208 protein-coding genes and 1 tRNA gene (2 of these 209 only partly in view) are annotated in these 228001 nt (G+C 73.5%); 134 read left to right on the top strand and 75 right to left on the bottom strand.

Features of this window, described 5'->3' with window-relative positions; all coding sequences use genetic code 11:
- Positions 1-1329: the 3' portion of a DNA repair protein RecN gene (gene recN, locus E4U91_RS07820; RefSeq protein WP_137310718.1), read on the top strand. 390 nt of this gene lie to the left of the window's left edge; only the last 1329 of its 1719 coding nucleotides appear in the window; its start codon lies off the left edge, out of view; its stop codon occupies positions 1327-1329.
- 121 nt (positions 1330-1450) lie between these two features.
- On the opposite strand, the gene E4U91_RS07815 is transcribed toward recN, so the two are convergent.
- Positions 1451-2386 (bottom strand): FUSC family protein, encoded by a 936-nt coding sequence (locus E4U91_RS07815; RefSeq protein ID WP_137306156.1) that lies wholly within the window; start codon positions 2384-2386, stop codon positions 1451-1453.
- A gap of 130 nt (positions 2387-2516) precedes the next feature.
- Here E4U91_RS07815 and E4U91_RS07810 point away from each other — a divergent pair, with 130 nt between their 5' ends.
- The 3 genes from E4U91_RS07810 (at position 2517) to E4U91_RS07800 (ending at position 5745) form a co-directional block, all read left to right on the top strand.
- Positions 2517-3002, top strand: coding sequence for a MarR family winged helix-turn-helix transcriptional regulator (locus tag E4U91_RS07810; RefSeq protein WP_241678531.1), 486 nt, complete (start codon positions 2517-2519; stop codon positions 3000-3002).
- A gap of 11 nt (positions 3003-3013) precedes the next feature.
- Positions 3014-4342 carry an alpha-amylase family glycosyl hydrolase gene (locus tag E4U91_RS07805; protein ID WP_137306155.1) on the top strand — a complete coding sequence of 443 codons (1329 nt, stop codon included), beginning with the start codon at positions 3014-3016 and terminating at the stop codon, positions 4340-4342.
- Positions 4343-4608: 266 nt separating this feature from the next.
- Positions 4609-5745 (top strand): glycosyltransferase family 4 protein, encoded by a 1137-nt coding sequence (locus tag E4U91_RS07800; protein ID WP_137306154.1) that lies wholly within the window; start codon positions 4609-4611, stop codon positions 5743-5745.
- 15 nt (positions 5746-5760) lie between these two features.
- Here E4U91_RS07800 and E4U91_RS07795 read toward each other — a convergent pair whose 3' ends face one another.
- Positions 5761-7404 carry a PucR family transcriptional regulator gene (locus tag E4U91_RS07795; RefSeq protein WP_137306153.1) on the bottom strand — a complete coding sequence of 548 codons (1644 nt, stop codon included), beginning with the start codon at positions 7402-7404 and terminating at the stop codon, positions 5761-5763.
- A 131-nt stretch (positions 7405-7535) separates the two neighbouring features.
- On the bottom strand, positions 7536-9338 hold the full coding sequence (locus E4U91_RS07790; RefSeq protein WP_137310716.1) for a glycoside hydrolase family 15 protein: 1803 nt from the start codon (positions 9336-9338) through the stop codon (positions 7536-7538).
- Between the two features lie 496 nt (positions 9339-9834).
- Between E4U91_RS07790 and E4U91_RS07785 the strand changes: the two genes are divergently transcribed.
- From E4U91_RS07785 to E4U91_RS07735, 11 genes are all read left to right on the top strand, one after another.
- Entirely contained in the window at positions 9835-11523 is a 1689-nt protein-coding gene (locus tag E4U91_RS07785) for a CTP synthase (protein WP_137306152.1), read from the top strand.
- Positions 11524-11614: 91 nt separating this feature from the next.
- Entirely contained in the window at positions 11615-12241 is a 627-nt protein-coding gene (locus tag E4U91_RS07780; RefSeq protein WP_137306151.1) for an NUDIX domain-containing protein, read from the top strand.
- Between the two features lie 226 nt (positions 12242-12467).
- A complete protein-coding gene (locus E4U91_RS07775) occupies positions 12468-14552 on the top strand; it encodes a tetratricopeptide repeat protein (RefSeq protein ID WP_137306150.1) in 2085 nt (694 codons plus the stop codon).
- Positions 14553-14686: 134 nt separating this feature from the next.
- Positions 14687-15811, top strand: coding sequence for an alanine dehydrogenase (ald, locus tag E4U91_RS07770; protein WP_168218079.1), 1125 nt, complete (start codon positions 14687-14689; stop codon positions 15809-15811).
- A gap of 401 nt (positions 15812-16212) precedes the next feature.
- Positions 16213-17349, top strand: coding sequence for a ParA family protein (locus E4U91_RS07765; protein ID WP_137306149.1), 1137 nt, complete (start codon positions 16213-16215; stop codon positions 17347-17349).
- On the top strand, positions 17334-17930 hold the full coding sequence (locus tag E4U91_RS07760) for a hypothetical protein (protein WP_137306148.1): 597 nt from the start codon (positions 17334-17336) through the stop codon (positions 17928-17930). Before E4U91_RS07765 ends, E4U91_RS07760 begins: the two co-directional genes overlap by 16 nt.
- 18 nt (positions 17931-17948) lie before the next feature.
- Complete coding sequence (locus tag E4U91_RS07755) at positions 17949-19163, top strand: segregation/condensation protein A (RefSeq protein WP_137306147.1); 1215 nt, start codon at positions 17949-17951, stop codon at positions 19161-19163.
- Entirely contained in the window at positions 19160-19822 is a 663-nt protein-coding gene (gene scpB / locus E4U91_RS07750) for an SMC-Scp complex subunit ScpB (protein WP_137306146.1), read from the top strand. The genes E4U91_RS07755 and scpB overlap by 4 nt, the downstream gene beginning before the upstream one ends.
- An 11-nt stretch (positions 19823-19833) precedes the next feature.
- A complete protein-coding gene (locus E4U91_RS07745; protein ID WP_137306145.1) occupies positions 19834-20955 on the top strand; it encodes a pseudouridine synthase in 1122 nt (373 codons plus the stop codon).
- A gap of 68 nt (positions 20956-21023) precedes the next feature.
- Positions 21024-21779, top strand: a complete 756-nt coding sequence (locus tag E4U91_RS07740; RefSeq protein WP_137306144.1) for an NUDIX hydrolase — start codon at positions 21024-21026, stop codon at positions 21777-21779.
- Complete coding sequence (locus tag E4U91_RS07735; RefSeq protein ID WP_137306143.1) at positions 21776-22801, top strand: ADP-ribosylglycohydrolase family protein; 1026 nt, start codon at positions 21776-21778, stop codon at positions 22799-22801. The genes E4U91_RS07740 and E4U91_RS07735 overlap by 4 nt, the downstream gene beginning before the upstream one ends.
- A 26-nt stretch (positions 22802-22827) precedes the next feature.
- On the opposite strand, the gene E4U91_RS07730 is transcribed toward E4U91_RS07735, so the two are convergent.
- On the bottom strand, positions 22828-23268 hold the full coding sequence (locus tag E4U91_RS07730) for a Rieske (2Fe-2S) protein (RefSeq protein ID WP_137306142.1): 441 nt from the start codon (positions 23266-23268) through the stop codon (positions 22828-22830).
- Between the two features lie 244 nt (positions 23269-23512).
- Between E4U91_RS07730 and aroH the strand changes: the two genes are divergently transcribed.
- From aroH to der, 5 genes are all read left to right on the top strand, one after another.
- A complete protein-coding gene (gene aroH / locus E4U91_RS07725) occupies positions 23513-23875 on the top strand; it encodes a chorismate mutase (RefSeq protein ID WP_137306141.1) in 363 nt (120 codons plus the stop codon).
- Positions 23872-24957, top strand: a complete 1086-nt coding sequence (locus tag E4U91_RS07720; RefSeq protein WP_137306140.1) for a prephenate dehydrogenase — start codon at positions 23872-23874, stop codon at positions 24955-24957. The genes aroH and E4U91_RS07720 overlap by 4 nt, the downstream gene beginning before the upstream one ends.
- Positions 24958-25070: 113 nt before the next feature.
- A complete protein-coding gene (gene cmk / locus E4U91_RS07715; RefSeq protein ID WP_137306139.1) occupies positions 25071-25760 on the top strand; it encodes a (d)CMP kinase in 690 nt (229 codons plus the stop codon).
- Positions 25761-25822: 62 nt separating this feature from the next.
- Positions 25823-26410, top strand: a complete 588-nt coding sequence (locus E4U91_RS07710) for a lysophospholipid acyltransferase family protein (protein ID WP_137310714.1) — start codon at positions 25823-25825, stop codon at positions 26408-26410.
- A gap of 83 nt (positions 26411-26493) precedes the next feature.
- Positions 26494-27975, top strand: a complete 1482-nt coding sequence (gene der / locus E4U91_RS07705; protein WP_137306138.1) for a ribosome biogenesis GTPase Der — start codon at positions 26494-26496, stop codon at positions 27973-27975.
- Between the two features lie 84 nt (positions 27976-28059).
- Here der and E4U91_RS07700 read toward each other — a convergent pair whose 3' ends face one another.
- Positions 28060-28479 carry a hypothetical protein gene (locus E4U91_RS07700; protein ID WP_137306137.1) on the bottom strand — a complete coding sequence of 140 codons (420 nt, stop codon included), beginning with the start codon at positions 28477-28479 and terminating at the stop codon, positions 28060-28062.
- Between the two features lie 68 nt (positions 28480-28547).
- On the bottom strand, positions 28548-29330 hold the full coding sequence (locus tag E4U91_RS07695) for a hypothetical protein (protein ID WP_137306136.1): 783 nt from the start codon (positions 29328-29330) through the stop codon (positions 28548-28550).
- A 518-nt stretch (positions 29331-29848) separates the two neighbouring features.
- On the opposite strand from E4U91_RS07695, the gene E4U91_RS07690 reads away from it, so the two are divergent.
- The 3 genes from E4U91_RS07690 (at position 29849) to E4U91_RS07680 (ending at position 32328) form a co-directional block, all read left to right on the top strand.
- Positions 29849-30610 (top strand): LysM peptidoglycan-binding domain-containing protein, encoded by a 762-nt coding sequence (locus E4U91_RS07690; protein WP_137306135.1) that lies wholly within the window; start codon positions 29849-29851, stop codon positions 30608-30610.
- A 128-nt stretch (positions 30611-30738) separates the two neighbouring features.
- On the top strand, positions 30739-31743 hold the full coding sequence (locus E4U91_RS07685) for a helix-turn-helix transcriptional regulator (protein WP_137306134.1): 1005 nt from the start codon (positions 30739-30741) through the stop codon (positions 31741-31743).
- Positions 31744-32112: 369 nt separating this feature from the next.
- Entirely contained in the window at positions 32113-32328 is a 216-nt protein-coding gene (locus E4U91_RS07680; protein ID WP_137306133.1) for an I78 family peptidase inhibitor, read from the top strand.
- A gap of 119 nt (positions 32329-32447) precedes the next feature.
- On the opposite strand, the gene E4U91_RS07675 is transcribed toward E4U91_RS07680, so the two are convergent.
- Together E4U91_RS07675 and E4U91_RS07670 are read right to left on the bottom strand one after the other, a co-directional pair.
- A complete protein-coding gene (locus E4U91_RS07675) occupies positions 32448-33482 on the bottom strand; it encodes a phosphatase PAP2 family protein (protein ID WP_137306132.1) in 1035 nt (344 codons plus the stop codon).
- 206 nt (positions 33483-33688) lie between these two features.
- The gene (locus E4U91_RS07670) at positions 33689-34834 is read right to left on the bottom strand and encodes a mannosyltransferase family protein (RefSeq protein WP_137306131.1); all 1146 of its coding nucleotides are present in this window, start codon (positions 34832-34834) and stop codon (positions 33689-33691) included.
- A 240-nt stretch (positions 34835-35074) separates the two neighbouring features.
- On the opposite strand from E4U91_RS07670, the gene E4U91_RS07665 reads away from it, so the two are divergent.
- On the top strand, positions 35075-36682 hold the full coding sequence (locus E4U91_RS07665; RefSeq protein WP_137306130.1) for an MFS transporter: 1608 nt from the start codon (positions 35075-35077) through the stop codon (positions 36680-36682).
- 211 nt (positions 36683-36893) lie between these two features.
- Positions 36894-38087, top strand: a complete 1194-nt coding sequence (locus tag E4U91_RS07660; protein ID WP_137306129.1) for an acyl-CoA dehydrogenase family protein — start codon at positions 36894-36896, stop codon at positions 38085-38087.
- Between the two features lie 37 nt (positions 38088-38124).
- On the opposite strand, the gene E4U91_RS07655 is transcribed toward E4U91_RS07660, so the two are convergent.
- Entirely contained in the window at positions 38125-38562 is a 438-nt protein-coding gene (locus tag E4U91_RS07655; protein ID WP_137306128.1) for a cell division protein SepF, read from the bottom strand.
- A 323-nt stretch (positions 38563-38885) separates the two neighbouring features.
- On the opposite strand from E4U91_RS07655, the gene E4U91_RS07650 reads away from it, so the two are divergent.
- The gene (locus E4U91_RS07650) at positions 38886-40091 is read left to right on the top strand and encodes a DUF5685 family protein (protein ID WP_137306127.1); all 1206 of its coding nucleotides are present in this window, start codon (positions 38886-38888) and stop codon (positions 40089-40091) included.
- 34 nt (positions 40092-40125) lie between these two features.
- Here the strand turns inward: E4U91_RS07650 and E4U91_RS07645 are convergent, their stop codons facing one another.
- The gene (locus E4U91_RS07645) at positions 40126-41082 is read right to left on the bottom strand and encodes an ABC transporter substrate-binding protein (RefSeq protein WP_137306126.1); all 957 of its coding nucleotides are present in this window, start codon (positions 41080-41082) and stop codon (positions 40126-40128) included.
- Between the two features lie 568 nt (positions 41083-41650).
- Between E4U91_RS07645 and E4U91_RS07640 the strand changes: the two genes are divergently transcribed.
- From E4U91_RS07640 to E4U91_RS07610, 7 genes are all read left to right on the top strand, one after another.
- Positions 41651-42514, top strand: a complete 864-nt coding sequence (locus tag E4U91_RS07640) for an amino acid ABC transporter permease (protein WP_137306125.1) — start codon at positions 41651-41653, stop codon at positions 42512-42514.
- Complete coding sequence (locus tag E4U91_RS07635) at positions 42511-44268, top strand: FAD/NAD(P)-binding protein (protein ID WP_137306124.1); 1758 nt, start codon at positions 42511-42513, stop codon at positions 44266-44268. Before E4U91_RS07640 ends, E4U91_RS07635 begins: the two co-directional genes overlap by 4 nt.
- Positions 44269-44304: 36 nt before the next feature.
- Positions 44305-45066 (top strand): amino acid ABC transporter ATP-binding protein, encoded by a 762-nt coding sequence (locus tag E4U91_RS07630; protein ID WP_137306123.1) that lies wholly within the window; start codon positions 44305-44307, stop codon positions 45064-45066.
- A gap of 2 nt (positions 45067-45068) precedes the next feature.
- The gene (locus E4U91_RS07625) at positions 45069-45908 is read left to right on the top strand and encodes an LLM class flavin-dependent oxidoreductase (RefSeq protein WP_174867766.1); all 840 of its coding nucleotides are present in this window, start codon (positions 45069-45071) and stop codon (positions 45906-45908) included.
- Positions 45909-45996: 88 nt separating this feature from the next.
- A complete protein-coding gene (locus E4U91_RS07620) occupies positions 45997-46779 on the top strand; it encodes a DUF1684 domain-containing protein (protein ID WP_137306122.1) in 783 nt (260 codons plus the stop codon).
- Positions 46780-47035: 256 nt separating this feature from the next.
- Positions 47036-47938 carry a S1 family peptidase gene (locus E4U91_RS07615; protein WP_137306121.1) on the top strand — a complete coding sequence of 301 codons (903 nt, stop codon included), beginning with the start codon at positions 47036-47038 and terminating at the stop codon, positions 47936-47938.
- A gap of 166 nt (positions 47939-48104) precedes the next feature.
- On the top strand, positions 48105-48902 hold the full coding sequence (locus E4U91_RS07610; protein ID WP_137306120.1) for a slipin family protein: 798 nt from the start codon (positions 48105-48107) through the stop codon (positions 48900-48902).
- Position 48903: 1 nt separating this feature from the next.
- On the opposite strand, the gene E4U91_RS07605 is transcribed toward E4U91_RS07610, so the two are convergent.
- Positions 48904-50001: a DUF3533 domain-containing protein gene (locus E4U91_RS07605; RefSeq protein WP_241678530.1), complete on the bottom strand. Its 1098-nt coding sequence runs from the start codon at positions 49999-50001 to the stop codon at positions 48904-48906.
- 154 nt (positions 50002-50155) lie between these two features.
- Between E4U91_RS07605 and E4U91_RS07600 the strand changes: the two genes are divergently transcribed.
- Positions 50156-53758: a DNA polymerase III subunit alpha gene (locus tag E4U91_RS07600; protein WP_137306119.1), complete on the top strand. Its 3603-nt coding sequence runs from the start codon at positions 50156-50158 to the stop codon at positions 53756-53758.
- Positions 53755-54729 carry a DNA polymerase Y family protein gene (locus E4U91_RS07595; protein ID WP_137306118.1) on the top strand — a complete coding sequence of 325 codons (975 nt, stop codon included), beginning with the start codon at positions 53755-53757 and terminating at the stop codon, positions 54727-54729. Before E4U91_RS07600 ends, E4U91_RS07595 begins: the two co-directional genes overlap by 4 nt.
- A gap of 49 nt (positions 54730-54778) precedes the next feature.
- On the opposite strand, the gene E4U91_RS07590 is transcribed toward E4U91_RS07595, so the two are convergent.
- The gene (locus tag E4U91_RS07590) at positions 54779-55153 is read right to left on the bottom strand and encodes a cupin domain-containing protein (RefSeq protein WP_137306117.1); all 375 of its coding nucleotides are present in this window, start codon (positions 55151-55153) and stop codon (positions 54779-54781) included.
- A 93-nt stretch (positions 55154-55246) separates the two neighbouring features.
- On the opposite strand from E4U91_RS07590, the gene E4U91_RS07585 reads away from it, so the two are divergent.
- Entirely contained in the window at positions 55247-55693 is a 447-nt protein-coding gene (locus E4U91_RS07585; RefSeq protein ID WP_137306116.1) for a MarR family winged helix-turn-helix transcriptional regulator, read from the top strand.
- A 220-nt stretch (positions 55694-55913) separates the two neighbouring features.
- Positions 55914-56777 (top strand): esterase/lipase family protein, encoded by an 864-nt coding sequence (locus tag E4U91_RS07580; protein WP_137306115.1) that lies wholly within the window; start codon positions 55914-55916, stop codon positions 56775-56777.
- A 115-nt stretch (positions 56778-56892) separates the two neighbouring features.
- Here the strand turns inward: E4U91_RS07580 and E4U91_RS07575 are convergent, their stop codons facing one another.
- Positions 56893-57984 (bottom strand): lytic polysaccharide monooxygenase auxiliary activity family 9 protein, encoded by a 1092-nt coding sequence (locus E4U91_RS07575; protein WP_137306114.1) that lies wholly within the window; start codon positions 57982-57984, stop codon positions 56893-56895.
- A gap of 168 nt (positions 57985-58152) precedes the next feature.
- On the opposite strand from E4U91_RS07575, the gene E4U91_RS07570 reads away from it, so the two are divergent.
- Positions 58153-58602, top strand: a complete 450-nt coding sequence (locus tag E4U91_RS07570; protein ID WP_137306113.1) for a GNAT family N-acetyltransferase — start codon at positions 58153-58155, stop codon at positions 58600-58602.
- Positions 58603-58617: 15 nt separating this feature from the next.
- On the opposite strand, the gene E4U91_RS39560 is transcribed toward E4U91_RS07570, so the two are convergent.
- Entirely contained in the window at positions 58618-58752 is a 135-nt protein-coding gene (locus E4U91_RS39560; protein WP_137306112.1) for a hypothetical protein, read from the bottom strand.
- Between the two features lie 140 nt (positions 58753-58892).
- On the opposite strand from E4U91_RS39560, the gene E4U91_RS07560 reads away from it, so the two are divergent.
- A complete protein-coding gene (locus tag E4U91_RS07560) occupies positions 58893-59507 on the top strand; it encodes a class I SAM-dependent methyltransferase (RefSeq protein WP_137306111.1) in 615 nt (204 codons plus the stop codon).
- A gap of 60 nt (positions 59508-59567) precedes the next feature.
- Here E4U91_RS07560 and E4U91_RS07555 read toward each other — a convergent pair whose 3' ends face one another.
- Together E4U91_RS07555 and E4U91_RS07550 are read right to left on the bottom strand one after the other, a co-directional pair.
- Positions 59568-60068, bottom strand: coding sequence for a ribonuclease FAU-1 family protein (locus E4U91_RS07555; protein ID WP_137306110.1), 501 nt, complete (start codon positions 60066-60068; stop codon positions 59568-59570).
- Positions 60049-60978 carry a GNAT family N-acetyltransferase gene (locus tag E4U91_RS07550; RefSeq protein WP_137306109.1) on the bottom strand — a complete coding sequence of 310 codons (930 nt, stop codon included), beginning with the start codon at positions 60976-60978 and terminating at the stop codon, positions 60049-60051. The genes E4U91_RS07555 and E4U91_RS07550 overlap by 20 nt, the downstream gene beginning before the upstream one ends.
- A gap of 71 nt (positions 60979-61049) precedes the next feature.
- Here E4U91_RS07550 and E4U91_RS07545 point away from each other — a divergent pair, with 71 nt between their 5' ends.
- Positions 61050-61421 carry a GntR family transcriptional regulator gene (locus tag E4U91_RS07545; RefSeq protein ID WP_137306108.1) on the top strand — a complete coding sequence of 124 codons (372 nt, stop codon included), beginning with the start codon at positions 61050-61052 and terminating at the stop codon, positions 61419-61421.
- Positions 61422-61450: 29 nt separating this feature from the next.
- On the opposite strand, the gene E4U91_RS07540 is transcribed toward E4U91_RS07545, so the two are convergent.
- A complete protein-coding gene (locus E4U91_RS07540; protein WP_137306107.1) occupies positions 61451-62218 on the bottom strand; it encodes a DUF72 domain-containing protein in 768 nt (255 codons plus the stop codon).
- A gap of 16 nt (positions 62219-62234) precedes the next feature.
- Positions 62235-63329 (bottom strand): DUF5925 domain-containing protein, encoded by a 1095-nt coding sequence (locus E4U91_RS07535; RefSeq protein ID WP_137306106.1) that lies wholly within the window; start codon positions 63327-63329, stop codon positions 62235-62237.
- A 208-nt stretch (positions 63330-63537) separates the two neighbouring features.
- Between E4U91_RS07535 and E4U91_RS07530 the strand changes: the two genes are divergently transcribed.
- Positions 63538-64344: an SGNH/GDSL hydrolase family protein gene (locus E4U91_RS07530; protein WP_137306105.1), complete on the top strand. Its 807-nt coding sequence runs from the start codon at positions 63538-63540 to the stop codon at positions 64342-64344.
- Here the strand turns inward: E4U91_RS07530 and E4U91_RS07525 are convergent.
- The 4 genes from E4U91_RS07525 to E4U91_RS07510 all read right to left on the bottom strand — a co-directional run bounded on the left by E4U91_RS07525 (position 64314) and on the right by E4U91_RS07510 (position 71131).
- A complete protein-coding gene (locus tag E4U91_RS07525; RefSeq protein WP_137306104.1) occupies positions 64314-65999 on the bottom strand; it encodes a serine/threonine-protein kinase in 1686 nt (561 codons plus the stop codon). The genes E4U91_RS07530 and E4U91_RS07525 overlap by 31 nt on opposite strands.
- Before the next feature lie 44 nt (positions 66000-66043).
- Entirely contained in the window at positions 66044-67678 is a 1635-nt protein-coding gene (locus E4U91_RS07520) for a sulfite exporter TauE/SafE family protein (RefSeq protein ID WP_137306103.1), read from the bottom strand.
- A complete protein-coding gene (locus E4U91_RS07515; protein WP_137306102.1) occupies positions 67675-69450 on the bottom strand; it encodes a tetratricopeptide repeat protein in 1776 nt (591 codons plus the stop codon). The genes E4U91_RS07520 and E4U91_RS07515 overlap by 4 nt, the downstream gene beginning before the upstream one ends.
- Positions 69451-69616: 166 nt before the next feature.
- The gene (locus E4U91_RS07510) at positions 69617-71131 is read right to left on the bottom strand and encodes a DUF4331 domain-containing protein (RefSeq protein WP_137306101.1); all 1515 of its coding nucleotides are present in this window, start codon (positions 71129-71131) and stop codon (positions 69617-69619) included.
- Between the two features lie 207 nt (positions 71132-71338).
- Here E4U91_RS07510 and E4U91_RS07505 point away from each other — a divergent pair, with 207 nt between their 5' ends.
- The 3 genes from E4U91_RS07505 (at position 71339) to E4U91_RS07495 (ending at position 73089) form a co-directional block, all read left to right on the top strand.
- On the top strand, positions 71339-71881 hold the full coding sequence (locus tag E4U91_RS07505) for a sigma-70 family RNA polymerase sigma factor (RefSeq protein ID WP_137306100.1): 543 nt from the start codon (positions 71339-71341) through the stop codon (positions 71879-71881).
- The gene (locus E4U91_RS07500) at positions 71878-72687 is read left to right on the top strand and encodes an anti-sigma factor (RefSeq protein WP_137306099.1); all 810 of its coding nucleotides are present in this window, start codon (positions 71878-71880) and stop codon (positions 72685-72687) included. The genes E4U91_RS07505 and E4U91_RS07500 overlap by 4 nt, the downstream gene beginning before the upstream one ends.
- Before the next feature lie 126 nt (positions 72688-72813).
- The gene (locus E4U91_RS07495; RefSeq protein ID WP_137306098.1) at positions 72814-73089 is read left to right on the top strand and encodes a hypothetical protein; all 276 of its coding nucleotides are present in this window, start codon (positions 72814-72816) and stop codon (positions 73087-73089) included.
- Between the two features lie 10 nt (positions 73090-73099).
- Here E4U91_RS07495 and E4U91_RS07490 read toward each other — a convergent pair whose 3' ends face one another.
- From E4U91_RS07490 to hmgA, 4 genes are all read right to left on the bottom strand, one after another.
- Complete coding sequence (locus E4U91_RS07490) at positions 73100-74353, bottom strand: CaiB/BaiF CoA transferase family protein (protein ID WP_241678529.1); 1254 nt, start codon at positions 74351-74353, stop codon at positions 73100-73102.
- A 57-nt stretch (positions 74354-74410) separates the two neighbouring features.
- Positions 74411-75568, bottom strand: a complete 1158-nt coding sequence (locus tag E4U91_RS07485) for a type ISP restriction/modification enzyme (RefSeq protein WP_137306097.1) — start codon at positions 75566-75568, stop codon at positions 74411-74413.
- Between the two features lie 71 nt (positions 75569-75639).
- The gene (locus tag E4U91_RS07480; RefSeq protein WP_137306096.1) at positions 75640-76386 is read right to left on the bottom strand and encodes a GntR family transcriptional regulator; all 747 of its coding nucleotides are present in this window, start codon (positions 76384-76386) and stop codon (positions 75640-75642) included.
- Between the two features lie 56 nt (positions 76387-76442).
- Positions 76443-77804 carry a homogentisate 1,2-dioxygenase gene (hmgA, locus tag E4U91_RS07475; protein ID WP_137306095.1) on the bottom strand — a complete coding sequence of 454 codons (1362 nt, stop codon included), beginning with the start codon at positions 77802-77804 and terminating at the stop codon, positions 76443-76445.
- A 177-nt stretch (positions 77805-77981) separates the two neighbouring features.
- Here hmgA and E4U91_RS07470 point away from each other — a divergent pair, with 177 nt between their 5' ends.
- The 10 genes from E4U91_RS07470 (at position 77982) to E4U91_RS07415 (ending at position 90611) form a co-directional block, all read left to right on the top strand.
- Positions 77982-78569, top strand: coding sequence for a hypothetical protein (locus E4U91_RS07470; RefSeq protein WP_137306094.1), 588 nt, complete (start codon positions 77982-77984; stop codon positions 78567-78569).
- On the top strand, positions 78566-79201 hold the full coding sequence (locus E4U91_RS07465) for a TetR/AcrR family transcriptional regulator (protein ID WP_137306093.1): 636 nt from the start codon (positions 78566-78568) through the stop codon (positions 79199-79201). The genes E4U91_RS07470 and E4U91_RS07465 overlap by 4 nt, the downstream gene beginning before the upstream one ends.
- 263 nt (positions 79202-79464) lie before the next feature.
- Positions 79465-81729, top strand: a complete 2265-nt coding sequence (locus E4U91_RS07460) for a molybdopterin oxidoreductase family protein (RefSeq protein ID WP_137306092.1) — start codon at positions 79465-79467, stop codon at positions 81727-81729.
- 124 nt (positions 81730-81853) lie between these two features.
- The gene (locus tag E4U91_RS07455; protein ID WP_137306091.1) at positions 81854-83314 is read left to right on the top strand and encodes a CitMHS family transporter; all 1461 of its coding nucleotides are present in this window, start codon (positions 81854-81856) and stop codon (positions 83312-83314) included.
- 82 nt (positions 83315-83396) lie between these two features.
- Positions 83397-84632 (top strand): MFS transporter, encoded by a 1236-nt coding sequence (locus E4U91_RS07450; RefSeq protein ID WP_137306090.1) that lies wholly within the window; start codon positions 83397-83399, stop codon positions 84630-84632.
- Positions 84633-84734: 102 nt separating this feature from the next.
- Positions 84735-85388, top strand: a complete 654-nt coding sequence (locus tag E4U91_RS07445; protein ID WP_137306089.1) for a hypothetical protein — start codon at positions 84735-84737, stop codon at positions 85386-85388.
- Between the two features lie 160 nt (positions 85389-85548).
- A complete protein-coding gene (locus E4U91_RS38895) occupies positions 85549-86457 on the top strand; it encodes a class F sortase (RefSeq protein WP_241678528.1) in 909 nt (302 codons plus the stop codon).
- Positions 86458-86685: 228 nt separating this feature from the next.
- Positions 86686-88023 carry an ABC transporter ATP-binding protein gene (locus tag E4U91_RS07425; RefSeq protein ID WP_137306088.1) on the top strand — a complete coding sequence of 446 codons (1338 nt, stop codon included), beginning with the start codon at positions 86686-86688 and terminating at the stop codon, positions 88021-88023.
- Positions 88024-88124: 101 nt separating this feature from the next.
- A complete protein-coding gene (locus E4U91_RS07420) occupies positions 88125-89513 on the top strand; it encodes an aldehyde dehydrogenase family protein (RefSeq protein ID WP_137306087.1) in 1389 nt (462 codons plus the stop codon).
- A gap of 15 nt (positions 89514-89528) precedes the next feature.
- Positions 89529-90611: a Zn-dependent alcohol dehydrogenase gene (locus tag E4U91_RS07415; protein ID WP_137306086.1), complete on the top strand. Its 1083-nt coding sequence runs from the start codon at positions 89529-89531 to the stop codon at positions 90609-90611.
- Between the two features lie 6 nt (positions 90612-90617).
- Here E4U91_RS07415 and E4U91_RS07410 read toward each other — a convergent pair whose 3' ends face one another.
- The 3 genes from E4U91_RS07410 to E4U91_RS07400 form a co-directional block, all read right to left on the bottom strand.
- Positions 90618-91550: a DMT family transporter gene (locus E4U91_RS07410; protein WP_137306085.1), complete on the bottom strand. Its 933-nt coding sequence runs from the start codon at positions 91548-91550 to the stop codon at positions 90618-90620.
- A gap of 340 nt (positions 91551-91890) precedes the next feature.
- Positions 91891-92601, bottom strand: coding sequence for an ArsR/SmtB family transcription factor (locus E4U91_RS07405; protein WP_137306084.1), 711 nt, complete (start codon positions 92599-92601; stop codon positions 91891-91893).
- A 67-nt stretch (positions 92602-92668) separates the two neighbouring features.
- The gene (locus E4U91_RS07400) at positions 92669-93310 is read right to left on the bottom strand and encodes a TetR/AcrR family transcriptional regulator (RefSeq protein WP_137306083.1); all 642 of its coding nucleotides are present in this window, start codon (positions 93308-93310) and stop codon (positions 92669-92671) included.
- A 103-nt stretch (positions 93311-93413) separates the two neighbouring features.
- Here E4U91_RS07400 and E4U91_RS07395 point away from each other — a divergent pair, with 103 nt between their 5' ends.
- From E4U91_RS07395 to E4U91_RS07385, 3 genes are all read left to right on the top strand, one after another.
- Entirely contained in the window at positions 93414-94565 is a 1152-nt protein-coding gene (locus tag E4U91_RS07395) for an acyl-CoA dehydrogenase family protein (RefSeq protein WP_137310710.1), read from the top strand.
- Positions 94566-94645: 80 nt separating this feature from the next.
- A complete protein-coding gene (locus E4U91_RS07390) occupies positions 94646-94933 on the top strand; it encodes a YiaA/YiaB family inner membrane protein (RefSeq protein ID WP_137306082.1) in 288 nt (95 codons plus the stop codon).
- Between the two features lie 121 nt (positions 94934-95054).
- Entirely contained in the window at positions 95055-95678 is a 624-nt protein-coding gene (locus E4U91_RS07385) for a TetR/AcrR family transcriptional regulator (protein ID WP_137306081.1), read from the top strand.
- 33 nt (positions 95679-95711) lie between these two features.
- Here the strand turns inward: E4U91_RS07385 and E4U91_RS07380 are convergent, their stop codons facing one another.
- Positions 95712-96173: a MaoC family dehydratase gene (locus E4U91_RS07380; RefSeq protein ID WP_137306080.1), complete on the bottom strand. Its 462-nt coding sequence runs from the start codon at positions 96171-96173 to the stop codon at positions 95712-95714.
- Positions 96174-96286: 113 nt separating this feature from the next.
- On the opposite strand from E4U91_RS07380, the gene soxR reads away from it, so the two are divergent.
- Positions 96287-96760, top strand: a complete 474-nt coding sequence (gene soxR / locus E4U91_RS07375) for a redox-sensitive transcriptional activator SoxR (RefSeq protein ID WP_137306079.1) — start codon at positions 96287-96289, stop codon at positions 96758-96760.
- A gap of 111 nt (positions 96761-96871) precedes the next feature.
- Here soxR and E4U91_RS07370 read toward each other — a convergent pair whose 3' ends face one another.
- The 3 genes from E4U91_RS07370 to E4U91_RS07360 form a co-directional block, all read right to left on the bottom strand.
- Positions 96872-97939 (bottom strand): RNA ligase (ATP), encoded by a 1068-nt coding sequence (locus E4U91_RS07370; protein ID WP_137306078.1) that lies wholly within the window; start codon positions 97937-97939, stop codon positions 96872-96874.
- Between the two features lie 162 nt (positions 97940-98101).
- Positions 98102-98833, bottom strand: coding sequence for a 3-keto-5-aminohexanoate cleavage protein (locus tag E4U91_RS07365; RefSeq protein WP_137306077.1), 732 nt, complete (start codon positions 98831-98833; stop codon positions 98102-98104).
- A gap of 65 nt (positions 98834-98898) precedes the next feature.
- Positions 98899-99501, bottom strand: a complete 603-nt coding sequence (locus tag E4U91_RS07360) for a hypothetical protein (protein ID WP_137306076.1) — start codon at positions 99499-99501, stop codon at positions 98899-98901.
- Between the two features lie 242 nt (positions 99502-99743).
- Here E4U91_RS07360 and E4U91_RS07355 point away from each other — a divergent pair, with 242 nt between their 5' ends.
- Positions 99744-102533, top strand: coding sequence for a penicillin acylase family protein (locus E4U91_RS07355; protein WP_137306075.1), 2790 nt, complete (start codon positions 99744-99746; stop codon positions 102531-102533).
- A gap of 72 nt (positions 102534-102605) precedes the next feature.
- Here the strand turns inward: E4U91_RS07355 and E4U91_RS07350 are convergent, their stop codons facing one another.
- Positions 102606-103826, bottom strand: a complete 1221-nt coding sequence (locus E4U91_RS07350) for an exo-beta-N-acetylmuramidase NamZ family protein (RefSeq protein WP_137306074.1) — start codon at positions 103824-103826, stop codon at positions 102606-102608.
- A gap of 151 nt (positions 103827-103977) precedes the next feature.
- Between E4U91_RS07350 and E4U91_RS07345 the strand changes: the two genes are divergently transcribed.
- The 3 genes from E4U91_RS07345 to E4U91_RS07335 are packed head-to-tail and all read left to right on the top strand — an operon-like array spanning position 103978 to position 107026.
- Positions 103978-104742 carry an SDR family oxidoreductase gene (locus E4U91_RS07345; RefSeq protein ID WP_137306073.1) on the top strand — a complete coding sequence of 255 codons (765 nt, stop codon included), beginning with the start codon at positions 103978-103980 and terminating at the stop codon, positions 104740-104742.
- The gene (locus E4U91_RS07340; RefSeq protein WP_137306072.1) at positions 104739-106406 is read left to right on the top strand and encodes a class I adenylate-forming enzyme family protein; all 1668 of its coding nucleotides are present in this window, start codon (positions 104739-104741) and stop codon (positions 106404-106406) included. The genes E4U91_RS07345 and E4U91_RS07340 overlap by 4 nt, the downstream gene beginning before the upstream one ends.
- Positions 106407-106432: 26 nt before the next feature.
- Complete coding sequence (locus tag E4U91_RS07335; protein ID WP_137306071.1) at positions 106433-107026, top strand: TetR/AcrR family transcriptional regulator; 594 nt, start codon at positions 106433-106435, stop codon at positions 107024-107026.
- Between the two features lie 48 nt (positions 107027-107074).
- Here the strand turns inward: E4U91_RS07335 and E4U91_RS07330 are convergent, their stop codons facing one another.
- Positions 107075-108289 carry an acyl-CoA dehydrogenase family protein gene (locus tag E4U91_RS07330; RefSeq protein ID WP_137306070.1) on the bottom strand — a complete coding sequence of 405 codons (1215 nt, stop codon included), beginning with the start codon at positions 108287-108289 and terminating at the stop codon, positions 107075-107077.
- Between the two features lie 6 nt (positions 108290-108295).
- The gene (locus E4U91_RS07325) at positions 108296-109318 is read right to left on the bottom strand and encodes a phosphotransferase family protein (RefSeq protein WP_137306069.1); all 1023 of its coding nucleotides are present in this window, start codon (positions 109316-109318) and stop codon (positions 108296-108298) included.
- 255 nt (positions 109319-109573) lie between these two features.
- On the opposite strand from E4U91_RS07325, the gene E4U91_RS07320 reads away from it, so the two are divergent.
- Positions 109574-110548: an NADP-dependent oxidoreductase gene (locus tag E4U91_RS07320; protein ID WP_137306068.1), complete on the top strand. Its 975-nt coding sequence runs from the start codon at positions 109574-109576 to the stop codon at positions 110546-110548.
- 197 nt (positions 110549-110745) lie between these two features.
- Here the strand turns inward: E4U91_RS07320 and E4U91_RS07315 are convergent, their stop codons facing one another.
- The 5 genes from E4U91_RS07315 to E4U91_RS07295 form a co-directional block, all read right to left on the bottom strand.
- Positions 110746-110997, bottom strand: coding sequence for a hypothetical protein (locus E4U91_RS07315; RefSeq protein ID WP_137306067.1), 252 nt, complete (start codon positions 110995-110997; stop codon positions 110746-110748).
- 835 nt (positions 110998-111832) lie between these two features.
- On the bottom strand, positions 111833-112189 hold the full coding sequence (locus tag E4U91_RS07310; RefSeq protein WP_137306066.1) for a DUF202 domain-containing protein: 357 nt from the start codon (positions 112187-112189) through the stop codon (positions 111833-111835).
- Complete coding sequence (locus E4U91_RS07305) at positions 112186-112578, bottom strand: YidH family protein (protein WP_067235108.1); 393 nt, start codon at positions 112576-112578, stop codon at positions 112186-112188. The genes E4U91_RS07310 and E4U91_RS07305 overlap by 4 nt, the downstream gene beginning before the upstream one ends.
- Positions 112579-112619: 41 nt before the next feature.
- Complete coding sequence (locus E4U91_RS07300; RefSeq protein ID WP_137306065.1) at positions 112620-113135, bottom strand: NUDIX hydrolase; 516 nt, start codon at positions 113133-113135, stop codon at positions 112620-112622.
- Positions 113136-113158: 23 nt separating this feature from the next.
- Positions 113159-114052, bottom strand: a complete 894-nt coding sequence (locus E4U91_RS07295; RefSeq protein ID WP_137306064.1) for a DMT family transporter — start codon at positions 114050-114052, stop codon at positions 113159-113161.
- Between the two features lie 270 nt (positions 114053-114322).
- Here E4U91_RS07295 and E4U91_RS07290 point away from each other — a divergent pair, with 270 nt between their 5' ends.
- Together E4U91_RS07290 and E4U91_RS07285 are read left to right on the top strand one after the other, a co-directional pair.
- Positions 114323-115057 (top strand): molybdopterin-dependent oxidoreductase, encoded by a 735-nt coding sequence (locus tag E4U91_RS07290; RefSeq protein WP_137306063.1) that lies wholly within the window; start codon positions 114323-114325, stop codon positions 115055-115057.
- On the top strand, positions 115041-115667 hold the full coding sequence (locus E4U91_RS07285) for a cytochrome b/b6 domain-containing protein (RefSeq protein ID WP_137306062.1): 627 nt from the start codon (positions 115041-115043) through the stop codon (positions 115665-115667). Before E4U91_RS07290 ends, E4U91_RS07285 begins: the two co-directional genes overlap by 17 nt.
- A gap of 16 nt (positions 115668-115683) precedes the next feature.
- Here the strand turns inward: E4U91_RS07285 and E4U91_RS07280 are convergent, their stop codons facing one another.
- Both E4U91_RS07280 and E4U91_RS07275 read right to left on the bottom strand, forming a co-directional pair.
- Entirely contained in the window at positions 115684-117081 is a 1398-nt protein-coding gene (locus E4U91_RS07280; RefSeq protein ID WP_137306061.1) for a GntP family permease, read from the bottom strand.
- Between the two features lie 66 nt (positions 117082-117147).
- Entirely contained in the window at positions 117148-117666 is a 519-nt protein-coding gene (locus E4U91_RS07275) for a gluconokinase (protein WP_137306060.1), read from the bottom strand.
- Positions 117667-117809: 143 nt separating this feature from the next.
- On the opposite strand from E4U91_RS07275, the gene E4U91_RS07270 reads away from it, so the two are divergent.
- Complete coding sequence (locus E4U91_RS07270; protein WP_137306059.1) at positions 117810-118511, top strand: FadR/GntR family transcriptional regulator; 702 nt, start codon at positions 117810-117812, stop codon at positions 118509-118511.
- 15 nt (positions 118512-118526) lie between these two features.
- Here the strand turns inward: E4U91_RS07270 and E4U91_RS07265 are convergent, their stop codons facing one another.
- From E4U91_RS07265 to E4U91_RS07250, 4 genes are all read right to left on the bottom strand, one after another.
- On the bottom strand, positions 118527-118961 hold the full coding sequence (locus E4U91_RS07265; protein WP_168218076.1) for a YchJ family protein: 435 nt from the start codon (positions 118959-118961) through the stop codon (positions 118527-118529).
- 85 nt (positions 118962-119046) lie between these two features.
- Positions 119047-120372, bottom strand: coding sequence for a M1 family metallopeptidase (locus E4U91_RS07260; RefSeq protein WP_137306058.1), 1326 nt, complete (start codon positions 120370-120372; stop codon positions 119047-119049).
- Positions 120373-120449: 77 nt separating this feature from the next.
- The gene (locus E4U91_RS07255; RefSeq protein ID WP_137306057.1) at positions 120450-124307 is read right to left on the bottom strand and encodes a Pls/PosA family non-ribosomal peptide synthetase; all 3858 of its coding nucleotides are present in this window, start codon (positions 124305-124307) and stop codon (positions 120450-120452) included.
- A 270-nt stretch (positions 124308-124577) separates the two neighbouring features.
- Positions 124578-124665, bottom strand: a tRNA-Leu gene (locus E4U91_RS07250).
- Positions 124666-124870: 205 nt separating this feature from the next.
- On the opposite strand from E4U91_RS07250, the gene E4U91_RS07245 reads away from it, so the two are divergent.
- The 3 genes from E4U91_RS07245 (at position 124871) to E4U91_RS07235 (ending at position 127456) form a co-directional block, all read left to right on the top strand.
- Complete coding sequence (locus E4U91_RS07245) at positions 124871-126196, top strand: M20/M25/M40 family metallo-hydrolase (RefSeq protein WP_137306056.1); 1326 nt, start codon at positions 124871-124873, stop codon at positions 126194-126196.
- A gap of 144 nt (positions 126197-126340) precedes the next feature.
- Complete coding sequence (gene chpH / locus E4U91_RS07240) at positions 126341-126574, top strand: chaplin ChpH (protein WP_067235126.1); 234 nt, start codon at positions 126341-126343, stop codon at positions 126572-126574.
- Between the two features lie 111 nt (positions 126575-126685).
- Positions 126686-127456 (top strand): chaplin, encoded by a 771-nt coding sequence (locus E4U91_RS07235; RefSeq protein ID WP_137306055.1) that lies wholly within the window; start codon positions 126686-126688, stop codon positions 127454-127456.
- Between the two features lie 86 nt (positions 127457-127542).
- Here E4U91_RS07235 and E4U91_RS07230 read toward each other — a convergent pair whose 3' ends face one another.
- A complete protein-coding gene (locus E4U91_RS07230; RefSeq protein WP_137306054.1) occupies positions 127543-127731 on the bottom strand; it encodes a DUF5703 family protein in 189 nt (62 codons plus the stop codon).
- 47 nt (positions 127732-127778) lie between these two features.
- Between E4U91_RS07230 and E4U91_RS07225 the strand changes: the two genes are divergently transcribed.
- Positions 127779-128483, top strand: a complete 705-nt coding sequence (locus E4U91_RS07225; RefSeq protein WP_137306053.1) for a hypothetical protein — start codon at positions 127779-127781, stop codon at positions 128481-128483.
- A 155-nt stretch (positions 128484-128638) separates the two neighbouring features.
- Here E4U91_RS07225 and E4U91_RS07220 read toward each other — a convergent pair whose 3' ends face one another.
- A complete protein-coding gene (locus E4U91_RS07220) occupies positions 128639-131074 on the bottom strand; it encodes a helix-hairpin-helix domain-containing protein (protein WP_137306052.1) in 2436 nt (811 codons plus the stop codon).
- Complete coding sequence (locus E4U91_RS07215) at positions 131071-132057, bottom strand: aldo/keto reductase (RefSeq protein ID WP_137306051.1); 987 nt, start codon at positions 132055-132057, stop codon at positions 131071-131073. Before E4U91_RS07215 ends, E4U91_RS07220 begins: the two co-directional genes overlap by 4 nt.
- A 198-nt stretch (positions 132058-132255) precedes the next feature.
- Between E4U91_RS07215 and E4U91_RS07210 the strand changes: the two genes are divergently transcribed.
- Both E4U91_RS07210 and E4U91_RS07205 read left to right on the top strand, forming a co-directional pair.
- Complete coding sequence (locus tag E4U91_RS07210) at positions 132256-133311, top strand: LLM class F420-dependent oxidoreductase (protein ID WP_137306050.1); 1056 nt, start codon at positions 132256-132258, stop codon at positions 133309-133311.
- A gap of 246 nt (positions 133312-133557) precedes the next feature.
- On the top strand, positions 133558-134346 hold the full coding sequence (locus E4U91_RS07205; protein ID WP_137306049.1) for a ferritin-like domain-containing protein: 789 nt from the start codon (positions 133558-133560) through the stop codon (positions 134344-134346).
- A 6-nt stretch (positions 134347-134352) separates the two neighbouring features.
- Here the strand turns inward: E4U91_RS07205 and corA are convergent, their stop codons facing one another.
- On the bottom strand, positions 134353-135348 hold the full coding sequence (corA, locus tag E4U91_RS07200; RefSeq protein WP_168218250.1) for a magnesium/cobalt transporter CorA: 996 nt from the start codon (positions 135346-135348) through the stop codon (positions 134353-134355).
- An 87-nt stretch (positions 135349-135435) separates the two neighbouring features.
- Here corA and E4U91_RS07195 point away from each other — a divergent pair, with 87 nt between their 5' ends.
- From E4U91_RS07195 to mshC, 4 genes are all read left to right on the top strand, one after another.
- Positions 135436-136122 (top strand): histidine phosphatase family protein, encoded by a 687-nt coding sequence (locus tag E4U91_RS07195; protein WP_137306047.1) that lies wholly within the window; start codon positions 135436-135438, stop codon positions 136120-136122.
- Positions 136123-136209: 87 nt separating this feature from the next.
- The gene (locus tag E4U91_RS07190; protein ID WP_137306046.1) at positions 136210-136800 is read left to right on the top strand and encodes a DUF3090 domain-containing protein; all 591 of its coding nucleotides are present in this window, start codon (positions 136210-136212) and stop codon (positions 136798-136800) included.
- Positions 136764-137606, top strand: coding sequence for an SCO1664 family protein (locus tag E4U91_RS07185; protein WP_174867765.1), 843 nt, complete (start codon positions 136764-136766; stop codon positions 137604-137606). The genes E4U91_RS07190 and E4U91_RS07185 overlap by 37 nt, the downstream gene beginning before the upstream one ends.
- Before the next feature lie 194 nt (positions 137607-137800).
- Positions 137801-139030: a cysteine--1-D-myo-inosityl 2-amino-2-deoxy-alpha-D-glucopyranoside ligase gene (mshC, locus tag E4U91_RS07180; RefSeq protein ID WP_137306044.1), complete on the top strand. Its 1230-nt coding sequence runs from the start codon at positions 137801-137803 to the stop codon at positions 139028-139030.
- Positions 139031-139101: 71 nt separating this feature from the next.
- Here mshC and E4U91_RS07175 read toward each other — a convergent pair whose 3' ends face one another.
- The 5 genes from E4U91_RS07175 to E4U91_RS07155 form a co-directional block, all read right to left on the bottom strand.
- Positions 139102-140082 carry a PAC2 family protein gene (locus tag E4U91_RS07175; RefSeq protein WP_137306043.1) on the bottom strand — a complete coding sequence of 327 codons (981 nt, stop codon included), beginning with the start codon at positions 140080-140082 and terminating at the stop codon, positions 139102-139104.
- 218 nt (positions 140083-140300) lie between these two features.
- The gene (locus E4U91_RS07170) at positions 140301-141917 is read right to left on the bottom strand and encodes a glycerol-3-phosphate dehydrogenase/oxidase (protein WP_137306042.1); all 1617 of its coding nucleotides are present in this window, start codon (positions 141915-141917) and stop codon (positions 140301-140303) included.
- 45 nt (positions 141918-141962) lie between these two features.
- Positions 141963-143501, bottom strand: a complete 1539-nt coding sequence (gene glpK / locus E4U91_RS07165; protein WP_137306041.1) for a glycerol kinase GlpK — start codon at positions 143499-143501, stop codon at positions 141963-141965.
- Positions 143502-143625: 124 nt separating this feature from the next.
- Complete coding sequence (locus E4U91_RS07160) at positions 143626-144420, bottom strand: MIP/aquaporin family protein (protein WP_137306040.1); 795 nt, start codon at positions 144418-144420, stop codon at positions 143626-143628.
- Between the two features lie 367 nt (positions 144421-144787).
- Positions 144788-145561: an IclR family transcriptional regulator gene (locus E4U91_RS07155; protein WP_137306039.1), complete on the bottom strand. Its 774-nt coding sequence runs from the start codon at positions 145559-145561 to the stop codon at positions 144788-144790.
- Between the two features lie 353 nt (positions 145562-145914).
- On the opposite strand from E4U91_RS07155, the gene metH reads away from it, so the two are divergent.
- The 3 genes from metH to E4U91_RS07140 all read left to right on the top strand — a co-directional run bounded on the left by metH (position 145915) and on the right by E4U91_RS07140 (position 152375).
- Positions 145915-149433, top strand: coding sequence for a methionine synthase (metH, locus tag E4U91_RS07150; protein ID WP_137306038.1), 3519 nt, complete (start codon positions 145915-145917; stop codon positions 149431-149433).
- 188 nt (positions 149434-149621) lie between these two features.
- Positions 149622-150323, top strand: coding sequence for an HAD family hydrolase (locus E4U91_RS07145; protein ID WP_137306037.1), 702 nt, complete (start codon positions 149622-149624; stop codon positions 150321-150323).
- A 444-nt stretch (positions 150324-150767) separates the two neighbouring features.
- Entirely contained in the window at positions 150768-152375 is a 1608-nt protein-coding gene (locus E4U91_RS07140) for an ABC transporter substrate-binding protein (protein ID WP_137306036.1), read from the top strand.
- 85 nt (positions 152376-152460) lie between these two features.
- On the opposite strand, the gene E4U91_RS07135 is transcribed toward E4U91_RS07140, so the two are convergent.
- Positions 152461-153132, bottom strand: a complete 672-nt coding sequence (locus E4U91_RS07135; RefSeq protein ID WP_067235162.1) for a response regulator — start codon at positions 153130-153132, stop codon at positions 152461-152463.
- A gap of 14 nt (positions 153133-153146) precedes the next feature.
- Positions 153147-154103 carry a RecB family exonuclease gene (locus E4U91_RS07130; protein WP_137306035.1) on the bottom strand — a complete coding sequence of 319 codons (957 nt, stop codon included), beginning with the start codon at positions 154101-154103 and terminating at the stop codon, positions 153147-153149.
- Between the two features lie 175 nt (positions 154104-154278).
- On the opposite strand from E4U91_RS07130, the gene E4U91_RS07125 reads away from it, so the two are divergent.
- The 3 genes from E4U91_RS07125 to E4U91_RS07115 all read left to right on the top strand — a co-directional run bounded on the left by E4U91_RS07125 (position 154279) and on the right by E4U91_RS07115 (position 157924).
- Entirely contained in the window at positions 154279-156246 is a 1968-nt protein-coding gene (locus E4U91_RS07125) for a site-2 protease family protein (protein ID WP_241678527.1), read from the top strand.
- Entirely contained in the window at positions 156180-157082 is a 903-nt protein-coding gene (locus tag E4U91_RS07120) for a tRNA (adenine-N1)-methyltransferase (protein WP_137302153.1), read from the top strand. The genes E4U91_RS07125 and E4U91_RS07120 overlap by 67 nt, the downstream gene beginning before the upstream one ends.
- 269 nt (positions 157083-157351) lie before the next feature.
- Positions 157352-157924: a hypothetical protein gene (locus E4U91_RS07115; protein WP_137306034.1), complete on the top strand. Its 573-nt coding sequence runs from the start codon at positions 157352-157354 to the stop codon at positions 157922-157924.
- An 83-nt stretch (positions 157925-158007) separates the two neighbouring features.
- Here E4U91_RS07115 and E4U91_RS07110 read toward each other — a convergent pair whose 3' ends face one another.
- The gene (locus E4U91_RS07110) at positions 158008-158313 is read right to left on the bottom strand and encodes a ferredoxin (RefSeq protein ID WP_137306033.1); all 306 of its coding nucleotides are present in this window, start codon (positions 158311-158313) and stop codon (positions 158008-158010) included.
- A gap of 244 nt (positions 158314-158557) precedes the next feature.
- Here E4U91_RS07110 and arc point away from each other — a divergent pair, with 244 nt between their 5' ends.
- From arc to prcA, 6 genes are all read left to right on the top strand, one after another.
- Positions 158558-160324 (top strand): proteasome ATPase, encoded by a 1767-nt coding sequence (gene arc / locus E4U91_RS07100; RefSeq protein WP_067235183.1) that lies wholly within the window; start codon positions 158558-158560, stop codon positions 160322-160324.
- A 244-nt stretch (positions 160325-160568) separates the two neighbouring features.
- The gene (gene dop, locus E4U91_RS07095) at positions 160569-162080 is read left to right on the top strand and encodes a depupylase/deamidase Dop (RefSeq protein WP_338326663.1); all 1512 of its coding nucleotides are present in this window, start codon (positions 160569-160571) and stop codon (positions 162078-162080) included.
- A 198-nt stretch (positions 162081-162278) separates the two neighbouring features.
- Positions 162279-162497, top strand: coding sequence for a ubiquitin-like protein Pup (locus E4U91_RS07090; RefSeq protein ID WP_121888496.1), 219 nt, complete (start codon positions 162279-162281; stop codon positions 162495-162497).
- A gap of 119 nt (positions 162498-162616) precedes the next feature.
- Complete coding sequence (locus E4U91_RS07085; protein WP_137306032.1) at positions 162617-163129, top strand: endonuclease VII domain-containing protein; 513 nt, start codon at positions 162617-162619, stop codon at positions 163127-163129.
- Positions 163081-163926: a proteasome subunit beta gene (gene prcB / locus E4U91_RS07080; RefSeq protein WP_137306031.1), complete on the top strand. Its 846-nt coding sequence runs from the start codon at positions 163081-163083 to the stop codon at positions 163924-163926. Before E4U91_RS07085 ends, prcB begins: the two co-directional genes overlap by 49 nt.
- Positions 163927-163985: 59 nt before the next feature.
- Positions 163986-164726, top strand: coding sequence for a proteasome subunit alpha (gene prcA / locus E4U91_RS07075; protein ID WP_137302159.1), 741 nt, complete (start codon positions 163986-163988; stop codon positions 164724-164726).
- An 83-nt stretch (positions 164727-164809) separates the two neighbouring features.
- Here prcA and E4U91_RS07070 read toward each other — a convergent pair whose 3' ends face one another.
- On the bottom strand, positions 164810-165874 hold the full coding sequence (locus tag E4U91_RS07070) for a LacI family DNA-binding transcriptional regulator (RefSeq protein WP_137306030.1): 1065 nt from the start codon (positions 165872-165874) through the stop codon (positions 164810-164812).
- 86 nt (positions 165875-165960) lie between these two features.
- Here E4U91_RS07070 and E4U91_RS07065 point away from each other — a divergent pair, with 86 nt between their 5' ends.
- From E4U91_RS07065 to E4U91_RS06985, 17 genes are all read left to right on the top strand, one after another.
- Positions 165961-167220 (top strand): MFS transporter, encoded by a 1260-nt coding sequence (locus tag E4U91_RS07065; RefSeq protein WP_137306029.1) that lies wholly within the window; start codon positions 165961-165963, stop codon positions 167218-167220.
- Positions 167221-167229: 9 nt separating this feature from the next.
- Entirely contained in the window at positions 167230-168591 is a 1362-nt protein-coding gene (gene pafA, locus E4U91_RS07060) for a Pup--protein ligase (protein WP_067235198.1), read from the top strand.
- 168 nt (positions 168592-168759) lie between these two features.
- On the top strand, positions 168760-169764 hold the full coding sequence (locus tag E4U91_RS07055; RefSeq protein ID WP_137306028.1) for an FKBP-type peptidyl-prolyl cis-trans isomerase: 1005 nt from the start codon (positions 168760-168762) through the stop codon (positions 169762-169764).
- A 60-nt stretch (positions 169765-169824) separates the two neighbouring features.
- Positions 169825-170196 (top strand): FKBP-type peptidyl-prolyl cis-trans isomerase, encoded by a 372-nt coding sequence (locus E4U91_RS07050; RefSeq protein ID WP_137302164.1) that lies wholly within the window; start codon positions 169825-169827, stop codon positions 170194-170196.
- Between the two features lie 147 nt (positions 170197-170343).
- On the top strand, positions 170344-171312 hold the full coding sequence (locus tag E4U91_RS07045) for a helix-turn-helix transcriptional regulator (RefSeq protein WP_137306027.1): 969 nt from the start codon (positions 170344-170346) through the stop codon (positions 171310-171312).
- Positions 171313-171331: 19 nt separating this feature from the next.
- Positions 171332-172483 (top strand): helix-turn-helix transcriptional regulator, encoded by a 1152-nt coding sequence (locus tag E4U91_RS07040; RefSeq protein WP_241678526.1) that lies wholly within the window; start codon positions 171332-171334, stop codon positions 172481-172483.
- Positions 172480-172770 carry a hypothetical protein gene (locus E4U91_RS07035; protein ID WP_137306026.1) on the top strand — a complete coding sequence of 97 codons (291 nt, stop codon included), beginning with the start codon at positions 172480-172482 and terminating at the stop codon, positions 172768-172770. Before E4U91_RS07040 ends, E4U91_RS07035 begins: the two co-directional genes overlap by 4 nt.
- 103 nt (positions 172771-172873) lie before the next feature.
- Positions 172874-173068: a hypothetical protein gene (locus E4U91_RS07030; RefSeq protein WP_137306025.1), complete on the top strand. Its 195-nt coding sequence runs from the start codon at positions 172874-172876 to the stop codon at positions 173066-173068.
- A 261-nt stretch (positions 173069-173329) separates the two neighbouring features.
- The gene (gene tatA / locus E4U91_RS07025) at positions 173330-173617 is read left to right on the top strand and encodes a Sec-independent protein translocase subunit TatA (protein ID WP_137306024.1); all 288 of its coding nucleotides are present in this window, start codon (positions 173330-173332) and stop codon (positions 173615-173617) included.
- Between the two features lie 47 nt (positions 173618-173664).
- Positions 173665-174612 carry a twin-arginine translocase subunit TatC gene (tatC, locus tag E4U91_RS07020; protein WP_137306023.1) on the top strand — a complete coding sequence of 316 codons (948 nt, stop codon included), beginning with the start codon at positions 173665-173667 and terminating at the stop codon, positions 174610-174612.
- Positions 174613-174643: 31 nt separating this feature from the next.
- Entirely contained in the window at positions 174644-175534 is an 891-nt protein-coding gene (locus E4U91_RS07015) for a diacylglycerol kinase (protein WP_137306022.1), read from the top strand.
- Positions 175535-175675: 141 nt separating this feature from the next.
- A complete protein-coding gene (locus E4U91_RS07010) occupies positions 175676-178528 on the top strand; it encodes a DEAD/DEAH box helicase (protein WP_137306021.1) in 2853 nt (950 codons plus the stop codon).
- 263 nt (positions 178529-178791) lie between these two features.
- A complete protein-coding gene (locus tag E4U91_RS07005; RefSeq protein WP_174867764.1) occupies positions 178792-180435 on the top strand; it encodes an ATP-binding protein in 1644 nt (547 codons plus the stop codon).
- Positions 180432-180839 (top strand): roadblock/LC7 domain-containing protein, encoded by a 408-nt coding sequence (locus E4U91_RS07000; RefSeq protein ID WP_137306020.1) that lies wholly within the window; start codon positions 180432-180434, stop codon positions 180837-180839. The genes E4U91_RS07005 and E4U91_RS07000 overlap by 4 nt, the downstream gene beginning before the upstream one ends.
- The gene (locus E4U91_RS06995) at positions 180836-181273 is read left to right on the top strand and encodes a DUF742 domain-containing protein (protein ID WP_137306019.1); all 438 of its coding nucleotides are present in this window, start codon (positions 180836-180838) and stop codon (positions 181271-181273) included. The genes E4U91_RS07000 and E4U91_RS06995 overlap by 4 nt, the downstream gene beginning before the upstream one ends.
- Entirely contained in the window at positions 181254-181874 is a 621-nt protein-coding gene (locus E4U91_RS06990) for a GTP-binding protein (protein WP_137306018.1), read from the top strand. Before E4U91_RS06995 ends, E4U91_RS06990 begins: the two co-directional genes overlap by 20 nt.
- A gap of 102 nt (positions 181875-181976) precedes the next feature.
- On the top strand, positions 181977-183479 hold the full coding sequence (locus E4U91_RS06985; protein WP_137306017.1) for a cytochrome P450: 1503 nt from the start codon (positions 181977-181979) through the stop codon (positions 183477-183479).
- A 35-nt stretch (positions 183480-183514) separates the two neighbouring features.
- Here the strand turns inward: E4U91_RS06985 and E4U91_RS06980 are convergent, their stop codons facing one another.
- The gene (locus tag E4U91_RS06980) at positions 183515-184489 is read right to left on the bottom strand and encodes a pseudouridine synthase (RefSeq protein ID WP_137306016.1); all 975 of its coding nucleotides are present in this window, start codon (positions 184487-184489) and stop codon (positions 183515-183517) included.
- Between the two features lie 141 nt (positions 184490-184630).
- Here E4U91_RS06980 and E4U91_RS06975 point away from each other — a divergent pair, with 141 nt between their 5' ends.
- Complete coding sequence (locus E4U91_RS06975) at positions 184631-185221, top strand: GNAT family N-acetyltransferase (RefSeq protein WP_137306015.1); 591 nt, start codon at positions 184631-184633, stop codon at positions 185219-185221.
- 42 nt (positions 185222-185263) lie between these two features.
- On the opposite strand, the gene E4U91_RS06970 is transcribed toward E4U91_RS06975, so the two are convergent.
- The 3 genes from E4U91_RS06970 to E4U91_RS06960 all read right to left on the bottom strand — a co-directional run bounded on the left by E4U91_RS06970 (position 185264) and on the right by E4U91_RS06960 (position 187906).
- A complete protein-coding gene (locus E4U91_RS06970) occupies positions 185264-185986 on the bottom strand; it encodes a hypothetical protein (RefSeq protein ID WP_241678525.1) in 723 nt (240 codons plus the stop codon).
- Positions 185987-186053: 67 nt separating this feature from the next.
- Positions 186054-186902 carry a siderophore-interacting protein gene (locus E4U91_RS06965; RefSeq protein WP_137306014.1) on the bottom strand — a complete coding sequence of 283 codons (849 nt, stop codon included), beginning with the start codon at positions 186900-186902 and terminating at the stop codon, positions 186054-186056.
- Positions 186903-186985: 83 nt separating this feature from the next.
- Entirely contained in the window at positions 186986-187906 is a 921-nt protein-coding gene (locus E4U91_RS06960; protein WP_241678524.1) for a 5'-3' exonuclease, read from the bottom strand.
- Between the two features lie 261 nt (positions 187907-188167).
- On the opposite strand from E4U91_RS06960, the gene E4U91_RS06955 reads away from it, so the two are divergent.
- The 4 genes from E4U91_RS06955 (at position 188168) to E4U91_RS06940 (ending at position 192792) form a co-directional block, all read left to right on the top strand.
- Entirely contained in the window at positions 188168-189244 is a 1077-nt protein-coding gene (locus tag E4U91_RS06955; protein WP_137306013.1) for a quaternary amine ABC transporter ATP-binding protein, read from the top strand.
- Complete coding sequence (locus E4U91_RS06950) at positions 189237-191075, top strand: ABC transporter permease/substrate binding protein (protein ID WP_137306012.1); 1839 nt, start codon at positions 189237-189239, stop codon at positions 191073-191075. Before E4U91_RS06955 ends, E4U91_RS06950 begins: the two co-directional genes overlap by 8 nt.
- A gap of 431 nt (positions 191076-191506) precedes the next feature.
- A complete protein-coding gene (locus tag E4U91_RS06945; RefSeq protein WP_137306011.1) occupies positions 191507-192076 on the top strand; it encodes a helix-turn-helix domain-containing protein in 570 nt (189 codons plus the stop codon).
- Positions 192073-192792, top strand: a complete 720-nt coding sequence (locus E4U91_RS06940; RefSeq protein ID WP_137306010.1) for a helical backbone metal receptor — start codon at positions 192073-192075, stop codon at positions 192790-192792. The genes E4U91_RS06945 and E4U91_RS06940 overlap by 4 nt, the downstream gene beginning before the upstream one ends.
- On the opposite strand, the gene E4U91_RS06935 is transcribed toward E4U91_RS06940, so the two are convergent.
- Entirely contained in the window at positions 192740-193900 is a 1161-nt protein-coding gene (locus tag E4U91_RS06935) for a TDT family transporter (protein WP_137306009.1), read from the bottom strand. The genes E4U91_RS06940 and E4U91_RS06935 overlap by 53 nt on opposite strands.
- 70 nt (positions 193901-193970) lie before the next feature.
- Here E4U91_RS06935 and E4U91_RS06930 point away from each other — a divergent pair, with 70 nt between their 5' ends.
- Positions 193971-194945, top strand: a complete 975-nt coding sequence (locus E4U91_RS06930; RefSeq protein ID WP_241678523.1) for a LysR family transcriptional regulator — start codon at positions 193971-193973, stop codon at positions 194943-194945.
- Between the two features lie 430 nt (positions 194946-195375).
- On the opposite strand, the gene E4U91_RS06925 is transcribed toward E4U91_RS06930, so the two are convergent.
- Together E4U91_RS06925 and E4U91_RS06920 are read right to left on the bottom strand one after the other, a co-directional pair.
- Entirely contained in the window at positions 195376-196098 is a 723-nt protein-coding gene (locus tag E4U91_RS06925) for a gamma-glutamyl-gamma-aminobutyrate hydrolase family protein (protein ID WP_137306008.1), read from the bottom strand.
- A 76-nt stretch (positions 196099-196174) separates the two neighbouring features.
- A complete protein-coding gene (locus E4U91_RS06920) occupies positions 196175-196927 on the bottom strand; it encodes a FadR/GntR family transcriptional regulator (protein ID WP_137306007.1) in 753 nt (250 codons plus the stop codon).
- Between the two features lie 93 nt (positions 196928-197020).
- On the opposite strand from E4U91_RS06920, the gene E4U91_RS06915 reads away from it, so the two are divergent.
- The 3 genes from E4U91_RS06915 to E4U91_RS06905 are packed head-to-tail and all read left to right on the top strand — an operon-like array spanning position 197021 to position 200552.
- The gene (locus E4U91_RS06915) at positions 197021-198385 is read left to right on the top strand and encodes a glutamine synthetase family protein (RefSeq protein ID WP_137306006.1); all 1365 of its coding nucleotides are present in this window, start codon (positions 197021-197023) and stop codon (positions 198383-198385) included.
- An 8-nt stretch (positions 198386-198393) separates the two neighbouring features.
- The gene (locus tag E4U91_RS06910; RefSeq protein WP_137306005.1) at positions 198394-199764 is read left to right on the top strand and encodes an aldehyde dehydrogenase family protein; all 1371 of its coding nucleotides are present in this window, start codon (positions 198394-198396) and stop codon (positions 199762-199764) included.
- 5 nt (positions 199765-199769) lie between these two features.
- Complete coding sequence (locus tag E4U91_RS06905; RefSeq protein ID WP_137306004.1) at positions 199770-200552, top strand: 3-oxoacyl-ACP reductase; 783 nt, start codon at positions 199770-199772, stop codon at positions 200550-200552.
- A gap of 28 nt (positions 200553-200580) precedes the next feature.
- On the opposite strand, the gene E4U91_RS06900 is transcribed toward E4U91_RS06905, so the two are convergent.
- Positions 200581-201783 carry an amino acid deaminase/aldolase gene (locus E4U91_RS06900; RefSeq protein ID WP_137306003.1) on the bottom strand — a complete coding sequence of 401 codons (1203 nt, stop codon included), beginning with the start codon at positions 201781-201783 and terminating at the stop codon, positions 200581-200583.
- A gap of 1195 nt (positions 201784-202978) precedes the next feature.
- Here E4U91_RS06900 and E4U91_RS06895 point away from each other — a divergent pair.
- Positions 202979-203995: a hypothetical protein gene (locus E4U91_RS06895; protein ID WP_241678522.1), complete on the top strand. Its 1017-nt coding sequence runs from the start codon at positions 202979-202981 to the stop codon at positions 203993-203995.
- On the top strand, positions 203992-205191 hold the full coding sequence (mycP, locus tag E4U91_RS06890) for a type VII secretion-associated serine protease mycosin (protein ID WP_137306002.1): 1200 nt from the start codon (positions 203992-203994) through the stop codon (positions 205189-205191). Before E4U91_RS06895 ends, mycP begins: the two co-directional genes overlap by 4 nt.
- Positions 205192-205224: 33 nt before the next feature.
- On the opposite strand, the gene E4U91_RS06885 is transcribed toward mycP, so the two are convergent.
- Positions 205225-206181 carry a serine hydrolase gene (locus tag E4U91_RS06885; protein WP_137306001.1) on the bottom strand — a complete coding sequence of 319 codons (957 nt, stop codon included), beginning with the start codon at positions 206179-206181 and terminating at the stop codon, positions 205225-205227.
- A gap of 150 nt (positions 206182-206331) precedes the next feature.
- Here E4U91_RS06885 and E4U91_RS06880 point away from each other — a divergent pair, with 150 nt between their 5' ends.
- A complete protein-coding gene (locus E4U91_RS06880) occupies positions 206332-207075 on the top strand; it encodes an SseB family protein (protein WP_137306000.1) in 744 nt (247 codons plus the stop codon).
- 56 nt (positions 207076-207131) lie between these two features.
- On the opposite strand, the gene E4U91_RS06875 is transcribed toward E4U91_RS06880, so the two are convergent.
- On the bottom strand, positions 207132-207494 hold the full coding sequence (locus E4U91_RS06875; RefSeq protein ID WP_137305999.1) for a DUF1844 domain-containing protein: 363 nt from the start codon (positions 207492-207494) through the stop codon (positions 207132-207134).
- 361 nt (positions 207495-207855) lie between these two features.
- Here E4U91_RS06875 and infC point away from each other — a divergent pair, with 361 nt between their 5' ends.
- The 9 genes from infC to E4U91_RS06825 all read left to right on the top strand — a co-directional run bounded on the left by infC (position 207856) and on the right by E4U91_RS06825 (position 217535).
- Positions 207856-208533 carry a translation initiation factor IF-3 gene (gene infC, locus E4U91_RS06865; RefSeq protein WP_137310702.1) on the top strand — a complete coding sequence of 226 codons (678 nt, stop codon included), beginning with the start codon at positions 207856-207858 and terminating at the stop codon, positions 208531-208533.
- A 112-nt stretch (positions 208534-208645) separates the two neighbouring features.
- Entirely contained in the window at positions 208646-208840 is a 195-nt protein-coding gene (gene rpmI, locus E4U91_RS06860) for a 50S ribosomal protein L35 (protein WP_004933563.1), read from the top strand.
- A gap of 114 nt (positions 208841-208954) precedes the next feature.
- The gene (gene rplT, locus E4U91_RS06855) at positions 208955-209338 is read left to right on the top strand and encodes a 50S ribosomal protein L20 (RefSeq protein WP_004002577.1); all 384 of its coding nucleotides are present in this window, start codon (positions 208955-208957) and stop codon (positions 209336-209338) included.
- Positions 209339-209452: 114 nt separating this feature from the next.
- A complete protein-coding gene (locus E4U91_RS06850; RefSeq protein WP_137305998.1) occupies positions 209453-210304 on the top strand; it encodes a TrmH family RNA methyltransferase in 852 nt (283 codons plus the stop codon).
- Between the two features lie 47 nt (positions 210305-210351).
- Positions 210352-211542, top strand: a complete 1191-nt coding sequence (locus E4U91_RS06845) for a sensor histidine kinase (RefSeq protein ID WP_137305997.1) — start codon at positions 210352-210354, stop codon at positions 211540-211542.
- A 148-nt stretch (positions 211543-211690) separates the two neighbouring features.
- A complete protein-coding gene (pheS, locus tag E4U91_RS06840) occupies positions 211691-212812 on the top strand; it encodes a phenylalanine--tRNA ligase subunit alpha (RefSeq protein WP_137305996.1) in 1122 nt (373 codons plus the stop codon).
- A complete protein-coding gene (gene pheT, locus E4U91_RS06835; protein ID WP_137305995.1) occupies positions 212812-215325 on the top strand; it encodes a phenylalanine--tRNA ligase subunit beta in 2514 nt (837 codons plus the stop codon). Before pheS ends, pheT begins: the two co-directional genes overlap by 1 nt.
- Before the next feature lie 239 nt (positions 215326-215564).
- On the top strand, positions 215565-216905 hold the full coding sequence (locus E4U91_RS06830; RefSeq protein WP_137305994.1) for an NsdA family TPR-like regulatory protein: 1341 nt from the start codon (positions 215565-215567) through the stop codon (positions 216903-216905).
- Between the two features lie 99 nt (positions 216906-217004).
- Complete coding sequence (locus E4U91_RS06825) at positions 217005-217535, top strand: NUDIX hydrolase (RefSeq protein ID WP_137305993.1); 531 nt, start codon at positions 217005-217007, stop codon at positions 217533-217535.
- Positions 217536-217605: 70 nt separating this feature from the next.
- Here the strand turns inward: E4U91_RS06825 and E4U91_RS06820 are convergent, their stop codons facing one another.
- On the bottom strand, positions 217606-218463 hold the full coding sequence (locus E4U91_RS06820; protein ID WP_067235298.1) for a 3-hydroxybutyryl-CoA dehydrogenase: 858 nt from the start codon (positions 218461-218463) through the stop codon (positions 217606-217608).
- Between the two features lie 194 nt (positions 218464-218657).
- Between E4U91_RS06820 and E4U91_RS06815 the strand changes: the two genes are divergently transcribed.
- A complete protein-coding gene (locus E4U91_RS06815; RefSeq protein ID WP_137305992.1) occupies positions 218658-220013 on the top strand; it encodes a glycoside hydrolase family 10-like protein in 1356 nt (451 codons plus the stop codon).
- Here E4U91_RS06815 and E4U91_RS06810 read toward each other — a convergent pair.
- Both E4U91_RS06810 and E4U91_RS06805 read right to left on the bottom strand, forming a co-directional pair.
- Positions 219952-220155: a DUF1918 domain-containing protein gene (locus tag E4U91_RS06810; protein WP_137305991.1), complete on the bottom strand. Its 204-nt coding sequence runs from the start codon at positions 220153-220155 to the stop codon at positions 219952-219954. The two genes, E4U91_RS06815 and E4U91_RS06810, sit on opposite strands and share 62 nt — an antisense overlap.
- Positions 220156-220223: 68 nt before the next feature.
- The gene (locus E4U91_RS06805) at positions 220224-221141 is read right to left on the bottom strand and encodes a DMT family transporter (RefSeq protein ID WP_137305990.1); all 918 of its coding nucleotides are present in this window, start codon (positions 221139-221141) and stop codon (positions 220224-220226) included.
- On the opposite strand from E4U91_RS06805, the gene E4U91_RS06800 reads away from it, so the two are divergent.
- From E4U91_RS06800 to E4U91_RS06790, 3 genes are all read left to right on the top strand, one after another.
- Positions 221140-222621 carry an aminotransferase-like domain-containing protein gene (locus E4U91_RS06800; RefSeq protein WP_137305989.1) on the top strand — a complete coding sequence of 494 codons (1482 nt, stop codon included), beginning with the start codon at positions 221140-221142 and terminating at the stop codon, positions 222619-222621. The two genes, E4U91_RS06805 and E4U91_RS06800, sit on opposite strands and share 2 nt — an antisense overlap.
- The gene (locus E4U91_RS06795; RefSeq protein WP_137305988.1) at positions 222618-223088 is read left to right on the top strand and encodes a GNAT family N-acetyltransferase; all 471 of its coding nucleotides are present in this window, start codon (positions 222618-222620) and stop codon (positions 223086-223088) included. The genes E4U91_RS06800 and E4U91_RS06795 overlap by 4 nt, the downstream gene beginning before the upstream one ends.
- An 84-nt stretch (positions 223089-223172) precedes the next feature.
- Positions 223173-223766, top strand: a complete 594-nt coding sequence (locus E4U91_RS06790) for a histidine phosphatase family protein (protein WP_137305987.1) — start codon at positions 223173-223175, stop codon at positions 223764-223766.
- 4 nt (positions 223767-223770) lie between these two features.
- Here the strand turns inward: E4U91_RS06790 and E4U91_RS06785 are convergent, their stop codons facing one another.
- Positions 223771-224235, bottom strand: coding sequence for a DUF6314 family protein (locus E4U91_RS06785; RefSeq protein WP_137305986.1), 465 nt, complete (start codon positions 224233-224235; stop codon positions 223771-223773).
- Positions 224232-224759 (bottom strand): hypothetical protein, encoded by a 528-nt coding sequence (locus E4U91_RS06780; protein WP_137305985.1) that lies wholly within the window; start codon positions 224757-224759, stop codon positions 224232-224234. The genes E4U91_RS06785 and E4U91_RS06780 overlap by 4 nt, the downstream gene beginning before the upstream one ends.
- Before the next feature lie 113 nt (positions 224760-224872).
- Here E4U91_RS06780 and argC point away from each other — a divergent pair, with 113 nt between their 5' ends.
- The 4 genes in view from argC to E4U91_RS06760 are tightly spaced (each overlapping or abutting the next) and all read left to right on the top strand, a layout consistent with a single transcriptional unit that may run on beyond the window.
- Entirely contained in the window at positions 224873-225901 is a 1029-nt protein-coding gene (argC, locus tag E4U91_RS06775; RefSeq protein ID WP_137305984.1) for an N-acetyl-gamma-glutamyl-phosphate reductase, read from the top strand.
- Positions 225898-227049: a bifunctional glutamate N-acetyltransferase/amino-acid acetyltransferase ArgJ gene (argJ, locus tag E4U91_RS06770; RefSeq protein ID WP_137305983.1), complete on the top strand. Its 1152-nt coding sequence runs from the start codon at positions 225898-225900 to the stop codon at positions 227047-227049. The genes argC and argJ overlap by 4 nt, the downstream gene beginning before the upstream one ends.
- The gene (gene argB / locus E4U91_RS06765) at positions 227046-227960 is read left to right on the top strand and encodes an acetylglutamate kinase (RefSeq protein ID WP_137305982.1); all 915 of its coding nucleotides are present in this window, start codon (positions 227046-227048) and stop codon (positions 227958-227960) included. Before argJ ends, argB begins: the two co-directional genes overlap by 4 nt.
- A protein-coding gene (locus tag E4U91_RS06760; protein WP_137305981.1) for an acetylornithine transaminase crosses the window boundary here: on the top strand, positions 227957-228001 show its beginning. Its footprint extends 1155 nt past the window's final position; only the first 45 of its 1200 coding nucleotides appear in the window; it begins with the start codon at positions 227957-227959; the stop codon falls past the right edge of the window. The genes argB and E4U91_RS06760 overlap by 4 nt, the downstream gene beginning before the upstream one ends.

Genomic DNA, 228001 nt, shown 5'->3' with positions numbered 1-228001 from the left:
CAGGGGCTGCTCAAGCTGTCCCGCCAGCGGCAGGCGCTCGACCGGTACGCCGGGGACGCCGTCACGGTGCCGCTCGCCAAGTACCAGGAGGCGTACCGGCGGCTGCGGGCCGTCTCCGCGGAGCTGGACGAGATCACCACGCGCGCGCGTGAGCGGGCCCAGGAGGCCGATCTGCTGCGCTACGGCCTCGATGAGATCGCCGCCGTCGAGCCGCGCGCCGGCGAGGACGTGGAACTGGCCGAGGAGGCCGAGCGGCTCGGGCACGCCGAGGCGCTGTCGTCGGCCGCCACGGTCGCGCACGCGGCCCTCGCGGGCAATCCCGAGGACCCCGAGGGCATCGACGCCACCACCCTCGTCGCGGGCGCCCAGCGGGCCCTGGAGGCCGTCCGCTCGCACGACCCGGCGCTGGCCGCGCTCGCCGACCGCATCGGCGAGATCGGCATCCTGCTCGGCGACGTCGCGGGCGAGCTGGCCGGGTACGCCGACGACCTGGACGCCGATCCGCTGCGGCTGGCGGCCGTGGAGGAGCGGCGGGCGGCGCTGACCGGGCTGACCCGGAAGTACGGTGAGGACGTCACCGCGGTGCTCGCCTGGGCGGAGCGCGGTGCCGCCCGCCTGACCGAGCTCGACTCCGACGACGAGCGCATCGACGAGCTGACCGCCGAGCGGGACGCGCTGCGCGCCGAACTGGGCGGGCTGGCGCAGGCGCTGACCGATGCGCGCGGCGAGGCCGCCGAGCGGTTCGCGGCGGCCGTGACCGAGGAGCTGGCCTCCCTCGCCATGCCGCACGCGCGCGTGTCCTTCGAGATCCGCCAGACCGAGGACCCGGAGGGCGTCGAGGTCGGCGGGCGGACGGTGGCGTACGGGCCGGCGGGTGCCGACGAGGTGGAGCTGCTGCTGGCGCCCCACCCGGGGGCGCCGGCCCGGCCGATCGCCAAGGGTGCCTCGGGCGGTGAGCTCTCGCGCGTGATGCTGGCCGTCGAGGTGGTGTTCGCCGGGACCGACCCGGTGCCCACGTACCTGTTCGACGAGGTGGACGCCGGTGTCGGCGGCAAGGCGGCCGTGGAGATCGGGCGCCGTCTCGCGCGTTTGGCGAGGACGGCGCAGGTCGTGGTGGTCACCCACCTCCCGCAGGTCGCGGCGTTCGCGGACCGGCAGCTGCTGGTCGAGAAGACCAACGACGGGTCGGTGACCCGCTCGGGCGTGAAGGTGCTGGAGGGCGAGGACCGCATCCGGGAGCTGTCCCGGATGCTCGCCGGCCAGGAGGACTCGGAGACGGCCCGCGCCCACGCGGAGGAACTGCTGGCGACGGCCCGCGCGGACGGGTGACGCCCGGGGCGGTGCCGGGGTCACCGGCCGTCGAGGCCGGTGACCGTCGCCGTCCGGGAACGGGGCCATCGACTCCCGGGGTGCGGTGACGCTCACCGTGCGGGACCGGGTCCACCGGCCCTCAGCGGACGGTGACACTCGCCGCGGACGGGGCCTGCCGCGGTGGGTACAGCCGGGTCAGGGCGTCCAGCCGGGTGTCGAGCGCGGTCAGCGCGTCGAGGGCGGTGCGCACGGCCGGCCCCGGAGCGGCCGGGGTGCCCGTCGGGTCCGGCGCGTCGGCCGGGGGACCGTCCGGTGGCGGGGGACGACGGCCGATCGCCCGGCGTACGGCGAGGGCGTGGGCCGCGGCCCGGGCGCGCCGGCCGGTCACCGCCGGATCGCCGGCCAGGCCCGCCGGGGCCGCCGTGACGGCGTCGGCCAGTTCGTCGGCCGGACCCGCGCAGCCCTGGAGCGCCGACCACGCCTCCAGCGCCGGGCAGGCGCGGGGCGGGCCGGGAGCCGGGAGGGCGGCGAGGACCCGCAGGGGGGCCACGGCCAGGCCCAGCTGGTCCACACCGTGCGCGAACCGGGCGCGGGCCCGCCGCACGGCGCACACGTCGTGCCAGTCGGCCTCCAGCAGTTCGCCCAGGCCCGCCAGCGCGGCCGCGGTACGGGCCCGCGCCACCGCGGCCGTGCGGATCGGCAGCACCAGCCAGGACGCGGCGAGACCGATCAGCGCGCCCGCCGCGATCCCGGCCGGCCGGGTCCGCAGCAGGTCGCCGGGGTCCTGGCCGAACCAGTCGTACAGCAGGCACAGGGCGGCGGTGACGCAGGCCGCCCAGTACGCGTAGCTCAGCTCGCGCAGCCAGGTCCCGGCGGCCAGCACGGCGAAGATCAGCACGACGGTGGTGTCCGAGCGCGGTCCGACGGTGCCCGGCAGGGCGCCCGCGGCCAGCGTGCCGGCCGCGGCGCCCAGGGTCCGCCAGGCCCCCTTCACCAGCACGTCCCCGCGGCTGCGCGCGCCGCCGCACACCAGGTGGGCGCTGAGGACGACCCAGGCCCAGTGGTCGGGCCACACCGAGGGTCCGGCGCAGCGACCTCGGTAAAGTAAGCATTGCGTAGGATCACCGCCGACGTAAGGTGCGGTTGAACGGGGGAATGTCGCTGGCCCGTCGCGAAATGGTGAGTGTTAACTTAACAAGGTGACGGTGGAGCGACCAGAGCGGACCGAGCCGTCGTCGGGCCCCGGCGACGGTGTGGCGGAGATCCGGCAGGGCGTCGTCCGGCTCGCCCGGCGGCTGAGCGCGGAGCGCCCCGAGGACGGGCTGAGCCTCAACAAGAGCAGCGTGCTGGCACACTTGCGCCGCAACGGGCCGATGTCGGCGGGCGCGCTCGCCGCCGCCGACCACCAGCAGCCGCAGTCCCTCACCCGGGTGTTCGCCGAACTGGAGAGTGACGGCTTGATCAGCCGCAGCCGGGACACCCGGGACGGGCGGCAGCGGGTCCTGGAACTCACCGACGAGGGCCGCAGGGCGCTCGCCCGCGACATGGCCCAGCGCGACAACTGGCTCGACCGCGCCCTCGCCGGGCTCACCGAGACCGAGCAGCAGGTGCTGCTGCTCGCCGCCCGGCTGATGAACCGTCTCGCCGACTCACCGGGCGGACGCTCCGACCGCCCGTCCCGACCCCGTTGACGGAGGCTTCCGTGCCCTGGTCCGACCACGCCATCTGGTGGCACGTCTACCCCCTCGGCTTCCTCGGAGCCGAGCGCGCCGCCCTGCCCCCGGGCGAGCCGCCGCGCCACCGCCTGCCGGTGCTGGCGGACTGGCTCGACCACCTCCTCGCGCTGGGCTGCAACGGCCTCGCCCTCGGACCGGTCTTCGCCGCCGAGACCCACGGCTACGACACCACCGACCACTTCCGCGTCGACCCCCGGCTCGGCACCGAGGAGGACCTGACCGAGCTGGTCGAGCGGTCCGCCGAGCGCGGGGTGCGGGTCCTGCTGGACGGCGTCTTCAACCACGTCGGCCGGTCCTTCGGCCCGTTCCAGGACGTGGTGCGGCACGGTGCCGCGTCGCCGTACGCGGACTGGTTCGTGCCCGAGGGGGACGACTTCCGCACCTTCGAGGGGCACCGGCACCTGGTCGCCCTCAACCACGAGAACCCCGAGGTCGCCGACCACGTCGCCGCGGTGATGGAGCACTGGCTGGACCGCGGGGTGGCCGGCTGGCGCCTCGACGCCGCGTACGCGGTGCCGCGGCCGTTCTGGCGGACCGTCACCGACCGGGTGCGCGCCCGGCACCCGCAGGCGTGGTTCAGCGGGGAGGTCATCCACGGCGACTACGCGGCGTACGTCACGGAGGGCGGCCTCGACTCGGTCACCCAGTACGAACTGTGGAAGGCCGTGTGGAGCTCGCTCAACGACACCAACCCGCACGAGCTGGCCTGGTCGTTCGAGCGCCACAACGCCCTGCTCGACACGTTCCCGCCGCAGACGTTCGTGGGCAACCACGACGTGACGCGGATCGCCAGCCGGCTGCACGAGCCCCGGCACCTCGCGCACGCGCTCGCGGTGCTGTTCACGGTCGGCGGGATCCCGTCGGTGTACGCCGGGGACGAGCGCGCCTGGCAGGGCGTCAAGGAGGAGCGGGCGGGCGGCGACGACGCCGTCCGGCCGGCCTTCCCGGCCCGGCCCGAGGAGCTGGGCGAGGACCGGCTGGCCGTGCAGCGGTTGCACCAGACACTGGTCGGACTGCGCCGGCGCAACGCCTGGCTGGTGCGGGCGCAGACGCAGGTGCACACACTGGACGACACCGTGCTCACGTACACCCTCACCGACCCCGCCGCCGGCCCCGGGAGCGGGGCGGCGGTGGCCGTCGCGCTGAACTTCGGCGCGGCGCCCGCGACGGGGGCGGTGCCCGCCGCGCCCTGGACGCGCGGCGCGGGGGACGGTGACGTGGACGCCGGGTCCGGGACGGTGTCCCTGCCGGCCTTCGGCTGGTGCGTGGCGACGGCCCCGGGCATCCCGGGGTGACCGGCTGAGTCGGCGCCCCACAGCCCTGTCGCGCCGGCGGGCGCACTCCGCCCCGCCGTTCGGCCGTAACCGCACGCCTTCACCCGTGTGGGTGACATGGGTGCCCGGGAGGCCCGACGTCGGGGCGGTCGGCGTCCCGGAACGGCCGTACGTGCTGGCATCCTTGGCAGGAGAACGAGCAGGGACCGGAGCCGTACACCCCCGCGCCCGATCCTTCTGTACGTTTCTTCGTGACCGTCCGACGCCGACCCAGGAGCCCCGGCCACGTGAGCCCCGTGAGCACGCCCTCACCGCACGGCCAGTCGCCGCTGCGCACCGTGCAGGTGCTGGGCGGCGGCAACGCCGGCAGCAGCGCCCACGTGCGCTCCCTGACCTCGGGGCTCGTCGCGCGGGGCGTGCGGGTGACGGTGTGCGCCCCCACCGAGGCCGATCACACCTACGACTTCACGGGCGCCGGCGCCGAGCACGTCCCCGTGCCGCGCAGCAGCGACCCGGCGTCGGTGGCGGCCCTGCGCACGGCCTGCACGGGCGCCGACCTGGTGCACGCGCACGGCCTGCACGCCTCCTTCCGGGCCGTGCTCGCGCTCGGCGGCCGGGACACCCCGCTGGTCGTCACCTGGCACGACCGGGCCCACGCCGAGGGCGCCCGCGCGCACCTGCTGCGCATGCTGGAGCGGCGGGTGGCGAGGACGGCCTCCGTGGTGCTCGGCACGTCCTCCGCGCTGGTGGACCGGGCCCGGCGCACCGGGGCCCGCGACGCCCGGCTCGCCGCCGTCGCGCTGCCCCGGCCGCGCCCGGCCGCGCCACCCGACGACGCGGACCCCGGGCGGCCCAAGGCGCGCGCCGAAGTCGGCGCGACCGGACGCCCGTTGCTGCTCACCGTCGGCTCCCTGGACCGCCCCCGCGGCTTCGACGTCCTGCTGGACGCCACGCACGCGTGGTGCCACCGGGACCCGGTGCCCATGGTCGCGATCGCGGGGGAGGGGCCGCTGCGGCCCGTGCTGCAGCGGCGCATCGAGGACGAGGGGCTGCCCGTCACATTGCTGGGGCTGCGCCACGACGTGGCCGACCTCATCGCCGCCGCCGACCTGGCCCTGCTGCCCGGTACCGGCGAGGCCCGCTCGGTCCTGGCCCAGGAAGCCCTGCACGCGGGCGTGCCCCTCGTCGCGGCCCGCACCGGCGCCGTCCGCGAACTCGTGGGCGACGCCGCCGAACTGGTCCCGCCGGGCGACGCGAAGGCGCTGGCCGACGCGGTGACCCGCCTCCTCGACGACCCCGAACGGCGCGCCCGCCTGCGGGAGTCGGGCGCCCGCCAGGCGGCCACCTGGCCGACCGAGGACGACACGGTCGCCCAGGTCCTCAGCGTCTACGACGAGTTGACCCAGCCCCGCCCGCTGACCTGACCGTCCCGCAACCGGTCACGGCACGTGCCGGCGGGCCCGCAGGGCCAGGCTCAGGGCCAGGACCGTCTGCGGGTCGTCCAGGTCGGTGCCCAGCAACTCGCCGATGCGGGCGAGGCGGTTGTAGAGCGTCTGCCGGTTCAGGTGCAGTTCGCGGGCCGTCTCCGCCTTGCGGCCCGCGTGGGCGAGGTAGGTCTCCAGCGTCGGCAGCAACGGCGGCCTGGAGCGGGCGTCGTGGTCGCGGACCGGGCCGATCGCGCGGTCCACGAAGGCCGCGAGGTCCGGGTGGTCGCGCAGCCGCCACAGCAGCAGGTCGATGTCCAGGCGGCGGGCGTCGTACCAGGGCCGGTCCGACAGGCCCTGGGCCGCCGTCGCCGTCTCCGCCGCGTGCCGCAGGCCCGCCGACGCCGCCGCCCAGCCGCCCGCCACCCCGACCACCACCACCGGCGGTGCCGCACCCGGCCGCTGCATCCCGGCCCGCTCCACCCCGGCCCGCAGCGCCGCAGCGACCCGGTCCGCGACCGCCGACCGCTCCGACTCCGAGCGCAGGCCCAGCAGCAGCGGCACCCGGCCCTCGACCGGGCGCACGCCCAGCAGCACCGGCACCCCCACCGAGGCCAGCTCCTCGGCCACCGCCCGGGCCAGCACCGCCCAGCCACCGCCCGGGGACAGCGCGTCGCCCAGCCACATGACCACCGGCAGCAGGGGGCCGGTGCCCGGCTTGAAGCCCAGCACCCGGGCCTGCGCCGGGGCGTCCTCCGCGGTGATCCGGCCCTCCGCCAGGTCGGTCAGGAAGTCCCCGCGGCCCCGGGCCGCCAGCTCCTCCTCCTGGCGGGCCTGCATGAGGACCACCGCGAGGATGCCGGCCGCCCGCTCGGCCGCCATCCGGTGCACCGGGACCAGCGGGGCGCACACCGGCAGCAGCACCAGCCGGGCGCGCACCGAGCCCGTGCCGGGACCGCCGCCGGGCACGTCCACCAGCACCGAACCGGCCGGTGGCGGCGCGTCCTTGTGCGGGCCGCGCAGCCCCTCCCACACCTGGAGCGGGTCCGCGCCCTGCGGCCCCGCCCCGGCCGCGTACAGCAACTGCCCGTCGGGGGTCTCCAGGAAGACCGGGTTGCCGCCGAAGTCGGCCAGGATGGCGAGGACCTGCGGGACACCGCCGCCGCCCAGCAGCGCCTGCGTGCAGCGCCGGTGGACCTCCTCGGCCTGCTGGAGCAGGGCGTAGTGGCCGTTGACGATCTCGGTGTGGATCTCCTCGGTGACCGTCACGAACGGCACCTCGCGGTGCAGCTGGACCAGCGGCAGCCCGGTCGAGCGGGCCGTCTCCACCAGGGACGCCGGCAGGCGCGCGAACCGCGGCCCCAGCTCCACCACCAGCGCGGCGATGCCCCGCTCGGCCAGGGTCCGCACGAACGCCCGCTGCTCGGCCGGCCGGGTGCCCAGACCGTAGCCGGTGGTCAGCAGCAGCTCGCCGCCCTTGAGCAGGGAGGCGATGTTCGGTACCTCGCCCGCGTGCACCCAGCGCACCGTGCGCCCCAGCCGGTCGGCGCCCGCCAGGACCTCCGGGAGCCCGCTGCGCAGCCCGGGCAGCTCCAGGGCACGCTGCACGGTGATGCCGGCGCCCCGGCCGTCGAATCGCTGGTCGGTACGGCTGTCCATGCAGCGGACGCTACCCGCGCGAACGCCCCGGGGACATCTCCGCGGCACCTCCGCGCGGGCCCGGGGACACCCAGCAGTGGACGGCGGGGCGCCCCCGCCCGGCGCGGGGACGCCCTCGACCGCCCGGTCCGTCAGCCGCCGTACGCCCCCGACGCCGTCAGGCGCAGGGCCGTGTCGATCAGCGGGACGTGGCTGAACGCCTGCGGGAAGTTGCCCACCTGGCGCTTGAGGCGCGGGTCCCACTCCTCGGCGAGCAGCCCCAGGTCGTTGCGCAGCGACAGCAGCTTCTCGAACAGCCTGCGCGCCTCGTCGACCCGGCCGATCATCGCCAGGTCGTCCGCCATCCAGAACGAGCAGGCCAGGAACGCCCCCTCGTCGCCGGGGAGGCCGTCGACGCCTTCGTGGTCGCCCTGGGTGGGGTAGCGCAGGATGAAGCCGTCCGGGGTGGACAGCTCGCGCTGGATCGCCTCGATGGTGCCGATCACCCGCTTGTCGTCCGGCGGCAGGAAGCCCATCTGCGGGATCAGCAGCAGCGAGGCGTCCAGCTCCTTGGAGCCGTAGGACTGCGTGAAGGTGTTGCGCTCCTTGTCGTAGCCCTTCTCGCACACGTCCCGGTGGATGTCGTCGCGCAGCTCGCGCCACTTCTCCAGCGGGCCGTCCGCGTCACCGGACTCGATCAGCTTGATCGTGCGGTCCACGGCGACCCAGGCCATCACCTTGGAGTGCACGAAGTGGCGGCGCGGGCCGCGCACCTCCCAGATGCCCTCGTCCGGCTCCTGCCAGTGGTCCTCGAGGTAGCGGATCAGCTTCAGCTGGAGCAGCGAGGCGTAGTCGTTGCGGGCGAGGCCCGTCATGTGGCCGAGGTGCAGCGCCTCGGTGACCTCGCCGTACACGTCCAGCTGGAGCTGGTGGGCGGCGCCGTTGCCGACGCGGACCGGCGCGGAGTTCTCGTAGCCGGGCAGCCAGTCCAGCTCCGCCTCGCCGAGCTCGCGCTCGCCGGCGATGCCGTACATGATCTGCAGGTTCTCCGGGTCGCCGGCGACCGCCCGCAGCAGCCACTCGCGCCAGGCGCGGGCCTCCTCGCGGTAGCCGGTGCGCAGCAGCGAGGACAGCGTGATCGCCGCGTCGCGCAGCCAGGTGTAGCGGTAGTCCCAGTTGCGCACGCCGCCGATGTCCTCCGGCAGCGAGGTCGTGGGGGCCGCGACGATGCCGCCGGTGGGCCCGTAGGTGAGCGCCTTGAGCGTGATCAGGGAGCGGATCACGGCCTCGCGGTACGGGCCGTGGTACGTGCAGTGCTCCACCCACTCGCGCCAGAAGTCCTCCGTCGCCTCCAGCGACTGCTCCGGCTCCGGCAGGGCCGGTGGCTCCTTGTGCGAGGGCTGCCACGAGATGGTGAACGCGATCCGGTCACCGGGCGCGACGGTGAAGTCGGCGTACGTGGTCAGCTGCTTGCCGTAGGTCTCGGCGCTGGTGTCGAACCAGACCGAGTCCGGGCCCGCCATGGCCACCGTGCGGCCCTCGTGCTTGTGCACCCAGGGGACGACCCGGCCGTAGGAGAACCGCATCCGCAGCGCCGAGCGCATCGGGACGCGGCCCGAGACGCCCTCCACGATGCGGATCAGCTGCGGGGCGCCGTCGCGCGGCGGCATGAAATCGGTCACCCGGACCGTGCCGCGCGGGGTGTCCCACTCGGACTCCAGGATCAGCGAGTCGCCGCGGTAACTGCGCCGGGCCGCGGTGGGCGGCTCGGCGTCAGGCGCGTGGGCGGGGCCCAGCCGCCAGAAGCCGTGCTCCTCCGTGCCCAGCAGTCCGGCGAAGATCGCGTGCGAGTCGAAGCGGGGCAGGCACAGCCAGTCCACCGTCCCGTCACGGCAGACGAGAGCAGCGGTCTGCATGTCTCCGATGAGTGCGTAGTCTTCGATGCGCCCGGCCACGTGCAACTCCAGTCGAACGGCCACGTCACCCCAAAGCGGGGCTGTCGCTAGTGCGGTCAAGGGGGATGAACAGGTTGGATCACTGCGTCGTTGAGCGGTGAAGCAAAGCAGCCACTCCGCCCGGAGGGCAAAATGACGATCTCCGCTCGACGAACTGACGAGCTCTGGGGATTCCGGTGGTGACGGGCGGGGGTGGTGCCGTGTGTCCGGCCGGGCTCGGCAGCGAGTGTCCGAGCAGAATACGACGCACGTAGATGATCTGCGTGCCGCTCCGGGCAACCCGTGTGGGCCGAACGGGTGAGCACCGGGTGAGGGACCGGTGTCCGGCCGGTGCCGCGGCCCCCGCCCGGGGAACCGCACGTGGCGGCCCGTGCGCGCAGCGTGGCCGGGAGCCATCACCCGTAGGCGCTGATACCCTGGTAGCCCGTGAGCCGGTGGGTGAGAAAGCCCCCGAACCGCCACCCCAGACCGCGACCACGGGAGCCCCCTCTTGGCCATGCCGCCCGCTGCCTTCCGCACCAGCCCAGCCACGACGACCAAGCACATCTTCGTCACCGGGGGTGTCGCCTCCTCCCTCGGCAAGGGTCTGACGGCCTCCAGCCTCGGCATGCTGCTCAAGGCCCGGGGCCTGCGCGTGGTCATGCAGAAGCTGGACCCGTACCTGAACGTCGACCCGGGCACGATGAACCCCTTCCAGCACGGTGAGGTGTTCGTCACCAACGACGGCGCAGAGACCGACCTCGACATCGGACACTACGAGCGCTTCCTCGACCGAGACCTGGACGGCTCCGCCAATGTCACTACAGGCCAGGTCTACTCGACGGTGATCGCCAAGGAGCGCCGCGGCGAGTACCTCGGTGACACCGTGCAGGTCATCCCGCACATCACCAACGAGATCAAGCACCGCATCCGGCGCATGGCGACCGACGAGGTCGACGTCGTCATCACCGAGGTCGGTGGCACGGTCGGCGACATCGAGTCGCTGCCGTTCCTGGAGACCGTCCGCCAGGTCCGCCACGAGGTCGGCCGGGACAACGTCTTCGTGGTGCACATCTCGCTCCTGCCGTACATCGGCCCCTCGGGCGAGCTGAAGACCAAGCCGACCCAGCACTCCGTCGCCGCACTGCGCAACATCGGCATCCAGCCGGACGCCATCGTGCTGCGCTGCGACCGCGAGGTGCCGACCGCGATCAAGCGCAAGATCTCGCTGATGTGCGACGTCGACGAGGCCGCCGTGGTGGCCTGCCCCGACGCCCGCTCGATCTACGACATCCCGAAGACCGTGCACGGCGAGGGCCTGGACGCGTACGTGGTCCGCAAGCTGGACCTGCCGTTCCGCGACGTGGACTGGACGACCTGGGACGACCTGCTCGACCGCGTCCACAACCCCACGGACGAGGTCACCCTCGCCCTGGTCGGCAAGTACATCGACCTGCCCGACGCCTACCTGTCGGTCACCGAGGCGCTGCGCGCGGGCGGCTTCGCCAACAAGGCCCGCGTGAAGATCAAGTGGGTCACCTCCGACGACTGCAAGACCCCGGCCGGCGCCGCGGCCCAGCTCGGCGACGTCGACGGCATCTGCATCCCCGGCGGCTTCGGCGAGCGCGGCGTCAACGGCAAGGTCGGCGCCATCCGCTACGCCCGTGAGCACCGGGTGCCGCTGCTCGGCCTCTGCCTCGGCCTGCAGTGCATCGTGATCGAGGCCGCGCGCAACCTGGCCGACATCTCCGACGCCAACTCCACCGAGTTCGACCCCGCCACCGGGCACCCGGTCATCTCCACCATGGCCGAGCAGATGGACATCGTCGCCGGTGAGGGCGACATGGGCGGCACGATGCGGCTGGGCATGTACCCGGCCAAGCTGGCCGAGGGCTCGATCGTGCGCGAGGTGTACGACGACAAGGAGTACGTCGAGGAGCGGCACCGGCACCGCTACGAGGTGAACAACACCTACCGCGCGGAGCTGGAGAAGAAGGCGGGCATCCTGTTCTCCGGCACCTCGCCGGACGGCAAGCTGGTCGAGTACGTGGAGTACCCGCGCGACGTGCACCCTTACCTGGTCGCCACCCAGGCGCACCCGGAGCTGCGCTCGCGGCCGACCCGCCCGCACCCGCTGTTCGCCGGCCTGGTCAAGGCCGCCGTGGAGCGCAGGCGGGCCCAGGACACCGGGGAAGAGTCGAAGTAACACACCAGTTGTACGGTGGCCGGGGTGCATGCCTTCACGGGTAGGCACCCCGGTTTTGTTTCCCGCAGGTGAAGCAGGTGAAAGGGCAGGCATGACGATCAAGGACACCCCCGAGGAGTGGGAGATCCGGTCCTCCGAGACCCCCTTCCGGGGCGCCAAGACCTCCGTCCGCACGGACGAGGTGGTCATGCCCGACGGCTCCACGGCCCGCCGCGACTACCAGGTCCACCCGGGCTCGGTCGCCATCCTCGCGCTGGACGACGACGACCGGGTGCTGCTGATCAAGCAGTACCGCCACCCGGTGCGCCAGAAGCTGTGGGAGATCCCGGCCGGCCTGCTGGACGTGCCCGGCGAGAACCCGCTGCACGCCGCGCAGCGCGAGCTGTACGAGGAGGCGCACGTCAAGGCCGAGGACTGGCGGGTGCTGACCGACGTGTACACCACCCCCGGCGGCTGCGACGAGTCCGTGCGGATCTTCCTGGCCCGCGGGCTGTCCGAGGCCCAGGGCGAGCGGTTCACGGCCGAGCACGAGGAGACCGACCTCCAGCACGCGCGCGTGCCGGTGGACGAGCTGGTCCAGGGGGTGCTGGCGGGGGAGCTGCACAACAACTGCCTCGTCGTCGGCGTGCTGTCCCTGGTGGCGGCCCGCGGCGGGGCCGGCCTGGACGCCCTGCGCCCGGCGGAGGCCCCCTGGCCGGCCCGCCCGTTCGAGGCGTAGTCCGGGGCGAGGCCCGAGGAGTGGCGCGCGCCCGCGCACACCGCGCGGGCGCGCGTCGGTCCTGGACGCGCGTCGGTCCTACGATCTTTTGATCCGATCAGGGGAGTCCCGCCCCGTCACCGCCGTGCACGTCCCGGATCGTCGCAGAGCGTGAACTAGGCTCTGGAAACGCCCGAACCGGAGTCCCGGCGGGCCCCAGGCGTGCGATGGGACGGGAGTGTGGCCCGTGACGGATCAGACGGTGGACGCGGACGGCGCCAAGCTGTCGGGACAGCCGTCGGCTGAGGGCCACTTCCTGGGCCGCGCCCGGGAGTTGAAAGAACTGCTCGCCGACATCGAGCGGGCCGGACTGGACACCATCTCCGGGCGCAAGGCCCCCCGCGCGCGCGTCCTGCTCATCGCGGGCCGCCCCGGATCCGGACGCACCGCCCTCGCCGGGGAACTGGCCCGCCGGGTCGCCGACCGTTACCCCGACGGGGTGCTGCATGCCCGGCTCAGCGAGCCCGACGGCACCCCCGTCCCCGTCGCGCGGGTGGCCCGCGACCTGCTGACCGCCCTGGACGAGCCGGCCCCGCCCGGCGCCGGCGAGGACGACCTCGCCGCGGCCCTGCGCGGCGCCCTCGCCGAGCGGCGCGCGGTGCTCCTGCTGGACGACGCGGCCGGCGCCGACCAGGTCGACGCCCTGCTGCCGGACACCCCCGACTGCCTGGTCGTCGCCGTCTCGGCCGGCCCCCTCACCGGCATCTCCGACGTGCGCCCCTGCACCCTGGGCGGCCTGGACACCAAGTCGGGTCTGGATCTGCTCACCCGGTACACCGGCTCGGTCCGGGTGACCGTCGACCCGTACGCCGCCGAGGGCCTGGTCGAGGCCTGCCAGGGCCAGCCCGCCACCCTGCTGCTGGCCGGGGGCTGGCTCGCCGCCCGGCCCACGTCGGCCGTGGCCGACCTCGCCAAGCACCTGCACGCCGAGGGCGACGAGGGCACCCCGCTCGGCCGGGTCTTCGGACTGGTCCACGCCGGGCTGCCCGCACCCGCCGCCCGGACACTGCGCCTGCTCAGCCTCGCCCCGGCCGGCCTGGTCGACCCGCACACCGCCTCCGCGCTGGCCGGCTGCTCGGTCGGCGCCGCGCGCACCACCCTGGACGACCTGACCGCCCTCGGCCTGCTGCGCGCGGCCGACTCCCCGCTGCCGCAGTACGAGGTGCCGGGCTGTCTGCACCCCCTGCTGCGGGCCGCCGTCGAGGCGCACGACCGGCCGGCCGAGCTCCAGCTCGCCCGCGCCCGGATGCTGGAGCGGACCGTCCGGCTGCTGCAGTCCTGCCGCGCCAGCACCGAGACGGACAGCCCCCAGGCCCGCGAGAAGCTCCAGGGGATGCCCCGCGCCCTGCGCTTCCCGAGCCCCCGGGCCGCCGCCCAGTGGCTGGACCTGAGCCGGCCCGCCCTGCTGGCCTGCGCCCGGCTCGCCGTCGAGGAGGGGGACCTGGACACCCTGGCCCGGCGGCTGATGTCCCAGCTGGTGCGGGCGATGGTCGCCCACTTCGGCACCCAGGCCGCGGCGCCCGACCTGTACGAGGTCCACCGGCTGGTCCTGGACGTGGCCGAGCGGCGCGACCTGCCCCGGGAACGGGCCGCCGCCCTGCTGAACCTGGCCGACGTCGACGCCCGCACCGGCCGCACCCGCGCCGCCCTGGTGCGCTACCGGGCCGCGCTGGACGCCGGACGTGAGGCGAACGACCCGTACGCGACCGGCCGCGCGATGGAATCCGTAGGCGGCGCGCACCTGGAGCTCGGGGACTACGACCGGGCCGCCGACTGGTTCGGCCGGGCCCTCGGGGAGCGCCTGGCCCGCGACGAGCGCGCGGACGCCGCCCGGCTCTACGGGCGGATCGCCACCGCCCACACCTACGCCGCCCGCTACGGCGAGGCGCTGCGCAACTGGCGGGCCGCGGCCGCCGCCCACCGCAAGCTCGGCGACCTGGCCGCGCAGGCCCGAGCGGTCAGTGAAATCGCGCGCGTTCAGGAGTACGCGGGCCGGCCCGAGGAGTCGCTGCGCACCTGCCGCGAGGCGGTGGAGGGGGCCCGCCGGGCCGGCGACCACCGGCTCCAGGCGGCGCTGCACCTGCGGCTCGCCGACACCCTGGACCACCTCGGCGACCCGGCCGCCGCCCACCTGCACCGCGCGGCCGCCGAGCGCATCCTGGGGGAGGAGGCACCCGAGACCGGGGGGCCGCCGGAGGGCTCCGAGCGGCAGGACCAGCCGGAACACGCTCCTAACACCTGCGAAATCCGCAGTACACCCGCTGAAGATTGATGCAAAGGAAGGCTAGACAGCGGGAACGCCTTCATTAGACTGGCTCTGTCGCACATTCTCCTGCGATGCATCCCGGTGTGCCCTCTGCGGCCGGGTATGCCCTGCCATGCCCCACACCCTCTGAGCCAAGGACCGTGATCGACGTGAAGGTCGGCATCCCCCGCGAGGTCAAGAACAACGAGTTCCGGGTGGCCATCACCCCCGCCGGCGTGCACGAGCTGGTGCGCCACGGCCACCAGGTCGTCGTCGAGCGCAACGCCGGTGTCGGCTCGTCGATCACGAACGAGGAGTACGTCGCCGCCGGCGCCCAGATCCTGGAGACCGCCGACGAGGTCTGGGCCACCGCCGACCTGCTGCTGAAGGTCAAGGAGCCGATCGCCGAGGAGTACCACCGCCTCCGCAAGGACCAGACGCTCTTCACCTACCTGCACCTGGCCGCCTCCAAGGAGTGCACGGACGCCCTCATCGAGTCCGGCACCACCGCGATCGCCTACGAGACCGTCGAGCTGCCCAGCCGCGCCCTGCCCCTGCTCGCCCCGATGTCCGAGGTCGCGGGCCGGCTCGCCCCCCAGGTCGGCGCCTACCAGCTGATGCGCGCCAACGGCGGCCGCGGTGTGCTGCCCGGCGGTGTCCCCGGCGTGCTGGCCGCCAAGGCGGTCGTCATCGGCGGCGGCGTCTCCGGCTGGAACGCCGCGCAGATCGCCATCGGCATGGGCTTCCACGTGACCCTGCTCGACCGGGACATCAACAAGCTCAAGGAGGCCGACAAGATCTTCGGGACGAAGATCCAGACCGTCGTCTCCAACTCCTTCGAGCTGGAGAAGGCCTGTTTGGAGGCCGACCTGGTGATCGGCGCGGTGCTGATCCCCGGCGCCAAGGCCCCGAAGCTGGTCACCAACGAGCTGGTGTCCCGGATGAAGCCGGGAAGTGTCCTTGTCGACATCGCGATCGACCAGGGCGGCTGCTTCGAGGACTCGCGTCCCACCACCCACGCCGAGCCGACCTTCAAGGTCCACGAGTCGGTCTTCTACTGCGTCGCCAACATGCCCGGCGCGGTGCCCAACACCTCCACCTACGCGCTGACCAACGCGACCCTGCCCTACATCGTCGAACTCGCCGACCACGGCTGGGCGCAGGCCCTGCGCCGCGACCCCGCGCTGGCCAAGGGCCTCAACACCCATGACGGCAAGGTCGTTTACCGCGAGGTCGCCGAGGCGCACGGCCTGGAGCACGTGGCGCTGGAGTCCCTGCTCGGCTGACCCGCGGGATCAAGTCATCCCTGGGTAAAAGGCGATTCGTCAACACAGGTGGTCAACGACACGCGACCGGCCGGACCTTGCCCCACAAGGTCCGGCCGGATGTGTGTATGGTCACTTTGCGATTCTCGGTCAACTCGCCTCGAACGCAACCCTTCGACCGATTCGCACATCGGTGAAACCTGCCGTACGACGGCCGTACGCCCTTGACAGCGGGATGTTTCATTGCCGACACATCGGGCCGGGTCCGGCGGATTGTGTTGCTGCGGACGCCCGACACGCCATAGAGTCGCCAACCGTCGGCATGGTGCCACGCTGACCTGTCTAGAAGTTTCCTGGTCACCAAGGAGGTAAGACGACTTGTGAATGAGTCGACATTTTCTCCCGGGGGTGGTCAACCAGGAATGCCTGCACGGGACCAGGGTCCCGCGGGCTTCGAGGCTGTCGGCTCCGTCGCTGTCCGAACCTTCGCAGCCCACCAGAGCCAGAACAGCCCCCACACGGCTCTGTCAGCACCCCAGAGCATGGACGGTCATCACGTGAACGCCATGGCCGGCGACGGAAGTGGCGCGCCCCGCAACCACTTCGCCGACTACGACGAACTGCCCGCAGGGCACTTCTACGACCCCGACGCCGAGTACGAGCCGGACCCGGAGTACGCGGCCACGCTCGCGCCCGACGCGGCCCGCCAGCGCCGTGAGCGCGTCGGACCGACCGGACGCCCGCTGCCGTACTTCCCGATCCCGGGCCCGCTGACCGACCACGGCCCCGCGACGATCATCGCGATGTGCAACCAGAAGGGCGGCGTCGGCAAGACCACGTCGACCATCAACCTGGGTGCCGCGCTCGCGGAGTACGGCCGGCGGGTGCTGCTCGTGGACTTCGACCCGCAGGGCGCGCTGTCGGTCGGCCTCGGTGTCAACCCGATGGAGCTCGACCTCACGGTCTACAACCTGCTCATGGAGCGGGGCATGTCGGCCGACGAGGTCCTGCTGAAGACCGCGGTCCCCAACATGGACCTGCTGCCGAGCAACATCGACCTGTCGGCCGCCGAGGTCCAGCTGGTCAGCGAGGTGGCCCGGGAGTCGACGCTGCAGCGCGCGCTCAAGCCGCTGATGTCCGACTACGACTACATCGTCATCGACTGCCAGCCCTCGCTCGGCCTGCTGACGGTGAACGCGCTCACGGCCGCCCACAAGGTGATCGTCCCGCTGGAGTGCGAGTTCTTCGCCCTGCGCGGTGTCGCGCTGCTCACCGAGACCATCGAGAAGGTCCAGGAGCGGCTCAACCCGGAGCTCGAGCTCGACGGCATCCTGGCCACGATGTACGACTCGCGCACCGTGCACAGCCGTGAGGTGCTCGCGCGCGTCGTCGAGGCGTTCGACGACCACGTCTACCACACGGTCATCGGGCGCACGGTCCGCTTCCCGGAGACCACGGTCGCCGGTGAGCCGATCACCACCTACGCCTCCAACTCCGTCGGCGCCGCCGCCTACCGCCAGCTCGCCAGGGAGGTGCTCGCCCGGTGTCACGCCGAGTGAGTCTGCCGGGGGCCGACGAACTCTTCCGCACGACAGGGGGAACGGCGCTCCAGCCGTCCACGCCCCGGCGTCCGGGCGGCGAGGCCCGCGTGCCGGGTCCCGCCACGGACGGCGATGCGGCGGTCGCGCCGGCGGCCAACGGGTCGGCCCCGTCGGCCCCCGGTGCCGAGGACGCCCCGGCGTCGGTGCCGGCGCAGGGCGGCGAGGGCGCGGAGCACGTCGCGGCCGACGCGGACCCCGAGGGCGGGGAGTCCCGCAGCCGGGGCGCCGGGGACCGCTCGGGACGGCGTACGGCGGCGCAGGAAGGTTCTGCCGGGGCCGCGGACGCGGCACCGCGCAAGCGGGGGCGGGCGGCCGCACGACGGCCCAGCGGCCGTGAGCGCCACGACGAGAAGATCACCGTGTACGTCTCCGCCGAGGAGCTGATGGACCTCGAGCACGCCCGCCTGGTGCTGCGGGGCGAGCACGGGCTGGCCGTCGACCGCGGCCGGATCGTCCGCGAGGCGGTCGCCGTGGTCCTCGCCGACCTGGAGACCCGCGGGGACGCCAGCATCCTCGTACGACGGCTGCGCGGGCGGTAGCGGTAGCCTGCGGGGGCGATGACCTCGAACGACCCTCCCCGCGGCCCCGGTGCACCCGGCGGCCGCCGGCGTGCGCTGGGCCGGGGACCGGGGGCGGGGCCGCCCCTTGAACCGGCTGCGGAGCCGACCGCCGGACCGGTGACCGAGCCGGTCGTGGAGCCGACTCCTGAACCGGCCGTGGAGCCGGTCGTCGAGTCGGTGGCCGAGCCGGTCGTGGAGCCGACCCCCGGGCCGGTCGTCCGGCCCGCTGTGGAGCCGGTGGCGCAAGGCGTCGCCGAGCCGGTGGCCGCACCTGTACCCGAACCCGTCGCGGAGCCCGTCGCCGGACCGCTGGAGGCGGCGGCTGAGCCCGTCGCGCCCGCCGACACCCCCGCCGCGGCAGCCGAGGCCCCCGAGTCCCCCGAGCTCTCCGACGGCGCCCCCGACAACGTCTTCAAGGTGCGGCTCGCCAACTTCGAGGGGCCCTTCGACCTGCTCCTCCAGCTGATCTCCAAGCACAAGATGGACGTCACCGAGGTCGCGCTGTCCAAGGTGACCGACGAGTTCATGGCGCACATCCGGGCGATGGGCCCGGACTGGGACCTGGACCAGACGACCGAGTTCCTGGTCGTCGCCGCGACCCTGCTCGACCTGAAGGCCGCCCGGCTGCTGCCCGCCGCCGAGGTCGAGGACGAGGGCGACCTGGCCCTGCTGGAGGCCCGCGACCTGCTCTTCGCCCGGCTGCTGCAGTACCGCGCGTACAAACGGATCGCCGACATCTTCACCGCGCGGCTCGACGAGGAGGCCCGCCGCTGGCCGCGCACGGTCGGCCTGGAACCGCACCTCGCCGAGCTGCTGCCCGAGGTGGTCATCAGCATCGGCCCCGAGGGCTTCGCCCGGCTCGCCGTCAAGGCGATGCAGCCCAGGCCCAAGCCGCAGGTCTACGTCGACCACATCCACGCCCCGCTGGTCAGCGTGCAGGAGCAGGCCCGGGTGGTCGTGGCGCGGCTGCGCGAGCTCGGCGAGGCCAGCTTCCGCGCGCTGGTCGAGGACACCGACGACACCCTGACCGTGGTGGCCCGGTTCCTGGCGCTGCTGGAGCTGTACCGGGAGAAGGCCGTCGCCCTGGACCAGGAGACCGCCCTCGGCGAGCTGCTGGTGCGCTGGACCGGCGGTGACGGGGACGGGGCACCACGGGTGACGGACGAGTTCGACCGGCCGCCCGAGCCGCCGAAGCAGGAGGAGAAGGCATGAGCGGGGACACCACCGGTACGGCCGAGGGGGCCGAGGCCGGCCCGCGCACCGTCGCCGGCCTCGACCTCAAGCCGGCCCTGGAGGCCGTCCTCATGGTCGTGGACGAGCCCGCGACCGAGGAGCACCTGGCCAGGATCCTGGAGCGGCCCCGGCGGCAGATCGCCGACGCGCTGCGCGAGCTGGCCGACGAGTACACCGTGCAGGGGCGCGGTTTCGAGCTGCGCTTCGTCGCCGGCGGCTGGCGCTTCTACACCCGGGCCGCCTACGCGCCCGCGGTGGAACGGCTCGTGCTGGACGGCCAGACGGCCCGGCTGACGCAGGCCGCGCTGGAGACGCTCGCGGTGGTGGCGTACCGCCAGCCGGTCAGCCGCAGCAGGGTCTCGGCGGTGCGCGGGGTCAACTGTGACGGCGTGATGCGCACCCTCCTGCAGCGCGGTCTCGTCGAGGAGGCGGGCGCGGAACCCGAAACAGGTGCGATCCTGTACAGGACGACGACCTACTTCCTGGAGCGGATGGGCCTGCGCGGCCTGGACGAGCTCCCGGAACTCGCGCCCTTCCTCCCGGAGGCCGAGGCGATCGAGGCCGAGACCCAGGAGGGCGTGCCGTCGTTCGATCCGGACGCACCCGATGCGCCGGATGCCGAGGACGCAGACGACTAGACGGAACTTTGATGCGAAGCAGCAGCGGCAGGAACAGCAGCGGAAACAACGGCGGGAGCCGTGGTGGCAACAGCGGCGGCCGCGGCGGGAGCAGCGGCGGGCGCGGCAACTACCGCGGCGCCGGCAACGCCCGCGACGACAAGCAGGGGGGCCGGCCGAAGAAGCCGCGCCCGGAGGAGCGGCGCTACGACGTGGGCCCGGGCGCCACGCAGGACGGCCCGAAGACGGGCCGCGGCGCCTCGGCGCGCGGCGGCGCCAAGGGCGGCCCCAGGCAGGGGCAGGGCACCGGGCGCGGCCGTTGGGTTCCGGCGAGCTCCCGCGAGTACGACGCCCGCGCCGAGGAGCGCAACCGCGAGCGGTACGCGGGCAAGAAGGACGTGAAGCTCCCGAAGACCTTCCCGGGCGCCGAGCAGGAGGGCGAGCGGCTGCAGAAGGTCCTCGCCCGCGCGGGTTACGGCTCCCGGCGCGCCTGCGAGGAGCTGATCGAGCAGGCCCGCGTCGAGATCAACGGCGAGATCGTCACCGAGCAGGGCCGCCGGGTCGACCCCGAGAAGGACGAGGTCAAGGTCGACGGCCTCACGGTGGCGACCCAGTCGTACCAGTTCTTCTCGCTGAACAAGCCGGCCGGTGTGGTCTCCACCATGGAGGACCCGGACGGGCGGCAGTGCCTCGGCGACTACGTCACCAACCGGGAGACCCGGCTCTTCCACGTGGGGCGCCTGGACACCGAGACCGAGGGCGTCATCCTGCTCACCAACCACGGCGAGCTGGCGCACCGCCTGACCCACCCCAAGTACGGCGTGCGCAAGACGTACCTCGCGCACATCGTCGGCCCGATCCCGCGCGACCTCGGCAAGCAGCTCAAGGACGGCATCCAGCTGGAGGACGGCTACGCGCGCGCGGACCACTTCCGGGTGGTCGAGCAGACCGGCAAGAACTACCTCGTCGAGGTCACCCTGCACGAGGGCCGCAAGCACATCGTGCGGCGGATGCTGGCCGAGGCCGGGTTCCCGGTCGACAAGCTGGTGCGGGTCGCCTTCGGCCCGATCACCCTCGGCGACCAGAAGTCGGGCTGGCTGCGGCGCCTGTCCAACACCGAGGTCGGCATGCTGATGAAGGAAGTCGACCTGTAGACATCCGCCTTGTGGGCGACGCCCACCCTCTTTTATAGTCGAGCTGACCATTAAAGGGGGTGGGCGGGGTGGGCGGTGCGCTCCCGCACGACGAGCACGGCACCTGCCGCGACTATGACAAGCACGCCCACGAGCCCTTCGCCGTCACCGTCGACCTCGCCGTCCTGACCCTGCGCGCGGGCACGCTGCACGTGCTCCTCGTCGAGCGGGGCCAGGAGCCCTACGCCGGCCGCTGGGCCCTGCCCGGCGGCTTCCTGCTGCCCGACGAGTCCGCCGAGACCGCCGCCCGCCGCGAACTCGCCGAGGAGACCGGCCTCGCCGACGTCCGCGGACTGCGCCTGGAGCAGCTGCGCACCTACAGCGAGCCCGGCCGCGACCCCCGGATGCGTGTCGTGTCCGTCGCGTTCACCGCGCTGCTCCCCGACGCCCCCGAGGCGCACGGCGGCGGCGACGCGGCCCGGGCCCGCTGGGTCCCGTACGACGACGCCCGGGCGCTGGCCTTCGATCACGACCGGATCGTGGCCGACGCCAGGACCCGGATCGGCGACCGGCTGGAGAACACCTGCGCCGCCACCGCGTTCTGCCCGCCCGAGTTCACGCTCGGCGAGCTCCAGCAGGTCTACGAGGCGGTGTGGGGCACCCCCCTGGACCGCCCCAACTTCCGGCGCAAGGTGCTCGCCGTGCCCGGCTTCGTCGCCCCCGTGCCGGGCGCCGCGCGGCTGACCGGCGGCCGCGGCAAACCGGCCGCGCTCTACCGCGCGGGACCCGCCGCGACCCTCCACCCGCCCCTCCTCCGACCGCAACGGGAAGGACGCCCGACATGACCGACGCGACCCTCGGCGACCAGCGCGCCGCCACCGGAACCCTGCTGGGCCTCGCCCTGGGCGACGCCCTCGGGTTCCCGACCGAGTTCAACGACGTGCCGTCGATCATCGCCAAGTGCGGCCCCTGGCGGGAGATGGAGCTGCCGCGGAAGGCGTTCGTCTCCGACGACACCCAGATGGCCCTCTCGGTCGCCCGCGCGCTGCGCACCGCCATGGACCGCGGCGTGCTCGGTCCCCGGGGGCTGGAGGGGCCGCTGCGCGAGGAGTTCGTGGAGTGGTACCGGTCCCCGGACAACAACCGCGCCCCCGGGCGCACCTGTCTCACCGCGTGCTCCCTGCTGGAGGAGGAGGGCCGGGCCTGGCAGGACGCCAGCCAGATCGGCTCCAAGGGCTGCGGCGCCAACATGCGGGTGGCCCCGGTCGGCATCGTGCCGGGACTGAGCGACGACCAGCGCGCAGGCGCCGCCCAGCTCCAGTCCGGACTCACCCACGGCCACCCGACCGCGCTCGCCGCCTCCGACCTGACCGCGCACGCCGTACGGCTGCTCGCCCGGGGCACCGCGCCGGGCGGCCTGGTCGACGCCCTGCGCGCCTATGCCCGGGACAATCGCGGGCGCTACCACCACGACTGGCTCGGCGACCTGTGGACCCGCTCCCAGGACCCCTCCCCGGAGCACTTCATCGGGCGCGGCTGGGACGAGTGCCTGCGCGTCCTGGACCGCCTGGAGGCGGCGCTGCGCAGCCCCGACCCCGAGGAGGACCCGTGCCGGGCCACGGGGGAGGGCTGGATCGCCGAGGAGGCGCTGGCCACCGGCCTGCTGTGCTTCCTGCTGTTCCCCGACGAGCCGGTGACCGCGCTGCGCCGCGCGGCCTGCTCCTCGGGCGACTCCGACTCGATCGCCTGTCTCGCGGGCGCCTTCGCGGGCGCGTACGCCGGTGCGGGGGCCTGGCCCGCCGCGTGGGCGGACCGCATCGAGCACGGCAGCGAACTGGTGACCCTCGGCGCCCTCTGGGACGCCTGAGCGGGCCCGTCCCGGGGCGGGTGCGCTCAGGCCAGCTCGATGGAGTCGCCCTGGACGGTGATCCGCTCCGCCGGCAGGGGCCTGGTCGCCGGGCCGCCCGCCACCGAACCGTCGGTGATGCGGAACTCGCTCCCGTGGCAGGGGCAGTTGATGGTGCCGTCCGCGACCGTGGCCACCGTGCAGCCCTGGTGGGTGCAGATCGCCGAGAACGCCTTGAACGCGCCCCGGTCGGGCTGGGTGACCACGACCTTGCGGTCCGCGAAGACCTTGCCGCCGCCCACCGGGATCTCGGACGTCCTCGCCAACGTGCGGCCGCCGGAGGCGCCCGCCGAGGGCGCCCCCTCGGACGAACCGCCGGACGAACCGCCGGACGAGCCGTCGCCGCCGGACCCGCCGCCGCACCCGGCGGCCAGGGCTGCCGCGCCCGTGGCGAGGAGGACCGTACGGCGGGGAGCGGGGTGGGTCATGTCGTCACTCCGGGGATCGGGGAACCAGGAACCGGACCGAGCCAGGCGCGCCACCATCAGACGCGCCACCATCAGAGCGGACGCCGTACCCGACGTAAAGGGGGCGTACGGGTGCATTCCCTCCCGAAGCGGTCGACGGGGGTCTCCCGGCCGTCTCACCGGGCGGGCGGCCCGCGCCCGGCGGCCGGTGGCTGACTACGCTGGACGACGCGAAGCGATCAGCACGTCAGCAAGGAGCAGCATCGTGGCGGTACGAGCGGTCCGGGGAGCCGTCCAGCTCGAGCGGGACGAGGCCGGGCACATGGACGAGCAGGTCGGCGCGCTGCTCACCGCGCTCCTGGAGCGCAACGGCCTGACCGCCGACGACCTGATCAGCATCTGGTTCACCGCCACCCCCGACCTGCACAGCGACTTCCCGGCGGCCGCCGCCCGCAAGCTCGGCATCGTCGACGTCCCGCTGATCTGCGCCCAGGAACTCGACATCGAGGGCGCCATGCCCCGGGTGGTGCGCATCCTCGCCCACGTCGAGTCGGACCGGCCGCGCTCCGACGTCGCCCACGTCTACCTCGGCGCCGCGGCCGCCCTGCGCAAGGACATCGCCCAGTGAGGACCGCACTCGTCATCGGCACCGGGCTGATCGGCACGTCCGTCGCGCTGGCCCTCGCCCAGCGCGGGGTCGTCGTCCACCTCGACGACCACGACCCGGAGCAGGCCCGCACGGCCGCCGCGCTCGGCGCCGGCACCGAGGAGCCGCCCGCCGGGGCCGTCGACCTCGCGGTCGTCGCCGCGCCGCCCGCCCACGTGGCGTCCCTGCTCGCCGACGCCATGACGCGGGGCGTGGCCCGCGGCTACCTGGACGTCGCCAGCGTCAAGGGCGGCCCGCGCCGGGAGCTGGAGGCGCGGGGCCTGGACCTGTCGGCGTACATCGGCACCCACCCGATGTCGGGCCGCGAGAAGTCCGGTCCGCTGGCCGCGACCGCGGACCTGTTCGAGGGGCGCCCCTGGGTGCTCACCCCCACTCGGGACACCGACACCGAGGTGCTCAACCTGGCGCTGGAGCTGGTCTCGCACTGCCGGGCCGTGCCGGTCGTGATGGACGCCGACGCCCACGACCGGGCCGTCGCCCTCGTCTCGCACATGCCCCACCTGGTCTCCAGCCTGGTCGCCGCCCGCCTGGAGCACGCCGAGGAGTCGGCGGTACGGCTGTGCGGCGGGGGCATCCGGGACGTGACCCGGATCGCCGCGTCCGACCCCCGGATGTGGATCGACATCCTCTCCGCGAACCCCGGGCCGGTCGCCGACCTGCTCTCCGACGTGGCCGCCGACCTGGACGGCACCGTGCGGGCGCTGCGCGCGCTGCAGTCCTCCGACGAGGACAAGCGGGGCGAGGGCGCCGCCGGGATCGCGGAGGTGCTGCGGCGCGGCAACGCCGGCCAGGTCCGGGTGCCCGGCAAGCACGGCTCGGCGCCGCGGGCCTACGAGGCCGTCGTGGTGCTCATCGACGACCAGCCGGGGCAGCTGGCCCGCATCTTCGCGGACGCGGGGGCCGCCGGGGTCAACATCGAGGACGTGCGGATCGAGCACGCCACGGGCCGGCAGGCCGGACTGGTGCAGCTGATGGTGGAGCCGAAGGCCGCGCCGGCCCTGTCCGCGGCGCTGCGGGAGCGGGGCTGGGCGCTGCGCCAGTAGGCCGGGCGCCCACCCGGGGCTGGAAAGAGGGGGCCGCGCGCCCGGTAACCTGGTGCGGGGTGCCCTCGCGTCCCGCACCCGCCCACCACCTCGCACCAGGAAGGTGTCCCCCCGTGGAAAACGGCGCCGCCCAGCCCGTGATTGTCGCCATCGACGGCCCCGCCGGCACGGGCAAGTCGAGCACGTCGAAGGCCGTGGCCACGCAGCTGGGCCTGAGCTACCTCGACACCGGGGCCCAGTACCGGGCGATCACCTGGTGGATGGTGACCAACGGGATCGACGTCGAGGACCCGCACGCCGTGGCCGCCGCGGCCGGCAAGCCGGAGATCATCTCGGGCACCGACCCGGCCGGCCCCACGATCACCGTGGACGGCGTCGACGTGGCGGGCCCGATCCGCACCCAGGAGGTCACCTCCAAGGTCAGCCTGGTCAGCGCGGTGCCCGAGGTCCGGTCCCGGATCACCGAGCTCCAGCGGGCCGTGGCGGCCGGCGCCGAGCGGGGCATCGTCGTCGAGGGCCGGGACATCGGCACCACGGTGCTGCCCGACGCCGACCTGAAGGTGTTCCTCACGGCCTCCCCGGAGGCCCGGGCCGCGCGCCGCAGCGGCGAGCTGGGCCGGGGCACCGACGTGCGGGCCACCCAGGAGGCGCTCGTCGCGCGGGACCGCATCGACTCCAGCCGCAAGACGTCCCCGCTCGCCAAGGCGGACGACGCCGTCGAGGTCGACACCACCGAACTCACCCTGGACCAGGTCGTCGAGTGCGTGGTGACCCTCGTCGAGGAGAAGCGGGCCGGGAAGTGAGCGGACCCTCCCTGCCCTCGGAGCGGGGCGCAGAGGTCGGGCGGCGCATCGGCGTCGGCCTGATGTACGGGCTGTGGAAGCCGCGGGTGCTCGGCGCCTGGCGGGTGCCCGCCACCGGCCCGGTGATCCTCGCCGTCAACCACTCCCACAACATCGACGGACCCATGGTCATGGGCGTCGCGCCCCGGCCCACCCACTTCCTGATCAAGAAGGAGGTGTTCGTCGGCCCGCTCGACCGCTTCCTGACCGGCATCGGCCAGGTGGAGGTCGACCGCTCCACCGCCGACCGCACGGCGATCAGCCGGGCGCTGGCGGTGCTGGAGGGCGGCGGCGTCCTCGGGATCTTCCCCGAGGGCACCCGCGGCGAGGGCGACTTCGCCTCGCTGCGCGCCGGGCTCGCCTACTTCGCCGTGCGCAGCGGGGCGCCGATCGTGCCCGTGGCCGTGCTGGGAAGCTCCGGGCGCGGCGGACGGCTGGTCAAGGCACTGCCCCCGCTGCGCAGCCGGGTCGACGTGGTCTTCGGCGACCCGTTCCAGGCGGGCGACGGCTCCGGGCGACGCACCCGCAAGGCCCTCGACGAGGCCACCGAACGCATCCAGAAGCAGCTCGGGGAGCACCTGCACCACGCCAGGCGCCTCACCGGGCGCTAGGCGACACTGAGTAGTGGATCACCCGGGCACACACCCGGGCCGGTCCACCGATCACCACGAAGGAACGACGAGGTACGCACTTCATGAACGACCAGAACCAGCCCGGCGACTCGGCTGAGCACGAGTACGACCACGGGGCTCTCGGCGACGCCGAGTACGCGCAGTTCATGGAGCTCGCCGCGGAAGAGGGCTTCGACGTAGAGGACGTCGAGGGCGCGATCGAGGAGGCGGGCCACGGCCCGCTGCCCGTCCTCGCCGTCGTCGGCCGCCCCAATGTCGGCAAGTCGACCCTCGTCAACCGGATCATCGGGCGGCGCGAGGCCGTCGTCGAGGACAAGCCGGGCGTCACCCGCGACCGCGTGACCTACGAGGCCGAGTGGGCGGGCCGCCGCTTCAAGGTCGTCGACACCGGCGGCTGGGAGCAGGACGTCCTCGGCATCGACGCCTCCGTGGCCGCCCAGGCCGAGTACGCGATCGACGCCGCCGACGCCGTCGTCTTCGTCGTGGACGCCAAGGTCGGCGCCACCGACACCGACGAGGCAGTCGTCCGGCTGCTGCGCAAGGCCGGCAAGCCGGTCGTGCTGTGCGCCAACAAGGTGGACGGCCCGAGCGGCGAGGCCGACGCGTCCTACCTGTGGAACCTCGGCCTCGGCGAGCCGCACCCCGTCTCCGCGCTGCACGGCCGCGGCACCGGCGACATGCTCGACGCCGTCCTGGAGGCGCTGCCCGAGGCCCCGGAGCAGAGCTTCGGCACCGCCCTCGGCGGCCCGCGCCGCGTCGCCCTGATCGGCCGTCCGAACGTCGGCAAGTCCTCGCTGCTGAACAAGGTGGCCGGCGAGGAGCGCGTCGTCGTCAACGAACTCGCGGGCACCACCCGCGACCCGGTCGACGAGTTGATCGAACTCGGCGGCAAGACCTGGAAGTTCGTCGACACGGCCGGCATCCGCAAGCGGGTCCACCTCCAGCAGGGCGCCGACTACTACGCCTCGCTGCGCACCGCGGCCGCCGTCGAGAAGGCCGAGGTCGCGGTCATCCTGATCGACGCCGCCGAGAACATCTCGGTGCAGGACCAGCGGATCGTCACCATGGCGGTCGAGGCGGGCCGCGCGATCGTCGTGGCCCTCAACAAGTGGGACACCCTCGACGAGGAGCGCCGCTACTACCTGGAGCGGGAGATCGAGACGGAGCTGGGCCAGGTCGCCTGGGCCCCGCGCGTGAACGTCTCGGCGCGCACCGGCCGGCACATGGAGAAGCTGGTCCCGGCCATCGAGACGGCCCTGGCCGGCTGGGAGACCCGGGTGCCGACCGGCCGGCTGAACGCCTTCCTCGGCGAGCTGGTCTCGGCCCACCCCCACCCGGTCCGGGGCGGCAAGCAGCCGCGGATCCTGTTCGGCACGCAGGCCGGCACGAAGCCGCCGCGGTTCGTGCTCTTCGCCTCCGGCTTCATCGAGGCGGGCTACCGGCGCTTCATCGAGCGGCGCCTGCGCGAGGAGTTCGGCTTCGAGGGCACCCCCATCCACATCTCGGTGCGGGTGCGCGAGAAGCGCGGCGGGAAGAAGAAGTGACCGGCCGGGCGACCGGCTGAGTGACGACGGAGGGGCGGCCCCTGGGGGCCGCCCCTCCGTCGTGTTCGTCGTGCGGTGTGCGCCTCAGTAGCCCCGGCGCGGTGCCGGCGGGAGCGCCGCCGGCACGGGGGTCATCCCGGTGTGCGCGTGCTGCTGGCCGAGCGTCCCGACCCGCTGCCAGCCGCTCCCCGGGGCCTGCTGCCCGAGGCCCCGGCGGGCGCTCTGCGCGCCCGCGCTGTAGGCGCCGTAGGAGCTGCTGAACGACCCGGGCCGGGGCGTCTCGTCGTACGGGTCCGTGCCGTGCGGGAGGCTCCCGAAGGCGGTGAAGCCCAGCTCGTCCTCCCCGCTGCGGTCACCCGGCAGCGCGCGGAAGGACCTGACGTACTCCGCGTAGAGCGCGTCGTAGATCGGCGTGGCCGAGGCCCCGCCGGAGGAGTCCTGACCCGGGCGGGCGGAGGGGATCGACGGGAGGGGCGGGCGGCGGGGGGAGTCGTATGCGTGCACGTAAGTCCAAACGACCGGCCGCGGGAAGGGATGCGGTGACCGGGCCGCTCACCTGCGGGGGGAGCGGGTCACGTGCCCGCCAGGGGCAGTGCCGCGGCGACCAGCTTGCCGTTGGCCGCGGCCTTGTCGAGCGCGTCGCGCAGCAGGTCCTCGCGCGGCTGGCGCCCGATCGAACCCACCGGGGCCGCGAACATCAGTACCTGCTGGTGCTTGTGGGCGGCGGTCCGCCAGCCCTCGGTCACCTGGAGCGGGTGGTGCGCCTGCCACCAGGCCACCGGCTGGCCGCCGTCGGGGCCGGGCTGGAGCACGGCGTGCAACTGGCCCATCGCCACCAGCACCGACCACCCGTGGCGGACCGGCGGCGCCTCGGTCAGCTCGGTGACCGGCAGGAAGCCCTGCTCGATGAGCAGCGGAAGGAAGTCGTCGCCGGCGCCGGTCGCGCCCGGCCGGACGATCGGCGCGGTCGGCTCCACGACCAGCGCGGGGTGCAACTCGCCCGCGATCAGCACGAGTCCGCTGGTCACGCCGAGCACGGCCTGCTCGGGCACGACCTTCTCCGGCCCCAGGTCGCCGCCGTCGCCGCCGATGGACCGTACGGCGCCCCGCAGTTGCTCCTCGGTGACCTGGACGACCTGGGAGGGCAGACAGGTGGCGTGGGCGAAGGCGAGGACGGCGGTCTCGTCCCCGATGAACAGGACGGTGCTGGTGCGCTCGTGCTCGGAGTCGCCCGGGGTGCGGCAGGACGTGCAGTCGTAACTGCCCGGGGCGTTCTCTCCGGCGAGCAGCCGGTCGGCTTCTTCGTCGCCGATCTCGGCGCGTACCTCGTCGCTGACGTCGAGCATGCGCGGCACGGGTGGCTCCCTCGGATGCGGTGCGGTGACGGGCCGGGTGGCTCCCCGGCCCATGAAGAAGACAACGGGCGACCTGTGGCGGGAGTCACGCGGTCCGACGAACGGAATGGAACCCTCGGACGCACTCGGTCACGGAACGAACGGAACAGGACACACACCGTCAGATCACGGGGCGGTCACGGCCTGCGGTTCCGTGAACTGACTCACAGTTTGCCGGAGTTGGGAGCCGACATGTCGGGACAACCAGGGGCAGAGCGACTGGCGTGATGCGATTGCTACCCCTGGTAACTCCGAACTGGCCTGCGGAAACGGGGATTTGGTTGATAACGAACCGTCAGCATCCCTAGATTGCTCCGCCGTGTGCAACGAGCACCGCTCGGGTACGTCCACCGGCCGCGCAGAGCCAGACACCACGCAGCACCACCGCCGGCGGACGGGACGGAGCACGGCGACCGCGTTCCCTGCGCGGCCGGCGCGCCCCGTTCAGGGGGAGCCCGGGTCAGCAGAGAGGGATGTACATGTCCGAGTGTGCCGATACCACCCGCGAGAACACCCGCGTCACCGGCAACAAGACGCGTACGACGGCGGTCCTCGCCGGGGCGGCGCTGCTCGCCCCGCTGGGACTGCTGGCCGCGACCGGCAGCGCCGACGCGGCGGACAGCGGGGTGTGGGACCGCATCGCCCAGTGCGAGAGCGGCGGCAACTGGCACATCAACACCGGCAACGGCTACTACGGCGGGCTGCAGTTCTCCGCCTCCACCTGGCGCGCGTACGGCGGCACCGCGTACGCCGCGACGGCCGACGGGGCCACCAGGAGCCAGCAGATCGCCGTCGCCACCAAGGTCCAGGGCGCCCAGGGCTGGGGCGCCTGGCCGGTGTGTTCCGCACGGGCCGGAGCGTCCGGCGGCGCACCCGCCGGGACGGCGTCCACCGGGTCGGGCTCCTCGACGACGACGTCGAAGGGCGCCGGGGAGCACCACACGCGGCAGAACAGCGCCCCGTCGCAGAACACCACGACGCGCAAGAACACCACGACGCGCAAGAACACCACGACGCGTAAGAACACCACGACGCACAAGAGCGCCCAGGCGGCCGAGCGGTCCGCCGTGCCCGCCTCGCGCGGCGCGTCCCGCGGTGACTACACCGTCCGCCAGGGCGACACGCTGAGCACCATCGCCGCCGCCAACGGCACCACCTGGCAGCGCCTGTACGCCGCCAACCAGGCCGTCGTCGGCGGTGACCCCGATCTGATCGTGCCCGGCCAGCGCCTCCTGTTCTGAGCCGGAGGCCCCGGCGCGCACGCACCGCGGTGCGCGGGCCCCGCCCGGTCCGTCGACCGGGCGGGGCCCGCCCGCACCCGGGCACGGGCGCCCACCGCCCGCCCGCGCCCGGCTGGCAGACTCGCCCCATGCTGGAGACCTCCGCCCGACTGCTGCGTCTGCTCTCCCTGCTCCAGGCCCACCGGGAGTGGTCCGGCGCCGAGCTGGCGCAGCGGCTCCGGGTCACGCCGCGGACCGTGCGGCGGGACGTGGAGCGGCTGCGGGAGCTGGGCTACCCCGTGCACGCGAGCCCCGGCACGGGCGGCGGCTACCAGCTGGGCCCGGGTGCCGAACTCCCGCCGCTGCTGCTGGACGACGACGAGGCCGTCGCCGTGGCCGTCGGGCTGCGCACCGCGGCCGGGCAGGCCGTCGAGGGCATCGGCGAGACCTCGGTGCGGGCGCTGGCGAAGCTGGAGCAGGTGCTGCCGCACCGGCTGCGCCGCCGGGTGGGCGCGCTCACCGAGTTCACCGTGCCGATGGCGCGCGCGGCGCAGCCGGCCGCCGTCGACCCGGCCGTGCTCACCGAACTCGCCCACCTGTGCCGGGACGCCGAGCGGCTGCGCTTCGCGTACACCGGCGCGGACGGCACCGGGACCCGCCGTACCGTCGAACCGCACCGCCTGGTGTGCAGCGAGCGCCGCTGGTACCTGGTCGCCTGGGACGTCGAGCGCGCCGGCTGGCGGACCTTCCGGGTGGACCGCATCACCCCGAAGCCGCCGCACGGGCCGCGCTTCGAGCCGCGCGAGCCGCCGGCCGAGGACCTCGCCGCGTACGTCGCGGAGGGGGTCTCCACGCGCGTGTACGCCGAGCAGGCCACCGTCCGGCTGCTGGTGCCGCTGGAACGGGCCGCCGAGCGGATCTCCCCGTCCGCCGGGACGCTGCGGGCCGACGGACCGGACGCCTGTCTGCTGCGCACCGGGGCGGGCAGCCTCGACGTGATGGTGATCCACGTGATGATGATGGGCTTCCCCTTCGAGGTGCTGGATCCGCCCGAGCTGATCGAGGCGCTCCGGCGGGCCCGGGACCGGCTCGACGACGCCTTGGCCCGCACCGGAGGGGCGTCCGGTCCGCCCCCGGCCGAGGGGTCCGGCTAGCGGATCGGCCCGCAGGTGTGGCGCGCTGCGCGGAGGGCATACGGAGACGGTGTGCGGAAGCCGTGTATTTCTCATGCGCCGTCGGCTTCCGCCCACCGGCGTGTCCGGATACCGCCCGGAGGGTAAAGCGGAGGGTTACCGAGGGTTCTTCGGTAAGGCACCCGCGCGTTATTCGAGAAGCCGCTCCGGCCCCCGGGGAATTACGTTCGAATAGGGGGAGACGGCACGCCGAGTTGCCGTCCGGAGTGACGGAACGCGGTCCGACCAGGACCGGGACGCTGTGACAGAAGTGTGACAGGAGTGGCCCAGGGGGTCCGGCGGCACCGGCGCGGGCTTCCGGCTCCGGGCCCGGCGGCCTAGCGTGGCCGTATGGCACCCATTCCCACGCCCCCGGCGGAGCCCCACGACAGCACGGACGCCTACGTCGGCCTGGAGGCCGAGCGCGCCGAACGGCTCGCGCGCGAACGGGGGTGGTCGACGGTGCGCACACTGCCGCCCGGGGCGATCATCACCATGGAGTACCGCGTGGGTCGGCTGAACTTCGAGGTGCGCGACGGCCGGGTGGGCCGCGCCTGGAAGGGCTGACCCCGTACCGCCCACCGCACGGCGCACGACGAAGGCCCCGGTTCCGCGTGAGGAACCGGGGCCTTCGCTGCGGGGCCGGGGGTGTGCGTACCGGTGGGTCCCGCCGTTGTTCCGGCCGGTCAGCCGCCCGTCAGGGGCCGGGACGCCGAGGCGGCCGCACCGCGCGGCAGACGGTCCGCGTGCGGCGGGCGGCGGCTGCCGACGGGGGTGACCGGGGTGCGCTCCGAACGGCCGCTGTGCGGGCCCGGGGCCAGGTACGCGGGCGGCCGGGGCGCCCGGGCCGCGGTGACCGCCTCCCGGGCGGCCGCGGCCTCGTCGTCCTGCGACGCGGCCGGGCGGGCGGCGAGCGGTACCTGGACGGGGACCGGGGCGGCGGGTGCCGGGACCGGGACGGGGCGGCGGGAGCGCCAGCGGTCGCGCAGGTCGAGGAGGCCGTCCTCGGCGCGGGCGATGGCCGGCTCGCACCAGGGCAGCGCCAGCAGCACCAGCAGGCCCGCGGCCCAGCCGAGCAGCACGTCGCTCAGCCAGTGCGTCCCGAGGTAGACGGTGGCCAGGCCGACGCCGAGCGAGGTGACCGCGGACAGCGCGGACAGCCAGCGGCGGGCCCGCGGGGTGGAGGCCAGATAGGCCAGGATGCCCCAGGTCACGACCGCGTTGGCGGTGTGGCCGCTGGGAAATATATCGCCGCCCAGGCCCATCTCGTTCGAGCCGATCGTGGTCGCGTAGTGCGGGCCCAGCCGGCCCATGCCGATCTTCGCGGCGCCGACCGTGACGTTCAGCAGGAGCAGGGAGGCGCCCAGGGTGAGCAGCGGGCGCAGGGTGTGCTGGCGCCAGGAGCGCCAGCCGAGCCAGGCGGCCACCATCACGGCGGTCGGACCGCGCTGGCCGAGGACCACGTAGTAGTCGACGAACCAGTGGATGCCCGACCACTGCTGGTACGGCCGGAAGAACATGACCTGCCAGTCGAGGCGGACCAGCCAGGACGTCGTCACCACGAGCCACACGATCGCCAGGTAGAAGCCCAGGGTCGCGGACAGCAGCGCGACCCTGTGCCGGCTCATCCTCGGCACATCGAGGTGGGCCGGGCGTTCCGGCTCGCGGTCGAGCCTGGCGAACACCCGGTCCAGACGGGTGAGGTTTCGTTCGGTACGCACCCAATCGACGCTACAGCGAGTGAGCTCGCATCTCCGTCGAATCCACGGGTTTGTGATGACGATGTGATGTGGGATTGCTCTCAGGGAGCCGGATAATTCTTGAGGAATGACGGTCGCAGAATGTGCTTCCCTTTATTTCCTTTGATCATTCCGGCTCGAGTTGCGAGGGGATGTCAAGTGGTGTTAAACGCAGGTCGGTCTCGAATTCACGGAGGACCGGAACCGTTCAGCCACCACGCTCCGTACACCGCCGAGGCCACCGCCGCACCCGCCGTGACCAGCGCCGCCCCGCGCGTCCGCAGCCGGGCCAGGGCGCGGGCGAGCGGGAAGAGCAGCGGGAACGCCGGCAGCAGCAGCCGCGGCTTGGAGCCGAAGTAGCTCGACGCGCACAGCGCCAGCGCGAGCACGACCCCCGTGTACACCAGCAGCGCGAGCGGCTGGCGCTGCCGCACACCGACGACGTACAGCAGGATCAGCGCGGCCACGCCCGCGATCAGGCCGAGACCGGCGAGCGCGCCCGGCAGGGACGTGAACTTGTCGGCGACGAAGCCGGCGAACGCCCGCCCGCCGTCGAAGCCGTTGCGCCAGCCGGCCTGGACGTCGAGGTAGCCGAAGGGGCCCCCGCCCGTGCGGTGCCCGACCCACAGGACGTAGCCCGCCGCGCCGAGCGGGGCCAGGGCGAGGCCGGCGGCCCGGCGCGCCGCGCCGGGGGCGCGCTCGCCGCGCGGGAACAGGCCCGCCGCCCACACGGCCACCACGACCGCCAGGCCGACCGGGCGGGTCAGGCCGCACAGCGCGGCCAGGACACCCGCCGTCACCCAGCGGCCGGTCAGCACCGCGTACAGCGACCAGGCGGCCAGCGCCGTGAACAGCGACTCGCTGTACGCCATCGACTGCACGATCCCGACCGGCAGCACCGCCCACAGCAGGACGGCGCACACCCCGGCCCGACGGCCGTACAGCCGGTCCGCGACCGCGAAGATCCCCCAGGCCGCCGCGAGCGAGGCCAGGAGCGAGACGGTGAAACCGGCGTCGGCGTACGACAGCGGGGTCGTCGCGTGCAGCAGCCGCTCCAGCCAGGGGAGCAGCGGGAAGAACGCCAGGTCGGAGTGGACGTCGCCGTTCGGCAGCCGCACCTCGTAGCCGTAGCCCCGCTCGGCCACGCGCACGTACCAGATCGCGTCCCACCGGGCCGTCAGCAGCTTGTACGCGCTCGTGTCGCGCGCGGCGCTCCACAGGGCCAGCGTCAGCAGGCCCAGGGCCCGTACGGCGGCGTACCCCAGGAGCGCCGGAGCGGCCCGGAGCGTCCTGGGGGCGCCCGGCGGGGCCACGCGCGTCTCGAGATCGGTCACGGGCTCGATTATCGACGCGGACGAGGGTCGGAAAGGCGTCCGTGGAGTGGCGCACACCACACCGCCGCCCGCGGAGTCTGAGAGGTCCGCCACGTGACCCCCGCGTCGACTCGCGTACGCTGCCCTCACCTGCCGTTCGTCCGCGCGGGCCGGGGACCACCGCTCCTCCCCGGCCGAGCCACGGGGCGTCCCCACCCCGCGAGCCCGCCGACGACGGGGGAACACCTGGGAGGTACGTACATGTCCGGGACGACCACGGCCGCCGCAGCGCTGCGCCGTCGGGCGGCCGGGGCCGGTGCCAACCGCTGGGTCGTCCTCGTGGTGCTGTGCGTCAGCCTGCTGCTGGTCGCCGTCGACGCCACCGTGCTGCACGTCGCCGTGCCCGCCGTCACCGAGGACCTGAAGCCCGGCGCGATAGAACTGCTCTGGATCGTCGACACCTACCCGCTCGTCTGCGCCTCGCTGCTCATCCTGTTCGGCACGCTCGGCGACAAGGTCGGCCGCAGACGGATCCTGCTCCTCGGCTACACGCTGTTCGGCGTGGCCTCCGCCCTCGCGGCCCTCGCCCCGGACGCCCAGGTGCTGATCGCCGCGCGGGCGCTGCTCGGCGTCGGCGGCGCGATGATCATGCCCGCGACGCTGTCGATCCTGCGGCAGGTCTTCCCCGACCGCCGGGAACGGGCGCTCGCCATCGGCATCTGGAGCGCGGTGGCCGCGGTCGGCGCGGCGGTGGGGCCGCTGCTGGGCGGCTTCCTGCTGGAGCACTTCTGGTGGGGCTCGGTGTTCCTGGTCAACATTCCGCTGATGCTGGTCAGCCTGCCGGTCGGACGGCTGCTGCTGCCCGAGTCGCGCGGTGCGGGGGACGGGCCGTGGGACGTCGTCGGCGCGCTGATGGCCGCCGTCGGGCTGTTCGGCGTGGTCTTCGGGGTGAAGCGGCTGGGCGGCGACGAGGCGGCGGGGAGCCCGGTGACGCTCGTGCCGCTGCTGGTCGGCGCGGTGCTGGTGGCGTTGTTCGTACGGCGGCAGCGGCGGCAGGCGCAGCCGCTGGTGGACCTCAGGATGTTCGCGCGGCCGGCGTTCAGCACGGCGGTGGGGTGCATCGTGCTGGCGATGCTCGCGCTGGTGGGGCTGGAGCTGATCGCCGCGCAGTACCTCCAGCTGGTGCTGGGTCTGTCGCCGCTGCAGACCGGGCTGCGGCTGCTGCCGCTGACCTTCGCGGCGATGGCCGCGGGGCTGGTCGGGGCGCGGGCGCTGCGGCGGTTCGGGCCGCGGCGGATGGTGTGCGGGGGGTTCTGCCTCACGGCGGCGGCCGTGCTGGTGCTCACGGCGATGGGGGACACGGACGACACGGGGCTGCTGCTGTCCGGGTTCGTGCTGCTCGGGTTCGGGCTGGAGACGACGTTGTTCGCGGCGTACGAGTCGATGCTGAGCGAGGCGCCGGCCGAGCAGGCCGGGGGTGCGGCGGCGATCGGGGAGACGTCGTACCAGCTGGGCGCGGGGCTCGGGATCGCCCTGCTGGGCAGCGTGATGAACGCGGCGTACGCGCCCGGGCTGGCGTCGGTGCCGGGGGTGCCGGCCGGGGCGTCGGTGGCGGCGGGGCACTCGCTGGGGGAGGCGTACGAGGTGGCGGGGCGGTTGGGGGGCCCGGGGGGAGCGGCGCTGCGGCGGGCCGCGGTGGACAGCTTCGTGCACGGGCTGCACGTCACGTTGCTGGTGAGTGTGGGGTTGCTGTTGCTGGGGGCGGCGGCGGGGTTGCGGTTGCCGCGGGTGATGCAGTGCGAGGGGGCTGCGCCGGGGGCCGATCTCCCGTTGCCGAGGTCGCCCGAGGACCACAGGGTGTCGGTGTGACCGCTTTCGTCTCCCACCCACGGACCACCCGTGCGGCTGGGGCAGAGCGGCGACCGTCACCGTCTGTGGTCGCCCACCGTCGGCGGCTGACGGATCCGGCTGCCCGGAAATTCACCCGAACGGGGTATGCCTGGACGTGGGGCGGTGGGGGTCGTAACGTCGGGGGCGGTTCTTATTGGTTAGCGGTGCTAGTTTTTCGGAGGGGTGCCTGATGGCCTCGACTTCCCGCTCGCTGCCCCCGCTCGACCCCGCGGACCTCCTCGGGATCGACGACCTGCTCGAGCCCGAGGACCTCGCGGTGCGCGACACCGTGCGCCGGTGGGCGGCGGAGCGGGTCCTGCCGTACGTCGCCGACTGGTACGAGAGCGGCGAGCTGCCCGGCATCAGGGAGCTCGCCCGTGAGCTCGGCGGCATCGGAGCCCTCGGCATGTCCCTGGAGGGCTACGGCTGCGCGGGCGCGAGCGCGGTGCAGTACGGACTCGCCTGCCTGGAGCTGGAGGCCGCCGACTCCGGCATCCGCTCCCTGGTCTCGGTGCAGGGCTCCCTCGCCATGTACGCGATCCACCGCTTCGGCAGCGAGGAGCAGAAGCGGCACTGGCTGCCCCGCATGGCCGCCGGCGAGGTGATCGGCTGCTTCGGGCTGACCGAGCCGGACCACGGCTCCGACCCCGCCTCGATGCGCACCCACGCCAAGCGCGACGGCGGCGACTGGGTGCTCAACGGCCGCAAGATGTGGATCACCAACGGATCGGTCGCGGGCGTCGCCGTCGTCTGGGCGCAGACCGAGGACGGCATCCGTGGCTTCGCGGTGCCCACCGACACCCCCGGCTTCTCGGCCCCCGAGATCAAGCACAAGTGGTCCCTGCGGGCCTCCGTCACCAGCGAACTCGTGCTGGACGACGTACGCGTGCCCGCCGACGCCGTGCTGCCGGAGGTCGTGGGGCTCAAGGGCCCGCTCAGCTGTCTCTCGCACGCCCGCTACGGCATCGTGTGGGGGGCGATGGGGGCGGCCCGGGCGAGTTTCGAGGCCGCGGTCGACTACGCGAGGTCACGCGAGCAGTTCGGCCGGCCCATCGGGGGCTTCCAGCTCACCCAGGCCAAACTCGCGGACATGGCGGTCGAACTGCACAAGGGGATCCTGCTCGCCCACCACCTGGGGCGGCGCATGGACGCCGGCCGCCTGCGTCCGGAGCAGGTCAGCTTCGGCAAGCTCAACAACGTCCGCGAGGCCATCGAGATCTGCCGTACGGCGCGGACGATCCTCGGTGCCAACGGGATCTCGCTGGAGTACCCCGTGATGCGGCACGCGACCAACCTCGAGTCGGTGCTCACCTACGAGGGCACCGTCGAGATGCACCAGCTGGTGCTGGGCAAGGCGCTCACCGGACTCGACGCCTTCCGGTGAACCCCGAGCGGGGGCAGGGCCGGTGGGCGGCCCTGCCTCAGCTCTGGTTGAAGAAACCGTCCGCGCGGTGCGCGCCCGGGTCGCCGTTGACGATCTCCGTGTGGGCGGGCGTCAGCAGGAACACGCGCGTGGAGACGCGCTCGATCGAACCCCGCAGGCCGAAGATGAGCCCGGCCGCGAAGTCGACGACGCGCTTGGCGTCCGCCGCCTCCATGGCCGTGAGGTTCATGATGACGGGCACGCCGTCGCGGAACAGCTCGCCGATCACCCGGGCGTCCCGGAAGCTGTCCGGGGTGACCGTGCCGATCCGGCGGCCCTTCTCCTCGGCCGTGTCCGAGGCGACCTTCACCCGGGGGTCGGTCACCCAGGCGTCCCCGGAGTCGGTCCCCTCGGAGTAGTCGTCGTCGTAGTAACGCTCGTCATCGTTGTCGTCGACGAGGCCAAGCCAGGCACTCGCCTTGCGCACCGATCCCATGGACGCCTCCTCTCACAGCGGTCTTCTGTTCCTTTCCGCACCCCATGGTCGTCCATGATGCGGATGTCGCGCCAAGTGGATAGACGCCGCGCGGGGGGTTTGTGACGGTACTGGTGCACAGCAGATCCGTCGAGAGGCCGCGTATCCCAAGGGCTCCGAAGTAAACCGCTGCTGACTGAGAGTGAAATATGATTGTCTGCGGCGGACGGGTGAGACGTGAGGCGGATGAGTGAACAGGGACGACCGTTCCGCGGCACTCCCGGAACGACGATCGGTCGATAGCATGCGGCAGCTCGATGTCGTAAGCATTACGGGGGATCGTCGTGTTCGGAATCGTCCGGCCCTGCCGTCACCGGCTCGGTGAGGGCCTCACCACCCAGTGGATGGCGCACCTGTGCGGGCTGTGCCTCGCCCTGCGCCGTGACCACGGTCAGTTCGCGCGGGTCGTCACCAACTACGACGGGCTGCTCATCTCGGTCCTGACGGAGGCTCAGGCCGAGCCCGCGCCCGGGGCCCGGCGCACGGCCGGCCCGTGTCCGCTGCGCGGGATGCGCACCCAGTCCGTCGCCCAGGGCGGGGGCGCGCGGCTCGCGGCGGCCGTCTCCCTGGTGCTCGCCTCGGCCAAGGTGCGTGACCACGTCGCCGACGGCGACGGCCTGCTGGCCCGCAGGCCGGTGGCGCTCGCCGCGCGCCGGGTCGCGGCCGGCTGGGGGCGTGCGGGCGAACGCGGCGGCTCGGCCGTCGGGTTCGACACCGCCGTCCTGGTCGACGCGGTGGACCGGCAGGTCGGCATCGAGGCACTCGCCGGGCCCGGCACGCCGCTGCTGACGGTCACCGAACCCACCGAGACCGCCACGGCGGCCGCCTTCGCGCACACCGCGGTCCTGGCCGGGCGGCCCGGCAACGCCGTACCGCTCGCCGAGGTGGGACGGCTCTTCGGGCGGCTCGCCCACCTGCTGGACGCCGTCGAGGACCAGCCGGCCGACGCCGCGGCCGGCGCCTGGAACCCGCTCACCGCGACCGGCACCTCCCGCGCCGAGGCCCGCCGGCTCGCCGACGACGCGCTGCGCGGCATCCGGCTCGCCCTGCGCGACGCGGAGTTCACCGACGGCCGGCTGGCGCACCTGCTGCTCGCGCACGAGCTGCGGCGCTCGGTGGACCGGGCCTTCGGCACCACGTCCTGCGGGCACGCCCCGGAGGCCGCTTTCGGCCCGCCGCAGGGCCCGTACGCGCCCCAGGGTCCGGGGACGCCGTACGACCCGCACCACCCGTACCAGGGCGGGGGCCACCCCTTCGGGGGCGGGCCGCAGCCGCCCGCCAAGCGGGGCTTCTGGGCGGGCTGCGCGGCGGCGATCGGGCTGTGCTGCACCTGCCGGCTGTGCTGCGCCGACGAGTTCGAGGGCCCCTGGTCGCGCAGGAAGCGGGAGGGCTGGTGCAGCGGCTGCGGTGACTGCGACTGCTCCTGCTGCGAGGCCTGCTCGTGCTGTGAGGCGTGCTCGTGCTGCGAGTGCTGCGCCTGCGACTGCTGACCCGGCGTCAGCGGCCGCAGGCGCCGGGCGTGCGCTAGTTCTTCAGCTCGGGGGGGCTGATCTGCGACTTGGCGATCGCCGAGCCGGTCGTCCCCCACTTCTTCAGGATCTTCGCGTACGTGCCGTCCGCGATGAGCTTGTCGACCGCCGCCTGGAAGGCGGGCGCCAGCTTCGTGCCCTTCTTGAAGGCGAAGCCCACGTCCAGGCGGTGGAACTCGTTGAGGAACTTCAGGCCGTCCTGGTGGGCGACGGCGTAGCGCAGGCCGTTGATGGTGGACATCACCACGTCGCTGCGGCCCTGCTGGAGCGAGGACCACACGGCGCTGGACTCGCTGTACGTCTGGACCTTGTACGCCTTCTTCCCGGCGTCCGTGCACAGGTGCGCGTTCTTCTCCAGGGTCGCCTCGAACGTGGTGCCGGCGCCGGTCGCGACGTTCAGCCCGCACAGCTGCGCCAGGTCGGTGACCTTCGCCAGCTTGCTGTCCTTGCGGGTGGCGAAGCCCTGGCCGTCGTTGATGTAGGTGACGAAGTCGATGGTCTTCAGGCGCTCGGTGGTGACGCCGAAGTTGCTGACGCCGACGTCGTACTTGCCGCTGTCCAGGGCGGGCAGGATCGCCTCGAAACTCGCCTGCTCCTGCTTGACGTCGACGCCGAGCACCTTGGCGACCGCCCGGGTGAAGTCGACGTCCTGGCCCACCAGGGTCTTGCCGTCCTCCAGGTAGGAGGTGCCGGGCGGGGTGCTGCCGACGCTCGTGCCGACGGTCAGGCCGGTCACCCCGGACGGCAGGAGCTTGGCCGCCGCCTCGTCCTTGCGGACGGTGGACACCACGTCGGTGGTGGGGATCGCGTCGGGTCCGGCGGCCGCCTGGGCGGTGCTGCCGGACCCGGAGTCGTCCGAGCCCGAACCGCAGGCCGTCACCAGGACGGTGGCGGACGTGATCAGGGCGAAGGACGCGAGCAGGCGGGAAGGGGTACGCGAGGGCGTGCGCATCGTGGGCGTGTCTCCTACGAACGGCAAGAGGGAGGAAAGCGCGGAGTGAGGGGGTGCGCGTGTGAAGGCGAAGAGTGAGGAAAACGGTGCAAGGAAGGGTGCAGAGAAGGCTGCGGAGAAAGCTGCAGCGAAGGCCGCGGGGAAAGCTGCGGAGAAGAAGGGAACGCGTGCGGCAGTACGCGGGAGGCGCCCGGGGATCAGGATGGGGACGTCCCCGTGTGGGGGGACGGCATCACCGTGATCAGGGCAGCAGGGGGTCGCTCAACAGGAACAGGACCACACACGACCGAAGTCGATGTGGGAGCGGGTGACCAGCCACTGCTGCGGATGCATGGGGCAAGTGGAACAGGTCCCCGGTTCCGCGTCAACCGACATGAGACGTACTGCTCACAGTCTGGACACCCTTGACAGCGAGGGGAAATCGGACCGTACAGTCGAGGCGCGGCCCTGCTGAGGGGCTCGGCCGTACGGCGCCCCGCGCGCCGCCCGTGTGAAGGCACCACCGTGTTCGTCCCCCGGTCCCGGCTCGGCCGAGGCGGGAGGGACCACCGACCCACGGAGCCTTCCCATGTCCTCCGACACCACCCTCGCCAAGGCCCCCGCCGCCCCGGACGACCCGCCGGTCCACGCCGACGAACTGCCCATAGTTCCGCAGCGCCGTCTCGGACAGTGGACCGCGGCCGCCGCCGTGCTCGTCCTGCTCGGGCTCGCCGTCACCTCCGTCCTGCGCAACCGGGCGTTCCAATGGGGCGTCGTCGCCGACTACTTCACCACCGACTCCGTGCTGCGCGGACTGTGGCTCACGCTCTGGCTGACCGTCGTGGTGATGGTGCTCGGCTTCGCCCTCGGCACCCTGCTCGCCGCCGCCCGGCTGTCCGCCAACCCCGTGCTGCGCGCGGTGAGTTGGGGGTACGTCTGGCTGTTCCGGTCGATCCCGATCCTGGTGCAGCTGCTGCTGTGGTTCAACATCGGCGCGCTGTACCCGCACCTGTTCGGGGTGCGGACCGTCGACCTGTTCACGCCCATCGCGGTGGCGATCATCGGGCTCACCCTGCACGAGGCCGCCTACGCCGCCGAGGTGGTGCGCGGCGGGATCCTCTCCGTCGACCCGGGCCAGATCGAGGCCGCGCAGGCGCTCGGGCTCAGCCGGTGGCGCCGCTGGTGGCGCATCGTGCTGCCGCAGGCCATGCGGGCCATCGTGCCGCCGGCCGGGAACATGCTGATCGGCACCCTCAAGGGAACCTCCATCGTCAGCGTCATCGCCGTGCAGGACCTGCTGTTCTCGGTGCAGCTCGTCTACCACCGCACCTACCAGGTCATCCCGCTGCTGATGGTGGCCACCGTCTGGTACACCGTCGTCACCTCGGTGCTGAGCGTCGGCCAGTACTACGTCGAGAAGCGCTACGCGCGCGGCACGGGGGCCGCCCGATGAGCCCCTCCCTGGTGATCGTCGGGGCCGGCCCGCGCGCGACCGGCCTGATCGAGCGCATAGCCGCCAACGCGCCCGAGCTGTACGCCGGTTCGGACCTCGACATCCACCTCGTCGACCCGCACCCGCCGGGCGCCGGACGCATCTGGCGCCAGGCCCAGTCCCCGCTGCTGTGGATGAACTCGCACGCCGAGGACGTCACCATGTTCACCGACGAGACGGTGGCCATGGACGGACCCGTGCGCCCCGGGCCCACCCTGCACGAGTGGGCCGGCATCGACGGCAGCACCTTCGCGGGCCGCCGCGTCCAGGGCGCCTACCTGGGCTGGGTGCACGAGCAGGCCGTCGCCGCCCTGCCCCCGGGCATCACCGTCCACCACCACCCTCGGCGCGCGGTGCGGGTGAGCGGGCCGCGCGGCGGACGCCAGCAGGTCTGGCTGGAGGGCCGTACCGAGCCGCTGGGCGCCGACCTCGTGGTGCTCGCCCTCGGCCACCTCGACGCCGAACCCGACGACGAGCAGCGGGAGCTGGCGGCGTACGCCCGCACCCACGGGCTCACCCACCTGCCGCCCGACTTCACCGCCGACAGCGACCTGTCCGGCCTGCGGCCCGGCGAACCGGTCCTGGTGCGCGGCTTCGGGCTCGCCTTCGTCGACCTGATGGTGCTGCTCACCGAGGGCCGCGGCGGACGCCACGAGGGCGACACCTACCTGCCCTCCGGACGCGAGCCGGTGCTGTACGTCGGATCGCGGCGCGGAGTGCCGTACCACTCGAAGATCGGCTACGGCCTGGACGGTGAACGGCCGCCGCTGCCCCGCTTCTTCGGGCCCCCGGAGATCGAGGCACTGCTCGCCCGGCCCGGCGGGTTCGACTTCCGGCGGGACGTGTGGCCGCTGGTGGAGAAGGAGCTGGGCTTCGCCCACTACCACCGGCTGTTCACCGTGCACCCCGAGCGCACGACGGTCGCCTGGACCGACTTCGAGGAGAAGTACGCGGCCACCACCGGCCCCGAGGAGCGGGCCGCGCTCGCCGCGGCGGCCGTCCCCGAGGCCGCGGACCGGCTCGACCTGGCCGCGCTCGACCGGCCGCTGGAGGGCGTGCGGTACGCCACCCACGAGGACCTCCAGGAGGGGCTGCGGCAGTACATCGAGGGCGACGTGACCCGGCGCCACGACCCCGGGCACAGCGCCGACCTGGCCGTGTTCCTCGGGCTGCTCTCGGTGTACGGGCAGCTCGTGCGGCTCGGCGACGTGGGCACGTCCTGGCACGGCTTCTTCAACTACATGGCCTCCGGACCGCCCGGGCCCCGGCTGCGGCAGATGCTCGCGCTGTCCCGGGCGGGCCTGCTGCGGTTCGTCGGCGCCGACATGGCCGTCCACGCCGAGGACGGGGTGTTCCGGGCGTCCAGTCCGACCGTGCCCGGGTTCCGCGTCGAGGCGCGGGCCCTGGTCGAGGCGCGGCTGCCCGAGCCGACGGTCGCGCGGGCGCGGGACCCGCTGCTGCGCGCCCTGCACGCCGAGGGGGTGGGGGAGACCCCGGACGGGCTGCTGCGGGTGGACCCCGTCGACGGGCGGATCCTCGACCCGGCCGGCCGGCCGCACCCACGGCGGTTCGCGCTCGGCCCGCACACCGAGGTCCGCGCGCCCGGCGCGTTCACCCGGCCGCGCACCGGGGGCCCCGCGTTCCGGCAGAACGACGCCACCGCGCGCGCCGCCCTCGCCCTCCTGCGGGAGCTCGGCCTCGACGCCGCCGCCTGACCCGCCCACCCGTCCGCCAGTCAAGGGAACCCACTCATGAGCGTCATGGTCGACATCAGGTCGGTCCACAAGAGCTTCGGCCCGCTGGAGGTCCTGAAGGGCATCGACCTCTCGGTGCGCGCCGGGGAGGTGACCGTCGTCCTCGGGCCCTCCGGCTCGGGCAAGTCGACGCTGCTGCGCACCATCAACCACCTGGAGAAGGTGGACCGCGGCGCGGTCAGCGTCGACGGCACGCTCATCGGCTACCGGCGGGTGGGCGACCGGCTGCACGAACTGCCCGAGCGCGAGGTGCTCAGGCAGCGCACGCGCATCGGCTTCGTGTTCCAGAACTTCCACCTCTTCCCGCACCTCACCGTCGTGGAGAACGTCGTGGAGGCACCGGTGTCGGCGCTGAAGCGGCCCCGGGAGCAGGCCGTCCGGGACGCGCGCCGGCTGCTGGAACGGGTCGGCCTCGCCGAGAAGGCCGACGCCTATCCGAAACAGCTGTCCGGGGGGCAGCAGCAGCGCGTGGCCATCGCGCGGGCCCTCGCGCTGGAGCCGAAGCTGCTGCTGTTCGACGAGCCGACCTCCGCGCTCGACCCCGAGCTGGTCGGCGAAGTCCTCGACGTCATACGGGACCTGGCGCGCCAGGGCACCACGATGATCGTCGTCACGCACGAGATCGGGTTCGCCCGGGAGGTCGCCGACACCGTGGTGTTCATGGCCGACGGGCGGATCGTGGAGCAGGGTCCCCCGGGCCAGGTGCTGGACGCCCCGCGGGAGGAGCGGACCCGGGCGTTCCTGTCGAAGGTGCTGTGAGCATGGGCGCCTCGTACGGCCGGGGACTGCTGCACCTGGCCGCCGCCGTCGACTCCGCGGCCGTCGACCCCGCCGGGGCGGCCGACGCCGACGCCCAGGTCGAGCTGGTGCGGCTCGCCGAGCGCGGCGGGCTGGACTTCGTGACCCTGGCCGGCGACGGGACACCGCCCGGGCTGGCGGCGCGGGCGCTGGCCACGACCCGGCGCATCGGGGTCGTCCCGGTGCCGGGGGAGGGCGTCGAGGACGTCGACCCGGCGCACCGGCAACGGACCGGGGTGTGGGCCGACGGGGGCGCGCGGGGGGCGCCCCCGCGGGCCGGGGCCGGCGGCGGTGGGAGCGCGCCCGCACCGCCCGTGCGGGTCGTCGACGCCACCGCGCCCGGGGCCCGGGCCGCCGCCGCCCGGTACGCCGACGTGGCGGTGATCCGGGTGGCGGACGCCGTGCAGGCCGGGATCGTGCGTGACGAACTGCGGGAGCGGGCCGCCGGGGCGGGCCGGGACCCGGACGGGCTGCGGGTGCTGGCCGGGCTCCTGGTGGACCTCGGCGACGGGGAGTACGCCGCCGAGCCCGGGCACGGCGGGGGCGGGCCCCGGCCGACCGTGCACGGCCCGCTGTACCGGGGCGGCCCGGTCGACCTGGCCGAGCTGATCGCCGTGTGGCACAAGGACGGCGCCGTCGACGGCTTCCACTGTGTGCCCGTGGCGCCGCGGCGCGATCTGGAGCGGCTGGTCAACGGCACGGTGGCGCTGCTCCAGCACCGCGGGCTGTTCCGCACGTTCTACCCCGGCAGCACGCTGCGGGAGCACCTGGGCCTGCGGCCCCTCGTGCCGACCCTCCACTGATCTCCCTTGTCGACCCCCTCTGCAGATCCCTCTGCAGAGCTCTCCGCAGAACTCTTTCGTTGATCCCTTTTCGAGGAAGGCCGGTCGGATGACGACGGACGCGCCCGACGCGTGGAAGCAGTGGCACGAGCAGCGCGTGGAGGCGGTGACGGCGCCCTACGGGCCGCTGGCGGTCACCGGCACGCACTGGCTCGACGACCATCCGGAGGGGCGAATTCCGGACATCCCCGGGACCTGGGTGGCCGAAGCCGACGCGGTGGTCCTCACCGCCGCCCGGGCCGACGGGCTGACCCTGGACGGCGAGCCGTTCACCGGCGAGGTTCGCCTGGCGGCCGACCCCGGACCGGTGGACGCGGTGCGGGTCGGGCACGGGGAGCGGCGGCTGCTCGTGCTGGTGCGCGAGGGGCTCTGGGGGGTGCGCGTCCACGACCCGGACGCCGGGGCCCGGGCCGCCTTCCGGGGCATCGCGGCCACGCCGTACGAGGAGCGCTGGGCGGTGCCCGGGCGGTTCACCCCGTACGGCGAGGACCGCACCGTGCGGGTGCCGAACGCCGACGGGCGCGAGCGGGGGCTCGGGCTCGGCGGGGAGGTGGCGTTCGCGCTGGACGGGCAGGAGTTCACGCTCCGGGTGGCCGTGCAGGGCGACGGCTCGCTGTGGGCGGTGTTCGCCGACGCGACCAGCGGCGACGGGAGTTTCCGCTTCCGGTTCCTGTACCCGGGGGCGCCCGACGCCGAGGGGCGTACCACGGTGGACTTCAACCGCGCCCAACTGCCTCCGTGCGCCTTCGCGGACCACTTCCTGTGCCCGTTCCCGCCGCCCGGCAACACACTGCCGGTCGCGGTCGCCGCGGGGGAGCGCCATCTGCTCTGAAACCGGTCACCAGCGGTCGGGGCCGGTCGGCGGGCGGTCGCCGGGCGATCGGCGGGTGTCCAACACGCAAAGCCAGGGCAAAGGTTGACGGCTGAAAGGCACCCTTGCGCCGACCGGCCGTTCGGCCGAATACTCCCCCTCAGCGCTTGTCAGGGCCACGGCGTGTTCGGAATCCGGACGCCCCGGCGGACCTGGCTGCGCCTCACGGGCCCCGACCCCACGCGGGCCCCCGACTTCCCCTGGGAGGGAACGAAACGTGAGGATCAAGCGCACCACCACCAGCGGCATCACGAGACGGACCCGGCTGATCGCCGTCTCCACCGGACTCGTGGCCGCGGCCGCGATCGCGATCCCCAACGCGACCGCGGCGGACGCCACCACCTTCAGCACCACCCAGCTCAAGAGCGCCAGCTCCTCGGTGCTCCAGGCCGACGTCCCGGGCACCGCCTGGGTCGTCGACAGCAAGACCAACCGGGTCGTCGTCACCGTCGACAGCACGGTCTCCCAGTCCGAGATCGCGAAGATCAAGGAGCAGGCCGGCACCAACTCCGGTGCGCTGACGATCAAGCGGACCGCGGGCAAGTTCCAGAAGCTGATCTCCGGCGGTGACGCCATCTACGCGAGCAGCTGGCGCTGCTCCCTCGGCTTCAACGTCCAGGACAACAGCGGCAACTACTACTTCCTGACCGCCGGTCACTGCACCGACGGCGCGGGCACCTGGTGGTCGAACTCGTCCCACTCGACCACGCTCGGCACCACCGCCGGCTCCAGCTTCCCGACCAACGACTACGGGCTCGTGCGCTACACGAACTCCTCGGTCACCAAGTCGGGCGCCGTGGGCAGCGTCGACATCACCAGCGCGGCCACGCCCTCCGTGGGCACCACGGTCTACCGTCGCGGCTCGACCACCGGCATCCACAGCGGCCGGGTCACCGCGCTGAACGCGACGGTCAACTACGGCGGCGGCGACGTCGTCTACGGCCTGATCCAGACCACGGTCTGCGCCGAGCCCGGCGACTCCGGCGGCCCGCTGTACTCCAACAGCGGCATCGCCTACGGCCTGACCTCCGGCGGCAGCGGCGACTGCTCCTCCGGCGGGACGACCTTCTTCCAGCCGGTGACCGAGGCGCTCAGCGCCTACGGGGTGCACGTGTACTGACCGGGACCGCGTCCCTGCACACCGGCCGGACCGGTGGGCACCGCGACCCGGGGAGCCCCCGCACGCCAACCGTCGTGCGGGGGCTCCCGCTTGCCCACGGTACGGGGTTACCGTCGGGGTACGGGCGCTGGTCGCCCGGCACCCACTGCGGACCCTGGGGGCCGACATGGTCGAGGAACTGGTGGCGGCCGGAGCGGCGCTGGCGTGCGCCGGCGCGGTCTACGTGACGGCGGCGGCGCGGGTCGTCAAGCAGTACGAACGGGGCGTGGTCTTCCGCCTCGGCCGGCTGCGGGACGGTGTGCGCGGGCCGGGGCTGACGCTGGTGGTTCCCGGCGTCGACAAGCTGCGCAGGGTGAGCCTGCAGATCGTCACCATGCCGGTGCCCGCGCAGGAGGGCATCACCCGGGACAACGTGACCGTGCGGGTCGACGCCGTCGTCTACTTCCGGGTGACCTCGCCGGCCGACGCGGTGGTGAAGGTGGAGGACTACCGGTTCGCGGTCTCGCAGATGGCGCAGACCTCGCTGCGCTCCATCATCGGCAAGAGCGAGCTGGACGACCTGCTGTCCAACCGGGAGAAGCTGAACCAGGGCCTGGAGCTGATGATCGACAGCCCGGCCGTGGAGTGGGGCGTGACCATCGACCGGGTCGACATCAAGGACGTGTCGCTGCCCGAGACCATGAAGCGGTCCATGGCCCGCCAGGCCGAGGCCGACCGCGAGCGCCGGGCCCGTGTCATCAACGCCGACGCCGAGCTCCAGGCGTCCAAGAAGCTCGCCGAGGCGGCCAAGGAGATGTCCGAGCAGCCGGCCGCGCTGCAGCTGCGGCTGCTCCAGACGGTGGTCGCGGTGGCCGCGGAGAAGAACTCCACCCTGGTGCTGCCCTTCCCGGTGGAGCTGCTGCGGTTCCTGGAGCGGGCCCAGCAGCCGCCGGTGAACCCCGCGCCGCCCGAGCGGGGGGCGTGAGCTACCGGGCGTCCGCTGTTCCGCCGGCCGCTGTTCCGCCGGCCGCCGTTCCGCCGGCCGGTGGGCCTCCGGTCGTGCGGGGTGGCCGCCGGGCCGCCCCGCCGGTGCGCAGGCGGGACGCCAGCAGGGTGATCAGGGTGCCGGCGACCGCCCACGCCGACAGCACCAGCAGGGGGCCGGTGACGGCGTTGCCCCGGAAGTAGGCGATCGAGCGGGCCGTCCAGGTGCCCGCGCCCGGGGGCAGCGCCGGGCCGATGGCCCGCCAGAACGGCGGCAGCATCGGCGGGGGCAGCGCGCCGCCCGCGCTCGGGTTGCCCAGGATCACCACGAGCAGGATGGCCAGGCCGATGCCGGCGAGTCCGCACAGCCCCTGGAGGGCGAGCGTGGCCGCGCCCACCGCGAAGACGATCAGCGCGCCCAGCCCCCACAGCGCGGCGAAGCTGCCGGGCAGCGCACCCAGGACCGGGCCGACGATCAGCGCGCCGCCCAGGCCGGCGACGATCCCGACCAGGGCCATCGTGGCGAGCCGGATCACCGCGCGGCGCGGGGTGGAGCGGGCGGCGCCCGTGCTGACCACCATGATGGAGGCGCACAGGTAGCCGCCCACGCACCAGCCGACGGTCACGTAGAAGGACGACAGGCCGTTGGCGTCGCGGGCCTCGGCCGGGGCCACGTCCACCGTGCGCACCGTGCGGCCCTGGGCCTTCTCCAGGTTGCCGACGAGGCCCTCCAGGGCGGACGCGAGCACCTTGCCGCCGCCGGTGGCCACCAGCAGGGTGTCGGTGCCGCCGGCCGGGTCCACGACCAGGGCGCCATAGAGGGTGCGGTCCCGGACCTGCTGCCGGGCCGTCGCCGCGTCGGTCACCGCGCGCGGGTCCAGCGGGGCGCCGGGCAGCCGCTCCAGCCGGGCCACCGTCCGTTCCGCGGCGGCCCCGGGGGCGGCCACCCCGAAGGCCACGTCCTTGAGCTTCGGGTCGTGCAGGGCGCCCACGTAGGACGTGATGAACAGCAGCGAGAGCGCGACCACGCCGAGGACCAGCAGCGTGGCGCGCGGTGTGACCGCGTCCTTCACCTCGCCGAGGAAGGAGGTCTGTGTCATGTCCCCACAGTCCCGGGGCACGGGCGTTTCCGCAGGTGGGAGGCGCCCGAATGGTTGTCGTACACATGTTCGAGAAATGGTCTATGGTGGAGGTGGACGAGTTTGGAACTGATGTTCGAGAGCCGTGTGGGGCTCACGAGTGCGGGAGGTGCGTGTGCCGGGTTTCACGCATCTGCACACCGTCTCCGGGTTCTCCCTGCGCCACGGCGCCTCGCACCCGGAGCGGCTGGCCGAGCGCGCCGCCGAGCGGGGCATGGACGCCCTCGCCCTGACCGACCGCGACACCGTCGCCGGGGCGGTCCGCTTCGCCAAGGCCGCCGCCGGGGCGGGCGTCCGGCCGCTCTTCGGGGTGGACCTCGCGGTGGCCCCGCCGGAGCCGCCCGGGCGGACCCAGGAGCGCGGCAGGCGCCGTACCCCCGTGCGCGGCGGTGCCTTCGTCGACGAGTCGGCCCCCCGGGTCACCTTCCTGGCCCGGGACGGCGCCCGGGGCTGGGCCGACCTGTGCCGGCTCGTCTCGGCGGCCCACGCGGGCACCGGACCCGCGGCGCCGCCCGCGCCGCCCGGACCGGGCGGTCCCTCGTCCGGCACCCCCCTGCTGACCTGGGCCGACAACCACGCCGAGGGGCTGACCGTGCTGCTCGGCCCCGGCTCCGACGTCGGCCGCGCCCTCGCCGCGGGCCGCCCCGACCGCGCCGCGCGGCTCCTCGCCCCCTGGCGCGAGGTCTACGGCGACGCCCTGCGTCTGGAGGCCGTCTGGCACGGGCGCGAGGGCACCGGGCCCGGTTCGCTGCGCCTGGCCGCCCGTACCGTCGGCTTCGCCGCCGAGCAGCGGATCCGGCCCGTGCTCAGCAACGCCGTCCGCTACGCCGACCCCGGCCAGGGCCCGGTCGCCGACGTGCTGGACGCCGCCCGGCGGCTGGTGCCCATCGACCCCACCAAGGAGCTGGACTCCGGGGAAGCCTGGCTCAAGGACCCGGAGGCCATGCTGCGCGCGGCCGAGCGGATCGTGGCGGCCGCGGGCTTCCGGCCCGAGGCCGCCCACCGGCTGCTGGAGCAGACCGCGGCGACGGCCGCCGCCTGCCGCGTAGACCCCGAGGACGACCTCGGCATGGGCGCCGTCCACTTCCCCGAGGCGCACCTGGTCGGCGCGGACCGGCGCACCGCCCAGCGGACGCTCGCCTCCCGGGCCGTCGCCGGGATGGTGCGGCGCGGCTACACCGGCCGCCGCGCCTACTGGGAGCGGATGCACCACGAGTTGGACATCATCGCCCACCACGGCTTCGCCTCGTACTTCCTGACGGTCGCCCAGGTGGTGGACGACGTACGGGAGATGGGCATCCGGGTCGCGGCGCGCGGGTCCGGCGCGGGCTCCCTGGTCAACCACCTTCTGGGCATCGCCCACGCCGACCCGGTCGAGCACGGGCTGCTGATGGAGCGCTTCCTGTCCAAGGAGCGCGTCGTGCTGCCCGACATCGACATCGACGTGGAGTCCGCGCGCCGGCTCGAGGTCTACCGCGCGATCATCGGCCGGTTCGGCACCGAGCGGGTCGCGACGGTCGCGATGCCGGAGACGTACCGCGTCCGGCACGCGATCCGCGACGTAGGCGCCGCCCTGTCCCTGGACCCGGCGGACATCGACCGCATCGCCAAGTCCTTCCCGCATGTCCGCGCCCGCGACGCCCGCGCGGCCCTGGACGAACTGCCCGAGCTGAAGCGGCTGGCGGCGGAGCGGGACCGGTACGGCAGGCTGTGGGAGCTGGTCGAGGCCCTCGACGCCCTGCCGCGCGGGATCGCCATGCACCCGTGCGGGGTGCTGCTGTCCGACGCCTCCCTGCTGTCCCGTACGCCGGTGGTGCCGACCAGCGGCGAGGGCTTCCCCATGTCCCAGTTCGACAAGGACGACGTGGAGGACCTCGGGCTGCTCAAGCTGGACGTGCTGGGCGTGCGGATGCAGTCGGCGATGGCGCACGCGGTCGCGGAGGTGGCACGGGCCACGGGCGAGGAGGTCGACCTGGACGGCGTGCCGCCCGGCGACCCGGAGACGTACCGGCTCATCCGCTCCACCGAGACGCTGGGCTGCTTCCAGATCGAGTCGCCGGGCCAGCGCGACCTGGTGGGGCGCCTGCAGCCGGCCGGCTTCCACGACCTGGTCGTCGACATCTCGCTGTTCCGGCCCGGCCCGGTCGCCGCCGACATGGTGCGGCCGTTCATCGAGGCGCGGCACGGGCGGGCCCCGGTGCGCTACCCGCACCCCGACCTGGAGGGGCCGCTGAAGGGCACGTACGGGGTCGTGGTCTTCCACGAGCAGATCATCGACATCGTGGCGATCATGACCGGCTGCGGGCGCGGCGAGGCCGACCGGATCCGGCGCGGGCTGTCCGACCCCGGCTCGCAGGCCCGGATCAAGGTCTGGTTCGCCCAGCACGCGGCGGCCCGGGGCTACGACGCGGAAACGATCCGGCGGACCTGGGAGATCGTCGAGGCGTTCGGCAGCTACGGCTTCTGCAAGGCGCACGCGGTGGCCTTCGCCGTCCCGACGTACCAGTCGGCGTGGCTGAAGGCCCACCACCCGGCCGCCTTCTACGCCGGGCTGCTCACCCACGACCCGGGGATGTACCCCAAGCGGCTGCTGCTCGCGGACGCCAGGCGGCGCGGGGTGCCGATCCTGCCGCTGGACGTGAACGCGTCCGGCGTCACCCACCAGATCGAACTGGTGTCTGAATCCGGGAAGTCCGGTGGATCTGGATCCGGGCGGCCGGAGGGACCCGAGGGGGTGTGGGGTCTGCGGCTCGCCCTCTCCGACGTGCACGGCATCAGCGAGGCGGAGGCCGCGCGGATCGCCGAGGGCCGGCCGTACGCCTCGCTGCTGGACTTCTGGGAGCGGGCCCGCCCGAGCCGGCCGATCGCCGCACGGCTCGCCCAGGTCGGCGCGCTGGACGCGTTCGGCGCCAACCGGCGCGACCTGCAACTGCACCTGACCGAGCTGCACCGGGGCACCCGCAGCGGGGGCGGCGGGCAGCTCCCGCTGGCCGGGGGACGCAGGACCGCGTCGGCCGGGCTGCCGGACCTGTCGTCCGCGGAGCGGCTCAGCGCCGAGCTCGGCGTGCTCTCCATGGACGCCTCGCGCAACCTGATGGACGACCACCGGGAGTTCCTCACCGAGCTGGGCGTCGTCCCCGCGCGCCGGCTGCGCGAGGTGCGCAACGGCGAGACCGTGCTGGTCGCGGGCGCCAAGGCGGCCACCCAGACCCCGCCGATCCGCTCCGGCAGGCGGGTCATCTTCACCACCCTCGACGACGGCACCGGACTGGTCGACCTCGCCTTCTTCGACGACTCCCACGACACCTGCGCGCACACCGTCTTCCACTCCTGGCTGCTGCTGGTGCGCGGAGTGGTCCAGCGGCGCGGACCGCGCAGCTTCAGCGTCGTGGGCGCGGCCGCCTGGAACCTCGCCGACCTGATCGAACTGCGCGCCGAGGGCGGCCTCGACGAGGTCGCGGCCCGGCTGGCGCGGACGCCTGCCGCCGTGGACGGCGCCCCGCCGGCCGACGGCGAGGGCGCGGCCCGGGCCCGCCTCGCCGGTTCGGAGGGCCGCCCGGCGCCCGCGGGCTCCGCGGCGCGCGACCCGATGGAGGAACGGAAGATCCGCATGTCCACGGGGTACGAGATGCACCCCTGGGCGGATCTGCGCCCCGCGGGCGAAGGGCCCGCGGTGGGAAGGAAGTTGTGGCACCAGAGTCCGGGGAGTGCGGGATGACCATCCTCTGCGTACGTTTCCAGCTGCCGCCGATGTACGAGGCGGCCCTGCCGGGGCTGCTCGGGCTGCTCGAGGAGTTCACCCCCGTCGTCGAGGCGCTGCCACCGGACACGGCACTGGCCGATCTGCGGGGCGCCGAACGCTACTTCGGCCGCACCGCCGTCGAACTGGCCTCGGTGATCCGGGTGCGCGCCCTCGCCCTGCACGGCGTGGACTGCGCGACCGGCGCCGGTCCCGGCCCGCTGCTGGCCCGCATGGCGCTGCGTGAGGCCCGGCCCGGGCTGACTCGCGCGGTGCCCGGGGACCCGGACGGCATCGCGGAGTTCCTCGCCGGCCGGCCGGTCGCCGCGCTGCCCGGTGTCGGGCCCGCGACCGCCCGCACCCTGGACGAGTACGGCCTGGACACCCTCGGCCGGGTCGCCGCCGCGCCGCTGTCCACGCTCCAGCGCCTGATCGGCGCGAAGGCGGGCCGCGAACTGCGCGAGAAGGCCAACGGCATCGACCGCGGCCGGGTCGTCCCCAACGGGATCTCCCGCTCCCTGGTCACCGAACGCTCCTTCGAGCGCGACGAGTTGGACCCGGACCGGCACCGCCGCGCCCTGCTCTCGGCCGCCGAGGAGATCGGCACCCGGCTGCGCGCCGTGGAGAAGGTCTGCCGCACCCTCACCCTCACCGTGCGCTACGCCGACCGGTCCGCCACCACCCGCAGCCGCACCCTCACCGAACCGACCGCGCACTCGGCGGACCTGACGAAGACGGCCCACGGGCTGTACGAGGCGCTGGGCCTCCAGCGGGCCCGGGTCCGCGCGCTCGCCCTGCGCGCCGAGGGGCTCACCCCCGCCGACCGGGCCGCGCACCAGCTCACCTTCGACCCGGTCGACGAGAAGGTCCGCCGCATCGAGGAGGTCGCCGACCGCGCCCGCGCGAAGTTCGGTCCGCGCGCGGTGATGCCGGGATCGCTGGCCGCGTGAGCCACGCGGGGCACGGACCGGCCGACCGGCCCGGCCGGTCCGTGCCCCGTCAGTTGGCCCACGGCGGCACCAGGCGGGTGCCGTCGGCCAGTTCGGCCTCCAGGCCGACCGAGGTGGTGACCCAGGACAGCGCGGTGTGGTCGGTGGGGTTCTCCACGGCGAGGGTCGTGCCGGCGTGCACGATCACCGTGTCCCCGGCGCCGATCCGTTCGGTGCGGCCGTCGAGGGTCATCAACAGCTCGCCGACCAGCAGGTGGAAGACCTCCTCCCGGGAGACCGTGTGCGCGGGGGCCCGGGTGCCCGCCGGGATCTCCCCGCGCCAGGCGCACAGCTCCCTGCTCCCGGTCAGCGGACTGGCGTACGAGACGAAACGGGCGCCGTGGACCTCGTGGGTGACGGCCTCGGACGAGCGGACGACGGGCATGGCGGGTCTCCTTCGGAGAGGGCATTTGGTCAAGCTGCTTGTCCATATCGTCAAGTAGCTTGACCAATGCGTCAAGGGTGTTTCAATGCCCGTGTGCAGAACTCCGACGCCATGGCCCTGTCCGCCGCCCTGCTCGCGGTGGCCGGCGACCTCACCCAGCGCATCCAGGAGGGGGTCGTGGCCCGCGGCTTCGCCGACGTGCGGCCCGCCCACGGCTTCGCCTTCGCGCGCCTCGCGCCCGACGGCGCCACCGTCACCGACCTCGCCGCGCACCTCGGGGTGACCAAGCAGGCGGCCAGTCAGTTGGTCGACGAGATCGTGCGCAAGGGGTACGCCGAGCGGCGGCCGCACCCCGGCGACGCGCGGGCCCGGCTGGTCGTGCTGACCGGGCGGGGGTGGGCGTGCACCCGGGCGGCCGAGGAGGCGGCCGCCGAGGTGGTGGGGGACTGGGTCCGCACGCTCGGGGAGGGTGAAGTCGGCGCGCTGGGCGCCCGGTTGGCGCGGATCGCTCCCGGAGGTCCCATCCGTCCCGCCTGGTGACGGAGCATCAGGGGATATCAGGGAGTGTCAGGACTTCACGGACGTTCCCGTCAGTTCATCGGACTTCACGGCTTGCCCGCTCATCACCGGAAGTTTTACTGACGCGTAACTTCACGCGTGGGCTACTCGCCCGTAACTTGACGAGTGAACAGCATCCCGTGATCCGGATCACAGGGCACCCCACCATCGCATCCCCCTTGAGCCGCAAGGAGATCACCCGATGCTGCCCTGGAAGAGACTGCTCAGACCCCTCGCCGCGCTCGTCCTGACCGCCGCGGCCGCCACCCTCCCCGCCGCCGGCACCGCACAGGCCGCCACCGCTCCCTCCAGCGGCTGGAACGACTACTCCTGCAAGCCCTCCGCCGCACACCCCCGCCCGGTCGTCCTGGTGCACGGCACCCTCGGCAACTCCGTCGACAACTGGCTGGGCCTCGCGCCCTACCTGACGAGCCGCGGCTACTGCGTCTTCTCCCTCGACTACGGGCAGCTCGACGGCGTCCCGCTCTTCCACGGCCTCGGCCCGATCGACCGGTCGGCCGCGCAGCTCTCCGTGTTCGTCGACAAGGTGCTCTCCGCCACCGGCGCCGCGGAGGCCGACCTCGTCGGCCACTCGCAGGGCGGCATGATGCCCCGCTACTACCTCAAGTTCCTCGGCGGCGCCGCCAAGGTGAACGCCCTCGTCGGCATCGCCCCCGACAACCACGGCACGACCCTCAGCGGCCTGACCAACCTGCTGCCGTACTTCCCCGGCGCCGAGGACCTGCTCAAGGCCACCACCCCCGGCCTCGCCGACCAGATCGTCGGCTCCGCGTTCCTGACCAAGCTGAACGCGGGCGGCGACACCGTCCCGGGCGTGCGCTACACGGTCATCGCCAGTCAGTACGACGAGGTGGTCACCCCCTGGCGGAGCCAGTACCTGAGCGGCTCCGACGTCCGCAACGTCCTGCTGCAGGACCTGTGCCCGCTCGACCTCTCCGAGCACCTGGCGATCGGCCTGCTCGACCGGATCGCCTTCCACGAGGTCGCCAACGCCCTCGACCCGGCCCACGCGACCGCCTCGACCTGCGCGTCCGTCTTCAGCTGAGCCCCGACTGAGCCCCGGTCGAGCCCGGCCCGCCCGCGTGCGGGCGCCCGGGTGACGCCCGCCGGGGTCCGGCCGGCCTGAGCCGCTGGCCGGACCCCGGAGTCGTGTCCGCCGCTCAGCGGCGGCCGCCCACCGCCCGCCGCCGCACCGACGCGAACAGCGCCGCCGCACCGAGGGCCAGGGCGCCCGCGCCGCCGATCGCGAAGTACGTCGTGCTGCTGTCGCCACCGGTCTCGGCGAGGCTGCGCGACGCACCGGCCGGCTGGGGCGCGTTGGCGTCGGCCGGGACCGCGGGGGCCGCCGTCGCCGTGTCCGCGCCCGCCGCCCCGCTGTCGTCCCGGGTGCCGCTGCCGGCGGCGCCCGCACCGCTGTCCGTGCCGCTGCCGGAACCGCCGTTCGTCCCGCCGTCCGTGCCACTGCCCGAGCCGCTGCCCTCGCCCGGCGTCGGGTCCGCCGTCGTGGTCGCGTCGTCGTCGCCGTGGCCGTGGTGCTCGATCGTCGACTTGTCGGCACCGGCGTCGATCTGCTCCTGCGAGGGCGCCTCGGCGGACCCGCCCGCCGCCGCGCCGCCGTACGTCACGTCGGAGCACGAGTAGAACGCCTCCGGGCTGTCCGAGCGCTGCCACACCGCGTACAGCAGCTGGCGCCCGGAGCGCTGGGGGAGCGTGCCGGAGAACGTGTAGAAGCCGCCCGCCGCGACCGGGTCGGTGGCCGTCGCCACCGGGTGCTCCAGGTCCAGGGCGGACCAGGCGAGCGGCTTCGTCGCGTCGTACCCCGGCTTGGTGAGGTAGACCTTGAAGGTGCCCTTGTGCGGGGCGGTCACGCGGTACTTGAAGGTGTATGCGCCGGCGCGCACGCCGGTCGCCGGCCAGTCGGCGCGGGCCAGGTCCAGGCCCCTGAACTCCTCGCTGTTCGCGCTGCACAGCTTCCCGTCCGGGATCAGCTGCTGGTGCCGGCCGTTCGCGTCGCCGATGCGGATGCCGTTCCAGTCGTACAGCGCCTGGGTGCCGCCCGCCGCGACCGCCGCCCGGCACGCGGCCGACTTCGGGCTCTCCGGGCCCTCCGCGTAGCACTGGGCGACCCGGCTGACCGGGTCGCCCATCGAGCCGTGCGCCGAGGCGGGGGAGGCGCACAGCGCGGTCAGGGCGAGCGGGGCGACACCCGTGAGGGCGATCGCGGCGGCGGTCGTACGGCGGCGGGCGGACATGCGGAACTCCTCGGAACGGTCCTGCAAACCGGGCTGGATCCCGTGGGGGTGATCAGCAAACTAGCCCCGGGCGGCCCGGGAATCGCCTGCTCGGACCCGGTGGAGGGGATCCTTATGGTGCCGTTAAGGGAGTGTTGGGACTGCGCTGAGGTAGGTACCGTGCGCGGCATGACGAACGACGACATCCGGCCCGCCGTCGCCGCCGACGTCCCCGCCGTGCGGGCCGTGACCGACGCCGCCTACCAGCCCTACGTGGCACGCATCGGGGTGCGGCCCGTGCCCATGGAGGCGGACCACGCGGCGGACGTGGCCGCGGGCAAGGTGTTCGTCACCGGACGGCCCGTGGTCGGCCTGGTGGTCGTCGAGGCCCGTGCGGACCACCTCTTCCTCGACAGCATCGCCGTCCACCCCGACGCGCACGGCCGGGGCGTGGGACGGCGGCTGCTGCAGTGGGTGGAGGCACACGCGCGTGCGCTGGGGCTGCCCGAGATCAGGCTCTACACCAACGCGATGATGTGGGAGAACCAGAAGATCTACCCGCGGTTCGGCTACGAGGTGGTCGAGCGCCGCACCGAGGGGCCCTACGACCGCCTGCACTACCGCAAGCCGCTGGTCTGAGCGCCCACCGGGCGCTCACCCGTCGGGCCACCAGGTGCGCGCGACGTCCTTGCGCACCTCAGGGCGGCCGGCGGGGCGCTCGTCGGCCTCGTCGCGCAGGCGGCGGGAGTCGGTCTTCTTCAGGGGCTTCTGCACGAGGTCGCGGCGCATGGCTGCCTCCTTCGAGGGACTACCGGGTTCCGAGTTCTCACGGAGGTAGACCCGTTCCGGGAGAGTTCCTCATCGCCCCGTGCGCTGTCAGTGGCGCCCGTCACGATCGCGTTGTCAGTGGCGGGTGTCACTCTGGTGGCATGACGGACGAGGGTGACACCACGACGACGGAGCGTGTCGACTGGGACGCGGCGGCCGCCGCCTTCGACGACGAACCCGACCACGGCCTGCGCGACCCCGCGGTGCGCGCGGCCTGGGCAGACCGGCTGCGCGCCTGGCTCCCCGAGCGCCCCGCCGACGTCCTGGACCTCGGCTGCGGCACGGGCAGCCTGTCGCTCCTCGCGGTCGAACAAGGGCACCGCGTCACCGGGGTCGACCGCTCCGCCCGCATGGTCGACCTCGCCCGTGCCAAGCTCGCCGGGCGTGACGCCGTGTTCCTGCGCGGTGACGCGGCGGCGCCCGCGGTCGGCGAGCGGTGCTTCGACGTCGTCCTCGTCCGGCACGTGCTGTGGACGCTGCCCGACCCGGCCCGCGTCCTGCGCCACTGGCGGGCACTGCTGCGCCCCGGGGGCCGGTTCGTGCTGGTGGAGGGCGTGTGGGGGACCGTCGACCCGGTCGGCGTCCCCGCGGACCGCCTCACCGCCCTGCTGGCCCCGCTCGTGGCGCACGCGCGCGTGGAGCGGCTGTCGGACGACGCACGGCTGTGGGGGAGAGCCGTGACCGACGAGCGGTACGCGGTGGTGGGGGCGGTGTGAGCGAGCGGCCCGGCCGGCGCGGGTGCCGGTGCCGGGTGGCCCGCGCCGGTTCGCGGGCCGTCAGCGCAGGAGCGCCTCGAAGCCGCCCTCCAGGGCGCGGGCCTCCAGCTCGGCCAGGGCCGCCCGCGCGGCGGACGCGGCCGCCGGGTCGCGGTCGGCGAGGCCGCTCTCCTCGAACTCGTCCTCGTCCAGCCGCCGTACGTCGCTGCCGTCGGCCGACCGCCACAGGTCCAGGTCCAGGTCCTCCACGATCAGTTCCGTGCCGGTCAGCACGGCCGGGCGCGTGATGTCGCAGTACCAGCCCTTGAGGGTGCCCGACCCGTCCCTGACCTCCTTCACGGAGTACCAGCGGTCGCGCCAGTAGTACTCGGTGAACACGTCCCCGGCCTCGAAGCGCACGAAGCCGAAGTCCCGCACCCCATTACCGGCCCAGGGGGCGCGGACCGCGAGGCGCGTGCCGTCGTCGTGCAGCAGCTCCGCCGCGTAACGGATCTTCGTCCGCCCGGCCTTGACCAGGACGACGTCCAGCGTGCGGGCGGTCTCAGGGGAGTTCGCGGACATGCCGTACCTCCGTCGCGCAGATCTCGTAGCCGAACCACCGGTTGATCGCGAGCATCGGCGCGTTCTCCGCGTCGTTGCCCGTGTACGCCCGCGTGTACCCGGCCGCTCGGGCGCGGTGCAGGGAGTGGCTCTTCGCCAGCTTGGCCAGGCCCCGGCCGCGGTAGGCGCGGGCGGTGCCCGTCATCGCCGTCTGGTAGTGCGCGCGTCCGTCGGTGTGGGCCACGCTGAAGGCGACCGCGCGGCCGTCGGCCACGGCCACCGAGGTCAGCTCCGGGTCCAGCATCGGGTGCCGGAAGTACTCCTCGATCCACGCCCCGTAGTCGCCCAACTCGGCGTCGACGTCGCCCGGTTCGTCCTGCACGCACTCGGCGTCCAGCTGGAAAAGCGGGCGCGGGTCGTCGGCGAAGTCGGCCGCGGTGCGCAGCTCCACGCCGGCCGGCGGGTCCGGCAGGGGCGGCAGCGGGGTGCGGGCCAGGTCCAGGCGCAGGAAGCGGGCGGGACGGCTCGCCCGGTAGCCGTGCCGCTGCGCGAACGCCCGGTGCCCCGGCTCGTCCAGGACCCAGGAGTACACCTTGCGCACGCCGTGCTCGGCCAGGTGCGCCTCGCCCGCGCGTGCCAGCAGCGTGCCCGCGCCGCGGTGCCGCCGCTCCGGGTGCACGCACACGTTGACGGAGCCGACGCCCGGCTCGGGGCTGTCATGGGCGACGCCCACCTGCGCGGTGCCGATGATCTCGCCGTCCTCCTCGGCGACCAGCCGGCGCATCCGGGCGTCCGGGTGGGCGTGGGCGAGGTCGTGGAGCACGGACTCGGGCGTGGCGAGCAGGTACGGCAGGACCAGCCGCCGCACGTGGGCGAATCCCTCCGCGTCGCTGCGCACGCCGGGGCGCAGGTCCCGCACGATGACGTTCATGGGAGCGCACGCTACGTCCGCCCGCGTCCGGTCGCCTCCGAATTTCCGGCCCGGTGCGGGACAATCGCTGCGTGACCTTGAAGATCGACATCGATGAGGGTGCCGCCCCGCCGTACGAGCAGGTGCGCGCGCAGATCTCCGGGCAGGCGCGGTCCGGGGCGCTGCCGGTGGGCTACCGGCTGCCGACGGTGCGCGGGCTGGCCGAGTCGCTGGGGCTGGCGGTGAACACCGTCGCGAAGGCGTACCGGGCGCTGGAGGCGGACGGGGTGATCGAGACGCGGGGCCGCAACGGCACCTACGTCGCCGCCGCCGGCCAGGCCGCGGAGCGTGAACTGGCCGCGGCCGCCCAGGCGTACGCCGACCGGGCCCGCCGCCTGGGCCTGGACGGGGAGGCGGCCCTCGCGGCCGTCCGCGACGCCCTGCGGGCCGCCTACGGCGAGTGAGGACCGGTCCCCGGTGACCTGCCGGGCACTCAGCCGGCCGGGCTGAACTCGGCCCGCGTCGGGTTCAGTCCCGCCCTCCGCGCCGCCCGCGCGAAGGTGTGGGCGTTGCGGATCGCCGCTCCGCCGGGGTCGTTGTTGAAGTAGGCGTAGACGTCGGCCGCGGAGGACCACGTCGTGGCGATGCGGTCGAGCCAGGTCTCCAGGGACCGGCGCCCGTAGTGCGGCCAGGGCCGGGCCAGCCCCTCGTGGAAGCGGACGTAGCCCCAGTCGGCGGTGCGCCACAGCGGGGTCGCCGGGCGGGCGCGGGCGTCCGCCCAGCACAGGGCCGCGCCCCGGGCCTCGAGGACCGAGCGGACGGCCGGGGTCCACCAGGACGCGTGCCGGGGTTCCACGGCCACCCGGGTGCCCGCCGGGAAGCGGGACAGGCACCGGTCCAGCAGGGCGGGGTCCGCCTGGAGCGTGGGCGGGAGCTGGAGCAGGACCGGGCCGAGGCGGGGGCCGAGCCCCGCCGCGTGGGTCATCAGGCGCTCCACCGGCTCCTCGGGGTCCTTCAGCCGCTTGATGTGGGTCAGGTAGCGGCTCGCCTTGACCGCGACCACGAAGTCCGGCGGGACCCGCCCGGCCCAGGACGCGAAGGTCTCCCGGGAGGGCAGCCGGTAGAACGCGTTGTTGATCTCGACCGTGGCGAAGTGCGTCGCGTACTCCTCCAGCCAGAGCCGCGTGGGCACCTCCGGCGGGTACAGCACGCCCTTCCAGTCCTTGTACTGCCAACCGGAGGTGCCGACGAACAGGGGCATGGCCCCATGAAAGCACCTACAGGTACAGGCCCGCGTCCGCGCCGCCCCGCGGTTCGGGCAGGGACGTCGGGGACGTGCCCCGGCGCAGCGCGTACAGCTCGGCCAGCGTCGCGCCCTCGCGGCCGACGCCCTCCTCCGTGCCGAGCCAGCGCACGGCCTCCGCGTGGGTGAGCCGGCCGACCTCGATGCGCGCCAGGCAGCGGCCGGGCCGGACCACGGCCGGGTGGAGGCGTTCCAAATCCTCGTTGGTGGTGACGCCGACCAGGACGTTGCGCCCCTGGCCGAGCAGGCCGTCGGTGAGGTTCAGCAGCCGGGACAGGGCCTGGCCCGCGGTGTGCTTGGCCTCGCCGCGGATCAGCTCGTCGCAGTCCTCCAACAGCAGCAGCCGCCAGCGGCCCTTGCCGGTGGAGTCGTCCTCGCCGATGGCGATGTCCATCAGGTAGCCGACGTCGCTGAACAGCCGCTCCGGGTCCAGCACACAGTCCACCTGGCACCACTCCCGCCAGGAGCGGGCCAGGGTGCGCAGCGCGGAGGTCTTGCCGGTGCCCGGCGGGCCGTGCAGCAGGAGCAGCCGCCCGGCGATGTCCTCGGGGGTGGTCGCCATCAGCCGGTCCATCGCGTCGGCCACGGGCGCGGTGTAGTTCTCCCGCACCTCGTCCCAGGTGCCGGCGGAGATCTGGCGGGTCGTGCGGTGCGGGCCCCGGCGCGGGGAGACGTACCAGAAGCCCATCGTCACGTTCTCGGGCTGCGGTTCGGGCTCGTCCGTCGCGCCGTCGGTGGCCTGGTCCAGCACCTTCGCGGCCAGTTCGGCGCTGGTCGCGGTCACCGTGACGTCGGCGCCGCGGCTCCAGCGGGAGATCAGCAGCGTCCAGCCGTCGCCCTCGGCGAGGGTGGCGCTGCGGTCGTCGTCGCGGGCGACGCGCAGCACCCGGGCGTCGGGCGGCAGCAGGGTCGCGCCGGAGCGCACCCGGTCGATGTTCACCGCGTGCGAGAACGGCTGCTCCCCCGTCGCGAAGCGGCCGAGGAACAGCGCGTCGACGACATCGGACGGTGAGTCGGAGTCGTCGACGTTGAGCCGGATCGGCAGAGCGTCGTGTGGGTGCGCAGACATGCCGCCCATGATCGGGCACGCGGGCCCCGTGTGCACCCGGTTTCCACGGTCCGTACGGTGTGTCGGCTTCGTCCAGACATGCCGACTGTGTCAGTTGACGTGTGGTCATCTGATGATCGGTCGACATGATTTTTGGCATGGACACTTCCTGTCAACACGCGTAGCTGCTACCAAAGTTGTGGCAGAGATCCTGCTAAAGGGAGGTTCCATGAGACGTTCCCGGATCGCGGCATTCGTCAGCTCCGTCCTCCTCGCCGCCGGCGTCACCCTCACCGGCGCCCTCACGGCACAGGCATCCCAACTCGCCGCCACCGGTGGCTACGTGGCCCTCGGCGACTCCTACTCCTCCGGCGTCGGTGCGGGCAGCTACATCAGCTCCAGCGGCGACTGCAAGCGCAGCACCAAGGCGTACCCCTACCTCTGGAACGCCGCCCACGCCCCCTCCTCGTTCACGTTCGCGGCCTGCTCGGGCGCCCGAACGGATGAAGTTCTGGCGAGTCAGCTCGGCGGGCTCTCCACCTCCACCGGCCTGGTCTCGATCAGCATCGGCGGCAACGACGCGGGCTTCGCCGACGTCATGACCACCTGCGTGACCAGCTCGGACAGCACCTGCATCTCCCGCATCAACACCGCCCGGGCGTACGTCGCGTCGACGCTGCCCGGCAAGCTCGACACCGTCTACTCGGCGATCAGCTCCAAGGCCCCCAACGCCCACGTGGTCGTGCTCGGCTACCCCCGCTTCTACCAGCTCGGCACCACCTGCATCGGACTGTCGGAGACCAAGCGCAAGGCCATCAACGACGCGTCCGACTACCTCGACAGCACGGTCGCCGGCCGCGCCGCCGCCCACGGCTTCGTCTTCGGCGACGTGCGCTCCACCTTCACCGGCCACGAGATCTGCTCCGGCGACTCCTGGCTGCACAGCGTCAACTGGCTCAACATCGGCGAGTCCTACCACCCGACCGCGGCCGGCCAGTCGGGCGGCTACCTCCCCGTCCTCAACGCCAACGACTGATCCGGAGCAGAACCCGCTGCGGAACCCGCAGGAGAACCTGAAGCGGAAGCCGAAGCGGAACCCGAAGCAGGAGAGGAGGCCCCGTCCGACGGGGTCTCCGTCTCACAGGCCACCGAGAACGGCACCTCGTTCGACGTCACCCGCCGGGGCGCGCGCACCTCCACCGCCACCGCGTCACGGTACGTCCCGTCGCGCGCGTCGGTGGTCACGACCACCCGGTCCTGCCGCGACCGGCCGCCGCCCTCCCGGAACCGCAGCGTCTTCCAGCCGCCCGCCAGGACCCGCCCGTCGCCCGTCACCCAGCGGTAGTCCACCGCGGCCGGCAGCCGGCCCACCGTGATCGTCGCCGTGAAGGCGGGCGCCCGCCCGTCCGCGGGCGGACAGCTCCCGGAGTAGTCGGTGTGCGCGCCGGTGACCACCACCGTGACGGACTGCGGAGCGCCGGCGCCGGCGGACGCCCCGCTCGGCGAGGGACTCGGCTCCTCGCCGTCCTCCCGGCCCGTGGCACCGGTCGACCGTGCCTCAGCCGGACCCGTCTGCCCGGTCGGGCCGGTCGTCCCACCCGTCCGTGAGCCGTCGTGGAGCAGCCCGTACGTCAGCCCCGCCACGGCCAGCGCGAGGGCGAGCACCCCCACGATCAGCACCGCCGCCGAACGCCGGTCCCGGTGGGAGTCGTCCTCGCTGTCCACCGGGTCCGTGCCGGCCGGCACCAAGGGGGTCGTGTACGCCGCGGGCCCCCGCTCGCGCACCGGTCCGGTGCGTGCCGTGGGCGGGAGCGGCGCGGCCCACAGGGCGTCGGCCCGTACCGTCCCCGACCGGGTGGGGGCACCGCCCGCCGCGACGACCCGCAGTTCCCGCTCCGCCGCCTCGGCCGTCAGCCGCTCGGCCGGGTCCTTGCGCAGCAGCCCCTCGATCACCGGCATCAGGGGTCCGGCCCGCCGCGGCGCGGGCAACTCCTCGTCGACGACCGCCCGCAGCGTGCTCAGCGGGGTGTCCTGGCGGAACGGGGAGGCGCCCTCGACCGCCGCGTACAGCAGCACGCCGAGCGACCACAGGTCCGACCCGGGGCCCGGCGTACGCCCCAGCGCGCGCTCCGGCGCGAGGAACTCCGGGGAGCCGATGACCTCACCGGTCATCGTCAGCGCGGAACTCCCCTCGACGGTCGCGATGCCGAAGTCGGTGAGGACGACCCGGTCGTCGTTCGACATCAGCACGTTGGCCGGCTTGACGTCCCGGTGCAGCACCCCCGCCGCGTGCGCGGCACGCAGCGCGGCCAGCACCTCGGCGCCGACGTACGCGGCCCGCCGCGGGGACAACGGCCCCTCGGCGTCGAGCACTTCGGCCAGGGAGATCCCGCGCACCAGCTCCATGACGATCCAGGGCCGCCCGTCCTCGGTGGCCACGTCGTACACCGTCACCACGTTGCGGTGCGCCACCCGGGCCGCCGCCCACGCCTCGCGCTCCAGCCGGGCGTACATCCGCTCCACGTCCGGGGCCGGCAGCCCGGTGGGCGCGCGCACCTCCTTGACGGCGACCTCGCGGTGCAGCACCTCGTCGCGGGCCCGCCACACCGTGCCCATGCCGCCCTCGCCGAGCGGGGACACCAGCCGGTACCGGCCGGCGACCAGACGCTCACTGCCCGGTGCTTCGGACACGGCCGCCCCCTCTTCGCGCCCCGCGCCATCCTCCCTAAAGTAGCTCAACCGAGTACGGTTGCCGCCCCCTTGAGCACCAGTCCGGCCCCGAGGGCCACGACCACGAGGGCCGACCACAGCGGCGCCCCACGGCGTACGGCCGTCAGCAGCGGGTGGGCCGTCCGGCGCGGGTGCCGGTCGAGGAACCGGGTCACGCCCCCGCCGAGGCGGACCACCGCGAACCCCGCCGCGGTGAGCGTGAGCGCGAGCCCGGCGCCGTACGCCACGACGAGCAGCAGCCCGAACCAGGCGTGCCCGAGCGCCGCCGCGCCGACCAGCACCACGACCGCGGACGGACTGGGCACCAGCCCCCCGGCGAACCCGAGGAGCAGCGTGCCGCGGAGGGTGGGGGCGGTGGGGTGGGAGTGGGTGACCCCGCCGTGGGTGTGGGGATCGGGGTGCGGGTGTTCACCGGGGTGGTGGGGATGCGGGGACGTGGGGGCGGGGCGGTGGGGGAGTCCGGTGGTGGGGGCGCCCGCCAGAGCGAGGGCGCGGGGTGCGGGAGCGGGCGCCGGGGAGTGCTCCGGCTCGTGGGGGTGTGGATGGCCGTGGGGGTGCGGGTGGTCGTGCGGGTGATCGTGGGTGTGTGAAGGGCCGTGTCCGCCACCCCGGTTGCGCCACGCGCGGCGTACGAGGCCGGCGCCGGCCAGGAGGACCAGCGCGCCGCTGGCCAGTCCGAGCCAGGCGATCACCGAGGGGGCCGCGGCCGAGCCCGCGGTGACGAGGAGACCCAGGGCGACCACCCCGAGGGTGTGGGTCACGGTCACCGACGCGGCCAGCGGAAGGACGTCCCGGAAGCGGGCCCGGCCGCCGCGGGCCGCCGCCGTCGCGGCCATCAGGGTCTTGCCGTGGCCCGGCGCGAGCGCGTGCAGCGCGCCCAGGCCCACCGCGATGACGAGGGCCAGGGCGGCGAACCCCACGGTCAGGTCGTGCCGGGCCACGAGGCCGTCGAGCGCCCGGGTCCAGCGGTCGGCGCCCCGGGGCAGCACGGACGCGGCGGGCGCGTCGCGCTCGTCCTCCACCAGGGCGGGCCCGCCGGGCCGCACCCGCAGCGCGGCGGTCGCGGTGTCGGCGGGGGAGGAGAGCAACTCCTTCGGGTACCGCGTGAGTTCGTGCGACACGGAGGACGCCGGTACGTCACTGGCGGTGAGTGTCGTCCGGTCGCCGCGCGCGGTGATCTCCCGCCAGCCGGGCCCGGTGGCGGCGCCCGCGCTGTGGAAGGCCAGGGCGACGGGGGCGTCCGCGGGCAGCGGCGCGGTGAGCCGGCACTCCACGCGCAGGGTGTTCAGACCGGCCTGCCCAGGGCGTACGACGGCCCGCGCCGCCGTGGCCGTCAGGCGGACGGCGCGGCCGTCCACGGTGAGGCGGCTGCCGGAGGCGGCCGTGGCGCACCGCTGCCCCGCCCAGGCGCTCATCCCGAGCCGCCGGATGTCGGGCCGGGCCTGGGTGGCGGGGATCTCGGCGAGGTCCTCCACGTGGTCGACGCGGAGCCTGCCGGGGGCGGCGACGAGGCCGTCGTAGCGGTTGACGGTGAAGTTGCCGAGGGGGTGCGCGCTCGCGGTGGTGGGCGGGACGAGTGCGAGCGCGCACCCGGTCAGGAGGACGGCCGCGGCCGAGGCGAGGAAGCGGCGGGGGGTCACCGGCCGCCCTCCGTCGTCCGGGGCGCCGTCTGCGCCGGCGGTGCCGTCAGGGCCGAGCGGGCCGTGCGGGCGCCCAGCGGGGAGAAGCCGGGGTTCAGTTCGAGTGCGGAGGTGAGGTGGGCGCGGGCCTCGGCGGTGTGGCCGGTGGCCCGCTCGATCATGCCGAGGTGGTACAGGGAGCCGGCGTTGCGATAGCCGGTGGCCGTCGCCTGCCGGGCGTACCCGAGGGCCTCGGTGTCGCGGCCGTCGACGTGCAGCGCCCAGGCGAGGGCGTCGGCGGTGTGCACGGTGTGGCGGCGGGCCCACTCGGCTCGGGCGGCGCGCAGAGCGGCGGCGCGGTCGCCGTGGTCGGCGGCGGCCAGGGCGGTGTCCAGGTCGACGTCGACGCCGTTGGCGCGGGCGAGGGCGGTCCAGGCGTCGACCAGTGCGTACTGGTCGCGGGCCCGGGCGGCGTCACCGGCGGCGCCCCGGGCCTCGTACAGCTCCCCGAGGGCCACCAGCGGGCCGGGCAGCGGGTACCGGGCGACGACGGCCTCCAGCCCCTTGACGGCTTCCTCCCGCCGGCCGCTCGCCGCCTGGGCGCGGGCGCGGCCCTCCAGCGCCGGCAGGTAGCCGTCGTCGGCGGCGAGGGCGCGGGCGTAGTGGGCGAGGGCGGTCGGGTAGTCGCCCTGGTTCCAGGCGAGTTGGCCGAGCTGGGTGGCGACGTAGGCGATGTCGCCGGGGCCGGTGGCCGCGTCGAGCGCCTGGGTGAGGACGCGGCGGGCGGTGGTGACGTCCCCGCGCAGCTCGTGCACGTAGGCGTAGCGGGTGAAGACCGGGATGCCGGGGCGGCGTGCGTCGGCGGTCCCCGCTGCCTCCGACGCCTCGTCGTAGCGGCCGAGTTCGACTAGGGCGTCGACGCGGGAGCACAGGGCGCGCTCGTTGTAGGGGTTCTGCTCCAGGGCGCGGTCGGCGTCGGCCAGGGCGCCCCGGAAGTCGTGCCGGGCGGCGGCGAGGGCGGCCAGGCCGGCGAGCGCCTGGTCGTTGTCGGCGCGCAGGGCGAGGGAGGTGTCGAACGCCTTGCGGGCCCGCGGGTAGCGGGAGGGGTCGCCCTGGGTGCGGGCCTGCTCGACGTAGGCGAGCCCGAGGGTGGCCCAGCTGCCGAAGTCCCTGGGCTGGGTACGCAGGTGGGCCTGGAGCGAGGTGACCCCGGCGTCCAGGTTCCCGCCGGCGAGCAGTCCCGGCGACACGGCCGCCGACGTGGCCACGGCCCGGCCCCCGCCGTCCCGCAGGGCCCCGACCGCGACGGCCCCGGCGGTCATCGCCACGGCCAGCAGGGCGGCACAGGCACCGAGCTGCACGGCCCGCCAACGCCGCCCCGCAGCCCCGACCCGCCGCACGGCGGCGACCCGCGGATCGACACCGGGGGCGTCGGGCGCCGGGGTCGTGCCCGGACCGGCGTGACTCCCCGGCAGGGACGGCGTCTTGGCGTCGGGGTCTTCCCCGTCCGCCTCGTCCGGCCCGTCCGCCTCGTCCGGCCCGTCCGCCTCGTCCGGCCCCTCCGCCCCCGGCGCCGCGGGCGTCCCCGCGTCGGCGCCGGCGTCCGCCTCCGGCACCGGCAGCGCCTCCACACCGGCGTCCACCCCCGGCACCTCCGCACCAGCATCCGCCCCGGGTCCCGGTTGCGGTGCGGGTGCCGCAGCCGGCTCCGTCTCGGCCGCGGCGTCCGCAGCGGCCGGCGGTGCCGGTCGTCGCCCGGGGTGCGTCTCGCCGTCGTTCATCTCGGGGGCCATGCCCTCTCCGCCCTCTCCTGGGTCTGCCTGCGTGCGTCCGGTGGCGCGGCCCGCGCCGTGGGGGATGGAGATCGCGCGGGCCGCGCCGGCCAAGGGGCCGGGGAGGTGCAGGAGGCTCCCCGGCCCGGTTCGCGGGGGCCGGTCGTGACCGGCCCCGGAATGCGGCCTAGTAGGCGCGCCCCCGCGTGCGGCGCCACCACAGCAGGCCGCCGCCGACGAGGAGGATGCCCGCCGCTCCGGCGCCGGCGGACGCGGCGATCAGCGGGGTGTCCGAGGTGGAGGAGCCGGTGAGCGCGTCGCCGAGCTGGCTGCGGACGGCCGCGTCGGTCTTGGCGGTCGCTCCGCGCGAACCCTCGGTCGGCAGGGCGACGTAGGGGAAGGACTTCTCGAAGTCCTTGTCGTTCTTGTCGACGGCGTCGCCCAGGTCGTTCTTCGAGCCGACCAGTTCGCCCTCGACGACCTGGAGCGAGGCGTCGACCACGTCGTCGGTGAGCCGGCGGCCGTTGGGGAAGCCCGCGTTGTCGCCGTCGAGGACGCCGAGCCGCTTGGGGTGCATCGTCGGCTTGATGGAGGTGTTCAGGCGCAGTTCCTCGGCCGGCGTCCCGTACGGCGGCTGGTTGAGGCCCTTGACGCCCTTGAGGAACACGTCGACGAGGTCGTTGCGCGGCTCGGCCGGGGCCTTGATCTTGTAGATCGCCTCGATGAGCTTGGGCAGCTCCGGGTTGGTGACGTTCTTCAGGAACCGCGCGTCGTCCCGGGGCGCGGACGCGTTGAACTTGTCCTTGTCCTTGAGCGGGTTGACGACCTCGTTGACCAACGGGTTGCCCAGGCGCGAGACCTGCGTGTAGTAGCCCTGGGCGTTCCTGCGCTGGGTGGTGGACCAGATGCCCACGACCGGCTGGTGCGACGACTCGGTGATCAGGTCCGTCGGCACCTGCAGGGCGATCGAGTTGACGTTGTAGCCCTTGAGGGTGTCGTTGCCGACCTCGGAGAGGTCACCGCCGTACAGCAGGTCGAACACCCGCAGGTCCAGGAAGAACGGGTCGTCGGCCTGGCCGGCGAAGGACTGGGCGCCGTTGGGGAGGTGGTACACGGCCTGGTCGCGCAGCTTGCGGTAGTCCGGCATGGACGCCTTGCCCACGTTCGACGGCGCCACCGGCACGTCGTCCGCGAGCTTCGTGCGGTGCACCTCCTTGCGGCCCTTCAGCTTGACCAGTTCGAGGTCGTACGTCTGCGTCACGTTGAGGTCGGGGTCGTCCAGGCTCTCGACCGCCCCCGTGTTGTACAGGAACGTCTTCTTGTTCTTCACCCGCGTCTTGAACGTGTAGCGGAACAGCAGGTCGCCCTGGGCGTCGCCGTCGTTGTCGACGTGGATGTCGTACTGCGCGTCCTCGGCGAACGGGAAGAAGTTCGGACCGCCCGCGGGCTCCTCGAACGGGATCCAGTTCGCGACGATCGTCGTGGTGTCCGGGTGGTCCGGGCTGACGAACGCGTAGAGGTCCGTGTTGTCGTACTGCGGGGTCCCCGAGATCAGCGGGGCCTCCCGGTGGCTGGAGGCGGCCGCCTCCCCGGGGGCCAGCGTGGCCACGCCGGCTGCTGCGAGCGTCCCGGCGGCCAGCGCCCCGCAGATGAGGGTCGCGACGCTGCCGCGTCCCGTGCCGCTCCTGGATATAGGTGTCATGGGTCCGTCCTCAGAGCCGACTTGCCTGTCTGACCGGGCATTCGGAGAGGCGCCGGGGCCGGATTGGTCGGCCGGGAAATTTTTTTCCCGGCCGCCCCCGACCCGCTTTTCGGGGCCGCTGATCCGTAACACCGTCCGGAGGTGTGTGCGTTGCGAATGCCTGGTGTGACGGGGCGGGCCGGATGCGGCCGCGGAGAGGGGGACCGCATGGAGGCGGACGAGCTCCTGGTGCTCGTGGCGGGAGGTGACCACACGGCGTTCGAGCGGCTCTACGCACTCGTGTCCGGGCCGGTGTTCGGCCTCGTGCGCCGGGTGGTGCGCGACCCGGCGCAGTCGGAGGAGGTGGCCCAGGAGGTGCTGCTGGAGTGCTGGCGCACCGCCGGCCGCTACGACCCCGGCCGCGGCAGCGCCCTGTCCTGGGTCCTCACCGTCGCCCACCGCCGCGCCGTCGACCGGGTGCGCAGCGCCCGCGCGGCCGGCGAACGCGAGCAGCGCGAGGCCCAGCGGGCCCACCACCCCGCCTTCGACCACGTCACCGAGGAGGTCGAGGCGGGCCTGGAACGGGAGTGGGTGCGCCGCTGCCTGGACCGGCTGACCACCCTGCAGCGGCAGTCCGTCACCCTCGCCTACTACGACGGCTACACGTACCGTGAAGTCGCCGAGCGGCTCTCGCTGCCGCTGGGCACCGTCAAGACGCGGATGCGCGACGGACTCACGCGGCTGCGCAACTGCCTGGGAGGTGCCGCATGAGCCTGCTCGACCGACTGCGCCGCGAGGACCTGCACTCGCTGGCCGCGCCCTACGCGCTGGACGCCCTCGAACCCGACGAGCGGCGCCGCTTCGAGCGGCACCTGCGGGCCTGCGAGCGGTGCGCCGCCGAGGTGCGGGCGCTGTCCGAGGACGCCGTCCGGCTCGCCTGGTCGACGGCAGCGCCGCCGCCGGCCGCGCTGCGCGACCGGGTGCTCGCCGCCGTACGGGTCACGCCGCAGGAGTCCGCCGCGCCGGTGCGCGGGCGCACGCCCCAACTGCCGCCCCACGTCTGGGGGACGCAGCCGCCACCGCGCGCCCGTGCGTCCCGCCCGCGTCCCCTGTTCGTGCCGTTCGCCACCGCGACCGCCGCCGCGGCCCTGGTCGTCGCCTCGCTCTTCGCCGTGCAGGCGGACCGCACCCGGGACGACCTGGACGCGGCGCAGGCCCGGGCACGTGAGATCGCCCACGTTCTGGCCGCCCCGGACGCCCGGGCGACGGCCGGCCGGGACGCGCAGGGCCGCGGCATCGGCGTGATCGCCTCCGCGTCGGAGGGCCGGGCGGTCGTCACGCTGAGCGGGTACGGCGCCCTGCCGGGCGGCAAGGTGCACCAGCTGTGGCTGATGCGCCCCGCCGCGCCACCGCGTTCCCTGGGCCTGTTCGAGGGCGACACGCCCTTGGTCGCGACCGGTCTCGACACCTCGGCCACCTCACTCGCTGTGACCGTCGAGCCCGACGGGGGATCAGCACAGCCCACCAGCCAGCCAGTTGTCCAACTCGCCCTGGAATCGGTTGGATTCGGAGAGTGACCGGAAAGGAGTCGTCAACCCCCTTGCGGGGAAGGTGAATCCTGGGACCGTGATACACGCGTGCCCCCTGGGAGCGATAGGGTTAACCTGCCCGGGCCGGGTGGACTCGTACGGGTGGGGAGTGACATGGAACAGATAACGATGCACAGCAGGGCGCGGGTCCCCGCGATCACCTGCGGGAGCAGCGCGACCAGCTCGCGGCTCGACCGCCACCTCTCGGTGCTGTCGGGCCCCGCCATACCGCAGCGGGAGACGCTCGAGGCGACGTCCCTGATGCGGGAACTGACCGCACGCGACCGGCCGCACCAGCGCAGCGACCGGGGCAGGAGGGTGAGCCGCGTCTCACTGTTCGCCCCCCTGCGCCGACTGCGCCGCTCGCTGTTCGGCGGCCACCGGCACTGACCGTCCGCGCTCAGGCGGCCACGCCGTCCCGGCGCAGTGCTGCGATCTCGTCGTCCGTCATCCCCACGGCGCGCAGCACCGCTCCGGTGTGCTCCCCGAGCGCGGGCACGTCACCCATCCGTGCCCGCCCACCCGGCAAGGTGATCGGTGGCAGGAGTGCCCGCAGCGGCCCGACCGGCGTCCCCACCTGCCGCCACCGCTCACGGGCCGCGAGCTGCGGGTGCTCCGCCACCTCGTGCAGGTCCCGCAGGCGCGCGCACGCGATGCCCGCGTCCTCCAGCCGCGCCAGCGCCTCGTCGGTGCCGAGCGCGCCCAGCGCCCGGCCCACCAGGGCGTCGGTGCGCTCCCGGTGGGCCACCCGCGCCGCGTTGGTCGCGAACGCCGGGTCCGTCCCCGCCCCGGGCCGCTCCAGCACCCGTTCCGCCAGCCGCCGCCACTCCCGGTCGTTCTGCACCGACAGCAGGACCCGCCCGCCGTCCGCGGTGGGGTACGCGTCGTAGGGCGCGATCACCGCGTGCGCGAGGCCGGTGCGCGCCGGGGCGGCGCCCCCGTGCATCGTGTGGTGCAGGGGATGGCCCATCCACTCCGTGAGCGCGTCCAGCATCGACACCTCCACCGGACCGCCCCGCCCGGTCACCCCGCGCCGCACCAGCGCCGCCAGCACCCCCGAGAAGGCGTACATGGCCGCCGCGATGTCCGCCGCCGGGATGCCCGCCTTCACCGGCCGCTCCGGCGTCCCGGTCACCGACACCAGCCCCGCCTCGCACTGCACGAGCATGTCGTACGCCCGCTTGTGCGCGTACGGGCCCGACGGGCCGTAGCCGGAGATGTCGACGGCGACCAGCCGCGGGTGGGCCGCGCACAGCGTGGCCGCGTCCAGGCCGAGCCGGGCCGCCGCCCCCTGGGCGAGGTTCTGCACGAACACGTCCGCGCCGGCGACGAGCCGCCGGACGACGGCGAGGCCGCGCGGGTCCTTCAGGTCGAGCGCGACGGACTCCTTGCCGCGGTTGCACCACACGAAGTGCGAGGCCAGGCCGCCCGCGGCGGTGTCGTAGCCCCGCGCGAAGTCGCCGCCGTCGATCCGCTCCACCTTCACGACCCGCGCGCCGAGGTCGGCGAGCTGCCGGGTGGCGAAGGGGGCCGCCACCGCCTGCTCGACGGCGACGACGGTGACGCCCTCCAGGGGCAGCGGCTCCGTGGCGGGGCCGGCAGGCTCGGCAGGGGCGTGGGCGAACGGTCCGTCGGCGGGGGTGTCGGTGTCCATGGGGTGGATCATGACCCCCGGCCGGGCGTTTGTCAGCAGCGGTCCGCCCGCCCCCGCTCAGAGCAGGGTGAACTGGCCCGCGGGGCCCTCCTCCTGGTGGTCCAGGACCGACGCCGGGCGGTGGGCCCGCTCCGGGACGGGCAGGACGCCGGCCGCCGCCAGCTCCGTGGCCGTGACCGCTTCGGTCACCTCGATCTCCGCCGGCCGCGGGCGCAGTTCGGCCAGCAGGGCCAGGACCGTGATCAGCTCCAGCAGTTCGGACGTCCAGTGCTGCGGCCAGGCCGCCGGCCGGAGCGCGGCCAGGGTGCCGGCGGGCGCCGGTGCCGTCCGGGCGGCCAGCCACTGCTCCAGGACCCGCACCCCGCCCGTCTCGTGGTCCCACGCCTCGGGCGGCACCGGGGAGATGCGGCCCTCGTCGAGGTACAGGGCCTCCTCCTCGCGGTCGTAGCGCACGGTCACCGGGCGCGGCGGGAGCGGGGCACGGACGTAGGGGCGGCGGCCGCCCGGCAGCCGGGGACGGTCGCCGTCGCGGCGCATCAGCCACAGGACGCGGTGGCCGAGGGCGACGCCCGCGGCCCACACCTCGGGGTCGGCGGTGAGCGGCACCCGGCGGGGCGAGCCGGGGCCGGGGCGGGCCGTCGCGAGGATCCAGGCCGTCACGTCCACCGGGTCGGGTCGGCGCCCGAGGCGCGCGGTGAGGTGGTCCAGCAGGCCCGGCGCCAGGTTGGGTTCGGCGCCGCCGGGCCGCCGGTACAGCGGGTGCACCCGGCCGGGTCGCAGCAGCGGCAGGTGCGACGTGGCGAGCAGCCCGTCGCCGTGGTCCACGAGGAACACCTGCCGGTCGTCGGCCACCCGCCACAACTCCGGCCGGGCGGTGTCGATCAGCCGGTGGTCGGGGATCAGCCACTGCTCGTCGAAGGGGGCGAGCAGCACCCGCACCGGCTCCGGACACGGGCCCGTGGCCCGCGCGAGGGGTTCGGTGCCGGTGGACCGGCCCGGCAGCTGTCCCACCGCCGAGTGGAGCGTGCGGGAGCGGGTCGGCTCGAACAGCGCCGCGCGGTCGGGCCCGTCGGCCTTCAGCAGGGCGTCCCAACGGGCCTTCAGGGACGCCGCGTCGGGGGCCGCCGGCCAGCCCCGGCCGAGCCGCGGCGGTGCGACGGACCACGGCATGAGGTCCGCGAGCAGCGGAGCGTCGTCGTGCGTCACGCACCGCATCGTACGGCAGGGGGCCCCGCCCCCGGCGGGGCCCGGGAGCACTCCACGACCGGCCGCGGCGGCGGCCCGGATCACGCCTCGAGCGTCACCGTGAAGGAGAACCGGTCCCCCCGGTAGTGGATGACGACCACGTCCAGCACCCGGCCGTCCGCGTCGTACGTCACGCCCGTGTAGTGCAGGATCGGGCTCAGCAGCGGCACCGCGAGCAGCCGGGCCGTCTCCGGGTCGGCGAGCCGGGCCTCGACCGTGTCCGTGATCCGGCCGATGTCCGCCCCGACGACGTCCCGCAGCACCTTGGTCATCGGCCAGCGCAGCAGGTCCTCCGGGTCGATGCGGGCGGCGAGTTCGGGACGCACCCAGTTGCGGGCGTGGTTGGTCGGCTCGCCGGTCTTCTCGTCGCCGCGCAGCCGGTGGTACGTGGCTGCCTCGGCCAGGTCCGGGTAGTACTCGGCGATCTCGGGCGGCAGCGGGGCGGTGCCGTGGCCCAGCAGGGTGGTGACCATGCCGGACTGCTGGGCCACGATCGCGTCGACCGAGCCGAGGAGGCGGACCGGGGCCCCGCGCCGCGCGTCCGGCTCGATGAACGTGCCCCGGCGGCGGTGCCGGGAGATCAGCCCCTCGTCCTCCAGCTCCTTCAGCGCCTGGCGCATGGTCAGCACGCTCACCCCGTAGTGCTCCGCCAGCCGCTCCTCGGTGGGCAGCCGCAGCGGGTCCTGGGGCGAGCGCCCCAGTATCGAGGCGCGCAGCGACTGCGACACCTGGTACCAGAGCGGCAGCTTGCGGTTCAGGACGATCGAGTCCGGGGCGAAGGAGGTCACGGGCCATCCGTACCGGGAGCGCATCCCCGGCGCAACCGGCCGGGACCGCCGGGACCCTACGGCCCCGGGCGGAAGTGCCGCTCCAGGCCCCGCCAGACGTCGTCGTAGCGCGGCTGGAGGTGGTCGGCGCCGGCCGCCTGCCCGGTGAGCATGACCGGCCAGCGCGTCTCGAACATGAACGCCAGCCCGTCGTCGACCTTCTGCGGCCGCAGCTCGGCCGCGCTCGCCCGGTCGAACGTCTCCCGGTCCGGGCCGTGCGCCGACATCATGTTGTGCAGCGAGCCGCCGCCGGGCACGAACCCGCCCTTCCCGGCGGTCTTCGCGTCGTAGGCGCCCTCGACCAGCCCCATGTACTCGCTCATCACGTTGCGGTGGAAGTACGGCGGCCGAAAGGTGTCCTCACCGACCAGCCAGCGCGGCGCGAACACCACGAAGTCGACGCCGGCCAGCCCCGGGGTGTCCGACGGCGAGGTCAGCACCGTGAAGATCGACGGGTCCGGGTGGTCGTACGAGATCGTCCCGATGACGTTGAAGCGGCGCAGGTCGTACACGTACGGCACGTGGTTGCCGTGCCAGGCGACGACGTCCAGCGGCGAGTGGTCGTAGGTGGCCGTCCAGAGGTTGCCGCAGTACTTGTTGACCGCCTCCACCGGCCCCTCGACGTCCTCGTACGCGGCGACCGGCGCGTGGAAGTCCCGTGGGTTGGCGAGGCCGTTGGCGCCGATCGGACCGAGGTCGGGCAGGCGGAACGGGGCGCCGTAGTTCTCGCAGACGTAGCCGCGGGCCGTCGCGTCCAGCAGCTCCACCCGGAAGCGGACCCCGCGCGGCACCAGTGCCACGTGGCCCGGCTCGGCGTGCAGCAGGCCGAACTCGGTGCGCAGCAGCAGCCCGCCGCGCTCGGGGACGATCAGCAGCTCGCCGTCGGCGTCGCTGAAGACCCGCTCCATCGAGGTGTCGGCGTGGTAGAGGTGCACGGCCATGCCGGTGCGCTGGGTGACGTCGCCGTTGCCGCCGAGGGTCCACAGCCCGGCCAGGAAGTCGGTGCCGCGCGGCGGTTCGGGCATCGGCTCCCAGCGCAGCCGGTTGGGATCGGGCACCGTCTCGGTGAACGGGGCCGTACGCAGCGCGCCGTTGCCGGTGCGGGTGAACGCCGGGTGCGCCGCGGAGGGCCGGATGCGGTACAGCCACGAGCGGCGGTTGTGCGCCCGCGGCTCGGTGAACGCCGTGCCGCTCAGCTGCTCCGCGTACAGCCCGAGCGGGGCGCGCTGCGGCGAGTTGCGGCCCTCGGGCAGGGCGCCGGGCACCGCCTCGGAGGAGTGCTCGTTGCCGAAGCCGGACAGGTACGTCAGCCCCTCGGCAGCCTTGCGTGCGTCCCCGTGCTCCGGCCCGCCCGCGCGGGGGGTGCCCCCATCGCTCATCGTCGCTCGCTCCCTTGCGATCCGATTCCTGTGCCACACCATAGGATTGCGATTTCCGGCGCGCAAGGGCGGGAGGCGGGCCGCGGCCCTCCTCCTCTGGGAGGACGATCACCGGTCGCCGAGAACCCGACTTCAGGCGGATCCGGGCTGTCGGACCCGTGTTCTAGGCTCCCCGGCATGTCGTGGACGCGCGCCCTCCCCGCCGCGCTCGCGGTCTGTGTCCTGCTCCTGACCGGATCCGTGGGCTGCGACTCCGGTGGGGACCGGCACACCAACCAGCAGCAGGGCCGTCAGGAGAGCCGGGAGGGCCGACCGAGCCCGGGGAGCCAGGGGGCCGGGGAGTCCGCCGCGCCCGCCGGCAAGGTCCTGGAGGACACCGACGAGGACGGCCGGCACTACCGCCAGGTCGACGGCGCCCGGGCGCCCGAGGTCGGCATCGAGGTGCAGCCGGACAGCGACGGCAGCTGGGACGTCCGGCTGACCCTGCGCCACTTCCGCCTCTCCCCGCAGGGCACCCCCGCCCGAGCGGTCGCAGGCCGCGGCTTCGCCCGCCTCTACGTGGACCACACCCCGGTCGCCGACCTGCGCACCCCCGCCCACCGCATCCCGGCCGGCTACCTCCCGCACGGCACCCACCAGGTCACGGCACGCCTGTACGCCGACGACGGCACGGGGTGGGCGGTGGACGGCAAGCCGGTGCAGCGGACGGCCGACATCACCGCGTCGGGACAGGGTGCGCCGGCGCCCGGCGGACCGGCATCATGAACGCCGTGCCCCCAGCGACCCCCCTGCGTCGCGCCCCCGTCCAGCGACGCAGCGCCGAACGCCTCACCCGGATCCTGGACGCCTGCGCCGCCCTGCTCGACGAGGTCGGCTACGACGACCTGAGCACCCGTGCCGTGGCCCAGCGCGCCGGCGTCCCGATCGGCTCGGTCTACCGCTTCTTCGGCAACAAGCGGCAGATGGCCGACGCGCTGGCCCAGCGCAACCTGGAGCGCTGGTCGGAGCGGGTCACCGAACGGCTGACGGCGTCGGGCGGCGCGGACTGGCGCGCGGTGATGGACGCGGTGCTCGACGAGTACCTGGCGATGAAGCGCACCGCGCCCGGCTTCTCCCTGGTCGACTTCGGCAACCAGATCCCGGTCGGCTCCCGCCAGGCCGAGCCCAACACCCGGGTCGCCGACCGGCTCGCCGCGCTGCTCTCCGGCTACCTCGACCGCGCGGTCGACGACGACCTGCGCCGCACCTTCCTGGTCGCCGTGGAGACCGCCGACACCCTCATCCACCTGGCCTTCCGCATGGATCCGGAGGGCGACGAGAAGATCATCGCGGAGATGCGGGCGCTACTGCGGGCGTACCTGGAGCGCGCGCTGGAGGAGCCGCGGGCGGAGGGCTGACCCGGACGCGGGCCGGGGCGGGTCCGGAGGGAGCCGGGCGGCGTCGGGGGCTGTGGGCGGAGGGCTGACCCGGACGCGGGCCGGGGTGGGCCCGGAGGGAGCCGGGGTGGGCCCGGAGGGAGCCGGGCGGCGTCGGGGGCTGTCGCCCATGCATACCGGTCGGTATGCTCGCGCCAGGCGCCGGGGCCCGGCGCCCGCTGCCCTGTGCGTCCCGCCGCAACCGCCGTGGCGCCCACCGTCGTCGCGCCCCACCGGGAGGACCCGTGTCCCGCACCGCCCTGCGAATCTGCCCCCTGTGCGAGGCCACCTGCGGGCTGACCCTGACCGTCGAGGGGGGCCGGGTCACCGGTGCCCGGGGCGACCGCGAGGACGTCTTCAGCAAGGGGTTCCTGTGCCCCAAGGGCGCCGCCTTCCCCGCCGTCGACGGGGACCCCGACCGGCTGCGCGGCCCCCTCGTCCGGCGGGACGGCGAGCTGCGCGAGGCCACCTGGCAGGAGGCGTTCGACGCCGTCGCCGCCGGGATACGGCCGGTCGTCGAGCGGCACGGGCCGCACGCCGTCGGCGTGGTCCTCGGCAACCCCAACGTCCACACCGTGGCCGGTGCCCTCTACCCGCCGGTGCTGCTCGCCGGCCTCGGCACCCGCAGCCTGTTCACCGCCTCCACGCTCGACCAGATGCCCAAGCACGTCTCCAGCGGCCTGCTGTTCGGCGACGCCAACGCCATCCCGGTACCGGACCTCGACCGCACCGACCACCTGCTCCTGATCGGTGCCAACCCCCTTGAGTCCAACGGCAGTCTGTGCACCGCGCCCGACTTCCCCGGCCGGCTCAAGGCGCTCAGGGCCCGCGGCGGCACCCTCACCGTGATCGACCCGCGCCGCACCCGCACCGCGCGCCTCGCCGACCGGCACGTCACCGTCCGCCCCGGCGCCGACGCGCTGCTGCTCGCGGCCATGGCCCACGTGCTGTTCGAGGAGGACCTGGTACGGCTCGGGGAGCTCACGCCGCACGTCCAGGGCCTCGAAGAACTCCGCACCGCACTCGAGGACTTCACCCCCGAGAGCGTGGCCGCCGCCTGTGACGTCGACGCGGACACCATCCGCACCCTGGCCCGCGAGCTCGCCGCCGCGCCCACCGCCGCCGTCTACGGCCGCATCGGCAGCTGCACGGTGCCGCACGGCACGCTCGCCAGCTGGCTCGTGGACGTGCTCAACATCCTTACCGGCAACCTCGACCGGCCCGGCGGCGCGCTCTTCCCGCAGGCCGCCACCGACCGCACCCCCCGGCCCGCGGGACCCGGCCGCGGCTTCGCCCTCGGCCGCTGGCACTCCCGGGTGAGCCGGCACCCCGAGGCCAAGGGCGAGTTGCCGCTGTCCGCCCTCGCCGAGGAGATCGACACCGCGACCGAGGAGGGCGAGCCGATCCGCGCCCTGATCGCCGTGGCCGCCAACCCGGTGCTGTCCGCGCCCGACGGCGACCGGCTCGACAAGGCCCTGGACTCACTGGAGTTCATGGTCAGCGTCGACCCGTACCTCAACGAGACCTCCCGCCACGCCCACGTCGTCCTGCCCCCGCCGCCGCCCTCGCAGGCCCCGCACCACGACTTCGCGTTCAACACCCTCGCCGTGCGCCACCAGGTCCGCTACAACCGCCCCGCCGTCCCGCTCGCACCCGGCCGCATGGCCGAGACCGAGATCATGGCCCGGCTGGTCCTGGCCGTCACCGGCCTGCACGGCGCCGACCCCTCGGCCGTCGACGAGACGGTCGTCGCCCAGACCCTCGGCCGGGCCGTGGAGGACCCGCACTCCCCGGTCCACGGCCGCGACCCCAAGGAACTCGCCGCCGCGCTCACCGGCGAGGACGGCCCGGAGCGCCGGCTCGACCTGATGCTGCGCCTCGGCCCCTACGGCGACGGCTTCGGCGCACGGCCGGACGGACTGACCCTCGCCCGGCTGCTGGAGCACCCGCACGGCATCGACCTCGGCCCGCTGCGCCCGCGCCTGCCCCAGCCCTTGAGGACGGCCAGCGGCGAGGTCGAGCTGCTGCCGGAACCGATCGCCGCCGACCTGCCCCGGCTGCGCCAGGCGCTCACCGTGAGCCCCGCCGCACTGGTCCTCGTCGGCCGCCGGCACCTGCGCTCCAACAACAGCTGGCTGCACAACGTCCCCTCCCTGACCGGCGGTTCGAACCGCTGCACCCTGCACGTCCACCCCGAGGACGCCGCGCGGCTCGGCGTGCGCGACGGGCAGCCGGTCCGCGTCCGGGGCGCCGGGGGAGAGGTGACCGCCCCCGCCGAGGTCACCGAGGACGTGCGGCCCGGGGTGGTGAGCCTGCCGCACGGCTGGGGCCACGACCGCCCCGGCACCCGCCTCGGCCACGCCTCCACCGACCCCGGCGTCAACGTCAACCAGCTCCTCGACGGCAGCCTGCTGGACCCGCTGTCGGGCAACGCGGTCCTCAACGGCTTCCCGGTCGAGCTGGTCCCGGTGGCCGAAAAGATCGAGGCGCTGAGCAGCGTAAAGCCGTGACCAGCGGTTTTGCGCTTATTGCTCGCACGCCGACGTCTTGTTAGCGCCGGACGACGGGTCCTAACGTCGACGCACCGCCGACCCCCAGGTGGGATGTTCAAGGGCGAACGTTAGGTATCCACACATGCTGACCCTCCTCGGCTTCGCCATGATCGCGACCTTCCTGGTCCTGATCATGCTGAAGAAGATGTCGCCGATCGCGGCGCTCGTGCTGATCCCCGCGCTGTTCTGCGTGTGCGTCGGCAAGGGCGCCGAACTCGGTGACTACGTCCTCGACGGCGTCACCGGGCTCGCCCCGACCGCGGCGATGCTCATGTTCGCGATCGTCTACTTCGGTGTGATGATCGACGTCGGCCTCTTCGACCCGGTCGTGCGGGGCATCCTGAAGTTCTGCCGGGCCGACCCGCTGCGCATCGTCGTCGGGACCGCGGTCCTCGCCGCGATCGTCTCCCTGGACGGCGACGGCTCCACCACCTTCATGATCACCGTCTCGGCGATGTACCCGCTCTACAAGCGCCTGAGGATGAGCCTGGTGGTGATGACGGGCGTCGCCGCCATGGCCAACGGCGTGATGAACACGCTGCCCTGGGGCGGCCCCACCGCCCGCGCCGCCACCGCGCTCAAGCTCGACGCCAGTGACATCTTCGTGCCGATGATCCCGGCCCTCGCCATGGGCCTGCTGTTCGTCCTCGCGCTCTCGTACGTCCTCGGCCGCCGCGAGCGCAAGCGGCTCGGCGTGCTGACGCTGGACGAGGTCCTGGTGGAGGAGACGGAGAAGGAACCGGCGACGGAGACGGAGACGGTGCTGGTCGGCGCCGGATCCGGTGCGGGTGGTGCCGCGAAGGGCGCCGGTGCCGGTGGCCCCGCCGCGGGCACCGGACCCGGCTCCGGCGCGCGCCCGGCCGGGGGGTCCGAGGAGTCCGGGCCGCCGGAGGACGACGCCTTCCAGGGCCTCGACCCCCACCGCGCCACCCTGCGGCCCCGGTTGTACTGGTTCAACGCGCTGCTCACCGTCGCGCTGCTCACCGCCATGATCATGGAGTGGCTGCCGATCCCGGTGCTGTTCCTGCTCGGCGCCGCGCTCGCCCTGACCGTCAACTACCCGCACATGCCCGACCAGAAGGCCCGCATCGCCGCGCACGCCGAGAACGTCCTCAACGTCTCCGGCATGGTCTTCGCCGCCGCCGTCTTCACCGGCGTGCTGCAGGGCACCGGCATGGTCGACCACATGGCGACGTGGCTGGTCGACAACATCCCCACCGGCCTGGGCCCGCACATGGCCGTGGTGACGGGCGTGCTGAGCATCCCGCTGACGTACTTCATGTCCAACGACGGCTTCTACTTCGGCATCCTGCCGGTGCTCGCCGAGGCGGGCCAGGCGCACGGCGTCCCCGCGGTGGAGGTGGCCCGCGCCTCGATCGTCGGCCAGCCGCTGCACATGTCCAGCCCGCTCGTCCCGGCCGTCTACGTCCTGGTCGGCATGGCCAAGGTCGAGTTCGGCGACCACACCCGGTTCGTGGTGAAGTGGGCGGCGCTGACCTCGCTCGTGGTGCTCGGCGCCGCGGTCCTGTTCGGCATCGTCTGAACTCCCCACCCGGACAGCCCCTCTTGAACAGCCCACGGATCACCCAGGGATCACCGACGCACCACTCCACGGAGGAAGACCCATGGCGCCCGGGGGGAACCGCGGCTGGCTGCTCCGCCTCGTCATCGCCTTCGGCTGCGCGCAGGGGGCGGTGTCGATGGCCCGGCCCGCCGTCTCCTACCGGGCGCTCGCGCTGGGCGCCGACGAGCGGGCGGTCGGCGTCATCGCCGGTGTCTACGCCCTGCTCCCGCTCTTCGCGGCGGTCCCGCTGGGCCGGCGCACCGATCACGGCCGGTGCGCGCCGCTGCTGCCGGTGGGCGTGGTCCTCATCGCGGGCGGCTGCGCGCTCAGCGGCCTCGCCGGCTCCCTCGCGGCGATGGCCCTGTGGAGCGGGGTGATGGGCCTGGGTCACCTCTGCTTCGTGATCGGTGCCCAGTCGCTGGTCGCGCGGCAGTCCGCGCCGCACGAACAGGACCGCAACTTCGGGCACTTCACCATCGGCGCCTCCCTCGGGCAGCTGGCCGGCCCGGTCGCCGCGGGCGCGCTGATCGGCGGTCCGGACCGGGCCGGCGGCAGCGCGCTCGCCCTGCTGGTCGCGGGGGCGGGCGCGGCGGTGGCGTTCACCTCGCTGTGGCGCATCGAGGACGACTCGGCCGCCGAGCCCCGTACCGGGGGCGGGAGTCGGGTCCCGGTGGGGCGCATCCTGCGCACCCGTGGCGTGCCCGCGGGCATCCTGGTGAGCCTGTCGGTGCTGTCCGCGACGGACATCCTCACCGCCTACCTGCCGGTGGTCGGCGAGCACCGGGGCATCGCCCCGTCGGTGGTCGGCGTCCTGCTGAGCGTGCGCGCGGCGGCCTCGATCGCCTGCCGCCTGGTGCTGACCCCCCTGCTGCGGCTGCTCGGCCGCACCGCGCTGCTGGTGGTGACGTGCGTGCTGGCGGCCCTGTTGTGCGCGGGCGTCGCGCTGCCCGTGCCGGTGTGGGCGCTGGGCGCGATGCTCGCGGTGCTGGGCTTCTGCCTCGGGGTCGGGCAGCCGCTGTCGATGACGACGGTCGTGCGGGCCGCGCCCGAGGAGGCCCGCTCCACCGCCCTCGCCCTGCGGCTGACCGGCAACCGGCTCGGCCAGGTCGCGGCCCCCGCGGGCGCGGGCCTGGTCGCCGGACTCGCGGGCGTGGCGTCCCCGTTCGTGCTGCTCGGGGCGCTGCTGCTCCTGTCGGCGGGGGTGGCGCTGCGCGCACCGGGGAGCGCGGCGCGCCCGGACGCGGCGGCGGGGGAGAGGCGCCGGCGGCCGGGACTGCGCCGTACGAGCGATATCTGACGGCGTGCCGTGTGTCGCTGCCGCGACGCGCGGGGGTGCATGGCAGAGAGTCCGAGGCGAAAGAGCGATTTGTATGAAAATCGTCCTGACTCGGAGGAATGCATGCCCACCCTCACACTTCCCCGCCTGCACGGCTCCCGCGTCGGCGCCACCGTCCTCCTCACCGCCCTCGCGGCCTCCGGTGCGTCGTTCCTCGCGGCCCCCGCCGCCGTCGCCCAGGGCGAGGCCGGCGACATCAGGGTCCACCGGGAGCACGTCCCCTTCGGCGTCTCCAAGGACGACCCGCTGGTCTGCCGCTTCTACCTGGACGCGGTCAACTTCGACACGCTGCCCACCATCGCCTACACGATCCTCGCGCAGCCCCCGCTGCCCACCGCCGCCACCGTCACCGGCACCATCCCGCTCGCGGGCGGCGCCGGGCACACCGACCCGCTGGGGCTGGCCGACGGCCAGTACAAGATCACGTGGATCGTCGCGGGCGTCCCCAAGGAGAAGGTCTTCCGGGTCAACTGCCACGACGGCAAGCGCGAGGGCGAGCAGGGCCCCGGGGAGATCCAGGACAAGCAGGGCGACGCGGGCTGGGGCCAGGGCGAGCAGGACGGCCCCAAGGGCGGGGTGCACGCGGGCGGCGGCGGTCTCGTCGACACGGCGGCCGCCTACAGCCCGGTGGCCGCCGCCGCGGGCGTCGGTGCCGTGGCGGTCGGCGCCGCCCTGTACGTCCGCAAGACGCGCCGGCGCACCCATGGTGCCGCCTAGGCCGCGTCCGGAAGGTCCCGTCCGCCCCGCGCCGCCCGGCACGCACGCTCGCCGCACCGGGCGGACACCCGAGTACGTCCCGTACGCGGGCGTCCGCCCGGCCCACCGGGAGCACGCACCGGACGCCGCGGAGCCCGCCCCCCGGGCGGACGACGCGACTTTGCGGACCCGACCCCGGCGCCGGCGCAGGCCGTGGCACCGGACGCGTGCCTTCCGCCTCACCAGGACGGCCGTCCTGACGGTCGTCCTGGTGACGGTGGGGGTGCGGTGCGGGGGTGACGACCGGCCGTCCGCGCCCCAGCGGGCGGCCGCCGCGGGCGCCCCCGGCCGCGCCGACGTCCGCGGGGGCCCGCTCCCCGGGGAGTCCGACGGCCAGGGCGGCGGCGCGACACCCACCCGGACCGGCGCGCCGTCCCCCTCGCGGGGCGCCGCGGCGAGCCGTTCCCCGGCCGGGTCGGCGAGCCCCTTCCCGGTCCCGTCCGCGTCCCGGCCCGGGGCCGGGGCGAGCGCCGGATCCGCCGCCCCGTCCGGCAGCGCCCCGTCCCGCAGCGCGGCGGGCGGCAAGGGGCGGACGGACGCGAAGGGCGCGGGTAAGCCCCCCGCGACCCCGCTGCCCGCCTCCCGGCCGACCACCTTCGGCGTCCCCGCGCTGGGCATCCGGGCGCCCGTCATCGGCCTGCGGCTCGACGACCACCGGCAGCTGTCGACCCCGCCGGTCGACCGGCCCAAGCTCGTCGGCTGGTACCAGGCCGGTCCCACGCCCGGCGAACCGGGCACCGCCATCGCCGTCGGTCACCGTGACACCAGGACGGGCCCCGCCGTCTTCGCCGCGCTGGCCGAGGTGAAGCCCGGCAACCACGTCGAGGTCGGGCGCGCGGACGGCCGTACGGCCGTCTACACCGTGGACCGCGTGCGGGTGTTCGACAAAACCGGGTTCCCCGACAAGGAGGTCTACGGCCCGTCCAAGCGGGCCGAACTGCGGGTGATCACCTGCGGGGGCCTGTTCACCCGGCGCGCCGGCTACACCAGCAACGTGGTGGTCTTCGCCCACCTGACGGCCGTCAGATGACCGGTCGGTGGGGACGGTCCCGCACCGTCCCCACCGCCCCGGCGCGGCCGAACCGGGGCGTCCGCTTTCTCATCCCTCGGACGGGACCGCCCGATTCCTCGTCCCGTCTCTTCCCCGGCCGCGCACAGTCCGTTAACTTCCGTGACTCGTACGCCTCGTACGACCCGCACGGGGCGGCACAGACCGCGGAGCACCAAGGGTCTGTCGTTTGGATCGGGGACGACTCTCATGACACGCGCCATCTCTCTGCACGACGTGAGCAAGGTCTACGCCAAGGGCGCCCGCGTGGTGGACCGGCTCACCCTGCACATCGAACCGGGGGAGTTCCTGGTCCTGCTGGGCCCCTCCGGCTGCGGCAAATCGACGGTCCTGCGCATGATCGCCGGCCTCGAGGAGATCACCGAGGGCGAGCTGCTGCTGGACGGCGAACCCGCCAACGACCTGCTGCCGTCCGCCCGCGACATGGCGATGGTCTTCCAGAACTTCGCGCTGTACCCCTCGATGAGCAGCCGGGACAACATCGGCTTCCCGCTGCGCATCGAGGCCCCCGGCGCCGACCCGGGCCCCCGGGTGGACGCCACCGCGCGCATGCTCGGCATCGAGGACCTGCTCGACCGGTTCCCGGCCCAGCTCTCCGGCGGTGAACGGCAGCGCGTCGCCATGGGCCGGGCCATCGCCCGCCACCCCTCGGCCTTCCTGATGGACGAGCCGCTGTCCAACCTGGACGCCAAGCTGCGCAACCACCTGCGCGCCGAGATCGCCCACCTCACCCGGGACCTCGGCGTCACCACGGTCTACGTCACCCACGACCAGGCCGAGGCGATGTCCCTCGGCCACCGGGTGGCGGTCCTGCGCGGCGGCGTCCTGCAGCAGGTCGGCAGCCCCCGCGAGGTCTACGCCCTGCCCCGCAACATCTTCGTCGCCGCCTTCATCGGCACCCCCCGCATCAACCTGCTGCGCGGCGTGGTCCGCGCCCCGCTCGACGGCGCCATGACCATCAGCCTCGGCAAGCAGGCGCTGCGGCTGCCCGAGCCGCTGTCGGTCGACCACAAGCTGCTGCGCGTGCAGCAGGGCCGGGAAGTGATCGTCGGACTGCGCTCGGAGGCCGTCCGCATCGCTGAGCCCTCCACCGCGCGGCCCGGCGAGACGCTGATCACCGGGCTGGTCGAGCACGTGGAGTTCCAGGGCCACGAGGCGCTGGTGCACTTCAACACCGGCTCGCGCCCCGCCGTCGTCCCCGAGCTGGAGGCACCCCGCCCGGCGTCGCGGCCGTCGCGCCGCCGGCGCCGCGACGGCTCCGTGCTGGACCGGCTGCGCGAGCGCGCGGGCAGCCTGCGGGCCGGTCCCGTGGTCGTCCTGGACGAGCCCCCCGAGCCGGACGCGGCCCCGGCGGCCGCCGACGTCCGGCTCCCCGGCGACCTGGTGGTGCGCACCACACCCGACCTGGACCTGCGGCACGGCATGCAGGTGCCGCTGCTGGTCGACGTCGCCCACGTGTTCGTCTTCGACCAGCACGGCGAGCGCATCTGCCCCACCCCCGCGAGGCTCCCCGATCTGGAAGAGTGATCCGGACGCGTGCCCGTCCGCGCCCCGGTCACCCCTGGTGCCAGAAAACTAACACCGCTAGTTTGGGGTGCGGACGACGAGGACCGCCCGGAGGGAACGCGATGAAGGCACACGACGGCATCTACCTCGACGGCGCTTGGCGCCCGGCCCTGAGCGGGGAGGTGATCGACGTCGTCGACCCCGTGGACGAGCAGGTGATCGCCCGGGTCCCGGCGGCCGGCGCCGAGGACGTCGACGCGGCCGTACGGGCCGCCCGCGCCGCCCTGCCCGGCTGGGCGGCCACCGCCCCCGCCGAACGGGCCGCCCGGCTGTCCGCGCTGCGGGACGCGCTGGCGGCCCGCAAGGACGAGATCGCCGAGACGGTCACCGCCGAACTCGGCGCGCCCCTGGCCTTCTCCCAGGCCGTCCACGCGGCCGTCCCGATCGCCGTCGCGGGCTCCTACGCCGACCTGGCCGCCCGCCACGCCTTCGAGGAGAAGGTCGGCAACTCGACCGTCTTCCACGAGCCGGTCGGCGTGGTCGCCGCCATCACCCCCTGGAACTACCCGCTCCACCAGGTCGTCGCGAAGGTCGCGCCCGCCCTCGCGGCCGGCTGCACGGTCGTCCTCAAGCCCGCCGAGGACACCCCGCTCGTCGCCCAGCTCTTCGCCGAGGCCGTCCACGACGCCGGCGTGCCGGCCGGCGTGTTCAACCTGGTCACCGGCCTCGGCCCGGTCGCCGGGCAGGCCCTCGCCGAGCACCCCGGGGTGGACCTGGTCTCCTTCACCGGCTCCACGGCCGTCGGCCGGACCATCGCCGCGACCGCGGGCGCCGCCGTCAAGAAGGTCGCGCTGGAACTCGGCGGCAAGTCCGCCAACGTCATCCTGCGAAGCGCCGACCTCGCCAAGGCGGTCAACGTCGGCGTCGCCAACGTGATGTCCAACTCCGGCCAGACGTGCAGCGCCTGGACCCGCATGCTGGTCCACCGCGACCAGTACGACGAGGCGGTCGAGCTGGCGCGCACGGCCGCCGCCAAGTACGGCGACCGCATCGGCCCGCTGGTCAACGCCAAGCAGCAGGCCCGGGTGCGCGGTTACATCGAGAAGGGCGTCGCCGAGGGCGCCCGGCTCGTCGCGGGCGGCGCCGAACCCCCGCGCGAGCGCGGCTACTTCGTCAGCCCCACGGTCTTCGCCGACGTCACCCCCGAGATGACGATCGCCCAGGAGGAGATCTTCGGTCCCGTCCTGTCCGTCCTGCGCTACGAGGACGAGGAGGACGCCCTGCGCATCGCCAACGGCACGGTCTACGGCCTCGCCGGCGCGGTCTGGGCCGGCGACGAGGCCGAAGCGGTGGCCTTCGCCCGCCGCATGGACACCGGCCAGGTCGACATCAACGGGGGCCGCTTCAACCCCCTCGCGCCCTTCGGCGGGTACAAGCAGTCGGGCGTCGGCCGGGAACTCGGGGCCCACGGGCTCGCCGAGTACCTGCAGACCAAGTCCCTCCAGTTCTAAGGGAGTCCACCAGACATGGCCGTACGTGCCGCCGTCCTGCCCGCCATCGGCGCCCCGCTGGACATCACCGGGATCGAACTGCCCGCACCGGGCCCCGGCCAGGTCCGGGTCCGCCTGGCCGCCGCCGGGGTCTGCCACTCCGACCTCTCGCTGGCCAACGGCACCCTGAAGGTGCCCGTCCCGGCCGTCCTCGGGCACGAGGGCGCGGGCACCGTCGTCGCCGTCGGCGAGGGCGTCACCGGCTTCGCCCCGGGCGACGGGGTCGTCCTCAACTGGGCGCCCTCCTGCGGCCGCTGCCACGCCTGCGGGCTCGGCGAGGTCTGGCTGTGCGCCAACGCGCTCAGCGGCGCCGCCGACGTGTACGCCCGCACCGTGGACGGCACCGACCTCCACCCCGGCCTCAACGTCGCCGCGTTCGCCGAGGAGACCGTCGTCCCCGTCTCCTGCCTCCTGCCCCTGCCCCAGGGCATCCCCCTCACCGACGCGGCCCTCCTCGGCTGCGCCGTCCTCACCGGCTACGGCGCCGTCCACCACTCGGCGCGGGTCCGCGAGGGCGAGACGGTGGCCGTCTTCGGTGTCGGCGGGGTGGGCCTCGCGGCCCTCCAGGCGGCCCGGATCGCGGGCGCGTCGACCATCGTGGCCGTCGACGTCTCCCCGGAGAAGGAGGAGCTGGCCCGGGCGGCCGGCGCCACCGACTACGTCGTCGCCTCGGCCGAGACCGCCCGCGAGATCCGCGCCCTCACCGGCAAGCAGGGCGTCGACGTCGCCGTGGAGTGCGTGGGCCGCGCCGTGACCATCCGCACCGCCTGGGAGTCCACCCGGCGCGGCGGCCGCACCACGGTCGTCGGCATCGGCGGCACCGACCAGCAGGTCACCTTCCACGCCCTGGAGCTCTTCCACTGGGGCCGCACCCTCTCCGGCTGCGTCTACGGCAACTCCGACCCGGCCGCCGACCTCCCGGTCCTGGCCGCCCACATCCGCGAGGGCCGCCTGGACCTGGGCTCACTGGTCACCGAGCGCATCGCCCTGGACGACATCCCGACGGCGTTCGAGAACATGCTCGCGGGCAAGGGAGGCAGGGCCCTGGTCGTCTTCTGACGACGCTCAGGTGACCTTCTCGGGCCGCGGCTCCGGCGCCGCGGCCCGCTCCCGCCTCCGGCGCCGCGACCGGGACACCGCCACACCCGCCAGACACAGCACCCCGCCCACCAGCGTGAGCACCCCGGGCACCTCGCCCAGCGCCAGCCACGACATCAGCACGACGAGGGCCGGCACGGCATAGGTGGTCGCGCCCATCCGGCTGGCCGTGGTGCGCGCCAGGGCGTAGGCCCAGGTGGTGAAGGCGAGGGCGGTGGGGAAGACGCCCAGGTAGACCATGTTGAGGGTGGCGGACACCGGCGCTCTCGCCGCTTCGTGCGCCAGCTGCCCGGCGAACGGCAGACAGCCCACGGCCCCGACCAGGCACCCGAACGTCGTCACCTGCAGGGCGCTCGCCGTCGCCAGGGCGGGCTTCTGCGCCACCACACCGGACGCGTAGGCGACGGCGGCCAGCAGGCACAGCACCACGCCGAACACCGAGGACCCGCCCCCGCCCGACATCGACAGCCCGACGGTCACCGCGCCGGCGAACGACACAGCCATCCCCGCCAGCAGCCGCGGCGGCATCGGGTCGCCGAGCAGGCGGGCCCCGAGCAGGGCGATCAACAGCGGCCCGACGTTCACCACGAGCGCGGCCGTCCCCGCGTCGACCTGCTGCTCGCCCCAGTTCAGGGCGACCATGTAGAACCCGAACCACAGCACCCCGGACAGCAGGATGCCCCGCCACGCGGACCTCGGCGGCAGGCCTTCCCGCCGCACGGCCCACAGCACACCCAGCACCACGGCCCCCGACACCAGCCTGCCGAGCGCCAGCGCACCGGGGGAGTAGGCACCGCCCGCACTCCGGATCGACACGAAGGCGGAGGCCCACGACACGACGGTGACACAGGCGGCCCCCGCCGCGAGGACCCGGGCCCGATCGGACTGGCTGCGCATCATGCTCCTGAAGGGTAGACACCGGAACGCCTCGATCCCGGCGAAATTCGAACAAAAAGGACGGAGGGACGGAGGGACGGAGGGACGGAGGGACGGAGGGACGGAGGGACGGAGGGACGGAGGGACGGAGGGACGGAGGGACGGAGGGGCGGAGGGGCCCTGCACGACCGGGCTGAGGCTGACCCACCCCAGGGGCGCGGGGTTCCTGCGCGACCGGGCTGAAGCTGACCCACTCAGGGGCGCGGGGAACTGCGCGACCAGCCCCCATGCACCCGCACCCGGCACACCACCAGCACCCCCACCCACGGACCCCGCTCCCCATGGCCCCGCACCCCACGGCCCCTCACCGCACCCCCTCCACCGACACCCCCAACACCGCGAAGAACTCCCGCTCCCCGCACGCCGTCACCGCAACCGCCCGCTCGGACCCCACCCGCACACACCACCCCACCTCCAGCACGTGCCGGCACAACGCCGCCCCCGCCACCCCCGCCAAGTGCGGCCGCCGCTCCGTCCAGTCGAGGCACCCGCGGGCGAGCGGCCGCCGCCCGGTCCGCTCCAGCGCGATGCCCATCCGCCCGAACCACTCCACCCCCGCGTCCGTCAGCGCGAACCCCGTGTCCTGCCGCAACAGCCCTCGCTCGGTGAGCGCGTCGGTCACCGCGATGCCGAGCCGCCCGGCGAGGTGGTCGTAGCAGGTGCGGCCCCGCGCCATCGCGGACCCGGCACTCGCCGCCCGCAGCGTCCGCGGCCGTTCCGCCGCCCCGGGCGCGACCTGCGCGGCCAGGTCCTCCACGAGCTGGGCGATGCGCGCGTCGGCGAGCCGCACGTAGCGGTGCCGCCCCTGCCGCTCCTCGGCGAGCAGCCCGCCGGCGACGAGCCGGCTCAGGTGCTCGCTGAGCGTGGAGGCGGCCACGCCCGCGTGCCGGGCCAGCTCACCCGCGGTCCAGGCCCGCCCGTCCAGCAGTGCGAGCAGGCACGCGGCCCGTGTCTCGTCGCCGATCAGCCCGGCGAGCCGGGCGAGTCCCGGTGCCCGGGGGTCCCTGGTGGTCATGGGTCCAGCATCGCGCACGGACACTTCGGCGCCCGCCGAAGCGTGCGCATCGGGGCGCGGCCGAGCCTCACCGGGCCCGTGTGACCTGCTCGTACTGCGCGGCGAGCCCGTCCAGCAGCGCGGTCAGCCCCGTCTCGAACGCCCGCTCGTCGATCTTCTCCTGCTGCTCGGCGAGGAGGTGGGCCTGTCCGAGGTGCGGGTAGTCGGCGGGGTCGTAGGCGCTCGGGTCCTCCACGAAGCCCCCGGCGAACGAGCCGAGCGCGGAGCCCATGATGAAGTACCGCATCAGCGCCCCGATGGAGGTCGCCTGCGCGGCCGGCCAGCCCGCGTCGACCATCGCGCCGTACACCGCGTCGGCGAGCCGCAGCGCGGCCGGGCGCCGCCCGGGGCCGCGCGCGAGCACGGGGACGATGTTGGGGTGGTCGCGCAGCGCGCTCCGGTAGGAGACGGCCCAGTCGTGCAGCGCGGTCCGCCAGTCCCGGCCGTCCTCGAACATCGACAGGTCGACCTGCGCGCTCACCGAGTCCGCGACCGCCTCCAGGATCTCGTCCTTGGTGCGGAAGTGGTTGTAGAGCGAAGGTCCGCTCACCCCGAGCTCGGCGGCGAGCCGCCGGGTGGAGACGGCCGCCAGCCCCTCCGCGTCCACGAGTTCCCGGGCCGTCTCGACGATCCGGTCGGTGCTCAGCAAGGGCTTGCGCGGTCGGGCCATGGCGCACATAGTAGGGCTGCACACCGGAAACTAGCAGTGCTAATTTAAAGGTACGGCTTTCAAGGTCCGGCGTCCGGTCCGACATCTGTGGGGTGATCTCGTGGTGAACCTGGAGCTCAGCGAGGAGCAGACCGCCGTGCGGCAGCTCGCCCGGGACTTCGTGGAACGGGAGGTCGTCCCGCACGCCGTCGCCTGGGACCGGGCCGAGGACGTCGACCGGTCGATCGTGAAGAAGCTGGGCGAGGTCGGCTTCCTGGGCCTGACGATCGACGAGGAGTACGGCGGCTCGGGCGGCGACCACCTCGCCTACTGCCTGGTCACCGAGGAACTCGGCCGCGGCGACTCCTCGGTGCGCGGCATCGTCTCCGTCTCGCTCGGCCTGGTCGCCAAGACGATCGCCGCCTGGGGCAGCGAGGAGCAGAAGCGGCAGTGGCTGCCCGGCCTGACCTCCGGCGCGTACGTCGGCTGCTTCGGCCTGACCGAGCCCGGCACCGGCTCCGACGCCGGCAACCTCACCACCCGCGCGGTCCGCGACGGCGACGCGTACGTCGTCAACGGCAGCAAGATGTTCATCACCAACGGCACCTGGGCCGACGTGGTGCTGCTGTTCGCCCGCTCCACGGACGCCCCCGGCCACAAGGGCGTCTCCGCGTTCCTCGTCCCCACGGACACCCCCGGGCTGACCCGGCGCGCCATCCACGGCAAGCTCGGCCTGCGCGGCCAGGCGACGGCCGAACTGGTCCTGGAGGACGTACGGGTGCCCGCGTCGGCCTTGCTCGGCGAGGAGGGCAAGGGCTTCTCCGTGGCCATGTCGGCCCTCGCCAAGGGGCGGATGTCGGTGGCGGCCGGCTGCGTCGGCATCGCGCAGGCGGCCCTGGACGCGGCGGTACGGCACGCGGGCGAGCGCGAGCAGTTCGGCAGGACGATCGCCCACCACCAGCTGGTGCAGGAGCTGATCAGCGACATCGCCCTCGACGTGGACGCGGCCCGGCTGCTGACCTGGCGGGTCGCCGACCTGATCGACCGCGGCCGGCCCTTCGCCGTGGAGTCGTCCAAGGCCAAGCTGTTCGCCTCGGAGGCGGCGGTGCGCGCCGCGAACAACGCCCTGCAGGTCTTCGGCGGCTACGGCTACATCGACGAGTACCCGGCCGGCAAGCTCCTGCGCGACGCCCGCGTGATGACCCTGTACGAGGGCACCAGTCAGATCCAGAAGCTGGTGATCGGCCGCGCCCTGACCGGCGTCTCGGCCTTCTGAGGACCGGCGGCGGCGTTCTGAGTACGCCCTGAGTACCCGGGCGGATGTGCCGCCCCCCGCCGGGCGGCGATGCTCGTGCCATGAGCGACACACCGGTCAAGCAGCAGAGCACGGCCGCCTTCTACGGGCAGGCCGTCGCCTCCTTCGCGGTCGCCATGGCGGCCACCGCCGTCGGGATCGTCCGGCTCGACGCCGACGCCTGGGTGCGGGGTTTCCTGGCCATCGCCGTCCTCTACCTCGTCACCTCCGCCTTCACCCTCGCCAAGGTCGTCCGGGACCGCCAGGAGGCCGGGCAGATCGTCAGCCGGGTCGACCAGGCCCGCCTGGAGAAGCTCCTCGCCGAGCACGACCCGTTCGACAAGCTCTGACCCGACCGCCCGGCGAGGGCGCCCGCGGCCTCCCCGATCCCGCTGTGAGCGGGCGCTCTAAGCGGCCGCTCAGCTTCGGCGGTATGGTGGTCCCTCTGTCATCGGAAGGGGCGAGCGAGCGATGAGTACGGCGGAGGAGACGGCCGGCGGCGAGATCGAGCCGTGGGAAGAGGTCACCCCGGACGCGGCCAGGCGGCTGCTCGTCGCCGCCGTGGAGGCCTTCGCCGAGCGCGGCTACCACGCGACGACGACCCGTGACATCGCGGGCCGCGCCGGCATGAGCCCGGCGGCGCTCTACATCCACTACAAGACCAAGGAAGAGCTGCTCCACCGGATCAGCCGCATCGGTCACGACAAGGCCCTGGACATCCTGCGCACGGCCGCCCGGCGCGAGGGCACCGCCACGGAGCGCCTGGCCGACGCCGTCAGCTCCTTCGTCCGCTGGCACGCCGGTCGGCGCACCACCGCCCGGGTCGTGCAGTACGAACTGGACGCCCTCGGCCCCGGCGCCCGCGCCGAGATCCTCGAGCTGCGGCGCCAGGTGGACGCCGAGGTGCGCGGGATCGTCGAGGACGGCGTGGCCTCGGGCGAGTTCCGGGTGATCGACGTCAAGGGCACCACGCTCGCCGTGCTGTCGCTGTGCATCGACGTGGCCCGCTGGTTCAACGTCGACGGGCCGCGCACCCCCGAGGAGGTCGGCACGCTGTACGCCGACCTCGTGCTGCGGATGGTGGGCGCGAAGTAGGGAGCGGAGCGTGGTGCCCCGGTGCCGCGTGGCCTACAGGTAGTACCGGGAGACCGACTCGGCGACGCAGACCGGCTTGTCGCCGCCCTCGCGCTCCACGCTGAAGGCCACGGCCACCTGGACGCCGCCCGGGACGTCCTCGACGCCGGTGATCGTCGCGGTGGCGCGCAGCCGGGAGCCGACGGGCACGGGGGCGGGGAAACGCACCTTGTTCGTCCCGTAGTTGACGCCCATCTTCACGCCCTCGACGCTGATCAGCTGCGGCCCGAACAGGGGGAGCAGGGACAGCGTGAGGTAGCCGTGCGCGATGGTGGTCCCGAACGGGCCCGAGGCGGCCTTCTCCGGGTCCACGTGGATCCACTGGTGGTCCCCGGTGGCCTCGGCGAACAGGTCGATCCGCTTCTGGTCGACCTCCACCCAGTCGGTGTACCCCAGCTGCTCGCCCACGGCCGCCTTCAGCTCGTCGGGGGAGGTGAAGGTCCTCGGTTCTGCCATGTTCCCGGCCTCTCGCTCGGTCTCCGCGATGTCTAAGCAACTGCTTAGCATGGTCGGGCGGCGAGGGGATGTCAACGGACGGCGGCGCCGGCGCGGTGGGTAGGCTCCGGTGGGTGCCCCAGATTCCGGAGAAGATCCACGAGCTGACCGTCGGCCAGTTGTCCGCGCGCAGCGGTGCCGCGGTCTCCGCCCTGCACTTCTACGAGGCGAAAGGCCTCATCAGCAGCCGGCGCACGCCCGGGAACCAGCGTCGCTACAGCCGCGACACCCTGCGCCGGGTGGCCTTCGTCCGGGCGGCCCAGCGGGTCGGCATCCCGCTCGCCACGATCCGCGAGGCCCTGGCCCGGCTGCCCGAGGAGCGCACCCCGACCCGCGAGGACTGGGCCCGCCTCTCGGAGGCGTGGCGCTCGGAGCTGGACGAGCGCATCAAGCAGCTCAACCGCCTCCGCGACCACCTCACCGACTGCATCGGCTGCGGCTGCCTGTCCCTCAGCACGTGCGTCCTGTCCAACCCGGACGACGTCTTCGGCGAACGCCTGGTCGGCTCCCGCCTGATGGCGGAACGACGGCAGGAGGAAGGGGACTAGGACCCCGCCCAGGGGCGCGGGGAACTGCGCGACCGGCCACCACGCACCGCCAGCCGCCCGACCGCCCAGGCCCCCCTCCCGCTCCCCGCTCCGCGCTCCGCGCTACCGCGCTCACTCGTACTCCGTGCCGCCCTTCCGCGTCAGGTACGCCGCGCTGACCGCCTTCGCGATGGCCCGGCCCCCCGTCACGGGGCTGTACCGCTCCACCGCGGGCCGGATCACGACGCCCTCCCGCAGGTGCAGCCCCCGGCCGGACACGGTCTCACGGCCACTGGCGTGCTCCAGCACCGTCGCGCTGTCGTACGGCCCCTCGAAGAGCCGTGGCACCAGCGGGAGTTCGTCGCCCAGCACCTCGGCCGGGTCCAGCCAGGTCACCGTGGAGCCGATCTCCGCGGAGACGTCGAACACGGCGTACCCCAGGGTGTCGCGCCGCCCGTCCGCGCCGTACGTCAGGTCCTGCACGCCCGCCCCGTACACCTCGCCGAAGACGCCGACCCGTCGCGCGCCCAGCCGCTCGGCGAGCCGGGCCGCGGCCTCGGCGACGCCGTGGCCCCGCACCGCCCGCCAGTAGAGGTTGCGCGGATCTTCCATCAGGGCCAGGGACTTGGCGCCGAAGCCCTTGGAGGAGACGTACGCCCGGCCCTCGTCGGCGACGTAGGTGAGCAGGCAGGCCGAGCCGTGCAGCTTCTCGGTCAGGACGACCGGCTCGCCGGGGGCGAAGATGTCCGGATACCGCTGCACGTTCTCGATGTCGACCCAGGGCAGCAGCGCGGGCGCGGACTCCACCTCGCCGTCCATGGTGGGAGGGATCGGCGGCACCCATTTGGTGATGCCCAGCCGTTCGGCGAAGTCGGTGCCCTCGGCCGCGGCCCGGGCGAGGTCGACGTCCGCCAGCGCCCCCGGCCGGCACACGATGCCCTGCGAGAGCTCTCCGCGCAGCCGGACCGCCTTGACCCGGTCCGCGTTCCCGCCCGCGAGCCGCCCGGTCAGCCCCAGCTCCTCGATCAGCCCGGCCGGCAGCACCGCCTGCTCGGGGATGTACACGGCCACGTCACCGGTGCGGTACACGCCCTTCGCCACGACCGCGCGGTACAGCCCGACCTGCGCCAGCTCCAGCGCATCGGCGTTCGGGTGCTCGTGCACGGTCAGCACTTCGGCGGTGACGCGCAGCGTCGACATGGCCGTCTCCCAGGGATGTTGATCAGCTTGCCGGACTCATCGACCCCACTGTCCCGCCCCCGAAATCCTTGGCTCCACCGGATTACCCGCTGCTACCGTCACGCTCTTCGGCCGACGCGAGGGACGGCCTCGGCCGTGGACAGCGGGCTCCCCCGGACTGTCCTACGACGACCGCTGGGCGCACCCGTACTGGCGTACCGCCTCCGCCACCAACTGAGCGTTGGACACGGCCCGGCGGCCGTCCGGCAGGACGAGGGTGTCCTCCAGGCCGATGCGGGTCGGGTGGCCGAGGCGGGCGGCCAGGGCGAGGACCGGCCAGGTGGACGCCTCCTCGCCGTGCAGGAGGACCGGGCGGTCGTGGGGGATCGCGGCGAGTTCCGCGAGCAGGGCGTGGGCCGACTGCACGGCCGTCGCCGGGTCGGGGTCCGTCACCTCGGCCAGGACGCGCAGGACCGCCGGTGCCAGGGGTGAGGCGGCGAAGCGGGCCGCGCCGTCCGTGCCGGACCAGATGCCGGCCTCGACGGCGACGCCCCGGTCGAGCAGGGCGGCGGCCAGCTCCTGCGCGCCCGGCTCGTGCCAGTTGACCGACGCGTGGTCGGGCAGCACCGTCCAGCGGCGGACCCGGTCGACCCGTCCCGACGGGCCGTCCTCCGCCCAGGCGCCCGTGGTCACGCCGACGGGCACGTCCACGCGCTCCCGGATCGCCTCCAGCGTCGCCGCGACCGCGTCCGGAGCGAGCGTGTCCCGGCCGCACGGCGTCTTCGGGTGGACGTGGAGGTCCGTCGCCCCGGCCGCGACCGCCTCGGCGGCGGACCGGGCCAGCGCGGCGGGTGACAGCGGCACCGCCGGCGAATCGGCGGCCGTACGCGCTCCGTTCAGACAGACCTGCACCATGCCCCGATGGTGACACGTCCCCGGGAACAGGGGTGCGGCATCCCCGGCGCACCCCCGCCGTGCGGTCAGGCCGACATCAGCAGCCGTCCGCGCCGGGCGGCACCCAGCGCCCCGGGCGTGAGCACCGGCCGCGGGACGAGGATCCCGCAGTCCGCGCAGACCGGGCCGGCGGACGGCTCGTGGTCGAGGTCGTCCCTCCAGTCCAGCCGCTCACCGTCGCACACCGGGCAGCACGAGCCCGGCGCCCGCTCCAGCGCGGCGATCAGCCGGCGCAGCACCTCGGCCAGCGGTTCACGGGGGTGGACCCGCGGGTCGTCGCACCACGCCACACCGAAGCCGCCCCAGGTCAGCCGGTGCCAGTCGTCGACACTGCCCGGCCTGCGCAGCCCGTCGTGCTTCTCCTTCCTCCGCCGTTCGGCGAACTCCACCTCGTACGCGAGCCACACCGCGCGGGCCTCCTCCAGCTCCTCCAACGCGGCCACGAGCCGCGCCGGGTCGGGGGATCGGTCCTCGGGTCCGAACCCGGCCCGCGAGCACAGGTGGTCCCACGTCGCCCGGTGCCCGTAGGGCGCGAACCGCTCGAGGCACTTGCGCAACGAGTACCGCCGCAGTGCCAGGTCGCACCGCGGGTCGCGCACCTGTCTCGCCAGACTCCGGAAACCGGCCATCGCCTTGCACCTCCGTCACATCTGCACCTGTACTTCGGTCACTTCGGCGCCGCCGCGCCGACAACGCGCGACGTCGTCGAAGAGACGTACCGACAGGCGATTCGGCTCCACTCGATCTCCGTGCCGTCGTGGGGGCTGTCGTAAAGCCGTCGTAGGGACCTGGAAAAGTGACGCATGCTCATCTTCACTCCGTGCGATACCGGCGGTAACCTTCCGGCCACCCCAGTCGCTAGGAGCTGCCCATGCCACGGCGAACCTCCCGCGCAACCCTCGACAGACTGAGAACTCCCGGCAGATTCCCCGGGTTCCTGAAGAGCGCCTCGGTATGCGTCCTCATTGCGGGGCTGTTGTCCCCGCTCACCCAGACGGCCGCGTCCGCCGCCGGAACCGCCGCCCCGAACGACCACTGCGGCGGCCAGTGTTCCGACATCCTGCCGCCCGGCGAGAACGGCAACGCCACCCTCGCCCAGATCCTGCTCAACCAGGCCTTCGGCACCCAGCCCGGGCACGCCGAGGACCAGCTCGGCCCCTACGCCAACCTGGCCAAGGGCTACCCCTCGCTGACCAACGCGACGGTCAACACCTTCTTCAACGACGCCTCGTTCGGCGTCCCCTCCGACCAGGTCGCCTCCACCGAGAAGCCCGCCGGGCGCGGCGACGTGACGATCGTCCGCGACAAGAAGACCGGTGTGCCGCACATCACGGGCACCACGCGCTACGGCACCGAGTTCGGCGCCGGGTACGCCGCCGCCCAGGACCGGCTCTGGCTGATGGACGTCTTCCGGCACGTGGGCCGAGGCCAGCTCACCGGCTTCGCCGGCGGCGCGCCGTCCAACCAGGGCCTGGAGCAGCAGTTCTGGCGCAACGCCCCGTACACCGAGGCGGACCTCCAGGCGCAGATCGACAACGCCGTGGCGAACAACGGCGCCCGCGGCCAGCAGGCGCTCGCCGACGTCAGGGCCTACCTCGACGGCATCAACGCCTACATCGACGCCTCCGACAGCGGCCGCTACTTCCCCGGGGAGTACGTGCTCACCGGCCACAAGGACTCCATCACCAACGCCGGCACGATCGACCACTTCAAGGTGACCGACCTGGTGGCGCTGGCCTCGGTGGTCGGCGCGCTGTTCGGCTCCGGCGGCGGGGGAGAGGTCAACAACGCCCTGTCCCTGCTCGCCGCCCAGGAGAAGTACGGCGTGGCCGAGGGGACCAAGGTCTGGGAGTCGTTCCGCGAACGCAACGACCCCGAGGCCGTGCTGACCGTCCACGACGGACAGGGCTTCCCCTACGCCACCCGGCCGGACACCCCCCAGGGCGAGGCCCTGCCCGACGCCGGCTCGGTCGCCGAGGAACCGCTGGTGTACGACCGCACCGGCAGCGCGGCGACGGCCACCGCGAGCACCGCCTCCCGCACGGCCGCGGCGACCGCCCTCGGCTCCGCCCGGCGCGGCATGTCCAACGCCCTCGTGGTCAGCGGGAAGTACACGGCGAGCGGCCACCCGGTCGCCGTCTTCGGCCCGCAGACCGGCTACTTCGCCCCGCAACTGCTCATGCTCCAGGAGATCCAGGGCCCGGGCCTGAGCGCCCGCGGCGCCTCCTTCGCGGGCCTGAGCATGTACGTCGAACTGGGACGCGGCCAGGACTACGCGTGGAGCGCCACGACCTCCGGCCAGGACATCATCGACACCTACGCGGTCGAGCTGTGCCAGGACAACTACCACTACCTGTACCGCGGCACCTGCACGGCGATGGACAAGGTCGAGCAGAAGAACGCCTGGAAGCCCACCACGGCCGACGGCACCGCGGCCGGCTCGTACACGATGCGGGTCTGGCGCACCCGGTACGGGCCCGTCGAGTACCGGGCCACCGTCGGCGGCAAGAAGGTCGCCTACACCACCCTGCGCTCCTCCTACCTGCACGAGGCCGACTCCATCATCGGCTTCCAGATGCTGAACGACCCGGACCACGTCAAGGGCCCCGACAGCTTCCAGAGCGCGGTGCAGCACATCAACTACACCTTCAACTGGTTCTACGCCGACGCCACCCACACCGCGTACTACAACAGCGGCGACAACCCGGTACGGGCGGGCGGGGTCGACGCCGAGTTCCCGGTCTGGGCGCAGCCGGCGTACGAGTGGCGCGGCTGGGACCCGGCCACCAACACCGCCACCTACACCCCGGCCTCCGCGCACCCGCACTCCACCGACCAGGACTACTACATCTCCTGGAACAACAAGCAGGCCAAGGACTACACGACCGCGCCCTGGGGCGACGGGTCCGTGCACCGCGGCAACCTGCTGGAGGACCGGGTGAAGAAGCTGGTCGCCGCCGGCGGCGTCACCCGCGCCGCGCTGGTCAAGGCCATGGGCGAGGCGGCCCTCGCCGACCTGCGCGCCGAGGACGCCCTGCCGGACCTGCTGAAGGTGATCACCAGTTCCCCGGTCACCGACACCACGGCCGCCGCGGCCGTGGGCACCCTGCAGACCTGGCTCACGGCGGGCGGCCTGCGCACGGAGACGTCGGCCGGCTCCAAGACGTACGCCAACGCCGACGCGATCCGCCTGCTGGACGCCTGGTGGCCGCTGCTGGTGAAGGCCGAGTTCCAACCGGGCCTGGGCAGCGACCTGTACACGGCGATCACGAACAACCTGCCCGTCGACGAGACCCCTTCGGCCGGCCACGGCCCGACCGGCTCGCACGCCGGCAGCTCCTTCCAGTACGGCTGGTGGAGCTATGTCGACAAGGACATCCGCGCCGTGCTCGGCCAGTCCGTGCAGGGACCGCTGGCGCGGACCTACTGCGGTGGCGGCAGCCTCGGCGCCTGCCGGGACGTGCTGATCAGCTCCCTGAAGGAGGCGGCCGGCAAGACCGCGGCCCAGGTCTACCCCGGCGACGACCAGTGCTCGGCGGGCGACCAGTGGTGCGCCGACGCGATCGTCCAGCGCACCCTGGGCGGCATCAAGCACTACCGGATCAGCTGGCAGAACCGTCCCACCTACCAGCAGGTCGTGGAGTTCACCTCGCACCGCTGACCGGCCGCCCCGGCCGGCACCGCGCGACGGCGGCGGGCCCGTCCCCCAGGGACACGGGCCCGCCGCCCATGCTCACCGGTACAGCAGGTACTCCCGCCGCACCCGGCGGAACGCGTCCAGCTCCGCCTGCCAGCCCGCCACCACCTCGTCGGGGCCGGCGCCCGCGTCGATCGCCGTGCGCACCCACGTGGAGCCGGTCAGCTTGTCGATCCAGTGGTCCGCGCGCCAGGCGAAGCCGCTCCACACCCGCCTGGCCGTGACCAGCAGCGCCACGCCGGTGCGCACCGGGTCGTAGGCGTCCCGGTCCTGGACGTGGATCTGCACCCCGCCGACGGTCTTGCCCTGGAACTTGGAGAAGGTCGGCGCGAAGTACGCCTCCCGGAAGCGCACCCCGGGCAGCCCGAGGGCGCCTGCGGCGGCGGCCCAGCGCCCGTCGAGGCCCTCGGCGCCCAGCAGTTCGAACGGCCGGGTGGTGCCGCGCCCCTCCGACAGGTTGGTCCCCTCGAAGAGGCAGGTGCCGGAGTAGACGAGCGCGGTGTCGGGCGTGGGCATGTTGGGGCTCGGCGGCACCCAGGGCAGCCCGGCCGCGTCGTACCACTGCGTCCGCCGCCAGCCGGTCATCGTGACGACGTCCAGTTCCACCGGCGCGGACAGGAACGCGCCGTTGAACAGACGGGCCAGCTCGGCGACCGTCATGCCGTGCGACTGGGCGATCGGCTGCCGGCCGACGAAGGTCGCGAACTCCCGGTGCAGCACGGGGCCGGTGGCCGCCCTGCCGGTCACCGGGTTCGGCCGGTCCAGTACCACGCACCGCAGGCCGGCCAGCGCCGCGGCCTCCATGCAGTCGTACAGCGTCCAGATGTAGGTGTAGAAGCGGGCGCCGACGTCCTGGATGTCGAAGACGACCGTGTCGACGCCGGACGCGGTGAAGACGTCGGCGAGCGCCCGGCCGCTCTTGAGGTAGGTGTCGTAGACCGGGAGGCCGGTCGCCGGGTCGTCGTAGCGGCCCTCCGAGCCGCCGGCCTGGGCCGTGCCCCGGAAGCCGTGCTCCGGGCCGAAGACCGCCGTCAGGCCGACGCGGGGGTCGCGGTGCATCACGTCGACGATGTGCTCGGCGGCCCGGGTGACGCCGGTGGGGTTGGTGACGACGCCGACCTTCTGGCCGGCGAGCAGGGCGTAGCCGTCGGCCGCGAGCCGTTCGAACCCGGTGCGCGGACGCTCGCGGTGCCGGGGCGCCGCCGGGGCCGCCGCCAGCGAGGTGGAGGCGAGCAGGCTTCTTCGGGACAGGTGCATGGATCCTCCGGTGGGTCGTCGCATGCGAGGCCGGACAGGCGCTGTTCCCCCGCCCCTAGGTTGGGTCACTTCCCCTTCCCTCACACATACCGACCGGTTAGTCTGTCCCGGCACAGCCGCCCCCGCGCGCAAGTCGTGTCGAAGGAGACCGATGGTGGAAGCCCTGCACAACGCCGGAGTCGTCGTCACCGGAGCCGGAGGGGGGATCGGGGCCGCGCTGGCCCGCCGGTTCGCCGCCGAGGGGGCCAGGGTCGTGGTCAACGACCTGGACGCGGACAAGGCCGGGGCCGTCGCCGAGGAGATCGGCGGGACGGCCGTGCCGGGGGACGCCTCCGCGGTCGTCGACGCCGCCCGCGACGCCCTGGGCGGCACGGTCGACGTGTACTGCGCCAACGCCGGGGTCGGCTCCGCCGGGAGCGAGGCCGCCGACGAGGACGTGTGGGCCCGGGCCTGGGACGTCAACGTGATGGCGCACGTCCGCGCCGCCCACGCCCTGCTGCCCGGCTGGCTGGAGCGCGGGCACGGGCGGTTCGTGTCGACCGTGTCCGCCGCGGGACTGCTCACCATGATCGGTGCCGCGCCGTACAGCGTCACCAAGCACGGCGCCTACGCCTTCGCCGAGTGGCTGTCGCTGACGTACCGCCACCGGGGCGTCAAGGTGCACGCCATCTGCCCCCAGGGCGTGCGCACCGACATGCTGTCCGCCACCGGCACCGCCGGCGACCTGGTGCTCAAGCCCACCGCCATCGAACCGCAGGACGTCGCGGACGCGCTGCTCAAGGGCATGGAGGAGGACCGGTTCCTCATCCTGCCGCACCCCGAGGTCGCCGCCTACTACCAGGCCCGCGCCGCCGAACCGGACCGCTGGCTGACCAGCATGAACCACCTCCAGCAGAAGTGGGAGGCCACCCGGTGACCGCCTCGCGCTACGCGGCCAGGCCCTGGCTCGCCCTCCTCGACGACGCCCAGCGGGCCCCGATCGACCCGGCCGACTCCCTGGTGCACGCCCTGCGCCGGGCCGCCGCCGAGGCACCCGAACGGCCCTTCCTGGCCTACTTCGACGGACAACTGACCTACCGCGAGGTGGACCGGCTCAGCGACTCCGTCGCCGGGCACCTGGCCGCCCGCGGACTCCGGCGGGGCGACCGGGTGGCCGTCCTGCTGCAGAACTCGCCGCACTTCGTGCTCGCGCTGCTGGGCGCCTGGAAGGCGGGCGCGACCGTCGTGCCCGTCAACCCGATGTACAAGTCGGCCGAGGTCGCCCACGTGCTGCGGGACGGGGAGGTGGCCGCCCTGGTCTGCGCCGACCGCGCCTGGGAGTCGTACCTGCGCGCCGCCGCCGCCGACTCGCCCGTGCGGATCGTGCTCACCGCCTGCGAACTGGACTTCCAGACCCGCGACGACGCGCGCGTGCTGACCTTCGCACGGCTCCCGCAGACCGACGACGCCGACGACCTCGCCGCCGTCGCCCACGCCGGGCGCCCCGCCCCCGAGGGGCGCGACCCGGCCCCCGACGACATCGCGCTGATCAGCTACACCTCCGGCACCAGCGGCACGCCCAAGGGCGCCACCAACACCCACCGCAACATCATGGTCAACGCCGAGCGCCAGCGCACCGGCCTGCGGCTGCCCGAGGCGCCCGTCTACTACGCGCTCGCGCCGCTGTTCCACATCACCGGCATGGTCTGCCAGCTCGGCGCCTGCCTGAACAGCGCCGGCACCCTCGTGCTGACGTACCGCTTCGAGCCCGGTGTCGTCCTGGACGCCTTCGCCGAGCACCACCCGCACTACACCGTCGGCCCCTCCACCGCCTTCATGGCGCTGGCCGCCCACCCCGCCGTCACCCGCGAGCACTTCGCGTCCTTCGTGAACATCTCCTCGGGCGGCGCGCCCCTGCCGCCGGCCCTGGTGGAGAAGTTCCGGGCGGGCTTCGGACCGTACATCCGCAACGGCTACGGGCTCACCGAGTGCACGGCGCCCTGCGCGTCCGTCCCGCCCCACCGGGAGGCACCCGTCGACCCCGTCTCCGGGACGCTCGCCGTGGGCGTGCCGGGACCGGACACGGTCGTGCGGATCGTGGACGACACGGGCGCGGAGGTGCCCTTCGGCGAGCAGGGCGAGATCGTCGTCCGCGGCCCCCAGGTCGTCCCCGGCTACTGGCGGCGGCCCGACGCCACCGCCGAGACCTTCCCCGACGGCGAACTGCGCACCGGGGACATCGGCTTCATGGACGAGCAGGGCTGGCTGTACGTCGTCGACCGCAAGAAGGACATGATCAACGCCTCCGGCTTCAAGGTGTGGCCCCGCGAGGTGGAGGACGTGCTCTACACCCATCCGGCGGTACGCGAGGCGGCCGTCGTCGGGGTGCCCGACGGCTACCGCGGGGAGACCGTCAAGGCGTACATCAGCCTGCGCCCGGGCGTCGGGGCCGACCCGGATGAACTCGCGGTGTACTGCAAGGAGAGACTGGCCGCCTACAAGTACCCGCGGCAGGTCGAGATCCTCCCCGACCTGCCGAAGACGGCGAGTGGGAAGATCCTCCGGCGGGAACTGCGTTCCCGCACGCACGACGGCCGGTAAGGCGAACGGAAAGGCAGGTGGCGGCAGTGCCCAGGACGACGGACGGTGACGGGACCCCCGTGCCGCAGCGGCTGCTGGCCGCCGCCACCCGGCTCTTCGCCGAGCAGGGCTACGACCGCACCTCGGTGCAGGAGATCGTCGAGGCCGCCGGCGTCACCAAGGGGGCGCTGTACCACTACTTCGGCTCCAAGGACGACCTCCTGCACGAGGTGTACGCGCGGGTGCTGCGCGTCCAGCAGGAGCGCCTGGACGCGTTCGCCGGCGCCGACGCACCCGTCGAGAAGCGGCTGCGCGACGCGGCGGCGGACGTGGTGGTGACCACCCTCGACAACCTCGACGACGCCTCGATCTTCTTCCGGTCGATGCACCACCTCAGCCCCGAGAAGAACAAGCAGGTGCGCGCCGAGCGCCGCCGCTACCACGAACGCTTCCGCGCGCTGATCGAGGAGGGCCAGCGCGAGGGCGTCTTCTCCACGGCCACCCCGGCGGACCTGGTGGTCGACTACCACTTCGGCTCGGTCCACCACCTGTCCACCTGGTACCGCCCCGACGGCGAGCTCAGCCCGCAGGAACTCGCCGACCACCTGGCCGACCTGTTGCTGCGCGCCCTGCGTCCGTGACCGCGACGGCGGCCGGCCGGGGCGCAGTGGCCCCGGCCGGCCGGTCCGTCACAGGTACTTCTTCAGCTCCCGGCGCGCCAGCGACCGCTGGTGCACCTCGTCGGGCCCGTCGGCGATCATCAGCGTGCGGGCCCCGGCGTACAGCTCGGCCAGCGGGAAGTCCTGGCTCACCCCGCCCGCGCCGTACAGCTGGATCGCCCGGTCGATGATGTCCACGACCGCGCGGGGCGTGGCGATCTTGATGGCCTGGATCTCGGTGTGGGCACCGCGGTTGCCGACGGTGTCCATCATCCACGCGGTCTTCAGCACCAGCAGCCGCAGCTGCTCCACGGTCACCCGGGCGTCGGCGATCCAGTTGTGCACCACGCCCTGCTGGGCCAGCGCCTTGCCGAACGCCGTCCGGGACACCGCCCGCCGGCACATCAGCTCGATCGCCCGCTCGGCCATGCCGATCAGCCGCATGCAGTGGTGGATGCGGCCGGGACCCAGCCGGGCCTGGGCGATGGCGAAGCCGCCGCCCTCCTCGCCGATGAGGTTCGTGACCGGCACGCGCGCGTGGTCGAAGACCACCTCGGCGTGGCCGCCGTGGGAGTGGTCCTCGTAGCCGAAGACCTTCATGGCGCGCCGCACCGTGACGCCCGGGGTGTCCCGGGGGACCAGCACCATGGACTGCTGGCGGCGCACGTCCGCGCCGTCCGGGTCGGTCTTGCCCATCACGATGAAGATCTTGCAGTCCGGGTTCATCGCCCCGGAGATGTACCACTTGCGGCCGGTGATCACGTACTCGTCGCCGTCCCGCTCGATGAGCGTGGTGACGTTGGTGGCGTCCGAGGAGGCCACCTCCGGCTCGGTCATCGCGAACGCCGAGCGGATCTCACCGGCCAGCAGCGGCTCCAGCCACTGCTTCTTCTGCTGCTCGTCGGCGAACTGGGCCAGCACCTCCATGTTCCCGGTGTCCGGGGCCGCGCAGTTCAGCGCGGTCGGCGCGAGCTGCGGGGAGCGGCCGGTGATCTCGGCGAGCGGCGCGTACTGGAGGTTGGTGAGCCCGGCGCCGTACTCCTCGTCCGGCAGGAAGAGGTTCCACAGGCCCTGGCGGCGCGCCTCCGCCTTCAGCTCCTCGACCACCGCCGGGGTGTCCCACGGCGAGGACAGCAGGGCGCGCTGCTCCTCGGCCACGGCCTCGGCGGGGTACACGTGCTCGTCCATGAAGGCGAGCAGCTTGGCGCGCAGTTCCTCGGTGCGGGCGTCGAACGCGAAGTCCATGGCCGGTCAGCCTTCCTGAAGAGTGGTCAGTCCGTGGTCGATGAAGACGGGGACGAGCTCGCCGATCCGGTCGAAGCCGCGCCCGACCGTCTGTCCCAGCGTGTACCGGTAGTGGATGCCCTCCAGGATCACGGCGAGCTTGAACCAGGCGAACGCCGTGTACCAGGAGACGGCCGAGACGTCGCGCCCCGACCCCGCGGCGTACCGCTCGACGAGCTCCCGCGGGGAGGGGTGCCCGGGCGCCGCGGCCGTGGTGGACACGGGCGAGTCGGGCAGGCCCAGCGGCATGCTGTACATCACCAGCAGGCCGAGGTCGGTGAGCGGGTCGCCGAGGGTGGACATCTCCCAGTCGAGGATGGCCCTGATCCGGTCGTCGTCCCCGATGAGGACGTTGTCCAGCCGGTAGTCGCCGTGCACGACCGCCGGGGCGGGGGAGTCGGGCAGCTCCCGGCCGAGCGCGGCGTGCAGTTCGTCGATGCCGGCCAGGTCGCGGCTGCGCGAGGCGTCGAGCTGCTTGCCCCAGCGGCGCAGCTGGCGGTCCAGGAACCCCTCGGGCCGGCCGAAGTCCGCGAGGCCGACCCCGGCCGGGTCCACGGCGTGCAGCTCGACCAGGGTGTCCACCAGGGACAGCACCGCGTTGCGGGTGCGCTCGGGGCCGAGCGGGGCGAGCTGGTCGGCGGTGCGGTACGGGGTGCCCTCGACGAACTCCATGACGTAGAAGGGGGCGCCGAGCACGTCCTCGTCCTCGCACAGCAGCACCGGCTCCGGCACCGGCACGCTCGTGGGGTGCAGGGCGCTGATCACCCGGTGCTCGCGCCGCATGTCGTGCGCGGTGGCGAGGACGTGGCCCAGCGGGGGCCGCCGCACGACCCAGCGGGCGGTGCCGTCGGTGACGGCGTACGTGAGGTTCGAGCGTCCGCCCTCGATCAGCCGGCCGCTGAGAGGACCCCCCACCAGACCGGGCCGCTCGCGGTCGAGCAGGGCGCGCAGCCGGTCCAGGTCGAGGCCGGGCGGGTGGTCGGGGCTCATGCGGGCTCCTACGGGCTGGGGCAACGGAACTCGACTCATGATGCCGACCGGTCGGTATGTCGTCCAGTGGGGCGGCCCAACGTGATCGGGGCCACCTTATGTTTTTCGGCCCGGCCGGGGCAGGGACCGCCCGGGGAGGGGTACTGCAACGGGGCCGGCGCGGGCGGACGCGCCGGCGGACAGGTCGCCGCGCGGACGGCGCCCCCCCGGGCGCCCGGCTTGCGCGGCACGGGCTCACCCCGGAGGGTCGGTGGCATGAAGGGCATCAGTTACAACCAGTACGGCGGACCGGAGGTCCTGACGTACGGCGAGGTCCGCGACCCCAAGGTCGGACCCGACGCCGTCCTGGTCAAGGTCCGGGCCGCGTCGGTCAACCCGGTCGACTGGAAGGCCCGCCAGGGCTACCTGGACGGCATGCTGGAGGCCGTCTTCCCGGTCGTCCCCGGCTGGGACGTCTCCGGCGTCGTCGTCCAGCCCGGCGTGTCCGTGACCGAGTACGCGGCCGGCGACGAGGTCATCGGCTACGTCCGCGAGGACTTCCTGTCCCGCGGCACCTTCGCCGAGTACGTCGCCGCCCCGGTGCGCACCCTGGCCCGCAAGCCGCGCTCCCTGTCCTTCGAGGAGGCCGCGGGACTGCCGCTGGCCGGGCTCACCGCCTACCAGGTGCTCACCGGGGCGCTCCAGGTCGGGCGCGGCGACACGGTGCTCGTGCACGCGGCGGCCGGCGGCGTCGGCTCGATGGCCGTCCAGCTCGCGCACCACCTCGGCGCCCGCGTCATCGGCACGGCGAGCGAACGCAATCACGACTTCGTGCGCTCCCTGGGCGGCGAGCCGGTGGCCTACGGCGACGGACTGGCCGACCGGGTGCGGGGGCTGGCCCCCGAGGGGGTCGACGCGGCCTTCGACACGGTCGGCGGCGACGCGCTGAAGGCCTCCGTGAACCTCCTCACCCCCGAGGGCCGGCTGGCGTCCATCGCCGACGGCGACGTCGTCGGCTACGGCGGCCGCTACGTCTGGGTCCGCCCGGACGCCGAGGACCTGGCCCGGCTGTCCGACCTGGCCGACCGGGGCGTGGTCTCGGTGCCCGTGGCGGAGACGTTCCCGCTGGAGCGCGCGGCGGACGCGTACCGCCTGAGCGAGGAGGGCCACGCCCGCGGCAAGATCGTGGTCACGGTCGACTGGGAGGACCCGGCACCGGAACCGGGCACCACGGGGGCGACGGGGTACTGAGCCGGGGGGCGAGGGCGGAACCTGTTGCAGGAGCGTCACGCCTCCCGGGGTGTCGCTCTGGCTCCGATCCGATTCCGCCGGGTCATCGCCGCCTGAGCCCCCGGACGGCCCTCCCGCACCACAGAGACGCCCCGCCGGTCGCCGCCCGGCAGGGCTCTCTCATGTCCAGGGAGAGCCATGGAGGCCCGCGGCGGCCCTTAGGCGGTCACAGGCGGCTCCTCGTCGTCAGCGCGATGCGGCTCCTCGGGCGCCTCGGGCCCGATCGCCCCGCCCTTGATGGGAGTAGCCGCCTCGTCCTGATTTGCCTTGAATCGTTGCCACGCGTCGCGTACCGCCCCAGCGGAATCGATCACGTCCGGGACTTGGTCCAGCAGCCCTTTGAGCGCAAAGAGCAGCACTGAAGCCACGCCAGCGATGGCGAGAACAATGATGATGGCGGTGCCGTCCACCGATCCTTACCTTCCCTGTCATGGGTCGGATCGGGTGCGCAGGCAGCCTCGATCCGAACCCTTCGGTTCGGACCGAGACACCTGCGCTGGCGCGTACACAAATGTTCTCGGGGTGGGCCGTTCGTCGGCCCTCGTTCAACAAGCAAAGGCAGAAAGTCAGTCAGATTCGTCGACCAGCAGCACGGCTCACGTCAACGGAACTCGGGCGACGTAGGTGCACCCAAATCCAGCTTGCTGAGGCCAACGAGTCCTGGCAGAGGCTTACTTGAGGTGTCCAGGTCCACCTCATCCAGAACTGTAGCGCATGGCGGGTGGCCTCCAACATCTGCAACTGAGCCCATCCCCGCTCCTGGATCAGGCAGTTGTGGTCAGACCACCACCGGTCTCGGGTTCCGTGGGCCCGGCGGCATTGGCGCTCACACAGCTGCCACCGGGTGCCGGTCAGCGGCATGATCGGCACCGCGCGACAATGAGAGCATGCTCCCGCACCTGGTGTAACTCGGTGTTGGTGTGCTACTTACTCGGCACATCGGAGTCCGAGCTCGCAAATGTCAACCTCTGGTCGCTGTGATGCGTGTTGACCGTTGAATCAGGCGAGGCCCCGGGAGGACACCTTCCGCGTTCCCAGCGCTGGCGGGTACGACCGGACACACCGGGTGAGGGGCTTCAGGGCGCCGGAGACCCCATCGGAGGCCGGGACAATATACGCCCGCGTCTCCCGGCTCGGCTGCACAGGCGCCAGAGGGAGCCCTGCAAGGGAATGTCCCTCCGTAGGCAACCGATCACTCAAGCTGCGGCTACGTGAGACCACCCATAGACGCCGAACCCCGACACCTCACGCCACCAGCACCGCCGCGCACACCGCCAGCGCCACCGCGCACAGCACGGCCGCGGTGGCCTGCCGGGCGGGCAGGGGCGCCGGGCGGGCCGTGCTCGCGAGGGCCAGGATGCGGCGCTGGGCCACGAGCAGGAAGGTCACCCACAGCGCGCAGCACACGGCGCACGCGACGACCGCGGCCGGCGAGGCCCCGCCGTGCAGGGCCGCCCGCACCGCGAGCACCGCGGCGACGGTGCCGGCCAGCGTCGTACGCCGCCAGGCGAGCCGGGTCCGCTCGGGCTGGAGCCCGGGATCCCGGTCCGCGGGCGCCCCGCGACGGTTCGCCCCGCCCGCCCCGGCCTCCTCCCGGCTCACCCCTCCCACCCGGCGAGCACCACGACCACCATCGCCACGGCCACCACCGCGACGACCACCCCGAGCAGGGCCGGGAACCGCGACGTCGGCAGGTCCTCGCCGCGCCGCATCGCCCGCTCGCAGCGCACCCAGTGGTTCACCGCGCGCAGCGAGCACAGCACCCCGGCCGCCAGCAGGGCGAGCGCCAGCCCCACGCGCCAGCCCCAGCGCAGGTCGGGCAGGAACTGGTCGACCGCGAAGCCGCCGCCGATCAGCGCCAGGGCGGTGCGCAGCCAGGCCAGGAACGTGCGCTCGTTCGCCAGCGAGAACCGGTAGTCGGGCGTGCTGCCCTCCTCCCGCACCTGCTCGGGCGCGAACCACAGGCGGACGTTCCGCACGAAGTCGATCACGCCCAGGACATTACCGGGCGCCCGGCGCGGGCCGCCCGCCGTCAGTGGGCCGCCCGGAACTCCCTGAGCCGCTCGTGGGCCGCGAGCCCGTCCGGCACCCACTCCCAGGAGGCCAGGCGCCGCTCGACCTCCTCCTCGGGCAGGAAGTCGTGCCAGGCCACCTCCTCCACCTGGGGGTGCACCGGCAGCGTGCAGCGGACCTCGTAGACCGCCGACCACCAGCTGTGGCCCGCCCCGTCGTCGTAGAGGAACTTGAACAGGAACTCCGGCCGGGGCAGGCCGCTCACCCCCAGCTCCTCCTCGGCCTCGCGCAGCGCCGCGTCGTCGTAGGACTCGCCCGCGCCGACCACCCCGCCGACGAACATGTCGTACAGCGACGGGAAGACCAGCTTGTCCGGGGTGCGCCGGTGGACGAAGAGCCGGCCGTCGGCGTCCCGGGCCCGCACGAACACGCAGCGGTGGCGCAGGCCCTCGGCGTACGCCCGGCCGCGCGGCGCCTGCGCGACGACCCGGTCCTGCTCGTCGACGATGTCGAGGATCTCGTCAGCAGCGCTCATGCGGGCCATCCAAGCACGCGCGTTCAGCGCGGCTGGAGGTCGGGCACCTGCTCGTGCGGGGCGGTGCCCCGGGGCATCGCCGGGTGCAGCCCGAGCAGCACGATGCCCGCGACGATCGCCGCGAGGCCCGCCGCCTCCCAGGCCAGCGCGCCGGTGTCGGTGTGCAGCCGGTCGCCCAGGAAGCCCACCCCGCAGGCGATCCCGGCCAGCGGCTGGGCCGCGGTCAGCGCGGGCAGCGACATGCGCAGCGGGGCCGTCTCGAACGCGCTCTGCACCAGCACCAGACCGGTCACCCCGATCACCAGCACGCCGTACGGCTGCCACCCGGTCAGCAGCTCCGTGAACCCGCCGTCCGCGAAGCGCTCCCCGCTCACCCGGGTCAGCGCGTCCTGCACGCCGTAGAGCAGCCCCGCCGCGAGGGCCAGCAGCACCGGGCCCGCGCTGAGCCGCGAGCGCTTGGCGTACGTGGTCAGCAGCAGGGCGAGCCCCACCATCACGCCGATGATCAGCCAGTGCCGCAGCGGGTCCGTGACCGCCGTGCCGCCGCGTGGCTCGCCCGCCACGATGAACGCCGTCACCCCACCGGCCAGCAGCGACAGGCCCGTCCAGCCCTGGCGGCCGAGGGGCTGCCGGGTGCGGCGCCGGGACAGCGCGAGGGCGAACAGCAGGTTGGTCGCCAGCAGCGGCTCGACCAGGCTGACTTCGCCGCGGCCGAGCGCGAGGGCGCCGAGCACCATGCCGGCCACCATCAGGGCGATGCCGCCCAGCCAGGTCGGCACACGCACCAGGTCGAGCAGCAGCCGCGGTGAGAGGAAGTCACCGAGCGGCGCCCGCTGTGCGGCGGCCTGCTGGAGGACGAACCCGAAACCCAGACAGCACGCGGCACTCACGGCGAGAGCGAGAACCAGAACCGACACGCTGCGCACCTCGATCAATCCGGCCGGGCCACGGGTCGTGGCTGCCGACTGTAGCGTCCTCGTGCCCGCACCGGCCCGGGGAATGTCCGGAATGACGTATTCCGGGCAGTCGCTCCATGCTCGGGTGTCCGGCGCTCCACCGCCATGGCGCACGCCACACGCACCTGTGGGAAACCTGAGGGACGTGCCTCGGTGGGACAGGTGAGAAACGGTGACGAAAGTCTGACGGACCCCGGCCGTCCCTGGCCCCGCCCGGCCCCGAGTGCTCGAATGGACCCCGTGGACCCCGAACACCCGGAGGAACGCGGCGCCCCCGTCGGCCGGCGCGTCTTCCTCGGCACCCTGGGCCTCGGCGCACTCGGCGTCGTCGCCGCACCCACGCTGCAACGCGGCCTGGAGGCGTTCCTCGGCAGCGCCGCCGACAAGGACCCCACGGGCCTGACCGGACTGCTCCCCAACGGCGGCGGCTTCCGCTACTACTCGGTGACCTCCTCGGTCCCGCGCAAGAACGCGGCGACGTACCGCCTCACCGTCGACGGCCTCGTCGACCGCCCGCGCCGCTACACCCTCGCCGACCTGCGGGCCCTGCCCCAGACCCGGCTGGTCAGGGACGTGCAGTGCGTCACCGGCTGGCGGGTCCCGGGCACCCCCTTCGAGGGCGTGCGGCTGTCCGCGCTGCTCGACGCGGCCGGTGTACGGGCGACGGCGGGCGCGGTCCGCTTCACCTGCTTCGACGGGGCGTACTCGGAGAGCCTCACCCTGGAGCAGGCCCGCCGGCCGGACGTCCTGGTCGCCCTGCGCATGAAGGACGAGGACCTCGGCCACGACCACGGCGGCCCGGTCCGCCTCTACGTGGCCCCCATGTACTTCTACAAGTCCGCCAAGTGGCTGTCCGGCATCACCGTCACCGAGGACGTGCGGCCCGGCTACTGGGAGGACCGTGGCTACGACGTCGACGCCTGGGTCGGCCGGTCGAACGGACGCGACGATGACCCTACGAGCTGACCCCGCCCCGGCGGCCGCCACCCGCGTCCCGCGCTTCGGCCCCGCCCAGCGCCGGGTCCACCGCGCCACCGCCCTGCTCATGGGCGTGTGCGTGGTCACCGCCGCGTGCCTGTACGTCCCGCAGCTCGCCGAGCTCGTCGGCCGCCGCGACCTGGTCGTCCGCATCCACGAGTGGGCCGGGCTCGCGCTGCCGGTGCCCGTCCTCGCCGGGCTCGCCTCCCGCGCGTTCCGCGCCGACCTGGGCCGGCTCAACCGCTTCGGCGCGCACGACCGGCGCTGGCTGCGGGCCGCCCTGCGCCGGGACAAGCGCCGGGAGGCCCGTCCGGCGGGCAAGTTCAACGCCGGGCAGAAGGTCTACGCCTCCTGGGTGGCCGGGGCCACGCTGGTGATGCTCGGCACCGGGCTGCTGATGTGGTTCACCCACCTCACCCCGATCCAGTGGCGCACCAGCGCGACCTTCGTCCACGACTGGCTGGCGCTGACCCTCGGCATCGTCCTCGCCGGCCACATCGGCATGGCCCTGGGCGACCCCGAGGCCCGCCACGGCATGCGCACCGGCTGGGTGAGCGAGGACTGGGCCGACCGGGAACACCCGCTGTGGCGCAGGTGAGCCGGCCGGCCCCGACCTAGATGACCAGCGACAGGAGCAGCACCAGACCGCCGCCGACCACGGAGATGATGGTCTCCATGACCGACCAGGTCTTCACGGTCTGGCCGACGCTCAGCCCGAAGTACTCCTTCACCAGCCAGAACCCGGCGTCGTTGACATGGCTGAAGAACAGCGAGCCGGCGCCGATGGCGAGGACCAGCAGCGCGGTGTGGGTCGTGGACATGTCGGCCGCGAGCGGGGCCACCAGTCCGGCCGCGGAGACCGTCGCCACGGTCGCCGAACCGGTCGCCAGCCGGATCGCCACCGCGATCAGCCAGGCGAGCAGCAGCGCCGGGATCGACCAGTCCTTGGAGATCTCCAGCACCATCTGGCCCACGCCGCAGTCGATCAGCGTCTGCTTGAAGCCGCCGCCCGCGCCGACGATCAGCAGGATGCCCGCGATGGGCATGAGGCCCTTCTCGACCAGTCCGGAGATCCTCTCCTTGCCGAAGCCGGCGGGCCGGGCCAGCGTGAAGATGCCGACGAGCACGGCGGCGAGCAGGGCGATCAGCGGCGAGCCGATCACGTCGAAGACGCGCTGCACGGTGTGCTCGGGGTCGTCCACCACGATGTCGACCAGGGCCTTGGCCAGCATCAGCACGACCGGCAGCAGGATCGTGGCCAGCGTCGCGCCGAAGCCGGGGCGCCGCTCCAGCTCCTCCGATGGGCGCTGCGGGATCATCCGGTCGGGGGCCGGGACGTCCACCCAGCGGGCCGCGACCTTGGAGAACAGCGGACCGGCGACGATCACCGTGGGGACGGCCACCAGCACGCCGAGCGCCAGCGTGACGCCCAGGTTGGCGCCGACCGCGTCGATCGCGACCAGCGGACCGGGGTGCGGCGGCACCAGGCCGTGCATCACGGACAGGCCGGCCAGCGCGGGGATGCCGATCCGCATGAGGGAGTAGTTGCCGCGCTTGGCGACCATCAGCACCACGGGGATCAGCAGGACGACGCCGACCTCGAAGAACAGAGGCAGGCCGATCACCGAGGCGATCAGCACCATCGCCCAGGGCAGCGAGCGGCCGCCCGCCTTCTCGAGGATCGTGTCGACGATCTGGTCGGCGCCGCCTGAGTCGGCGAGCATCTTGCCGAGGATCGCCCCGAGGGCGATCAGCACGCCCACTCCGGCGACCGTGCTGCCGAGGCCGGTGGTGAAGCTGGTGATCACCTTGTCCAGCGGCGCCCCGGCGACCGCGCCCAGCGCGAGCGAGCCGATGGTCAGGGACAGGAAGGCGTGCAGCTTGAACTGGGTGATGAGCAGGACGATGACGGCGATGCCCACCAGGACGGCTATGCCCAGCTGGGCGTGTCCGGCCGAGGTGATGGGCTCGACGGGGTCCGCTGCCAGCATCTCGACGCTGAGTGTGGTCACGGGTTTCCTTGCAGAGAGGGGGCCGACGGGGGAGTGCGGCCGGGGTGGTGTGAGGTGCTGCCGGACCTACGGGGCCGGGTCGGGGAGCCGGTCCAGCGCGGCGACGGCGCGCTCGGCGATCTCCTCGGGGCCGCCGGCCACGTCGACGCCGACGCCCGCCTCGTCCGCCCCGAGCGGCTGGAGCGTGGCGAACTGGGAGTCGAGCAGCGCGGTCGGCATGAAGTGGCCCTGCCGGTGGGACATCCGGTCCTCGATGAGCGCCCGGTCGCCGGTGAGGTGCACGAACACCACGCCGGGAGCGGCGGCCCTGAGCCGGTCGCGGTACGACCGCTTCAGCGCCGAGCAGCTGACCACCCCGCCCAGTCCGGCCCGCTCGTGGGCCCAGGCGCCGATGGCGTCCAGCCACGGCCACCGGTCCGCGTCGTCGAGCGGCACCCCGGCTGTCATCTTGGCGATGTTGGCCCGCGGGTGGAAGTCGTCGCCCTCGGCGTAGGGAACGCCCAGCCGGGCGGCGAGCAGGGGACCGATGGTGGTCTTGCCCGTGCCGGCGACGCCCATCACCACGACGACGTGGGGGGTACGCATCACTGCCTCGCTGTCCTCTTCGACATCCGACACCGACACCCGGTGTCGGCCACGATGAAACCCATTAGGTACGACGAATTCAAGACCTTGTGACAAATAAGTCTGACTTTTTGGCTCCGTGATCCACCCCGTACGCTGAGTGCATGAGCACATCGGGCAGGGGGCTGCACGGCCGCGTACTGGACACCCTCGGCCCCGACATCACGGCGGGCGTATACCCCCCGGGCAGCGTTCTGCGCACCGACGAGCTCGCCCAGCGCTTCGACGTCTCACGGTCGGTGATGCGCGAGGCGGTCCGGGTCCTGGAGTCCATGCACCTGGTCGCGTCCCGCCGCCGCGTGGGCGTCACGGTGCTCCCGTCCGCCGAGTGGAACGTCTACGACCCGCAGGTCATCCGCTGGCGCCTGGCGGGCGCCGACCGGCCGCGCCAGCTGCGCTCGCTCACCGTCCTGCGCTCGGCCGTCGAACCGGTCGCGGCCGGCCTCGCGGCCCGCAACGCCACGGCCGAGCAGTGCGCCGCACTGACCGAGTGCGCGCTCGGCATGGTGGCCACCTCGCGCGGCCACCGGCTGGAGGAGTACCTGGTGCACGACATGGCCTTCCACCGGGTCATCCTCACCGCCTCCGGCAACGAGATGTTCGCCCGGCTCGGGGACGTCGTCGCCGAGGTGCTCGCGGGCCGCACCCACCACGAAGTGATGTTCCCGGACCCCGACCCGGCCGCGGTCACCCTGCACGTGCAGGTCGCGGAGGCGGTCCGCGAGGGCGACGCCGCCCGCGCGGAGGCCCTCACCCGCGAGATCACCGTGGGCGCGCTGCAGGAACTGGACATCCTGGCGCCGTAGCGGGTGCCCCGTCACTCAGGCGCCGGGGAAGTCCCCGTCGACGTACGCCCAGGCCCCGTCCACCCGCTCGAAGCGGCTGCGCTCGTGCAGCGCACCGCCCCGGTAGGAGGCCCGGAACTCCACGACCCCGGTGGAGTGGAACGCGGTCCCGTCCTCGGTCGCCAGGATCTCCAGGCCCGTCCAGCGCGTCCCAGGGTCGAGGTCCAGCCGGGCGGGCCGGGTCCGCGGGTGCCAGGTCCGCAGCAGGTAGTCCGCCTCGCCCCGGGCGAACGCGCTGTAGCGCGACCGCATCAGCCGCTCCGCGGTCGGCGCGACGGCCGCACCCCGGTGGAAGCGCCCGCAGCAGGCGTCGTAGGACTCGGGCAGCCCGCACGGGCAGCCGGAGGGCCCGGAGGCGGGCCGGGGAGCGGACCGGGCGGGGCGGGGGGTACGGGCGGGGCGACGGGCCATGGCCACCATTGTCGCCGACGAACCGGACCGGACCGGACGGGGATGTGACCGCGCCAACCCCCGGGCCCCGGCCCGGCCCGTCCGCTCAGCCCTCGGGCAGCGGCGGCAGCGCCGTGCCGTACACCCACGCGTCGAACAGGTCCTCCACCGGCTCGGGCGCGAAGCGCGCCACGTGCGTGACGAACGTCTGCGTCGTCACCGCGCCGCCGCGGTGCAGGGACGTCCAGCCGCGCAGCATCGAGAAGAAGACGTCGTCGCCCAGCGCGCGGCGCAGCGCGTGCACGGTGAGCCCGCCGCGTTCGTAGAGCCGGTCGTCGAACATCGCCTTGCGGCCCGGGTCGGCCAGCCGCAGGTCCTGCGGCAAGGAGGACAGCAACCGATGGGCAGCGGCCGCCAGTTGACGCGCCGGACGGCCGCCGGAGCGCTCCGACCACAGCCACTCCGCGTACTTGGCGAGCCCTTCGTTGAGCCAGATGTGCCGCCAGTCGGCGACCGAGACGCTGTTGCCGAACCACTGGTGCGCCAGCTCGTGCGCCACCAGCCGCTCCGAACCCCGGGCCCCGTCCACGTGGTTGGCACCGAACAGCGACAACCCCTGTGCCTCGACAGGCACGTCGAGGTCCTCCTCGGTGACCACCACCGCGTACTCGCCGAACGGGTAGGGCCCGAACAGCTCCTGGAACAACTCCATCATCGCCGGCTGCCGGGCGAAGTCCCGTGAGACGTCGGCCAGCAGGTGCGCCGGGATGTGCGCGTGCTGCGGCACCCCGCCCGGCCCCGGGTCACCCAGCAGCACCGTCTGGTACCGCCCGATCGCCAGGCCCACCAGGTAGCTCGACGTGGGCGCCGCCTGCTCGTACACCCAGGTCGTGGTGGACGCCTTGGTGGTCCGCGTCAGCAGCCGCCCGCCCGTCACCACCGAGTACGCCGACGGCGTGGTCACCGAGATCAGGTACGACGCCTTGTCGGCCGGCCGGTCGTTGCACGGGTACCACGAGGGCGCCCCGACCGGCTGGCTCGCCACCAGCGCCCCGTCGCCCAGCTCCTCCCAGCCCAGCCCGCCCCACGGGCTGTTCACCGGCCGGGGGTTGCCCGACCAGTGCACCTCGACGGTGAACGCGGCCCCGGGCCGCACCGGCTTGGCCGGGCGGATCCGCAGCCGCCCGCCCCGGTGCGTGTAGTGCGCCTGCCGTCCGTCCACCCGGACCCCGCCGATCCGGAAGTCGGCCAGGTTCAGCTGGAACTCGGTCAGCGGTGCACGCCCCGCGATGGCGTTGATCCGCGCCGCGCCGCCGAGCCGGTTCGGCCCCGGCCGGTAGTCCAGCGTGAGCTCGTAGCGGTGCACGCGGTAGCGCGGATCGCCGTTCGCCGGGAAGTACGGGTCCGGACCCGCTGACTGCTGGACTGCCACTGCCGTTGCCGCTCCCTGCGCCGTGCCGCTGCCCTGTGCCGCCGGTCCACCGCCCTCCGGCACCGGCCGGCCGGCGCTCACGGGCGCCACGCCTCGATCGGGTTGCCCAGCCAGCGGGTGCCGTCGGGGACGGACTCCGCGGCCATGACGAGCGACGCGGGACCCAGCGTCGCGCGGGCCCCCACCGTGCTGCCGGGCAGCACGATCCCGCCAGGGCCCAGCGTGGCACCCTCACGGAGGACCACAGTATCCGTCCGCAAGATCCGGTCGTGGAAGAGGTGCGTCTGCAGCACACAGCCCCGGTTCACGGTCGCCCCGTCCTCCAGGGTGACCAGGTCGCTCTCCGGCAGCCAGTAGCTCTCCACCCACACGCCCCGGCCGATGCGCGCGCCGAGCCCGCGCAGCCACGCCGTCATCACCGGCGTGCCCGGCACGGCACCGGCCAGCCACGGCACGGCCAGCACCTCGACGAACGTGTCCGCCAGCTCGTTGCGCCACACGAAGCCGCTCCACAGCGGGTGCTCGCCCCGCCGGTGCCGCCCCACCAGCAGCCACTTCGCGACGACGGAGCACCCGGCCGCGAGGACACCCGCCCCGAGCAGCACCGCGCCGCACAGCAGCGGCGCCCACGCCCCGAGCGCGCACAGGGCCGCCACGGTCAGCAGGGCGATCCCGGCCGAGCAGAACACCGGCACGATCCGGCACAGCTCCACCAGCCCGCGCGCCCACAGCAGCCGCGCCGGCGGCTCGTAGGTGCGGCTCTGGTCGCCGCCCGCGGTGCTGCGCGGCAGCCGGACCGGCGGCAGCCCCAGGTAGGAGCTGCCCTTCTTGGCCTTCTTCGGCGTCGCCGACAGCACCCCGACCAGCCCGCCGTCCGGCACCCGGCGGCCCGGCGCGGTCATCCCGGAGTTCCCGAGGAACGCCCGCCGCCCGATCCGCGCCCGCCCCACCCGGATCCAGCCGCCGCCCAGCTCGTACGGCGCGGTCAGCGTGTCGTCGGCGAGGAACGCGCCCTCGCCCACCGTGGTCAGGCTGGGCAGCGCCAGCACCGTCGACACCTCGGCCCGCCGCCCGATCCGCATGCCCAGCAGCCGCAGCCACACCGGCGTCACCAGCCCGGCGTACAGCGGGAACAGCGTCTCGCGGGAGCGGTCCATCAGCTGCGTCACCGTCCACGCCTGCCACCCGGTCCGGCTGTGCGTGGGGTGCGTCCCCTCCCGCAGCCCCAGGCTGAGCAGGCGTACGGCCAGCAGGATCAGCAGCGCGTACGCCAGGCCGTAGGCCGGCGTCGCCGGGACCAGGGCGAGCGCCGCGCCCGGCAACGGGTCACCGGCGTCCACGAACCGGCTCACCACGAGCAGCGCCACGGCGCCCGACACGACCGGCAGCAGCGCCAGGCCGGCCCCGGACAGGCCGTACAGCGCCCCCCAGACCCGGCTGCGCGGCGGACGCTCCTCGGGCCAGGCACGCTTGGCCCGCCCCAGCTTCACCGCGGGCGCGCCCGCCCAGCGCTGCCCGGTCGGGACCTGCCCGGTGACCGCGGAACCCGGCGCCACCTGCGCCCGCTTGCCGACCCGGGCGCCCGGCAGCAGCGTGCTGCGCGTGCCGACCACGGCATGCGCGCCCACCTTCACCGCGCCGATCTCCAGCCGGTCGCCGTCCAGCCAGTACCCGCACAGGTCGACCTCGGACTCCACGGCCGCGCCCCGGCCCAGCTTGAGCAGACCGGTCACCGGCGGCAGCGCGTGCAGGTCCACGTCCGGCCCCACCTTCGCGCCCAGGGCCCGTGCGTAGCGCTGCAGCCACGAGCCGGTCAGCGCGGTGGCACCGGTGACCTCGGCCAGCCGCTCGGCCGTCCACAGCCGCAGGTGGACCGCGCCGCCGCGCGGATACCTGCCCGGGCCCACGCCCCCGAGCAGCAGCCGTGCCCCGCCCGCGGCCAGGGCGATCCGGCCGGGCGGGCTGAACAGCACCAGCGCACCGGCGGCCAGGAGCCACCAGGGCGCCGACGGCAGCCACGCGTAGCCCGGCAGCAGCGCGCCCAGCGCGGCGAGCGCCAGCGTCCAGCGCAGGCCCAGCAGGGTGAACAGGGGGAGCAGCAGCGCCAGCTGGACCGCCTGCGCCCGCCTCGGCACCGGCACGACCGTCCGGCCGGCGGTGTCGTCCTGCGCGGACCGCTCCAGCCGGCGGGCCAGCTTGCGCAGGGTCGGGTGCTGGTAGACGTCCAGGACGGCCGCGCTCGGATAGCGGGTCCGCAGCCGGGTGGTGAGCTGGGCGGCGGCCAGACTGCCGCCGCCGATCGCGAAGAAGTCGTCCGAGGCGCCGCTCACGGGGACGCCGAGCACCTCGTGCCACTGCTCGGCGAGCCACGCCTCGGTGCCGTACAGCTCCTCCGCCGGGCCCCCGCTCCCCAACCCCTCCAGCGGCCAGGGCAGGGCGGCGCGGTCCACCTTGCCCGAGGTGCGCGTCGGCAGCTCGTCGACGGGCGCGAGCAACGGCACCAGCGCGGCGGGCAGTTCCGCGCGCAGCTTCGCCACGGCCACCGCCGGGTCCCAGCCGTCCTGCGGGACGACGTACCCGACGAGCAGCTGGTTGCCGCCGCGCGCGGTGCGCACCGCCGCCGCCGCGCCCGCGACCCCGGGCAGCGCCTGCAGGGCGGCGTCCACCTCGCCCAGCTCGATGCGCCGCCCGCCGAGCTTGACCTGCTCGTCGGCCCGCCCGAGGAACACCAGGCCCTCCGGGTCGGCCCGCACCAGGTCACCGCTGCGGTAGGCCCGCTCCCAGCCGAGCGCGGGCAGCGGCGCGTACTTCTCGGCGTCCTTGTCCGCGTCGAGGTAGCGGGCGAGCCCCACCCCGCCGATCACCAGCTCGCCGCTGCCGCCCAGCGGCACCGGTTCCCCGGCCCCGTCGACGACGGCCAGCTCCCAGCCCCGCAGCGGCAGCCCTATCCGCACCGGCTCCTCGCCGGTCATCAGCGCGGCGCACGCCACCACGGTCGCCTCGGTCGGCCCGTAGGTGTTCCACACCTCGCGCCCCTCGGTCACCAGCCGCTGCGCCAGCTCGGGCGGGCACGCCTCCCCGCCGAAGATCAGCAGCCGTACGTCGGTGAGGGTGTCCGGCTCCCACAGCGCGGCCAGGGTCGGCACCGTCGACACGACGGTGATCTCCTGCTCGACCAGCCACGGCCCGAGGTCGGCACCGCTGCGCACCCGCTCGCGCGGCACCGGCACCAGACAGGCGCCGTACCGCCAGGCCAGCCACATCTCCTCGCAGGACGCGTCGAACGCCACCGACAGCCCGGCCATCACCCGGTCCCCGGGCCCGATCGGCTCCTCGGTGAGGAACAGCGCGGCCTCGGCGTCCACGAACGCGGCGGCGCTGCGGTGCCGCACGGCGACGCCCTTCGGCTTCCCGGTGGAACCGGAGGTGAAGATGATCCAGGCGTCGTCCTCGGCGCCGGGCCGGGCGGCACCGGCCCCGCGGCCCCCGCCCGCGACGGTGACCGTGGCACCGCCGCTCACGACGGCCCGTACCCCGGCCTCGCCGAACACCAGCTCGGCCCGCTCGTCCGGGTCCTCCGCGTCGACCGGCACGTAGGCGGCGCCCACGGCCAGGACGGCGAGGATCGTGACGTACAGCGCGTTGGTGCCCGACGGCACCCGCACCCCGACCCGGTCCCCGCGCCCGACCCCGGCCGCCGCCAGCCGGCGCCGCAGCCGCTCGACCTCGGCGGCCAGCGCACGGTAGGTGAGCCGGCCGGTGCCGTCGTCCAGGGCCATCTCGTCCGGGTGGGCGCGCACGGACGCGTCGAACACGTCCACCAGCGTCCGCGGGGAGGCGGCCGGGCCGCCGGTGTAGCGGGCCGTGCCGGGGAAGGGATCGGGCAGGTCCTCATCGAGCAGGCCGAGCGCACTGCTCTGCTGTATCGCGGCCATCGGGTCCTCGCGTCTGTCACCCGGGATCCTCCGGGGCGCTGGCGGGGCCCGCAGGTCTGCCTGGGGTTGTCCGGCTCCAGCTTCACAACAAGCCGGAAATTTTAGTACGAGAGTGGCTTCGGCCCTTTCAACCCGCCACCCGGGGACGGCCGTTCGGGGGAGTGCCGGGCCGTGGACGTCGCCGCTGACCTCGCCGTTTCCGGGACCGACGAGAGATCGCCCACATCCGACGACGAAGGGCCCGACCAGTCAGACTGGTCGGGCCCTTGCTGGTGTCCGAGGGGGGACTTGAACCCCCACGCCCGATAAAGGGCACTAGCACCTCAAGCTAGCGCGTCTGCCATTCCGCCACCCGGACAAGGTGTCTGTCGGCCGGGGTTTCCCCTGCGGCGACGACGTAAACATTACCAGGCTTTCCGGGGTGACCGATCACGGGCCGGTCCGGCCCGGCGGGCCCGCCCGGCGTGAACGCGGTGTGACGGGCCGGGACCGGCCTTGGGCCCCGGCGTGCCGGAGGGGGAGGATGAGGGGGACCCACAGCAGTGACAGCGGGAGGAAGCAGCGTGAGCGAGACGGACCCGGCCCAGACGGTCACCGGCGAGGACGAGGTCGTCGACCTCTGCCGCGAGCTGATCCGGTTCGACACCAGCAACTACGGAGACCACTCGGGGCCGGGTGAACGCGCCGCCGCCGAGTACGTGGCCGGGAAGCTCGCCGAGGTGGGCCTCGAACCGCGGATCTTCGAGTCCCACCCGGGCCGCGCCTCCACCGTGGCCCGCATCGAGGGCGAGGACCCGTCCCGGCCCGCCCTCCTGATCCACGGCCACCTCGACGTCGTCCCGGCCAACGCGGCCGACTGGACCCACCACCCCTTCTCCGGCGAGGTCGCCGACGGGTGCGTGTGGGGGCGCGGCGCCGTCGACATGAAGGACATGGACGCGATGACCCTCGCGGTCGTGCGCGACCGGCTGCGCAGCGGCCGCCGCCCGCCGCGCGACATCGTCCTCGCCTTCCTCGCCGACGAGGAGGCGGGCGGCACCTACGGCGCCCGCCACCTCGTCGACCACCACCCCGACCTGTTCGAGGGCGTCACCGAGGCGATCAGCGAGGTCGGCGGCTTCTCGTTCACGGTGAGCGAGCAGCGGCGGCTCTACCTCATCCAGACGGCCGAGAAGGGCATGCACTGGATGAAGCTCACCGTCGCCGGGACCGCCGGCCACGGCTCGATGATCCACCGCGACAACGCCATCACCGAGCTGTCCGAGGCCGTCGCCCGCGTCGGCCGGCACAAGTGGCCGGTCCGGGTCACCAAGACCACCCGCGCCTTCCTCGACGAACTCGGCGACGCCCTCGGCACCGAGCTCGACCCGGAGGACATGGAGGCGACCCTCGCCAAGCTCGGCGGCATCGCCAAGCTCATCGGGGCGACCCTCGGCAACACCGCCAACCCGACCCAGCTGAACGCCGGCTACAAGGTCAACGTCATCCCGGGCGAGGCCACCGCGCACGTGGACGGGCGGTTCCTGCCGGGCCACGAGGAGGAGTTCCTGTCCGACCTCGACCGGCTCCTCGGCCCGAACGTGCGCCGCGAGGACGTCCACTCCGACAAGGCCCTGGAGACGTCCTTCGACGGCGCCCTGGTGGAGGCCATGCAGTCCGCGCTCATCGCCGAGGACCCGATCGCCAAGGCCGTCCCCTACATGCTGTCCGGCGGCACCGACGCCAAGTCCTTCGACGACCTCGGCATCCGCGGCTTCGGCTTCGCCCCCCTGAAGCTGCCCCCGGAGCTGGACTTCGCGGGCATGTTCCACGGGGTGGACGAGCGGGTGCCGGTGGACGGACTGCAGTTCGGCGTGCGCGTCCTGGACCGCTTCATCGACGCGTCCTGACGGGAGAAGACCAGGTAATCGGGCGCCCGTGCGAAACGGCCGGGAAGAGTGAATCCGACGATAAGCTCGTAGCCCGATTACCTCCTCCTCGTTACAGGTGACGTGATCCGCACTTGGGATCGCCTTACCTACGTAGGAGGAACAATGATCAAGAAGATCGTCGCTGCCGCGGCTGCCACCGGTGGTCTGGTGCTCGCGGGTGCCGGCCTGGCCGTCGCCGACTCGGGTGCCCAGGGTGCCGCCGTGCAGTCCCCGGGCGTCGTGTCCGGCAACGTCATCCAGGTGCCCGTGCACGTGCCGGTGAACGTCTGTGGCAACACGGTCAACGTGATCGGGCTCCTGAACCCCGCCTTCGGCAACACCTGCTTCAACAAGTGACGCCCGCCCGCTGAGGGCTCGTCCACACGGTCGGTCCCGGAGCGTGCGCCTGCGCTCCGGGACCGGCGTTTCTCCAGGATTCTTCTCCAGGCGGAAGGCAGGGATGCAGCAGTGCGACACGTCACCCGCAAGGGCCTCATGACAATGGCGGCGGCGACGGGGGTGATCGCCGCCGCCGGCGGTTACGCCCACGCCGACGCGGGAGCCACCGGCTCCACGTCCCACTCGCCCGGCGTCCTGTCGGGCAACACCGTGCAGGCCCCGGTGCACGTACCGGTGAACGTCTGCGGCAACACCGTCGACGTGGTCGGCGCCCTCAACCCGTCGGTCGGCAACGCCTGCGCCAACACCGGGCAGGGGAACAACGGGAAGCCGCGCGGCCACGGCGGCAGCCACGCAGGCGGGAGCCACGGCGGCGGCAGCCACGCGGGCGGCGGCTCCGGCGCGCACGGCGGCTCCGGCGGCGCGCAGGCCGGCGGACACACGGGCGGCTCGCCCGGCGTGGGCTCCGGCAACCACGTCCAGGTCCCGGTCGACGTACCGGTCAACGTGTGCGGCAACAGCGTCGACGTCATCGGCGTCGGCAACGCGGTGCTCGGCAACGACTGCGCCAACGCGCCGGGGCCGGGCGGCGACCGCGGCCACCACCACCCGGGCCACCCGCAGCACCCCGGCAAGCCGGGCGGCGGCGTCGAGGCCCAGGGCGGACCCGGCCACGTCACCCCGGCCGGATCCGCCGTACAGGCGGCCGGACGGAGCGAGGTGGGCGCCCAGCTCGCCCACACCGGCGGCGACGTCCCGCTGGGCCTGGCCCTGCCGGCCGGCGCGGGGGCGCTGCTCGCCGGTGCGGTCCTCTACCGCCGGGCGCGGGCCTCGGCGTAGCCCCGCACGCGCACGGCACGACGGAGCGGGCCCCACCACCCGGGTGGGGCCCGCTCCGTCGTGCGTCGCCCGGTCGCCGTCTCAGCTCACCATGTGGCGCGTACCTGGCGGATGATCCGCCGGCGCAGCCGCACCTTGCGACTGCCGTCCCGCATGAGGCTCAGACGGTGCAGCTCCCAGTGTCCGTACTCGGCGTGGTCGGTCAGCAGACGCGCCGCCTCCTTGCGGGAGACCCCGCGCGGCACGTGCACGTCGACGAATTCGTATTCCGGCATCGCATCTATTGTGCGGTCTGGGGCCCGGTACGGATAGCGTCTGCACTATGTCTGATGCTGCGCAGCCCACCGCTGCCGAGGTACGCGCCGCCGCCGAGGCGGTCAAGGCCGCGCTCGACCGCCACCTGGCCGCGGTCGAACGCCGGTCGGGGGAGGACGACCCCGCCGTCTACGACGCGTTCAACCAGCTGGCCGCGGCCGCGGAAACGTACGACGAGCTGCTCTACGACCGGTACGACGAGGTCACGCCCTTCGAGATCCCCGGCGCGGAGGACAGCCTGCCGCCGTACGCGGGACCGGAGGAGCCGAGCGCGCTCAGCGTGCTGATCCGCCGCGACTACGCGGTGGCCGAGCCCCAGCGACTGCTGGCGCAGGCACAGCGCATCGAGGCCGCGGACGAGGAGCTCCCCGGCGCGGGAGCGGGCGGCTCGCGCACCGTGCACGGGGCGCTGGGACTGCTGTTCGGCGAGTTCGAGCCGGACGAGATCGCCTCCCGGCACAAGGAGTTCGGCCTGGAGGAGGGCGACTCCACGCTCTGGGTGGTCGCCGCGGACGAGCCGGCCGAGCCCGGTGAGTGGCTGGAGTCGCCGTTCGAGGAGCCGGAGCCCCAGCAGGTGGTGTGCCGCTTCGACGTCAGTGCCGTCTTCGACGACGAACTCGACGGCCCCGACGACGAGGAGGACGACGACATCGAGGGCGAGCTGGGGCTGGCGGAAGACGAGGACCTGGAGCCGCTGGACGCGGACCGCTGAGCGGTCCCGCGGTCCCCGCGGCTCGGTGAACGGCGCCGGTCAGCACGGGTCTCCCGTGACCGGCGCCGTGCGCGTGCCCGCTGCCGTGCCTCCTGCCGTGCCCGCTGCGCCTCCGCACTGCTCCGCTGTCGTGTCGGCCGTGCGGAGGCCGGCGGCTACTGCGCCGCCGGGACCTGGCTTCGCAGCAGCACCGGCAGACGCGTCGTCCGGGGCTTGGCGGTGACCTCGGCGACCGCCCTCGGCAGGGCCTGCTCGACCCCGTGCACCACGGACAGGTGCCGCTCGCCCCGGCCGAAGGCCGTGTACACCCACGGCCGGGACAGCGCCTGCGCGGCGTCCCCGGGCAGGACGACGACCGCCGCCGGCCAACGGCTGCCCACGGCCTGGTGCGCGGTCAGCGCCCACCCGTGCCGCACGGCCTGCTCCACCCGCTCCTTCGGTACGACGACGGCGCCGTCCGCGCAGGACAGGTGCAGTCCCTCGGCGTCGGCCCCCACGACCTGGCCCGGCACCGTACGCCCCGGGGCGGGGGAGTAGGCGACGCGGTCACCGGGGTCGAAGCCGCCGAACCGGCCGGGACCCGGGTTCAGCCGTTCCTTCAGGGCCGCGTTCAGCACGCGCGTGCCGGCCGCGCCGCCGTGGCCCGGGGTGATCACCACCGTGTCCTCGGGGGGCACCCCGAGGGCCCGCGGCACCGAGTCGGCGACCAGTTGCACCGTGCGGTGCACGGCCTCGCCCGCGTCCCGCACCGGCACGATCACGACCTCCTTGCCGGGCGCGTCGACCTGGTTCAGCTCGCCGATCCCGACGCCCGAGACCAGCTCCCCGAGGGGACCGGGGTCGGGGGTGCGCGAGGCGACCTGGGGGCAGGTGCGTGCCGCGAGCAGGTCGGCGAAGACCCGGCCCGGCCCGGCCGACCACAGCACGGCCGGGTCGCCGCTGAGCACGAGGCGCGCCCCGTCGGGCAGCGACTCCACGATCATCGCCGCGCCCTCCACGTCGAGCTGCGGCGCGTCCAGCACGACCAGGACATCGAGGTCCAGGGCGCCCTCCGCGTCCCGGCCGGGGCCCTCGGTGCCGGCCAGCAGGCCGGCGACGGTGACCACGGGGTCCTCGGCGCCGAGCAGGGCCGCGAACCGGCGCCGGCCGTCCGGGGTGTGGCAGGCGGCCACCGCGCGCAGGCCGAGGCCGCGGGCCATGGTGAGCAGCGCGGCCGGTTCGGCGCGGGACGCCTCGCCGCCGGTGTGCAGCACCAGGCCGTGCCCGGCGGCGGCGCGGATCAGCTCGGCCGTGCTGCCGGAGGCCGCCGCCGCGGCCGCCTCCCACTCCGGGGAGGGATCCTTGGACAGGGAGTTGACGATCCGGGCCAGGCCGTCGGCCAGGCTCTCCTCCGCGAGCGCGTACCGCTCGAGCCCGACGAGGACCCGGACCGGTCGCTCCTCCTCGCCCTCCTCCTGCTCGCCCTCGGTGTCGTCCGCGCCGTCGCCCGCGGCGGCCGGCGGCGCCGAGGAGGCGGCCGGGGTCGACGGGGCGGTGCCGGGGCGGGCGCCCGGTTCGTCCAGGGCGTCCTGGAAGACCAGCGCCTCGCCCTCGGCCAGCGTGCTCTGCACGGCGGTGTCCGCGTCCGGCACGCCCTGGCGGGCCAGCGCGGTGGCGAGCGCGGACAGCTCCAGCGCGGTGTGTCCGGCCAGGGCCGCCTGCTCCAGCAGCCACACCGTCACCGCCCGGGTCCGGCGTTCGTCGTCCGGCCGGCACTCGGCGCCCAGCAGGGCCCGCGCGAACCCGTCGGCCTGCTCCGGCCGCACCCCGGTGACCCGCAGCAGCTGCCAGGGGTCCTCGCGGAGCAGTTCCTCCGCGCCCTCGCCGAGCGCGGCGGCGACCTGCGGGGCGAGCGCCTCGGGAGCGCTCCCCGCCGCCAGCACCCGGCGCACGCCGTCGACGGTCTGCGGCGCGGGGGTGTCGGGCGCCACGGGCGCGGCCGGCACCGGCTGCGGTCGGCGGACCGGCTCCGGCGCGGGGCGGCGCGGGGCGGGCCGCGGCTCGTCGAACACGGCGGCCACGGGCTTCTCGCCGCTCTCCACGGCCCGAACGGCGGCGAGCAGGTCGGCGGCGGGACCGCTCAGCTTGGTCCCGCTGGCGATGGGGCCCTTCTTCTCGGCCTTGCGCTGCTCGATCCGCTCCCGCTCGAGCTTCTGCGCCAGCAGCTCGGCCTCGGCCTCACTGAGCTGGGGGGAGCCTTCGGCTGCGGCGGGCTCGGTGGTGTCGGCGGGCTGGGTGGTGTCGGGGGAGTCGGTGGAGTCGGCGGTGTCCGCGGGCTCGGTCGTGTCGGCGGAGTTCGGGGAATCGTCGGCGCCCGGCCCGTCCGCGCCCGGCCCGTCCGCGCCCGGCCCGTCCGCGCCCGGCCCGTCCGCGCCCGGCCCGTCCGCGCCCGGCCCGTCCGCGCCCGGCCCGTCCGCGCCCGGCCCGTCCGCGCCCGGCCCGTCCGCGCTCGGCCGGTCCGCGCCCTGCCCGTCCGTCGACGTGCCGCTCCGCACGGCGTCCTCCGGCTTCCCCGGCTCGGCGCTCTCCGTGGTCTCCGGCTCCGTGCTCACAGCGTGCTCCAGTCGTGATCGGGATAGCGGTGCACCGGCGCCGACACGTCGTCGAGCGCCCGGCAGATCTCGTCAGGAAGACTAAGCGCCTCCACTGACAACGCCGCCGTGAGCTGCCGCGCGTTGCGCGCGCCGACGATCGGGGCGGCCACCCCGGGCCGGTCGCGGACCCAGGCCAGGGCGACCTGGAGCGGGGTCACCGCGAGCCCGTCCGCCGCGGTGGACAGGGCGTCCACGATCCGGCCGGCCGTGTCGTCGAGGTAGGGCTCCACGAACGGCGCGAAGTGGTCGGAGGCGCCGCGCGAGTCGGGCGGCAGGGCGTCGCCCCGGTACTTCCCGGTGAGCACCCCGCGCCCCAGCGGGGAGGAGGGCAGCAGCCCGATGCCGAGGTCCAGCGCGGCCGGCAGCACCTCGCGCTCGATGCCGCGCTGGAGCAGCGAGTACTCCATCTGCGTGCTGGCCAGCCGGGTGCGGGCGCCCGGCTGGGCGAGCTGCCAGGTGGCCGCCTTGGCGAGCTGCCAGCCGCAGAAGTTGGACACCCCGGCGTAGCGGGCCCGGCCGCTGGCGACCGCGATGTCGAGGGCCTGGAGGGTCTCCTCCAGCGGGGTCGCCGGGTCGTAGGCGTGCACGTGCCAGACGTCGACGTGGTCCGTGCCGAGCCGGGCCAGGGAGGCGTCCAGGGCGGACAGCAGGTGGCCGCGGGAGCCGTCGAAGCGGCGGTCGGGGTCGGGCACGCTGCCCGCCTTGGTGGAGATGACGAGGTCCCGGCGCGGGACCAGCCCCTCCATGAGCCGCCCGAGCAGGTACTCCGCCTCCCCGTCGCCGTACACGTCCGCCGTGTCGACGAGGGTGCCGCCCGCCTCCCAGAAGGTCTTCAAGAGGTCCGCGGCGTCGTGCTCGTCCGTGTCGCGGCCCCACGTCAGGGTGCCGAGCCCGATGCGGGACACGCGCAGGCCGGTACGGCCGAGATGCCTCTGCTCCATGGACGCCGAGATTACTGGCCAGGGGTGCGCCGTGGGTTGCCTGTGGACAACCGGATCCAGAGCCGGCCCGGCGGGGTTCCGCGCAGGTGGGGAGACCTCCGGCGGGCGCGACGCTCGCCACATCGTCTGCCCGTCGCCGGGCCCCCGCGCTAAGGTCTCCGCGACAGCGTCGTTACTGATCGGTAAGGGGATGCGGCCATGCAGCTCGGGATCAACCTCGGCTACTGGGGTGCCGGAATGGACGCGGACAATCTGGCCGTGGCCCGCGAGGCCGACCGGCTCGGGTACGCCGTGTGCTGGGCGGCCGAGGCGTACGGCTCGGACGCGGCCACCGTGCTCAGCTGGGTCGCCGCGCAGACCGAGCGGATCGACGTCGGCTCGGCCATCTTCCAGATCCCGGCGCGCCAGCCCGCGATGACCGCGATGACCGCGGCCACCCTCGACTCCCTGTCCGGCGGCCGCTTCCGCCTCGGCCTCGGCGTCTCCGGGCCGCAGGTCTCCGAGGGCTGGTACGGCGTGAAGTTCGACAAGCCGCTGGCCCGCACGCGCGAGTACGTCGAGATCGTCCGCCGGGCGATGAGCCGCGAGCGGCTGACGTACGACGGCGAGCACTGGACGCTGCCGCTTCCCGGCGGCCCCGGCAAGCCCATCAAGCTGACCGTGCACCCGCAGCGCGAGCACATCCCGCTGTACATCGCGGCCATCGGCCCGAAGAACCTGGAGCAGACCGGCGAGATCGCCGACGGCGCCCTGCTGATCTTCCCGTCCGCCGAGCACCTGGAGGACACGGCGCTCCGGCACCTGCGCGCGGGCCGCGAGAAGACGGGGCTGACGATGGAGGGCTTCGACGTCTGTCCGACGGTGCCGCTCGCGGTCGGCGACGACAAGGACGTGACCCGGCTCGCGGACACCTTCCGCCCGTACACCGCGCTGTACGTCGGCGGCATGGGCAGCGCCAAGCAGAACTTCTACAACCAGCTCGCCCGGCGCATGGGCTACGAGCAGGCCGCCGCCGAGGTCCAGGAGAAGTACCTCTCCGGCGACAAGCAGGGCGCCGCGGCGGCCGTGCCGCACGAGCTGATCGACCGGACGACGCTGCTGGGCTCGGTGGACCGGATCGCCGACCGGATGAAGGCCTACGCCGCCGTCGGTGTCACCACGCTCACCCTGGCCCCTGCGGGCTTCACCCTGGACGAGCGGCTGGCGTCGCTGCGGGCGGGCGTCGAGGCGCTGGAGCGGGCCGGGCTCGCCTGACAGGTCGGGGGCGCGGACCCCGGGAAGGTTTCAGCGGCCGTGGTGGGGGCTCGGGGGTCTTCCCCGCCACGGCCGTCACCCTCCTAACGCGCCGGGCCGCGGGCGGTTACGCCGCCGGCGCCCCCGGTGGTCCTCCGTTCGGCCCAGCCGCCCGGCAGAACTGTTGCGGGCTCCGGCGTGCCGCACTTGACTCGTTGTTCGCGGAGTCCCACACACCCGTGCGGAACGCGGAGAGGTGCCCCGACGATGCTTTCGGCCAAGAGTCTGTTCCAGGAGATCCTCGACCACGACGAGTCGTACGCGCTGTTCTGCTCCATCGCCGCCGGCGGCGAGGCCCAGGGCGGCTGGGAGAACGCCCGCATCGCCGCGCTGGCCCCGCGCGAGGAGCGCGCCCTCGCCCCCAAGATCGCCCGGCACGGCGCGGACGAGGACAAGCACGGGCGCATCTTCACCGCCCTGTTGCGCAAGCGCGGCCTGCAGCCGGTCCCCGTGCCGCCGGAGACCGACTACACGATGCTCCTCGAACGCCACGGCATCGGCCTCCCGCACGAGAAGCTCAAGGCCGAGCAGCCGCTCACGGTCGAGGACATCGTCACCTACCTCGCGCACAGCCGGGTCACCGAACAGCGCGCCTCCGAACAGATGCGGCTGCTGCGCAAGCACTTCGCCGACCACCCCGACCTCGGCCGCGCGGTCCGGCAGATCTCCCAGGACGAGGACCACCACCTCGCCTACTGCCACGAGGAACTGCTCCGCCTCGCCCGCGCCGGCCACGGCCGCACCATCCAGCGCACCCTGCGCACGTGCGCCCTCGCCGAGATCCGCGTCTACCGCGACGTCAGCCTCGCCGTCATGTCCCACATGGGCCGCATCCTCCACTGGCCCCGCCCCAAGGCGGCACTCCTCGCCCTCGGCATCCACACGGTCTACGCCTGGGAACGCCTCACGGGCTGGCACCGCATGACCACCCTGAAGCCCCCTCACCTCACCAACCCCCTGGGCACCCCACCGAGCCCGGCCCCCGAGCTCGTGTGACGCCCGTCAGAGCCACCCCCGGCGTTTGAACAGCTTGTACAGGAAGCCCACCAGGCCCGCCATCAGGGCGATCACCGCCGGGTAGGACCACACCCAGTGCAGTTCCGGCATGTGGTCGAAGTTCATGCCGTAGATGCCCGCGATCATCGTGGGGACCGCGGCCATGGCCGCCCAGGCGGAGATCTTCCGCATGTCGTCGTTCTGGCGGACGCTCATCTGGGCCAGGTGGGCTGACAGGACGTCGGAGACCAGGCGGTCCAGGGCCTCCACGGACTCGTTCACGCGCGTGAGGTGGTCGCTGACGTCGCGGAAGAAGGGGCGGGCCCTGTCGTTCACGAACGGCACGCCGCCGTTGGCCGAGGCGGTGCCCGCCAGCCGGGTCAGCGGCGGGGCCAGCGGGACGGTCGCCCGGCGGAACTCCAGGACCTGGCGCTTGAAGGTGTAGATCCGCGACGCGGTGTTGCGCGAGCCGCCCGAGGCCGGTGAGAAGACCTCCGCCTCCAGCTCCTCCAGGTCGTTCTGCAGCTCCGTCGCCACGTCCAGGTAGTGGTCCACGGTGGCGTCGGCGATGGCGTACAGCACCGCCGTCGGGCCCTTGGCCAGCAGATGCGGCTCGTGCTCCAGACGGCGGCGCACGGCCGCCAGCGGCGCGCCCTCGCCGTGCCGGACGGTCACCACGAAGCCGTCGCCGAGGAAGACCATCACCTCGCTGGTGGACACCGCGTCGCTCTTCGGCTCGTACACCACCGGCTTGAACACCACGAACAGGGAGTCGTCGTAGACCTCCAGCTTGGGCCGCTGGTGGGCGTTGAGGGCGTCCTCCACGGCGAGCGGGTGCAGGCCGAACTCCTCCGCGACGGTGTCGAACTCGTCCGCGCTGGGCTCGTGCAGCCCGATCCACACGAAGCCGCCCGCCGACCGCGCCTCGTCGAGCGCGTCGGAGAAGTCCCCGGGCCCCTCCCGGCGACGCCCGTCACGGTAGATGGCGCAGTCCACGATCACGGAGTGCATTCTCCCTTCCCACTGGTCACCCCGTGCGTCTTTCCCCGGTCCGCCGGCGCACACCCGCGTGCGCCTACCCTGGGCGGCATGCCCACGCTGATCCTCGTCCGGCACGGACGGTCCACCGCCAACACCTCGGCCGTGCTCGCCGGCCGGACCCCCGGTGTCGCACTCGACGAACGCGGCCTCGAGCAGGCCGCCGCGCTGCCCGGACGGCTCGCGGACCTCCCGATCGCCGAGGTCGTCACCAGTCCCCTGCAGCGCTGCCGGGAAACCCTCCAGCCGCTCCTCGACGCCCGCCCCGGCCTGCCCGTGCACACCGAGGACCGCATCAACGAGTGCGACTACGGCGACTGGAGCGGCCGCAAGCTGGCCGAACTGACGGACGAACCCCTCATGCAGGTCGTCCAGGCCCACCCCTCCGCCGCCGCCTTCCCCGGCGGCGAGTCCATGCGCACCATGCAGAGCCGCGCCGCCGAGGCGGTGCGCGAGTGGAACGCGCGCGTGGAGCGCGACCACGGTCCCGACGCCGTCTACCTCATGTGCTCGCACGGCGACATCATCAAGTCGCTCGTCGCCGAGGCGCTCGGCCTGCACCTGGACCTCTTCCAGCGGATCTCCGTGGAACCGTGCTCCGTCACCGTGATCCGCTACACCCGGCTGCGCCCCTTCCTGGTGCGCCTCGGCGACACCGGCGACTTCGCCTCGCTCGTGCCCCGGGAGGAGCCGCCCGCCGGGGACGCCACGGTGGGGGGTGACGCGGGCGCACGGTGATCGTTCGCCGCAGTAGGGTGAAGCGGTCCGCACGCGCGCGTTCACGCATGGACGTTCACGTATTCACGATTCCCATGGAGACAGGACGTGTCCCGTCAGGTGTTCCTCTACGACCCCCCGGACCGCTTCGTGGCCGGTACGGTCGGACTGCCCGGGCGCCGTACCTTCTTCCTCCAGGCGACCGCCGGCACCCGCGTGACCAGCGTGGCCCTGGAGAAGACCCAGGTCGCAGCGCTCGCCGAGCGCATGGACGAGCTGCTGGACGAGGTCGTACGCCGTAGCGGCGGCAGCGCCGCGGTACCCGCGGTGGCGTCCGCCGAGAACGCCGACACCGCTCCCCTCGAGACACCCGTCGAGGAGGAGTTCCGGGTCGGCACCATGGCCCTCGCCTGGGACGGCGAGGAACAGCGCATGATCGTCGAGGCGCAGGCCCTCGTGGAGCTCGACGCCGAGTCCGAGGAGGACCTCGCCGAGGCCGAGGAACGGCTCCTGCAGGACGAGGAGAACGGGCCCCCGATGCTGCGGGTCCGGCTCACCGGCTCCCAGGCCCGGGCGTTCGCCAAGCGCGCCCTCGACGTCGTCAACGCCGGCCGGCCCCCGTGCCCGCTGTGCAGTCTGCCGCTCGACCCGGAAGGACACGTATGTCCGCGCCAGAACGGATACCGCCGCGGGGCGTGACGACCGCCGACCCGGCCGTCGCGGACCTCCTCGCGCGCGGGGAGCTCACCGTGCGCGGCCGCATCCGCGACGCCTCCAACGCGGCCCTGTACTGCGCCGTGGCGCTCGACGGCCGCGAGGCCGCCTGCGTCTACAAGCCGGTCGCCGGCGAGCGGCCCCTGTGGGACTTCCCCGACGGCAACCTCGCCCGGCGCGAGGTCGCCGCGTACCGCGTCTCCGAGGCGACCGGCTGGGGCCTCGTACCGCCGACCGTGCTGCGCGACGGGCCGTACGGCGAGGGCATGTGCCAGCTGTGGATCGAGGTGGCCGCCGAGGCCGACGCGCCCGACCTGCTCGCCCTCGTGGACGCCGAGGAGCCGGAGCCGGGCTGGAAGGCCATCGGCTTCGCCGAGGTGGGCGAGGGACGCACCGCGCTGCTCGTGCACGCCGACGACGAACGGCTGCGCCGGCTCGCCGTGCTCGACGCGGTGATCAACAACGCCGACCGCAAGGGCGGCCACCTGCTGCCCACCGCCGACGGCCGGCTCCACGGCATCGACCACGGCGTCACCTTCCACGTCGAGGACAAGCTGCGCACCCTCCTGTGGGGGTGGGCGGGGGAGCCCCTGACCGGTGAGGCCCTGGACATCCTCAAGGCCCTCAGGGGCGCCCTGGAGCCCGACGGGCACCTCACGGCGTCGCTCGCCGACCTCCTCACGCCCGCCGAGGTCGACGCCACGCGCGCGCGGGTCGAGGCGCTGCTGACCTCCGGCCGGCACCCGGAGCCCGGCGGGGAGTGGCCCGCGATCCCCTGGCCACCCGTGTGAGCGCACGGCCGGCCACCCATACAGCCGTATAGGGGATATCGGCGCCCCAGGCGGGACCACCTGCCCCGAACCGGTGCACACCCCCGCGATCCAGCCCCGCCTGCACATCCGACCGCGATCCACAAGAACGCCTTCCCGGTCATCCGGACCGCACCGGTTCGTATACCGAACTCCGGTCCGGTTAGGCTCATGACATGCATGCCTGGCCCGCTTCCGAGGTCCCCGCCCTGCCTGGTCAGGGCCGCGACCTGAGGATCCACGACACCGCGACCGGCGGCCTGGTCACCCTCGACCCCGGTCCCGTCGCCCGCATCTACGTCTGCGGCATCACGCCGTACGACGCCACCCACATGGGGCACGCGGCGACGTACAACGCGTTCGACCTCGTACAGCGCGTGTGGCTCGACACCAAGCGGCAGGTCCACTACGTCCAGAACGTCACCGACGTCGACGACCCGCTGCTGGAGCGTGCCCAGCGGGACGACGTCGACTGGGTCGCCCTCGCCGAGAAGGAGACCGCCCTCTTCCGCGAGGACATGATCGCCCTGCGGATGCTCCCGCCGCGCCACTACATCGGGGCCGTCGAGGCGATACCCGGCATCGTGCCGCTGGTGGAGCGCCTGCGCGAGCTCGGCGCCGCCTACGAGCTCGACGGCGACGTCTACTTCTCCGTCGAGTCCGACCCGCACTTCGGCCAGGTCTCCCGCCTCGACGCCGCCGCCATGCGGCTGCTGTCCGCCGAACGGGGCGGCGACCCCGACCGGCCCGGCAAGAAGAACCCGCTCGACCCGATGCTGTGGATGGCCGCCCGTGAGGGCGAGCCCAGCTGGGACGGCGGCTCGCTCGGCCGCGGCCGCCCCGGCTGGCACATCGAGTGCGTCGCCATCGCCCTGGACCACCTCGGCATGGGCTTCGACGTCCAGGGCGGCGGCTCCGACCTGGCCTTCCCGCACCACGAGATGGGCGCTTCGCACGCCCAGGTGCTCACCGGCGAGTTCCCCATGGCGAAGGCGTACGTCCACGCCGGCATGGTCGCCCTGCACGGCGAGAAGATGTCCAAGTCCAAGGGCAACCTCGTCTTCGTCTCGCAGCTGCGCCGCGACGGCGTCGACCCGGCCGCGATCCGGCTCGCCCTGCTCGCCCACCACTACCGGGCCGACTGGGAGTGGACCGACCAGGTGCTCGCCGACGCCCAGGCCCGCCTCGGCCGCTGGCGCGCGGCGGTGTCCCGGCCCGACGGTCCGTCAGCCGACGCCCTGGTGGAGGAGATCCGCGCGGCCCTGGCCACCGACCTGGACGCCCCGGCCGCGCTGGCCGCGGTGGACCGCTGGGCGCAACTCCAGGACACACAGGGCGGCACCGACACCGCCGCCCCCGGCGTCGTCTCCCGCGCCGTGGACGCCCTGCTGGGCGTGGCGCTCTGAGCGACGCCTGACCCGAACGCGCCGAGGGGCGCGCTTCCCGCGGGAAGCGCGCCCCTCGGCACGTCGGACCGTCAGTCCTCGGACGGCCGGTCCCCCGACGCGCCGTCGTCCTCGCCGCTCGGCTTCGGTGGCTTCGGGGGCCGCGTGCGCTCCCCGTGGCCCTCCCACCGGTAGGGCGGCGTCCCCGGACCCGTGTCGCCCTCCGCCGGGCCGCCGTCGCGGCGCCGCAGGTACCGCTCGAACTCCCGGGCGATCGCCTCACCGGACGCCTCCGGCAGCTCGGCGGTGTCCCGGGCCTCCTCCAGCGTCTGCACGTACTCGGCGACCTCGCTGTCCTCCGCGGCGAGCTGGTCCACGCCCACCTGCCACGCGCGCGCGTCCTCGGGCAGCTCGCCCAGCGGGATGCGCACGTCGATCAGGTCCTCCAGCCGGTTCAGCAGGGCCAGCGTGGCCTTCGGGTTCGGCGGCTGCGACACGTAGTGCGGTACGGCCGCCCAGAGGCTCACCGCCGGCACGCCCGCGTGCGTGCACGCCTCCTGCAGGACACCGACGATGCCCGTGGGCCCCTCGTACTTGGTCTCCTCCAGGTCCATCCGGCGGGCCAGGTCCGGGTCGGACGTGGTGCCGCTGATCGGCACCGGACGGGTGTGCGGGGTGTCACCGAGCAGGGCACCCAGGACGACCACCAGCTCCACACCCAGCTCGTGCGCGAAGCCCAGCAGCTCGTTGCAGAACGAGCGCCAGCGCATGGACGGTTCGATGCCGCGGACCAGGACCAGGTCCCGCGGCTTCTCGCCGCCGACGCGCACCACCGACAGTCTCGTCGTCGGCCAGGTGATCTTCCGTACGCCCGCGTCCATCCACACCGTGGGACGGTTGACCTGGAAGTCGTAGTAGTCCTCGGCGTCGAGCGCCGCGAACACCTCGCCCTTCCACTCCCTCTCGAGATGCGCGACCGCGGTGGAGGCGGCGTCGCCGGCATCGTTCCAGCCCTCGAACGCGGCCACCATGACCGGGTCGATCAGCTCGGGAACCCCCTCGAGCTCGATCACCCAGCGCCTCCTTCCGACGTGCCCTCGCCTGACCACCCAACCTTACGGCGTGCGGCGGGGGCGCCCGCAGCCCCCTTGCACCGGGGACGAACGGATCACTGCCCCGTTCCCCACCGGTGAACACCACCGGCGCGTGAAGATCGACGACGCGCGCCGGACAGCCCGGAAGGGGCGTCCGCGCCGGTGCGCGGACGCCCCTTCCGGTCCGGCCGGGCCGGTCACTTCCCGTCGAGCACGTCCTGCACCTTCGCGCGGACCTCGTCCGTGGCCAGGCCCCGGATGGTCAGCGTCGTCCGGCGGCGCAGCACGTCGTCCGCCGTCTCGGCCCACTCGTGGTCCCGGGCGTAGACGACCTGGGCCCAGATCTCGGGGGCGTCGGGGTGGACGCGGCGGCCCAGCTCCGGATCCTCGTTCGCCAGGCGGGCGATGTCGAAGGCCAGGGAGCCGTAGTGGGTCGCCAGGTGCTTGGCGGTGTCGGCCGCCATGCGCGGGCCGGGCGCCGGGTTGTCGACGAGCAGCCGGTGGGCGACCGCGCGCGGGTTGGCGACACCCGGCAGCGGCAGCCGCTTCGGCAGCGAGGCGATCGGTTCGAAGTCGTCGCCCAGCGGGTGGCCGGGCAGCGCCTCCAGCTTCTTCATCACCGTGCGGCCGATGTGCCGGAACGTCGTCCACTTGCCGCCCGCGACGGACAGCATCCCGCCGCGGCCCTCGGTGACGACCGTCTCCCGCTTGGCCTTGGCGGTGTCGCCGGGGCCGCCGGGCAGCACCCGCAGGCCGGCGAAGGCGTACGTGATCAGGTCGCGGTCCAGCTGCTGGTCGCGCACGGAGAACGCGGCCTCGTCGAGGATCTGGGCTATGTCCTTGTCGTTGACCGCGACGTCGGCCGGGTCGCCCTCGTACACCTCGTCGGTCGTGCCGAGCAGGAGCATGTCCTCCCAGGGCAGCGCGAAGGTGATCCGGTACTTGTCGATCGGGGTGGCGAGCGCGGCCCGCCACGGGGCGGTGCGCTTCAGCACCAGGTGGGCGCCCTTGGACAGCCGGATGGACGGCGCCGCGGCGGGGTCCTCCATGCGGCGCAGGTGGTCGACCCAGGGGCCGGTCGCGTTCAGCACCAGCCGGGCGTTCACGCCGAACTCGTCGCCGGAGAGCCGGTCGCGCAGCTCGGCGCCGGTCACCCGGCCCCGGGTGAAGCGCAGGCCGGTGACCTCGGCGTGGTTCAGCACCACGGCGCCCGACTCGACGGCCGCGCGGACCGTCATCAGCGCCATGCGCGCGTCGTTCATCTGGTCGTCGCCGTACACGGCCACGGCCTTGAGGTTCTCCGTGCGCAGCTCCGGCACGTCCTGCGCCGCCTTGGCGGGGGAGAGCAGGTGGCCGACGCCGTCGCCGAACGCGGAGAGCGCGGAGTAGGCGAACACGCCCGCCCCGAGCTTCGCCGCGCCGTGCGGCCCGCCCTTGTACACGGGGAGGTAGAAGGTCAGCGGGTTCGCCAGGTGGGGGGCCACCTGGCGGGAGACCGCACGGCGCTCGAAGTGGTTCTCCGCCACCAGCTTCACCGCGCCGGTCTGCAGGTAGCGCAGACCGCCGTGGAGCAGCTTGGAGGAGGCGGAGGAGGTGGCGCCGGCGAAGTCGCCGGCGTCGACCAGGGCCACCCTGAGGCCGGACTGCGCGGCGTGCCAGGCGGTGGAGATGCCCAGGATGCCGCCGCCGATCACCAGGAGGTCGTACTGCGCCTTGGAGAGCTGCTCCCGGGTCTCGGCTCGGCTCGGGGCGGAGCCGGAGGACGGGTGCGTCCCCAGGGCAGGCACGGACTGCAGGGTGGACTGAGTGGTCATGTCGGGTACTTACTCCTCGTCAGAGCTGTCGCGGGGGCAGGCAGCTCAGCTCTCGTCCTCGATCCAGCCCATGGTCCGCTCGACGGCCTTGAGCCAGTTCTTGTACTCACGGTCGCGGGTCTCCGCGTCCATGCGGGGGGTCCACTCGGCGGCCCGGCGCCAGTTGGCGCGCAGGTCGTCGGTGCTGTTCCAGAAGCCGACGGCGAGACCGGCGGCGTAGGCGGCGCCGAGGCAGGTGGTCTCGGCGACCATCGGGCGCACCACGGGCGCGTCCAGGACGTCCGAGAGGGTCTGCATCAGCAGGTTGTTCGCCGTCATGCCGCCGTCGACCTTGAGGGTCACCAGCTCGACGCCGGAGTCCTTCACCATGGCGTCGGCGATCTCCCGGGTCTGCCACGCGGTGGCCTCCAGGACGGCCCGTGCGAGGTGCGCCTTGGTGACGTACCGGGTGAGGCCGGCGATCACACCGCGGGCGTCGGAGCGCCAGTGCGGGGCGAACAGGCCGGAGAAGGCGGGCACGAAGTAGGCGCCGCCGTTGTCCTCGACGGACAGCGCGAGCGTCTCGATCTCGGCGGCGGTGGAGACCAGGCCCATCTGGTCGCGCATCCACTGCACCAGCGAACCGGTGACGGCGATCGAGCCCTCCAGGGCGTAGACCGTGTCCTGGTCGCCGATCTTGTAGCCCACGGTGGTGAGCAGGCCGGCGTACGAGTTGATGATCTTCTCGCCGGTGTTCATCACCATGAAGGTGCCGGTGCCGTACGTCGACTTGGTCTCGCCCTCGGAGAAGCAGGTCTGGCCGAACAGGGCCGCCTGCTGGTCGCCGAGCGCGGAGGCGACCGGGATGCCGCCGAGCAGGTCGCCCAGCTTGCCGCCCTTGATCTCGCCGTAGACCTCGGCCGAGGAGCGGATCTCCGGCAGGATCTGCAGCGGCACGCCGATCGACTCGGCGATCCGCTCGTCCCACTCCATGGTGTGGAGGTTCATCAGCAGGGTGCGGGAGGCGTTGGTGACGTCGGTGACGTGCCGGCCGCCGTCGACACCGCCGGTCAGGTTCCAGATGACCCAGCTGTCCATGGTGCCGAAGAGGATGTCGCCGGCCTCGGCGCGCTCCTGGAGGCCCTCGACGTTCTCGAGCAGCCAGCGGGCCTTGGGGCCGGCGAAGTAGGAGGCGAGGGGCAGGCCGGTCTCGCGGCGGAAGCGGTCCTGGCCGACGTTGCGGCCGAGTTCCCGGCACAGGGCGTCGGTGCGGGTGTCCTGCCAGACGATGGCGTTGTGGACGGGCTCACCGGTGTTCTTGTCCCACAGCACGGTGGTCTCGCGCTGGTTGGTGATGCCGATGGCCTTGATGTCGTCGCGGGTGATGCCGGCCTTCTCGACGGCGCCGGCGACGACCTCCTGGACGTTGGTCCAGATCTCGGTGGCGTCGTGCTCGACCCAGCCCGGCTTGGGGAAGATCTGCTCGTGCTCCTTCTGGTCGACGGAGACGATGCGCCCGTCGCGGTCGAAGACGATGCAGCGCGAGGAGGTGGTGCCCTGGTCGATGGCGGCGATGAACGGGCCGGCGGTGTGGGCGTCGGTCACTCTGTGCTCCTGGGGAATCCGTGGTCTTGGGTGCTCGGGTCTTGAGGGCTTGTACGTACGGCGTGCGCGGGGAGTTTCGTGCTCCTCACCCGAACGGGCGAAGCGCGGTGCCGAAACTCGGTGACTAGGCGAACGCCACGTTGTAGATGCCCGCCGCGATGGCGCCGCCGATCAGCGGGCCGACCACGGGGACCCAGGCGTAGCTCCAGTCGGAGCCGCCCTTGTTGGGCAGGGGCAGGAGGGAGTGCACGATGCGCGGGCCGAGGTCACGGGCCGGGTTGATCGCGTAGCCGGTCGGTCCGCCGAGCGAGAGGCCGATGGAGACCACCACGAGCGCGGTGATCAGCGCGCCCAGGGTGCCGAGGCCGTTGCCCTTGTCGTTCAGGCCCTGCGTGAGCACGGCGAGCACCAGCACGATCGTGCCGATGATCTCCGTGGCGAGGTTCTGCACCGCGTTGCGGATCTCCGGACCGGTGGAGAAGACGCCCAGGACCGGGCCGGCGCCCTTCTCCTGGGCCTCGACGGCCTTGGCCGCCGTGGCCTGCGCACCCGGGCCGCCGACGATCTCCCGGTCGGTGAGGTGCGCGTGGAACTGGCCGTAGTAGGCGACCCAGACCAAGGTCGCGCCGATCATGGCGCCGAGGATCTGTCCGCCCCAGTACGCGGGCACGTTGCTCCAGTCGCCGTCCTTGATGGCGAGGGCGAGCGTCACGGCCGGGTTGAGGTGGGCGCCCGACAGGGGCGCCGAGGTGTAGACCGCGGTGAGCACGGCGAAGCCCCACCCGAAGGTGATGGCGAGCCAACCGGCGTTGCGGGCCTTGGAGGCCTTCAGCGTGACGGCGGCGCACACACCGCCGCCGAGCAGGATGAGTATGGCGGTACCGATGGTCTCGCCGATGAAGATGTCGGAGCTGGACACCCGCGACTCCTTTGTCCTTCGTCCAGGGAAGCCGATCCCCGGGTCCCGCCGGGGATCTGGCGCCCTCGGTGATGAGAGCGATGCCGGCCCTTGGCGTTGTCACACTCTAGCGCGTATTGCCGGTAGGTGTTCGACAATGCCGACCGATGGACGGGAGTCTTGCTGTGGCGTTACGCACCCGTCAAGAGTCCTGTTATCGAAAGCACGATCGTTATTGATCGCCCTGTGCTATCGATCTTCAGCAGGCAGGACCGACGACTCACCCTTTTTGTCCGTCGAAGGGTAGGTAGAAACCGGAACGCCGACCAGGCGTCCCGGTGAGGATGGTGGTGGTCCGACTCCCCGCGGCAGCGCCCGGGGCAACCGCTCAGAAGCGCCCGGCGCCCAGGTCCCGCGACACCGCGCGGGCGCAGTCCCGCACCGCCGCGATCAGCTCGGGCCGCAGCGCGCCCTCGTCGTCGGACCGGCACAGCCGCTCCACGGCGCCGGTGATGCCGACTGCGCCGACCGGCATGCGCCGCCGGTCGTGGATGGGGGCGGCGATGGACGCGACGCCCTCCCAGGTCTCCTCCACGTCGGCCGCGTAGCCCCGCGCGCGCGTGATGTCCAGGAGCTGCTCGAAGTCGTCCAGGTCGCACACGGTGCGGTCGGTGAACGCCTTGCGGTCGGCCTCCAGGGCCTCGCTGTGCGCCACCGGGTCGTAGGCCGACAGCACCTTGCCCAGGGCGGTGGAGTGCAACGGCTGCATGGCGCCGATCTCCAGCACCTGCCGGCTGTCGTCGGGGCGGAAGACGTGGTGCACGATCAGCACGCCCTGCTGGTGCAGGACGCCGAGGTGGACGCTCTCGCCGCTGGAGCGGGCCAGGTCGTCCGTCCAGACCAGGGCCCGGGCCCGCAGCTCGTGCACGTCCAGGTAGGTGGTGCCCAGGCGCAGCAGTTCGGCGCCCAGCTGGTAGCGGCCGGAGGCCTCGTCCTGCTCGACGAACCCCTCCTGCTGGAGCGTGCGCAGGATGCCGTGGGCGGTGCCCTTGGCCAGGCCGAGCGACGAGGCGATGTCCGACAGGCCGAGCCGCCGCTCGCCGCCCGCGAGCAGCCGCAGCATCGCGGCCGCCCGTTCGAGCGACTGGATGTTCCGTGCCATCGCCGTCCTGCCTCCGTCCCCTTCGACCGTCCGGCCCCGCGGCCGTCCCGCCCGTGTCCGCACGGACGCGCCGTCGGGCGTCCGCCCGCCGCGCGCAGTGCGAACTGTCACCGTTCGGCAATGCCGAACACTACCGGTCCATGCCGACCTCCTGCCAATGGTCCGACGGCATGCGTTCCGACGTCCGTCCCCCGGGAGTGGCCCGGCGGTCATCGGCGTCCGCCCCGTGGACGCCCTGACCATATGCCCTCCGTCCCGGCTACCCTGACGGCGTGCGCTCTCCCCGCGAGCCGTCGTGCACGCATCCTGGGGGAGGCAAAGCCGACAGCCGTCGCACCCGAGGGAGCCCTTCCATGGCCTCTGTGCCGCCGACCCCTTCCACCGACAGCCGGGCCCGTGTGTCCGCGCTCCGTGAGGCCCTCGCCACCCGTGTGGTGGTCGCCGACGGGGCGATGGGCACGATGCTCCAGGCCCATGAGCCCACGCTGGAGGACTTCCAGCAGCTCGAGGGCTGCAACGAGATCCTCAACGTCACCCGCCCGGACATCGTGCGCTCGGTGCACGAGGCGTACTTCGACGCGGGGGTCGACTGCGTCGAGACCAACACGTTCGGCGCCAACCACGCGGCCATGGCCGAGTACGACATCGCCGACCGCGTCGAGGAACTGTCGGAGGCGGGCGCCCGCATCGCCCGCGAGGCGGCCGACGCCCACACGGCCCGCGACGGCCGCCGCCGCTGGGTGCTGGGCTCGATCGGTCCCGGTACCAAGCTGCCCACCCTCGGCCACGTGCCCTACGGCACGATCCGCGACGGCTTCCAGCAGAACGCCGAGGGCCTGCTGGCCGGCGGCGCCGACGCCCTGATCGTGGAGACCACGCAGGACCTGCTGCAGACCAAGGCGTCGGTGCTGGGCGCGCGGCGCGCGATGGAGGCGACGGGCGTCGAGGTGCCGTTGCTGGTGTCGATGGCGTTCGAGACGACCGGCACGATGCTGCTCGGCTCCGAGATCGGCGCGGCCCTGACGGCCCTGGAGCCGCTGGGCATCGACATGATCGGCCTGAACTGTTCCACCGGCCCCGCCGAGATGAGCGAGCACCTGCGCTACCTCACGCGGCACGCGCGGATCCCGCTGCTGTGCATGCCGAACGCGGGTCTGCCCATCCTCACCAAGGACGGCGCCCACTTCCCCCTCGACCCGGAGGGCCTGGCGGACGCCCAGGAGAACTTCGTCCGCGACTACGGCCTGAACCTGGTCGGCGGCTGCTGCGGCACCACCCCGGAGCACCTGCGCCGGCTCGTCGAGCGCGTGCGCGACGCCGCTCCGGCCGAACGCTCCCCGCAGCCCGAGCCGGGCGCGGCCTCGCTCTACCAGTCCGTGCCGTTCCGTCAGGACACCTCCTACCTGGCGATCGGGGAGCGCACCAACGCCAACGGTTCGAAGAAGTTCCGTGAGGCGATGCTCGCGGGCCGCTGGGACGACTGTGTGGAGATCGCCCGGGAGCAGATCCGCGAGGGTGCACACATGCTCGACCTGTGCGTGGACTACGTCGGGCGGGACGGGGTCGCGGACATGCGGGAGCTGGCCGGACGCCTGGCGACGGCCTCCACGCTGCCGGTCGTGCTGGACTCCACCGAGGTCGAGGTCCTGCGGGCGGGTCTGGAGAAGCTCGGCGGCCGCGCGGTGATCAACTCCGTCAACTACGAGGACGGCGACGGGCCCCAGTCGCGGTTCGTGAAGGTCACGCAGCTGGCGAAGGAGCACGGGGCGGCGCTGATCGCGCTGACCATCGACGAGGAGGGCCAGGCCCGCACCCCCGAGAAGAAGGTCGCGATCGCCGAGCGGCTCATCGCCGACCTGACCGGCACCTGGGGCATCCGGGAGTCGGACATCCTCATCGACACCCTGACCTTCACCATCTGCACCGGCCAGGAGGAGTCCCGCAAGGACGGCATCGCGACGATCGAGGCGATCCGTGAACTCAAGCGCCGCCACCCCGAGGTGCAGACCACGCTCGGCCTGTCCAACATCTCCTTCGGCCTGAACCCGGCCGCGCGCATCCTGCTCAACTCCGTCTTCCTCGACGAGTGCGTCAAGGCCGGCCTGGACTCCGCGATCGTCCACGCGTCGAAGATCCTCCCGATCGCGCGGTTCAGCGAGGAGGAGGTCCGCACGGCGCTCGATCTGATCCACGACCGGCGCAGCGAGGGCTACGACCCGCTGCAAAAGCTCATGCAGCTGTTCGAGGGCGCGACCGCGAAGTCGCTGAAGGCGGGCCGGGCCGAGGAGCTGGCCGCGCTGCCGCTGGACGAGCGGCTCAAGCGGCGCATCATCGACGGCGAACGCAACGGCCTGGAGGCCGACCTCGACGAGGCCCTGCGGGAGCGGCCCGCGCTGGACATCGTCAACGAGATCCTGCTGGACGGGATGAAGGTCGTCGGTGAGCTGTTCGGCTCCGGGCAGATGCAGCTGCCGTTCGTGCTGCAGTCCGCCGAGGTGATGAAGGCGGCCGTCGCCCACCTCGAACCGCACATGGAGAAGGTCGAGGGCGACGAGGCCGGCAAGGGCACGATCGTGCTGGCGACCGTGCGCGGCGACGTCCACGACATCGGCAAGAACCTCGTCGACATCATCCTGTCCAACAACGGCTACAACGTGGTCAACCTCGGCATCAAGCAGCCCGTCTCCGCGATCCTGGAAGCCGCCGAGGAGCACCGGGCCGACGTCATCGGCATGTCCGGGCTCCTGGTCAAGTCCACGGTGATCATGAAGGAGAACCTGGAGGAGCTCAACCAGCGCGGTCTCGCGGCCGACTTCCCGGTCATCCTCGGCGGTGCGGCGCTCACGCGCGCGTACGTCGAGCAGGACCTGCACGAGATCTACCAGGGCGAGGTCCGCTACGCCCGCGACGCCTTCGAGGGCCTGCGCCTGATGGACGCCCTCATCGGCGTCAAGCGCGGGGTGCCCGGCGCCAAGCTGCCCGAGCTCAGGCAGCGCCGGGTGCGGGCCGCCACCGTGGAGGTCGAGGAGCGCCCGGAGGAGGGCCACGTCCGCTCGGACGTGGCCACGGACAACCCCGTGCCCGAGCCGCCGTTCTTCGGCACCCGCATCATCAAGGGCATCCCGCTCAAGGAGTACGCCTCCTGGCTCGACGAGGGCGCCCTGTTCAAGGGCCAGTGGGGACTGAAGCAGGCCCGCACCGGCGAAGGGCCGACGTACGAGGACCTCGTCGAGACCGAGGGCCGGCCCCGCCTGCGCGGCCTGCTGGACCGCCTCCAGACGGACAACCTGCTCGAGGCGGCCGTCGTCTACGGCTACTTCCCGTGCGTCTCCAAGGACGACGACCTGATCGTCCTGGACGAGCGGGGCAACGAGCGCACCCGCTTCACCTTCCCGCGCCAGCGCCGCGGGCGCCGGCTGTGCCTGGCCGACTTCTTCCGCCCCGAGGAGTCGGGGGAGACGGACGTCGTCGGCTTCCAGGTGGTCACCGTCGGCTCGCGCATCGGTGAGGAGACCGCCCGGCTGTTCGCCTCGAACTCCTACCGCGACTACCTGGAGCTGCACGGCCTGTCGGTGCAGCTCGCGGAGGCCCTCGCCGAGTACTGGCACGCCCGCGTGCGTGCCGAGCTGGGCTTCGCCGGGGACGACCCCGACGAGATGCAGGGCATGTTCGAGCTGAAGTACCGCGGCGCCCGCTTCTCCCTGGGCTACGGCGCCTGCCCCGACCTGGAGGACCGCGCCAAGATCGCCGAGTTGCTGGAGCCCGAGCGGATCGGCGTCCACCTGTCGGAGGAGTTCCAGCTGCACCCCGAGCAGTCCACCGACGCCATCGTGATCCACCACCCGGAGGCGAAGTACTTCAACGCCCGCTGACGGCGCGCGGTACTTCGACGCCCGCTGACGGCGCGCGCTCGAGCCGCCCTCGACACCCGCTCCGGGAACGACGGAGCAGTCCGGGCGAACGAGGCGTTCCGTCGTCGGACGTCGTACACTGGTCGGTCCACCGAAGGCCGGTTCCCCGCGCGGGAACCGGCCTGCTCGTCCCTTCAGGAGGTACGTGGATGACCAGCACGGTCCCCGCGCTCGACACCCGGCCGGCCGAGGGTTCGGCCCTCCAGGCCGTGTTCCTCGACATGGACGGCACCCTGGTGGACACCGAGGGCTTCTGGTGGGACGTCGAGGTCGAGGTCTTCGCCCGCCTGGGCCACACCCTCGACGAGTCCTGGCGCCATGTCGTGGTGGGCGGCCCCATGACCCGCAGCGCGGGGTTCCTCATCGAGGCGACCGGCGCCGACATCGGCCTCGCCGACCTGAGCGTCCTGCTCAACCAGGGCTTCGAGGAGCGCATCGAGACGGCCCTGCCGCTGATGCCCGGAGCCACCCGGCTGCTCGCCGAGCTGGCCGAGCACCAGGTGCCCACGGCCCTGGTCTCCGCCTCGCACCGGCGCATCATCGACCGGGTGCTGGCCTCGCTCGGCCCTCAGCACTTCCGGCTCAGCGTGGCAGGTGACGAGGTGGCCCGCACCAAGCCGCACCCGGAGCCCTACCTGCGCGCCGCCGCCGGACTGGGCGTCGACCCGACCCGGTGCGCCGTCGTCGAGGACACCGCCACCGGCGTCGCCTCGGCGGAGGCCGCGGGCTGCCACGTGGTCGCCGTGCCGTCGGTCGCCCCCATCTCCCCGGCCGCCCGGCGGACCGTGGTCAGCTCGCTGGAAGAGGTCGACCTGACATTCCTGCGCGGCCTGATGACACAAATGCGGTAGGTGTTCACCCAGCGTGCACCGTCGTTAGCCCCGGTGCCCGCCGCTGTTAGGGGAGGAATTCGGCGCGCCCCCGCCGGGGGAATTCCGATCTTCGTCGCAGGCCGAATTCCGCTCCCCGCCCCCGGCACCCCGGGATGTGACGTTTCCCACGCCGCGACGCGTCGACAGTCGGGCCCGGATGTGCTCTGCGTCCCCGTTCGGGGCATCTGGGCGCGCCCTTGTGTCCCGATTGGTAGACCGCTGCACTAATCCTTCCGCTGGCGCGTTTTCAGTCCGTCCGCACCCGGTTCCGCTCAGTGATGGGCATTCAACTCCGCCACGGGCGGGGGTCCGTGACGGTGCCGACTAATCTCATCGCGAGAACCTCGCACCTACCCCCGTGTTCCGCCGCGACACCCCTGCATGCCGGATACACGGACCCGAACGCTCTGGAGAAACTCGAGCATGAACCGCAAGAATCTGGTGCTGCCGGCCGTCGTCGGTCTGCTCGCGCCCGTGCTCGCCGCGTGCGGCGGGTCCGACAGCGGCAGCGGAGGCGGCAACGCCATCGTGGTGGGCACCACCGACCGGTTCACGGCTACCAAGGACGCCCCCGCGCCCCTCGACCCGGCCTACGCCTACGACGTCGGCTCGTGGAACATCCTGCGCCAGACCGTGCAGACCCTGATGATCCTGCCCAAGGGCGACGGTCAGCCGGTCCCGGAGGCCGCGGAGAGCTGTGGCTTCACCGACACCGGCAACGAGCGCTACGCCTGCAAGCTGCGCGACGGCCTGAAGTTCTCCAACGGCGAGGCGATCACCGCCGCGGACGTGAAGTTCTCCATCGAGCGCGCCCGCACCATCAAGGCCGACACGGGTGTCTTCGCGCTGATGTCGACCGTCGACACCATCGAGACCCAGGGCGACCGCGAGGTCATCTTCCACCTGAAGACGGCCGACGCCACCTTCCCGTACAAGCTGTCCACGCCGGTCGCGGGCATCGTCAACCCCGACGACTACGCCAAGGACAAGCTGCGCGACGGCTTCTCGGTCGACGGATCGGGCCCGTACACGCTGAAGGCCGAGACCGACGGCGACGAGATGACCCGCGCCGTGTTCACCAAGAACCCCCACTACAAGGGGACGCTGAAGGTGAACAACGACAAGGTGGAGATGGCCTCCTTCGCGGACGCCGACACCATGGGCAAGGCCCTGGACAAGGGTGACATCGACGTCATGACCCGCAGCATGACGCCCGCCCAGGTCGACAAGCTGTCCGCCCCGAGCTCCACCGACAGCAAGGTCGAGCTGGTGGACGTCGCCGGACTGGGCATCCGCTACCTGGCGTTCAACACCGAAGCGCCGGCCGTGGAGAGCAGGGCCGTCCGCGCGGCCATGGCCCAGGTCATCGACCGCAGCAAGCTCGTCACCGAGGTCTACGGCACCCAGGCCGAGCCGCTGTACTCGCTGGTCCCGGCCTCCGTCGCCGGCCACACCAACGCCTTCTACAACAAGTACGGCGACCCGAGCGTCGCCAAGGCCAAGTCGCTGCTGCAGAAGGCCGACATCAGCACCCCGGTGAAGCTCACGCTGAACTACACCACCGACCACTACGGTGCCGCCACCAAGCAGGAGTTCGAGGTCCTGTCGAAGCAGCTCAACGACAGCGGGCTGTTCGACGTCACCATCAAGGGCACCGCCTGGGACGCGTTCATCCCCGCCGAGCGCAAGGGCGAGTACGCCGTCTACGGCATGGGCTGGTTCCCCGACTTCCCCGACGCCGACAACTTCCTGGCGCCGTTCCTGGACAAGGACAACACCCTCAACTCGCCGTACTCCAACAGCAAGATCATCAATACGCTGATCCCGGAGTCCCGCCGCGAGACCGACCGCGCCTCGGACAAGAGCCTGACCGAGATCCAGGACATCGTCGCCGACGACGTCCCGATCCTCCCGCTGTGGCAGGGCAAGGAGTTCGTCGCCGCCCGCGACGACATCACCGGCACCGCCTACGTGCTGAACTCGGCCTCCTCCCTCCAGCTCTGGGAGCTCGGCCGCGGCGTCAGCGAGTAGTCACCGCACACCGGCAAGCGAAGGGGCGGTCCCCCCCCCCGAGGGAGGGGGACCGCCCCTTTTCTCCGTTCTTCGCCGCGGCCGCCTACTGCGCGCCGGGACGCACCAGCCCGCTCTCGTACGCGTAGACCGCGGCCTGCACCCGGTCGCGCAGACCCAACTTGGTCAGCACGTGCCCGACGTGCGTCTTCACCGTCGTCTCGCTGACGAACAGGTCGGCGGCGATCTCGGCGTTCGACAGGCCGCGCGCCACCAGCTTCAGCACCTCGACCTCACGGTCGGTCAGGGTGTGCAGCGTGTCCGGTACCGGCTCCTCGCCCGAGGGGAGGTGGGTGGCGTACTTGTCGAGCAGCCGGCGCGTGATGCTCGGCGCCAGCATGGCCTCGCCACCGGCCACCACCCGGATGGCCTGCACCAGTTCGTTGGCCGGCGCGTCCTTCAGCAGGAAGCCGCTGGCACCGGCGCGCAGCGCCTCCACGACGTACTCGTCGAGGTCGAACGTGGTCAGCACGAGCACCTTCGCCGGGCCGTTGCGCTCCGGGCCGGTGATCTGACGGGTCGCCTCGACGCCGTCCATCCGGGGCATCCGGATGTCCATGAGCACCACATCGGGCTGCAGGGCCCGCACCTGGTCGAGGGCCTGCAGACCGTCGCCGGCCTCGCCCACGACCGCGAGGTCCTGCTCCGCCTCCAGGATCATCCGGAAGCCCGTACGCAGCAGGGGCTGGTCGTCGACCAGTAGGACGCGGATGGCCACGTGAGTCTCCTTCGCTAGTCCGGCCCCATTCTGCCCTGCGGGCCGGGACCGGACTCGGGCGCCCTCGCCGGGGGCGGGCCGTCGGCCCCGGCCCCGGCGACTTTCACCGGAAGGGGGTAGGGCGGGGGAGTGCCGCCGAACTCCGGGCAGTGCTCGCGGTGGTCGCACCAGCCGCACAGCTTCGTCGGGCGCGGTCGCCAGTCCCCGCTCTCCGTCGCCTGCCGGATCGCCTCCCACAGCGCGAGCAGCTTGCGCTCCACCCGCTCCAGGTCGGCGACGACCGGGTCGTACGTCAGGACGTCGCCGCTGCCCAGGTACACCAACTGCAGCCGCCGCGGCACCACCTGCTTCAGCCGCCAGACGACCAGGGCGTAGAACTTCATCTGGAACAGGGCGCCCTCGGCGTACTCCGGGCGGGGCGCCTTGCCCGTCTTGTAGTCGACGATGCGCACCTCGCCGGTCGGTGCCACGTCGACCCGGTCGATGATGCCGCGCAGCCGCAGCCCCGAGTCCAGCTCGGTCTCCACGAACAGCTCCCGCTCGGCCGGCTCGAGACGGGTCGGGTCCTCCAGGCTGAACCACCGCTCGACCAGTCCCTCGGCCTCCGTGAGCCAGCCCGCCAGCCGCTCGCCCTCCGGGTCGTCCGCGAACAGCTCCGTCAGCTCCGGGCGGCTCTCGCGCAGCCGGTCCCACTGGCCCGGGATCAACGACTTGGCGCGCGGCGCGGTCCGCTCCGCAGGCGGCGCGTCGAACAGCCGCTCCAGCACCGCGTGGACCAGCGTGCCCTTCGTCGCCGCCGGGCTCGGCTTCTCCGGCAGCCGGTCGATCACCCGGAAGCGGTACAGCAGCGGGCACTGCATGAAGTCACCCGCACGCGACGGGGACAGCGAGGTCGGCGGTGTGGCCACGGCCGACGCCGGGGCGTCCCGTACGGCCGGTGCTGTCGTCACGTCCTCGCTGCTGCTCTCCATGACCACAGACCTTACGGCCCACCACCGACAGTCACCCCGCTCCGCCCCCACGGACCACCCCCCGCCCCGGGAAACACAGGGGTGCGGGGCGGAACGCGCCGCGACGGCCGCATACCATCGGTCCGAGACCCTTCCGCCCGGCAGGCGCGGAAGACACTGCGAACGAGGGGACACCGTGGTGGAAAGCGGCGGGAGCGGGCGGCCGCGCCCGGCCAACGAGGAGCGGGCCGAGCAGGCGACGGAGCCCACGGCTCCTCCCTCCGGCACGCCCTCGCACCCGGCGCGCCCCACCGAGGCACCCACCGCCCGGCCCCACGAGGGCGACGACCATCGGCCCACGGCGGCGCAGGATCCGGTACGAGGCGACCGGCACCCCGACGAGCCGGCCCCGGAGACCCAGCCGGACGCCCCCGTTCCGCCGCGGGAGCCGGCCGCTGAGCCGACGCCCGAGCCGCCGTCCCAGCCGACACCTCCGAGCGGCGCCGCCCCGTCCGACCCCGGGTCACAGGCCCCGTCCGCCCCCGAGCCCGCCGCCCCCGCGCCGCAGTCGGCGCCCGCCCCCGACGCACCCCCCGCCGACCACGGCACGGACCACTCCGGCGGTCACCGCACCGAAGCGGGCACACCCCACCCCGACCACGGCACCGACCACCCCGGCGGTCACCGCACCGAGGCCGGCACCCCCCACCCCCACGCCGACCACCACCCGCGCACCCTCGCGCACACCGAGGACACCCCGGCGGCCCCCGGCGCAGCCCCCCAGGCTTCCCCCACCCCGGCCGCCACCGCCGCACCCCCCGCCCCGCCCCGCCCGCCCCAGCGCCCCCCGGAGCCGCGGGGCGGCCTGCTGATGGGGCGGCCGTTCGGCGTCCCGGTGTACGTGGCGCCCAGCTGGTTCCTCGTCGCCGCACTGATCACCTGGGTGTTCGGCGGACAGCTGGAGCGCGTCCTGCCCGACCTCGGCGCCGCCCGCTACCTGGTCTCCCTCTTCTTCGCGGTCGCCTTCTACGCCTCCGTCCTCATCCACGAGCTCGCGCACACCGTCGCCGCGCTCCGCTTCAAGCTCCCGGTCCGCCGCATCCGGCTCCAGTTCTTCGGCGGCGTCTCCGAGATCGAGAAGGAGGCCGAGACCCCGGGCCGCGAGTTCGTCCTCGCCTTCGTCGGCCCGCTGCTCTCCCTCGTCCTCGCCGGCGTCTTCTACCTCGCCATGCAGCCCGTCGAGCCCGGCACGGTCCCCGGCGTCCTGCTGGCCGGCCTGATGGTCTCCAACCTGATCGTCGCGATCTTCAACCTGCTGCCCGGCCTCCCGCTCGACGGCGGCCGCATGCTCCGCGCCGTCGTCTGGAAGCTCACCGGCAGGCCGATGACCGGCACCGTCGCCGCCGCCTGGGTCGGCCGCGCCCTCGCCGTCACCGTCCTGATCGGACTGCCGCTGCTCACCCAGTCCGGCGCCCTCGGCTCCAACGCCGAGGACAGCGTCGGCATGGACACCGTCACCGACGCCCTGCTGGCCGCCATCCTCGCCGCGATCATCTGGACCGGCGCCGGCAACAGCCTGCGCATGGCCCGCCTGCGCGAACACCTCCCCGAGCTGCGCGCCCGCAACCTCACCCGCCGCGCCGTGCCCGTCGAGACCGACACCCCGCTCTCCGAGGCCCTGCGCCGCGCCAACGACGCCGGCGCCCGCGCCCTGGTCGTCGTCGACCCCCACGGCGAACCCCTGTCCCTCGTCCGCGAGGCCGCCATCGTCGGCGTACCGGAGCACCGGCGCCCCTGGGTGGCCGTCAGCGGCCTCGCCCAGGACCTGACCGACGGCATGCGCGTCTCCGCGGAACTCGCGGGGGAGGACCTCCTGGACGTCCTGCGCGCCACCCCCGCCACCGAGTACCTGGTCGTCGAGGAGACCGGCGAGATCTACGGCGTGCTGTCCGCGGCCGACGTGGAGCGCGCGTTCGTCCGCGCCATGGCCCGCCCCGCCCGCCCCCGCCCCGCCCGCCCCCGCCCCGCCCGCCCCAGCACCCTGCCCGCACGGACACCGTGGTCGGCGGGCCCCGCAAACGCCGGTAGGCTGGTCACATGTCCGAACCGACCGGTGCCGCCCGCAGGCGCGGGCCCTTCAAGGTCGGGGACCAGGTACAGCTGACCGACCCCAAGGGCCGCCACTACACGTTCACGCTCGAGGCCGGGAAGAACTTCCACACCCACAAGGGTTCCTTCCCGCACGACGAACTGATCGGTGCTCCCGAGGGCAGCGTCGTCCGCACCACCGGGAACGTCGCCTACCTCGCGCTGCGCCCCCTGCTCCCCGACTACGTCCTGTCCATGCCCCGCGGGGCAGCCGTCGTCTACCCGAAGGACGCGGGGCAGATCCTCGCCTTCGCCGACATCTTCACCGGCGCGCGCGTCGTCGAAGCCGGCGTCGGCTCCGGCTCGCTCAGCAGCTTCCTGCTGCGCGCCATCGGCGACCAGGGCATGCTGCACAGCTACGAGCGGCGCGAGGACTTCGCCGACATCGCCCGGCAGAACGTCGAGCGCTACTTCGGCGGCCCCCACCCGGCCTGGCAGCTGACCGTCGGCGACCTCCAGGACAACCTGAGCGACACCGACGTCGACCGCGTCATCCTCGACATGCTCGCCCCCTGGGAATGCCTGGAGGCCGTCTCCAAGGCGCTCGTGCCCGGCGGCATCCTCTGCTGCTACGTCGCCACCACCACCCAGCTGGCCCGCACCGTCGAGTCCATCCGGGAGATCGGCTGCTTCAACGAGCCGACCGCCTGGGAGACGATGATCCGCAACTGGCACATCGAAGGCCTGGCCGTCCGCCCGGACCACCGGATGATCGGCCACACCGGCTTCCTGCTCACCGCCCGCCGCCTCGCGGACGGCGTCGAGCCGCCCATGCGCCGCCGCCGCCCCGCCAAGGGCGCCTACGGCGAGGACTACGCCGGCCCCAACGCCGACGGGGGCATGGGCCGCTGAACCCGGCCCGGACCCCGGTCCGGACCACCCCGCACCCCACTCAACGCACGACCGCCGTGGCCGAGTTCCCCGCCCCCGCCGGGAACTCGACCACGGCGTCGTCGTCTTGGAGCCACGGCCCGGCGCCAGGTCCCGACGCCACCCGCGCGTGCCGTCCCGATCCCGCGCTCCACGTCCGACGGACCGTGACCCCGCCGTTCCCCCGGCCTGTGACGTGTGGCACGATGCTGGCCACCCCCACCGGCACAGCCCTCACGGAGACACACCCAGTGCAGCACTCCGCCGTTCCGGAACTGGCCCACACCCACACCAGGCCCATCCACTGGCTCGCGACCGCCACCGCCGTGGCCGGCGTCGTGGCCCTCTCCTCCGTCGTCCAGCCCGGATCAGCGACCGCCGCCCAGACCCCCGGCCCGCGCACCGCGTCGGCACCCGCCGCCGCCCCCGCCACCACCGGCGTCGACTTCCCCCTGGAGTGCGGCCCCGTACGGGCCCTGGTGCAGCGCAAGGCCACCGGCGACCTCGACGGCGACGGCCGGCCCGAAACCGTGGCCGTGGTCCACTGCGACGCCCCCATGGGCACCCCGCCCGACGCCCTGTACGTCCTCACCCGGGCCGCCGGCGAGAAGACCGCACGCGTGGTCGCCACCCTCATCGACCCCCAGGAACGCAGGACGGTCACGCGCGTGTCCGTCGTCGACGGCACCGTACGCGCCTCGTTCCTCGGCTACTCGACGGCCGACGTGCCCAGTTGCTGCCCCGACGTCAAGGACACCGCCCAGTGGCGGTGGAAGGACGACCGGTTCGTCCGCTCGACCCCGGCCGGCGCCCACAGCGTCTGAAACCGACCCACCGCCGGGCGCACCGCGCTGTGAGAAATCAGACAGCGCACCCGCCCCGCACGCCCCGGCCCGTCACCCCGACGTCACGCCACGTCCGGACCGTAGACCTCGACCTTGTCCGAAACGCGCCGCACGTGGATGCACTCGCCCGGACACTCCTTCGCGGAGTCCACCACGTCCGTGAGCAGCGGCAACGGCACCGCAGTCGTCGCCCCCCTGTCCTGGAGCAGCCGGTCGTCCGCGGTCTTGACGTACGCCAGACCGTCGATGTCCAGCTCGAACACCTCCGGCGCGTACTGGGCACAGATGCCGTCACCGGTACAGAGGTCCTGATCGATCCAGACCTCCAGTGCCTCGCCGTCGACCGACGCCTCCTGCTGCACGCTCATGTCTCCCTGCCGTTTAGTGCCGAGCCGCCTGGGAACGATGCAGGCTCTGACGGGTGTTGAACACTTCGACCCTACCTGGGGCAGCTTTCCAACCGTGTTCGATGGGTATCCCCCTGGCGTGAGGGAGAGCGCAAGGGTGAAGATCGGACACACCCCGACCGTCTTTGTGATCTAGGGGTTTCAATCGACACCCACCCAGGTAGGGTCTGGAAGCGTCCAGCTCCCCTTGGAGGAGGTGAGGACCGTGGCAGCCCACGACGACGACATGAACCGCGGCATCCGCCCGGGACGCGGGTCCGACGACCCGGCCGGGCAGATCGCCTACCTTGAGCAGGAGATCGCCGTCCTGCGACGCAAGCTCGCCGACTCTCCGCGACACACGAGGATTCTCGAAGAGCGGATCGTCGAGCTGCAGACCAATCTGGCCGGCGTGTCCGCACAGAACGAGCGACTGGCCAACACGCTCCGTGAGGCCCGCGACCAGATCGTGGCCCTCAAGGAGGAAGTCGACCGGCTCGCCCAGCCACCGGCCGGCTTCGGCGTCTTCCTCGCCGCCAACGAGGACGGCACCGCCGACATCTTCACCGGGGGCCGAAAGCTCCGGGTGAACGTCAGCCCCGGCGTCGAGCTCGAAGAACTGCGGCGCGGCCAGGAAGTCATGCTCAACGAAGCGCTCAACGTGGTCGAGGCCATGCAGTACGAGCGCGTCGGCGACATCGTCACCCTCAAGGAGATCCTCGAGGACGGCGAACGCGCCCTGGTGCTCGGGCACACCGACGAGGAACGGGTGGTACGGCTCGCCGAGCCGCTGCTGGACGTCACCATCCGACCCGGCGACGCCCTGCTCCTCGAACCCCGCTCCGGCTACGTCTACGAGGTCGTGCCCAAGAGCGAGGTCGAAGAACTCGTCCTCGAAGAGGTCCCGGACATCGGCTACGAGCAGATCGGCGGCCTGGGCAACCAGATCGAAGCGATCCGCGACGCGGTCGAGCTCCCCTACCTCTACCCGGACCTGTTCAAGGAGCACGAACTGCGCCCGCCCAAGGGCGTCCTGCTCTACGGCCCCCCCGGCTGCGGCAAGACACTCATCGCCAAGGCCGTGGCGAACTCCCTCGCCAAGAAGGTCGCCGAAGTCACCGGCCAGGCCGCCGGCAAGAGCTTCTTCCTCAACATCAAGGGCCCCGAGCTGCTCAACAAGTACGTCGGCGAGACCGAGCGGCAGATCCGCCTGGTCTTCCAGCGGGCCCGCGAGAAGGCCAGCGAGGGCACCCCCGTCATCGTCTTCTTCGACGAGATGGAATCCCTCTTCCGCACCCGCGGATCCGGAGTCAGCTCGGACGTGGAGAACACCATCGTCCCCCAGCTGCTCGCCGAGATCGACGGCGTGGAAGGCCTGCAGAACGTGGTCGTGATCGGCGCCTCCAACCGCGAGGACATGATCGACCCCGCCATCCTGCGCCCCGGCCGCCTGGACGTGAAGATCAAGATCGAACGTCCGGACGCCGAAGCCGCCAAGGACATCTTCGGCAAGTACCTCACCCAGCGCCTCCCGCTGCACGCCGACGACCTCGGCGAGCACGGCGGCGACAAGGGCGCCACGGTCCAGAACATGATCCAGACGGCCGTGGAACACATGTACGCCGAGTCCGAGGAGAACCGCTTCCTGGAAGTCACCTACGCCAACGGCGACAAAGAAGTCCTCTACTTCAAGGACTTCAACTCCGGCGCCATGATCGAGAACATCGTGGGCCGCGCCAAGAAGATGGCGATCAAGGACTTCCTCGAGAAGAACCAGAAGGGCCTCCGCGTCTCCCACCTCCTCCAGGCCTGCGTGGACGAGTTCAAGGAGAACGAGGACCTGCCCAACACCACCAACCCCGACGACTGGGCCCGCATCTCCGGCAAGAAGGGCGAGCGCATCGTCTACATCCGGACACTCATCACCGGAAAGCAGGGCGCCGACACCGGCCGCTCCATCGACACGGTGGCGAATACCGGACAGTACCTGTAACACCCAGGGCGGCTGCGGGTGCCCTCACGGGGTACCCGCAGCCGACGCTTTTCTCCGGACACGGCCGGAACAAGGCGAGCAAGGCAATGACGCAAATGATCTCCCCACCAGCGCAAAGGCGTTCTAGGCTCTTCCGTACCGCCGGGTCGCGCAGTGCGGGGACGGGCACCGCACGGGCACCGGAGCACCAGCGGTACTTGAGCGGCGCCCACGACCGAGGGTGCCGCCGGGCAAGGAGGGCCGCATGACCGTACGGCGAGTAATGGGCATCGAGACGGAGTACGGAATCTCCGTCCCCGGCCACCCCAACGCCAATGCCATGCTCACCTCGTCCCAGATCGTCAACGCCTACGCGGCGGCGATGCACCGGGCCCGCCGGGCCCGCTGGGACTTCGAGGAGGAGAACCCGCTGCGCGACGCACGGGGCTTCGACCTCGCCCGCGAGGCCGCCGACTCCACCCAGCTCACCGACGAGGACATCGGGCTGGCCAACGTCATCCTCACCAACGGCGCACGCCTCTACGTCGACCACGCACACCCCGAATACAGCGCCCCCGAAGTCACCAACCCGCGCGACGCGGTCCTCTGGGACAAGGCCGGCGAACGGATCATGGCCGAGGCCGCCGAACGCGCCGGACAGCTCCCCGGCGCCCAGCCGATCCACCTCTACAAGAACAACACCGACAACAAGGGCGCCTCCTACGGCACGCACGAGAACTACCTGATGAAGCGGGAGACCCCCTTCTCGGACATCGTGCGCCACCTCACGCCCTTCTTCGTCTCCCGCCAGGTCTTCGCCGGCGCCGGTCGCGTCGGCATCGGCCAGGACGGCCACGAACACGGCTTCCAGCTCAGCCAGCGCGCCGACTACTTCGAAGTCGAAGTCGGCCTCGAGACGACACTCAAGCGCCCCATCATCAACACCCGCGACGAACCCCACGCGGACGCCGAGAAATACCGCCGCCTGCACGTCATCATCGGCGACGCCAACCTCTCGGAGATCTCCACCTACCTCAAGCTGGGCACCACCGCCCTGGTCCTGTCCATGATCGAGGACGGCTTCATCGCCGTCGACCTCGCCGTCGACCAGCCCGTACGCACCCTCCACCAGGTCTCGCACGACCCCACCCTCAAGCGCCTGGTCACCCTGCGCAGCGGCCGCACACTCACCGCGGTCCAGCTCCAGATGGAGTTCTACGAGCTCTCCCGCAAGTACGTCGAGGAACGCTACGGCGCCGACGCCGACGACCAGACCAAGGACGTCCTCGCCCGCTGGGAGGACACCCTCACCCGGCTCGAGAACGACCCCATGAGCCTCGCCGGCGAACTCGACTGGGTCGCCAAGCGGGAACTCATGGAGGGCTACCGGCGTCGCGACGGCCTCGACTGGGACGCCGCCCGGCTCCACCTCGTCGACCTCCAGTACGCCGACGTGCGCCCCGAGAAGGGCCTCTACAACCGCCTGGTGGCCCGCGGACGCATGAAACGGCTCCTGGACGAGACCGAGGTCGAGCGAGCCGTCACCAAGCCGCCCGAGGACACCCGCGCCTACTTCCGCGGCCGCTGCCTGGAGCAGTACGCCGACGACGTCGCGGCCGCGTCCTGGGACTCCGTGATCTTCGACCTGCCGGGCCGGGACTCCCTCCAGCGCGTCCCAACCCTCGAACCGCTTCGCGGAACGCGAAATCACGTCAAGGAGCTCCTCGACCGGTGCCGCACCGCGGAAGACCTGGTCAGGGTGCTGTCGGGCAACTGAGGGGGTACTCGGCCGGACCCCGGCGCGGGGGTGGAAACCCCGGCGCCAGGGAATCATCGAGGTGGTCCCCTCGCGGTGCAGTCCGTTGCACCAACTGCGGGGCCGATGTCGGACCCGGCTTGTAGGGTCTGATCATCACCGATCGGCAGGAAAGCCGACCTGCCGACCATGGCGGGCGAACTGAGCGGGGTGAGGGTTATGGCGACCAAGGACACCGGCGGCGGGCAGCAGAAGGCCACGCGTTCCACGGAGGAGGTCGAGGAGCAGGCGCAGGACGCGCAGGCGACGGACGACCTCAAGGAACGCCACGAGAAGCTGAGCGACGACGTCGACTCCGTTCTTGACGAAATTGACGATGTACTCGAAGAGAATGCCGAGGATTTCGTGAGGTCCTTCGTTCAGAAAGGCGGAGAGTGACTCTGCCTTAGCTTCGAAGGTGATGGTGGGGGCTCGGGGTGGAAGTGGCCTCGAATGCGAGACGCTGTTCGCGGTGCGAGACGTATCTGCCACGTGAGGCGTTCGCGAGCAACAAGTCCATGCCCGACGGTCTCCAGGCGTACTGCCGGAAGTGCTCCGCCGAGTACTACCGGCAGCGCCAGGAGGCCAAGGGGAAGAAGGTGCGCGAGAAGATCGCCGTGCCGCCCGGACACAAGCGGTGTCCCCAGTGTGAACTGGTGAAGCCGCACGCCGAGTGGGAGCGCAACAAGTCGTCGTCGGACGGCTGGGCGAGCTACTGCCGGGAGTGCAGGGCCGAGCGGAACAGGATCAGCTACTTCAAGCGCAGGTACGGCCTCACCCCCGCGGAGCTGGAGGCGCTCGTGGCCGAACAGCGGGGAGTCTGCTGCATATGTCTTGCCGCCCCGGCGGAGCATGTGGATCACTGCCACCAGACGGGTAGGGTCCGTGGCGTACTGTGCTTCAGCTGCAATGCCGCACTGGGGCAGTTCAAGGATCGGCCCGATGCCATAAGGCGGGCTGCTGCTTACGTGGAAGGAATCGCGTGGAAGCCAACACTCGTAGCACCGGGCGTCTACCAGCTGCCTTCCTGACGCCTGGGTCGGCCTCGTTCATGGACTTCCTGTCCGAGCACCAGCCGGAGTTGCTGCCCGGCAACCGGCAACTGCCGCCCACGCAGGGTGTGATCGAGGCGCCGCACGGCACGACGATCGTGGCCGTGACGTTCCCTGGCGGTGTGGTCCTCGCCGGTGACCGCCGGGCCACCATGGGCAACGTCATCGCCCAGCGCGACATCGAGAAGGTGTTCCCGGCCGACGAGTACTCGGCGGTGGGCATCGCGGGCACCGCGGGCCTGGCCGTGGAGATGGTGAAGCTCTTCCAGCTCGAGCTGGAGCACTTCGAGAAGGTCGAGGGTGCGCAGCTGTCGCTGGAGGGCAAGGCGAACCGTCTGTCGACGATGATCCGTTCCAACCTGGGCATGGCCATGCAGGGTCTGGCCGTGGTGCCGTTGTTCGCGGGTTTCGACGTGGACCGGGCCAAGGGCCGGATCTTCTCGTACGACGTGACGGGTGGCCGTTCGGAGGAGCACGGTTACGCGGCGACGGGTTCGGGTTCGATCTTCGCGCGCGGCGCCATGAAGAAGCTGTTCCGTGAGGACCTCAGTGAGGCCGAGGCCACGACGCTGGTGGTGCAGGCCCTGTACGACGCGGCTGACGACGACTCGGCGACGGGTGGTCCCGATGTCGCCCGCCGGATCTACCCGATCGTCACCGTGATCACCGAGGACGGCTTCCGCCGGCTCAATGACGACGAGTCCTCCGCGATCGCCCGTTCGATCCTGGAGCGCCGGCTGGAGCAGCCGGACGGCCCGCGTGCCGCCCTGCTGTAGCCGTCCGCCGCTTCCCGCCAGGTGATCCAGTGACTTCCACAGAAAGGGACGGATAGCCGGTGTCGACGCCGTTCTATGTCTCACCCCAGCAGGCGATGGCGGACCGCGCGGAGTACGCGCGCAAGGGCATCGCCCGTGGCCGCAGCCTGGTCGTGCTCCAGTACGCCGACGGCATCGTGTTCGTCGGCGAGAACCCGTCCCGTGCGCTGCACAAGTTCAGCGAGATCTACGACCGGATCGGTTTCGCGGCCGCCGGCAAGTACAACGAGTACGAGAACCTGCGGATCGGCGGTGTCCGGTACGCCGACCTGCGGGGTTACACGTACGACCGGGACGATGTGACGGCCCGGGGCCTGGCCAACGTCTACGCCCAGACGCTGGGCACGATCTTCTCCTCGGCGGCCGAGAAGCCGTACGAGGTGGAGCTGGTCGTGGCGGAGGTCGGGGAGACGCCCGAGGGTGACCAGATCTACCGGTTGCCGCACGACGGGTCGATCGTGGACGAGCACGGTTCGGTCGCGGTCGGCGGGAACGCCGAGCAGATCAGCAGTTACCTGGACCAGCGCCACCGGGACGGCATGAGTCTCGCGGAGGCGTTGAAGCTGGCCGTGCAGGCGCTGTCGCGTGACACCAACGGTTCCGAGCGGGAGATCCCGGCGGAGCGGCTGGAGGTGGCGGTGCTGGACCGTACGCGTCCGCAGAAGCGCAAGTTCAAGCGGATCGGTGGAGCGCAGTTGTCGCGGTTGCTGCAGTCCGGTGGGCCGTCGACCGAGGCGGAGAGCTCTTCGGACGACGACTGATCCGTCGGGGCGTTGGCGTCCCTCGCCCTGCGTGCTTGCCCTGTCCGTGCCCCGGCCGACCTTCCGGCCGGGGCACGGGGCGTTCAGGAGGGTCTGGGGGCGCCTGTGGAGCCGCGGACGACGAGTTCGACGGGGATGTCCCCTTGTTCGGGCGTTCGGCCTTCCAGGACGGCGAGGAGGGCGTGCATGCCGTGTTCGCCGAAGCGTTCGGCGTCGAGGCGGAGGGTGGTGAGTTCGGGGTCGAGGGCGGTGGCCAGGGCGATGTCGTCGACGCCGGTGACGGAGACGTCGTCGGGGACGCGCAGTCCGCGTCGGCGGAGGGCCTTGTAGACGCCGGCGGCGAGTTTGTCGTCGTCGCAGACGACGGCTGTGGGGCGGGGGCCGGGGGCGTCGAGGGCGGTCTCGGCGGCGGCGAGGGCGCCTTCGATGGTCATGGGGGTGCCGGTTGTGCGGAGTGTGGTGCCGGGGACGGCGTTCAGGCGGGTGGCGAGTTCCCGTGCGCGTACTTCGAAGGTCCAGGAGGGGATGTCGGCGGCCACGTGGAGGAAGTGGCGGTGGCCGAGTCCGAGGAGGTGGTCGGCGATCCGGCGGGTGCCGTCGGCGATGTCGAGGTTGACGGTGGCGGCGCCGAGGCTGCCGTGGGGGTCGCTGTCGAGCATGACGAGGGGGAGTCGGTCGCCGCGGATGGCGGTGAGGGCGTCGGCGGCCATGGAGGAGGCGAGGACGCCGTCGAGTGCTGCCTGGGCGGAGGCGAAGGGGTCGCGGGCGGGGCCGATGCCTTCGGGGGAGGGGTAGAGGACGACGCCGAAGCCGTGGTCGGCGGCGACGCGGGCGGCGCCGGTGTAGACGCCGGCGAAGAACTCGGTGGTGAGGGCGGGGACGACGAGGAGGACGGTGCGGGTGCGGCCGAGGCGCAGGTTGCGGGCGGCGAGGTTGGGCCGGTAGTCGAGCCGGCGGGCTGCTTCCCGGACGCGTTCGGCGGTGGTTTCGGAGACGCGTCCGCGCCATTTGTCGCCGAGGACGAGGGAGACGGCCGCTTGGGACACTCCGGCCGCCTGGGCCACGTCACGGCTGGTGGGGCGCGCGCTGGTGCTACCTCGTGCCACCGTGGGCCTGCTCTTTCGTGTGGACTGGTGAACAGCGCACATGGTACGTATGGACGGTCTAGTTATACGTAAAACCTCGTGGGTGCGGCCGCCGCCGCAGCCTCACCCAGCCGACGGAGGCGCACAGCATGGCCGCGGGATACCTGGAGATCCTCAGGGCGCGACACGCCGCGCGTCTGCTCGCCGGCACCCTGGTCGGGCGGCTGCCGAACGCCACCGCGGCGATCGCCGTCGTGCTGTTCGTACGGGCCGAGGGCGGCAGCTACAGCCTCGCGGGTGCGCTGGCGGCGGTGTACGGCGTCGCCAACGCCGTGGGCCAGCCGGTCCTGGGCCGGCTGGTGGACCTGCACGGCCAGCCGCGGGTGCAGTTGCCGGCCGCGCTGGCCTCGGCCCTCGCGATGGCCGTCTTCGCGTTCACCGGCCTGGACCCGCTGCCGCTCGCCTATGCCGCGGTCGGGGCGGCCGGTCTGTTCACGCCGCCGCTGGAGGGCGGCCTGCGGGCGCTGTGGCCGTCGGTGCTGCGCCGTGAGGACCAGGTGCACACGGCGTACGCCATGGACGCGATCGCCCAGGAGGTGATGTTCACGGTCGGGCCGCTGCTGGTCACCCTGTGCGTGTCGCTGTGGTCGGCCGGGGCGGCGCTGCTGGTGCTGAACGTCCTCGGGGTGCTCGGCGCGCTGTCGGTGGTGGTGTCGGCGCCCTCGCGCGCGTGGCGGTCGGCGCCCCGTGAGGCGCACTGGCTGGGTGCCCTGCGCTCGCCGGGCCTGCTGGTGCTGCTGGGCGCGTTCCTGTTCATCGGGATGGCGCTGGGGTCCATCACGGTCGCGTCCGTGCCGTACGCCGACGACCACGGCGGTGACGGGGTGTACGGCTGGCTGATGGCCGCGCTGGGCCTGGGCGCGCTGCTGGGCGGCTCGGTGTACGGGGCGCGGACCTGGCCGGGGGCGCCCGAGCGGCGACTGCGGGTGCTGGTGGCGCTGCTCGCGGTGTGTTACCTGCCGTTGACGCTGATGCCGGGTGCCGTGGCGATGGTGGCGCTCACGGCGCTGGCCGGTGTGTTCCTCGCGCCGGCGATCGCGTGCGCCTTCGTCATCGTCGACCGGCACGCGCCGAGCGGCACGGTCACGGAGGCGTTCTCCTGGCTGGTGACGACGTTCACGGTCGGCGCGTCGGTGGGGACGGGCGTGGCCGGTCCGGTCGTCGAGGCGGGCGGGGCCCGGTGGGGCTTCGCGGTGCCGGGTGCGGCGGGTGCCGTGTCGTTGCTGGTTTTGCTCGCCGCCGGACGGGTAATGGCGGCGCCCGCTGTTCACGCGGTGGTCGCGGTGTCGTCGGAAAATGATCCGAACCGTGCCGTCGAACCCCGTTTCAGCTCGGGGGATCGGGCGTAATGTTCAGTCATGGACCGCCGCATTTTCGGGCTGGAGAACGAGTACGGCGTCACGTGTACGTTCAGGGGACAGCGGCGCCTGTCTCCCGACGAGGTGGCGCGGTACCTCTTCCGCCGTGTCGTGTCATGGGGCCGCAGCAGCAATGTGTTCCTGCGGAACGGCGCCCGCCTGTATCTCGACGTGGGCTCCCATCCTGAATACGCGACACCCGAATGTGACAACGTGATCGAACTGGTCACTCACGACAAGGCCGGCGAGCGCATTCTCGAGGGGCTGCTGGTCGACGCGGAACGCCGCCTGCACGAGGAGGGAATCGCGGGCGACGTCTACCTCTTCAAGAACAACACCGACTCGGCCGGCAACTCCTACGGCTGCCACGAGAACTACCTGGTGGCCCGGCACGGGGAGTTCTCCCGGCTGGCGGACATCCTCATCCCGTTCCTGGTGACGCGGCAGCTGCTGTGCGGCGCCGGCAAGGTGCTGCAGACCCCGCGCGGTGCGGTGTACTGCGTGAGCCAGCGCGCCGAGCACATCTGGGAGGGCGTCTCCTCGGCGACGACCCGTTCGCGGCCGATCATCAACACGCGGGACGAGCCGCACGCCGACGCCGAGCGCTACCGCCGGCTGCACGTGATCGTCGGTGACTCGAACATGTCCGAGACGACCATGCTGCTCAAGGTCGGCGCCACCGACCTGGTGCTGCGCATGATCGAGGCGGGCACGGTGATGCGCGACCTGACCCTGGAGAACCCGATCCGGGCGATCCGCGAGGTCAGCCACGACATCACCGGCCGGCGCAAGGTGCGCCTGGCCAGCGGCCGCGAGGCCTCCGCCCTGGAGGTGCAGCGCGAGTACTACGAGAAGGCCGTCGACTTCTGCGAGCGCCGCGGCATCCGCACCGGCACGGTGGAGCGGGTGCTGGAGCTGTGGGGCCGGACGCTGGACGCGATCGAGGCGGAGGACCTCGACCGGATCGGCACCGAGATCGACTGGGTGATCAAGTACAAGCTGCTGGAGCGGTACCGCGCCAAGCACAACATGACGATGTCGCACCCGCGCGTGGCGCAGATAGACCTCGCCTACCACGACATCCACCGCCGTCGTGGGCTGTACTACCTGCTGGAGAAGAAGGGCCAGACGGCGCGGATCTGCGACGACTTGAAGATCTTCGAGGGCAAGTCGGTGCCGCCGCAGACCACTCGGGCCCGGCTGCGCGGCGACTTCATCCGGCGGGCGCAGGAACAGCGCCGGGACTTCACGGTCGACTGGGTCCACCTCAAACTGAACGACCAGGCGCAGCGGACCGTGTTGTGCAAGGACCCGTTCCGTTCGGTGGACGACCGGGTGGAGAAGCTGATCGCCGGAATGTGAGCCGAGCGCGGGTCCGGGCCGCGCACCGCGGGTGAGTTCCGCGGACGGGTTCCGCAGATGAGTTCGGAACGCAACACGGGCGCCGTACGTTTCCCGTACGGCGCCCGTCTCACGCCGTAGAGTTGCGCGCACGCCATCACAAGATCGACCGATTACGAGGCCCCCACCGTGCGCCGACGCTCCCTCATCCTCGCCGCCGTCCCCGCTGGACTGGTCACGCTCGCCGGTTGCGGCGACGACTCGTCCGACTCGAGCAAGGCGAGCGACAGCGCGTCGCCGTCCGCGTCGCAGACGTCCGCCGCGCCGGCGCCGAAGATCGTCGACGGGCCGCTGCCGGCCATCACGGCGGGCACGAAGTTCGGTGAGAAGCCGACCGTCGCCAAGGGCAGCGGCAAGCCGTCCGACCAGCTCGCCGTGAAGACGGTGATCGCGGGTGGCGGGAAGACCGTCGCGGAGAACGACTACGTCCAGGCGAACTACCTCGGCCAGGTCTGGGACACCGCCAAGGTGTTCGACAACTCCTACGACCGCAAGACGCCGCTGGTCATCCAGCTGGCCGCGGGCAGCATCATCGACGGCTGGCGGTACGCGCTCACCGGCAAGAAGACCGGCAGCCGGGTGGAGTTCTCCGTCCCGCCCACCTGGGGCTACGGCGCGCAGGGCAACTCCCAGGCGGGCATCAAGGGCACCGACACGCTGGTGTTCGTGGTCGACCTCCTGGAGACCTTCAACGCCAAGAGCTCCGCCAAGGGCAAGGACGTCCCGCAGAGCGACGCCAAGCTGCCCAAGGTCGGCACCAACACCGACGGCAAGGCGCCCTCCGTCGAGGTGCCGAAGGCGGACCCGCCCAAGGGCCTCGTCGCGAAGTACGTGATCGAGGGCGACGGCGACGTGGTCGCGGCGGACAACAGTGTGCTGGTGCAGTACAAGGGCGTGGTGTGGAACACCGGCAAGGAGTTCGACTCGACGTACAGCCGGGGCGCGCTGACGTCGTTCGGGCTCCAGCAGGTCGTCAAGGGCTGGGCGCAGGGACTGACCGGCAAGAAGGTCGGCAGCCGCGTCCTCATCGTCATCCCGCCGTCGCTGGGCTACGGCGACCAGCCGCCGGCCGGCAGCGGCCTGGAGAAGGACTCCACGATGGTGTTCACCGTCGACATCCTCGCGAAGATGTGATCGCGCGGGGATGCGAGACTGTGACCGTTGCCTTTCCGACACCGAGCAGGAGCAAGTGACGTGAGCATCGAGAAGCCCGAGATCGACTTCCCCGGCGGCGAGCCCCCGGCGGACCTCGAGATCAAGGACATCTGGGAGGGCGACGGCGAGGTGGCGCAGGCGGGCCAGACCGTCACCGTCCACTACGTGGGTGTCGCCTTCAGCACCGGCGAGGAGTTCGACGCCAGCTGGAACCGGGGCACTCCGTTCCGCTTCCCGCTGGGCGGCGGCCGGGTCATCAAGGGCTGGGACCTCGGCGTGCAGGGCATGAAGGTCGGCGGCCGCCGCCAGCTGACCATCCCGGCGCACCTGGCCTACGGCAACCAGAGCCCCACCCCGGCCATCCAGCCCGGCGAGACGCTGATCTTCGTGGTGGACCTCCTCGGAGTCTGACCGCCACCCCGGGTCCGACCGTTCCGCGACCGGACCCGATCACCTGGGGCCCATGCCTGTCCGGGCGTGGGCCCTCGGCTTTGCCCCGGCACCGCGGGGCGGTACGGTCGTCCGTCGTAAGGACCATGAGGAAGGCGAAGGGCGTCGATGGCCATTGCCAAGGCAGAGCGGCTGATGAACCTGGCGCTGTGTCTGCTCGGGACGCGCAGGCCGCTGAGCAAGCGGGAGCTGCGCGAGTCCATCGAGGCCTACGTGGAGGCGTTCGGCTCGGGCACGGGGGGCGACGACTCCTTCAACCGGATGTTCGAGCGCGACAAGGACGACCTGCGCGAGCTCGGCCTGGTCATCGAGACCGTGGAGAGCCTGGACGGCGAGGTCGGCTACCTGGCCCGCCGGGACAGCAACCGCCTGCCGCCCATCACCCTCGACGCCGAGGAGGCCGCCGCGCTGGGCCTGGCCGCCAAGGTGTGGCAGCAGGCGCGCCTCGCCGGTGCCGCCAGCGGCGCCCTGCAGAAGCTGCGCGCGGCCGGACTGCCCGAGGACGTCGACCCCTACGAGGCGCACGGCGCGCTGGAACCGCGCATCCCCGTGCACGAGGCGGCCTTCGAGCCGCTGATGCTGGCCTGCCGCGACCGCCGCCCCGTCGTCTTCGACTATCGCAAGGCCAACGCCGCCCACCCCGAGCCCCGGCACGTCGAGCCGTGGGCGCTGGAGTGCTGGCGCGGCCACTGGTACCTGGCGGGCTTCGACCGCGACCGCGGCGCCGAGCGCGTGTTCCGGCTGTCGCGCATCACCGGCAAGGTCCGCTCCCGGGGCGGCCGGTTCACCGCGCCCGTGCCCGACGTGGTCACCGTCCGCGAGACCGTCGCGGGCTGGGCGGGGGAGACCGCCGACCGCAGCGCGCGGATCCGGCTGCGCGGCGGCGCCGGGTACCCCCTTCGGGCGAGGGCCACCGCCGTGCGGGAACTCGGCGACGGGTGGGACGAGTTGGAGATTCCGTACGGGCACGGGCTGGACGCCTGGCTCGTGGAGTTCGGGCCGGACGTGGTCGTCCTGGAGCCCGCCGAGCTGCGGGCCGACGTCGTCGACCGGCTGCGGGCCGTGGCCAAGGGCTGAGGGGGAGCGGAGCGAGACAGTGGCAGGCAAACCGGTCAGGCCGGCGAACGCGATCGACCAGACCCGGCGGATGCTCTCCCTGGTGACGTACCTCAGGGAGCGGCCCGGCGCGCGCATCGAGGACGTCGCGCGCGCCTTCGGCATCACCGAGGACGAGCTGGTCTCCGACCTCGACGTGCTGCCCATGTGCGGCACCAGCTTCCGCGGCGGCGACCTCCTCGACATCGACACCGACGGCGAGCGCATCTGGTGGCACAACCCGGCCGCCCTGGGCGCCGACGCCGCCGAGCCCCTGCGGCTCGCCGCCGACGAGGCCACCGCGCTGCTGGTCGCCGCCCGCGCGGTGGCCACCCTTCCGGGGCTGCGGGAGAGCGACCGGCAGGCGCTGGTGCGGGCCACCGCCAAGGTGGAGACCGCGGCCGGCGAGGCGGCGGGCGCCAGCTCCCGGCTGTCGGTGACCTTCGAGTCCGAGGGCGGCGTCTTCGCCGACGTGGACCGGGCCATCTCCGAGCGCCGCCGGCTGTGGATCCGCTACTACTCCCCGGCCCGCGACGAGGTCACCGAGCGCGAGATCGACCCCATCCGCCTGGTGAGCGTCGGGCACACGTACGTGGAGGCCTGGTGCCGCCGCTCCGAGGCGCGCCGCACGTTCCGCCTGGACCGGGTCGCCGAGATCAGGATCCTCGACGAGCCGTCCGCCCCGCCCGAGGTGGAGCTGCGGGACCTCTCGGAGGGGCTGGTGCAGCCGGCCGCCGAGGACCCCGAGGTCGTCATCGAGGTCGGTCCCGGCGGCCGCTGGGTCGCCGAGTACTACCCGCACGACAGCGCCGATGAACTTCCCGACGGCGGCCTGCGTATCACCCTGCGCACGCCCGATCCGGCCTCGCTCAGACGCCTGGCCCTGCGCCTCGGCCCCGACGGCCGGATCGTCGCGCCGCAGGACCTCGCCGACCGCGCCCGCCGCGCCGCCCGCGAGGCCCTCGCGGCGTACGACGGCATCGACGCCGACGGCCCCACCGCTGACAGCGGCGGCACCGGCGACACCGCCGAGGCCTCCGGGACCGGCAGCGCCGGCGTCGCGGCCGGCGCGGACGCCGGGCCCGGGGTGTCGGGCGTGGCGCCTGGGCGGCAGCTGAGCAGGCAGTTCGACGGACAGGAGCAGGGTCTGTGAGCGAATCGGCGACGTCCGGTGTGCGGGGCATCTCGGTGACGTCCGCGTTCGCGGGCATGCGGAGCGTGGCCCCGGTGGTGTTCAGAGCGGGCTGCCCGGACTGCCGGGGCCGGTTCGAACTCGCCGCGGGCGCCCTGCGCCTGGCCATCGGCGCCACCAGCCGCACCACGTTCTACTCCTTCACCTGCCCCGAGTGCGGCGCGGCCGTCCGCAAGCCCGCCGGCGAACGCATCGTCGAACTCCTCACGGGCGGCGGCGTGCGCACCCTGCGGCTGCACTCGATGTAGCGAGTCGCGAGGACGTCGGCCGACGGACGGTGCGACGGACCCCCGGGTCCGGGCGTCCGGCCCGCGGTCGGCACCGCGGCGGGAACGGTCTAGGCTCGACGGCATGTTCTGGGCGATGTTCGCGGTGGCGATGGGGTTCTTGGGGCTCACGGTGCTGGCCGTCCTGGCCGTCCGGGTGTTCGTGGAGGCCGAGCGACTCGGCCGGCAGGTGACCGACTCCGCCGCGCGGATCGGCCGGGCCGCCGACGACCTGGAGCGCGCCTCGACGAGCGCGGCCCGGGCCGTGGACTCGCTCTGAGGGGCACCGGGCACCACCGGTGACGCCTGCGCCGTTCGCGCCTGTCGGGCGCCACGCCCTCCCGTCGCGGCAGGGGCGGGCGGTACGCTGCTGGTCGCGGCCCGGAGAACGAGGCCCGGACCGCTGACCGGGAGTACGCCCAGGGATTGCCCCGCGTTTACCCCTGAGCGTTACGATCGCTGTCGACGCGATCCTTCGGACACCTGTCCGGCCGATCGGACAGCACCCCACCCAGCAGCCTCGGTGAGAAGGTAAAGACTTATGTTCGGAAGGCTCGGCGCCCCCGAGATCATTCTCATCCTCGTCGTCATCATCCTGCTGTTCGGCGCGAAGAAGCTTCCGGACATGGCCCGCTCGCTCGGCAAGTCCGCGCGCATCCTCAAGAGCGAGGCCAAGGCGATGAAGGACGACGGCAACAGCACGGCCACGCCGGCCGGCCCGCCGAACAACGGCGAGCAGCCCCCCGCGCAGCGCACCATCCAGGCCTCTCCCGGCGACGTGACCAGCTCCCGTCCCGTGACCGAGCCGACGGACACCACCAAGCGCTGACGCAGGGCCGGTGACCTCCGGCCCGCCGCACGAGATGGGAACGTGGGTTGCTCAAGCCTGCCCGCAAGAAGGAGAAGGACCCCGAGGGGCGGATGCCCCTCGCGGAACACCTTCGTGAGCTGCGCAACCGGCTGGCGAAGGCGATGCTCGCCATTGTCCTCGTGACGGTCGTCGCCGCCTTCTTCTACAACGACATCATCAACGTCCTCACCCAGCCGATCCTCGACTCGATCGGCTGCAAGCAGAGCTTCGAGGAACTGACGCGCTCGGGGAACACCGAGCAGTGCGCCCGGATCACCATCAACGGCCTCCTCGCGCCCTTCACCCTGGCACTCCAGGTCTCCCTGATGGCCGGTGTCGTGTTCGCCTCGCCGGTCTGGCTGTACCAGCTGTGGGCCTTCGTCGCCCCGGGCCTGCACAAGCACGAGCGGAAGTACGCCTACGCCTTCGTGGGCACCGGCGTCCCGCTGTTCCTCGGCGGCGCCTACTTCGCGTACCGGGTGCTGCCGACCACCGCGAAGGTGCTGGTCGGGTTCACCCCGAACGACGTCGACAACCTGCTGCCGCTGGACGACCTGCTCCAGCTCGTCACGCGCATGGTCGTCGTCTTCGGCCTCTCCTTCGAGCTGCCGCTGCTGCTCGTCATGCTCAACCTCACCGGCGCCATCACCGGCCGGCGGATGGCCGGCTGGTGGCGGGCGATGATCCTCGGCATCACGGTGTTCGCCGCGGTCGCCACCCCCAGCACCGACCCCATCTCGATGCTGGCCCTCGCCGGGCCGATCTGGGTGCTGTACTTCGGCGCCGTCGCCTTCTCCCTGCTCAACGACCGCCGCAGGCGCCGCCGCGAAGCCCTGGCCCCCGCCGACGACGAGGCGTCCGAGCTGGACCTGACCCCCGAGGACATCGGGACGGTCGAGCCGGTGACCACCCCGCGCGCGCTGCCCGAGCAGGCGAGCACCGAACGCGTCAACGGTTATGACGACGTGACCTGACGATCACCGGGAAGCTCTTAGGGTCACTTCCGTGACCAGCGAGATCACCCTCTTCGTCAACCCCACCGCGGGCCGCGGCCGGGGCGCCCGCGCGGCGCAGCCGGCCGCTTCCGCGTTCCGGGCCGCCGGACACGCCGTGCGCACCGTCGTCGGCCGGGACGCCGCCGAGGCGCTGGCCCGCGCGCGTGCCGCCGTCGCCGAGGGCACCGGCGCCCTCGTCGCGGTCGGCGGGGACGGACTGGTCCATCTGGCGCTCCAGGCCGTCGCCGGCACCCGCACCCCGCTCGGCGTGGTCGCCGTCGGCACCGGCAACGACTTCGCCCGCGCCCTCGGCCTGCCCGTGCGCGACCCGGCCGCCGCGGGCGCGCTGCTCGCCGACGCCCTCGAGGGCGGCCGGGTGCGCGACGTCGACCTCGGCCGGGCCGGCGACCGCTGGTTCGGCACCGTCCTCGCCTCCGGCTTCGACTCCCGGGTCAACGACCGCGGCAACCGCATGCGGTGGCCCGCCGGCCGTGCCCGGTACGACCTGGCGGTGCTCGCCGAACTGGCCGCCCTCCGCCCCTTCCCCTACCGGCTGCGGCTGGACGACGGCGAGGTCCGCGAGATCGAGGCCACCCTCGTCGCCGTCGGCAACGGACCGTCGTACGGCGGCGGCATGCGGATCTGCCCCGGCGCCGACCCCGCCGACGGGCTCCTCGACGTCACCGTCGTCGGCGACTGCTCCCGCACGACGCTGCTGCGGGTGTTCCCGCGGGTCTACCGGGGCACCCACGTCGACCATCCGAAGATCACCGTGCACCGGGCGGCCCGCGTCGAGCTGGCGGCGCCCGACGTCACCGGCTACGCCGACGGCGAGCCGCTCGGCCCCCTCCCGCTGACCGTGCGCTGCATACCGGGCGCGGTGCGGGTGATCGGTCCCTGAGGGGACCCGTGAGGCCCGGCGGCGCCGGCCGCCTCCGCCCTGCGCGCGGGTCCGCCGCGCACCCCGCGGCGCCCGCCCCACCGCGTCCCCCACACCCCTGAGCTGCGCGGACCCCGGGTTCCGAAGCGGCTGATACGGATAATGATCGTCCTGTTGTCAGTGGGGCCCGGTACGCTCGAAAGCACGATGACTCAGGACCTCTCACCGGCCGAGCGGTACGCGGCGGCGCGCAGGCGCGCTGCCGAGCAGGCCACCGCCCTCGCGTCCTTCCGCGAGATGTACGACTTCGGCCTCGACCCCTTCCAGATCGAGGCCTGTCAGGCGCTCGAGGCGGGCAAGGGCGTCCTGGTGGCCGCACCCACCGGCTCGGGCAAGACGATCGTCGGCGAGTTCGCCGTCCACCTCGCCCTCCAGCAGGGCCGCAAGTGCTTCTACACCACGCCCATCAAGGCGCTGTCCAACCAGAAGTACGCCGACCTGTGCCGGCGGTACGGCGCGGACAAGGTAGGCCTGCTCACCGGCGACAACAGCGTCAACTCCGACGCCCCGGTGGTCGTGATGACCACCGAGGTCCTGCGCAACATGCTGTACGCCGGCTCCCAGACCCTGGTCGGCCTGGGGCACGTGGTGATGGACGAGGTGCACTACCTCTCCGACCGCTTCCGCGGCGCCGTCTGGGAGGAAGTGATCATCCACCTCCCCGAGTCGGTCACCCTCGTGTCCCTGTCGGCGACCGTGTCCAACGCCGAGGAGTTCGGCGACTGGCTCGACACGGTCCGCGGCGACACCGAGGTCATCGTCTCCGAGCACCGCCCCGTGCCGCTGTTCCAGCACGTGCTGGCCGGACGCCGGATGTACGACCTGTTCGAGGAGGCCGAGGGCCACAAGAAGGCCGTCAACCCGGACCTGACCCGGCTGGCCCGCATGGAGGCGAGCCGCCCGTCGTACCAGGACCGGCGGCGCGGCCGCTCGATGCGCGAGGCCGACCGCGAGCGCGAGCGCCGGCAGCGCTCCCGGGTGTGGACGCCCGGCCGCCCCGAGGTCATCGATCGCCTGGACGCCGAGGGCCTGCTGCCCGCCATCACCTTCATCTTCAGCCGCGCCGCCTGCGAAGCCGCCGTCCAGCAGTGCCTCCACGCCGGACTGCGGCTCAACGACGACGACGCGCGGGACAGGGTCCGCGCCCTGGTCGAGGAGCGCACCGCCTCCATCCCGCGCGAGGACCTGCACGTCCTCGGGTACTACGAGTGGCTGGAGGGCCTGGAGCGGGGCATCGCCGCCCACCACGCGGGCATGCTGCCGACGTTCAAGGAGGTCGTCGAGGAGCTGTTCGTGCGCGGCCTGGTCAAGGCCGTCTTCGCGACCGAGACCCTCGCCCTGGGCATCAACATGCCCGCCCGCTCCGTGGTGCTGGAGAAGCTCGTCAAGTGGAACGGCGAGCAGCACGCCGACATCACCCCCGGCGAGTACACCCAGCTCACCGGCCGTGCGGGCCGGCGCGGCATCGATGTCGAGGGCCACGCGGTGGTGCTGTGGCAGCGCGGCATGAACCCCGACCACCTGGCCGGTCTCGCGGGCACCCGCACCTATCCGCTGCGCTCCAGCTTCAAGCCGTCGTACAACATGGCGGTCAACCTGGTCGAGCAGTTCGGCCGGCACCGTTCGCGCGAGCTGCTGGAGACGTCCTTCGCGCAGTTCCAGGCGGACCGCTCGGTCGTCGGGATCTCCCGGCAGGTGCAGCGCAACGAGGAGGGGCTGGCCGGCTACAAGGAATCGATGACCTGCCACCTCGGCGACTTCGAGGAGTACGCGCGGCTGCGCCGCGAGCTGAAGGACCGCGAGACCGAGCTGGCCCGGCAGGGGGCGTCCCAGCGCCGCGCCGAGGCCGCCGTCGCCCTGGAGCGGCTCAAGCCCGGCGACATCATCCACGTGCCCACGGGCAAGTACGCGGGCCTGGCCCTGGTGCTGGACCCCGGTCTGCCCGCCGGGCGCGCCAACGGCCACCGGGGCTTCGACCACCAGGACGGGCCCCGGCCGCTGGTGCTGACCGCGGAACGGCAGGTCAAGCGGCTGGCGTCGATGGACTTCCCGGTGCCGGTGGAGCCGCTGGACCGGATGCGCATCCCCAAGTCGTTCAACGCGCGCTCCCCGCAGTCGCGCCGTGACCTCGCCTCCGCGCTGCGCACCAAGGCCGGGCACATCGCGCCGGAGCGGCACCGCAAGCAGCGCTCGCAGGCCGCCGACGACCGCGAGATCGCCCGGCTGCGCACGGCGCTGCGGGCCCACCCGTGCCACGGGTGCAACGACCGCGAGGACCACGCCCGCTGGGCCGAGCGCTACCACCGGCTGCTGCGCGACACCTCGCAGCTGGAGCGCCGCATCGAGGGCCGCACCAACACCATCGCGCGGACCTTCGACCGGATCGTGGCCCTGCTGACCGAGCTGGACTACCTGCGCGGCAACGAGGTCACCGAGCACGGCAGGCGGCTCGCCCGGCTGTACGGCGAGCTGGACCTGCTGGCCAGCGAATGCCTGCGGGCCGGTGTCTGGGAGGGCCTGGGCCCGGCCGAACTGGCCGCGTGCGTCTCGGCGCTGGTCTACGAGTCCCGGGTCGGCGACGACGCGATGGCGCCGAAGCTGCCGTCGGGCAACGCGAAGGCCGCGCTCGGCGAGATGGTGCGGATCTGGGGCCGGCTGGACGCCCTGGAGGAGGAGTTCCGGATCAGCCAGACCGAGGGCGTGGGCCAGCGCGAGCCCGACCTCGGCTTCGCCTGGGCCGCCTACATGTGGGCCTCCGGCAAGGGCCTGGACGAGGTGCTGCGCGAGGCGGAGATGCCCGCGGGTGACTTCGTGCGCTGGTGCAAGCAGGTGATCGACGTGCTGGGGCAGATCTCGGCCGCCGCCCCCGGTGAGGGCACCACGGTCACCAAGGCCGCCCGCAAGGCCGTCGACCAGCTGCTGCGGGGCGTCGTCGCCTACTCGTCCGTGGGCTGAGCCTCGGGAGCACACCCGCCTCCACGGAGGCGGGTGTTCGCATGCCTGTGCGCCGTCACCCTGGGTGTGCGAGCGGGGGCGCAGCGTGCAAATGGGGAAGAGGCTACTCCAGCACCGGCGGCCGTTTCAGGCGGTTGCCGAACATGACCCGGCGATGATCCGGTCGGACTAAGCTCGCCCCACAGCGCACGAGTTGATGGCTATTCGTGCGCTTGTTCCCAATCATCCCGAAGATGCGGACAATTCCCCTACAGAGGGTCCCCATGGTGAGTGTTCAGTCCCCACCCGGCCGCCGTGAACTCCCCTACGCCCGCGTGCTGTTGCCCCCCGCGATACTGATGGCCGCGGCGAGCGCGGCCGCCGTCGTGGCGGTGCCGGAGGCGGCCCGGCTCGCCGTCGCGGTCTGCGGGGCCGTCGCCACCGTCCTGGTGGTCGCGACGGCGGCCGAGGCGGTGCGCCGCGGCCGTGAGCTGCGCGACCTGCGCGCCGAGCGCAGCCGGCACCAGGCCCGCCTGGAACAGCGCGTCGCCGGGCACGCGGAGCAGAACCTCCGGCTCGCCACGGACTACATCCCCGCCTCGGTGCTGCACCTCCGCAAGGGAAATACACCCATGGAGGTGAAGGCCCACTACGAGCGGACGGACCCGTACTTCCGTGGGCTCGACGAGTCCCAGAAGGCCGTGTTCGACCGGATCCTGGAGATCGTCAACCACGAGCAGGACCTGCGCGACTCCTCCCAGCGCTCCTTCGTCAGCGTCGCCCGCCGCATCCAGGCCATCGTCCACCAGCAGAACAAGGAACTGCGGGAGATGGAGGAGGACCACGGCCGCAACCCCGAGGTCTTCGACGACCTCCTGCGCATCGACCACGGCACCGCCCTGATCGGCCGCCTCGCCGACTCCATCGGCGTCCTCGGCGGCGGCCGGCCGAGCCGCCAGTGGCCCCAGCCTGTCCCGCTGTACAGCGTGCTGCGCGGCGCCATGAGCCGCATTCTCGACTACCGCCGCGTCCAGCTCGACTCCATCGCCAAGGTCAACATCCGCGGCATCTCGGTCGAGCCGGTCATCCACGCCTGCGCCGAGCTCATGGACAACGCCACCCGCTACTCGCCGCCGACCAGCAAGGTCCACATCAACGCCGTCGAGGTGCAGACGGGCGTCGCCATCGAGATCGAGGACGCCGGCGTCAGCCTCAGCGAGGAGACCCGCTCCAAGGCCGAGGGCATGCTCGAGGCCGCCATGGCCGGCGTCGACCTCCAGGACATCAACGACACCCCGCGGCTCGGCCTCGCCGTCGTCGGCCGTCTGTGCACCGCGTTCAACATGCAGGTCGCGCTGCGCGCCTCGGCCTACGGCGGGGTCCGCGCCGTGCTGATCGTCCCGAGCGAGATGCTCACCGGCGGGCCCACCTCCCTCTACGCCCACGGCATCGGCGCCGCCGCGCTGCCCACGCAGGACCTCGGCGACGTGGAGGCACCCCGGCGCAAGCCGAAGAAGCGCCGGCCCACCAACCCGATGATCCCGGCCGACGTGTCCCTGGAGGACGACGTCCCGGTCGTCACCGAGTGGACCCCGCAGGGCCTGCCCCAGCGCCGCAGCAAGGCCACCGTGCCCCTCGTCCAGCGCATCACCGAGGCCTACGCCGCCCAGGCCGCCGCCGAACGCGCCGCCGAGCGCGGCGAGGAGGACATCTGGGCCCGCGCCGAGGAACGGCAGTCGATGAGGGAGCAGCAGGCCCAGGAGGAGCGGCCCGCGCCCGGCCTGTGGGTCGAGGCGTTCTGGGAGGGGCTGAAGAAGGACAACCCGGGTGCGCACCCGACCGACTTCACCCGCAACCCCACCAAGTACCTGCACCTGATCGACGACAAGGCCCGACCCGAGGCCGACGACGAGGGGGACCCCACGTGATCCAGCAGCGCGCCAACTTCGACTGGATGCTCAAGGAGCTCTACGACGGCGTCCCGGGCATCGAGATGATCGTGGTGCTCTCGGCGGACGGCCTGCGCATCGCCCGCTACGCCGGCGACCCCGACGCCGCGGACCGCGTGGCCGCCGCCTGTGCCGGACTGCAGAGCCTCGCGGGTGCCGTCGCGCAGGAGATCCCCACCAGCGACGGCGAGATGAACCTCGTGGTGATCGAGATGAACGGCGGCTACTTCTACCTCATGGCGGCCGGCGCCAACGCCTACCTCGCCGTCCTCGCCGACGTGCGCTGCGAACCCGGCCACATGAGCGCCAACATGCGCGACCTCGTCGTGCGGATCGGCTCGCACCTGACCAGCCCGCCCCGGCACTCCGGGCAGACCGTATGACTCCTCCGAAACGGCGACGGCGCCACCCCGCACCCCGGCCGCCGGTCCCGCCGCCCCCGCCCCGGGCACCGGCCGACGACGACCCGGCCGGCCGGGCGGAGCGGGAGGGCGAGGGCAGGCAGCCCGAGCGGCTGTTCGTCATCTCGGGCGACGGCGAGCGCGTGCCGTTGGACCTGGTCACCCTGATCGTGGCGCGCGCCGAGGCACCCTCCTCCGCCACCCCGGAGCAGACCGCGGTGCTGCGGATGTGCGTCGCCCCGCTGTCCGTGGCCGAGATCTCGGCGTACCTGCGGCTGCCGTTCAGCGTGGTGACGGTGCTGATCACCGACCTGCTGGCGGCGCAACTGGTCCAGGCCCGCGCCCCGATCGTGCGGCAGAAGATCCCCGACCGTTCCCTCCTCGAAGCGGTGATGCATGGACTCCAACGCCTCTGACACGCTCCCCGGTCCACGGACCGAGGACCGGCTGCCGCACACCACCGAGGCCGCGGCGAAGATCGTCATCGTGGGCGGGTTCGGCGTCGGCAAGACCACCATGGTCGGCTCGGTGAGCGAGATCAGACCGCTCACCACCGAGGAGACCATGACCCAGGCCGGTGTCGGGGTCGACGACGACTTCGGCTCCGCGTCCAAGACCGCCACCACCGTGGCCATGGACTTCGGCCGCATCCGCATCACGGACCAGGTCGTGCTGTACCTGTTCGGCACCCCCGGCCAGGAGCGCTTCTGGTTCCTGTGGAACGGCCTGTTCGAGGGCGCCCTCGGCGCGGTCGTCCTGGTCGACACCCGCCGCCTCGAGGTCAGCTTCGAGGTGATGGGCCGGCTCGAGGAGCGCGGGGTGCCGTTCGTGGTCGGCGTCAACACCTTCCCCGACGGCCCGCGGTACGCCCTGGAGGACCTGCGCGCCGCCCTCGACCTGCCCCCCGAGATCCCGATCGTGGAGTGCGACGTGCGCCGCCGCGCCTCCAGCCGGGACGTGCTGATGACGCTGATGCGGTTCCTGCACTCGCTGACGCTCACCGGCAGCCTCACCTGACCCCGACCTCCCGCACGCGCCCACGCCGTACGGCCGCCCCGTACCTGCCGCCGTGCGACCCCGCCCGGACCCCTGGTCCACGCCGTTCGAAAGCGACCCACCGTGACGCCTGAACCCCAGTCGACGACAGGTACGCACGACCCCGCCCCCGGCCCGCCGCCCGGCTGCCCCGCCCACGGCCGCGGACCCGGCGGGCTCCAGCGGCTCTACGGCCCCGGCGCCGAGGACCTCGGCCGGCTCTACGAGCAGCTGCGCGAGGAACACGGCCCCGTCGCCCCCGTCCTGCTCCACGACGACGTCCCCATGTGGGTGGTCCTCGGCCACGCCGAGAACCTGCACATGGTGCGCACCCCCTCGCAGTTCACCAGGGACAGCCGCGTCTGGACCCCGCTCGCCGAGGGCATGGTCAGGCCCGACCACCCCCTCATGCCGCACATCGCGTGGCAGCCCATCTGCTCCCACGCCGAGGGCGAGGAGCACACGCGGCTGCGCGGCGCCGTGAAGGCGGCCATGGCGACGATCGACCACCGCGGCCTGCGCCGGCACATCTACCGGGCCACCCAGCGCCTGGTGAACGACTTCTGCGAGGACGGCCACGCCGATCTCGTCGGCCAGTTCTCCGAACACCTGCCCATGGCCGTGATGTGCCAGGTCCTCGGCATGCCCGAGGAGTACGACGACCGCATGGTGCACGCCGCCCGCGACGCGCTCAAGGGCACCGAGACCGCCCTCGCCAGCCACGCCTACGTCATGGACGCGCTCAGCCGGCTCACCGCCCGCCGCCGCGCCCGGCCCGCCGACGACTTCACCAGCCACCTCGTCACCGACCCCGCCGGGCTGACCGACGACGAGGTCCGCGAGCACCTGCGGCTGGTGCTGTTCGCCGCCTACGAGGCCACGGTCAACCTGCTCTCCAACGTGCTGCGCCGGGTCATCGTCGACCCCCGCTTCTACGCCCGGCTCAACGGCGGGCAGATGACCGTGCCGGAGGCGGTGGAGCAGTCCCTGTGGGACGAGCCGCCGTTCAGCACGATCCTCGGCTACTTCGCCAAGCAGGACACCGAGTTGGGCGGCCAGCGCATCCGCAGGGGCGACGGACTGCTGTTCGCGCCCGCGCCGGGCAACGTCGACCCGCGCATCCGGCCCGACCGGTCCGCGAGCATGCGGGGCAACCGCTCCCACCTCGCCTTCGGCGGCGGCCCGCACGAGTGCCCCGGCCAGGACATCGGCCGCGCCATCGCCGACGTCGGCGTCGACGCGCTGCTGACCCGGCTCCCCGACGTCCAGCTCGCCGTCGAGGAGGGCGACCTGCGCTGGACGACCTCCATCGCCTCCCGGCACCTGGTGGCCCTGCCGGTGCACTTCGCGCCCAAGCCGCAGCAGGAGATCGTGCTCGGACCGACCCTCGGGGCGCTCCCCGGCCAGCGCTCCTCGGGGCCCACGTTGCCCGCGCAGCCGTCCGGGCCGCTGCTCGCCGAGCCGGTCGCCGACCCGGCGGACACCGGGGTGCCACAGGAGGCCGGTTCCGGCCCCTTCACCGCGCAGGAACCGGTCGCGCGACCGAGCGCCTGGCAGCGGTTCCTGACCTGGTGGCGCGGCCACTGAGCCGTGACTCGCCGGACGCGCAGAGTGGACCGGGATCAGGCGGGACCGGCCGGCCCGGTCCCGTCACCGGCCCACTGCGCGTACGCCGTCCAGGCACCCGGCGTCCGCGCGCTGCGCAACCGGTGGGTGACCCCCGTGACGGGGTCGGTGAACTCCAGCTCACGGGCGACCAGTTGCAGCGGGCGCCGGAAGTCGCCGGGCGGCACCGGGTCGGCCACCACCGGGTACAGCGGATCGCCCAGCAGGGGGACACCCAACGCGGTCATGTGGACGCGGAGTTGATGGGTCTGTCCGGTCTCCGGGGTCAGCCGATAGCGGGCGAGCCCGTCCGCGCGGTGCTCGGCCAGCTCGACGCGGGTCACCGCGTTCGGCTCGCCGGGGACCTCCCTCGCGGTCAGCGAGCCGCGCTCCTTGACGATCCGGCTGCGCACGGTGACCGGCAGGGCGAGCGCGGGGTCGTACGGCGCGACCGCCTCGTAGACCTTGCGCACCCGGCGGTCGCGGAACAGCGTCTGGTAGGCGCCGCGTTCCTCGGGCCGCACCGTGAACAGCACCAGCCCCGCGGTGAGCCGGTCCAGCCGGTGGGCCGCCGTCAGGGTGGGGACGCCCAGTTCGCGGCGCAGCCGGGCCAGCGCGGTCTCGGCCACGTGGCTGCCGCGCGGGGTGGTGGCCAGGAAGTGCGGCTTGTCGGCGACCACGATGTGCTCGTCGCGGTACACCACGGGCACCGGGAACGGCACGGGCACCTCGGCGGGCAGCTCGCGGTGGAACCACACGTACGCCCCCGGCCGGTACGGCGTGTCCGGCGCCACCGGGGTCCCGTCGGCCCCGACGACCAGCCCGGCGTCCAGCAGCGCCTCCACCGCGCCGACGCCGGCCCCGCTGAGCCGCTGCACCAGGTGGTCCCGGACGGTCGCCCAGTCGCCGGTGCCGGGCAGCCGCACCCGCACCGGGTCCACCCCGTCGCGCTGCGGCAGCGGGGAGGGCGGGGGAGGGGTACGGCGTCTCACCGTGCCAGCCTACGGGGGTGGACCGGGGAGGTTCGCGCGGCGCCGGGCGGGACCGTGCGGGCACCTCCCGGAACCGGCCGGGTCCCGGCGGGGGCCGAAAACCGCTTGGGGGCCCCGGTCGGCGTGGGCAGGATATGGATCATGCCCTTCACCGCCGCTCCCGTCCTGCCCGCGGGCACCCTCTCCCGCTCCGCGCAGCCCGTCCTCGCCACCGGCGACGGACTCCTCCTGCGCCCCTGGCGGGCCGACGACGCCCCCGCCGTGCACGCCGTCTTCCAGGACCCGCTGATGCACCAGTGGCACATCCGGTCGGCCGACTCGGTGGAGGAGGTCGCCGGCTGGATCGAGGAGTGGCGGGCGAGCTGGGCCGCCGAGCGCACCGCCCAGTGGGCCGTCGCCGACGAGGACACCGACCGGGTGCTGGGGCGGGTGGCGCTGCGCACCATCGAGCTGGGCGAGGGGTCGGCCGAGGTGGCGTACTGGACCGCGCCGGACGCGCGTGGCCGGGGTGTCGCGGTGCGCGGCCTGGCCGCGCTCACCCGCTGGGCGTTCGGGGAGATCGGCTTCCACCGGCTGGAGCTGATGCACGCCACCGCCAACGAGCCCTCCTGCCGCGTCGCCACGAAGACCGGCTACACCCTGGAGGGCACCAAGCGCAGCGCCGCCCTCCACCAGGACGGCTGGCACGACATGCACCTCCACGCACGCGTACGCGAGGACTCGACGGCCTGAGGGGCGGGGGACAGGACGGCCTGGGGGGCGCGGTCGCGCGGCTCAGGCCCAGTGGACGGCGGTCAGGGGGTACCCGCCCCGGTCGAAGACCTCCTGGGACACGGAGATGCCGAAGGCGGTCCCGAGGCCCTTCAGGAACCGGGTCCGCCAGTCGGGGATCCAGCCGTCGCCCCGGAGGACCGGCCGCCCGTCGACGTCCCGCACGTCCGGGAGGCAGCCCGCCTCGCGCATCGCCGGGTCGAGGAACGCCATCTGCGGCACGCCGCCGAAGTAGTGCCCGCCGTCGCGCAGTTCCTGCGCGTCGAAGGACCGGCGGAGCTCGCCCCGCCACACCGGCCGTCCGTCCTCGAAGTAGGCCATGCAGTCCATGCCCTTGGCGGAGATGTTGTAGAGCAGGACGGCCCGTCCGGTTCCCGGGGGCAGGGCGAAGCCCTCGCGGAAGTGGAGCAGGTAGTCGAAGTTCCCGGCGAGGAAGGACCAGTTGCCCTCCCGGCCGTACGCGGTGAGGTACGGCTCGTCCGGTACTTCCGTACGGGGATGGGTGCGGTCGTAGACCGCCTTGGCCGCGGCGCTCACCGGCTCGGGCAGCTCCCAGGGCACGGCGCCGAACACGACGGCCAGGTCCTGGGGGGCGATGCCCTCGGCGAACGCCAGGCCCGCCTGGACCCCGAGGAGCGGGTCCGGGCCGTCACCCGCCCACCGCTCGCCGAGCCACGCGATGCCGTCGTGACCGCCCCTGCTGTCGGTGCTCTCGTCGTCCGTCATGGCCCGGACCGTAACAGCCGTGTCCGACAACGGCGTTGGGCCCGGCGGGGGCACGGTGACCGTCCCGTCAGGAGGCCGTCGGGTCGGTCGGCTCCTGCTCCGCCTCCACGCGGGCGTTCCACTCCCGCTTCGACGCCTGCCAGCCGTCCTCGTTGTGGCCGAGGCGCCAGTAGCCGGAGATCGACAGGTCCTCGCGCGGGATCTGCCGTTCGACGCGCAGCAGCCGGCGCAGTTCCTTCACGCAGCCGGCCTCGCCGTGGACGAACGCGTGCACCCGCCCCTCGGGGAAGTCCAGCGCCCGCACGGCCTCGACCAGCGGCTCGCCGATCGGGCGGTCGCCCCGGTGCAGCCAGACGACATCGACGTCGGAGTCGATCTTCTGCTCCTCCTCGGGCCCGGACACCTCGATGAAGGCGCGGACCGAAGCGCCGCGGGGCAGCGACTCCAGCGCGGCCGCGATGGCCGGCAGCGCGCTCTCGTCACCGGCCAGCAGGTGCCAGTCGGCCTCCGGGTCGGGGGCGTAGGCGCCGCCGGGGCCCATGAAGCGGACGGTCTCGCCCGGCTGGACGCGCGCCGCCCACGGACCGGCCAGGCCCTCGTCGCCGTGCACGACGAAGTCCAGGGTCAGCTCGCGGTGTTCGGGGTCCCAGGCGCGCACGGTGTAGGTCCGGGTGACGGGCCACTGCTCCCGCGGGAACTCGGCCCGGATCCGCTCCAGGTCGAAGGGCTCGGGGTAGGTCACGCCCTGCGCGCCGAACAGCAGCTTGACGTAGTGGTCGGTGCAGCTGCCCGCGGTGAACTCCGCGAGGCCGTCGCCGCCGAGCACCACGCGCTGCATGTGCGGGGTCAGCCGCTCGGTGCGGACGACCTGCGCGGAGTGGGGCTTGCGTGGCTTCCGTGCCGGACGCTCTGCCATGGCGGCCTCCCAGAGGTGGTTAGGTTCACCTAAGTTAACACTCGGCAGGGTCCCGCGACTTTCAAGTGATCGGAAAGTCAGGCCTACGCGCTCAGTGTGCCGAGGAGGCGGTGCAGTGATCCGCCGAGGCCCCAGCGGGCGCCCAGTTCCGCCACCGCCTCCGGGTCGCGCGGGGTGCGCGGCAGGGCCGTCTCCACCGGCGGCAGCGGTACGTCGTCGGCCACCCGGACGACCTTCGGCGCGACCTCGACGTAGGGGCGTGCCTGGGCGAGCCGCGTGCGCTGGGCCGGGGTGAGCTTGGAGCGGGGGTCGTCGACGGCCGCCATGATCCCCGCGACGTCGCCGAACTCCGCCAGCAGCTTGGCCGCCGTCTTCTCGCCGACGCCCGGCACGCCCGGCAGGCCGTCGCTCGGGTCGCCGCGCAGCAGCGCCAGGTCCGCGTACCCCGGCCCGTCCACCCCGTACTTCTCGCGCAGCACCGCCTCGTCGGTGATCTGCAGGGTGCCCACGCCCTTCAGCGGGTACAGCACGCGCACCCCGCGCGCGTCGTCCACCAGCTGGTACAGGTCCCGGTCGCCGGTGACGATGTCGACCGGACCGGTGGCCCGCGCGGTGAACGTGCCGATCACGTCGTCCGCCTCGTAGCCCGCGACGCCCACGCGCGCGATGCCGACCGCGTCCAGCACCGCCTCGATGACCGGGACCTGCGGCGACAGCGTGTCGGGCACCTGCTCCTCGTCCGGCCCGGACGGGTGCTCCTCGGCGACGCGGTGCGCCTTGTAGGACGGGATGAGGTCGACGCGCCACTGCGGCCGCCAGTCCGCGTCCATGCACGCGACCAGCAGGTCGGGCCGGTGGTCGCGCACCAGCCGGTCGATGAATTCCAGCAGCCCGCGCACCGCGTTGACCGGCGTGCCGTCCGGTGCCTTCACGGACTCGGGCACGCCGAAGTACGCGCGGAAGTAGAGCGAGGCGGTGTCGAGGAGCATCAGTCGTCCGGTCACGCTCGCATCATGCCGCACGGCACCGACAGCCACCCGTCACCAACGGCCGCCCGCACCCGTCACCGACGGCCGCGCACCACCCGCCGCCCGCCGCCGGGCGGTCACCCACCCGCGCGCACGTCCGATCGTGACCCCGCTCACTCGTGCGTTTGCCCCTCGGCCACTTGGGCAGGCGCCGCGTCGGATCGGTGCCGGTTACACGTTCACCTGCGGGCAGCCGTCGACCGTTCCTTTTCTTTGTCCCCCAACGGAGAGGTGCATGTGTCCGCCAGGCTAGAGGCCGACCACCTGTACAAGGTGTTCGGCAGACGACAGGACCAGGCAGTCGAACGGCTGCGAGCCGGAGCCGACCGGGAGGAGCTGCGCGCCGACGGCACCACCGCCGCCGTGATCGACGCCTCCTTCACCGTGGACCCCGGCCAGATCTTCGTCGTCATGGGCCTGTCCGGCTCCGGCAAGTCCACGCTGCTGCGGATGCTCAACGGACTGCTGGAGCCCACCGCAGGGCACGTCCGCTTCGACGGCCGCGACCTGACCGCGCTCGGCGACCGCGAGCTGCGCGAGGTCCGCGCCCGCAAGATCAGCATGGTGTTCCAGCACTTCGCCCTCTTCCCGCACCGCAGCGTCCTCGACAACGCCGCCTACGGCCTCGCCGTGCAGGGGGTGCCCCGCGCCGAGCGCGAGAAACGCGCCGCCCGCTCCCTGGAGCTGTGCGGCCTGGCCGGCTGGGAGACGTCCTGGCCGGACGAGCTGTCCGGCGGCATGCAGCAGCGCGTCGGTCTGGCCCGCGCGCTCGCCACCGACGCCGACCTGCTGCTGATGGACGAGTCCTTCAGCGCCCTGGACCCGCTGATCCGCCGCGACATGCAGGATCAGCTGCTCACGCTCCAGAAGACGCTGAAGAAGACCATCGTGTTCATCACCCACGACCTCAACGAGGCCATGCGCCTCGGCGACCGCATCGCCGTGATGCGCGACGGCCGCATCGTGCAGAACGGCACGGCCGAGGACATCCTGCTGCGCCCGGCCGACGACTACGTGGCCTCCTTCATCCAGGACGTCGACCGCTCCCGGGTGCTCACCGCCGGAGCCGTCATGGACACCTCCGGCACGGCGGACGCCCCGCTGTGCCGCTGCGAGACCGCGAGCCCCACGACGCCGTTCACCGAGCTGTGCGCCATCAGCGCCCGGGTGCCGCACCGCGTCTCGGTCGTGGACGGGGCGGGCCGCCTCGTCGGGGTGGTGCCGCGGCAGCGGCTGCTCGGCTTCCTCGGCGACGAGACGGCCGATCCCGTGCCCTGCGACGCCCCCGACGGGAAGGTGGCCGCGCATGCCTAGGCTCCACCTCGGCGACTGGGTCGACTCCGGCGTCGACTGGCTCGTGACCCACCTGTCCTGGCTGTTCGACGCGGTCAAGGCCGTCGTCGAAGGCATGTACGACGGCATCGACGCCGTCCTGACCGCCCCGCAGCCCCTGCTGCTCGCGGGCATCCTCGCCGTACTCGCCTGGTGGCTGCGCGGTCTCGTCGCGGGCGCGCTGTCCTTCGCCGGCTTCGCCCTGATCGACTCGCTGGACCTGTGGGACCAGGCGATGTCCACGCTGTCCCTGGTGCTCGTCGCCACGCTGATCGCGCTCGCCGTGTCCCTCCCGCTGGGCATCTGGGCCGCCCGTTCCCGGGCGGTCAGCGCGACCGTCAAGCCCGTCCTGGACCTGCTCCAGACGATGCCGTCGATGGTCCTGCTCATCCCGGCGATCCTGTTCTTCGGGATGGGTGTGCCGGCCGGCGTCGTCGCCACCCTGATCTTCGCCCTGGCCCCCGGCGTGCGCATGACCGAGCTGGGCATCCGCCAGGTCGACGCCGAACTGGTCGAGGCGGCCGAGGCGTTCGGCACGACCCCGCGCGACACCCTGCTGCGCGTCCAGCTGCCGCTGGCCCTGCCCACGATCATGGCGGGCGTCAACCAGGTCATCATGCTGGGCCTGTCGATGGTCGTCATCGCCGGCATGGTCGGCACCGGCGGACTGGGCGGCGCGGTCAACGAGGCCATCGGCCAGCTCGACATCGGCCTCGGCTTCGAGGCCGGCCTGGGCATCGTCGTCCTCGCCATCTACCTGGACCGGCTCACCGGCGCGCTCGGCACCCGGCTGTCCCCGTTGGGCCGGCGCGCCGCCGCCAAGGCCCGCACGACCGCCTGGTCGCACCGCCCGCGTCCGGCCGTCGCCGTGGCCTGCGTCGCCGCCCTCGCGCTCGTGGCGGGCGGACTGGGCGTCTTCGGCGGCCCGTCCGGCACCGCCGAGGCCACCGGCGAGAACGTCGGCCGGGGCAAGGAGATCAAGCTCGGCTACATCCCGTGGGACGAGGGCATCGCCTCCACCTACCTGTGGAAGGAGATCCTCGAACAGCGCGGCTTCAAGGTCACGACCACCCAGTACGCGGCCGGCCCCCTCTACACCGGCCTCGCCACCGGCCAGCTCGACGTCCAGACCGACGCCTGGCTGCCCACCACCCACGCCGAGTACTGGCAGAAGTACGGCAAGCGGCTCGACGACCTCGGCCAGTGGTACGGCCCCACGTCCCTGGAGCTCACCGTCCCCTCGTACGTGAAGGACGTGAACTCCCTGGCCGACCTGAAGAACAAGTCCGCCGAGTTCCACGGCAGGATCGTCGGCATCGAACCCAGCGCGGGCATGATGGGCCTGCTCAAGGACAAGGTGCTCAAGCAGTACGGCCTCCAGGGCTCCTACGAGGTCGTCGACGGCTCGACCCCCGCGATGCTCGCCGAACTGAAGCGGGCCTACGCCAAGAAGCAGCCGGTCCTCGTCACCCTGTGGTCCCCGCACTGGGCCTACGCCCAGTACGACCTGAAGAAGCTCAAGGACCCGCGGGGCGCCTGGGGCAAGGGCGACGGCGTGCACACGATCGCCCGCCGGGGCTTCGTGGAGGACAACCCCGAGGCCGGGCGCTGGCTGAAGGACTTCTCCATGACCGAGCAGCAGCTCACCGACCTCGAGGCGCGGATCCAGCAGGCCGGCAAGGGCAAGGAGCAGGACGCCGCGCGCGCCTGGCTCGCCGATCACCCCGGCCTGCTCGACACGTGGGCCCCGGTCGACGACGGCGCGGCCGACAGCGAGGCGGCGGCCGCGACCGGCAGCGGGGCGGCCGGGTGACCTGACCCACCCGACCACCGCCCGGGAGGCGGGCCGCGCCGTACGACGCCGTACGGTGCGGCCCGCCTCGTGCGTACGGTGGCACCACGGCAAGGATCCGGCCAACCACGCAGAGCCACGCCGTCACCCGAACTCGGGCGCGTGGGGCGCCCGGATCGCGGTGCCCACCCCCGGAGCGGAACACGGAGAGCCGTCCGTACGCTGAAGTGGTCAGGGAAACCGCACCCCGGCTTCCCGCCCGGGCGACCGCTCCGGGATGATCCACTGGCGCGAACCGGCCGCTGGGACGTCACCCGTCGTGTCGTCGATGTGACGGGCACATGAAACGGTTTGCCGAACATGCGTAGGGTGCAGAGAACCGAGCAGAGGCGGTACCCGCGCAGCGGGGCACTCGGACCGGGGAGCGACGGGCGAAGGAGGGAGCCGGAGCGATGGGCGACCACAAAGAACAGCCCCTGCGGGTCGGCGCGGCCGTGCGCCGCCGCCGCCGGGCCCTCGACCTGACCCTCGCCGTCGTGGCCGAGCGCAGCGGCCTGTCGGTGCCCTTCCTGAGCCAGATCGAGAACGACAGGGCTCGCCCCAGCCGCGGCTCCCTGGAGAAGGTCGCCGACGCACTGCGCACCACGGCCGTCGAACTCCTCGCCGCCGCCGACCCGGCGTGCAGCGTCGACGTCGTGCGCGCGGAGATCGGCGAGCCCGGCCCCGACCCGCAGTCCCGGTCCCTGGTGCGCGGCCACCACCAGATGCACGCGACCGAGTTCACCGGCGACCACGACGCCGGCCGCGAGTTCCAGTTCCGCAACGACCAGTTGATGTACGTCGCGGACGGCGCCGTGGAGATCGAGGCCGAGGGCCGCGCCTACCGCCTGGGCCGCGGCGACACCCTGTACCTGACCGGCGGGGTCCGCCACCGCTGGCGGGCCACGGTGCCGGACACCCGGGTGGTGGTCGTCGCCGTCGCCGAGCACATCGAGGCGGTCCGCGACCGCAAGCGCCGGTGAGGGTCGTCTCCCTCGTCCCCTCCCTGACCGAGGCGATCGCCGTGACGCTGCCGGACGCCCTGGTCGGCGCCACCGACTGGTGCAGCCACCCGGCCGGCCTCGACGTCGCCCGCGTCGGCGGCACGAAGAACCCGAAGACCGACCGCGTCGCCGCCCTCGCCCCGGACCTGGTGGTGGCCAACGAGGAGGAGAACCGCCCGGACGACCTCGCCGCCCTGCGCGCGGCGGGCGTACCCGTCCTGGTGACCGAGGTGCGCGACGTCCCGGCGGCCTTCCGCGAGCTGGAGCGCGTGCTGCGGGCGTGCGGGGCCGGCGGCCGCCCGCGCTGGCTGGACGAGGCGGAGGCGGCATGGACCGACCTCGCCCCGCCCCCGCGCCGCACGACGGCCGTTGTACCCGTTTGGCGTCGGCCGTGGATGGTGCTGGGCCGCGACACCTTCGCCGGCGACGTGCTGGCCCGGCTGGGCGTGGACCACCTGTACGCCGGCCACGCGGAGCGCTACCCGAGGGTGTCGCTGGACGAGCTGCGCGCCGCGCGCCCCGACCTGGTGGTCCTCCCCGACGAGCCGTACCGCTTCACCCCGGACGACGGCCCCGAGGCGTTCCCCGGCCTGCCGTGCGCGCTCGTCGGCGGACGGCACCTGACCTGGTACGGCCCCTCGCTCACCGAGGCGCCTCGGGTACTGGGCGCGGCCCTGCGAGCAGCGCGCCGCTGAGCAGCCCGCCCGCGGTGCGCACGGCGGCGACGCCCCACGCGCCGACCAGCAGGACATACAGCGCGACCGCGAGCACGTCGTAGGCGACCAGCCCGGTGTGCCGGGCCAGCGCCGCCGCGCCGGTGACGCAGGTGCCGACCGGGAAGGTGAACGCCCACCAGGTCATCGAGAAGCCCATCCCGTGCCGCCGCGCCCGCACCACGTGCGCCGTGGCGAGGCACAGCCACAGCAGGGCGAAGCCGGTCACGGGGACGCCGTACAGCACGGCCAGCACCCGGAAGCCGTCGGCGTACGGGGCGGGCACGACGCCCGGCGCCACGTCCGCGAAGCGCCCCACGGCGGTGGTGGACTGGCCCAGGGGCCCGAGCACCAGGAACAGCGTCGGCGTGAGGGCGAGCGGCAGCGGGCCGCGGGTGACGAGCCGCGCGAACACCAGCGGCAGCATCAGGAAGGTCGCCACCAGGCTCAGCCCGAACAGCGCGACACAGCCCAGCAGCAGCGTCGCCCGGGCCTGTCCGGCCGGGAGGTACGGCACCAGCGCGGGCCCGAGCGCCGCCGACACCATCGGCGCCACCAGCGGCAGCAGCCACACCGGCGTCGGCCGCCCCGGCTCGTCGTTCCCGGGTCGCTGCCGTACGGCCATGAGGTACGGCACGGCGACCGCGGCCGCGAGCCCCACGGCCGTACCGGCGGCGAACAGCACGGCGTCCAGGGCGACGGCCGGCCCGGTCCCGATCCAGTCCCGGCCCACGCCGAGCGCGCCGCCGCCGACCGCGAGCAGGGCCATGGCCAGGCAGCCGTAGAAGGGCGCGGCGGCCGGGTCGAGGAGGTGGGCGCGGGCCTGGTCGCGGTGGTGGACCCAGTGCAGCGCCCGCGCCACGAGGAGCACGGCCAGCAGGACCAGGGAGAGGGCCCAGACGGCCCCGCAGGCCACGCGCAGCCCCGGCAGCCGCAGGGGGAGCGTGGCCCCGGCCGTGGCCACGATCGCGGTGCCCATCACGCACGCGTACCAGTTCGGGCCGAGGTGCCGCAGGGCGGGCAGGCGCGGGTCGGGCCCGTGCGGGCGGACGCCGGGGGAGACGGAGCGGGGCCGGGCTGCGGTGACCATGCCTCCACGCTGCCGCCGCGGCCGCTCCGCGACCAGGGAGGACGTCTCTATGAGGACATAAGCTGGTCTTATGACTGAGGGACAGGCGGGAGCGGCCGGAGCCGAGCGCGGGCCCGCGACAGGCGGCACGACCGGGACCGGGCGCCCGCCGACCGGCTCGCTGGCCCACCGCGTCCCCGACCTCGGCGCGCTGGAGCTGCTGCTGGCCGTGGCGCGTCTGGGCAGTCTCGGCGCGGCGGCGCGCGAGGTCGGGATCACCCAGCCCGCCGCAAGCAGCCGCGTCCGGTCGATGGAGCGCCAGCTCGGCGTGGCGCTGGTGGACCGCTCACCGCGCGGCTCCCGGCTCACCGACGCCGGGGCGCTGGTCACGGACTGGGCGCGGCGGGTCGTCGAGGCGGCGGAGGCGTTCGACGTGGGCGCCCAGGCGCTGCGCGACCGGCGCGACTCGCGGCTGCGGGTCGCGGCGAGCATGACCATCGCCGAGTACCTGCTGCCGGGCTGGCTGCTCGCGCTGCGCGCCCAGCGGCCCGACACGGCCGTGTCCCTGCTGGCCGGCAACTCCACGGCGGTGGCGGAGCGGCTGCTGACCGGTGAGGCGGACCTGGGGTTCGTGGAGGGCCTGACGGTCCCGGCGGGCCTGGACTCGGCGGTGGTCGCCCACGACCGGCTGATCGTGGTGACGGCCCCGGGCCACCCGTGGGCCCGCCGCCGCGCCCCCCTGTCCGCCGCCGAGCTGTCGACGACGCCCCTGATCCTCCGCGAGAAGGGCTCGGGCACCCGGCAGGTGCTGGACGCGGCCCTGGGCGGGCTGGCCCGCCCGCTCATCGAGCTGTCCTCGACGACGGCGGTCAAGGCGGCGGCGGTCGGCGGCGCGGGACCCTCCGTGCTGAGCGAGCTGGTGGTGCGGGAGGAACTCGCCGTGCGGCGGCTGGTGGCCGTCCCGGTGGCCGACGTGTCCCTGAGCCGGGACCTGCGGGCGGTCTGGCCGACCGGCCACCGCCCGACGGGCCCGGCACGCGACCTGCTGACGCTCACGCGCACGTGACGCGCTGCTGGGCTTCACGCGTGGGTGGGGACGCGGCGGGGTGTTCGCGCGTGGGTAGGGGCCCACGCGCGCGTGAGGGACGCTGCTGGGCGTCACGCAGGCGTGAGGGGCTCTGCTGGCCTGCACGCACGCGTGAGGGGCGCTGCTCGGCTTCGCGCGCGCGTGCCCCCGCTGGCCCTCACGCGTCGGTGGCGCCGCTGAGCTTCCCGCGCGCGCCCCTGCCGGCCCTCCAGCGCGCGTGCCTCGCCAGCCCGCCCGCCTGACGTTCAGCCGCACCTGCTCCGGCCGGCGTTCACGTGCGCGTGCACCCGACAGTCGGCCCGCCTGACGTTCAGCCGCACCTGCTCCGGCCGGCGTTCACGCGCGCGTGCACGCGTGCACCCGACAGTCGGCCCGCCTGACGTTCAGCCGCACCTGCCCCGGCCGACCTTCACGCGCGCGTACCCCCGCGCCCCGCCCGTTCCACCAGGGCCCGCATCACCCGTATGTCGTCCCCCGCCTCCGGGTGCCACTGCACGCCGAGGACCCAGCCCTCCCCGGCCGGGCCCGTCTCGCCGGTGCCCCACTCCACGGCCTCGACCGTGCCGTCCTCCGCGTACGCCGACGCGACCAGGCCCCGGCCGAGCCGGTCCACCGCCTGGTGGTGGAAGGTCGGCACCGCGGTCTGCTCCGGGACCACGTCCTCGTACACCGTGCCCGGCACCGGCTTGACCGGGTGCCGTCCGAACACGCCCGGCACCTCCGCGTGGCCGTCGATGTGCTGCACCAGCGTGCCGCCGAGGGCGACGTTCAGCAGCTGCAGGCCCCGGCAGATGCCGAGCAGCGGCACCCGCGCCGCCAGCGCCGCCCCGATCAGCGCGAGCTCCCAGGCGTCCCGCTCCCGCGCGGGCGGCCCGGTGCGGGGGTCGGCGTCGGCGCCGTAGCGCACCGGCTCCACGTCCGGTCCGCCCGCGATCACCAGCCCGTCCAGGCGGGCCACGGCCGCCGCCGCGTGCTCGGGCGCGTCGGGCGGGAGCATCGCCGCGAGGCCCCCGGCCCGCTGCACGAGCCGCGGGTACCCGGCCGGCAGCAGCGCGGCCTCCAGCTGCCACACGCCCCACCGGGTCCCGGCCTCCAGGTACGTGCTCACACCGATCAACGGTCGCCCGGCCATGCGCCCTCCCGGGGGTGCCTCAATGGACTGTCCTCGAACCTTTGGGCCCTGTGCGGACCGCGTCGGCGTGCGCCCGTCACGTCAGGAACCCCCTCAGCAGCGCCGCCGTCCCCGCGCAGTGCTCGCGCATGATCTCCCGCGCGCCGTCCGCGTCGCCGTCCAGCACCGCCTCCACCAGGGCGTCGTGCTGGCGCTGCGAGTGCTCCAGGTTGCGCACCAGCAGCGGGATGCAGTCCAGCAGGTCGTTCACCCCGGCCCGGACCGCCGCGTACTGCGCGGCCAGCGTCGGCGAGCCGGACAGCTCGGCCAGCGTCAGGTGGAGCAGGGTGTCGCGGCGCCGGTAGTCGGCCAGCGGGGCGTCCCGGGTCGCGGCGAGCGCCGCCCGCAGCCGCTCGGCCCGCTCCCCGCCGGTCCCGTGCGCCGCGCACAGGCCGGCCGCGCCGACCTCCAGCACCTCGCGGAACCGCAGCACGTCCTCCACGTCGACCCCGGCCACCCGCCGGCGCAGCTCGTCCTCGCCGCCCGCCGCGCCGCCCCGCGGGCGCGGCAGCACGAACGTCCCGCCGTAGCGGCCCCGCCGGGACTCCACCAGCCCTTGGTCCTGGAGCACCTTCAGCACCTCCCGCAGCGTCACCCGGCTGATCCCCAGCCGCTCCGCGAGGACCCGCTCGGCGGGCAGCCGCCCGCCGTCCGGCACCAGGCCCAGCCGGACCACCTGCAGGATCTGCTCCAGCGCCTCCTCGAAGCCGTTGCCCGCCCGCACCGGCCGCAGCACCGGGGTCAACCGGTCAGGTGCCGTGTCACCCGTGTCACCCGTGTCCCCAGGCATCCGGCCGTGCCCCCTTCCCAAGCAATGGTTCCCCGCCATACCTTATGGCTTCCGGTCGGCGGAAGCAGCCGAAGCCCCGAAGGAGGCCCTCCCGTGGCAGACCGCACGCCCCCGCTCTCCGTCGAGGAGCTGCACGCCCTCGTCGCGAGCGGTGAGATCGACACCGTCGTCCTGGCCTTCCCCGACATGCAGGGGCGCCTCCAGGGCAAGCGGTTCGCCGCCCGCTTCTTCCTCGACGAGGTCCTCCACCACGGCACCGAGGGCTGCAACTACCTCCTGGCCGTCGACGTCGAGATGAACACCGTCGACGGCTACGCCATGTCCTCCTGGGACAGCGGCTACGGCGACTTCGCCCTGCACCCCGACCTGTCCACGCTGCGCCGCATCCCCTGGCACCCCGGCACCGCCCTGGTCGTCGCCGACCTCGCCTGGCACGACGGCTCACCCGTCGTCGCCGCCCCGCGGCAGATCCTGCGCCGCCAGCTGGAGCGCCTCGCCGGGCTCGGCCTCACCGCCCAGGTGGGCACCGAGCTGGAGTTCATCGTCTTCAAGGAGACCTACGAGCAGGCGTGGGACGCCGGCTACCGGGGCCTGACCCCGGCCAACCAGTACAACGTCGACTACTCCGTCCTCGGCACCGGCCGCATCGAGCCCCTGCTGCGCCGCATCCGCAACGAGATGGCCGGCGCCGGCCTCACCGTGGAGTCCGCCAAGGGCGAGTGCAACCCCGGCCAGCACGAGATCGCCTTCCGCTACGACGAGGCCCTCGTCACCTGCGACCAGCACGCGCTCTACAAGACCGGCGCCAAGGAGATCGCCGCCCAGGAGGGCGTCTCGCTCACCTTCATGGCGAAGTTCAACGAGCGCGAGGGCAACTCCTGCCACATCCACCTCTCGCTCACCGACGCCGACGGCCGCAACGCCATGGCCGGGGACGGCGAGGGCGGCATGTCGCCGGTGATGCGGCACTTCCTGGCCGGCCAGCTCACCGCCCTGCGGGACTTCTCCCTGCTGTACGCGCCGCACATCAACTCCTACAAGCGGTTCCAGCCCGGCTCGTTCGCGCCGACCGCCGTCGCCTGGGGCCACGACAACCGCACCTGCGCACTGCGCGTGGTCGGCCACGGCCGCTCGCTGCGCTTCGAGAACCGGCTGCCCGGCGGCGACGTCAACCCCTACCTCGCCGTCGCCGGCCTGGTCGCGGCCGGGCTGTACGGCGTCGAGCACGAACTGCCGCTGCCCGAGCCCTGCGCCGGCAACGCCTACGCGGCCGACTACGCGCACGTCCCCACCACCCTGCGCGAGGCCGCCGAGCTGTGGGAGAACAGCCCCGTCGCCCGGGCCGCGTTCGGCGACGAGGTGGTCGCCCACTACCGCAACATGGCCCGTGTCGAGCTGGACGCCTTCGACGCCGCGGTCACCGACTGGGAGCTGCGCCGCTCCTTCGAACGCCTGTGAGGCCCCCCGTGTCCGCCGCCCCCGCACCCGCCCTCGACGTACTGAACCCCGCGACCGAGGAGGTCCTCGCCACCGTCCCGGCCGCCTCCGCGGCCGACGTGGACGCGGCCGTCTCCCGCGCCGCCCGCGCGCAGACCACGTGGGCCGCCCTGGCGCCCGCGGACCGCGCCCGCCTGCTGCGCCGGTTCGCCGCCGCCGTGGACGAACACCTTGAGGAACTGGCCCGGTCGGAGGTCCGCGAGGCCGGGCACACCCTCGGCAACGCCCGCTGGGAGGCGGGCAACGTCCGCGACCTGCTCGACTACGCGGCCGGGGGAGTGGAACGGCTGACCGGTCGTCAGATCCCGGTGGCGGGCGGGCTGGACGTCACCTTCCTGGAGCCACTGGGCGTGATCGGCGTCATCGCCCCCTGGAACTTCCCCATGCCCATCGCCGCCTGGGGCACCGCCCCCGCGCTCGCGGCCGGCAACGCAGTCCTCCTCAAACCGGCCGAGACGACCCCCCTGACGGCCCTGCGCCTCGCCGAACTCGCCCTGGAGGCAGGCCTCCCCGAAGGTCTCTTCCAGGTCCTCCCCGGACACGGGCCGGTCACCGGCAACGCGCTGGTCGAACACCCGGGCGTCGCCAAGATCGTGTTCACCGGGTCGACGGCCGTGGGCCGCCAGGTGCTGGCGAAGGGATCGGCCCTGCTCAAGCGGGTCACCCTCGAACTCGGCGGCAAGAGCCCCAACATCGTCTTCGCCGACGCCGACCTCCGCGCCGCCGTCGACCCCTTCTCCTTCCTCGACAACGCCGGCCAGGACTGCTGCGCCCGCACCCGCATCCTGGTCCAGGAGTCCGTGTACGACGAGGTCGCGGCCCTCCTCGCCGACGCCCTGGCCGCCGTCGTGGTCGGCGACCCGGCCGACGAGAAGACCCAGATGGGCCCGCTCATCTCGCGCCGCCAGCTCGACCGGGTCCGCGGGTACGTCCCCGACGACGCCCCCGCCCTGCGCGGCAGCGCACCCGACGGCCCCGGCTTCTGGTTCCCGCCGACCGTCCTGACCGGCGAACGCCCCGACTCCGCCGCCGCCCGCGAGGAGATCTTCGGCCCCGTCGCCGTGCTGCTCCCCTTCACCGACGAGCAGGACGCCGTCCGCCTAGCCAACGACACCCCGTACGGCCTGTCGGGGTCCGTCTGGACCCGTGACGTCGGGCGCGCCCTGCGCGTCTCGCGGGCCGTACGGGCCGGGAACCTCTCCGTCAACTCCCACTCCAGCGTGCGCTACTCGACGCCGTTCGGCGGCTTCAAGCAGTCCGGCCTCGGCCGGGAGCTGGGCCCGGACGCCCTGACCGCCTTCACCGAGACCAAGAACGTCTTCCTCAGCACGGAGGCCTGAGCCGCATGACCGAAGCACAGATCTGCCGCCGCCTGGTCGGCCGCACCGCCGTCGTCACCGGCGCCGGCAGCGGCATCGGCCTCGCCGCCGCCCGCCGGCTCGCCTCCGAGGGCGCCCACGTCGTCTGCGGCGACATCGACGAGACCAGCGGCAAGGCCGCCGCCGAGGAGGTCGGCGGCACCTTCGTCAAGGTCGACGTCACCGACCCCGAGCAGGTGGAGACGCTGTTCCGGACGGCGTACGAGACGTACGGCAGCGTCGACGTCGCCTTCAACAACGCCGGCATCTCCCCGCCCGACGACGACTCCATCCTGGAGACCGGCCTGGAGGCGTGGAAGCGCGTCCAGGAGGTCAACCTCACCTCCGTGTACCTGTGCTGCAAGGCGGCCCTGCCGTACATGCGCCGCCAGGGCCGGGGCTCGATCATCAACACCGCGTCGTTCGTGGCCCGGATGGGCGCGGCCACCAGCCAGATCTCCTACACCGCCTCCAAGGGCGGCGTGCTCGCCATGTCCCGTGAACTGGGCGTGCAGTTCGCCCGGGAGGGCATCCGGGTCAACGCCCTGTGCCCGGGGCCGGTCAACACCCCCCTGCTGCGGGAGCTGTTCGCCAAGGACCCCGAGCGGGCCGCGCGCCGTCTGGTGCACATCCCGGTCGGCCGGTTCGCCGAGGCCGAGGAGATCGCCGCCGCCGTCGCCTTCCTGGCCAGCGACGACTCCTCGTTCGTCAACGCCACCGACTTCCTGGTGGACGGCGGCATCTCCGGGGCGTACGTCACCCCGCTGTAGGAACGCCGGGAGCCGGGGCGGCCGGGGCCTACAGGAAGGTGTGCCCCTCGCCCCGGTACGTCGGCACGGTCGCCGTGACCCGGTCGCCCTCGACCAGGTGCAGGCTGTCGAACCGCTCGCACAGCTCACCGGCCTTCGCGTGCCGGAACCACACCTTGTCGCCGATCAGCAGGTCGTCCGCGGGGGAGCCGAGCAGCGGGGTCTGCACCTCGCCGGGCCCCTCCTGCGGGTCGTAGCGCAGCCCCTCCGGCAGGTACGGCACCGGCAGCCGGTCCGTCCCCGCCGCGCCGGAGGCCGGGTAGCCGCCGCCCAGCACCGTCACCACGCCCACCCCGGGCCGCCGGACGACGGGCTGGGCGAACAGCGCGGCCGGACGCCCGCTGAACGACGTGTAGTTGTCGAACAGCCGCGGCACGTACAGCCCGGACCCGGCGGCGATCTCCGTCACCGCGTCCTCGGCCGCGGTGCTCTGCACACTGCCGGTGCCGCCGCCGTTGACGTACTCCAGGTCCGGAACGACGGCCCGCACCGCCCGCACCACCGCGGCCCGCCGCTCCACCAGTTCACGGCGCGCGGCCGCCTGCATCAGCCGGATCGCCCTCGAGCGCAGCGGCCGCCCCGCGAGCGAGTCCCCCACCCCCGCGATGTGCCCCTCGTACGCCATGATCCCCACGACCTCGAAGCCGGGCCGCCGGGACACCGCGCGGGCCAGGTCGGCGACCTCGGCGGGGGAGCGCAGCGGGGAGCGCCGGGCGCCGACCCGCACCCGGCCGCCGAGCAGCCTCAGCGCGGTGTCCAACTCCAGGCAGACCCGCACCACTTCACGGCCGTCGCCGCGCGCCGCGTCGATCAGGTCGAGCTGGGCGATGTCGTCGACCATGACCGAGACGGCCGAGGCGAGCTTGGGGTCCGCGGCGAGCTCCGCGAACCCGGCGCGGTCGGCGGACGGGTAGGCGAGCAGCACGTCGTCGAACCCGGACCGCGCCAGCCACAGCGACTCGGCCAGGGTGAACGACATGATGCCCGCGAACCCCTCCTTCGCCAGGACCCGTTCGAGCAGCGCGCGGCACCGCACGGACTTGCTCGCGACCCGGATCGGCTTGCCCCCGGCGCGGCGGACCAAGTCGTCCGCGTTGGCGTCGAAGGCGTCGAGGTCCACGATCGCGAGAGGGGCGTCGAGGTGGGCGGTGGCCCGGTCGTAACGGGCCCGGTCGGCGGCGCGCGCAGTCATGGACGCAGCCTGCCAGACGGGATTACCGCGGGGTAGGGGGACGATCCGGGCAGATGCCCCGGGGTCGCCGACTGGTTCCCGCTCGACCAGCGACAAGCCGTAGAGTGACGCGCACGCACGGCGGAACGACCCCGGCCGGACGCCCGCACCGGGATGCCGGTCCGCCCGTGCGGGTAGGTATGCGTGCCCAGGGGCGGACGGTCGCACCCGCGCGGTACGCAGGGCACGCGTCACAGGGGGCCCGCGCAGGACGGACACGGCCCGGGCACGAGGAAACGGGGGGTGCATGAGCACGGAAGCACGCCGCGCCACCATCCCCCCGCGCCCCGACACCCCGCCCCGCCCCGCACACCCCCCGGCCTCCCCCGAGGCCCCGGCCACCACGGAGCCCGCGCCCCCGCACCCGCACCCCGAGGCCCCACCGGCCCTGCCGCGCCCTGCGCCGGCCACCGGGACGCGCTCGACCGGTGCCTCATCGACCTTGCCCCGGCCCTCCGCGGCTCCGGCTGGTCCGGCGACGCCCGCGACCGACGCCTTCCCGGCCGCCGGTGGCTTCCCGGCCCCGGGTGCTTCGCCGGCCCCGCCCCGGCCGTCCACCGCTCCCGCAGGACCGGCGACGCCCGCGACGGCTGGGGCCGCAGGGACGCCGGTGACCTCCGCGACCCCTGCGGCCCCCGCGTCCGCCGTGACCGCCGGGACGCCCCCGACCGCCTCCGGCACGCCCGGGAGGCCCCGCACCCCGGGCCCGTCCCGTCCGTCGGCCCCGGGCGCCATACGCCCCGACGCCCCGACCGGCATACGTCGCCCCCGCACCTCACCCGAGCCACCCGCCGCCCCGAGCGACATGTCGACGGCACCCCGCCCGGCCCAGCCGCCGACCGCGTCCCGCCAAATCCAGGCACCGAGCGCGTCCCGCCAGGCGCAGGCGCCGGACGCTCGCCGCAACCACCCGACCGCATCAACGGGGTCACCGGCGACCGCCACCCCCGCACCCCCCTCCGGCAGTGCGGCCCTCACCGACGCACCCCCGCCCGCCGCCTCCGCTCGCTTCCCGGACGCCCCTCCGACCGCCGGACGGCCCGGCGCGGGGTTCCGGCGTGGTGACGCCCCGGCCGCCGCCGACGCGCCCCCGGCCGTCGCCCCCTCCCAACCCGGCACGACCGGCAGCGCGTGGTCCCCGTTCTCCCGAGCCCGGATGCCCGAGGCCGCGCCGCGGCGCGACGAGCCGGCGCCGGGCCGCGTCGCGGCCGTCACCGGCGCACCGCCCGCCTGGACGCCCGCCGCACCCGTGCGGCACCCCGACTTCGCGCCGTCCGGCGCGCGCACCGCCGCCGACCCGCGGCCCCCGGGCCCCGACCCCGCCCTCTCCTGGAGCGCGCCGCCGGCACCGGGCGGCTCCACGCGGCCGCACGTGTCGTTCGCGCGGCCCGAGGGCGTCGGTGAGGCGGGGCGCGGGGACGGCGGCCGGGGCCGGGTCGTCGCCGCGGCGGTCAGCATGGTGCTGGGGCTCGGACTCGTCGTGGGCGCCGCCACCGGCAGCTGGCTCGCCGGGGACGCCGCCGGAGCGGGCGAGCGCAGCGCGTACACGGCCGCCGCCGGCCTGTGGCACAGCGTGCCCGTCGACCAGCTCTTCCCGCCGACCGTGACCGGACGGGGCGCCGGCCCCGGCGGTGCCGACCGCACCTGGACCCGGATCGCCGTCGCGCCCGACGGCGGCTGCGCCGACGCGTTCGACCCGCTGCTGCGCCAGGTCCTCGCGCCCGTCGGCTGCTCCCGCCTGCTGCGCGCCACCTACACCGACGCCACGCAGAGCTACGTCACCACCGTCGGCCTGCTCTTCACGACGGCCGACCCCGCGGCGATGCGCGCCCTGGACACCCGGTTCGACAAGGAGGGCCTGGCCCGCCGCACCGACCTGCTGCCCCGCCCCTACGCCGCCCCGGGCACGGCCGCCGCCGGGTTCGGCGACCGGCAGCGCGCCTCCTGGACGGTCTCCGTCCTCACCGACGCCCCAGTCGTCGTCTACGCCGTCTCCGGCTGGGCCGACGGCCGCACCGTCGCCGTACCGCAGCCCGCCGCCGAGGCGGCCGCCACCGGCGCCACCACGGCCCCCGCCCAGGCCGGGCTCGGCAACGAGGCCAAGGGCCTGGCCGACCGCGTCGAGCGCGGCCTGCGCACCACCGCCGCCTCCCCGTCGGAGCGCCCCTCATGACCGCCGGCCGCACCACCCGCAGGGCCGGCGTCCTCGGCTGTCTGCTGGCCGCCGCCGTCGCCCTCGTGCCGCCCACCGCCGCCCACGCGGACGGCATCCGCGGCCAGCAGTGGGCGCTGGACGCCCTGCACACCCAGCAGGCGTGGCAGAGCACCCGGGGCAAGGGCGTCACCGTCGCCGTCCTGGACACCGGCGTCGAGGCCGACCACCCCGACCTGGCCGGCAACGTCCTGCCCGGCGAGGACCTGGTCGGCTTCGGCGCGACCGAGGGCGACCGCGCCTGGGCGCGCCACGGCACCGCGATGGCCGGGATCATCGCCGGCCACGGACACGGCCCCGGCGACGGCGACGGTGTCCTGGGCATCGCCCCCGAGGCGAAGATCCTGCCGGTGCGGGTGATCCTGGAGGACGGCGACCCGGCCCGCACCCGCGCCCGCACCACCCGCGGCAACGCCCTCGCCGAGGGCATCCGCTGGGCCGCCGACCAGGGCGCCGACGTCATCAACCTCTCCCTCGGCGACGACTCCGCCTCCGCCCACCCCGAACCGGCCGAGGACGAGGCCGTCCAGTACGCCCTGCGGAAGGGCTCCGTCGTGGTCGCCTCCGCGGGCAACGGCGGCGAGAAGGGCGACCACATCTCCTACCCGGCCGCCTACCCGGGCGTCATCGCCGCCACCGCCGTGGACCGCTTCGGCACCCGCGCCTCCTTCTCCACCCGCCGCTGGTACGCCACGGTCGCCGCCCCCGGCGTGAACGTGGTGATCGCCGACCCGGACCACAAGTACTACGAGGGCTGGGGCACCTCGGCCGCCTCCGCGTTCGTCTCCGGCGCGGTCGCCCTGCTCCGGGCGGCCCACCCGGACCTGACGCCGGCCCAGGTCAAGAAGCTGCTGGAGACCACCGCCCGCAACCCCCCGAGCGGCGGCCGCGACGACTCCCGCGGCTACGGCTTCATCGACCCGGCCGCCGCCCTCGAGGCCGCCGGGCGGCTGAAACCCGAGGGCCTGACGACCCAGTCCTACGGCAAGCAGTACTTCGGCCCGGGCCCGGACCAGGCCGACCGTTCCGACGGCACCGCGGACTGGGCGGGCCCCCTGGCGGGCGGCACGGGAGCCGTCCTGCTGGTCGCGGGCGTGGTCCTGTGGCGCGGCCGCCGCCGCGGCACCGACCGGACCCCGCAGGGACACGACTACTAGCCACCGGGGCAAGCGCCACCGCCCCAACGGTCGCTAACCCCCCGCAGCCCCAGCGAGCGCCGTCACCGCCGCCCGTGCCGCGGCCTCGACCAGGGCGATCCCGTCCTCCTGGGTGGCCGCGCCATTCGACAGCACGGCGACCAGGAAGGTGCGGCCCCCGGCCGTGATCCGCCCGATGCTGTTGACGTCCCACCGCCCGGTCGTGCTCCGCGGCAGCCAGCCGTTCTTCAACGCCCACGCCGACCCGTCGGCCGCCGCCGAGATCCCCCACCGCTGCCCCACGGCGATCCGCTCCATCAGCTGCCGGAGGTACGCCCGGGAGGTGGCGGAGAGTGCGCACCCCTCGTCCCCGGAGTCCCCGAACACCTGGCGCAGCAACGTCAGTTGGTCCGCGGCCGTCGTCTGCGTCAGCCCCCACAGCGCGCCCTCGCCGCCGGAGGTCGCGGTCAGCCCGAACCGCGCGTTCGCCGCGTCCAGCCCCTCCGCCCGCCCGATGGCGTCCCACAGCGCCGACGCGGAGGCGTTGTCGCTGTGCTCGATCATCGCGGTGGCGTACGTCTTCTCCTGCGCGGTCAGCCGCCGCCCCGCGTCCTGGGCCCGCAGCAGCAGCGCCGCCAGGATGTCGACCTTGACGATGCTGGCCGTGTCGAAGGCCGCGTCGCCGTACACCGCGCCGGCTGCGGAGCCCACGTCCCGGACAGCCACGGACACCTTCGCGCCGTCCGGCACCGCCACGGACCCCAGCGCCGCCGCCAGGACGGCGTCGTAGTCGGTCGCGGACTCCACCACGGGCTCCACCCCCTCCCGGCTCGCCGACGTCGCGGGCGACGCTACTGCCGCCGTGCCCGGGTGCGCCCCGGCCCGCACGTAGACGGTGCCGCCGGCGGTCGCACCGGCGACGGCGACCACGGCGAGGACGGTGCACAGCAGCGGGCGGTGGCTCCGCGACGGCCTGGCACGGCGGCGCTCGCGGGCTCCGGGGGACTCCATGCCGGCGATGCTGGAGCCGGGCGCTGTGCCCGCCGTGGGACGGGCGTGAGAACCGCGTCAGGGGCCGCTGAGAAATCAGTGAGAGCGGTGACCCGGGGGGCGCCCGGCCCCGTACGAGCTCCACAGCCTCCCCCGGATAGGGTCGGGACCGTGGCGAACAAGAACATCCCCGACCCCGGCTTCTCCGACGACGACGGCTCCGCCGACCCCCGGCTGAGCGCCGCGCTGGCCGCCTGGGCCGAGGACCGCACGGCCGTCGGGCCCGTCCTGGCCGCGCTGCGCGGCGCCCGGCTGCTGGTGCCCGTCGTCGCCGTGCTCGGCGAGGTCGAGGAGGACGAGAACGGCCTGCGCCGCGAGAAGACCTCCGACATGGCCGTGCCCACCCTGAAGGCCGGCGGCCGCACCGCCCTGCCCGCCTTCACCTCCACCGAGTCGCTCGCCCGCTGGGACCCGGCGGCCCGCCCCGTCGCCGTACCGCTGCACCAGGCGCTCCAGGCTGCCGCCCACGAGAAGGCCGACACGGTCGTGCTGGACCTGGCCGGACCCGTGCCCTTCGAGCTGACCGGACCGGCCCTGCTCGCGCTCGCCGAGGGCCGCACCAGCACCGACCCGCTCACCGACCCGGCGGTGGTCGGGGCGGTCCGCTCGGCCGTGGCCGCGGAGCCCGCCGTCCTGCGCGCCCACCTCGGCCCCGGACAGGCCGACGGCACCCTCGCCCTCGTCCTGGACCCGGCCGCCGCACCCGCCGAGGCCGCCCGCGCGGTCGCCGGGCGCCTGGCCGCCGACGAGACACTGAGGGCCCGCCTGGTGCGCGGCCTCGACCTGGCACTGCTGCCGGCCTCGGCCACGCCCCCGGGCGAGCCCCTGTACGTACGCGACGCGGACGCCACGTAGAGGACGCAGACGCCGCAGACAACGGCGACGCGTACTCGACGTACGCGGATGAACGGCTAGCCGTAGATCGGGCCGGTGTACTTCTCGCCCGGTCCCTGGCCCGGCTCGTCCGGGACGAGCGACGCCTCGCGGAAGGCCAGCTGGAGCGACTTCAGGCCGTCGCGCAGCGGGGCCGCGTGGAAGGAGCTGATCTCCGTCGCCGACGCGTCCAGCAGACCGGCGAGCGCGTGCACCAGCTTGCGCGCCTCGTCCAGGTCCTTGTACGCGTCGCCCTCCTCGGTCAGCCCGAGCTTCACCGCGGCGGCGCTCATGAGGTTCACGGCGACCGTCACGATCACCTCGACGGCGGGGACCTCGGCGATGTCCCGGGCCATCTCGTCGAAGTCGGGGGCGGGGGACTGGGGAGGGGTGTCACTCATGTCCCACACGATAGGCCCCGGACCACGCCGGTTCGCACCACCCCCGGGCAGCTGCTAACCTTGTGTGACGACCGGCCGGACACTCACGTGCTCGGCCCACAAGTGGAGGCTCCGAACTCCCACCTGACGCCCCCCGGGCGGCGGGTCATCCGGTCAGACGGCCGCCATCGTTCCGTACGGACGATGGAGCGCCGTCCGAAAGCGCGCCCCGCGGTCTCGCGGCGGTGCTCCGGTAGTGCGAGGAGCCCCGTCTGTGATCGTCCGGGGCATTTTTTGTGCCGCGGCGCGGTTAGGTCTTACGAAAACAGACGTTACGCGGCGCTCAAGCCAGAGGGTCGCGTGGTGCTACCGAGGAGGATCCATCAGCGCCGAGCCCCGCATCAACGACCGGATTCGCGTTCCCGAGGTGCGACTTGTCGGTCCCAGTGGCGAGCAGGTCGGCATCGTGCCGCTCGCGAAGGCACTGGAGCTTGCGCAGGAGTACGACCTGGACCTGGTCGAGGTCGCGGCGAACGCCCGCCCGCCGGTCTGCAAGCTCATGGACTACGGGAAGTTCAAGTACGAGTCGGCCATGAAGGCCCGTGAGGCGCGCAAGAACCAGGCGCACACGGTCATCAAGGAGATGAAGCTCCGGCCGAAGATCGACCCGCACGACTATGACACCAAGAAGGGTCACGTCGTCCGGTTCCTCAAGCAGGGCGACAAGGTCAAGATCACGATCATGTTCCGTGGTCGCGAGCAGTCCCGGCCCGAGCTGGGCTACCGACTGCTGCAGCGGCTCGCGGAGGACGTCCAGGACCTCGGGTTCATCGAGTCGAACCCGAAGCAGGACGGCCGGAACATGATCATGGTTCTCGGTCCGCACAAGAAGAAGACCGAGGCCATGGCCGAGGCCCGGCAGGCGCAGGAAGCCCGCAAGGCCGAGGCGAAGGCGAACCCGGGCAAGTCGCAGAACGCGGCCGACCCGGACGCCGTGAACGCCGAGGTGCACGACGAGGCTCCTGCCGAGGCGTCCGCCGAGGCCCCTGCCGAGGCGTGATCCCGGGGGACACCGTCCCCAGGACGTAACCGAAACCACAGCGACGCTCCACCCCGTGCCCGGTTCCACGAACCGGGCACCGGAGCGCCACCGACGAGGAGAGAACGGCGCTATGCCGAAGAACAAGTCGCACAGCGGTGCCAGCAAGCGCTTCAAGGTCACCGGCTCCGGCAAGGTGCTCCGCGAGCGCGCCGGCAAGCGCCACCTGCTCGAGCACAAGTCGTCCCGCGTGACGCGCCGCCTCACCGGCAACGCCGAGATGGCCCCGGGCGACGCCGCGAAGATCAAGAAGCTTCTCGGCAAGTGACGTCCCGGCGCCCGGTCCCCGGATCGGTGCGCGCCGTACGTCAGCAGGACCGGGACCCAATCGATTCCGGGCCGTGTGAGTCCACCCACGGCCCCGCTACAAGGAGTTAAACAAGTGGCACGCGTCAAGCGGGCAGTCAACGCCCACAAGAAGCGCCGGGCGATCCTCGAGCAGGCCTCCGGCTACCGCGGTCAGCGTTCGCGCCTGTACCGCAAGGCCAAGGAGCAGGTCACCCACTCGCTGGTCTACAACTACAACGACCGCAAGAAGCGCAAGGGCGACTTCCGTCAGCTGTGGATCCAGCGCATCAACGCCGCTGCCCGCGCGAACGGCATCACGTACAACCGCTTCATCCAGGGTCTGAAGGCCGCCAACGTCGAGGTGGACCGCAAGATCCTCGCCGAGCTGGCCGTCAACGACGCCGGTGCGTTCGCCGCGCTGGTCGAGGTCGCCCAGAAGGCCCTGCCGAGCGACGTCAACGCTCCGAAGGCCGCGTGACGCTGCCCCGGCGTCAGCCGACGTGACTCCGAAGGACCCGCAGGCTCCAGGCCTGCGGGTCCTTTGCTGCCCCCGCCGCCGAGCCGGCCGCACGACGATGAAGGTGAACCAGGCATGCCCCCCGCCAGCCCCGAGCTGATCTCCCCCCGTTCCCCCCGCGTCGCCGCCGCACGACGGCTGGCCAGGCGGAACTTCCGGAGCAAGGAGCGGCTGTTCCTCGCGGAGGGACCGCAGGCCGTACGGGAGGCCGCCGCGTACGGCGCGGACACCCTCGTGGAGCTGTTCACCACCGTGGAGGCCGCCGAGCGCCACGCGGACATCGTCGGCGAGGCCCGCGCGGTCGGCGCCCGCGTCCACCTCGCCGACGAGCAGGTCATCGCCGACATCTCCACCACCGTCACCCCGCAGGGACTGGTCGGGGTGTGCGCGTTCGTCGACACCCCCTTCGAGCAGGTGCTCGCCGGCCGGCCCCGCCTCGTCGCCGTGCTCGCCCACGTGCGCGACCCCGGCAACGCGGGCACCGTGCTGCGCTGCGCCGACGCCGCCGGAGCCGACGCCGTCGTCCTCACCGACGCCTCCGTCGACCTCTACAACCCCAAGGCCGTCCGCGCCTCCGTCGGCTCGCTGTTCCACCTGCCGGTCGCCGTCGGCGTCCCCGTCGAGCGGGCCGTCGCCGGGCTCCAGGACGCCGGGGTCCGCATCCTCGCCGCCGACGGCGCGGGCGACCGCGACCTCGACGACGAACTCGACCGGGGCACCATGGGCGGCCCCACCGCCTGGGTGTTCGGCAACGAGGCGTGGGGGCTGCCCGAGGAGACCCGGGCGCTCGCCGACGCCGTCGTGAGCGTCCCGATCCACGGAAAGGCCGAGAGCCTGAACCTCGCGACCGCCGCGGCCGTATGTCTGTATGCGTCGGCCCGTGCACAGCGCGCCTCCGGAGGGTGCCGCTCCGTCACGGAGGGCTAGTAGGGTGACCTGCTCGGGGATCCTCGTCTGGGAGGTGGGGTGCGGGGATGAGCGTGGGCACGAGCAGCACACCGGGAGGCCGGGACGTGCGGCAGCCGCCGGCGGCCGCCCCGCCCGGTGACCCCGCCGACGCCACCGCGTCCGCCCCGGACACCGGCCCCGACGACCACCAGGGCGACCTCCACGACGATCTCCACGACGACCTCCCCGACGGCCTCGTCGTCGCTGACGAGCGCGGCCGGGTCGTCCGCTTCAACGCCGCCGCCGAGCGCATCACCGCCACCCGCGCCGCCGACGCCCTGGGACAGCCCCTGGAGAAGGCACTGCCGCTGGAGGACCTGGAGGGCCGCCGCTGGTGGCCGCTCACCGACCCCTACGGCGGGCTCGCCATCCGGGTGCGCCAGCCGGAACGCAACCTGCTGCTCCCCGGCGGCCGGGAAGTCCTCGTCACCGCCCGCTACGTCCGCGCCCGCCCCACCGGCCCCGTCCGGCGCGTCGTCGTCTGCCTGCGCGACACCGAGGGCCGCCGCCGTACCGAGCGCTCCCACGCCGAGCTGATCGCGACCGTCGCCCACGAACTGCGCTCGCCCCTGACCTCCGTGAAGGGCTTCACCGCCACCCTGCTCGCCAAGTGGGAACGCTTCACCGACGACCAGAAGCGCCTGATGCTGGAGACCGTCGACGCCGACGCCGACCGCGTGACCCGGCTCATCGCCGAGCTGCTCGACATCTCCCGCATCGACAGCGGACGCCTGGAGGTGCGCCGCCAGCCCGTCGACATGGGCGCCGCCGTCGGCCGCCACATCCAGGCCTACGTCGCCGCGGGCCAGCCCGCCGACCGCTTCCTGCTGCGCATCGAGCAGCCCCTGCCCGCCCTGTGGGCCGACCCCGACAAGATCGACCAGGTGCTCAGCAACCTCATCGAAAATGCGGTGCGGCACGGCGAGGGAACCGTCACCATCGACATCACGCCCGCCGCGTCCCCCCGTGAGGGGGAGGACACCGGCACGTCGGTCACCGTGAGCGACGAGGGCGCCGGCATCCCGGAGGAGTCCATGAACCGCGTCTTCACCCGCTTCTGGCGGGGCAGCAAGCGCGGCGGCACGGGCCTCGGGCTGTACATCGTCAAGGGCATCGTCGAGGCCCACGGCGGCGTCATCACGGTCGGCCGCGCCCCCGGCGGCGGCGCCGAGTTCCGATTTACGTTGCCCGTGGCGGCACCGGCGTACCTCACCTGAGGCCCGGACCCGGCCCCACGGGCGCATTCGCTCACCTCAACCCCGTTAGACTCGGCCTTTGGCACTTTTGTGTCCTGCACACGGCCCTTGGAGCGACGCAGAGCCGGTCACGGGGACCATCCGCCAGCCAACGGAAGCACGGGAAGAGATGTCGGCACCCAATAAGTCGTACGACCCAGTCGAGGTCGAGGCCTTGAAACCGGAAGAGATCGAGCGCATGCGGGACGAGGCGCTCGCCGCCTTCGCCGCCGCGGACTCCCTCGACGCGCTCCAGGAGGCCAAGGTCGCCCACACCGGGGGCGCCTCCCCGCTGTCGCTCGCCAACCGCGAGATCGGCGCCCTGCCCCCGCACGCCAAGGCCGACGCCGGCAAGCGCGTCGGCCAGGCCCGCGGCGCCGTGAACAAGGCCCTCGCCGCCCGCCAGGCCGAGCTGGAGGCCGAGCGCGACGCCCGCGTGCTGGTCGAGGAGTCGGTGGACGTCACCCTGCCGTACGACCGCGTCCCGGCCGGCGCCCGCCACCCGCTCACCACGCTCTCGGAGCGCATCGAGGACATCTTCGTGGCCATGGGCTACGAGGTCGCCGAGGGCCCCCAGGTCGAGGCCGAGTGGTTCAACTTCGACGCCCTGAACATCGGCCCGGACCACCCGGCCCGCGGCGAGGCGGACACCTTCTTCGTGCAGGGCCCGGACGGCGGCGCCGAGTCGGGCGTGGTGCTGCGCACCCACACCTCGCCCGTGCAGATCCGCTCCCTGCTGGAGCGCGAGCTGCCGGTCTACGTGATCTGCCCCGGCCGCGTGTACCGCACGGACGAGCTGGACGCCACGCACACCCCGGTCTTCCACCAGGTCGAGCTGCTCGCCGTCGACGAGGGCCTGACCATGGCCGACCTCAAGGGCACCCTGGACCACATGGTCCAGTCGCTGTTCGGCGAGGGCATGACGACCCGGCTGCGGCCGAACTTCTTCCCGTTCACCGAGCCGTCCGCCGAGATGGACATGGTGTGCTACGTCTGCCGCGGCGAGTCCGTCGGCAACCCCGACCGCCCCTGCCGCACCTGCTCCTCCGAGGGCTGGATCGAGCTCGGTGGCTGCGGCATGGTCAACCCGCGGGTGCTCACCGCCTGCGGCGTCGACCCGGAGAAGTACAGCGGCTTCGCCTTCGGGTTCGGCATCGAGCGGATGCTGATGTTCCGCCACAACGTCGAGGACATGCGAGACATGGTCGAGGGTGACGTCCGGTTCACCCGGCCGTTCGGGATGGAGATCTGATGCGGGTCCCGCTTTCCTGGCTGCGGGAGTACGTCGACCTGCCGGCCACCGAGACCGGCCGCGACGTCCAGGCCAAGCTGATCTCGGCGGGCCTGGAGGTCGAGACGGTCGAGCAGCTCGGCCACGACCTCAAGGGCCCCCTGGTCGTCGGCCAGGTGCTCACCATCGAGGAGCTGGAGGGCTTCAAGAAGCCGATCCGCTTCTGCACCGTCGACGTCGGCGGGGCCAACGGCACGGGTGAGCCCCAGGAGATCGTCTGCGGCGCCCGCAACTTCGCCGTCGGCGACAAGGTCGTCGTCGTGCTCCCCGGCGCGGTGCTGCCGGGCGGCTTCGCCATCGCCGCGCGCAAGACCTACGGCAAGACCTCCCACGGCATGATCTGCTCCAGCGACGAGCTGGGCATGGGCGACGACGGCAGCAAGGGCATCATCGTGCTGCCGCCCGAGACCGAGGTCGGCCGGGACGCCGTCGAGCTGCTCGAACTGGTCGACGAGGTCCTGGACATCGCCGTCACCGCCAACCGCGGCGACTGCCTGTCCATCCGCGGCGTCGCCCGCGAGACCGCCATCGCCTACGGCCTGCCGCTGCGCGACCCCGCGCTGCTCGACGTGCCCGCGCCCAACGCGTACGGCTACCCGGTCCAGGTCACCGATCCGGTCGGCTGCGACCGTTTCACCGCCCGCACGGTCAGCGGCCTCAGCCCCGAGGCGCGCTCGCCGATCTGGCTCCAGCGCCGGCTGCAGAAGGTCGGCATGCGCCCGATCTCGCTCGCCGTCGACGTCACCAACTACGTGATGATGGAGCTGGGCCAGCCCCTGCACGCCTACGACCGCACCCTGGTCCAGGGCACCATCGGGGTGCGCCGCGCCCAGGAGGGCGAGCAGCTCGTCACCCTCGACGGCGTCGAGCGCACGCTGCACGCCGAGGACCTGGTCATCACCGACGACCGCGGCCCCATCGGCCTGGCCGGCGTGATGGGCGGCGCCAACACCGAGATCGCCGACCACGACGACGTGACGAACGCCACCAGCGACGTGGTGATCGAGGCCGCGCACTTCAACGCGGTCTCCATCGCCCGTACGGCCCGCCGCCACAAGCTGTCCTCGGAGGCGTCCCGCCGCTTCGAGCGGGGCGTCGACCCGCAGGCCGCGGCGGCCGCCGCGCAGCGCACCGTCGACCTGTTGGTCCTCCTCGCGGGCGGCACGGCCGACGCCGGCGTCACCGAGATCGTCGCGCCGTCGGCGCCGCACACGATCAGCGTCCCGGCGAACCACCCCGACCGCGTCGCGGGCGTCGACTACGGCCGCGAGACCGTGGTGCGCCGGCTGCAGGAGATCGGCTGCGACGTGTACGGGCAGGACGAGCTGATCGTCACCGCCCCGTCCTGGCGGCCCGACCTCCAGGAGGCCAACGACCTGGCCGAGGAGGTCATCCGCCTGGAGGGCTACGAGAACCTGCCCTCCACGCTGCCCAAGCCGCCCTCCGGCCGAGGCCTGACCCACCGCCAGCGGCTGCACCGCCGCGTCGGTCGCGCCCTGGCCGGCGCCGGCTACGTCGAGGCGCCGAACTACCCCTTCGTCAGCGAGCAGGTCTTCGACCAGCTCGGCCTGGAGGCCGACGACCCGGCCCGCCGGGTCGTGAAGCTGGTCAACCCGCTCAACGACGAGGAGCCGGCGCTGCGCACCTCGCTGCTGCCGGGCCTGCTCGGCGCGCTGCGGCGCAACGACGGCCGGGGCTCGCACGACCTGGCCCTCTTCGAGACCGGCCTGGTCTTCCAGCCGCGCGAGGAGCAGCGGGCCGCCGGGCACCTGCCCGTCGACCGCCGGCCCACGGACGAGGAGCTCGCCGCGCTCGACGCCGTGCTGCCCGAGCAGCCGCGCCACGTCGCCGTGGTCCTCGCGGGCGCCCGCGAGCAGGCCGGCTGGTGGGGCGAGGGCCGCCCGGCCGGCTGGGCCGACGCGGTCGAGGCGGGCCGCCTGGCCGCGCGCGAGGCCGGTGCCGCACTCGGCGTCCGCAAGGGCCAGTACGGTCCGTGGCACCCGGGCCGCTGCGCCGAGTTCGTGGTCGTCCTGGACGGCGCGGAGCGGGTCGTCGGCCACGCGGGCGAGCTGCACCCGCGCGTGCTGAAGGCGCTCGGGCTGCCCGCGCGCACCTGCGCGATGGAGATCGACCTGGACGCCCTGGAGCGGGTCGGCGACGACACGCCGCAGGCGCCCGGCATCTCCACGTTCCCCGTCGCCACCCAGGACGTCGCCCTGGTGGTCGACCAGCCGGTCCCGGCCGCCGAGGTCGAGGCCGCGCTGCGCGAGGGCGCCGGTGAACTCCTGGAGGCCATCCGGCTGTTCGACGTGTACGAGAACGAGGAGCAGCTCGGCGACGGCAAGAAGTCCCTGGCCTACGCGCTGCGGTTCCGCGCGGCGGACCGGACGCTCACCGTGGACGAGGCCTCGGCGGCCCGCGACGCCGCCGTCGCCCTCGCCGGGGAGCGCACCGGAGCGGTGCTGCGCGGCTGATCCCGCCCCGCAGGGGTCCGACAGGCGGCCGGCCACGACGCGTTCGTGGCCGGCCGCCCGTGTGCGGACGCCGGGCCGCCAGTTGTACGAGGGGGAGCCGGCGGCCCGGCACCTCAGTCAACCGACCCGGCCACGCTGCGCGACAGCGCGCACACGCGCCGGATGCGCGCACTCCGTTCACACCCCGTGTGAAGGCGGACGCACTACCCTGTGCGCACTGAACCACCCGGGGGGCCACCATGCAGCCCAACACTCTCCTCGACGCGATCCTGGACGAGGCGGGGATCTCCCACGCCGGCCTCGCCGCCCACGTCAACCAGGCCGGACGCGCCCGAGGGCTCCAGCTGCGGTACGAACACACCGCCGTGGCCCGCTGGTTGAAGGGCCAGCGGCCCCGCGGCCAGGTACCCGACCTGATCTGCGAGGTGCTCGCCGCCCGGCTGCACCGCCCGGTCACCCTCGACGACATCGGCCTCGGGGTGCCGGGGGAGTCGGCCGGCCCGCACGGCACCTCCCTGTCCGGCTTCGTCGAGCGGGCCACCGCCCTGTGGCGCTCCGACGAACAGCAGCGCCCGCACCTCCTCGGCGCCCCCGCGGTCACCGGGACGCCCGCGGTGATGCCGGTGTGGGAGTGGGAGAACCCGCCCGAGGACGTCGACGTCTCCCGCGGGGGCCGGCACCGGGTCACCCCGGCCGACCTGCAGACGCTGCGCGCCGCCCGCAGCCACTACGAGCAGATGTACCGCAAGGCGGGCGGCATCGCGACCCGGGCGCGCATCGTCGGCTTCCTCAACGCCGAGGCGGCGCCGCTGCTGCGCGGCAGCTACACCGACGCCACGGGCCGCCAACTGCACCGGGCCACGGGCGGGTTGGTGGCGATCGCCGGCATCTGCGCGTACGACTCCGACGCGCACGGGCTCGCCCAGCGCTACTTCCACCAGGCGCTGCGGCTGGCCAAGGCCAGCGGGGACCGGGGACTCGGGGCGTACGTGATCGCGCTGCTGGTCAACCAGGCGCTGTTCCTGCGGGAGTTCCGCCAGGCCGTCGCCTTCGCCGAGGCCGCGCTGCGCGCCGCGGGCAGGCACATCACCCCGGCCCTCGCCTCCGACCTGTACGCGATGCAGGCCAAGGCGTACGCGCACCTCGGCGACGGCTCCAGCGCGCTCGGCTGCATCCGGCGGGCGGAGACGGCCGCCGAGCACATCCGGCGCGGGTACGAGCCCGACGAGACCGGCTACGTCCAGCCGGGCCTGGTCAACGTCCAGGTGGCGGAGGCCCTGTTGAGCCTGGGCGAGCTGGCGGCGGCCGCCGAGCACGCGACGGCCGCGGTGGACACCCCGGCGCACGACCGGGGCCGGGTGCACCGGCTGGCCATGCTCAGCACGATCGAGCTGCGCCAGGGCCACGCCGACCGGGCGGTGGCGACGGCGGTGCGGATGGCCGAGGCGGCCCGCGGCATGGAGTCGCAGCGGCTGCGCGACCGGCTGCGCGCGGTGCGCGAACACCTGGTGCGCAGCGGCTGCGCCGGAACGTCCGAGGCCGCCGAACTCATCGACGGAGCCCTGCGCGTACCGATCTAGTACGGCCCCCGGCGGGGACCCATGGGCCGGAAGCGCTCTGTGGGTCCTCCGCGTCCCTGCTGCGATATTGCCCCTGACTCGACGGAAGGTGGCAGAACCGTGCAGTGGACGAAACAAAACGAACAAACCGTGTATGAGAACCGCTGGTTCCGGGTCAACCTGGCCGATGTGCGGCTCCCCGACGGCCGGCACCTCGACCACTTCCTCATCCGGCTGCGGCCCGTCGCGGTGGCCACGGTCGTGAACGACGCCAACGAGGTCCTGCTCCTGTGGCGCCACCGCTTCATCACCGACAGCTGGGGCTGGGAACTGGCCGCCGGCGTCGTCGAGGACGGCGAGGACGTCGCCGGCGCGGCGGCCCGGGAACTGGAGGAGGAGACCGGCTGGCGGCCGGGCCCCCTGCACCACCTGATGACCGTGGAGCCGTCCAACGGCCTCAGTGACGCCCGGCACCACATCTACTGGTCCGACCGGGGCGAGTACCTCGGGCACCCGGTGGACGACTTCGAGTCGGACCGCCGCGCCTGGGTCCCGCTCAAGGTGGTCCCGGACCTGATCGCGCGGGGGGAGGTCCCGGCCGCCAACATGGCGGCGGCGTTACTGCTCCTGCACCACCTGCGGCTCGGCTGACCGGCGGCCGCGCGACGGCAGGGCACGGCAAGGGCCCGGCACCCCCGGGTGCCGGGCCCGCACACCCGGATCAGTACGTGTAGAAGCCCGACCCCGTCTTGCGGCCCAGCCGGCCCGCGTCGACCATGCGCTGGAGCAGCGGGGGAGCGGAGTACAGCGGCTCCTTGTACTCGGTGTACATGGAGTTGGCGATGGACACGATGGTGTCCAGACCGATCAGGTCGGACAGCTTCAGCGGGCCCATCGGGTGGGCGCAGCCCATCTCCATGCCGTTGTCGATGTCCTCGCGGCTCGCGATGCCCGACTCGAACATCCGGATCGCGGACAGCAGGTACGGCACGAGCAGCGCGTTCACCACGAAGCCGGAGCGGTCCTGGGCGCGGATCGCGTGCTTGCCCAGCACCTTCTCGGCGAAGACCTGTGCCCGGCTGAGCGTGCCCTCGGAGGTGGTGAGCGCCGGGATCAGCTCGACGAGGGACTGCACCGGGGCCGGGTTGAAGAAGTGGATGCCGACGACGTGGTCGGGCCGCGAGGTGGCGACCGCCAGCTTCACCAGCGGGATGGAGGAGGTGTTGGAGGCGAGGATCGCGTCCGGGCGGGTCACCACCTGGTCGAGGACCTGGAAGATCTCCGTCTTGACCTGCTCGTTCTCGACGACCGCCTCGATGACCAGGTCCCGGTCGGCGAACTCGCCGAGGTCGGTGGTGAAGCTCAGGCGCGCCTGCGTGGCGTCCCGCTCCTCCGCCGTGATCTTGCCGCGCTCGGCGGCCTTCGCCAGGGAGTTGAACAGCCGGGTGCGGCCGATCTCCAGTGCCTCGCCGGTGGTCTCGGCGACCTTGACGTCCAGACCGGCACGGGCGCAGACCTCGGCGATGCCCGCTCCCATCTGGCCGCAGCCCACCACTCCCACGCGTTCGATGTCGGTCACGTCGTCCCCTTTGCTGCGGTTTGCCGCATTCGCTGCGTCTCCGGCCGTCCCGCGGGTCTCCCGGTACGGCGCCCTGCTCCGATCGTGCACGTTACTAGCAAGTATCGATGATCGATCGCCGGGGTGGGGGCATGCTGGGCGCCGACGCGATCCGTGACCGCACGGATCCACCGAGTTCTCGGGGGCGTGTGCCCATGGGGAATCCGACCCGGCGGGCGTTCACACTGGCCGCACTGGCCGCCGTCACCACGACCGGAGCGGCCGGCACCGGCACGGCCGCCGCAGCGTCGGCCAGGACCGGCACGGCGGCCGCGCCGACCGACACCGGCACGGCCGCCGCCGCGGGCCGCCATCGGGCGGGGCCGGCCGAGATGCGCGGCATGTGGCTGGCCACCGTCGCCAACCGCGACTGGCCCTCCCGCCCCGGCCTGAGCGCCGCCCGCCAGCGCGACGAACTGCTCACCTGGCTCGACCTGGCCGTCCGCAACCGCCTCAACACCGTCATGTTCCAGGTCCGGCCCACCGCCGACGCCCTGTGGCCGTCGTCGTACGAGCCCTGGTCGCAGGTGCTCACCGGCACCCAGGGCGAGTCGCCCGGCTGGGACCCGCTGGGCACCGCCGTCGCGGAGGCCCACGCCCGCGGCCTGGAGCTGCACGCCTGGTTCAACCCGTACCGCGTGGCGACCCACTCCGACCTCGGCAGGCTGGTCCCCACCCACCCCGCGCGCCTGCACCCCGAGTGGGTCGTGCCGTACGGCGGGAAGCTGTACTACAACCCGGGGCTGCCCGAGGTCCGCGCCTTCGTGCAGGACGCGATGCTGGACGCGGTCCGCCGCTACCCGCTCGACGCCGTCCACTTCGACGACTACTTCTACCCCTACCCGGTGGCCGGCCAGACCTTCGACGACGACGCCGCCTACGACGCCCACGGCGGCGGCCACCCCAGCCGGGCCGCCTGGCGGCGGTCCAACATCGACCTGCTGGTGCTGGAGACGGCCGGCCGGATCAAGGCGATCCGCCCCACGACCCAGTTCGGGATCAGCCCCTTCGGCGTGTGGCGCAACGCCTCCACCGACCCGCTCGGCTCCGACACCCGAGCCCTGCAGTCGTACGACGACGTCTACGCCGACACGCGCAGGTGGGTCCGCGAGGGCTGGATCGACTACCTCGTGCCCCAGCTGTACTGGAACATCGGGCTGGCCGCGGCCGACTACGCGAAGCTCGTGCCCTGGTGGGCGGACGTGGCGCGGGGCAGCCGCACCCGGCTGTACCTCGGCGAGGCCCTGTACAAGGCGGGCGACCCCGCGCAGCCCGCCGCCTGGCAGGATCCGGCCGAGCTGTCGGCCCACCTGACCCTGGCCGCCCGGTACCCGCAGGTGCGCGGGCACGTCTTCTTCGCCGCCGGGGACGTGGCGGCGGACCGCGTCGGAGCGATGGCGCGGGTGGTGGCCGACCACTACACCCTGCCGGCCGCCGCCCCGCGCAGCCCTATGGGTGCTGGTGTGCCTGCTCCGGGTGCCGGACCTCGCAGTCGGGGCCCGGTGACATGACGGCCTCGTGGCCGTTCGGGAAGCGGACGCGGTAGGGCGGGGTGCCCGCCGTGCCCATCACCTCGACGACTTCCGAGACCTGGTCGTGCTGACCGACCACCCTGCCGTGCTGGACGAGCTGGTCGCCCACCGATGCGTGCATCTGCCGGCCCTCCTCACGTCTGCGGCGCCGGGTGCCGCCCGGGAACCCGGCGAGCGCGCCCCGGCCGCTCAGCCGCGGGCCCGCTGGGTGACGGCGATGCAGACGAGCACCGCCGCGGCCGTCAGCGGGGCGGCGGGCGTCAGGTGCTCGCCGAGCAGCAGCACCGACCACACCAGTGTGAGCAGCGGCTGGGCCAGCTGCAACTGGCTGGCCTTCGGGATGCCGATGGCGGCCATCCCCCGGTACCAGACGACCAGCCCGAGGAACTGCGAGCCGGCCGCGACCCACAGCAGCCCGGCCACGCTGTGCCCGGTCAGCGCCACCGGCTCGTACGCCAGCGCCACCGCGGCGGCGGGCACGGACAGCGGCAGGCACAGCACCAGCGCCCAGCCGATGACCCGCCAGCCGGGCATCACCCGGGCCAGCCGGCCGCCCTCGGTGTAGCCGGCCGCGCACACCAGCAGCGCCCCGAACAGGTACAGGTCGGCGGTGCTCAGGGCGCCGCCGCTCTGCTGCACGGTGAACGCCACCACCGCGCCCGCGCCCGCCAGGGCCGCCAGCCAGAAGGTGCGCGAGGGGCGGGTGCCCATCCGCAGGGCGGAGAAGAGCGCGGTGGTCAGCGGCAGCAGCCCGACCACCACGGCCGCGTGCGCCGTGGTGGAGGTCCGCAGCGCCAGCGTGGTCAGCATCGGGAAGCCGATCACGACCCCGGCGGCCACCACCGCGAGCCCCGCCCAGTGGCGCCGGGCGGGGACCGGGGCCCCGACCGCGAGCAGGCAGCCGCCGGCGATCAGGGCGGCCAGCACACTGCGCACGGCGACCAGGCTCCACGGCCCGAAGCCCTCCAGGCCCCACGCGGTGGCGGGGAACGTCAGGGAGAAGGCGACGACACCGAGCGCCGCCTGGAGGGTGCCGGCGGAGCGGGGCGCCGCCGGAGTGCTGACTGCTATCGGGGCCGGAGCGATAGCGCTACTCTGTGTCTTCATGCATGAGCGTAGCAGTGTGGCTGACCTGGCGAACCAGCTGCGTCAGGAACTGGACCGCTACTCGCCGGGTGGAAAGCTCCCGTCGAGCCGGGCCCTCGTCGACCGCTTCCGGGTGAGCCCCGTGACCGTCTCCCGGGCGCTGGCCCAGCTGGCCGCCGAAGGACTGGTGGTCACCCGGCCCGGCGCGGGCGCCTTCCGCGCGCGCCCCCGTCCGGCCACGGCGCCCGTCGGGGACACCTCCTGGCAGGAGGTCGCGCTGAGCGCCGACGGCGCCGCCGACCTCGTACCGCGCTCGGTGGACGCCGACGGCGTCACCGTGTCGCTGGCCGCACCGCCGCCCGGGGTGACCGAGTTCAACGGCGGCTACCTGCACCCCTCCCTCCAGCCCGAGCGCGCCATGGCGGCGGCACTGGCCCGGGCCGGCCGGCGGCCCGGGGCATGGGGGAGGCCGCCCATGGAAGGGCTGCCGGAGCTGCGCGAATGGTTCGCGCGGACCATCGGCGGCTCGGTGACCGCCGCCGAGGTGCTGGTCGCCGCGGGCGGGCAGTCGGCGCTCACCACCGCCCTGCGCGCGCTCGCCCCGCCCGGCGCGCCGGTCCTGGTCGAGTCGCCGACCTACCCCGGCATGCTCGCCATCGCCCGCTCGGCGGGGCTGCGCCCGGTCCCGGTGCCGGTCGACGCGGACGGGGTGCGGCCCGCGCTGCTCGCCGACGCCCTCCACGCCACCGGGGCCCGGGTCCTCGTCTGCCAGCCGCTGTTCCAGAACCCCACCGGCGCGGTCCTCGCCCCGGCCCGCCGCGCCGAGGTCCTGCGCATCGCGCGCGAGGCGGGCGCCTTCGTCGTCGAGGACGACTTCGTGCGCCGGCTCGCCCACGAGGACGCCGGACCGCTGCCCCGCCCGCTGGTGGCCGACGACCCCGACGGAGTCGTCGTCCACGTCGGGTCCCTGACCAAGGCCACCTCGCCGAGCTTCCGGGTCAGCGCCCTGGTCGCCCGCGGTCCCGTGCTCCAACGACTGCGGGCCATCCAGGTCGTGGACACGTTCTTCGTGCCGCGGCCGCTCCAGGAGGCCGCGCTGGAACTCGTCGGCTCGCCGGCCTGGCCCCGCCACCTGCGCGCCATCGCCACCGCGCTGAAGTCCCGCCGCGACACCATGACCGCGGCCCTCGCCCTGCACCTGCCCGAACTCGCCCTGCCGCACGTCCCGTCCGGCGGCTACCACCTGTGGCTGCGGCTGCCGGACGGCACCGACGAGTCCGCCGTCACCGCGGCCGCCCTGCGCGCCGGCGTCGCCCTCACCCCGGGCCGGCCCTACTTCAGCGCCGAACCCCCGGCCCCCCACCTGCGGCTGAGCTTCGCCGCCGTCGCGGGGGAGGGCGAGATCACCGAGGGCGTACGACGGCTGCGCGCGGCCTGCGACGAGGCGCTGCCGCAAACCGTTCGACACGACCGGTCCGCCCCTGAGAGGTTCCAGCCATGACCGACACCCCGCCGCTCGCCGACGGCTACGAGATCTCCACCGACCCCGCCCGCCTCGACGCCGAGCGCGTCCACCACTGGCTGTCCACCGACGCGTACTGGGCGATCGGGCGCGACCGGGACAAGCAGGACCGGGCCATCGCCGGGTCGCTGAACTACGGCGTGTACGACACGGCGTCCGGTGAGCAGGTGGCGTACGCGCGCGTGGTGACCGACCGGGCGACCTTCGCCTGGCTGTGCGACGTCTACGTGGACCGGTCCGTGCGCGGCAAGGGCATCGGCACGGCCCTCGTCACCGCGATACGCGACGAGATGGTCCCGCTCGGGCTGCGCCGGATGCTGCTCGCCACGCACGACGCGCACGAGGTGTACCGGAAGGTGGGCTTCGCGCCGCTGGAGGTGCCGGAGCGGTGGATGGCGCTGGTCTTCGAGCCGCCCGTTTCCGGAGGGATGCCGGGCTCGTCCTGACTGACGGGTAAGTTTTCGGGCACCTTCGGTGAATGCGCGCGAACAAGCCTTGACCTGCCCAGTTCGCGGGCAGACCATCCACGCATGGCTCTTCGGGTGACGTTCGTCGCCGCCGCGCGCAGCACCCCCGCGCTGGCGGAGCGCTTCCAGGACGACCGGCCGCTGGACCAGGCGGGCTGGGAGGAGGTGCAGCGCGCCGCCGGCGGGCTGATCCCGCTCGCCGCGGCCGAGCTGCGCTACTGCTCGCCGACCCCGCGCAGCCGCGCGACGGGGGACGCCCTCGGGTACGCCCCGCTGGTGCAGCTCGCCCTGCGCGACTGCGACATGGGCCGCTGGCAGGGCCTCACCCTCGGCGAGGCGATGGCCCGTGAGCCGGAGGCGGTGGACGCCTGGCTGGCCGACCCGCGCTCCGCCCCGCACGGCGGCGAGCCGCTGCTCGCGTTCATCGCACGGGTCGGCGGCTGGCTCGACACCCGGCCGGTGGAGGACGGCGGCCGGATCGTCGCCGTCGCGGAACCCTCGGTGATCCGCGCCGCCCTGGTCTACGCGCTGATGGCACCCCCGGCGACGTACTGGAACCTCGACGTGCGCCCCCTGTCGACGACCACGGTCACGGGCCGGGGCGGCCGGTGGAACCTGCGGTTCGACGGGGTGGCGGGGGAGGCGTTGCGGACGTAGAACCTCAGTGGGCCGGCGGGTCCTCGTCGCGGGTGTAGTCCGTCGTCAGCAGCAGGTCCTTGGCCGGGCCGCGCACCCGCCACACCGTGCGCCAGCGGTCGGCGTCCAGGACGGTGAACTCGCCGCGGTACAGGTCGGCCGAGCACGGGTGGTCGGCGACGTGGCGCCCGCGGGTCAGGTCCAGGTCGTGGAAGAACCGGCCGTCGGCGAAGCGCACGTCGGCGGTGCCGGGCACCGGGCCGGGCAGGAAGCGCAGGGTGCGCTCGGCGGGCCGCGCGACCGACCGCCAGGTGAAGGTGCCGCGCTCGTGGTGCAGCAGCCCGCCCCCGTCCTCCGCCGACGGCCGGAACACGGTGGCCCCCTCGAACGCGCCCACGTCACCGCTCGCCAGATCCCGAACCGACCGCCGCACCCGCCAGCCACCGGCCAGATAGGCCAGGGCGTCGGGAACCGGCCAGAACTCGTTCATCGCCACTCGCTCCCCAGTCCCGTTCCGTACGCCTCACCGCGCGAGCCCCGGCAGAACAGACACCCGTCGAAATGTGCCACGGAACTCAGCACCCGGTGCCGCACGCAACACCCGAGCTCCGACAGGTCGGGCAGGACGTCGCGGGCGGGCTCGGTCTCCGGGGGCTCGAAGGCCGTCACGACCTCGCGGAACCGCCGGAGGTACGCCAGGGCGTGCGGCGGTTCGTAGCCGAGCAGCTCCCACCGGTACCGCCGGCCCGCCAGACCGATCGCCCGCAGCACGAACTGCTTGGCCGCGTCCCGCTGCGCAGCTGTCCGGCCCCAGTGGACCTCCGCGAGGTCGAATCCGACCGCTCCCCGCCCCATGAGCTCCTGGTCCTGCAGCGCGACCAGCCCGCCGAACCGGTACTCCCACGGACACCGGGCGAGCCCGGACACGGCGAGCAGCAACACCTCGACGAAGACGTCGGTCCCTCCATTGGATACGTACAGCTGGTCGTCCCCGGCGCCGAAGGTGTTGCCCATGGCGGTCCAGGCTAGACGGCGGCATGGCGGACGGAGGTCCCCGCATACCCATCCACCCGCATTGCATAAACGTACATGGCAACGTATAGTCATGCCATCCAAGAGGAGGAGCAATGGCGGTACGTGCGGCAGTGGCCGGGGCGAGTGGGTATGCGGGGGGTGAGGTGCTGCGGCTGCTGCTCTCGCATCCCGGGGTGGAGATCGGCGCCCTGACCGGCAATTCCAACGCGGGCCAGACGCTCGGCGCGCTCCAGCCGCACCTGCTGCCATTGGCCGGGCGGGTGCTGGAGGAGACCACCGCCGAGGTGCTCGCCGGGCACGACGTCGTCTTCCTCGCCCTGCCGCACGGCCAGTCCGCCGCCGTCGCCGAGCAGCTCGGCCCCGACGTGCTGGTCATCGACATGGGCGCCGACTTCCGCCTGCGGGACGCGGCCGACTGGGAGCGGTTCTACGGCTCCGCCCACGCCGGCACCTGGCCCTACGGCCTCCCCGAACTGCCGGGCGGTCGCGCCGCGCTGGAGGGGTCCAAGCGCATCGCGGTCCCCGGTTGCTACCCCACCGCCGCCACCCTCGCCCTCTTCCCCGCCTACGCGGCCGGGCTCGCCGAGGCCGAGGCCGTGATCGTCGCCGCGTCCGGCACCTCCGGCGCCGGCAAGGCACCCAAGCCGCACCTGCTGGGCAGCGAGGTCATGGGCTCCATGTCGCCGTACGGCGTCGGCGGCGGCCACCGGCACACCCCCGAGATGATCCAGAACCTCAGCGGCGTCGCGGGGGAGCGGATCGCCGTTTCCTTCACGCCGACCCTCGCCCCGATGTCCCGCGGCATCCTCGCCACGTGCAGCGCCAAGGCCGCCCCGGGCGTCACCGCGGACACCCTGCGCGCCGCCTACGAGAAGGCCTACGCCGACGAGCCGTTCGTCCACCTCCTGCCCGAGGGACAGTGGCCCGCCACGGCGTCCGTCCACGGTTCCAACGCCGTTCAGGTGCAGGTCGCGTACGACGCCGCGGTGCACCGCATCATCGCCATCAGCGCCCTCGACAACCTCACCAAGGGCACGGCGGGCGGCGCCGTCCAGAGCATGAACATCGCCCTGGGTCTCGACGAGACCACGGGGCTTACGACGATCGGAGTCGCACCGTGAGCGTCACGGCAGCCAAGGGATTCACGGCGGCGGGCATCGCCGCCGGGATCAAGGAGAACGGCAACCCCGACCTGGCCCTCGTGGTCAACGTCGGGCCGCGCCGCGCCGCCGCCGGCGTCTTCACCTCCAACCGCGTCAAGGCCGCCCCGGTCCTGTGGTCCGAGCAGGTCCTCAAGGGCGGCCAGGTCTCCGCGGTCGTCCTCAACTCCGGTGGCGCCAACGCCTGCACCGGCCCCAAGGGCTTCCAGGACACCCACGCCACCGCCGAGAAGACCGCCGAGGTGCTCGGCCGCGGCGCCATCGAGGTCGCCGTCTGCTCCACCGGCCTGATCGGCGTGCTGCTGCCCATGGACAAGCTGCTCGCGGGCGTCGAGACCGCCGCCGCGCAGCTGTCCGAGCACGGCGGCGAGAAGGCCGCCATCGCCATCAAGACCACCGACACCGTCCACAAGACGTCCGTCGTCACCAAGGACGGCTGGACCGTCGGCGGCATGGCGAAGGGCGCGGGCATGCTCGCGCCGGGCCTCGCCACCATGCTCGTCGTCCTCACCACCGACGCCGACCTCGGCAGCGAGACCCTCGACGAGGCGCTGCGCGCCGCCACCCGGGTCACCTTCGACCGCGTCGACTCCGACGGCTGCATGTCCACCAACGACACGGTGCTGCTGCTCGCCTCGGGAGCCTCCGGGATCACCCCGCAGTACGCGGAGTTCGCCGACGCCGTACGGGCCGTCTGCGACGACCTCGGCCAGCAGCTGATCCGCGACGCCGAGGGCGCCAGCAAGGACATCAAGGTCGAGGTGATCAACGCGGCCAGCGAGGACGACGCCGTGGAGGTGGGCCGTTCCATCGCCCGCAACAACCTCCTCAAGTGCGCCATCCACGGCGAGGACCCCAACTGGGGCCGTGTGCTCTCCGCGATCGGCACCACCCGCGCCGCCTTCGCACCGGACCGGCTGAACGTCGCCATCAACGGCGTCTGGGTCTGCAAGGACGGCGGTGTCGGCGAGGACCGCGAGAAGGTCGACATGCGCTACCGCGAGGTGCACATCGTCGCCGACCTCGCCGCCGGCTCCGAGACCGCGACCATCTGGACCAACGACCTGACCGCCGACTACGTCCACGAGAACAGCGCCTACTCCTCATGACACCCACGCGAAAGCACACCGCGCTGCCCAAGGCGCAGATCCTCATCGAGGCGCTGCCCTGGCTGACCCGGCACAACGGCAAGACCGTCGTCATCAAGTTCGGCGGCAACGCCATGGTCGACGAGGAGCTGAAGGCCGCGTTCGCGCAGGACGTCGTCTTCCTGCACCACGCCGGCCTGAAACCGGTCGTCGTGCACGGCGGCGGCCCGCAGATCAGCGCCGCCCTCGACCAGCACGGCATCGTCAGCGAGTTCAGGGCGGGCCTGCGCGTCACCACCGAGGACGCCATGGACGTCGTACGCATGGTGCTGGCCGGACGGGTCCAGCGCGAGCTGGTCAACCTGCTCAACCAGCACGGGCCGCTCGCCGTCGGACTCACCGGCGAGGACGCGCACACCATCACCGCCACCAAGCACCAGCCCCGGATCGACGGCGAGTTGGTCGACATCGGGCGGGTCGGCGAGATCACCGACATCGACACGGGCGCCATCGAGGCCCTGCTCGCCGACGGCCGCATCCCGGTCGTCTCCTCGATCGCCCGCAGCCAGGACGACAGTGGTGCGGGACATGTCTACAACGTCAATGCTGATACGGCGGCTGCGGCACTCGCTGCTGCTCTGGGCGCCGAAACCCTCATGGTCCTCACGGACGTCGAGGGACTCTACGAGGACTGGCCGCACTCCGACGAGGTGATCAGCCGCCTCACCGCGTCCCAACTGGAGAAGCTGCTGCCGGACCTGAGCTCCGGCATGGTCCCGAAGATGGAGGGCTGCCTGCACGCCGTCCGCAACGGGGTGCACACCGCCCGCGTCATCGACGGCCGGGTCCCGCACTCGATCCTGCTGGAGATCTTCACCGACGAGGGCATCGGCACGATGGTCGTGCCCGACGAGCACGAGGGGGAGTCGTGAGCAACGAGGAACTGACCACCCGGTGGCAGGGCGCGCTCATG

The sequence above is a fragment of the Streptomyces lasalocidi genome, from assembly GCF_005280215.1.
In the GTDB taxonomy this organism is placed as follows: Bacteria; Actinomycetota; Actinomycetes; order Streptomycetales; family Streptomycetaceae; genus Streptomyces; species Streptomyces longwoodensis.
The sequence above is the reverse complement of the archived record's forward strand: the minus strand, read 5'-3'. Positions and strand labels throughout refer to the sequence as shown.

What these genes read in the sequence shown, in the direction of transcription:
- E4U91_RS07795 (WP_137306153.1), bottom strand. Translation starts at nt 7,404, where the DNA reads ATGGACAGCCGTACCGACCAGCGATTCGACGGCCGGGGCGCCGGCATC.
- E4U91_RS07785 (WP_137306152.1), top strand. Translation starts at nt 9,835, where the DNA reads ATGCCGCCCGCTGCCTTCCGCACCAGCCCAGCCACGACGACCAAGCAC.
- E4U91_RS07780 (WP_137306151.1), top strand. Translation starts at nt 11,615, where the DNA reads ATGACGATCAAGGACACCCCCGAGGAGTGGGAGATCCGGTCCTCCGAG.
- E4U91_RS07765 (WP_137306149.1), top strand. Translation starts at nt 16,213, where the DNA reads ATGCCTGCACGGGACCAGGGTCCCGCGGGCTTCGAGGCTGTCGGCTCC.
- E4U91_RS07755 (WP_137306147.1), top strand. Translation starts at nt 17,949, where the DNA reads ATGACCTCGAACGACCCTCCCCGCGGCCCCGGTGCACCCGGCGGCCGC.
- scpB (WP_137306146.1), top strand. Translation starts at nt 19,160, where the DNA reads ATGAGCGGGGACACCACCGGTACGGCCGAGGGGGCCGAGGCCGGCCCG.
- E4U91_RS07745 (WP_137306145.1), top strand. Translation starts at nt 19,834, where the DNA reads ATGCGAAGCAGCAGCGGCAGGAACAGCAGCGGAAACAACGGCGGGAGC.
- E4U91_RS07735 (WP_137306143.1), top strand. Translation starts at nt 21,776, where the DNA reads ATGACCGACGCGACCCTCGGCGACCAGCGCGCCGCCACCGGAACCCTG.
- E4U91_RS07730 (WP_137306142.1), bottom strand. Translation starts at nt 23,268, where the DNA reads ATGACCCACCCCGCTCCCCGCCGTACGGTCCTCCTCGCCACGGGCGCG.
- E4U91_RS07710 (WP_137310714.1), top strand. Translation starts at nt 25,823, where the DNA reads ATGTACGGGCTGTGGAAGCCGCGGGTGCTCGGCGCCTGGCGGGTGCCC.
- der (WP_137306138.1), top strand. Translation starts at nt 26,494, where the DNA reads ATGAACGACCAGAACCAGCCCGGCGACTCGGCTGAGCACGAGTACGAC.
- E4U91_RS07690 (WP_137306135.1), top strand. Translation starts at nt 29,849, where the DNA reads ATGTCCGAGTGTGCCGATACCACCCGCGAGAACACCCGCGTCACCGGC.
- E4U91_RS07685 (WP_137306134.1), top strand. Translation starts at nt 30,739, where the DNA reads ATGCTGGAGACCTCCGCCCGACTGCTGCGTCTGCTCTCCCTGCTCCAG.
- E4U91_RS07680 (WP_137306133.1), top strand. Translation starts at nt 32,113, where the DNA reads ATGGCACCCATTCCCACGCCCCCGGCGGAGCCCCACGACAGCACGGAC.
- E4U91_RS07665 (WP_137306130.1), top strand. Translation starts at nt 35,075, where the DNA reads ATGTCCGGGACGACCACGGCCGCCGCAGCGCTGCGCCGTCGGGCGGCC.
- E4U91_RS07660 (WP_137306129.1), top strand. Translation starts at nt 36,894, where the DNA reads ATGGCCTCGACTTCCCGCTCGCTGCCCCCGCTCGACCCCGCGGACCTC.
- E4U91_RS07655 (WP_137306128.1), bottom strand. Translation starts at nt 38,562, where the DNA reads ATGGGATCGGTGCGCAAGGCGAGTGCCTGGCTTGGCCTCGTCGACGAC.
- E4U91_RS07645 (WP_137306126.1), bottom strand. Translation starts at nt 41,082, where the DNA reads ATGCGCACGCCCTCGCGTACCCCTTCCCGCCTGCTCGCGTCCTTCGCC.
- E4U91_RS07640 (WP_137306125.1), top strand. Translation starts at nt 41,651, where the DNA reads ATGTCCTCCGACACCACCCTCGCCAAGGCCCCCGCCGCCCCGGACGAC.
- E4U91_RS07635 (WP_137306124.1), top strand. Translation starts at nt 42,511, where the DNA reads ATGAGCCCCTCCCTGGTGATCGTCGGGGCCGGCCCGCGCGCGACCGGC.
- E4U91_RS07630 (WP_137306123.1), top strand. Translation starts at nt 44,305, where the DNA reads ATGAGCGTCATGGTCGACATCAGGTCGGTCCACAAGAGCTTCGGCCCG.
- E4U91_RS07625 (WP_174867766.1), top strand. Translation starts at nt 45,069, where the DNA reads ATGGGCGCCTCGTACGGCCGGGGACTGCTGCACCTGGCCGCCGCCGTC.
- E4U91_RS07620 (WP_137306122.1), top strand. Translation starts at nt 45,997, where the DNA reads ATGACGACGGACGCGCCCGACGCGTGGAAGCAGTGGCACGAGCAGCGC.
- E4U91_RS07610 (WP_137306120.1), top strand. Translation starts at nt 48,105, where the DNA reads ATGGTCGAGGAACTGGTGGCGGCCGGAGCGGCGCTGGCGTGCGCCGGC.
- E4U91_RS07605 (WP_241678530.1), bottom strand. Translation starts at nt 50,001, where the DNA reads ATGACACAGACCTCCTTCCTCGGCGAGGTGAAGGACGCGGTCACACCG.
- E4U91_RS07595 (WP_137306118.1), top strand. Translation starts at nt 53,755, where the DNA reads ATGACCATCCTCTGCGTACGTTTCCAGCTGCCGCCGATGTACGAGGCG.
- E4U91_RS07590 (WP_137306117.1), bottom strand. Translation starts at nt 55,153, where the DNA reads ATGCCCGTCGTCCGCTCGTCCGAGGCCGTCACCCACGAGGTCCACGGC.
- E4U91_RS07580 (WP_137306115.1), top strand. Translation starts at nt 55,914, where the DNA reads ATGCTGCCCTGGAAGAGACTGCTCAGACCCCTCGCCGCGCTCGTCCTG.
- E4U91_RS07575 (WP_137306114.1), bottom strand. Translation starts at nt 57,984, where the DNA reads ATGTCCGCCCGCCGCCGTACGACCGCCGCCGCGATCGCCCTCACGGGT.
- E4U91_RS07570 (WP_137306113.1), top strand. Translation starts at nt 58,153, where the DNA reads ATGACGAACGACGACATCCGGCCCGCCGTCGCCGCCGACGTCCCCGCC.
- E4U91_RS39560 (WP_137306112.1), bottom strand. Translation starts at nt 58,752, where the DNA reads ATGCGCCGCGACCTCGTGCAGAAGCCCCTGAAGAAGACCGACTCCCGC.
- E4U91_RS07560 (WP_137306111.1), top strand. Translation starts at nt 58,893, where the DNA reads ATGACGGACGAGGGTGACACCACGACGACGGAGCGTGTCGACTGGGAC.
- E4U91_RS07555 (WP_137306110.1), bottom strand. Translation starts at nt 60,068, where the DNA reads ATGTCCGCGAACTCCCCTGAGACCGCCCGCACGCTGGACGTCGTCCTG.
- E4U91_RS07550 (WP_137306109.1), bottom strand. Translation starts at nt 60,978, where the DNA reads ATGAACGTCATCGTGCGGGACCTGCGCCCCGGCGTGCGCAGCGACGCG.
- E4U91_RS07540 (WP_137306107.1), bottom strand. Translation starts at nt 62,218, where the DNA reads ATGCCCCTGTTCGTCGGCACCTCCGGTTGGCAGTACAAGGACTGGAAG.
- E4U91_RS07535 (WP_137306106.1), bottom strand. Translation starts at nt 63,329, where the DNA reads ATGTCTGCGCACCCACACGACGCTCTGCCGATCCGGCTCAACGTCGAC.
- E4U91_RS07530 (WP_137306105.1), top strand. Translation starts at nt 63,538, where the DNA reads ATGAGACGTTCCCGGATCGCGGCATTCGTCAGCTCCGTCCTCCTCGCC.
- E4U91_RS07515 (WP_137306102.1), bottom strand. Translation starts at nt 69,450, where the DNA reads ATGGCCCCCGAGATGAACGACGGCGAGACGCACCCCGGGCGACGACCG.
- E4U91_RS07510 (WP_137306101.1), bottom strand. Translation starts at nt 71,131, where the DNA reads ATGACACCTATATCCAGGAGCGGCACGGGACGCGGCAGCGTCGCGACC.
- E4U91_RS07505 (WP_137306100.1), top strand. Translation starts at nt 71,339, where the DNA reads ATGGAGGCGGACGAGCTCCTGGTGCTCGTGGCGGGAGGTGACCACACG.
- E4U91_RS07500 (WP_137306099.1), top strand. Translation starts at nt 71,878, where the DNA reads ATGAGCCTGCTCGACCGACTGCGCCGCGAGGACCTGCACTCGCTGGCC.
- E4U91_RS07495 (WP_137306098.1), top strand. Translation starts at nt 72,814, where the DNA reads ATGGAACAGATAACGATGCACAGCAGGGCGCGGGTCCCCGCGATCACC.
- E4U91_RS07490 (WP_241678529.1), bottom strand. Translation starts at nt 74,353, where the DNA reads ATGGACACCGACACCCCCGCCGACGGACCGTTCGCCCACGCCCCTGCC.
- E4U91_RS07485 (WP_137306097.1), bottom strand. Translation starts at nt 75,568, where the DNA reads ATGCGGTGCGTGACGCACGACGACGCTCCGCTGCTCGCGGACCTCATG.
- hmgA (WP_137306095.1), bottom strand. Translation starts at nt 77,804, where the DNA reads ATGAGCGATGGGGGCACCCCCCGCGCGGGCGGGCCGGAGCACGGGGAC.
- E4U91_RS07470 (WP_137306094.1), top strand. Translation starts at nt 77,982, where the DNA reads ATGTCGTGGACGCGCGCCCTCCCCGCCGCGCTCGCGGTCTGTGTCCTG.
- E4U91_RS07465 (WP_137306093.1), top strand. Translation starts at nt 78,566, where the DNA reads ATGAACGCCGTGCCCCCAGCGACCCCCCTGCGTCGCGCCCCCGTCCAG.
- E4U91_RS07455 (WP_137306091.1), top strand. Translation starts at nt 81,854, where the DNA reads ATGCTGACCCTCCTCGGCTTCGCCATGATCGCGACCTTCCTGGTCCTG.
- E4U91_RS07450 (WP_137306090.1), top strand. Translation starts at nt 83,397, where the DNA reads ATGGCGCCCGGGGGGAACCGCGGCTGGCTGCTCCGCCTCGTCATCGCC.
- E4U91_RS07445 (WP_137306089.1), top strand. Translation starts at nt 84,735, where the DNA reads ATGCCCACCCTCACACTTCCCCGCCTGCACGGCTCCCGCGTCGGCGCC.
- E4U91_RS07425 (WP_137306088.1), top strand. Translation starts at nt 86,686, where the DNA reads ATGACACGCGCCATCTCTCTGCACGACGTGAGCAAGGTCTACGCCAAG.
- E4U91_RS07420 (WP_137306087.1), top strand. Translation starts at nt 88,125, where the DNA reads ATGAAGGCACACGACGGCATCTACCTCGACGGCGCTTGGCGCCCGGCC.
- E4U91_RS07415 (WP_137306086.1), top strand. Translation starts at nt 89,529, where the DNA reads ATGGCCGTACGTGCCGCCGTCCTGCCCGCCATCGGCGCCCCGCTGGAC.
- E4U91_RS07410 (WP_137306085.1), bottom strand. Translation starts at nt 91,550, where the DNA reads ATGATGCGCAGCCAGTCCGATCGGGCCCGGGTCCTCGCGGCGGGGGCC.
- E4U91_RS07405 (WP_137306084.1), bottom strand. Translation starts at nt 92,601, where the DNA reads ATGACCACCAGGGACCCCCGGGCACCGGGACTCGCCCGGCTCGCCGGG.
- E4U91_RS07400 (WP_137306083.1), bottom strand. Translation starts at nt 93,310, where the DNA reads ATGGCCCGACCGCGCAAGCCCTTGCTGAGCACCGACCGGATCGTCGAG.
- E4U91_RS07390 (WP_137306082.1), top strand. Translation starts at nt 94,646, where the DNA reads ATGAGCGACACACCGGTCAAGCAGCAGAGCACGGCCGCCTTCTACGGG.
- E4U91_RS07385 (WP_137306081.1), top strand. Translation starts at nt 95,055, where the DNA reads ATGAGTACGGCGGAGGAGACGGCCGGCGGCGAGATCGAGCCGTGGGAA.
- E4U91_RS07380 (WP_137306080.1), bottom strand. Translation starts at nt 96,173, where the DNA reads ATGGCAGAACCGAGGACCTTCACCTCCCCCGACGAGCTGAAGGCGGCC.
- E4U91_RS07370 (WP_137306078.1), bottom strand. Translation starts at nt 97,939, where the DNA reads ATGTCGACGCTGCGCGTCACCGCCGAAGTGCTGACCGTGCACGAGCAC.
- E4U91_RS07365 (WP_137306077.1), bottom strand. Translation starts at nt 98,833, where the DNA reads ATGGTGCAGGTCTGTCTGAACGGAGCGCGTACGGCCGCCGATTCGCCG.
- E4U91_RS07360 (WP_137306076.1), bottom strand. Translation starts at nt 99,501, where the DNA reads ATGGCCGGTTTCCGGAGTCTGGCGAGACAGGTGCGCGACCCGCGGTGC.
- E4U91_RS07355 (WP_137306075.1), top strand. Translation starts at nt 99,744, where the DNA reads ATGCCACGGCGAACCTCCCGCGCAACCCTCGACAGACTGAGAACTCCC.
- E4U91_RS07350 (WP_137306074.1), bottom strand. Translation starts at nt 103,826, where the DNA reads ATGCACCTGTCCCGAAGAAGCCTGCTCGCCTCCACCTCGCTGGCGGCG.
- E4U91_RS07345 (WP_137306073.1), top strand. Translation starts at nt 103,978, where the DNA reads ATGGTGGAAGCCCTGCACAACGCCGGAGTCGTCGTCACCGGAGCCGGA.
- E4U91_RS07330 (WP_137306070.1), bottom strand. Translation starts at nt 108,289, where the DNA reads ATGGACTTCGCGTTCGACGCCCGCACCGAGGAACTGCGCGCCAAGCTG.
- E4U91_RS07325 (WP_137306069.1), bottom strand. Translation starts at nt 109,318, where the DNA reads ATGAGCCCCGACCACCCGCCCGGCCTCGACCTGGACCGGCTGCGCGCC.
- E4U91_RS07320 (WP_137306068.1), top strand. Translation starts at nt 109,574, where the DNA reads ATGAAGGGCATCAGTTACAACCAGTACGGCGGACCGGAGGTCCTGACG.
- E4U91_RS07300 (WP_137306065.1), bottom strand. Translation starts at nt 113,135, where the DNA reads ATGAGCGCTGCTGACGAGATCCTCGACATCGTCGACGAGCAGGACCGG.
- E4U91_RS07290 (WP_137306063.1), top strand. Translation starts at nt 114,323, where the DNA reads ATGGACCCCGTGGACCCCGAACACCCGGAGGAACGCGGCGCCCCCGTC.
- E4U91_RS07285 (WP_137306062.1), top strand. Translation starts at nt 115,041, where the DNA reads ATGACCCTACGAGCTGACCCCGCCCCGGCGGCCGCCACCCGCGTCCCG.
- E4U91_RS07275 (WP_137306060.1), bottom strand. Translation starts at nt 117,666, where the DNA reads ATGCGTACCCCCCACGTCGTCGTGGTGATGGGCGTCGCCGGCACGGGC.
- E4U91_RS07270 (WP_137306059.1), top strand. Translation starts at nt 117,810, where the DNA reads ATGAGCACATCGGGCAGGGGGCTGCACGGCCGCGTACTGGACACCCTC.
- E4U91_RS07265 (WP_168218076.1), bottom strand. Translation starts at nt 118,961, where the DNA reads ATGGCCCGTCGCCCCGCCCGTACCCCCCGCCCCGCCCGGTCCGCTCCC.
- E4U91_RS07255 (WP_137306057.1), bottom strand. Translation starts at nt 124,307, where the DNA reads ATGGCCGCGATACAGCAGAGCAGTGCGCTCGGCCTGCTCGATGAGGAC.
- chpH (WP_067235126.1), top strand. Translation starts at nt 126,341, where the DNA reads ATGATCAAGAAGATCGTCGCTGCCGCGGCTGCCACCGGTGGTCTGGTG.
- E4U91_RS07230 (WP_137306054.1), bottom strand. Translation starts at nt 127,731, where the DNA reads ATGCCGGAATACGAATTCGTCGACGTGCACGTGCCGCGCGGGGTCTCC.
- E4U91_RS07225 (WP_137306053.1), top strand. Translation starts at nt 127,779, where the DNA reads ATGTCTGATGCTGCGCAGCCCACCGCTGCCGAGGTACGCGCCGCCGCC.
- E4U91_RS07215 (WP_137306051.1), bottom strand. Translation starts at nt 132,057, where the DNA reads ATGGAGCAGAGGCATCTCGGCCGTACCGGCCTGCGCGTGTCCCGCATC.
- E4U91_RS07210 (WP_137306050.1), top strand. Translation starts at nt 132,256, where the DNA reads ATGCAGCTCGGGATCAACCTCGGCTACTGGGGTGCCGGAATGGACGCG.
- E4U91_RS07205 (WP_137306049.1), top strand. Translation starts at nt 133,558, where the DNA reads ATGCTTTCGGCCAAGAGTCTGTTCCAGGAGATCCTCGACCACGACGAG.
- E4U91_RS07195 (WP_137306047.1), top strand. Translation starts at nt 135,436, where the DNA reads ATGCCCACGCTGATCCTCGTCCGGCACGGACGGTCCACCGCCAACACC.
- E4U91_RS07185 (WP_174867765.1), top strand. Translation starts at nt 136,764, where the DNA reads ATGTCCGCGCCAGAACGGATACCGCCGCGGGGCGTGACGACCGCCGAC.
- mshC (WP_137306044.1), top strand. Translation starts at nt 137,801, where the DNA reads ATGCATGCCTGGCCCGCTTCCGAGGTCCCCGCCCTGCCTGGTCAGGGC.
- E4U91_RS07170 (WP_137306042.1), bottom strand. Translation starts at nt 141,917, where the DNA reads ATGACCACTCAGTCCACCCTGCAGTCCGTGCCTGCCCTGGGGACGCAC.
- E4U91_RS07155 (WP_137306039.1), bottom strand. Translation starts at nt 145,561, where the DNA reads ATGGCACGGAACATCCAGTCGCTCGAACGGGCGGCCGCGATGCTGCGG.
- metH (WP_137306038.1), top strand. Translation starts at nt 145,915, where the DNA reads ATGGCCTCTGTGCCGCCGACCCCTTCCACCGACAGCCGGGCCCGTGTG.
- E4U91_RS07145 (WP_137306037.1), top strand. Translation starts at nt 149,622, where the DNA reads ATGACCAGCACGGTCCCCGCGCTCGACACCCGGCCGGCCGAGGGTTCG.
- E4U91_RS07140 (WP_137306036.1), top strand. Translation starts at nt 150,768, where the DNA reads ATGAACCGCAAGAATCTGGTGCTGCCGGCCGTCGTCGGTCTGCTCGCG.
- E4U91_RS07130 (WP_137306035.1), bottom strand. Translation starts at nt 154,103, where the DNA reads ATGGAGAGCAGCAGCGAGGACGTGACGACAGCACCGGCCGTACGGGAC.
- E4U91_RS07120 (WP_137302153.1), top strand. Translation starts at nt 156,180, where the DNA reads ATGTCCGAACCGACCGGTGCCGCCCGCAGGCGCGGGCCCTTCAAGGTC.
- E4U91_RS07110 (WP_137306033.1), bottom strand. Translation starts at nt 158,313, where the DNA reads ATGAGCGTGCAGCAGGAGGCGTCGGTCGACGGCGAGGCACTGGAGGTC.
- dop (WP_338326663.1), top strand. Translation starts at nt 160,569, where the DNA reads ATGACCGTACGGCGAGTAATGGGCATCGAGACGGAGTACGGAATCTCC.
- E4U91_RS07090 (WP_121888496.1), top strand. Translation starts at nt 162,279, where the DNA reads ATGGCGACCAAGGACACCGGCGGCGGGCAGCAGAAGGCCACGCGTTCC.
- E4U91_RS07085 (WP_137306032.1), top strand. Translation starts at nt 162,617, where the DNA reads ATGCCCGACGGTCTCCAGGCGTACTGCCGGAAGTGCTCCGCCGAGTAC.
- E4U91_RS07070 (WP_137306030.1), bottom strand. Translation starts at nt 165,874, where the DNA reads ATGTGCGCTGTTCACCAGTCCACACGAAAGAGCAGGCCCACGGTGGCA.
- E4U91_RS07065 (WP_137306029.1), top strand. Translation starts at nt 165,961, where the DNA reads ATGGCCGCGGGATACCTGGAGATCCTCAGGGCGCGACACGCCGCGCGT.
- pafA (WP_067235198.1), top strand. Translation starts at nt 167,230, where the DNA reads ATGGACCGCCGCATTTTCGGGCTGGAGAACGAGTACGGCGTCACGTGT.
- E4U91_RS07045 (WP_137306027.1), top strand. Translation starts at nt 170,344, where the DNA reads ATGGCCATTGCCAAGGCAGAGCGGCTGATGAACCTGGCGCTGTGTCTG.
- E4U91_RS07030 (WP_137306025.1), top strand. Translation starts at nt 172,874, where the DNA reads ATGTTCTGGGCGATGTTCGCGGTGGCGATGGGGTTCTTGGGGCTCACG.
- tatA (WP_137306024.1), top strand. Translation starts at nt 173,330, where the DNA reads ATGTTCGGAAGGCTCGGCGCCCCCGAGATCATTCTCATCCTCGTCGTC.
- E4U91_RS07010 (WP_137306021.1), top strand. Translation starts at nt 175,676, where the DNA reads ATGATCGTCCTGTTGTCAGTGGGGCCCGGTACGCTCGAAAGCACGATG.
- E4U91_RS07005 (WP_174867764.1), top strand. Translation starts at nt 178,792, where the DNA reads ATGGTGAGTGTTCAGTCCCCACCCGGCCGCCGTGAACTCCCCTACGCC.
- E4U91_RS06995 (WP_137306019.1), top strand. Translation starts at nt 180,836, where the DNA reads ATGACTCCTCCGAAACGGCGACGGCGCCACCCCGCACCCCGGCCGCCG.
- E4U91_RS06990 (WP_137306018.1), top strand. Translation starts at nt 181,254, where the DNA reads ATGGACTCCAACGCCTCTGACACGCTCCCCGGTCCACGGACCGAGGAC.
- E4U91_RS06975 (WP_137306015.1), top strand. Translation starts at nt 184,631, where the DNA reads ATGCCCTTCACCGCCGCTCCCGTCCTGCCCGCGGGCACCCTCTCCCGC.
- E4U91_RS06970 (WP_241678525.1), bottom strand. Translation starts at nt 185,986, where the DNA reads ATGACGGACGACGAGAGCACCGACAGCAGGGGCGGTCACGACGGCATC.
- E4U91_RS06965 (WP_137306014.1), bottom strand. Translation starts at nt 186,902, where the DNA reads ATGGCAGAGCGTCCGGCACGGAAGCCACGCAAGCCCCACTCCGCGCAG.
- E4U91_RS06950 (WP_137306012.1), top strand. Translation starts at nt 189,237, where the DNA reads ATGCCTAGGCTCCACCTCGGCGACTGGGTCGACTCCGGCGTCGACTGG.
- E4U91_RS06945 (WP_137306011.1), top strand. Translation starts at nt 191,507, where the DNA reads ATGGGCGACCACAAAGAACAGCCCCTGCGGGTCGGCGCGGCCGTGCGC.
- E4U91_RS06935 (WP_137306009.1), bottom strand. Translation starts at nt 193,900, where the DNA reads ATGGTCACCGCAGCCCGGCCCCGCTCCGTCTCCCCCGGCGTCCGCCCG.
- E4U91_RS06930 (WP_241678523.1), top strand. Translation starts at nt 193,971, where the DNA reads ATGACTGAGGGACAGGCGGGAGCGGCCGGAGCCGAGCGCGGGCCCGCG.
- E4U91_RS06925 (WP_137306008.1), bottom strand. Translation starts at nt 196,098, where the DNA reads ATGGCCGGGCGACCGTTGATCGGTGTGAGCACGTACCTGGAGGCCGGG.
- E4U91_RS06920 (WP_137306007.1), bottom strand. Translation starts at nt 196,927, where the DNA reads ATGCCTGGGGACACGGGTGACACGGGTGACACGGCACCTGACCGGTTG.
- E4U91_RS06905 (WP_137306004.1), top strand. Translation starts at nt 199,770, where the DNA reads ATGACCGAAGCACAGATCTGCCGCCGCCTGGTCGGCCGCACCGCCGTC.
- E4U91_RS06900 (WP_137306003.1), bottom strand. Translation starts at nt 201,783, where the DNA reads ATGACTGCGCGCGCCGCCGACCGGGCCCGTTACGACCGGGCCACCGCC.
- E4U91_RS06895 (WP_241678522.1), top strand. Translation starts at nt 202,979, where the DNA reads ATGCCCGAGGCCGCGCCGCGGCGCGACGAGCCGGCGCCGGGCCGCGTC.
- mycP (WP_137306002.1), top strand. Translation starts at nt 203,992, where the DNA reads ATGACCGCCGGCCGCACCACCCGCAGGGCCGGCGTCCTCGGCTGTCTG.
- E4U91_RS06885 (WP_137306001.1), bottom strand. Translation starts at nt 206,181, where the DNA reads ATGGAGTCCCCCGGAGCCCGCGAGCGCCGCCGTGCCAGGCCGTCGCGG.
- E4U91_RS06875 (WP_137305999.1), bottom strand. Translation starts at nt 207,494, where the DNA reads ATGAGTGACACCCCTCCCCAGTCCCCCGCCCCCGACTTCGACGAGATG.
- rpmI (WP_004933563.1), top strand. Translation starts at nt 208,646, where the DNA reads ATGCCGAAGAACAAGTCGCACAGCGGTGCCAGCAAGCGCTTCAAGGTC.
- E4U91_RS06850 (WP_137305998.1), top strand. Translation starts at nt 209,453, where the DNA reads ATGCCCCCCGCCAGCCCCGAGCTGATCTCCCCCCGTTCCCCCCGCGTC.
- E4U91_RS06845 (WP_137305997.1), top strand. Translation starts at nt 210,352, where the DNA reads ATGAGCGTGGGCACGAGCAGCACACCGGGAGGCCGGGACGTGCGGCAG.
- pheS (WP_137305996.1), top strand. Translation starts at nt 211,691, where the DNA reads ATGTCGGCACCCAATAAGTCGTACGACCCAGTCGAGGTCGAGGCCTTG.
- pheT (WP_137305995.1), top strand. Translation starts at nt 212,812, where the DNA reads ATGCGGGTCCCGCTTTCCTGGCTGCGGGAGTACGTCGACCTGCCGGCC.
- E4U91_RS06830 (WP_137305994.1), top strand. Translation starts at nt 215,565, where the DNA reads ATGCAGCCCAACACTCTCCTCGACGCGATCCTGGACGAGGCGGGGATC.
- E4U91_RS06815 (WP_137305992.1), top strand. Translation starts at nt 218,658, where the DNA reads ATGGGGAATCCGACCCGGCGGGCGTTCACACTGGCCGCACTGGCCGCC.
- E4U91_RS06810 (WP_137305991.1), bottom strand. Translation starts at nt 220,155, where the DNA reads ATGCACGCATCGGTGGGCGACCAGCTCGTCCAGCACGGCAGGGTGGTC.
- E4U91_RS06800 (WP_137305989.1), top strand. Translation starts at nt 221,140, where the DNA reads ATGCATGAGCGTAGCAGTGTGGCTGACCTGGCGAACCAGCTGCGTCAG.
- E4U91_RS06805 (WP_137305990.1), bottom strand. Translation starts at nt 221,141, where the DNA reads ATGAAGACACAGAGTAGCGCTATCGCTCCGGCCCCGATAGCAGTCAGC.
- E4U91_RS06795 (WP_137305988.1), top strand. Translation starts at nt 222,618, where the DNA reads ATGACCGACACCCCGCCGCTCGCCGACGGCTACGAGATCTCCACCGAC.
- E4U91_RS06790 (WP_137305987.1), top strand. Translation starts at nt 223,173, where the DNA reads ATGGCTCTTCGGGTGACGTTCGTCGCCGCCGCGCGCAGCACCCCCGCG.
- E4U91_RS06785 (WP_137305986.1), bottom strand. Translation starts at nt 224,235, where the DNA reads ATGAACGAGTTCTGGCCGGTTCCCGACGCCCTGGCCTATCTGGCCGGT.
- E4U91_RS06780 (WP_137305985.1), bottom strand. Translation starts at nt 224,759, where the DNA reads ATGGGCAACACCTTCGGCGCCGGGGACGACCAGCTGTACGTATCCAAT.
- argC (WP_137305984.1), top strand. Translation starts at nt 224,873, where the DNA reads ATGGCGGTACGTGCGGCAGTGGCCGGGGCGAGTGGGTATGCGGGGGGT.
- argB (WP_137305982.1), top strand. Translation starts at nt 227,046, where the DNA reads ATGACACCCACGCGAAAGCACACCGCGCTGCCCAAGGCGCAGATCCTC.